The organism is Nocardioides sp. Z30_9, from assembly GCF_058215735.1.
On record NZ_JBZAJF010000001.1, the window covers coordinates 668564 to 894958 of the forward strand.

The following is a 226395-nucleotide window of genomic DNA, read 5'->3' on the forward strand; positions in this document are numbered from 1 at the left end:
TGGTGTCGTCGTCGTAGTCGAGGTTGTAGTTGAACGACCAGGACCACTGCTGACCGACGACCGTGATGACCTCGTCGGGGTCCTTCGAGACCTTCAGCACCTTGTCCTGGGTCTCCAGGGTGAAGAAGAAGAAGACGATCACCATCATGATCGGAGCGACGGTGTAGAAGATCTCGATCGGCAGGTTGTAGCGCGTCTGCACCGGGATCTCGCTCTCGCTGCGACGCCGGTAGCGCGCGGAGACGAAGAGGATCAGGCCCCACACGACGACGCCGGTGATCATGGCCGCGATCCAGGCCCCGATCCACAGGTCGAGGATGTAGGGAGCTTCCTTGCTCGCCGGGAGGGGCATCGCGAGACGCTCCCACTCACCTTCTTGCGCGGCCGAGCAACCGCTGAGGAGCAGCAGCGTCGTGGCCGACAGGCCTCCGAGTGCTACGCGCCGGAAGCGCGGGGGGTAAAGCAGACTCACGGACGAGCCCTTTCTCCAAGCTGACGCGGACTTCTGACCTGTTGGGGACTCTGGAAACCCTACTACTCGCCGGGGGCCAAGGCCCGGGCAGGGCGGGCGCGCGTCGCCCCGCGCAGTGTGCTTCGGCGCTGCCCCGGGCTGAGCGGGTCGAGAGGGTGCGGGATCACCCCAGGTGGGGCCGTACGTCGGCCGCAGCAGCCTCGCCGTAGGCCTGCGCCAGGCGCTGGAGGAACTCCTCGTGGGTGAAGGAGTACTCCTGGGTGCCGACGCGCTCCACGACGTACGCCGCGAGCACGCAGCCGACCTGGGCGGCCCGCTCGTGCGTCAGCCGCCACTCCAGCGCGGCCAGGAAGCCGGACCTGAAGGCGTCGCCGACGCCGGTCGGCTCCACCGCCACCACGCCGGGGACGGCGCCGACCTCGACGGTCTCCTGGTCGGTGCCCACGATCCGCACGCCCGCCGGGCCGAGGGTGATCACCTGGGTGCCCACCCGGGACAGGATCTCCTCCTCGGACCAGCCGGTCTTCTGCGCGATCAGGTGCGACTCGTACTCGTTGGAGAACAGGTAGGCGGCGCCGTCGACGAGCTCACGGATCATGTCGCCCTCACCGAAGGCGAGCTGCTGGCTCGGGTCGGCGACGAAGGCGTAGCCACGCTCACGGCACTCCTGGGTGTGCCGGACCATCCCCTCGGGGTCGTCGGGGCCGACCAGGACGTAGGAGGGCTCCCCCACGCGCCGGACGATCGGCTCGAGCTCGATCAGCCGGGCCTCGCTCATCGCGCCGGGGTAGAAGCTGGCGAACTGGGCCATCGTGGCGTCCGTGGTGCACACGAAGCGCGCGGTGTGGAGGTCCTCGGAGATCCGCACGGACTCGCAGTCGACCCCGTGGCGCTCCAGCCAGGAGCGGTAGTCGGCGAAGTCCGTGCCCGCGGCGCCCACCATCACCGGTCGCAGGCCGAGCCGGCTCAGGCCGAACGCGATGTTGCCCGCGCACCCTCCTCGCCGGATCTCGAGGTCGTCGACGAGGAAGGACACGGACAGCTTGTCGAGCTGGTCCACCACCAGCGAGTCGGCGAACTTCCCGCCGAAGCTCATCAGGTGGTCCGTGGCGATCGATCCGGCAATGAGCAGCGACATGAGGGGTCCTCGTTTGTTACGACCTGGTGAAACCTGGGGAGACACGAACACTACCGATGGGTAAGCGTGGGGCTACCAGTTGGTAGCCCCTAGCGTCGGGGCATGACCTACGAGCGCCTTGCCTACGACGACCAGGACTCCGCCAACCAGATGCACCTCGACTGCACCGCCTGTGCCAGTTCGATCATGCTGCCCCGCGAGCGCATCGACAACACCGCACTCACCTCCGCGCCCCGTTCGCTCGCCTACGACCAGTACCCGCGCGAGGTCCGCAAGCCCGAGATCGAGGTCAGCCGGGCCGCTGCCCACCTTGCGTCGCGGATGCACCTGCACCTCGACTGAGGGGCCCCGGACGCACCAGAGGCGCTGTCCCCTGTGGGGGACAGCGCCTCTGGTTTTTGCTTTGGTGGGGCTTGGCTTTCACCTCACCCGGTCTCGACACGCTCGTCGCGACTTCGTTCCTCAGTCGCGGTCGCTGCTCGACCACCATCATTCACGTCCGCTGGCGCGGCCGTGAATCAGTGGAACGAGTCGCCGCAGGCGCAGGAGCCGGTCGCGTTGGGGTTGTCGATGGTGAAGCCCTGCTTCTCGATGGAGTCGACGAAGTCGATCGTCGCGCCGTTGAGGTAGGGGACGCTCATCCGGTCGACGACCACGGAGACGCCGTCGAAGTCGGTGACGACGTCACCGTCGAGGTTCCGCTCGTCGAAGAAGAGCTGGTAGCGCAGGCCGGAGCAGCCACCGGGCTGCACGGCGATCCGCAGCTGCAGGTCGTCGCGGCCTTCCTGCGCGAGCAGGCTCTTGACCTTCGCGGAGGCGGTCTCGCTGACGTTGATGCTGTCGGTGCGGGTCTCGGTTGCGGTGTCGAGCTGCTCGGTCATCGATGCTCCAGTACTGATCGGAAAGGCGCTTGTTACTGGTCAATGGTCGCACATCGCCGGTTATTCCACGTATCCGCGAGTCCACCGGCCGATGAGGCGTCCGTGCGAGGCCAGGGCAGTGCAGAGGTCAACGGGACCAGGTGCGGGCCGTGCGCGCGGCGAGCTCAGCCAGCGCCTCAGCGGGAGCGCCGAGAGCGCGCTCCTCCCCCACCAGGTCGACCAGCGAGTACGCCGACTCCACCCCCAGCGCCCGCATCTCGCGGGAGCCGATCAGCACCTGCCCGGCGAGGGCGATGCACGGGACCAGCTGCTGGGCGGCCACCTGCGCGACGCCGTAGGGCACCTTGCCCGAGCGTGAGGAGAAGTCGAAGGCACCCTCACCGGTCACCACCAGGTCCGCGCCCCGGACCAGGTCCGCGAGCCCGACCGCCTCGGCGACCAGCTCCACCCCCGGCGCGCGGGTGCCGCCGAGCAGCATCAGCGCGAACCCGAGCCCGCCCGCGGCGCCGGCGCCCTTCTGCGCAGCGAGCTTGCGGTCTGTCAGGTCGGCGAAGTGCTGCAGCCACCCGTCCACCGTGACCAGCTGCTCCTCGGTCACGCCCTTCTGCGGGCCGTAGATCTTGGTGGCCCCGTTGATGCCCAGCAGCGGGTTGTCCACATCGCTGGCCAGGACGACCTCCACCCCCTCGAACCGGGCCCGGGCGGCCTCGAGGTCGACCGAGGTGAGCGCCGACAGCCCGGCCGGCCCCTCGTCCAGTGCTCCGCCCTCGGCCGTCGCCCCCAGGGCTGCGAGCAGGCCGGCACCGGCGTCGTTGGTGGCCGATCCTCCGAGCCCCACGACGATCCGCGTCGCCCCGGTGTCCAGGGCGTGCTCGAGCACCTGCCCCAGTCCACGGGTCGTGCCGACTCGCGGCTCGCGCTGCTCCGGCTCGGTCAGGTGCAGCCCGACCGACTGGGCGCTCTCGACGTACGCCGTCTCGCCGACCCGCAGGATCCCGGCAGGGACGGGCACGCCATAGGGATCGCCGACGGTGACGTTGTGCAGCTCGCCGCCGAGGGCGGCCTGCAGCCCGTCGAGGAAGCCGGGTCCCCCGTCGGACATCGGCACCTGGACCAGCTCGTCGTCAGGAGCGCGTTTCGCCCATCCACGCGCCATCGCGGCTGCCGCCTCTCGGGCGCTCAGCGTTCCGGCGAACTTGTCAGGGGCGAATACGACGCGCACGCAGCCATCCTGCCGTGTCGGGGCCGGTGCGCGCTCGCCGGACCTGCTGGCCCCTCACGGCGTGACCGCCGCGAGCCGGTCCGCACGGGGTGCATGCGGGGCCGGCCCGGCCTCGGGGACGGTGATCCGGACCAGCGCGCCGCCCTCGGGCGCGTCGCCGATCGCGATGGTGCCGCCGTACGCCTGCACCAGCCGGCTGCAGGTTGCCAGGCCGAGGCCGATGCCCCCCTTGGTCGCGTCTCCCTGGGTCATCAGGCCGAAGACGCGTTCCCGATCGGCCACCGGGACGCCGGGGCCGTTGTCGGCCACCTCGAGCCACCAGCCCGTGAGGTCCGTGCCGGCGCTGACCCGGACCAACGGGCTCTCCACGTGCCGGGTGAACTTCGCCGCATTGGCGACGAGGTTCTGCAGCACCACCCGCCAGTGCGTGGCACCACCGCGTACGACGGGCAGCTGCTCTCCCACGAGCAGGACCCCCTCCAGCGCGGCCTCGAGGTCCTCGCGGACCAGCTCCAGCACGGCACGCAGGTCCACTTCCCCGTCCTGGGGGCGGGACCCCAGCGCCGCGAAGTCGAGCATGTCTCCGATCAGGGTGTTCATCCGCGCGACGCTGTTCAGGGACCGGTCCAGGAGCCACGCCCGGTCCCCGCTCTCGTCTCCGTCGAACTCCTCGCGAAGCGTGCCGAGCGTCATCGAGAGGCCGGTCAGCGGGCCTCGGAGGTCGTGCGCGATCTGGCCGGTGAACATGTCCAGCATCTCGTTCGAGCGCTGCAGCTCCTGGCGGGCCGCGGTGAGCTCGAGGACGGTCTGCTCGAGCTCGTGGGTGCGCCGGTGCAGCTCGAGCAGGTCGACGACCCGTTTGGCGACCCGTTCCAGGAGCCCCAGCTGCTCGTCGGTGAGCCGGCGCGGCTGGCGGTCGAAGACGCACAGGGTGCCCACAGCGACCCCCCGCGGGGAGACGAGCCTCACCACGCCGTAGAACCGGAAGGACTCCTGCTCGCCGTTGACGAACGGGTGATCGGCCCAGCGCGGGTCCGCGGATGCGTCCACCACCTGGAACGTGCTGGTCGCCTCGGGCAGCGCGCCGCACATCGACTGGTCGCGCGAGCACGCCTGTCGGTCCAGGTGATAGGAGGCGATCGTCGTCTGGGTGTGCGAGCTCATCACGTTGATCGCGACCGCCGGGACGTGCACGAGGCGCCCGGCGACCGCGGCGAGGTCGTCGAGCTCCGGCTGCTCACCCCCGAGGATCTGGTAGTCGGCGATCTCGAGGTCCTGCGGTGCGGGCGGGGTCATCGTTACCTGTTGCTCCGAGAGTGAGGTGCGGCGACGCTGACTGCGTCTCAGCTGCCCGGTATGCCCCAGATAGGCATCCATCGGCTGACGTCTGGCTCGATGGGCAGGTCCGCTCCGACTGCGTCACGGACCTGACGCTCCAGGAGCGTATCTCGATTTCCGGACCCAACAGGACAAAAAGGATAGAAAGTGCCCTGCTTGTACAGGTACACCAGGTAGACCGGCGGTGTCGTCTCGGAGGTGAACCCCAGCACGGAGCAGAGCAGGCCGGTACCGAAGCCCTGCGCCTCGAGCGCGGAGTTGACCGCGTGCAGGTCGGTCACCAGGCCGCTGGTGTCCTCGGGCGCGGCCCGCACGGTCAGCCAGGTGTAGCCGTACTCGTCGACCCGGCTCTCGGTGGCCGGCCCGCCGTCCACGGCGATCAGTGCCGATGCCTCGCGCTGGCTGACCAGCGCCGCCTGCCCCTCGGCGGCCCGGAAGCACACGGACCCCACACCCATCGGGCGCAGCCCCATCCCGGCCTCGAGCGTCATCGCGGCAGCAGGCAGCGCGAAGAGTGCGTCCAGGTTGGCCTCACGGGGGCGCGAGCGCCCCCTGATCGCGTCCCACAGGCCCATGGCTAGTACGTCTGCCCGAGCTTGGCGGCGATCTTCGCCAGCTGGTCGAGGCGTTGCTCCAGCGGCGGGTGGGTGGAGGTGAGCGTCCCCAGCGCGAGGCCACGGACCGCGGGGGTGATGAAGAAGGCGTTCATCGGCTGCGCCGCGCGCAGGTCGCGCTCGGGGACCGCGTTCATCTGCCCGCTGATCTTGGTCAGCGCCGAGGCCAGGGCCGAGGGCTTCTGGGTCAGGTAGGCGCCGGCCCGGTCGGCACACAGCTCGCGGTAGCGGGAGAGCAGGCGCAGCAGCAGGAAGCTGATCGCGTAGACGACCAGGCTCACCACCAGCATCAGCACCAGGACCGCCGCTCCCCCGTTGTTGTTGCTGCGCGAGCGCCCCAGGCTGCCGAACTGGGCGCCCCGGGTGACCATCCCGGCGGTGATGCCCGCCGACGCGGCGACCGTCATCACCAGCACGTCGCGGTGGGCGACGTGGGAGAGCTCGTGCGCCAGCACGCCCTCGAGCTCCTCGGTCGTGAGCGTGCGCAGGATGCCGGTGGTCACGCACACCACCGAGCGGCTCGGGGAGCGCCCGGTGGCGAACGCGTTCGGCAGTGCGGTGTCCGCGATCGCGACCCGCGGCTTGGGCATGTCGGCCATCGCGCACAAGCGGTCGATCATCCCGTGCAGCTCGGGGGCCTGCTCAGGGGTGACCTCGTAGGCGCCCATCGCGCGCATCGCGACGGTGTCCGAGCGCCACCACTGGAAGAAGGCGACCCCGATGCCGGCGATGCCGATCAGGGTGCCGAGCCCGCTGCCCGCGAAGTAGATCGCGGTCACCACGAGCGCGACGAACAGGGCACCGAGCAGGAACATCACCGTGGTCATCCGGACGGTGAGGCCGCGGTCGGGAAGGAACCGGGTACGAGCCATCAGCGGTGTCCGCTCAACCCGGGATCAGTCCGTCGCCCTCGAGCAGCAGCTCGCGGACCTCCTCGAGCGTGGCGTCAGCGGGAGGCAGGATCAGGTCGGAGTCCTCGAGGGACTCCTCCGGGAGCGGGGCACCGACCCGGCGTACGCCGTCGAGCAGCGCCGCGAGCGTGGTGGTGAAGGTCGCCTCGTCGCCGGCCTCGACCGCCGCCTCGACCGCCCGGTCGAGCTCGTTGAGCATGTCCATCTGGTCGTCGGGCAGCTTGAGCTGTCCCTCGCCGAGGATGCGCACGATCACGGCTGCTCCTCCTTGCGGACCTCGGTGTCCTCCACGACGCTCTCCGGCGCCGAGCGGGGCTCCGGCGCGTCGATGGCGGGAGCGGAGCTGCCCTTGAGCGCGGCGAGCTCGGCCTCCACGTCGGACTGTGCGCTCATCGACTCCAGCTCACGGCTGATGTCGTCGCCCCGGTTGATCGAGCTGGCGTCGTCGAGCGCGCCCGAGGCGATCAGCTCGTCGATGGCACCGGCGCGTGCCTGCATCGCCTGGGTCTTGTCCTCGGCGCGCTGGACGGCCATACCGACGTCGCCCATCTCCTCGGAGATGCCCGAGAACGCCTCACCGATGCGCGTCTGCGCCTCGGCGGCGGTGTAGGTGGCCTTGATCGTCTCCTTGCGGGTACGGAAGGACTCCACCTTGGCCTGCAGCCGCTGAGAGGCGAGGGTCAGCTTCTCCTCCTCGCCCTGCAGCTGCTGGTGCTGGGCGTCGAGGTCGCCGATCTGCCCGGTGAGCGCCGACTTGCGCGTGAGCGCCTCGCGGGCCAGGTCCTCGCGTCCCATCGAGAGTGCCTTCTGCGCCTGCTCGGTGAGCTTGTCGGCCTGCGTCTGGAGCTGGTTGCGCTGCAGCTCGATGCGCTTGCGACTGGTCGCGACGTCCGCGACGCCTCGGCGTACCTTGGTCAGCATCTCGAGCTGTCGCTGATAGCTGTAGTCAAGGGTCTCCCGGGGGTCCTCGGCCTTGTCGAGGGCGCTGTTGGCCTTCGCACGGAAGATCGTGCTGATCCGCTTCATCATGCTCATGCGGTCAACCTACCGGGCCGCGCCCAGTGGGACGAGAGGAGCACGCCGCCGACCCATGTTCCTTGGCTTCCCTGGCCCGGTACTCTGGCGATTCACTCCCCTCCACCATCGATCCGTCATGTCCCCGGAAGGCCCCGTGTTCCGCCGAAACAGCAAAACCGACGAACAGCCCACCGTGCTCGAGCCCAAGGGCCCCGGCGCCAAGGGTCGCCCGACGCCGACCCGCCGGGAGGCCGAGGCTGCCCGCCGTGAGCGCGCGAAGGCCGGCATGGACAAGAAGGCCGCGCAGAAGCTCCAGCGCGAGCGCCGTGCCGAGGCCAACGCCAAGGCCCGCCACGGGATGAGGACCGGCGACGAGCGCTACCTGCCCAAGCGCGACCAGGGGCCGGTCAAGCGGTTCATCCGCAACTTCGTCGACGCCCGCATCTCGATCGCGGAGTTCCTGCTGCCGCTGCTGGTCGTGATCATGCTGATGCAGTACTCCGGCAACGCCAACCTCGTCGAGGCGAGCGGCCGGCTCTGGGCGACCACGATCCTGGTGGTCGCGCTCGACACGACCTGGCTGCTGTTCCGCCTCAAGCGGGCGCTGCGCGCGCAGTTCCCCGACGAGAGCCTGCGGGGCACCACGTTCTACACGATCATGCGGGTGCTCCAGCTGCGCTGGCTCCGGATGCCCAAGCCGACCGTCAAGATCGGCGGCGCACCGCGCTGACGCCGGCCGGCTATCCGGCCGAGAGCGACATCGGTCCGTAGACCTCGCGGTCGCCCTCGAACAGGGTCACCGACTCGACGCCGTCCTCGGCCAGGTCCGGGTAGGCCTCCCCCAGCCACGACTCCGCGTCGCTGCGGGTGGGGAAGTCGATCCGCTCCTCGGGGGTGATCACGCGGCCGTCGGCGTCGACGAGCTGCCACCACCAGGGGACCTGGTCCTGCCTGCGGGCGGTGCTGCCGAAGGCCGGCTCGGAGATGTTGGTCACGGGTGGACACCTTTCACTGGATGGTCGGCAAAACGGGATCAGGAGTCGCGTACGTCGGTCTCCACGAAGGGCGGCCTGGTCACGACGAAGACCTCGGAGCGACCACGTACGTCGACCAGCACCTCGGCCCCCAGCTCGACCTGGTTGTTGATCAGCGCGAGCGCCACGCCCTTGCGCAGGGTCGGTGAGAACGTCCCCGACGTGACGTGGCCGACCGGGAGGTCGCGGGTGAGCTTCACGCTCATCTGCGGGCGGGCGATCCCACGCCCCTGGGCGACAAGGCCGCGCAGCAGCACCTTGGCTCCCGCCTCCTTCTCGGCCAGGAGCGCCTCCTTGCCCCAGAACTCCGGCTTCGACCACCCCACGGCCCAGCCCAGTCGGGCCTGGACGGGCGTGACCTCGATGCTGATGTCCTGCCCGTGGAGCGGATAGCCCATCTCGGTGCGCAGCGTGTCCCGGGCACCCAGGCCGCAGGGGATCAGGCCGTGCGGCTCGCCCGCCTCGACCAGGGCGTCCCACAGGGCCGGCGCGACCGCGTTGTCCGCGATCAGCTCGTAGCCGCGCTCCCCGGTGTAGCCGCTGCGGCACACCACGACCTCCTCGCCCGCGAAGGTGGCCACCTCGAAGGACATGTAGTCGTGCCCCACCGGCAGTCCGAGCGCGGTGAGCACCTCGTCCGACCTCGGGCCCTGCACCGCCAGGACCGCGCGGGTCGTGTGCTGGTCGGTGATCCTCACCCCGGCCGGGCTGCCGGCCTCGAGCCGGCTGACCAGGCCCGCGGAGTTCGCGGCGTTGGGGACGAGCAGGACGTCGTCGTCCGCACGGTGGTAGGCGATCAGGTCGTCGACGATGCCGCCCGTGTCGGGGTCGCACGCCAGGGTGTACTGCGCGCGTCCAGGCCCGATCCGGTCGAGGTCGTTGCTCAGGCACCGGTTGAGGTACGCCGCCGCTCCCTCGCCGCTGACGGCGACCTTGCCGAGGTGGCTGACGTCGAAGATCCCCACGCGCTCGCGCACCGCTGCGTGCTCCTTGAGCACCCCGGTGGGGTACTCCAGCGGCATCTCCCAGCCGCCGAACTCCGCCAGCTTGGCCCCGGCGGCGACGTGACGGTCGTGGAGGGGCGAGTGCATGAGCGACATGGACGCGAAGTTACCGCAGTCTCCCCCGGGCCGATCCGGGCCCGGCCGCTCCCGCGCCGGGTGCGAGGGAGCGTGCTGCCCACGGCCTAGCATGACCTCGTGACGACGTACACGCTGCGCAAGGGCAGCCCGGCCAAGACCCGCACCGACCTCGTCGTGATCGGCGTGGTGAAGGCCCCCAACGGTGACCTGACCGCCTGCACGGGATCCGAGGAGGTGGCCGAGGCCTACGGACGCAGGTTCCGCCCGCTGCTCACCTCGATGGGCTTCCGCGGTGAGCACGGCGAGACGCTGCGGCTGCCGACGGCCGGGACGATCAAGGCCGGCCAGCTGCTCGTCATCGGTCTCGGGGCCGCCGACGAGGTGACCCCCGAGCGCGTGCGCCGTGCCGCCGGCGTCGCTGCCCGCAGCATCGGCAACGCCGCCTCCGTCTCGCTGGCGCTCCCGGCCCACGACGCCGAGCACGTGCGCGCCGTCGCCGACGGGTTCATCTCCGGGAGCTACTCGTTCACGCGCTACAAGTCGAAGTCCGACGAGGCCGGGCTCGCCGACGTCTCGATCCTCAGCGACGCCGCGCGACGCAACGACGCGATCGCGGCGCTCGAGGCCGCACGCTCTGTCGGCCGCATCGTGCACCGGGCCCGGGACTGGGTGAACACACCGCCGAACGACCTCACCCCTGAGCTGTTCGCCGACGCCGTGGTGGCGCTCGACAAGGAGCTCACCGGCCGGGCCAAGCGCAGCAAGGTGAAGGTGGAGGTCCTCGGGGTCGAGGAGCTGGAGGAGCTCTCCTGCGGCGGCATCCTCGGCGTCGGCGGCGGCTCCGCCAACCCGCCTCGGCTGGTCCGGCTCACCTACCGGCCCGAGGAGGCGCGCAGCAGCATCGCGTTCGTCGGCAAGGGGATCACCTACGACTCCGGCGGTCTCACCATCAAGCCGGGCGGCTCGATGGCGACGATGAAGTACGACATGGGCGGTGCCGCCGCCGTGATCGCCGCGACGTTCGCCATCGCCGAGCTCGGCGTGCCGGTCGCGGTGACGACGTACGCGCCGATGGCCGAGAACATGGTCTCCGGCACCGCGATGCGCCCCGGTGACGTGCTCACCATGCACGACGGCCAGACCGTCGAGGTCACCAACACCGACGCCGAGGGCCGGCTGATCCTGGCCGACGCCCTGGCGATGGCCGTCGAGGACGAGCCCGACTCCGTCATCGACGTCGCCACCCTGACCGGGGCCTGCATCGTCGCGCTCGGCGAGAAGGTCGCCGGCGTCTTCGGTGACGACGAGACCACCGCCGCCGTCACGGCTGCCGCCGAGGCGAGTGGCGAGCTGGTGTGGCGCCTGCCCCTGCCCGAGGAGAGCCGGGAGGCGGTGCTCGACACCAAGATCGCCGACGTGCTCCAGCACAACTGGATCCGGTGGGGATCCTCGGTCTACGCCGCGGCCTTCCTGCGCGAGTTCGTGGGCACCACCCCGTGGGCCCACCTCGACATCGCGGGGCCGGCCTGGAACACGGGCGGCCCCTGGGGCCACCTCCCCTCCGGCGCCACGGGCTACGGCATCACCACGCTGCTCGCGTACGCCGAGTCCCTCGCGGACGCAGCCGAGGCGGGTACCGACTCCGACTAGTCGGAGCTGTGCCCGCCGCCGTCGAGGTCGCGGCGCAGCTGCTGCTTCTGCCGCTCCTTCTCGCGCCGGTTGTACTCCCGCATCCGCGCCGGGATCCCGACCAGGCCCGCGTCATAGCTCGGCACCGCGTGCTTGTTGCAGAAGTCGTGGGCCCACTGCACCGACGGCACCCGGCGCCGGGTCCACTCGCCGTCGTGGGCGACCAGCAGCAGCGTCACGTCGGTGACCGTGGTGCGGGGCTCGACGAAGCCCTCGACGCCGCGGCGTGAGCTGACGAACTCCAGCAGGTGACGCTGGTCGGCGTCGTCGTTGGCGCGGGTGGTCACGCCTCCGCCCGCACCACCACCATGGCGGCGAGCACCGCGCCGGAACCGATCAAGCAAACCCATGGGGACAGTGTGGCGCATGGGGGGTCGCAGCACGCACGAACCGGGCCTTATCGCCCGCCGGGAGGCGTGATGATTGGATGAGGGTCGACAACCCGGTTCCCGGCGCACAGCTGGACCACCGTGTCGCGGGAACGGGTCGCTGAACGGGAGGAGGCAGGCGTGCCGGAGCGCCGTGAGTTCGACGTCGTCATCCTGGGCGCCGGCTCAGGTGGCTACGCGTGCGCACTCCGCGCTGCCCAGCTCGGGCTCACCGTGGCCCTGGTCGAGGAGGACAAGCTCGGCGGCACCTGCCTGCACTCCGGCTGCATCCCCACCAAGGCGCTGCTGCACGCCGCCGAGGTCGCCGACGCCGCTCGCGACTCGGAGAGGTTCGGGGTGCGCGCGAGCCTCGAGGGCATCGACATGGACGGCGTGAACGCCTACAAGGACGGCGTCGTCGGCCAGCTGTTCAAGGGCCTCGCCGGTCTCGTCAGGGGACGTGGCATCACAGTGGTCGAGGGCACCGGGACGCTCACCGGCACGCGCACGGTCGAGGTCGACGAGACGTCGTACGCCGGGAAGGCCGTCGTGCTCGCCTCCGGCTCCTACGCCCGGTCGCTGCCCGGCCTCGAGATCGACGGCACCCGGGTGATCACCTCGGACCAGGCACTGCGCCTCGAGCGCGTCCCGTCCTCGGTGATCGTCCTCGGGGGTGGGGTGATCGGTTGCGAGTTCGCCAGCGTGTGGCGCTCCTTCGGCGCCGAGGTCACCATCGTCGAGGCACTCCCCCGGCTGCTCCCGGCCGAGGACGAGCAGTCCTCGAAGGCGCTGGAACGCGCGTTCCGCAAGCGCCGGATCGGGTTCGCCACCGGCACCCGGTTCGAGTCGGTGGAGACCACCGACACCGGGGTCACCCTCACCGTCGAGGGCGGCAAGACCTATGACGCCGAGCTGCTCCTGGTCGCGGTGGGCCGTGGCCCCCGCACCGACGGGCTCGGCTACGCGGAGCAGGGCGTCGAGATGGACCGCGGCTTCGTGGTGACCGACGAGCGCTGCCGCACCTCGCTGGAGGGCGTGTACGCCGTCGGCGACATCGTCCCCGGCCTGCAGCTGGCGCACCGCGGCTTCGCCCAGGGCGTGTTCGTCGCCGAGGAGATCGCCGGCCTCTCCCCCACTCCTGTCGCGGAGAGCAGCATCCCCCGCGTCACCTACTGCGACCCCGAGGTCGCCTCGGTCGGGCTGACCGAGGCGCAGGCGCGCGAGCAGCACGGTGACGGCGTCGAGACGCTCACCTACGACCTCGGGGGGAACGGCAAGAGCCAGATCCTCGCGACCCAGGGCTTCGTCAAGCTGGTGCGGATCACGGATGGTCCCGTGGTCGGCGTACACATGGTGGGGGCCCGGGTGGGCGAGCTCGTCGGGGAGGCCCAGCTGATCTGCAGCTGGGATGTCTACCCTGAGGACGTCGCTCCCCTGCTGCATGCGCACCCCACCCAGAACGAAGCGCTGGGCGAGGCACACCTCGCTCTAGCGGGCAAGCCGTTGCACGCACATACCTGAACTGCTGGACTCTGGACTAGCCTCAACCCGGACTGAAGAAACGAGCGAAGGAACCCGATGTCGACACCTGTGAAGCTCCCCGAACTTGGCGAGTCCGTCACCGAAGGCACCATCACACGCTGGCTCAAGCAGGTGGGCGACACCGTCGAGGTCGACGAGCCCTTGCTCGAGGTCTCCACCGACAAGGTCGACACGGAGATCCCCTCTCCGGTGGCCGGCACCCTGCTGGAGATCAAGGCCGAGGAGGACGAGACCGTCGAGGTCGGCGCCGAGCTCTGCATCATCGGCGACGAGGGTGAGGGTGGCGGCTCCGCCGACTCCGAGGACTCGGCCGACGACTCCTCGGAGGAGCCCGAGGAAGACGCCGACGACGCCGACGACTCCGGGGACTCCGGGGACGACGCCGACTCCGACGACGCCGAGGACTCGGATGAGTCGATGGCGGACGAGGAGGAGGAAGAGCCCAAGCCCGCAGCGAAGAAGAAGGGTGGCGGCGGCGGGAAGGCCGTGACCCTCCCCGAGCTCGGTGAGTCCGTGACCGAGGGGACCATCACCCGCTGGCTGAAGTCGGTCGGTGACGAGGTCGAGGTCGACGAGCCGCTCGTGGAGGTGTCCACCGACAAGGTCGACACCGAGATCCCCTCCCCGATCGCCGGCACCCTGCTGGAGATCAAGGCCGAGGAGGACGACACCGTCGAGGTCGGCGCCGAGCTGTGCATCATCGGCGACGGCTCCGCTTCCGCCGACGACTCCGACGACTCGGACGACGAGCCGGAGCCTGAGCCTGAGCCTGAGCCTGAGCCGGAGCCCGAACCGGAGCCCGAGCCCGAGCCGGAGCCCGAACCGGAGCCCGAGCCGGAGCCGGAGCCCGAACCGGAGCCGGAGCCTGAGCCCGAGCCCGAGCCGGCGAAGGCCGAGGAGAAGCCCAAGGAGGAGCCGGCGAAGAAGGAGTCCTCCTCCGACGGCGGCACCTACGTCACCCCGCTGGTGCGCAAGATGGCCTCCGAGCACGGCGTCGACCTGTCCAGCATCAAGGGCACCGGGGTGGGCGGGCGGATCCGCAAGCAGGACGTGCTCGCGGCCGCCGAGTCCTCGAAGTCGCAGGAGGCACCGGCAGCGGCGGAGAAGTCCTCGGCGGGCGCACCTGCGGCCGCGCCGAGCCCGCTGCGCGGCAAGACCGAGAAGATCTCGCGCCTCCGCAAGGTGATCGCGACCCGGATGGTGGACTCGCTGCAGACCACCGCCCAGCTGACCCAGGTCGTCGAGGTCGACGTCACCAACATCGCCCGGTTGCGCGACAGCGTGAAGGCCGACTTCCTGGCCCGCGAGGGCGTGAAGCTGTCCTACCTGCCGTTCTTCGCCAAGGCTGCGGTCGAGGCGCTCAAGGCCCACCCGGCCCTGAACGCCACCTTCGACCTGGAGGCAGGCGAGGTGACCTACCACGACAGCGAGAACGTCGCGTTCGCCGTGGACACCGAGAAGGGCCTGCTGACCCCGGTCGTCAAGGAGGCCGGCGACCTCTCGATCGCGGGCCTGGCCAAGAAGATCGCCGACGTCGCGCAGCGCACGCGCGCCAACAAGATCGGTCCCGACGACCTGTCGGGCGGCACCTTCACGATCACGAACCTCGGCAGCGTGGGCGCCCTGTGGGACACCCCGATCATCAACAAGCCGCAGGTCGCCATCCTCGGCCCGGGCACCGTGGTCAAGCGCGCGGTCGTGATCGACGACCCCAACCTGGGCGAGACGATCGCCGTGCGCCACATGGTCTACCTCGCGCTGACCTACGACCACCAGCTGGTCGACGGCGCCAACGCCGGCCGCTTCCTCCAGGACGTCAAGGCGCGCCTGGAGTCGGGGAGCTTCGACGTCTGAGGGTGGCCGGGGGCCGGTAGTCCGGTTTCCCAGGTGATGAACCCGAACTGCCTCTTCACACACGTCACGCCGTGTGTGAAGAGGCAGTTTCGCGTGTGAAGAGGGGTGGGCCCGACCAGGAGGCAGGCGCGCGGCGTACGACGATCAGGCGGCCGCACCCAGCACGGCGCGGAACCGATCACCTGTTTCGCGCGGGCTGGAGAGGTCGCGCCACACGAGCCGTGCGCAGCGGTAGCCGGTGATCGAACGGACCAGGTCCTCGCGCTGCTTCTCCCTGAACACCGCCGTCCCCGGGTCCTCGCCGTCGCGCAGGAGCCGGCCGTACTTCACCTGACCGTCGAACTCGCCGAAGATCCGTTGCCGGTGCCAGACGAAGTCGAGGACTGCGACCAGTACCCCGCGGTCGTCGTACACCTCGAACTGGAGCTCGGGCCGCGGCAGGCCCTGGCGCCAGAACAGGTACAGCGACCGGGACTCCCCCACCGACTCCACGCGCCCGTCCATCTGGTTGAGCAGCACGTGGATCTTCTGCGAGCCCGGCCAGTGCCGCATCGTGCCGAACATGTCGTAGAGCCCCGACGGGGTGCACCGCTCGAGGTGCAGGGCGTGATCGGCCGAGACCAGCGCGGACTCGAGACTCTGGACCGTGGCGGCCTCGACCACGGCGCGGGTGGGGGTCACGACGGGCAGCCCGCCGACCTCGACGACCTCCTCGAGGGGACAGACGGCGACGTGGTGCACCACGTCGCGCTCGATCCGCGCCGCCCCGTCATCGAGCCGGGTCACGTGCACCCGGCCGAGCTCGGCGCCCCACACGGCGATGCCATGGGCAAGCAGCGCCGTGGTGTGACTGAGCACGACCGGCCCCGGCGTGGTCCTGAGCACGGCGCGAGCCAGCGTGAGGTGCCGCTCCTCGCCGGAGTACGTCGCCCAGACGTCGCCGAAGCAGTACGCCCCCTGCCGGACCCGGTGAAGGGTCCCGCTGCGCCGCATCCGCGCCAGAGTCTTGTCGTCGTATCCGCAGTCCAGCGCCTCGCGCCGCAGGAACACGCCGTGCTGCTCGGCGATCAGTCGCAGTGGGTCGTCCATGCGGGCCACGGTGGTCCCGGCGAGCCTGATTCGTCGGGTCCGCGGCGTCGCGCTGTGGACGGCGCTGCCGTCGTACGCCGTTGTGGACGCGGGCTGGCCGCAGCATCATCGCGGTGCGTACGCCGACTGGCCTATCGTCCAGGGATGGACGAGTCGCCATCCCAGAGTGCTGCCAGCTTCCTGCGAGCGCCGGACCCGAGCCCCGAGCTGCAACGCCTCTTCGACGAGGACGTGGAGCAGATGGGCTTCGTCATGAACGTCTCCCGGTTGTGGGGACACCTTCCGGCGCAGCATGACGCGCTGTTCGAGCTGATCGGCTCTGCGGCGGCCGCGGCGGGGTTGTCGTTCCGTGAGCGCGGCGTGATGGTCACGGCAGCCGCCTCGACCCTGGGTGACTCCTATTGCGCGCTCGCGTGGGGCCACAAGCTCGCGGGCGCGGCCGGGGCGGAGGTCGCCGTCGGCGCGCTCACCGGCTCGGACGAGACCCTCAGCGCGCGGGAGCAGGCGCTGGCGACCTGGACGCGTTGCGTCAGCGCGAACCCCAACGCCGCGACCGCGGACGACGTCGCCGCCCTGCGGGAGGCCGGCTTCGACGACGCCCAGGTCCTGGCCCTGACGCTGTTCGTGTCGCTGCGGCTCGCGTTCTCGACCGTCAACGACGCGCTCGGTGCCCGACCTGACCGCGAGATGGCCGACACCGTGCCCGAACCGGTGCAGGCAGCGGTCACCTGGGGGCGTGCGATGGTCCGGCCCTGAGCGCAGGCCCGCGGCGTACGGCGCCAGGCCCGGGACCCGCCACCTCGCACACGAAATTGCCTCTTCACACACGGCGTGGGGTGTGTGAAGAGGCAGTTCGGGTTCATCACCTGGGAAACCGGACGCCCGCCCGACCGATAACCCGGTGACATCGCCCCCACCGGCTGGGAGGCTTCCCCGGCCCCACTCACCGGGAGCGGGGCACCGACAGAGGAAGGACGATGGAGAAGATCTCGAAGAGGCTGGTCAACTGGGCCTCGATCCTGGAGGACAACACCCGGGAACAGGCAGAGACGGCGGCGACGATGCCCTTCATCCACCCGCACGTGGCGCTGATGCCCGACGCCCACCTGGGCCTCGGCGCGACCGTGGGGTCGGTGATCCCCACTCTGGGGGCGATCATGCCTGCTGCGGTGGGTGTGGACATCGGCTGCGGCATGATCGCGGTGCGCACGAACTACTCCGCGAAGCAGCTGCCGCAGGAGCGCGCCAGGGTGCGCCGGGCGATCGAGCAGGCGATCCCGCTGAGCGCCGGTGTCGCCAACCGCGACATCTCGCGCCAGCACACCCACGACCGGATCGAGCAGCTGGACTCCCTGGCGCAGAAGGCAGGGTTCGACCCGGCGTCGTACGCCAAGCGGTGGAAGCTGCAGCTCGGCACGCTGGGCTCGGGAAACCACTTCATCGAGATCACCGTCGACGAGCTCGACCGGGTGTGGCTGTTCCTGCACTCGGGGTCCCGGGGCGTGGGCAACAAGATCGCGCAGCACCACATCGGGGTGGCGCGGGCGTACTGCGAGCGGAACCGGATCGAGCTGCCGCACCGCGACCTGGCCTACCTCGTCGAGGGGACCGACGAGTTCTGGTCCTACATCGAGCAGATGCGCTGGGCGCAGACCTACGCGCTGCTCAACCGCGAGGAGATGATGGACCGGGTGCTCGCCTGCTTCGCCGACTGGGTCGGTGACGAGGTGGTGCGGCAGGAGGAGATCAACTGCCACCACAACTACACCGAGCAGGAGGAGCACTTCGGCCGCTCGGTCTGGCTCTCCCGCAAGGGCGCGATCAACGCGGAGGAGGGGCGGATGGGCCTGATCCCGGGATCGATGGGGACGGCGTCGTACGTCGTGGCGGGCAAGGGTGACGCGATGTCGCTGAACTCGGCCCCTCACGGGGCCGGTCGGCGGTACTCCAGGTCGAAGGCGCGCAAGACGTTCACCCGGGAGCAGCTGCGCACGGCGATGGCGGGGATCGAGTACCGCGACACCGACGCCTTCCTCGACGAGATCCCGGCGGCGTACAAGGACATCGACCAGGTGATGGCCGACGCGGCCGACCTGGTCGAGGTCCGGCACACGCTGCGCCAGATCGTGAACGTCAAGGGCGACTAGGTCGCTCCTGGTCCGGGACCTGACACATGAAACTGCCTCTTCACACACCGCGTGAGGTGTGCGAAGAGGCAGTTCGGGTTCATCACCTGGGAAACCGGACGACCGGAACCCCGAGCAGAACTACATGTGGATCATGTGGCCCGCGAGGCCCTCGACGGCTTCCTTGACGGCCTCGGAGAGGGTCGGGTGGGCGAAGATGTTGCGGGCGACCTCGTCGGCGGTCAGGTCCCACTTCTGGGCCAGGGTCAGGGCGGGCAGCAGCTCGGTCACGTCGGGGCCGATCAGGTGGGCGCCGATGATCTCGTTGTGCTTGGCGTCGGCGACGATCTTCACGAACCCGGTGGTGTCCCCCAGGCCCTTGGCCTTGCCGTTGGCCGAGAACGGGAACTTGGCGACCTTGACGTCGTACCCCTTCTCCTCGGCCTGGGCCTCGGAGTAGCCGAAGGAGGCGATCTGGGGCTGGCAGTACGTCGCCCGCGGGATCATGTCGAAGTCGATCTCGATCGTGTCGTGGTCGGCGATCGTCTCGGCGGTGACGATGCCCATCGCCTCGGCGGTGTGGGCGAGCATCAGCTTGCCGGTGACGTCACCGATCGCGTAGACGCCCTCGACGTTGGTGCGGCCACGCGCGTCGACGGCGATCGCACCGCGGTCGGTGGTCTCCACGCCGGTCTTGTCGAGGCCGTAGCCCTCGAGGCGGGGGGCGAATCCGATCGCCTGGAGCACCTTGTCGGTCTCGATGACCTCTTCCTTGCCGTCCTTGCTGACGGTGACCTTGACCTTCGAGCCGGAGTCCTCGATCTTCTCGACCTTGGTCTTCAGCAGGACCTTCACGCCGAGCTTCTTGTAGTGCTTGGCGAGCTCCTTGGAGATCTCCGCGTCCTCGGTGGGCACCATCCGGTCGAGGAACTCCACGATGGTGACGTCCACCCCGAAGTTGGCCATCACGTAGGCGAACTCCACGCCGATGGCGCCGGAGCCGGCGATCACCACCGACTTGGGCAGCTCGTTGTTGAGGATCTGCTCCTCGTAGGTCACCACGTTCTCGGAGAGCTCGGTGCCCGGCACGAGGCGGGTGGTGGCGCCGGTGGCGATGATGATGTTGTCGCCGGTCACGGTCCGGGTCTTGCCGTCGTCGCCCTCGACCTCGATGGTCTTGGCGTCGACGAAGGTGCCCCAGCCGTCGATCTCCTCGATCTTGTTCTTCTTCATCAAGAAGTGGACGCCCTTGACGATGGAGTCGGAGACCTCGCGGCTGCGCGCGTGGGTCGGCTCGTAGGCCATCGAGGCATCCCCGGTGATCCCGAACTTGTCCTTCTCGTGGGTCAGGATGTGGGACAGCTCGGCGTTGCGGAGCAGCGCCTTGGACGGGATGCAGCCCACGTTGAGGCACACCCCTCCCCAGTACTTCTTCTCCACCACCCCCACCTTGAGACCGAGCTGGGAGGCGCGAATGGCGGCGACGTACCCACCGGGGCCGGCACCGAGGACTAGGACATCGAAATCGCTCACGGGGGCGAGCCTATTCCTCATCCCTGCGTCCCTCGCAACGGGTTGACCGTGCGCACCGTCGTGGGACCGTGGGTGCATGCGTTTCCTGATCGCCGGCGCGTCCGGCTTCCTCGGCGCCCGGCTGACCGAGACGCTCCGCACGCGGGGGCACGACGTCTCCACGCTGGTACGCCGCCCGCCGTCGAGCTCCAGCGAGGTCCGCTGGGACCCGTACGCCGCCCCGCTGGGTGTCGAGGTCGTGGAGTACCACGACGTCGTGGTCAACCTGGCCGGCTCCCCCACGCTCGGCAACCCGCACTCGAAGAAGTGGGCCGAGGACCTGATGAACAGCCGCGTCACCACGACCCAGGTGCTCGCCCAGGCGATCGCCGCCAGCGAGGGCAAGCCGGCGTTCCTGGCCGGCAACGGGATCAGCTACTACGGCGACCACGGCAGCGAGCCGCTCCCCGAGACCGCGGACTCCCGCGGCGACGCGCTGCTCACCCGGGTGGCGCGGGCCTGGCAGGAGGCAGCCGCTCCGGCAGCCGACGCCGGCGCCCGGGTGGTCGTGCTGCGCACCTCCCCGGTCTACGACCGGCGCAGCCAGCCGCTCGGCATGCTCCGGCGGCTGTTCAAGGCCGGTCTCGGTGGGCCGATGGGCGACGGGAGCCAGTACGCGCCGATGATCTCGGCCCGCGACTGGGTCGACGCCGTCATCCACCTCGCCGAGACCGAGTCCGTCTCCGGGCCGGTCAACCTGTGCAGCGAGCGGACCCCCACCAACGCGGAGCTCACCCGGGCGCTGGCCCACCAGGTGCACCGCCCGGCGGTCCTGCGGGTGCCCTCCGCAGTGCTCCGGCGGGCCGCCGGGCAGATGTCCGACGAGCTGCTCGGGTCGCTGAACTGCGTCCCGGCCGCTCTGCTCGCGAGCGGGTTCACCCACCGCGACCCCGACGTCAGCGCCGTGCTCCGCGAGGGTCTCGACCCGAGCCGATGACGCTCGCCACCCGCCATCCGTCCTCGACCAGCCGGAAGGCGACGGTCCGGGTGACGGGTCGGCTGCTGGGGACGGCGAGCAGGCGCCCGGCGCGGACCATCTCGCCACCTGCCACCCGGTCGAAGACGCTGAGCCGCAGCGTCGTCGGGGTGCGGCCCAGGAGCCTGACCGAGAACACCTGGGTGACCAGCTCCTGCACGACGAACCCGCGGGCGGCGTACTCCTCCAGCAGGCGTACGTCGGCGCGTGCGGCCCCGGAACCGGGGAGGTAGAGCGACCGCAGCGCGGGGAGGTCGCCGCGTGCCCAGGCGCGGGCCCGTCGTGTGTCCCACTCGTGGAGCACCCCGAGCGCCTCCGCGAGCTCGGTGCGCGGTCCGGTCGCGCTCCCCTCCTCGCGATCCCCGGGACCGGCAGCGGGGACCAGCAGCCCCGCGAGCAGCACCAGGACCGGGAGCGTGACCGGGAACGGGCTCATGGAGCCACCCTGCACCGGCGCAGCGTGCTCGAGGAGGTTGTCCACAGGGGAACCGCGCGGGGTTAGCCTGACCTGATGAACCCGCTTGTCTTCGAGGAGCTCACCGACGGCCCGACCGACTACCTCCTCGCGTGGGACCGCCAGCGGGAGGTGCACGCGGAGGTGGTGGCCGGCGCGCCGGGCACGGTGCTGCTGCTGGAGCACTCCCCCGTCTACACCGCAGGGAAGCGCACCGAACCGCACGAGCGGCCGACCGACGGCACCCCGGTGATCGAGGTCGACCGCGGCGGCAAGATCACCTTCCACGGTCCCGGCCAGCTGGTCGGCTACCCGATCGTGCGGCTCCCCGACCACGTGCTGGTCGTCGACTACGTACGCCGCCTCGAGGAGGCCCTGATCGCGGTGTGCGCCGACCTCGGTGTGACCACGGCGCGGGTGCCCGGCCGCAGCGGCGTGTGGCTGCAGGCGACCCCGGGGAGCGACGCGGGACCGGGCTGGCCCGAGCGCAAGATCGCCGCGATCGGGATCCGGGTCAGCCGGGGCGTGACCATGCACGGGTTCGCGCTGAACTGCGACGTCGACCTCTCCTGGTACGAGCGGTTCGTGCCGTGCGGCATCGCCGACGCCGGGGTCACCTCGCTGTCGGAGGAGCTGGGACGCACCGTCACGATCGCCGAGGCCATGCCCCTGGTCGAGCGCCACCTGAGCGACCTGCTGGCGTGGGCGCCGTACGACCCCACCCCTGACTACGAGCCTCGCCCCGAACCGGGCCGGCGCCCGGCGGACCTGCGTGTCCCCGTGCTCAATCCGCTCGCCTGAGGACCCCATGGGCCATGCTGGGGGCTGGCTGGCGAAGGGGTGTGTCCAGGACCGATGAACGATCTCGTGATCGAGACTCGCGACCTCCGGAAGGTCTATCGGTCCCGAGGCCGGCGGACCGTCGCGGTCGACGGACTCGACCTCGCCGTACCGGCGGGTGGGGTGCACGGCTTCCTGGGACCCAACGGGTCCGGCAAGACCTCGACGATCAAGATGCTGCTCGGCCTGTCCCGTCCCTCCCAGGGTGAGATGCGGCTCTTCGGCGAGCCGGTGCCGGCGCAGCTGCCGCGCGTGATCAACCGGGTCGGCGCCGTGGTCGAGGAGCCTCGCTTCGTCCCCTCCTTCACCGGGCGCAAGAACCTCATCCTGCTGGCGCGCTCCATCGGGCTGCCGCGCTCGGCGGTCGACGGCGCTCTTCAGCAGGTCTCGCTCACCGAGCACGCCCGCCAGGACTACGAGGGCTACTCACTGGGGATGCGGCAGCGCTTGGCCATCGCCGCCGCGCTGCTGAAGGGACCCGACCTGCTCATCCTCGACGAGCCGACCAACGGCCTGGACCCCGCGGGGATCCAGTCGATCCGCAACCTGATCCAGGGCCTGGGCGAGTCCGGGGTCACGGTGCTGCTGAGCTCGCACATCCTCGCCGAGGTCCAGCAGGTGTGCCACTCGGTCTCGATCGTCGGCGACGGCCGCCTCCTCGCCTCGGGCAAGGTCGAGGACCTGCTCGGCGAGAACGTCTCCCGCACCCGCGTCGGCGTGGCCGACCCGCAGGGCGCGCGGCACTTCCTGCGCTCCGCCGGGTACGCCGTGACCCAGGACGGCGACCAGCTCACCGTGGAGGGCCACCAGCACCCCGAGCAGATCACCCGTGTCCTGGCCGAGCACGGCATCTACGTCCAGGAGCTCACGGCCGTGCGGCCGACCCTGGAGTCGTTCTTCCTCGAGCTGACCCGGCGCCGTCCGGCCGCGGACGACGCGTCGGCGGCCGCCCCGAGCGAGAACGAGGCGTCGTGATGCGACTGCTCGCCGTCGAGCTCAACCGGTTCCGCTCCCGCAGGGCGATCGCCCTGCTGGCCCTGGCGGCGATCCTGGTCGCCGTGGTCTTCGTCGCCGCGACGGCGTGGAACACCCGCCCGCTGTCCCAGGGCGACCGCACCGACGCCGTGGCCCAGGCCGAGCTGGAGGGCCAGAAGCCGGAGCGCCAGCAGGAGGTCCGCGCCTGCGAGGCTGATCCACAGGCCTATCTCGGGCCGGAGGCGAGCGCGGAGGACTGTGCGTCGGCCCTGGTCGAACCTCCCGAGACCTACTACCCGCGCCAGCAGCTCGATCTCGGCACGGTGCTGCAGGAGCAGGGGGTCTCGCTCGCCCTGATCGTGGTCGCCCTGATCGTGATCGCCGGCTGCACCTTCGCCGGGGCCGACTGGTCCTCGGGCTCGGTGACCAACCAGCTCCTGTTCGAGCCACGGCGGACGCGGCTGTGGCTGGCCAAGGCCACCGCGGTGACGATCGGCAGCGGGTTGCTCGCCCTGGTCGCGCTGGGCGGGTTCTGGCTCGGGCTCGGGCTGCTCGCCCAGGCCCGGGACGTGAGCGTGCCGGGCGGCGACGTCGGGGAGATCGCCCGGCACGTCGTACGCGCAATGGCGCTGGGCATGGGCGCCGCGCTGGGTGCGTTCGCCCTGACCATGATCTTCCGGCACACCGTCGCCACGCTGGCGCTGCTGTTCGTCTACGCCGTCGGCGGCGAGCTGGTCGCCAACCTGGTGCCCTTCGAGGGCGCCGGGCGGTGGGCCGTCGGCAACAACGCGATGGGCTGGCTGGCGCCGGTGCACCGCTACTTCGACGCCACGATCACCTGCACGCCCGGGCAGCGGTGCAGCTCGATGCAGGTGATGACCCATGCGGAGGCAGGCACGTTCCTCGGGGTCCTGCTGGTGATCGCCGTCGCGGTCTCCCTGGTCTGGTTCCGCCGCCGCGACGTCTGAGCGGTCTCAGTCCCGCGCGACCCGGTAGTGCTCGAGCATGGCCGGGTAGTAGTCCCGGTCGAAGTCGATCGCCTCGACGTCCCCGTTGCTCTGCGCCGCGACCAGCCGGTCGAGGTAGTACTCCCACCCGGGCCCGACGCTCTCCGCAGCAACCGGGTCGATGTCGGTCTGGACGAAGGTCAGCGTGGTGATCCCGGCGTGCTCCTCGAGGGCGAGGTCGAGGAGCCACGGGTCCGCCCCCACGGTCCAGGCGACCCGGAGTACGCGCGGCGGGACGCACTCCCGGATCTCGACCTCCTCGAGGGGCGCACCCTCCTCGGCGGTCATCCGGAAGGCCACCCTGCCGGCCCGCGGGTCGCCGGTGAAGGTGCCGATCCAGCGGGCCAGCCGCTCGGGCTCGGTCACCGCGGCCCAGACGTCCTCGATCGGTGCCCGGAACTCCCGGGAGAGTGTGAGCACCACGCGATCGCCGGCTGCGGCCACGTGGCCGGTGGGTTTCGGGCTCATCCGGTCTCCTCGTGCGGTTGCTCGGTGCTCGCGGGACGGGTGTCCGCGCGGCGCTGGCGCGAGGTACGGCGGACCTCGGTGTCGAGCGCGTCCAGGGCAGCCTCCCCCACCAGCCGCTGGCGCGGTCCCGCGAGCTCGGCCAGCAGGTCCGCCACCGGCGCCAGTGCATCGCGGTCCAGCGAGTACCTCCGCTCCCGGCCCTGCGCGGTCGCCCGCACCAGGCCGGCCTCGCTCAGGACCCGCAGGTGCTTGCTCACCGCCGGGCGCGAGATCGGGCGGCCGGCAGCGAGGCAGACCACGCGTGACGGCGCGGCCGCGATAGCGCGCAGCAGGGACCGGCGTACCGGGTCGGCCAGCGCTGCGAACACGTCCACGGCATCAAAGGTAACCACTGGGTTACCAATACGCAACGGGTCCGATCTCGGCGTGGCCGCCCGGTGGGGCATTTGCGGCGTACGCACGTACAGTGAAGTCGTGACTCAAGCGCCTGAACAAGCCGCCCACACCGCCGCCGGGACCTCGGCTGCGCCCTCCTCGGCAGCCCCCACTGTCCCGGCCGGACGCAAGCTGCTCCGCCTCGAGGTCCGCAACGCGGAGACCCCGATCGAGCGCAAGCCCGAGTGGATCAAGACCCGGGCCAAGATGGGCCCGCAGTACACCGAGCTCAAGCAGCTGGTGAAGTCCGAGGGCCTGCACACGGTGTGCCAGGAGGCGGGCTGCCCCAACATCTACGAGTGCTGGGAAGACCGCGAGGCCACCTTCCTGATCGGTGGCGACCAGTGCACCCGGCGCTGCGACTTCTGCCAGATCGACACCGGCAAGCCGCAGCCGCTGGACCGCGACGAGCCCCGTCGCGTCGCGGAGTCGGTGCAGACGATGGGCCTGCGCTACGCCACGATCACCGGCGTCGCCCGCGACGACCTCCCCGACGGCGGCGCGTGGCTGTACGCCGAGACGGTGCGCGCGATCCACGAGCTGAACCCCGACACCGGCGTGGAGAACCTGATCCCCGACTTCAACGGGGAGCCCGACCTGCTGCGCGAGGTCTTCGAGAGCCGCCCCGAGGTGCTGGCCCACAACGTGGAGACCGTCCCGCGGATCTTCAAGCGGATCCGCCCTGCGTTCCGCTACGAGCGCTCGCTGGACGTGATCACCCAGGCCCGTGCGTTCGGGCTGGTGACCAAGTCCAACCTGATCCTCGGCATGGGCGAGACCCGCGAGGAGATCCACCAGGCCCTGGTCGACCTGCACGCGGCCGGGTGCGAGCTGATCACAATCACGCAGTACCTCCGACCCTCCCCGCGCCATCACCCCGTCGAGCGGTGGGTCAAGCCCGAGGAGTTCGTGGAGATGGCTGCCGAGGCCGAGGAGATCGGCTTCGCGGGGGTCCTGAGCGGGCCGCTCGTGCGTTCGTCGTACCGCGCCGGACGGCTCTACAAGCAGGCCATCGAGGCTCGCGACCTCGCTACTCCCGGGGCCACTCCCGGGGCCGTCCGGATCTGACGCTCCCCCGCCTGTCCACCAGCGGGGCCCAGTGCCCGACCACCTAGACTGGGAGTTCCGCTCACCCCCCAGTCGCAGACAGGCAGAGGCATCACGCATGGCCCAGAAGCCCAGCACGAAGGCCGACAAGTCGGTCACCAAGAAGGCCCGCAAGCAGAAGAAGGTCAAGGACCCGAACAACCCGGGCCGGATCAAGCAGATCCGCCAGAGCTACAAGATGACCAAGAAGTCCGATCCTCGGATCGGGCTCATCCTGGCGGGCGTCTTCCTGCTCGCCGGGCTGGCCGGCTTCGCGGTGATGCTGCTGATCTTCAAGAGCCTGTTCTTCGCGATCCCCTTCGGCGTGCTCGTCGGCCTCCTGGCCACGTTGATCATCTTCGGCCGCCGCGCCCAGAGCGCCGCGACCAGCCAGATCGAGGGCAAGCCGGGCGCCGCGGCCGCGGTGCTGGGGATGCTCCGTCGCGGCTGGAAGACCGACCCGGCGATCGCGGTCAACAAGCAGCAGGACGTCGTCACCCGGGTCGTGGGCCCTCCCGGCATCGTGCTGATCGGTGAGGGCAACCCGAACCGGTTGCGGCCGATGCTCACCGCGGAGCGCCGCAAGCACGAGCGCGTGGCCAGCGAGATCCCGATCCACGAGCTCATCGTGGGCCACGACGAGGGCCAGGTGCCGCTGGGCAAGCTGACCCGCACCGTCACGAAGCTCGGCAAGAAGGTCAAGCCGGCTCAGATGACCGACGTGCTCGCGCGGATCAGGGCCCTGGACGCCACCCGTTCGGCCATCCCGATGCCCAAGGGGCCGATGCCCACGAGCATGAAGGGGATGCGCGGCCAGCAGCGCGGACGCTGACCGACCGGCCCTTCGAGGAAGCCGTCAGGCGGCCTGTCAGGAGATGGGCCGCCGGGTGATGTCGCCCGGGGCCGGCTTCTCGACCTTGACCGGCTCGCCCCACTTCGAGACGAGGATCTCGACCGAGGCGCCCGCGACGTCGAAGCTCATCTTGCGGATCAGTGACTGGTCGTCGAGCCAGAGCTTGTAGGTCACCGACTTCGGGACGTCCATGTTCGGCATCGACTTCTCGTGCCTGGCCATCAGCTTCTCGGTGTCCACGGTGACGTCGTACTCGTCCACCGCGACGCCGTCGAGCGTCGCCTCGCCGACGCGCTCGGACCTGGTGACGGCGCCCTGCAGCTGCTGGACGCCCTCCAGCGGGTCGAGCTGCTCGGTGACTCCGGCCAGCATCTTGCCCAGCATCGAGTTCTCGTCCTTGGTGTCCAGCATCAGGAACTTGCCGGCCGGGGTCATCCCGGGGACCTGCACGTAGAGGATGCCGTCGACGAGCCGGATCGCCGCCTTGCCGCTGCCCATCTGGCCCATCGTCGCGGTCATCTGCATCGTGGGGTCGTCGTCCCCGTAGGAGACGTCACCCTGGGCGCTCGCCTCCATGCGACCGGTCGCCTTCATCGACAGGTGGGCCGATCCTGCCTTCTCGGCAGCCTCGTAGGCGTCGACCAGCAGCTGCTCACCGACCGCCGCGGCCTGGACGGCCGTCACCTTGCCCTGCGTGGACGTGGCGGCCTTGGCCCCCGTGGAGGCGGCCTCGGTGTCCCCGCAACCGGCCACTCCGAGCGTCAGCACTGCGGCGAGGCTCAGGGCGGTGGCGCGACGGCGGAAGATGCTGCTTGTCATGACTTGCCCCCAGGTGAGTGTGAGTTCGATTCCAGAGTAGGACACCCGTCCTATCGGCAACCGGAATCCACAGGTCACTCGCGCAGGTACGCCGCGGACCCCGTCCACAGGTCGTGCAGGCCGCGTCCGCTGTCGGGCCTGAAGATCATCGGAGGGATCACCAGGCAGATCAGCAGCGTCCGGGCCACGGCCATCAGCAGGTTCAGCGGACGACCGTCGATGGTGAGCACCCGGATCCTGGTCAGCAGCTGACCGAAGGACCCTCCGGTCAGTGCCGTCAGCACCGAGACTTCAGTCGCAAAGACCGCCAGGACGACCCAGCTGGAGTTGCGGTCGTCGAGGTAGTAGCCCCAGCCGAAGATCCCCACCACCACGAGGGTGGAAGCGGCCCAGTCGATGACAAGTGCGGCGATCCGTCGCCGCCACGACGCGTAGGCGGGCACCCCCGGACACTATCCGGCCCGCGACCGTCCGAGGGGCCGGGGCCATGGGACCGCTGTTACATCGCGGAAACAAAGTGGATACGGTCGTGCAACGGGTTGTCCGTAGTTTCACGACCGTCGCGCCTCGCAGTGTGGCGTCGCAAGCTCACCAAAAACTCACCCGGCCGCGATGCGGCCACAGGAGGACGAATGTTCCAGAACAGCGAAGAGCTGCTCAAGTACATCAAGGACGAAGGCGTCGAGATGGTCGACGTGCGGTTCTGTGACCTGCCCGGCATCATGCAGCACTTCACGGTGCCGGTCTCGTCCTTCGACCAGTCCGTCTTCGACGACGGGCTCAGCTTCGACGGGTCCTCGATCCGCGGGTTCCAGGCGATCCACGAGTCGGACATGTCGCTGTTCCCGGACCCCACGACGGCGTACATCGACCCCTTCCGCACCGCCAAGACCCTGGCCGTGAACTTCTTCATCCACGACCCGATCACCGGCGAGGCCTACTCTCGCGACCCGCGCAACATCGCCCGCAAGGCGATGGCCTACCTGGCCAGCACCGGCATCGGCGACACCGCGTTCTTCGCCCCCGAGGCCGAGTTCTACGTCTTCGACAACGTGCGCTTCGAGACCAAGGCCAACACCGGCTTCTACGAGATCAACTCCTCGGCCGGCGCCTGGAACACCGGCGACGCGTTCGAGAACGACAACCGCGGCTACAAGGTGAAGTACAAGGGTGGCTACTTCCCGGTCGCGCCCACCGACCACTTCGGTGAGCTGCGTGACGAGATGGTCATCGAGCTCGAGGCCGCCGGCCTGCAGGTCGAGCGTGCCCACCACGAGGTCGGCACCGCCGGCCAGGCCGAGATCAACTACAAGTTCGCCGAGCTGCTCCAGGCCGCGGACGACGTGATGAAGTTCAAGTACATCATCAAGAACACCGCTTGGCGCAACGGCAAGACGGCCACCTTCATGCCCAAGCCGATCTTCGGTGACAACGGTTCCGGCATGCACGTGCACCAGTCGATCTGGAACGAGGGCTCGCCCCTGTTCTACGACGAGACCGGGTACGCCGGCCTCTCCGACATGGCCCGTCACTACATCGGCGGCATCCTCAAGCACGCCCCGTCGCTGCTGGCGTTCACCAACCCCACGGTGAACTCCTACCACCGCCTGGTGCCGGGCTTCGAGGCCCCGATCAGCCTGGTCTACAGCCAGCGCAACCGGTCGGCCTGCGTGCGGATCCCGATCACGGGTGCCAACCCGAAGGCCAAGCGCATCGAGTTCCGCTGCCCCGACCCCTCGGCGAACCCCTACCTCGCCTTCTCGGCGCTGCTGCTGGCCGGGATCGACGGCATCCAGAACAAGATCGAGCCGTCCGACCCGATCGACAAGGACATCTACGAGCTGCCGCCGGACGAGATGGCCGACATCGACCAGGTGCCGACGTCGCTGAACGCGGTGCTGGACAACCTGGAGCGCGACCACGAGTTCCTCACGGCCGGCAACGTCTTCACGCCGGACCTGATCGAGACGTGGATCGACTTCAAGCGCACCCAGGAGATCCTCCCCGTGCAGCTGCGCCCGCACCCGCACGAGTTCGAGCTGTACTACGACATTTAAGTCGGGGGTCCCTGTGACCTGCGGCTAGATGCCTGAAACGGCGTCTGACCTGCAAGAACGTCTTTCGACGTCTTCCAGTGTCAGGCGTCGTTTCTCATCCTTGTGCGTACCCCGTGCACCCCACGGCGGGGTGAGCATCTGGGCGAGCACCGGGGTCCCACGCGGACGATCGCGCACACTCAACGTGGTGCGTCATCGGAAAGACGTTCATGGCCTGAGCGTAGGGGCGATCGTTTGCGTGCGCCTGCGCTCATTGGGGTCGAACGAGCCCGTGACCTGCTGCGATGCCGTTTTGGACGTCTGGTACCAACGGCACCTAGTTACGGGGCCTTGCGAATAAAGCGAGCCCAATCCGCGCCCTCTTGTCACCGAGCTCCGACGGTCACAAACGGCCGCAGACTCGGGCCCTGCCCGCGCGGAGCCACAGCAACCCCACTCGCTGCACTCCCCCGGCGAAAAGGGCCGGGCTAATGGCGCAGCAGCGTCAACGCCGCTGGAAAGGGATTGGGCGGCGCGACAGCATGGCCCGAGGGGAGATGGATCTGAACCCGAACCCTCTGGGCAATCTCAAGAGCTTGCCCGTTGCTATCAATCGTTGCGTGAAACAGCCGAATCGCTTGTGTGGTAGCGGGTGTCCGCTGTCTCGAGCACTTCCGACGGTAACCGATCGTTGCCCGCTGGTGCCTGCTGAATCCGCAGGGTTCAAGGAGGGTCACCGAATCCGCGCCAAGCTCAGACAATCGGCGAAATCTATGGAGAAGGTCCAGCCCGGCGGCATGGGCAGCGTCGCCATGGGCCGCGCCGATCGTCAGTCCTCCTCTTAGTCAAGGGGGATCACCACAGCTTCGAGGAGGTGCTGCAGCATCCCAAGCATCTGGGCGAGGTTATGCACGGGCGACTCCTCGGGCGACTCGTCGGCGCGCCCACGACACCCCGTGCGAGGACTCCTCCCATGAGCCACGGATGAAGTCCCACTCCGGCTGCGGCCACTGACGACGAACCTCGTCGAGCAAGTCCACTTCCTCCGCGACCGGGGCCAAGTAGTAGAGGACATGCAACGAGTAGCTCCTTCCCGGTCGATCGCTAGGCCCATCCCAAACACTCATCCGTCCGCGTGACAGTTCACGGTCGCCTACTGGCGATCAGAGGTAGAGACCCGTGGGCGATGCAGCCGACGTCGCGCTGCCGACGTCCGAGTCGCCCTCGGCGCTGAAAGAGTGTCGGCCTCCGTACTGCTCAGCGAGCAATGAGCCGAAGTAGGAGCTGGCCGAGGAAACAATCTCGGTGAACTCACGGAAGTCGTCGGTCCGGACCGTCATCCCCAAGTGCTCGGTCTCGATGTACACGCGATCCTCCACCGAGAAACAACGGCAGAAGGTGAGCTGCGTGTTCACCTCGTTGATCGTCTCGTAGAGCTCAGGGGTGGCCGCGACGTTCGAGACCACCTGCGAGAAGACCCTGACGACGGGCCGCTCTTCAGTGCCTGTGACTCGTACGATGTAGCCCGCATCGCGGAAGCGCACAGGTTAGCCCCCGCCGTCGTCGTCGGGCACGGCCTTGTCCACCCCGACCACCCGCCCGATCAAGCTCTCTAATGGGAATGGGAGGTGACGATCTCAAGCATCAGTCCCGCGCTCTCGACGAGGAGCGAGCGCCCGCGCAGGCGGTCGAGTCACACTGCCACGCATCGCTACCGGGCTGGGAGTGGATGGACCTGGCCGATCTGGGCGCGGTCCATTCGTAGTCCGCTAGGCACCGTCCCCCAACAGCGTCCAAGAGTTCACCGCCATGCCAGCCTCCCCACGACCCAGAGGAAGCCCAGATAGACGAGTCCCGGGACTGGGTTCGAGACGAGCATGGTGATCCAGTCGCCGATGGAGTCAACCATGCTGATCGCAAAGCCGCTCGTGATGCCCGAGAAACTCTTGTTGATCCACACGTACTGGAGGCACCACCAGATGACCGGCCAGGCGAGGAAGAGGAGGAGGGCGAGGCGGGCAACAGCAAGACGCCGCTGACGCGAGGTGAAGCGATCGATCCCTCCGCCGCGTCGGACCAGGTGAACTTGGTGGGTCGGCACGCTGGCCCGCACAGTCCCGAAACCGCTGTCAAACTCAACCTCTGCGCGCGATGTGAGCCAGCCGGTGGAGACGCCGGTCACGACGCCCTTAGTGCCGGCCCTGATAGTGGTGCCCCCGAACATGCCGACGCTGATGTCGGTATCGCTCTTGATCCAGTCGCCGGCGCTGACGCTGCCCCACATCACGGCCGGATCCTGAGCTTGGGGAGCTTCGGATCCGTGGGGCGGTACTCCCCCGGCTGGAGCTTTCGCTCGTTCTCTGCGTCGACCTGACCGGGGAGGTCATCCCGCCGCCGCTGGTTCTCGTTCTCGATCGAGTCCGACCCCTGCTCGACGAACTGCTCGTGCCGATACTTGTCCATCTGCTCGGGCGTCTTCGGCATCAGCATCTCGTTCGCGCCGATGACGAGCCCAAGCACGGTGGCGCCGGTGACGACGTTGCCCTTCCATCCCATCGTCGGTCACGCGGCCGCGACGTAGATGACCGCGATAACACGGCGGTTGGAAGCCGACTGCGCCTCGCTCTTCGGGCGGGCGTACACCGGCTCCGTAGCGCCCTTCCCGATCGTGGTGATGCGCGAGTCGCGGACCTGATGCGACACCAGCCAGGCCTTCACGGCGCCCGCCCGCTGCTTGCTCAGGTCGACGCCGTCGATCCGGGTAGCGCCGACCGGGTTGGTGTGTCCGATGACCCGGATTTTGCCGTGATACTCGTTGGTGAGCGCGAGCAGCTCGCGGAGCGCCGGCTCGGCGTTCGCCTGCAGCACGGCGCTGTCCGCGCCGAAGAGCACGTCCGAGCCGAGGGTCGCGGTGACCTGCTCGGTCGAGCGCTCGACCTCGATCAGGCTGGTGTCCGCCGCGCCGATGGCCACGGTCAGCGGGAAGGTGGCGAGGTGGTCGGTCCAGGCGACGAGCTGGCCGCCGCACTTTTCGACGTAAAGCCGCCAGAACTCCTTCAGTTGTGCGGCGCGGACGTCGTCGAGGCCGGTGTCAGGCGACACGGCGTAGATCCGCCAGTTGTTGCATGCCGGAATCAGGCCCCGGCCGGCGAGCCGGTTGATCGCCCCGACCGGGTCGGCCAGGGTCTCAGCGTCGGTCAGGTGAACGTCACCGCCGACGGAGGCGAGCGGCGTCAGCAGAACCACGTCGACCGGGTTGTTCGACGGGTTGTTTTCGAGGTTGCCAGCGAGCGCGTTCAGTGCCGCGAAGGCGTTGTACGTCTTCGATGCCTTCGTGTCCTTCAGCGTGGCGATGGCGTCGTCGATCGACTTGGCCTTGCACTTGAGGTTGTTGTCGCGGAACAGGTTGTTGTCGCCCTCCCCGGCCATTACCACGTTGGTCAGGAGGTTCGGCGCGCTGGTGCCGCCCGACACGCCGTTCACGATGACGCGCGCCTTGCTCGCCTTGCTGGCGCCGACCACCATCTCGATGTCCTCGTCGTACGACGCGAGCTTGGGGCCGACCTGACCGAGCACAGCGATGGTCGGGGTGTCGGAGTTGAGGTCGGGCTGCGCCGAAACGCAGTCCGTGGACGCCGAGGCCAGCTCGGCGCCTTCGGAGGTGCCGCCGCAGCCCGTGAGGGCGAGGGCGAGGGCGATCAGGAGCATGCCCGACGCGAGGATCGGGGAGATGTTCTTCCGCATGATGAGCTTCTCTCTACTTGGTGGATGCGGTCGGTGTTGCGGTGCCGAGCTCAAGGCCAAGTGCATCGGCGTAGAGCTCGGCGATCGTGGTGGCGAGGTTCCGCACGGACAGGTCCTGGACCCGGGTGAAGGAGCCGAAGGCGACGGAGCGCCAGTTGGCCTCCATCTCCGGGCCACACCCGCCGCGGGGGTCGATCAGGATCAGGTGGACCGAGCCCTCCGGAAGCGCGGCCACCGCGGAATGGGTCTCGGCCGTGACGTCCTCGATGCCGTCGGTCGGGACGAAGATGACGGGCATCTCGTCGGCGGCAAGACTTCCGAGGTGCTCGGCGGTCCGGCGCAGGGCAGCGGGCAGATCGTTGCCGCCAAGCGACCCGCGATTGCGCAGCGCCTGCTTCAGGGTCTTGAAGTGGCGCTTGACGTCCATCGGGCCAACGACCAGCTCCGCCGGTGCAGTACTCCCCCATGGCACCACCAGGCCACGTCCACCTCCGAAGCGCCGCTGCAGCATGAAAAGGCTCTCGCCCGCGGCCCCGATCGCGTCGTCCGGATCGCCGCCCCAGGTCGCGAAGATCGACCCCGAGCGGTCCGGCACGATGGCGAAGATGGACCGTCGGAGCTGGGCACGGATCTCCTGGCGGGAGCCGCCCGAGAGCGGCGGCAGCGTGATCGCCCGCGCCATGGTCTTCTCTCGCGGCGGACCCGGGATGTACCGACCGCTCGTGACCGGGCGACCCTTGTTGAGGTAGCGCCGCCCCAGCACAGGGCGGCACCCTTCGTCCGGCTTCACGCCAGCGCCTCGTCGTCGTTGGCTTCAGCGTCGTTGGCTTCAGCGTCGAGGTCTTCATCGATGTGGTCGATCGGGCGCTGGTTCGGAACGGGGCGCAGCGGCGTCGCGGGGCTGGAGACGGCCTCGCCATCGATGTCGTCGTCGACCGGAGCGATGGTGGCGATCTCGTCGAGCTCCGGCAGGTCGAGCTTGTCGATCTCGATCTTGTCGATGCGGGCGCGGAGGACTGCGAGCTCAGCGAGCGATGCCGCCTTGGCGTTCATGACCGTTCGCGTGCTGATCTTGTTGAACACCGGAAACGCCGTGATGCCGGTGAGGCGGGCGAGCAGGTCGCCCTCGCCGTACTCCGTCGGCACGAGGTGGGCGCCAAACAGCTTCTCCTGGGCGGGCTCGAGCTGGGAAAGCTTGTAGCGCCGCTTGTAGGCCGCCTGCTGGCCGCGGACGTTCGCTCCGTCGGCACCAGCGTGGTGGCCGGCCTGCGCGATGAGCGTGTCGCGCTTGTCAACGTCGGCGTTGAAGTTGCCGGCCGACTCGGAGAAGGTCGCGATCTTCGCGTCCATGGTCGTCTCGGCCTCGACGGCCTTGTTGTTGATGCTCTTCCAGTTCTTCGCTTCCGGATTTGCGCTGGCGAAACCGAGGGCAACCGCGGCGGCGAGGATGACCCCCTGGATGCCGAGGAACGCCAGACCGTTCGACGGAATACCGAGCGCCGACAGATACTCGGTGCGGATGGAGCTCAGCGCGACGAGCCCGCCGATGGCGCCGGCGAGGCAGAGACCAACCCAGACGTAGTCGAAGATCGCCGGCTTCGGGAACACCTCGCGGTTGTCCGGACCGGCCAGCCGACGCTGCTCCAGCGCGTGCTCGATGCGGCGGATGTGGCATCCGGCGTACTCGCCGAGGAAGACCAGCGCCACGACCGACGAGAGGGCCGCGAGGTGGAGATCGTCGGTGAACGCGACGCCCGGAATCCACGGCTTGTCGGGCAGGCCCATGATCTGGAAGCCGAGCGTGATCAGCCCCCAGTCCCCGACGAACAGGAGGACCATGAGCCCGACGAAGACGAGCGATCCCTTCTGCGACGGGATCGGCAGGCCCGCGGCGGCCATTTTCTGGCGCTGCACCAGACGGCGCTTCTCGGCCGACTTGTGGACGTCGATGGCTTGGAGTGCGTCGGACTCGTCCACAACGACCTTCGGCTGCGCCCGCTCGAGGCTCTCGTCCACGGCCTGAACGGCACCGCGCAGGTCGTAGCCGATGATGTCGGTCGCGGTCTCGTGCCCTTCGGCCAGGTGGTCGCAGGCGTCGGGGTGTGAGTTCTCCCTACCGATGGCCTCCGGGTCGAGCAGCCCAACCTGGCCGTCCTCGATGCTCTTCTGCTCGATCGCGGCCTCGGAGATGCCGGTGTTGTAGGCACCCGCCCGGGACGTCGACAGGTTCGACGACGTCGCCGGCGGCAGGGCCTTGCGCGCGGGCACGGCGGCCCCGGTGGTGGGGCGCATGGCCCGCTTGAACTTCTCGAACATGCTGTACTCCCTGATCTCGTTGGTCACTCGGACCGGGGCGCCAGCGCCCACGGGTTCCCAGACGCCGGACGGCGCACCGGGACGGACGGCGTCGGCGAGGCGCCGACGCCGTAGGACGCGACCGCGGAGATCACGGCGCCACCGCCAAACCGACGATGCGGACGTGGTTGAGCCCGGCGAGGAACAGGCGCGCGTGGGTACGAGCGCCTGCTTCCGTCGGAGCGGCGACCCATCCGCCGCCGGCAACTGTGCCGTCGGGGCTGATCAGCTCAAAGAGCCAGCGGGTCTCGAACCTCGAGGAGGTAGCGTTCGTGGTGGCCGCGGTCGTGTCCATGTGGACTAGCGTTCACGCTGAAAATTCCCACGGCAGCCGCCGATTTCCCCGAAAACGTGAAAAGTTTCACGCTGCTGCCCGTTAGGCTCCAGACCCATGGTGGCGAATGGGGCGGACGCGACGAGCGAGTCGTCAGATCAGCCAGCGTCATTCGACGCAATCCTACGAGATCTGAAGCGACTTCGTCTTGGACCGGGCCTCGCCGATCCAGCACGGATGCGTCACGCAACCAGCCTCCACACCCTGCCCATGTTCTTGGTCGAACCTGATCTGCGGCCGGACATCTTCTGGCGGTATGTCGATACCATCCGCGAAGTGAGCGAGATCCCGGTTCCGAACGGGGCCGTGGGCCGCACGCCACCTTCCGGACGCGACTGGCACAAATTGCTGGAAACCATCTTCAACCGGTACAGCTCGGCGTACGTGCTGACTGACCGCGTGCACAAGATATGGAAGGACATACGGAAGGAGTTCCCAGGGTTGTCCTCCTACTACGGCGTCACATCACCGACGTCGTCGCGCTGGAATGACGTCGCCGTCGACGCGGTCGAGGTGCTCGCACGCTGGATGGTCGGCGAGTCGCCGACGCCACTCCGTGTCGACACCGACCCTGTTGCCGGTGTCCCGGACGCGTCTCAGGCGTCCGTCGTGGTGTGCACGTCGGCGATCCACTACTCCCGTCTGATCGTGGCACGTGAGTACGGGGCGTCCCGGATCGACCGCATCCCCAAGCGACTTTCGGTCTTGTTCAAGAGTGAGGCCGCAGTTGAGGAGATCGCCGAGCAGCGATTCGGACCCGGCAGCAGCCAGGTCGACGCCTACGTGCAGGAACATCGCGAACGCAAGTCTCAGTTCTTCGAACAGCTCGACAACGGCCTCCGATGCAGGGAGATCTACTCCAAGAAGGAGTTGCAGGCCTACCTCAGGTCAGGAACGCATGGCCAGACAGTCAAGCTCGAACGAACCCATATTTTGGCCAACGTCAAGAACTGGCTCGACTGCCTCACGAACTACCCGGGCTACCTTGCAGCCCTCACGGACGAGACTGTCCCGTTCAAGTACCAAGTCGTGAACGGCACCACCGTGATCCTGCACGAGGCAGTCAGTGGCAATGACCGTGACCGCCTGAATGCAATGTGTATTACCTCCGTCCCGACAGGTCGCGAATTCCTGGCTGACTTCGACCGCATTTGGGATAGGACTGATTCTGATTTCAGAAGAGCCGAGAACATCGTACAGTGGGTTCACCAACTAATTTCGGAGACTTCATGACCAGCCTCGACCATTTGACCAAATTCAATCCCGAGGAACTCCTCGTTCTTGACGGGACGCACTGGCTCATTACCGTGCGCGGAAAGCAGCTGACTTTTGGTAACACCGTCGTTCTCCCAAAGCGCCCAATCCCAACATTCGATAATGTCACCGCGGACGAGGCCGTTGAGTTGCTCCAACTCCTGGGTGCCCTGGAAACAGTAGCCCTGACGAACCTCGGCGCCGACCGAGTGAATGCAGTCGCAGCGATGATGAAGGACCCGTTCGTCCACTTTCACTTCTTCCCGCGTTACTCGGAGTCGAAGGCGGTACTCGGTCGCGAGTGGGTCGATGAGGATTGGCCGCGGGCCATCAACCTCCGCGACGTCGACACTTCACCGGAGGTTCTGACCGAGCTCCGGGATCTGATCAGCGCAGCGCTTGCAGCTCAGTGATGTAGTCGGAGGCAAGGCGAGTGGCATCCTGACACTCGCTGGCCTTGGCCTCCCCGTCCCTGCGACGTCAATCGTTCCACAGCTCCCGTCAGGGTTTCCAGCCATGGGATCTGACCGCGTGATCATCCGACCGAGCGAGGCCGGGGGTGGTCACAGTGATCCACTCGTGGCCCAGGCTGCTTCGGGGTCGCTCCACAGCGCGATCGCCGACGAACGCTCGTGGGATGACTCACGGCGCATGTATGACGACATCGACGACCGGGTCGCCGCTTACGTGCTCCAGCCATGCGTGGGGTACACGCTGGGCATCATGGGCCACACCAACGTCAGGACGGGCAAGACGTACGTCGCCGTCGCCTCGTCGCTCGCCGAGCTGACTGATGGCGACGAGGCAATTTTCGAGGCGGTGTTGATCGCGGATGGCAACCGGACGTTTGCCCAGGCGACCACGCTCCCCCGAGACGTCGAAATACTATTGGCTAAGCTTCACCAGAATCTGCCACGCCTATCGGAATGGCCCACAGCCGAGGTGGTGGAATGGGAGGCCGCATATGGCGAGAGCACAATTATCTTCCTGCAATGCCAAGCATCGACAGCCGAGATCCCCGACTGGAGTCGACCATGAAGTTCGCAGTTATCGTTATCGGCGCCAGTGGTTCGAACAGTAAGATGTTGCTCCACTACCTCACCGAGTTCGCGAGCGACCCGAAGAGTGCGCGCTACGGGCTATCGTCGCTCCCGATCTTCGACCAAGATCGACTCGTTAGGGCTGAGCAGATTGTCGTTGCCGGCTGGGACGTACGTGGCGCTGACCGCGAGGTTGGGCTAGAGCCCGGATGCGTCACACTCGGGCTCCGGTCCGCCACGAGCGACACGCTCCTAGGCGACGAGGAAGGCGGACGCGAATGGCGCACCGTCGGAGACGGTGCAGACCTCGTCGAGCAGGAGATCAGAGAGTTCGTTCTGGGAACTGCCAGCGACGCCGCCCTTGTCATCAACCTGGCCTCCCCCGCTCGCCGATCTGTAGCGGGCGACTCACAGGCATCGTCCGACGCGATTCGGCAGACCAGCGCCACGGAGGCTGCGTCGGCCTACGCCTACCTCCTTGGCGCTCTGCAGGCCGGCGCGCACTTCATCGACTTCACGCCGAGCCCGACACTGGAGGCCGCGGGTATCGACGTCATCGCATCGGGGACCGGCGCACAGTTTGCCGGTCGCGATGGCTCGACCGGCCAGACTTATCTGAAACTCATGCTGGCCGGCGCGCTGGCGACCCGCGGACTGGCGATCGAGAACTGGTACAGCACCAACGTGCTCGGCAACCGGGACGGGCAGGTCCTCGAGATCCCGGGCGTCGACGTAACCAAGATCCACGACAAGGCATTCGGGCTGAACACCATCGCCGGCCTAACGGAAGGCGAGCATCGAATCGATATCCGCTACATGCCGGCCCTGGGCGACGCCAAGGAAGCCTGGGACTCGGTCCTGTTCCGGGACATCTTCGGCAATGTCGGCGAACTGCAACTTCGCTGGAAGGCCCTGGACACCCCTCTCGCGACTCAGTCCCTACTCGACCTCGTCCGGGTGTTCCTCAGCACTGCGGCCAACCACCCGCCCGGCCTACGGCGTGACCTCGGCTTCTTCTTCAAGCATCCGATGGGAGCTCGTCCCCGGACGCCGGAGTACATGTTCACCGACTTGCTCGATGCGAACAGCCAACTCCTGCTCCCGGGCTACGGTCGCGCGGATCTGGCCTGGTAATCCGCTCGAGCCAGGCTGAGCGTCGGCTGGTCGTCAACGTCGAACACCGACAGAGTCGGCACGGCGAGGACCCGCGCGCCGGCAGCCACCGCGCGCTTCATCAGTTGGGTGTCCGTCAGGTCCCGATCAGAAGAGTTCACGAGTTGAACAAAGAGCCGGCCGAACGCCGCGTTCAGCAAGCGAGCGCCCGAGAAGACCATCGAGCTCTGCGCGACGTCCTTACCGTACGAAGTGACCAGCGACGGCTGGCCATCCTCGTCGGGGTCGGTGTGAACGAAGATCGGTGCTGCGTCCGACTCCATCCACTGTGAGATCGCGAGGATGCACACCGGGGCGTCAGTCGCGAGCTGTCCGGCCGCGTCACCAAGGGCGGCTGCAATCTCGCCCAGTTCGCCGTGGAGGTCACTGGTCGTGAGGAAGACGTTTGCGCCTTCCGGCGACTCCTCAAGTAGCTTCGCCACCGCACCGCCCGTCCCCGGGAACGACTGGCGGACAGGACGCACGTCGGCGGTCACCGCGGCGCGAATGTGGTCGACGATCGGCTGGCCCTCTGAACCGACGGCGACCAAGTAAAGATCTGATCCCAGAGACTTTCCCTCGTCCAAGATGTAGTCGATGAGCACGCGAGCAGCCCCGACCGGCTCAAGTGGCTTCAGGCCGCCGTCGGGTCCATACAGGCGCGATCCAATCCCGCCCGCCATTAGCGCGTGAACTAGCATCGCGAGCATGCTAGCCGTCCGTGGCCGCGTGGTGCTTCCGCATTCTGCTAGCGGCAAGATCGCCCCGGTTGGAGAACCTGGAGTCGTGATCGCGTGGGCCGACGCCCTCACGGTTCCCGTCGCCCGTACGTTTCTGGCCTCCGGAGCGACCATCCTGGTTACCCGGAACGGAAATCCGGTGTGCCACGGCGCGAACCTGCTGCGGGTCGCCATGCTGCACGGCCGAGATCTCGGCTGGATTACCGGCGTCACGCTCACGGGAAGCGGCGAGGCGTCCGTTGGTGCGCGAGGCGAAGTCACCATCCACTCGGGTAACGCCAGACTCGCGGGGAAGCAGTCGGGCGCCCCACTGGCGATGTTCGAGTACGTCGGGGCGAGGCGAGGCGCGGTGTGTCTCTGGCCAGATCGCACCTACACGCCAGCCGAGTTCGAGATGCAGCAGGTCGGTCTCATGGAATCCGCGACTGCGATATGCGGCCAACACGTCAAGGTGTCGACCGACCACCGCGGAAGGATTTGGTTCGAGTCCGGCGTCCTCGACGAAGAGTTGATCCGCTCGCAAGCGCTCGATCGAAACACCGCCAAGATCGCCCTCGACGCTATGACTACGGCGTACGACGACTTGGCCGACAGGATCAGAATCGTCCCGGTTGAACAGGTCGACATGGAGCTTCTGCGGACGCTCGGGTCGACATTCTTTGCTCACCTGCTCTTGTTCCACGTCTGCTACGGAGAGGTGATGGTGACTGCAGCGGAAGCCCTCAGGGCGACCGCCGCCCCCGCAGCAGTACTCGATATCGCGACAACCAACGGGACTTCGCGATGGTTGTACGACTTGCCGGTGTTTCAGGACGCCGCGAAACACGGCACGCCGTCCAGCTGGTGGGGCGTCCTGCCTGAACGGACAGTACGGGCGACTTGTGCAGTCACCTTACGAGAGATTCGAAAGGCAACCGGACCGGACGAGTGCTGGGCCGAGGACATCGAATGGCTCGCCACGATGGCTGTCGTCAAGGAGATGAAAATGGTGCTGGCGAAGAACCTATTCGCAGGGGCGGCCGCGATCGAGTCCAGATTCGCTGGCCTTCGGGAGCCGGGCCGCGTGCCGCACGGCGTCGACTCCACACTAGGTAGGTAACATCTAGTTCGTTGCGGAAGGCCCACGCGACACACGACCTAGCCGGTCCAGCCGCTCGTACAACCTTCGGGAATGTCGGCGTCTCGTCCTTGGCCCTACGCCTCTCGTACTCGCGGCGTGCAGACGATACCGCGATTCCCGCAACTTCAGGTGCGAACTCTACTTGTAACCGCGTCCGGGTCGCCTGCCGCAGGAAGAGTGGCGTCGTCGCTCGGACACTCGACGCATCGCACCGACTTGGTGTGGCGCTCATAGATCGCCTCAGATCGCGCAGCCAACCGAATCCCGCAGAGTCGACAAGTCCCCGCGTAGCGGAGCCCCATCTGCCGCTCTGGCGGGTTGGTCGCCTGAAACTTCGGCGGTCATGGTCCGCACGCTATTTGCCGGGCAGCAACGTTGCCTGCACCGTTGGGCAGTAGGTTGTGGGACCACCTCAGGAACATGGCTGCAATCTGCGCCCCGCCGACGTACGCCACGGATAAGGTTGGCCTTCGACGTCTCGTTGAATGGTGGTGGTTGGAGGAAACCGTGCTGGACACATCTGCTTGGCAGCGACTGACGCTGCGCGTCCAGGACCAGTTGCTTCTCGACCCCAAGAACGTCCGGCTCGAGACCACGAGCGCTCAGGTTGAGGCCGACATTATCGAGGACCTGTTCGACAACGAGAACGCCTTCGACCTCGTCGACGCGATCGCGAAGATTGGCTACCTCACGCACGAGGTGCCTATCGTCGTCAAGCGCAAGGGCAAGTACATCGTCGTCGAAGGAAACCGCCGGCTTTCCGCTCTGAAGGCGATCCAAAACCCCAAGATCGTGCCTTCATACGAGTCCCGGGTCGCAGCTTGCGCGAAGGCTATGGGCAAGGTCCGCGACAGCCTCGCAAGCATCGAGGTTCTCGTAGCACCGAACCAGACTCAGGCCGACCAACTCATCGCAGCCCTTCACACCTCAAACCCACGCAAGCCGTGGTCCCCGGCCCGCCAGGCAGCGTTCTTCCAGGCCCAGATCGATGCTGGGCGGAAGTACAAGCAGCTACTCGATCGATACCCGACGGTCGACGTCCCGGATTTCGTGCTGCGTGCCCGCCTGGTGAACCGCTTGAAGCAGGCCGTCACCGGGGAACCGGACCTCGCCGACTTCATCGGCAGCAAGGATTGGAAAACCGGCTTCTCGGCACTGACGCGAATCTTCGAGTCCAAGGACTTCCGCGACGTCACCGGTATTGGCCTTGATACCGACGGCACCCTGCAGACATCGCTCGATGATTCTGCCTTCGACGCCGTCGCCCGCCTGATCGTTCAAGGCATGCAGGAGCGCAGCATCAATACCCGAACGCTCAACAAGGTCACGAGCCCCCGGTTCATTCAGCTCATGACAGAGATTCGTGCGGCCATTGGACAGTCGCCTACTGCCGGTACCGGCGGTGGAGGCACCCCAACCCCCGGCGGTGAAACCGGTAGCAGCTCCACGGGCGCGGGCGGCGCATCCGGCGGTCCGGCTGGAGGAACTGGCGGCACCGGCGAGGCTCGCGGCGCTGGCGGCGCGACTGGGAATACCGGTCAGGCCGGGCACGGACCGACCAAGCCAACTCCGAAGGACAAGTCGAAGGCCAAGACCACGGCGTTGCCCATCGGCAGTGTCACGGTTCCCGACGCATTCGGAGAGCCACTTAAGGCGCACTTCGCCGAGCTCTCGGTGATCAATATTCAGCGGACCCCCAACGCTGCGTTCCTGATGCTTCGCGCGATCCTCGAGAAGTCGATCAAGGCGTACGCCGATGCGAAGGGTGTGGAGATCGCGAAGACCAAGCACCAAAACAATGGGCGCGTGCAGCTCCACAACTGCCTAACGTGGGTCGTCGAGTATTGGGGCACGCACAAGAAGGATCTAGTCGATCCGGCCCGCCGGGTTCAGGGCGGACGCCTCGCCGAGTTCACGCAGACCAAGGACGCCCTCAACGCGGCGAACCACAACTACAAGTTCAGCGTTGACTCAACCGAGGTCGAGCGAGCTTGGGAATCCATCGATCCGATCCTTCGCGAATTGTTGGCGCCATGAGCGCCACAGTTGCCGCCAGGAAACGCGTGCTGGCTTCACCGCTCCGGTACCCGGGCGGCAAGGGAGCGCTCTACGGCCGGTTGCGGAAAGTGATTCGCGAAAATGAGCTGGCTGGCTGCACGTACGTGGAACCGTACGCGGGCGGAGCAGGAGCCGGACTTGCACTCTTGGTCACGGGTCAGGTCAGTCGAGTCGTCATCAACGACCTCGACCCTGCGATCCACGCCTTTTGGGCGTCGCTGAAGGCCGAGCCGGAGGCGATGATCGATCGTGTCAGGAAGGTGCCGCTCAACGTCAAGGAGTGGCAAAGGCAAAAGAAGATCTACAGCTCGCGCGGCAGCGATGTCAGCGCACTGGGCTTCGCAACCTTCTACCTCAACCGAACCAATCGATCTGGCGTCCTAAATGGTGGTCCGATCGGTGGTCTCGATCAGACTGGAAATTACCTGATCGACGCTCGGTTCAACCGAGATGGTTTGGCTGAACGAATCCGCACTCTCGGATTGTTCAGAGATCAGATCGAAGTGACCAGCACAGATGGCCGTGCCGTCGTCCGGAAGTACGCCGCCAAGTCAAACACCTTCGTGTACGCCGATCCTCCATACTTCGAAAAGGCGGGTTCCCTGTACATGAACTCGTTCAACGCCGAAGACCACGAGGCCCTCGCCAAGGAGCTCAACTCCAAGGCCGCAGGCACTTGGCTGCTCACGTATGACGCGGTGCCCCAGGTCGACGAGCTGTACGCCGAGCGCCGGGTGCGCCGATTTGGCTTGAACTACTCGGCTCATCGCGTCGTCAAGGCAACCGAAGTAGCCGTCTTGTCAGACTCACTGCTGGATGTCGGGGAAGGCTGGGAGCTTTAGTCGGGATCGTGGCGCTTGCTGCGGTTGGATCGGGCGACCTCGCGCGATCGAGCGTGGTCGCCCGAAACCGGCACCTAGATCTCCCCTCAGCTTTCCTCGAAACCCGACTGGTCGAACTTGAGGGTTCGGGCGTTCTCGGAGACCGTGCGGACACGGCTCTCGTTGAAGCCCTTCGAGTCGGTGGCCTCGATCTCGATCCGAACCGTGACGCTCGTGTTCTCGCCGGAACGAAGGTGTGCGAGCACCTCGTCGGCAACGTTCTTGAACTCAAGTGCGATCTTGTCGGAGTTGAGCGTCTTGACCCCGTAGAAGCGGGTCGGCCAGACGATGTCGACCTTCGGGCCAGGACCGGGCTGCGGGACTGGGTCGCGATCTGCGGTACGCGCCTCGACCGCGATCGCCCGACGCGCCAAAGCGTCTGGCCCGGCGAGAAGGGGGTGGAACTGGGCGGCGAGATCTCCATCGCTGACCGCCTGCACGACTTCGAGGAGGTCGTTCGGGCCGACGTACTCAGACGGAAGGCCGCCGAAGCCGTTGCCAGGCAGTCCGTGCTCGGCTGAGCCAGATCCGCCCCATGGGCGCCGCCGCACACCTTCGTTCCACAGGCTACGCGTCCTTTAGCGACGCGACTCGACGCACTGGCGACGGTGGCATTCCAGCCACGAAAGGAGTTGGTCGTGCTTCTCCCCCACGCACTGACCTTGGCGCAAGCGCGTTCCTACCTCGCTGCGCTCGCGGATCAGGCCTCGACCATCGACGCCTCGTCGGCGTATGAGCACGTTCTCATCGAGCTCGATCGCGTCCACCGGGACGAGAGCCCATCGGCCGACACCGACGGGCTGACTGAAGACCGGGCCATTCTGCTGGCTGTCACCACGTCAGCGCTGGAGCAGCTGGAGCAGTACGGCGTCGACCCGCTCACCGTCGAGCTCATCATCGCCATGCTCGATGACGCATACACCTTGGACGGCATCTGATGTACGGGGAGACCGGCGCGGCGATGCGTGCAGAGTTCGCAGCACTTCTCCGGCAACACCGAGTGCAGCAGCGGCTGGCCGGGGCGACGCCCGAGGATCGCGAGGAACTCGGCGGACTGATCCGGACCTACCGGCAGACCGTGATCGTCTGGTTGGGCCAGGCGATGCGCGCCGCCAGCCCGCTCGCCTTCTCCAACATGCCGCCGGCACAGCCCAACCCGTTCCGGTCAGTCAGCTCGAGCGGCTCCCACCTGACCGCGGCAAGCGAACTGGCGCGGGCGATCGAGCTCGCAAAGAAGCAGTCGACCGCGAGCCCCGCGTCAACCGAGGTTCTCGCCACCCCGAACGCCAACCCGATGGTGGACCGCTGGCGTCTCGCCGCCTGTGCCGCGGCTCTCGCCGAACACGACACCAGCGAGCGCGTGGCCGCGCATATGACCGCGCCACAGGCCCAGGCTCTGGTCGGCGACGTCGCCGCCCTGACCCAGGCACTGGTCGTCCTCGACCAGCGGTACAAGAACACACCCAGTTGGGAGCCGCTCGCCCAGAGTGCCCGCCTCGGCTGGGCCTCGCTGGCCGCAGCGCTGGACGTGAATCTCGGCCGACCTGACTACGCCGTCGATCACCTCGGCTGGCGACCGAAGACGAAGGTCATCACCGGCGCGGTCCGTCCCGGCGCCCTCGGCGTGCTGCAGGCTCAGCACAACCTCGTGGTCCGGATGAATTCGGTGCCCAACGCGACGAACCTTCGCCTGATAGTGGATTCCCAGCGCCTCGTCTCCGCGCACCTCGCGCCATTCGCCGCCCGCATCGACGAACGTCTCTCCGAACGCTGGGCCGAACGCGCCGAGACCTACTCCGCCATGCAGAGGCAGCTACGCGAGATCGGTGGCCTTGCCGGGGTCGAGCGTGGTGCCTACTTCAAGCGAGTGACGCTCCCGTGCCTTGTTGGCGGAGGCGGACGGTTGGTCCACCCGGTCCGCGAACGCTTCGTCCCAATCACATCGGCGACCGATTTCGCGGTCGTGAAGACCGTCCGCGCGCGACTGCGCCCAAAGGACGAACTGCCCACGGCCGCCCCGGGACCGACGCGAGTCGACCTGCACTCAGCGCTTATCCATCGTCCGACCAAAGGAGGGGTTGTCGATGTCCCAAACATCTAATTCCCGCCAGACTGTCTCCCGGTCGCGCACTGTGCTGGAGCGCCTGCTCTCGGTTGACGAGGTAGCCGAGTTCCTCGGGATCCCCGTCTCGACGCTGTACCAATGGCGGCACCGAGGTTGCGGACCGGACGCGTACCGCGTCGGCCGTTACCTCCGCTACGACCCCGCGATCGTGCGGTCGTGGCTCGAGGAGCACGGGGTCGATCACGATGGCGTGGGTTGAGCGGCGCGTTCGCAAGGACGCCAATGGCAAACAGCAGACCACCTATCGCGTGCGGTGGCGCGAGCCCGACGGGCGCGCGAGGGCGAAGTCATTCCCATGGAAGGTCGACGCAGACAGATTTAAGGCGAACGTGTCAGCGGACCTGGTTCGCGGCCACTACTTCGATCCGGACGCAGGCAAGGTCCCGTTCGACGCGTACGCCGCGAAGTGGCTTGCGGCTCAGACCTTCGAGCAAAGCACCGTCGAGATGGTCGAGCTGCGCTTCCGACTACACGTGATGCCGACTCTCGGCTCTCGGAATCTGGCCGACTTCCAACCGTCGACGATCCAGGGGTGGCTGCGAACACTCACTGGCCTCTCGGGCAACTACCAAAAGGTCATCTACGCCAACGTCTCCTCCGTCTTCACTGCGGCAGTCGACAACGGTCTGATCCCCCGCAACCCATGCAAGGCGCCTTCAGTCAAGCGTCCTAAGTCGGACCCCAGAAAGCTGAAACCGTGGACCCGTGAACAGGCGATGGCTGTTCGGGAGCAACTGCCCGAGCGCTACCAGCTGGTCATCGACCTCGGCGTCGGCTTGGGCTTGCGCCAGGGCGAGATCTTCGGGCTCTCGCTGGCCGACATCGACCTCAACACGGGCGAGATCGAGATCAATCGTCAGGTGAAGGTCCTTGGCGGAAACCGCTTGATCTTCGGGCTCCCGAAGGGACGGAAGGTCCGAACGGTTCCTCTTCCCGATGGTGTGCTGGAGCGGATCAACCAGCACGTGACGCGCTTCCCTGCCCCGCTCGGTGACCTTGCCCTGGGATCGCACCGACGGAAAGCCACGCACCGTCGACCTGCTGCTCTTCACGCGCGAGACCGGTGCGCTCAACCGGAACTACTTCAACTCTTCGGTCTGGCGTCCCGCGCTCAAACGGGCGGGGTTGGAGGTCAAGCGGCAGAACGGGTGTCACGCATTGAGGCACTTCTACGCGAGCACTCTGCTCGACTCAGGCGAGTCGATCTTGGCTCTCAGCGAGTACCTCGGCCACGCCGATCCGGGATTCACGCTCCGGACCTACACTCACCCGATGCCCTCGTCGACCGAGCGGACGAAGACCGCGATCGACGCGATGCTGGCGGGCGACGCTGTCGAGCCCGACCCCGAGGACGGCGCCGACGGTAGTGAGCAGTGATGCTGCTCCGCTGTGCGTACCCACTGCACCCCCGCGGCGCCTGTATGGGGCGTTTGCGCAGGTCAGCACGCTGAATCACTCACTACTACGACATCTGATTCGTAAACTGGTCGAATTCCTCATTCGATCACCGATGGCCCCCGGTTCCCCGGGGGCCATCGTCATTTCTGGGCCCGGCAGTCTGTCGTCGAGCTCGACTCATGGGCTCGGTCGAGCGCGCCTAGGGAGGGGCGGGCGCCCGGGTGACACGGGCCCGACGCGGGTGCGGACCGGGGGGTGCACGGGGGCGACCAGCGGCCTTGGTCGAAGAGGCTCATGGCCTACCGACCAACAGCTGCACACCGCCGGTGGCGGCGAGCAGCCGAGCAAAGGACGACGACATGACCACATCCGAGGTCGTTCTCGAACCCCAGGCTGCGGAGTTCGCCGCCGCCACCGCCGACCCGCCGTACCTGTTCGACCTGGGACCGGTGGAGGGCCGCAAGACAGTGGACGAGGTGCAGTCCGGCGACATCACCAAGCCCGAAGTCCACGACGAGTGGCTCACCGTCGAGGGCGGTCCTACCGGATCGGTCCACGTCCGGGTCATCAGGCCCCTTGATGCCGATGGCCCGGTGCCGGTGATCCTCTACCTGCACGGCGCCGGCTGGGTCTTCGGCAACGCGCACACCCACGACCGTCTGGTGCGCGAGCTCGCCGTCGGCACCGGTGCCGCGGTGGTCTTCCCGGAGTACGACCTGTCCCCCGAGGCTCGCTACCCGATCGCGATCGAGCAGGGCTACGCCGCGGCGCGCTGGGTGGTCGACCACGGTGCCGAGCGCGGGCTCGACCCCACCCGGATCGCCGTGGCCGGCGACTCGGTCGGCGGCAACATGGCGGCGGCGCTGACGTTGATGGCCAAGGAGCGCGGCGACGTCCCCCTCGTCCAGCAGGTGCTGTTCTACCCGGTGACGAACGCGGCCTTCGACACCGCGTCCTACGAGGAGTTCGCCACGGGATACTTCCTGCGTCGCGACGCGATGGAGTGGTTCTGGGACCAGTACACGAGCGACGACGGGGAACGCGCCGAGATCACCGCATCACCACTGCGGGCCACGACCGACCAGCTGACCGGCCTGCCCCCGGCCCTGGTCATCACCGCCGAGGCTGACGTGCTGCGCGACGAGGGCGAGGCGTACGCGCGCAGGTTGCGGTCGGCCGGAGTGCCGGTCGTCGCGACCCGCTACCAGGGCGTCATCCACGACTTCGTGATGCTCAACGCCCTTCGCAGCACCCACGCCACCCAGGCCGCGATCGACCAGGCCACATCGACCCTGCGTACGGCCTTCGGACACGCCTGAGACGCAGCGAGGAGCGAGTCGATGTCCACGGATCCAGATCGCACCACCGACTACGGCGTCGTCGGAGCGGTGACGGCCGGGTCCACCGTCATGCCGCTTCCGCCCGCAAGCGGCATCGCCCGGACAGCCCTGCCCATGGGCAGTAGATGGTCCGACCAACAGTATGTGTGCCAGCAGACCGAGGTAGCATCGATCGGGTGGAAGATGTCAGCAGCGCGCCGACCGAGGGCATCCCGGGATCTGACCTGGGCTGGTACCTGGGGGTGATCCTGCGCCGATGGCACGAACAAGTGGAGCAGGCGGTGTCCGGGGTGCCGCACGGTCCGCGCGGATACCAGATCCTGTCGTTCGTGGGCCACAACAGCGCTCCGGCGCAGAGCGGTCTGGCCAAGCACCTGAACATCGACAAGACGGTGATGCCCTACATCATCGATTCGCTCGAAGCGGCGGGCCTGGTCGAGCGCCAGACAGATCCGTCGGATCGTCGGGTCCGCAGGATCGCGATCACGCGACGAGGGAGTCGACAGCTGGCCAAGCTCGAGGCCAAGGTGGCAGCGGCCGAGGAGGCCGTGTTCGAGGGCGTCCCGGCCCAGGTCCGCACCGAGTTCGTCGAGCAGGCCGCGAGGCTCGCCATGGGCATCCACCAGGCCGATCACTCCGTCGATGCCTGTGCTGCCGTACTGGACGCCCTCACCGACGAGGTCGCGGATCACTAGCAGCCGGCTCAGGCAGAGATCCGTCCAGGTTTCGCGAGCAGCTCTGTCACCAGCTGCGTGAGGTCCTCCTCGCTCAGGACAGCCCCGAACGCGGGACTTCCGGGCTCGAGGACGCGTCCCGCCCGCAACGGACCGATCCGGAGCGGGTCGAAGCCCAGGTCGTCGACGAGCTCTGCGACGGTCGCGGCCGCCGCGGGGTCGTCGGAGGCCAGCGCGACCGCAACCCGCTCCCGCGCACCGGGCGGGAGGGCGCGCTCGTCCAGGTCGTGGTAGCCGAGATGGTTGAAACCCTTGACCAGTCGTGCCTTCGGGAACGCCCGCTGAAGGTGCTCGCTGGAGGACTCGGCGGGGTCCAGCCAGATGTCGCGAGGACCGTCGATCTCCAGCCAGTGGTTGACAGCGTCGACGACGACCTTGCCGGCCAGGAGGTCAGGGGGCAGGTCGACGTGAGCGCGGAGCGGGATCGCCAGGATGACGATGTCTGCCGTCTCGACGGCCTCCGAGGTCCATGCGGTGCGGACCCCCGGAGCGAGGACTTCCGCAGTCAGGTCGATCGCCGCCGGATCACCCGAAGCGGCCACCAGCACCCGGTAGCCCGCGTCGCGAGCGAGGCGGGCCAGGACCGTTCCGACCCTGCCGAACCCCACGATCCCCACGGTGTGGTCCCCAGCACGATCGATCAGGTGGGAATGCATTGGCGACCCCTTCTGTTAGTTCGTATGTGCAACATACTACTTGCGGCACCAAGGAAAGGGGTCTGATGTGGAGATCGGCGTATTGCTGGACGCGGACAGCGCCGGCCCGGAGGAGCTGGTCGCACTGGCCCGGGCGGCCGAGGAGCACGGGATCGACATCGCGGTGATCGAGGGCCGCGGCCAGGCTGATCCCTGGGCGCTCGCGACGTGGGTCGTCGGAGTGACCTCGCGACTCCGTGTCGGGGTTCCTGCCCGCCCGGACGCCTACGACCCCGTCGACCCGGACTCGTCGGTGGCGGCGGTTGCCGACAAGTCCCGGGCGACCCTCGCCGCCCTTGCCCCCGACCGGGATCTCCCTCCGGGCGCGCGCTGGACCGCAGTCGACGCCGGCGCGGACACCACGGCGATCCGAGACGCCGTGGGGTCGACGATCCCGTTGGTGCGCGTCCGGGACACCGAGGACATCGGTCGCCTGGCTCCCTTGGCTGCAGCACTCGACGAGCTGTCACCAGGCGGCGGGCGGCACCGGTCCGCGCTGGTGCTGGCGCAACGGGTGCCAGGCATCGACTACGACGCCGTGCCGGCCAGCCTGGTCGACGGTGCGGTCGAGCCCGGGGACCCCGAGCACGCGTCGGTCTCCTCGACCTACCTGCGCTCCGGCTCACCGGGGCTGGTCCTGCGGCCGAGGACCGTGGCTGAGGTGGCCGATGCCATCGCCTTCGCCCGCGACCACCCCCAGGTGCCCCTGGGCATCCGGAGCGCGGGTCACGGGATCAGCGGCCGCTCCACGAATCGGAACGGCCTGGTGATCAGCGTCGGCGCGCTGGACGGGATCGAGGTGCTTGACGAAGCGCGCCGGCTGGTGCGCATCGGTCCCGGCCGGACCTGGAAGCGGATCGCGCACTCCCTCCGCCCGTACGGCTGGGCGCTCGGCTCGGGCGACTACGGCGGCGTGGGGGCCGGCGGGCTCGCGACGGCCGGCGGGATCGGCCTGCTCTCCCGCAAGCACGGCCTCACGATCGACCGCCTGCGCGCGGTCGAGCTGGTCCTGGCCGACGGCACGCCCGTGCGCGCGTCCGAGACCGAGAACCCCGATCTGTTCTGGGCGGTGCGAGGTGCCGGGGCGAACTTCGGGATCGCCACGGCCTTCGAGTTCGAGGCCTCCGTGGTCGGCGAGGTGGGGTGGGCGCAGCTCACGCTGGTCACCGACGACATCGAGGAGTCCCTCTACCGATACGGGCAGGTGGCCGGCAACGCACCGCGCGACACGACCGCCTTCTTCGTCACCGGCCGGCGGCACCAAGGGGTGTGGGTGGTGTCGCTGTTCGTCGTGGTCGACAACCCCGACCCCGACATCGTCGTCGAACGCCTGACGCCGTTCCTCGAGCTGGGACAGCTGGCCCGCCAGCAGGTCGTGATGACGCCCTACTCCGGGGTGATGGACAACGCCGTCGACATCGGACCCGAGGGTCAGCGGGGCTTCGGCGAGCCCGTCTCGCGCTCGGCGTTCATCCCTACTCTGACCCGCGAGTTCGCACACGACGCAGCCGAGCTGCTCAGCAGCGACCTCGTCTACTTCCTCGAGCTGCGCGCCATGGGCGGAGCGATCGCCGACGTCCCACCGGACGCCATGGCCTACTCCCACCGCACCCCCATGTTCCAGCTCGCCGCGATGAGCTCGAGCGACGATCTGCTCTCTGCGCGGTGGGAGCGGCTGCGGCCGCACTTCGACGGCCTCTACCTCAGCTTCGAGACCGATCGACGCCCGGAGCGGCTGCTCGACGCCTTCCCACCCGGCGTCTTCGACCGGCTGCGCCGGCTCAAGGCGCAGTACGACCCCGACAACCTGTTCCGCGACAACTTCAACATCCCACCAGCAGGCCACACCGTGGTCGACACGAGCGGCCTCGTCGACGAGGAGACCCCATGACCAGCCACGACTACGGCCACGACCTGCTGTTCGGCAGCTTCGTCACCCCGGTGGGCCGGCCCGCGCGACGCGCCGTGGATCTCGCAGTCGCATCCGAGCAGGCGGGGCTGGACCTGGTCACGTTCCAGGACCACCCCTACCAGCACCAGTTCCACGACACGTCCACCCTGTTGACGTTCGCCGCCTCGAAGACCGAGCGGATCGCCCTCAGCGGCAACGTCACCAGCCTGCCGCTGCGCCCCCCTCTCGGCCTCGCCCGCACCGCGGCGACCGTCGACCGGCTCTCGGGTGGCAGGTTCCGTCTCGGGATCGGCGCCGGAGCGTTCTGGGACGGCATCGAGGCCATGGGTGCCAGGAGGCTGAGCACCGGACAGGGCATCTCCGCCCTCGCCGAGGCGATCGGGATCATCCGCGACGCCTGGGACACCGACTCGTCGGAGCCCTTCACTCACGAAGGAGAGTTCTACCGGGTCAGCGACGGTCGCCGGGGGCCATTCCCCCAGCACCCGATCCCGATCTGGGTCGGCGCCTACAAGCCCCGGATGCTCGCCCTCACCGGCGCGTTGGCTGACGGCTGGCTGCCCAGCATCGAGTACGTCGAAGGCGGCCTCGCGGGTCTGGCGGAGTCCAACGCCCGCATCGACGACGCGGCCCATGAGGCGGGACGACAGCCGGCCTCGGTACGACGACTCATGAACTTCATGCACGCCAGCCTCAGTCCGACCGGGCGGGGGTTCCTCGACGGCCCGCCCGAGGCCTGGGTCGACCGGCTCACCCTCATGGCACTGGAGCACGGCATCAGCGCCTTCCTGATCGGCGGGGACGACCCCGTGACCCTGGCCCGTTTCGGCAACGAGATCGCCCCAACCGTCCGCGACCACGTCGCGCAGGCGCGTCAGGGCAAGGAGTAGGTGGCAATGGAGCTCGGCATCGGCGCCTTCGGTGACGCCAACTGGGACCCCCGGACAGGCACCCGGATCTCGGAGGCCCAGGCGATCCGCAACGTCGTCGAGTCGGCCGTGCTGGCCGAGCAGGTGGGCCTGGACTGGTTCGGCATCGGCGAGCATCACACCCCGGAGTTCCCCGCATCAGCCGGAGCCCCGATCCTCGCCGCCATCGCCGCGCAGACAACCAGGATCAAGCTCTCCACTGCCGTGACAGTGCTCAGCACCGACGACCCGGTGCGGGTCTACGAGCAGTACTCGACGGTGGACGCGATCTCCCACGGCCGCGTCGAGCTGATCGCCGGGCGCGGATCGTCGATCGAGTCCTTCCCACTCTTCGGCCTCGACCTGCGCGACTACGACGAGCTGTTCGCCGAGAAGCTCGCCCTGCTCCTGGAGATCAACACCAACGAGCGCGTCACCTGGAAAGGCAGGACCCGCCCCGACCTCAACGGCGAGTACGTCCCGCCTCGCGCCGAGCACGGGCCCATCCCGATCTGGCTCGGTGTCGGCGGCGACCCCAGGTCAGCCATCCGCGCCGCGGAGCTCGGCCTCCCCATGGCCACCGGCGTGCTGGGAGGCAACGCGATCCGCAACGCCGGGATCGCGACTCTCTACCGCCGGGCGGCCGAACAGTTCGGCAACACTCCTGAGCAGACTCGCATCACCCTCGGATCGCCGGGATTCCTCATGGCAGACGGCAAGAAGGCGCGCGACTTCTGGTGGCCGCACTGGCACCAGTTCATGAAGGTCGTGGGTGAACAGCGCGGCTTCCTGCCTCCCCGGCGTGACGCCTACGACCGCGACACCGGTCCGCTGGGCGGGCTGCTCGTCGGCTCCCCCGAGGAGATCGTCGAGCGCATCCTGCTGATGCACGAGCACTGGGGTCAGGTTCGCTCCTTCATCCACCTCGACATGGGCGCCGTCCCGCAGAAGGAGCTGCTCACAGCGATCGAGCTCTACGGCACCGTCGTCCGCCCGGCCGTCCAGGCCGTTCTCGGCGCAGGTCTGTCCAAAGGTCCTGGGCGATGAGTCCGAGGCAGCAGTGCTCGGGACGAGGTGCCGGACATCGTCGCGACGACGTCGGTGCACGTCCCGTGCGGGGCGGCCCGCCGGGTGCCGACACCCGGAGCCACCCGGATGCGAGCGGCCCCCGATCCGAGGAGTGTGGCCGCACCACGTGGGAGTCATCCGGGGGGTTCTGATGCCAACGATCCGCACACCGGACCAGCGACTGCGCGTCTTCGTGAGCTCGACGCTTGGAGAGCTGGCCAAGGAGCGACAGACGGTCTCGCGCGCCCTGTCGGCGCTGAGGCTCACCCCCGTCATGTTCGAGGCGGGGGCCCGCCCGCAACCTCCCGCCGAGCTCTATCGGGCGTACCTGGCACAGAGCGACGTCTTCATCGGCCTGTACTGGCAGCAGTACGGCCAGCTGGTTCCCGAGAAGGGCGTGTCCGGCATCGAGGAAGAGTTCGAGCTCGCACGAGGAATGCCGAGGCTCCTCTACCTCAAGACTCCCGCTCCCGAGCGAGAACCCCGTCTCTCGGAGCTGGTCCAGCGGATCCAGGGAGAGGCGTCGTACCGCCGCTTCCGTACCTCCGCCGAGCTCAGCCGCCTGGTCCGGGACGACCTCGCGCACCTCTTGAGCGAGCGATTCGCCACCAGCGCACCCGAAATCTCGAAGCGTCCCGCGCCCCTGGCCATCCACCCTGCGCCCGCAGCGGTGTCTCCCGCACCGCTGCCAGTCAGTACGACGCCGCTCATCGGCCGCGAGCAGGCCATCGACGAGGTGGTAGATCTGTACTCGCAGGGTGGACAGCGGTTGATCACGCTCCCTGGCCCCAGCGGCATCGGCAAGACCCGGCTCGCGACAGCCGTGGCCGAGCGGCTCAGCCAGAACTTCGACGGTCAGGCGGTGTTCGTGCCGCTCGAGGACGTGACCGACCCCGGCGGCGTACTACCTCGCATTGCCTGGGCCATCGGTGCCGATCTCGCCGGCGCCTCACCGGTTTCTGCCCTGAGCGACGTCCTCGGTGACGGCCGGTGGCTACTCGTCCTGGACAACCTCGACCGGCTGGTGGAGACAGCCCCGGACATCGCCGCGCTGCTGTCGCGGAACCCCCACGTCTCCGTGCTCGCGACGAGCACGACGGTCCTGGGGGTGCGGGCGGAGCGGATCTACCCGGTCCGTCCCCTTCCTGTTCCGGAGCAGCAGGTGAGTGGGCTCCCCGAGCTGCTCCAGAGCCCTGCCGCCCAGATGTTCCTGGACCGTGCCCGAGCCGTCCGCCCGGACATCGCGCTCACGGACGACCACACCCTCGCCGTCGCAGAGATCTGCCGTCGACTGGAGGGTGTTCCGCTGGCCATCGAGCTGGCCGCAGCCAGGCTCCGGCTCCTCGACCCGGCCAGCGTCTTGCACCGGCTGTCCCGGTCCCTGGACGCCCTCGGCACTGGCCTGGTCGACCTTCCGCCGCGACAGCGAACCCTCCGGGCCACGGTGCAGTGGAGCTTTGACATGCTGGGAGAAGCCGAGCAGTCCCTCGCCGAGGTGCTCTCGGTCTTCTCCGGCGGCTGGACCGTGGAGGCGGCGGCTCACGTCGCCGGCCTCGATGACGACGAGGCCCTGGACCTCACTGAGAACCTGGCCCGGCACAGCCTGCTCTACCTCGAGGGCTCCCCCAAGGGTCCGCGGACTCGGATGCTGCACACTGTCCGCGCCTTCGCTGCAGAACGGCTGGCGGCACGCGCTGATGTCGACGAGATTCGCCGACGGCACGCCGAGTACTACCGCGCGCTCGCCGAGAATGCCGATCAGGCCCTCCGCGGGTTCCGTCAGAGCTCGTGTGCGGCTCTCCTCGCCCAGGAGAACGAGAACATCACCAGCGCAGTCCGCTGGCACCTCTCCCGTGACCCGGAGCCCGTCCCGCGATTGTTGCGGGTGCTGTTGCCGTTCCGGGTGCTGTGGCCGTTCCTCGGCCTCGGGGACGCCATCATCAGTGAGGCACGTTCATGGGTCGCCGAGCTCCTGCCCACGATCGACGACCTTCCGGCCGCCGACCAGGTGGCGGTTCTCGCCGCGTCGCTGGTGTCCGCGCTGGAGGCGGGGGACGTTGAGGCTGCCCGTGCCGCCTGCAGGTGCCTCGCGCCACTGCTCGACGAGGTGGACGATCCCTACCTCGATGCGTTGTCGCGCCTGCTCATGGCCTGGGTCCCGGTGCTGGTGCACGACGCTGACACGGCTGGTCCCGCCCTGGCCACCGCGCTCGAACGGTTACGGCCGCTCGACGAGCCCCTGTGGACGGCCCTTGCCGCGATTACAGCGGGATCGGTCGAGTCGGCCCTCGGTCACCATGACACCGCGCGACGTCACGCCATGGAGGCGCAACGGCTCGCAGGGCGGTTCGACAACCCCTGGCTCGCCACGGTCTCGCGGGTCATCCTCGCGGGCTCGGCCTTGGCGCAAGACGAGCTCGAGCAGGCCAGGGACCTGCTGGAACAAGCGTTGGACCTCAACCTGTCCGGGCAGAGCCTCCACTGCCTATGCATGGTGCTGCAGATGACCGCCGCACTGTCCCTCGCCGTGGGGAGCAGCCAGCGAGCGACCCTGCTGACGGGTGCCGCCCAAGGCCTACGCCGTCGATCGGGTCTCCGGGCCTACGCATCGATGCGCAAGGACGACGATCTGGCAGCAGAGGTCCGCGCGGCAACGGGAGTGGAGCTCTTCGACGAGCTGGTTGCCCAGGGTCGTCGGCTCAGCATGACCGAGGCGCTCGCGCTCACCCGTGACAGTCTCCAGGAAGTTTCCCCGACACCCTGAGTCATTGACATCTGCCACGGTCGGGACGTGCGGCTCAGCGCTTCAATGCTGCTCGGAGCTGCGCTCGGGAAGTGATCCCCACCTTCGAGAACACCTTGTTCAGGTGGTACTCGACGGTCCGGGGACTGATGAAGAGCTGCTTCCCGATAGCCGGGTTCGAGTACCCCTCGATGGCCAGCTCCACCACTTGGGACTCGCGCTCGGTGAGCGCGCCGAGCGTGTCCGGCGTACGGCGGCGAGCCTGCTCACCCGAGGCGCGCAACTCGAGCCACGCTCGCCTCGCGAACACGACGGCACCGGCCGCGTCGAACACCTCGAGTGATTGGCGCAAGGGTCTCCGCGAGTCGACTCGCCTGGTCTGCCGACGCAGCCATTCCCCGTACAGCAAGTGAGTCCGGGCGAGGTCGAGCCTCATGCCGGAGAGCTCCAACTGTCGCGCGGACTCACGGAAGTGCTCCTCCGTCGAGTGGTCATCGGCGAGGAGGGCGAGACAGCGATGCTCAATCCCCAGGGCCCAGGACGATCCGGTCGCGCGGCAGATGGCGCGGATCAGCTCGATCGCCGGCGCCGCCTGGTGTGGTCGGCCTGCCCGCACAGCAGCCTCGACCACCTGAGGCGCCGCCCACGACGAGATGAGCGGCTCGTCGAGGTCGAGCAGACGCTGGGCGTCGCGAAGCGCCGGCTCGTAGCGACCCGCGGCGATGTGGACGAGCGATCGGCCGAGGACCACGACGGGCGTCGCGCTCCCGTCGGCACCGGCAGCGGCATCGCCGCTTGCACCTCGCCAGCCCCTGAGCATGGCCGGCGCCAGCGCCGGCGCGGCCGTGCCGATCCGGCGGGCGAGATCCACCCCCTCCTCCGATGCGGCTGCCGCCCTGTCCGTCTCTGCTCGCCACAGATGGAGGCAGGCCAACAGGTCGAGCGCCCGCGGCAGGCTCGCCAACGCACCGGTCTTCCGAGCGTGGTCGACATCTCGCCGTGCGAGTGTCGCCCACGCCTTCTCGTCCAGCAGGTCCATGGCGATCCGGGTCGCGAACGGGTGTGCGGCCGACTCATCGGCGCACCATGTGTCGAGCGCACGAGCGACTGTGTCGCGACCGGGTCCCACCCCGGTCCCCCACCGCGTGACTGATGCCTGGAGCAGTCGTTCGGCTGCCTTGCCGCCGGCACAGGTGGCCAGCGAGCCGGCTCGGGTGGCGACGAGATGCAGGCCGCCGGCCGCACCGACCCGGCCGGCGGACGTCACTGCGTCGAAAGCTGTCAGGCCGGCCGTCACCGCGCGCTCCGGCTCGACGACATCGATCCGTGCCGCGGCGTCCAGGAGCTCACCAGCTGCGTCCGGATGTCCGGTCCATGCGCGGATCTCCGCAGCCGTCAGGTCTGCGAGGGCCTGCGCGGCGCTGCCTGCGCCCCGCTGCTCGATCTCGGCGACCAGTCGGAGTGCATCGTCGAATCCTCCGCTTCGGCTGTACAGGCGCGCCGCCCCGAGCGCGCGCCGGTCCCGCTCGCACGGATCCTCGCTCAGCAAGGCAGCTCGTTCCAAGAAGACGGCCGCCGCGGCGACACCGCCAGTCCGCCCGACCGAGACGCTCCATCGCTCCAGCGACTCTGCGACCTTCTCGTCGGGGCCGGCGCAGGAGAGTGCCCGGTGCCAGATCACGTGAGCGCCCCTGGAGCTCGGCTCGAGCGACTCCGCCAACACCCGGTGGGCCTCGCGGCGCTGCCCCTCGGACGCGCGGCGATAGACGAGGTGGCGCACGAGCGGGTGGCTGAAGAGCACGCGGTCGCCGACCTCGACCAACCCCGTCGCCTCGACGGCACGCTCCACCCCCGCTCGCAGGCCCGCGACCGAGCATCCCTTCCGAAACGCCGACACGTCGCCCAGCGGCTCCGCCGCAGCAACCAACAGCGCAGCCACGACCTCGTCGGACGACCCCGCCAGGCAGGCACTGACATCGAGGTCCAGGTCCGCGTCCACCTCCGTCACGCTGTCGACGAGGAATCCTCCGGCGAGCGCGGGGACGGTCAGGGCCTGGCCGAGTTCCCGGAGGACACGCGGGTTGCTGTGTGCCTCGGCGAAGATCCTCTGCCGCACCTCGGCGTCCAGCCGCGCCGGCAGCTCACGGCCGAGCATGAGGTGCGCCTCTCCCGGCGCCAGCGGGTGCAGACGCACCTCGTCGAGACCCGCAAGAGCCGCGATCGGCTTGTTCCCGCCGGACGCGAGGAGGAAGGCAACCCCGACACCGACCACGCGCCGAGCAGCGACACCGATCGCCTGCGCAGAGCTCTCGTCGATCCACTCGGCGTCGTCCAGGACGCACAGGACCGGTTGCCCGGACTCCGACGCCATCCCGGCGAGCAGTGAGACCAGACCGAGACCGACAAGTGCCGGATCAGCGGCCGGCCCCGGGGCCAGCCCGAGAGCTGCGGCGAGAGCGGCCGCCTGGGGCGGGGGCAGGTCCGCGATTCGATCCACCAACGGACCACACAGCTGCTGGACCGTGCCGAAGGAGAGACCGGACTCGACCTCGACCCCGGTGGAGCGGAGCACGAAGCAGTCCGACGCGTCAGCGACTGCGTCGTCGAGCAGGTGGGTCTTGCCGCTCCCACGGGCGCCGCGGACGACGATGGCACTCCCCCGTCCCTCGCGGGCGCCGGCGATCAACGCCGCCAATGCCGCTCGTTGTTCCTGGTGCCCGACCTGACACCCTCGGTACGTCCTCGCCGGCCGTGCCCCAGAGGGGGTCTCGGGACCGCGTCGTACCGTCGTCGGACTCGCCGTCATGGTCATGGTCATGGTTCGCCTCCGCAGCTGATGTGCACCCCATGCTGCGTTCCTGCGCGGCCCGGCCGAGTCCCGTGTTCGCGTAGTCCTGCGAGCGAGTGCACGTGGCCGCTGACTACGCGACCTGTACGCGCGACCTGGCGCCCTGCGCGACTCCGGACGGGGGTCGGACGACTCGTTCCCCGTGTACACACGGTTGCGTACACTCCCCGGACATGAGACAAGACTGCCGACTCGAGCGACGAACCGCGGTGTAGACGCGTGGAGCTGCTCGGCCGCGACGCGGAGCTCGGGCCACTCGTGGACCTTCTCGAGGCTGCCCGCGCGGGTCGAAGCGGCGCGGTGCTGGTGTGTGGCGAGGCCGGCATGGGCAAGTCGGCTCTCCTGGCGGCGGTGAGGGAGCACGCCGAGACCGCAGGGATGCGCGCTCGGGAAGTTCGGGGGGTCGCCGGCGAGGCTGACTTCGGGTTCGCCGGGTTGCAGCGGCTCCTCATCCCTTTCATGGACGGGTACGGCGACTTGCCGGGACCACAGCGTGAGGCCCTCGGCGCGGCGATCGGGCTGACGGCCTCGAGCACACCGGACCGGTTCCTGGTCGGTCTGGCCACGCTCACCCTGCTGTCCGAGACCGAGCCCGGGCGCCCCAAGCTGTTCGTGATCGACGACGCCCACTGGCTCGACCAAGAGTCCGTCGCCACCATGGTCTTCGTCGCCCGTCGCCTCCAGGCGGAGTCGCTGGTGATCGTCTTCGGCGCGCGCCCCGAGGGGGCACGCTGGTTCGACGGGATCCCGACCGTCGCGCTGGCCGGGTTGTCAACGGAGGCGACGTGCGAGCTGCTCGCGCGCACCTCCGGCACGGCCGTCGGCGCCGAGGTCGGTCGTCGCGTGGCGACCAGCACGCAGGGGTGTCCCTTGGCCGTCATCGAGCTCGCCGCGGACCTCTCTCCGGCCCAGCTCGTCGGCACCGTCAGACTGCCCGATCCGCTGCCGATCGGCGATCAGCTCGAGGAGCTCTACCTCCAGCGCGTCCGTGCTCTCCCGACCGCGACGCAGCAGCTGCTGCTGATCGCCGCCGCCGACGCCGGAGCGCGCTTGCCCACGGTGCTGTCCGCAGGTGCGGTCGCGGGTCTCAGCGTCGACGACCTGGACGCCGCGGAGGTGAAGGGTCTGGTGGACATCGGCGCCACCATCACGTTCCGGCACCCGCTCGTGCGGTCGGCCGTCTACCGAGGGGCGGCTCCGGTCGATCGCCGGCGGGCCCACGCTCTCCTGGCCGGAGTGACCGATCCGGAGGCCGAGCCCGACTCATGGGTGTGGCACCGGGCGCGCTCGGTCAGTGGCACGGACGACGACGTGGCAGCCGCCTTGGAGGCCCGGAGCCGCGAGGCCGAGCGACGCGGGCGCTACTCGGCGTACGCCGCACTACTGTCGCGCGCCGCTGAGCTCACCCTCGACGCACGCACTCGCGCGCGGCGCACCCTCGCCGCGGCGAACGCCCACTCCCTCGCCGGCGCGCCGGGCGAGGCCAGCATGCTCCTCGAGACGGTGCGTCTCGAGCACAGCGATCCACTCACCCAGGCCCACGCCAAGCGGCTCCAGGCCAAGCTCACCTCGGCCCCCCGGCCAGTGGGCACACTGCCGATCCTGCTCGATGCCGCACGATCGCTCGAGACCGTGGACCCACCGCTCGCGCTCGAGACCTACGCAGAGGGCCTCTATCAGGCCGCCATCAGCTCTCACCTTGTCGACCGTGCCCTGGTCGAGCAGCTCACGGCGTCCGCGCTCGCATCCCTGGAACGCGACCCGTCCTCGGTCGTCGCCGACCTGATCCGGGCGCTGGCCGCGCGTCTCGTCGGTGGCCACACCGACGCGGCCGGCCTGATGCGCACTGCGCTGCGATCGATGCGCACGGCGCTGCGACCAATGCGACGATCCGATGCGCCCAGCAGCTTCCACATCTGGACGTCGGTCGCCGCCATCCTGGCTGCAGAGCTGTTCGACATCGACGGGCACCGCGAGTTCATGGCCCAGAATGCTTCCCTCCAGAGGTCTCGCGGGGCTCTCCGCCCTCTGCGCACGACGTTGGAGGCACAGGTTCAGTCCGAGACGTGGTGCGGCAGGTTCGGGACGGTTGAATTCCTGTTGGCGGAGGCTGACGAGATCTCCCGCGCCATGGGTGACGACAACATCGTGTGGCGACAGCTCATCCGCGCGGAGTCCTCGGCCTGGCGTGCCGACGAAGCAGAGTGCCGAGCCATCATCGAGCTCATGCGCTCCCCCGCCGTCGAGGCGACGGGCAACGGGCTCATGGTCAACGCCGCCCACCTGACCCTGACCCTCCTCGAGAACAGCCTGGGCAACTACGCGGCCGCGCTGGACGCCGCGTGGCCTCTCCTCGAACGAGGCCCGGTGGTGGACCTGCGTTCCTTCGCCGAGATCGTCGAGGCCGGTCACCGGTGCGGCCGGGAAGACGCTGCCAGTGAGGCTCTCCAACGGCTCGAGCGGATGTCGGCAGCCTGCGGCACCGCTTGGGCAGCCGGACTCCACGCCCGTGGGTCCGCGATCATGGCGGGTGACGACGCAGAGCCGCACTTCGCCCGCTCCATCGCGGAGCTCGGCAGCACTCCGGTCTGGCCCGACCTCGCCAGGAGCCGACTCCTCTACGGCGAGTGGCTGCGACGGCAGAACCGACGCAAGGACGCCAGGGTGGAGCTCACGGCGGCTCATGACATGTTCGCCGAGATGGGAACGACTCGCTTCGCCAACCGCGCGGCCAGGGAGCTCGCGGCGACCGGGGCCACCGTCCGGCGACGGGCCTCACCAGCGCGCACCGAGCCGCTGACGCCGCAGGAGGAAGCGATCGCGCAGCTCGCTGCCGGCTCGGCCACCAACCGGGAGATCGCCGCCAGCCTGTTCCTGAGCGCGAGCACCGTCGACTACCACCTCCGCAAGATCTACCGGAAGCTAGGCGTCAACTCGCGCAGAAAGCTGGCCGTCGCACTCGACGAACGTTCGGGCCGGTGATCTGCCCGGTCAACGACCCGGCACGCGCACCGAGTGCGCTCCCACGACCAGGGCGTGTTGCTCGGGAAAGCTCCAGCCGAACCGCACGGCGAGCAGCCGGATGACGGTGGTCAGCACGACGCTCGCGATCGCCGCGTCAGACACTGCGGCGCCAGCCGCCACGAGTCCGACCAGCAGTGCGGAGCCCGCTGCCGCAGCAACCGCATAGAGGGAGCCGACGTGCAGCAGCGCAACCGGCAGGCCGAGCATCAAGTCACGTAGCACCGAGCCGCCGACGGCCGCAACGGCGCCCACGAGCACCGCGGGAACGGCCGGCACCTCCAGGGTGAGAGCTTTCGATGTGCCGATCGCGCCGAAGAGTCCGATGGTCAGGGCGTCAAGCGGCAGGATGACCGGCTCGAGGCGAGCGAACAGCCGCTGCAGTGACATCCCTAGTAGGGCGGCCACGACAGCGACGAGGACGTACCAGTGGCCGCGGATGACGACCGGCGGCTCCCCGAGCAGGAGGTCTCGCAGCACGCTGCCGCCGAGGGCGAGCCCGACGCCGACCAGGACGGCGCCGAGGACGTCGATCCTGCGGTCGGTGACGGCGCCGGCGAAGAGCGCGCCCTGGAGCGCACCGAGTCCCGCTGCGGCCAGCTCGGCCCAGAGCGGGATTCCGAACAGCATGATCTCGGCCATCCGGTCTCTCCTCCTGCTCGGGTCCAGCTCGGTCAGCGAGCGGTCTTCTCCGCGGCCTCGAGGATGACGTCGGTGACGACCTGGGGCTGCGAGACCGTCACCGCGTGGGACGCCTGGACCTCGACCAGGTGGGCGCCCGCACGGTCGGCCATGAAGCGCGACAGCTCCGCCGGCACGGCGAGATCCTGCTCCGCCATCAGGACCCAGGACTCGATCGACTTCCACGCCGCCCGCGTCGAGGGCGCCTCGAACGCGGCCAGCGCGAGGGGCCTCTGGGTGACCGCCATCTGCTGAGCCACATCGGCGTCGACGTCGGCGCCGAACAGCGCGTGGAACCGCTCCTGGTCGATGTAGAGATCAGGAGCCGTCCCACCGTCCGGAGTGGGGTAGGGGACCGGCTGCGCGGCGTCGCCGAGCTGCGCGCCCGGGAACTTGGTGACGAGGTCGACCAGGGTCTCCCCCGGCTCGGCGAGGAAGCTCGCGACGTAGACGAGAGCGGTGACGTTCGGGTGGCCCTCGGCCGCGTGGCTCATCACCACACCGCCGTACGAGTGGCCCGCGACGACGATGGGGCCCTCGATGCTGTCGAGGACGCTGCGTACGTACGCGGCATCACCCTCGATGCTGCGCAGCGGGTTCGCCGCCGCGATCACGCGGTGCCCGGCCTCCCGCAGCGCCTTGATGGACCCGTTCCAGCTGGAGGAGTCCGCGTAGGCGCCGTGGACCAGGACGATGGTCTGCTTCTGTGCGGTGGTGTGCATGGCACGTTCCTTTCGTTGAGAGGCGCTGGGTGCGCCCCAGGCTCAGTAAGGAGCGTTGCGCTGGTCGCCGGGCGCGGCATCCGGGTCATGCCCAGGGGGCTCCCGAGTCCACCCCCGTGCGCCCCAGGGCACGCGGGTGCGGACCGGGGGGTGCACGGGGGCGACCAGCGGCCTGGTCGAAGAGGCTCATGGCCTACGGAGGTCGTTCTCGAACCCCAGGCTGCGGAGTTCGCCCCCGCCACCGAGCACCACCACACAGGAGCAAGATCATGACCAGCAACCACCTGCCCGGATTCCTCGACCAGCTCCGGCGCGTCGGCTACACCGGGGCCGTGTCCTTCCCGGGCGACGACTCCTATCTGGAGGGCCGCACGGCCTGGAACCTGAGAGCCGACCAGCTCCCTGCCGCCGTCGCCCTCCCCGAAGATGCCGAGGACGTACGGCGCCTGGTGGTCGCTGCCGTCGCCGCCGGTCTGCGGGTGGCCCCGCAGAGCACGGGCCACAACGCCACGCCCATGGAGTCGTTGCACGATGCCGTCCTCCTCAAGACCAACAGGCTTCAGGACATCGTGGTTGACGCCGAGCGTCGTACGGCGACCGTCGGCGCGGGCGTGCTGTGGGAGGACGTAGTGACTGCAGCCGGCAAGCAGGGGCTGACCGCACTGCATGGGTCATCACCCAACGTCGGTGTCGCGGGTTACCTCCTAGGTGGCGGACTCTCCTGGTTCGCCCGGTCCCACGGACTGGCGAGCAATCACATCGTGGGGATCGACATCGTCCTGGCCGATGGCAGCCATGTGCGCGCAGACACCGAGAGCAACGTCGAAGTGTTCTGGGCGGTGCGCGGTGGGGGTGGCAACTTCGGCGTTGTCACCTCCATCGAGATCGAGCTCATCGAGGTGGAGTCGGTGTATGCAGGCATGATGCTGTGGGACCAGGTCCATGCAGAACAGGTCCTACGAGCGTGGCGGGACTGGGCGGCCACCGCACCGGCGAGCGTCACCACGTCCTTTCGTCTGATGAACTTCCCGCCGCTCCCTGACATCCCCGACTTCCTCCGAGGGCGTCGCGTCGTGATCGTCGATGGCGCCGCACAGACCGACGAGACCCTCAGCTCCGAGCTGTTCGCACCGCTGCGTGACCTTCAGCCCGAGATCGACACGTTCGCCATCACCGCCACGGACGCCCTCGTCCGCCTCCACATGGACCCGGAGGACCCGCTTCCGGTGGTCTCCGACTCAGTCGTCCTGGCATCGCTCGGCGACGACGCGGCCAGTGACCTGCTAGCCGTCGCTGGACCCGACGCGCCGCCTGCCCTGCTGATCGTCGAGCTCAGGCAGCTGGGTGGCGCTCTTGCTCACCCCCATGACGGCGGCGGCGCGATGAACCACCTGCCTGGTGAGTTCCTACTGTGGGCCGGGGCGGTTGTCCCGACAGACGAGGCGGAAGCCGCCGGGCGCAGAGACGCTCGAGCGGTCGTGGACGCGGTGTCGCGCCACGGTGTGCGAGCGCCATACCTGAACTTCGTCGAGAACCCCACCGACGTCCGGCAGGCCTTCGACCCACTCACCTGGCGCCAGCTCGTGGGGATCAAGTCCGCGATTGACCCCACCCCCGTCTTCGTCGCCAATCACCCCATCCCGAGACTCTTCGAGGATGGAGCACCGACGACCTGACGTGCTGCGGGCCCCTCGGCCTGTGCTGATCCGCCCCGCGTGTGCCGCCCTCCAAGGACCAGGTCTGGGGCCCGACGCCGCGTGGACGGTCAGAAGGTGCTGGTGGGCCTCGTCCTGACCGGGCTCGACGAGGAGTACGCCACGGCGCTGCTTGATAAGAGAGTGGGCGCAGCCCGTGACCCAGCAGTCACCGCACGCCTCCTGGCCGGGACCGGCGGCAGCCCGTGGGTGTCCGCGCCGCTCAGCACCCGGGCCCCGTGCCGCCTACTGCGAGTCCGCGACCTCGGCGGCGGTACGGCGCTCGGCGCTGAGCCGGAGGCGGTCGGACAGGGCGAGCACCTCGTCGCGCAGGGCCGCCGGGGTGATCACCTCGAAGTCCCAGCCGAGGCCGGCCAGCATGCGGGCCATCCCGTCCAGGCGCTCGGCACGCGTCTCGAGGAGTACGCCGCCAGGGTGCTCGCTCAGCCGGCCCATGGTCCGGGGCAGCCGCTCCCCCGCCTCCGCGAGGGTGGTCCGCAGGACGACCGAGACCTCGTGCGCCCACTGGACCGCCGCGATGCCCGACACGACCTGTGCCGTGGCGTCGAAGTCGGCAGGTACGACGAAGGAGCCGTCGCCCTGCTCGACCGACGCGATGCGGTCCAGACGGAAGGTCCGCACGTCGTCGCGGCCGTGATCGTGTCCGCTGACGTACCACCGGCCGGAGTGGAAGACCAGGCCGTACACATCGAGCTCACGCCGCGATTCCCGCCCGTCCCAGGCGGTGTAGGTGATCACGACGGTGCGCTGCGCTCGCGCGGCCGAGGCGAGATCGAGCAGCGTGTCGACGCCAGCGGGAGCGGAGGCGCGTACCGGGGTCGTGAACTGCGCGGTCGACAGCAGGCTGTCGAGCCGTTGGCCGAGGGCCCGCGGCAGGACGCGCGACACCTTCGCCAGCGCGCTCGCCGTGGCTGCCTGTTCGGTGGTGCCGAGGCCAGCCCGTTCTGCGGCCCTCAGGCCGAGTACGACGGCGACCGCCTCGTCATCGGTCAGCATCAGCGGCGGCAGCTTGTAGCCCGCCGAGAGCCGGTAGCCGCCGTACCTGCCCCGCTGCGACTGGACCGGGATGCCGAGGTCAGCGAGGTGCTCGGCATATCGGCGGACCGTGCGCTCGTCGACGCCGAGCCGGGCAGCGAGCTCACCGACCGTGCGCTGTCCGCCCGCCTGGAGCAGCTCCAGCATGGCCAGCACGCGAACGGTCGGACGCGTCATGGACCCTCCTCGGTGCGCCGGAGACTCTGGACCAGCATTCTCTGAATACCGGGCGGGGACTGCCCGGAATACAACCTAGCGTCGAGGTCATGAACACCACCACCTATGTCCTGATCCCCGGCTTCTGGCTCGGCGGCTCGGTCTGGCGCGCCGTCGCGGACTCGCTGAGGGAACGCGGCCACGTCGTGTACGCCGTCGACCTGCCTGGCATGGGCGAGCGCGCCCACCTCGCCTCGCCCGAGACCGATCTGACCACCCACATCGACGACGTCGTGGACCTGATCGAGGAGCACGACCTGCACGACGTCGTGCTCGTCGGCCACAGCTACGGGGGCCTGGTGGCGACCGGCGCGGCGGATCTCGTGCCCGCGCGGGTCGCACGTCTGGTCTACGTCGACTCGGGTCCCCTGCCGAACGGCGTCGCGCAGGCCGACTTCGAGGGTCCCGAAGCGCGCGCCGCCAACCAGGAACTGGTGGCCACCCACGGCGAGGGCTGGAAGCTGCCGCCGCCACCGTGGGCAGCGCTCGCCGCCGACGTGCCCGAGGTCGACGACGCTGCGGTCACCGCGCTGGTCGAGGACTCCCGGCCCCAGCCCTGGCTCACCGCCACCGAGCCGGCTGCGGTCACTGGCGCCTGGAAGCAGCTACCGCGAACGAGCGTGCTCTGCAGCTTCAGCCTCGAGCAGCTGCAGCAGCTGGCACCACGCACGCCGGTGCTCGCAGAGATGGTCGAGGGCGACTGGACCTACGTCGAGCTGCCGACCTGGCACTGGCCGATGGTGAGTCGACCGGCGGACCTGGCCGCGGTGCTGGACTCGCCCCGCCACTAGGTGCTCGCCCACCAGTCGATCCATCGGCGGGCCGTTCTCCACGGTGTCGGGGCACCAGAAAGGGCACGGTCGAGAACGTCGTTCCCGACCGTGCCCCAACTCAGGAGCTGAGCTGTCGCTCACCACTCGCCGTTGCGCGGGACCACCCGCCACAGCGCCGTGGCTGCGGCGATCAGCGCGAACACCGCGAGCACGATCCAGCCCCATTCCGCGCCGGAGAGAGCCAACGCTCCAGCTCCAGCCATCCCGGCCGGGACGGTCCCCGGCACCAGGGTCGACGGGGTGTCATACATCAGCTACCACCTCCTCTCTCGACGAAGAACTGCATCCGCGTACGCCTTCGCGTGCACGACCTGCAGGAATATGTCGTAGCCGAGCTCGTACATCGTGCCCGCCAGCAGCATGTGCCCCGGGCCACGATCCTTGACGGTGACGATCCGCTCGACCACGAAGATCAAGGTGACGGCCATCCAGAACGGCCGCACGTGTACCGCCCCGTACACCGCGAGCGACCAGAAGATGCTGCCCAGGTAGCAGGCAGTGACCACGATGCCGATCGCGGTGAAGATCTGACGGCCCCAGTAGCGCCAGGTCACCCTGGTCACGCCGTACTGCGCGCAGTTCTCCAGGGCGCCCCGCTTCCAGCGCAGCCGCTGGTTCCACAACGCCCGCCAGGTCGGCATTACCTCGGTGGTCAGCGTGCACTCCTTGGGCGAGAGCACCTTGTAACCGAGGTGCTTCAGGGCGAAGGTGAGCTCGTTGTCCTCGGTCAGCACCGTGGTGTCGTAGATTCCACCGCGCCCGTCGCCGGGCGGGATCCGGCCCTCGCGCCGGGCCCGCGACACCTCGCGCAACGTCTGCACCCGCAGGACCGCGGCCGTACCGGTCACCACCAGGCACTTGCCCTTGAGGCGACGTACGTCGCGGGCGTAGCGCGCGTACTCGTTGCGCTGCAGGTGACCGACGAAGGTGCGGTCCTCCCGGCCGCGGAAAGTACCACCGACGGCACCCAGGTGCGGATCCTCGTTCAGGTAGCGCATCGCGGCGGACAGGAAACCCTGGTCGAGGCTGCTGTCGGCATCCTGTACCAGGACTGCAACATCGTCGGGCAGGCAAGGCAGCAGCGCGGCGAGCGCCTGGTTCAGCGCACCGGCCTTCTTCGCCTTGTTTCCGACGGTCTCGATGACCTCCGCGCCGTGCTCACGCGCGACCCGGGCGGTGTCGTCCGTGCAGTTGTCCGCAGCCACGACGATCCGCTCCGGGGCCGGGTCCTGGGCCTGCAGCCCGAGGATGGCCTCGGCGATCGTCTCGCCCTCGTTGTGAGCAGGGATCAGAGCCACGACCTGCCGCACGGCGCAGCTGAAGCCTGACACGTTCTTCGCTACCTCCTGGTACTCGATGGCGCCTTCTGGAGCCAGTTCCAGAGTCGCGGAACCGGGGCCGCCGGACATCGGTCCGAGGTCGCGTCCGCAGGTCTCTTGGTCGACTCCGCGAACCGACCAACGGATCGACCTTCGTCGCTCGACTCGCGACCTGCGGCCGAGGCGGCGAAGGCCCGCTCGGCGTGAAGATCGATGCATGAAGAAGCTGCCATCGATCCAGTCAGTGCTCGGGACCCTGCTCAGCCTCACGCTGCTCCTCGGTGTGCTGTCCCAGGTCCCCTGGGCCAGCCTCGGCGCCACGCTGGGGTGGGGACCGGCGACGTACGACGAGCAGGCCACTGCTCAACGCCAGGACGCTCCGGACGCCGACTCGACCGGCACCGACAGGAACCTCCGGGACGCGCCCTCGACCCTGCACGTCGCGGCCTGGGGCCAGGACTTCGGGGTCCAGGGCGTGCGGCGAGACGACCGCGGGGCGCTGGTTCCCCCCGACGACGTGTCCACCCTGGGATGGTGGAACGGCGGGGCCCTGCCAGGGGACGGCAGCGGCGCCGTGGTGCTCGTCGTCCACCGGGACAGTGCCACCCAGGGACGCGGCCCGTTCGCGAGGCTCGAGGAGCTGACCGAGGGCACCCGCGTGAGCCTTGACGGCCACACCTACCGCTTGGAGAGCCTGAAGACCTACCGCAAGGACGCCCTTCCGTCAGAGAAGGTGTTCGGGCAGGACGGCTCCGAGCGACTGGTCATCGTGACCTGCGGTGGCCGCTACTCCCCCACACGCGGGTGGGACTCCAACGTCGTCGCCACGTTCGAACCGGCCACCTAGGCTGATAGGCATGGCAACGAGGTGGGCCAGGTTCGTCACGTCGAGCCGGTTCCTCGACGTCGTCGCCATCGTGATCACCCTCGGGATCACCGTCATCGCGATTCGGAGAGCGGACCCCTTCGAGCCGGGCGTGCTCACCCTCGGCCTCGTGGCCCTGTCCTGCCTCGCCATCGTGGAGCGCCACCGCTTCCCCGAGCTGGCGCTCGGAATCAGCGTGGCCGCGCTCCTGGTGCTCGAGCAGCCCGCGCCGGTGATGCTCACCGCAGGCAATCTCGCCGCCGCCTACGGCAACCGAGCCCGGACCTGGGTCGCGCTTGCGATCGCTTCGGCGCCCGTTCTCCTGGGGATCGGGATCGAGGGGTACCAACCCGCGGGCCTGGCCCTGATCTGGGGCTCGTTGGTCATGCTTCCCGCGACCGTCGGCCTCTACGTCAACTCCCGCCACCGCGCCGTGGACGCGGCGAACGCCCGCGCCGAGGAGCTCGCGGCCGCGCAGGAAGTCCTGGCACGGGCGGCGAGGCGCGACGAGCGCACCCGGATCGCCCGGGAGATGCACGACGTCGTCGCCCACCAGGTCAGCCTGATCGCGCTGCAGGCCGGTGCCCTGGAGGTCACGGCCGAGGGGACCCCGGAGGCGGACTCCGCACGGATGATCCGGGAGACGGCCCGGCAGGCGCTCGATGAACTGCGTAACGTCGTCGGTGTGCTGCGCACCGACGAGACCGCCGCTGAGCGAGCCCCTCAGCCGTCCGTCGACGCGCTGGAGGCCCTGGTCTCCCAGTGGCGGGACGCCGGGATGGACGTGACCCTGTTGGACCACATCCCGCCGCGCCTGCCGGAGACCGTGCCCAGGCAGGTCGGGATCACGGGGTACCGGGTGGTGGAGGAGGCGCTGACCAACGCCAGCAAGCACGCAGCCGGGTCGCGGGTCGAGGTGGCCGTCGCCGAGCGCGACGGCTGCCTGTCCCTGGTGGTGCACAACACCGCCCCGACCCGGGTCTCCTCCCGGGCCGCGACCGGGTCCGGCACCGGCCTCCACGGCCTGCGCGAGCGGGTCGAACAGGTGAGAGGCTCCCTCGAGGCCGGCCCCGACGGCGACGGCGGTTACCGGGTCTCGGTGCTGCTGCCGCTGAGCGGCGGCGAGCAGTGAGCACGAACGACGGGTCGGTTCCGGAGGACCGGATCCGCGTCCTCCTGGTCGACGACGAGGTCCTCGTGCGCACCGGGCTGCGGATGATCCTCTCCTCGGCGCCGGACCTGGAGGTCGTCGGGGAGGCCGCGGACGGGGACGACGTCGTGGACCAGGTCCGCGCGGCTCAGCCAGACATCGTGCTGATGGACATCCGGATGCCCAGGGTGGACGGGCTGCGGGCACTCACGCTCGTGCGGGCGCTCCCCCAGCCACCCCAGGTCGTCATCCTCACGACGTTCGACCTGGACGAGCACGTGTACGAGGCCCTGGAGAACGGCGCGGCCGGGTTCCTGCTGAAGGACACCCCGCCACAGGGGCTGATCCAGGCGCTGCGGACCGTCGCCACGGGCAACGCCATCCTCTCGCCCTCCCTGACCAGTCGGCTCTCGCGGACCTACGCACGCCAGGTGCCCGCGGAGCTCAGTCGCCAGATCGCCGGCCTGTCCGAGCGCGAGCGAGCGGTCCTTGCCCAGATCGGGCAGGGCCTCTCCAACGCCGAGATCGGCCGTGACCTCTTCATCAGCGAGGCCACGGTGAAGGCCCACGTCACCCACCTCCTGACCAAGCTCGGCGCCACGAACAGGGTGCAGCTCGCGATCGCGGCCAACCGCGCGGGGCTGGTCCACGAGGAGAGCTGAGCGCGCACACCGCGCCGTGGCGGCCCCGCGTAGGCAACGCGTCAACGTGGCGTCGGGACGCGTAGGGATTTCGTCAGGATCCGCCGTCTGGGCTGACAGCGCCTCAGAACCGTGGCTTGAGTGGGCTCTCGGCCCGCCCGAAGAGTCAGGGCGGCCGTGCTCCCAGCCCGGAAGGATCCCCGTCCATGGCCGACCTCGGTCTCCTCGTCCTGACACTCCTGCTGTTCGGTGTGCTCGCCCTCTTCCTGAAGGGGGTCGAGCGACTGTGACCGCCGTGAACCTGGTCGGCCTGGTCCTGGCTGTCGGCCTGGGGATCTTCCTCCTCGCTGCCCTGCTGTTCGCGGAGCGATTCTGATGAGCGACTCCCTGGCCGCCGGGTTGTTCATCGCGACCCTGGTCGTCGCCTGGGCTGCGGCGTACCGGCTCTTCGGGGATCACCTGTTCCGTGTGGTGACCTCACAACGTCACCACCGGGTCGAGCGGGTCGTCCAGCGGCTGATCGGTGTCGATGCGACCTCCGAGCAGAGGGCCGGCGCCTACGCCCGCAGCGTGCTGGCGTTCTCGGCGGTCTCCACCGTGCTCCTCTACGGGTTGCAGCGCCTCCAGGGCCATCTGTGGCTCGGCGCCGGCCTGCCCGGGGTGGAGTCGCACGTCGCCTGGAACACGGCGGTCAGCTTCGTCACGAACACCAACTGGCAGGCCTACTCCGGTGAGTCGACGATGACCCACCTCACCCAGATGAGCGGGCTCGCGGTGCAGAACTTCCTCTCCGCCGCCGTGGGCATCGCCGTCGCGGTCGCGGTGATCCGTGGACTCACGCGCAGCCGCAGCAACCTGCTGGGCAACTTCTGGGTCGACCTCACTCGTCTGGTGATCCGGGTGCTCCTGCCGGTCGCGGCGCTCGGCACGATCGTGTTCATCGCGGCCGGCGTGGTGCAGAACCTCACCGCAGGCACGGAGATCACCGGCCTCACCGGCGGCTCGCAGACGGTGACCGGCGGCCCCGTGGCGAGCCAGGAGGTCATCAAGCAGCTCGGCACCAACGGTGGCGGCTTCTACAACGCCAACTCGGCCCACCCGTTCGAGAACCCCACGGCGTGGACGAACTGGCTGCAGATCTTCCTGATCGGGCTCATCCCGTTCGCGCTGCCGCGCGTCTTCGGCCGGATGGCGGGCGACAAGCGCCAGGGGCTGGCGATCGTGGCCGCGATGGGACTGATCGCCCTGGTGTCGGTGACCCTGCTCAACGTCGTCGAGCTGACGCACCCGGGCACGGTGCCGGGCGCCGCCGGTGCGTCACTGGAGGGTCGGGAGACCCGGTTCGGCACCGGCAACTCCGCCACCTTCGCAGCGATGACCACGCTCACCTCGACCGGTGCGGTGAACTCCTTCCACGACTCCTACTCCGGTCTCGGCGGGGGTCTCACCATGTTCAACATGATGCTCGGGGAGGTCGCACCCGGCGGGGTCGGCTCCGGCCTGTACGGGATGCTCGTCCTCGCGGTGATCACGGTCTTCGTCGCCGGGCTCATGGTCGGACGGACCCCTGAGTTCCTCGGCAAGAAGATCGGCGCCCGAGAGATCAAGCTGGCCTCGCTGTACTTCCTGGTCACCCCCTGCCTGGTGCTGGTCGGCACCGCGCTGGCGATGGCGAACGACGAGCAACGCGCCTCGATGCTGAACACCGGCATGCACGGCTACTCCGAGGTCCTCTACGCGTTCACCTCCGCCAGCAACAACAACGGCTCCGCGTTCGCCGGGCTGACCGTCAACCTCTGGTGGTACGACGTCGCCCTCGGACTGTGCATGCTGCTGGGCCGGTTCCTGCCCATCGTGCTCGTGCTGGCCCTCGCCGGCAGCCTGGCGCGGCAGGCCCCCACTCCTCCGTCGGCCGGGACGATGCCGACCCACACCCCCTTGTTCGTCTCCATGCTGGTCGCGGTGACCGTCATCCTGGTCGCCCTGACCTTCCTCCCGGCCCTCGCCCTGGGCCCGATCGCGGAAGGACTCCTCTGATGGCTGCATCCGTGGCCCCGTCCACCCCGGCTCCGTCCACCTCACCCCCGCCCACGCCGGCAGCGCCCGCTTCCAGGGTCGCCGGCGGCCTGTTCGACCCCCGCCAGCTGCTCAGGTCCCTGCCCGATGCGATACGCAAGCTGGACCCCAGGGTGATGTGGCGCAACCCGGTGATGCTGATCGTCGAGGTCGGCGCCGTCTTCACCACGGTGCTCGCCGTCCATGACCCCTCGGTGTTCGCGTGGCTGATCACCGCCTGGCTGTGGGCGACCGTAGTCTTCGCCAACCTCGCCGAGGCCGTGGCCGAGGGGCGCGGCAAGGCTCAGGCCGAGACGCTGCGCAGGACCCGTCAGGGCACGGTCGCCCGCCGCGTCACCGGCTGGCGACCGGGCATGGCGATCTCCGACTCGGACCTGGAGGAGCTGCCCGCCCCCGGCCTCGCCAAGGGCGACGTAGTCGTGGTCGAAGCGGGCGAGATCGTCCCCGGGGACGGCGACGTCGTGGAGGGCATCGCCAGCGTCGACGAGTCCGCGATCACCGGTGAGTCCGCGCCGGTCATCCGCGAGTCAGGTGGGGACCGCTGCGCAGTCACCGGGGGCACCAAGGTGCTGTCGGACCGCATCGTCGTCCGGATCACCCAGACCCCTGGAGCGAGCTTCGTCGACCGGATGATCTCCCTGGTGGAGGGCGCCGACCGGCAGAAGACGCCCAACGAGATCGCCCTGAACATCCTGCTCGCGGCGCTCTCGGCCATCTTCTTGATGGCGGTGGCGACCGTGCAGCCGCTGGCGATCTACGCCAAGCAGGTCAACGCCGCCGCCCCCGACACCGCCGCCCTGGACGGCAGCGGCGTGTCCGGCGTGGTCCTGGTGGCACTGCTGGTCTGCCTGATCCCGACCACCATCGGCGCACTGCTGTCCGCGATCGGGATCGCCGGCATGGACCGGCTGGTGCAGCGCAACGTGCTGGCGATGAGCGGCCGCGCGGTCGAGGCGGCCGGCGACGTGAACACCCTGCTGCTGGACAAGACCGGCACCATCACCCTCGGCAACCGGCAGGCAACGGAGTTCACGCCCGTCCCGGGGGTCGACATCGCCGACCTCGCGGACGCGGCGCAGCTCTCCAGCCTGGCCGACGAGACCCCCGAGGGCCGCTCGATCGTGATCCATGCCAAGCAGGCCCATGGTCTGCGCGAGCGGCGACCCGGTGAGCTCACCGAGGCGGTCTGGGTGCCCTTCACCGCCCAGACCCGGATGTCCGGCGTCGACCTCGACGGACGGGAGATCCGCAAGGGCGCCGCGGCCGCGGTGATGCACTGGGTCCGCGAGAACGGCGGGCACCCCACCCTCGAGGCCGCCGCCATCGTCGACGCGGTCAGCGCCAGCGGTGGCACACCGCTCGTCGTCGCCGAGAAGGACGGTGACCAGCTGGCCCGGGCGCTCGGCGTCGTCCACCTCAAGGACGTGGTCAAGGAGGGCATGCGCGAGCGGTTCGACGAGATGCGCCGGATGGGCATCAGGACCGTGATGATCACCGGGGACAACCCACTCACCGCCAAGGCCATCGCCGAGGAGGCCGGGGTCGACGACTTCCTCGCCGAGGCGACCCCCGAGGACAAGATGGCCCTGATCAAGGCCGAGCAGGCCGGTGGGCGGTTGGTCGCGATGACCGGCGACGGCACGAACGACGCCCCCGCCCTGGCGCAGGCCGACGTCGGCGTCGCGATGAACACCGGCACGTCGGCGGCCAAGGAGGCCGGCAACATGGTCGACCTCGACTCCGACCCGACCAAGCTCATCGAGATCGTCGAGATCGGCAAGCAGCTGCTGATCACCCGTGGCGCGCTCACCACGTTCTCCATCTCCAACGACATCGCCAAGTACTTCGCGATCATCCCGGCGATGTTCGCCGGCGTGTACCCGAGCCTGGACCGGCTCAACGTCATGGCGCTGTCCAGCCCGCAGTCGGCGATCCTGTCCGCGGTCGTCTTCAACGCCCTGGTCATCGTCGCGCTGATCCCGCTGGCGTTGCGCGGGGTGTCCTACCGCCCCGGCGGGGCGGCGGCACTGCTGCGCCGCAACCTGCTCGTGTACGGCGCCGGCGGGGTCGTCGCGCCGTTCATCGGGATCAAGCTCATCGACCTGCTCGTACAACTCCTCCCCGGGATGGCGTGATGCGTACCTCCAACCTGTTCGCGGCCCGCCATCTCGCCTCGGTTCGCGCTGTGCTCGTCTTCACCGCCCTGCTCGGGCTCGGGTACCCGCTCACCATGGTCGCGGTGGCCCAGCTGCCCGGACTCGATGCCCGGGCGGACGGCTCTTTCGTGCGCGCCGGCGGCCACGTGGTGGGGAGCCGCCTGGTCGGCCAGTCGTTCACCGATGCCGACGGTGCCCCGGTCCGGACCTATTTCCAGTCCCGGCCTTCCGCAGCAGGCGACGGCTACGACCCGACCTCCACGTCGGCCAGCAACCTCGGACCCGAGGACGTGGTCGACACCCCCGACCGACCCAGCCTCCTCACGCAGGTCTGCGCCCGCAGCCGCGCCGTGGGTGAGCTCGAGGGCGTCGACGGCAGCCGCCCCTACTGCGCCGGAGGCGTGGGAGCCGTCCTCGGTGTCCACCACAGCGATGGGCTGACCGGAGAGGTGACCCGCGTGGTCACCCTGAACCAGCACGAGGGCACCCCGTTCCGCAGCGAGTACCGAGGGGTGCCGGTGGAGCTCGCGGTGCCGGGCGAGGACTACCCGGGAGCGACGGTGGTCTCGATCCGTGGCGAGGCACCCTCCGACCCGGCCGTGCCAGCGAACGCGGTCACGGCGAGCGGCTCCGGCCTCGACCCGCACATCTCCCCGGCGTACGCCCGGCTCCAGGCCCCACGAGTGGCGCGGGAACGCGGCATCGACCTCGCCGAGGTGCGATCGTTGATCGACGACCACACGCACGGCCGCACCCTCGGGATCCTCGGGGAGCCGGGCGTGAACGTCCTGGAGCTGAACCTGGAGCTCGACCGGCGCCACCCCAGCGGGTGAGCTCCGTGACGATGGTGGAGAGGAGGTGGGGCACGATGAGTCGCGGCAGGCTGCGCGTCTACCTCGGCGCCGCCCCGGGCGTGGGCAAGACCTACCGCATGCTCGCGGAGGGACACCGGCGCAAGGCACGCGGCACCGACGTCGTCATCGGCTACGTCGAGCCCCACGACCGACCGTTGACGCGCGAGATGGGCCAGGGCCTGGAGACGGTCCCCCAACGCCACCTGACCCATCGCGGCACCCTGTTCGGCGAGATGGATCTCGACGCCGTGCTCGCCCGGCGCCCGGCAGTGGCGCTCGTCGACGAGATGGCCCACACCAACGTCCCGGGCTGCCGCCACGAGAAGCGGTGGCAGGACATCGAGGAGCTGCTCGACGCCGGGATCGACGTCATCACCACCGTGAACATCCAGCACCTGGAATCCCTCAACGACGTCGTCGAGCAGATCACGGGCATCGTCCAGCGGGAGAAGATCCCCGATGCGGTGGTCCGCGGCGCGGAGCAGATCGAGCTGGTCGACATGACCCCCGAGGCACTGCGGCGACGGATGGCACACGGCAACGTCTACCGACCGGACAAGGTCGACGCCGCGCTGGGCAACTACTTCCGCGTCGGCAACCTCACCGCCCTGCGGGAGCTGGCGCTGCTGTGGCTGGCCGACAAGGTCGACGAGCAGCTCGACCGGTACCGACGCGACCACCACATCGAGGGCACCTGGGAGACCCGCGAACGCGTCGTCGTCGCGGTGACCGGTGGCCCCGAGGGCGACACGCTCGTACGGCGCGCCGGCCGGATCGCCGACCGGGCGCGCGGCGCGGACCTGCTCGCCGTGCACGTGATGCAGACCGAGGGCCTCACTGGCGCCGACCCGGTCCACCTCGCTCGCCAGCGCACCCTGGTCGAGAGCATGGGGGGCTCGTTCCACCAGGTCGTCGGTGACGACGTCCCCGGGTCGCTGCTGTCCTTCGCCCGTGGCGTCAACGCCACCCAGCTCGTCCTCGGTGCCAGCCGGCACGGTCGCTTCACCCAGCTGTTCTCCCGCGGCATCGGCGTGGCGACGGTCTCCGAGTCCGGGACCATCGACGTCCACCTCGTCACCCACGAGGAGACCCGGCGGCCGGTGTTCGGGCGCGGTCTGACGAGGAGCCGCGACGGGTCGCCCCGGCGCCTGCGGTGGGGACTCGGCCTGACGGCGATCCTGATGCCGGCCCTGACGATCGCGATGACCCCGTTCAAGAACGACCTCGCGTTCTCCAGCCTGATCCTGCTCTTCCTCGTCGCCGTCGTCGCGATCTCACTCGTCGGGCGCCTCTGGGCCGCCCTGACCGCAGCCGTGGCCGGTTCGCTGCTCCTCAACTACTTCTTCACGCCACCGGTGGGCACGTGGACGATCGCCGCGTCGGAGAACGTCCTCGCCCTGGTCGTCTTCGTGCTCGTCGCCGTCACCGTCAGCTTCATCGTCGACCTCGCGGCCCGTCGTACCCAGCAGGCCGCGCGGGCACGTCGGGAGGCCACCGCGCTGGCGGCGGTCGCCGGCAGCGTCCTGCGCGGTTCCCGGCCCCTGCCTGCGCTCCTGGAGCAGCTCAAGGAGTCCTTCGCGCTCGAATCGGTCACCCTCCTGGAGCGAGACCCGGACCTGCCGGAGACGCCGACCGAGCGCCGCAACCCGCGCCTGTGGACCGTGGCCGAGAGCGTCGGCACGCGCCCCTGCGCGACCCCCGGCGACGGCGACACCGAGGTGCCCGTCGACGACCACCTCACCCTGGTTCTCGTCGGTCGCACGCTGGACGCCACGGACCAGCGCGTGGTCGAGGCGTTCGCTTCCCAGGCCGCGTTGGCGCTGCGCCAACAGCGCCTCGCCGAGCAGGCGGCCGCGGCTGTCCCGATCGCGGAGGCCGACAGGCTGCGGACCGCGCTGCTGCGCGCCGTCAGTCACGACCTGCGTGCCCCCCTGGCCTCCGCGAAGGCAGCGGTCCAGGGGCTGCGCACCCCCGACGTGGTCTTCGACGAGACCGACCGCCAGGAGCTGCTGGCCACCGCCGACGAGTCCCTGGACCTCCTCACCCACCTTGTCGAGAACCTGCTCGACATGAGCCGGCTCCAGGCCGGTGCCCTCGGCGTGCACCCGGAGCCGACCAGCGTCGCCGAGGTCGTCCCGCTGGCCGTCGACGAACTGGGCAGCGCCGCGGACGCTGTCTCGATCCAGCTGGCCCAGGACCTGCCCGAGGTGATGGCCGACCCGGCCCTGGTCCAGCGGATCCTCGCCAACCTGCTCTCCAACGCACTGAAGTTCTCCCCTGCCGGCACGTCGCCGACGGTCACCGCCAGTGCCCACGGAGGCCGGGTGCACATTCGGGTCATCGATCGCGGGCCGGGACTTCCCAGGGGTGAGCGGGAGCGGGTCTTCCTGCCCTTCCAGCGTTCCGGTGACCGGCACGGCCCCCCTGGTATCGGCCTCGGCCTCGCCCTCTCGCGAGGACTCGCCGAGGCCATGGCCGGCGCCCTCGACGCCGACGAGACCCCGGGCGGGGGCCTGACCATGGACCTCGCCCTTCCGGCCGCGCCGCGCCGCGAGCCGGCTCCCGAGCGGCGCGAGGAGGCGACCACCTGATGCGCGTCCTGGTCGTCGATGACGAACCCCAGATCCTCAGGGCGCTGCGCATCAACCTGCAGGCCCGCCAGTTCGACGTCGTCGCCGCGGCCGACGGGGCCACCGCGCTCGAGGCCGCCAGGAACCAGCGGCCCGACCTCGTGATCCTCGACCTCGGCCTGCCCGACCTCGACGGCGTCGACGTCATCCGGTCGCTGCGGACCTGGACCGACGTGCCGGTCATCGTGCTCTCGGGGCGGGCCGGGAGCAGCGACAAGATCGTCGCCCTCAACACGGGTGCCGACGACTACGTCACCAAGCCCTTCAGCGTCGAGGAGCTCCTCGCCCGCATCAGGGCCGTCAGCCGGCGGCTCCGGCCCGAGACGACCGACGACGAGCCCGTCGAGATCGGTACGCACACGGTGAGCCTCGCCGAGAAGTGGGTCCGGGGGGCCGATGGCGAGCTCGTGCACCTCACCAGGACGGAGTGGGACCTGCTCGCCATCCTGGTGCGCAACCCGGGCAAGCTCGTCAGCCAACGCCAGCTGCTGCAGGACGTCTGGGGACCGACCTACCTCGAGGAGACCCACTACCTTCGCCAGTACCTCGCACAGCTGCGCAAGAAGCTGGAACCCGATCCGACCCGCCCCCGGCACCTCCTGACCGAACCCGGCATGGGCTACCGCTTCATGCCCTGACTTCATGCCCTGACTCGATGCCCTGACTCGATGTCCTGGGGCCCACCGGAGAACACGGCCAGATGCCACCTGGCCCGCTGCGCCCGGGCGCGACCTGGGATGCGACTCACACCCGATCGGCTTGCATGCCGACGCGGTGTCGGTATCTTTGAAACCATGATTCCGATGTCGTCAGGACAACGATGAAGTCCTCCTTCCTAGCCATCCGAGAGCTCAGCTTCGCCCGCGGCCGATTCGCCCTGATGGGCTCGGTCGTGGCCTTGATCGCGGTCCTGATGGTGCTGCTCAGCGGCCTGTCCGTGGGCCTGGTCAATGACGGTGTCTCCGGCCTCCAGCGGATGCCGGTCGACTCCGTGTCGTTCCAGAAGGACGTCGAGAAGAGCTCGGCGTACTCACGCAGCGTCGTGGGACCCGACGCCGTGAAGGCCTGGTCGGAGCGCCCCGACGTGGCCGACGCGGCCCCGTTCGGGAACACGCTCGTCAACGGCCGCACCGACAACGGGGTGGAGATCGACCTCGCCCTGTTCGGCGTCGAGCTCGGATCCTTCATCGACCCGGACGTCGAGGACGGCAAGAACCTCGCCGGGGACGGGGAGATCGTGGTCTCCAGCACCGCAGCCGAGGAAGGCATCGATATCGGCGACACCGTCATCCTCGAGCCGAGCGGCATGGAGCTGAAGGTGGTCGGCGTCCTGGGCGACCAGCACACCTTCGGTCACGTCGACATCGGCTACCTCTCCATGCGCAGCTGGCAGGAGGCGAAGGCCGGCGTCCGCCAGGGTGACGCCGTGCCGCCGCGGGTGTACGAGGAGTTCACCGCTGTCGCGGTCAAGGGCAAGGACGGTGACAAGGTCGACCTCGCCGCCGGCGACAAGGCCGCGGGCACCACGTCGATGACCCTCGAGGACTCGTTCGGGGCCTCGCCGGGCTACTCGGCCGAGACCTCGACCCTGCAGCTCATCCAGGGCTTCCTCTACGTCATCTCCGCACTCGTGGTCGGCGCGTTCTTCACCGTCCTGACCATCCAGCGCCGCGGCGAGATCGCAGTGCTCCGCGCCCTCGGCGCCAGCAAGCGCTACCTGCTGGGCGACAGCCTGATGCAGTCCATCGTGCTGCTGGTCGCCTCTGCGGGCATCGGGATCGGCGTCGGCGTCGGACTGGGCGTGCTCATCGACGCCACCGAGATGCCGTTCGCGCTCGAGGCAGGACCCATCGCGGGCGCCGCCATGCTGCTGCTGGTCCTGGGGGTCAGCGGCGCCGCCGTGGCCGTCCAGCGTGTCACCCGTGTCGATCCACTGACTGCTCTGGGAGGAGGCCGATGAACACCGCACTCGAACTGTCCGATGTCACCCTGACGCACGGGGACGGCGAGGAGACCGTGAAGGCCCTCGACACCGTCAGCCTGCACGTCGAGCGAGGCGAGCTCGTGGCCATCGTCGGTCCCTCGGGGTCGGGCAAGTCCAGCCTGCTGGCCGTGGCCGGCGCGTTGACGACACCGACCTCCGGGGCGGTTCGCCTCGGCGACATCGACCTCGTCGCCGCCTCTCCCCGGGAGCGCGACACCGTACGCCGCGAGCGGATCGGCTTCGTCTTCCAGAGCAGCAACCTGGTGCCGGCACTGACTGCCCTCGACCAGGTGCGCCTGCCGCTGACCTTCGCCCGGCGGGAGAACCACCGCGACCCGATGGAGTTGCTCACCGAGGTCGGGATGGACCACAAGGCCAAGCGCCGCCCGCACGAGCTCTCCGGTGGGGAGCGGCAGCGGGTCGGTATCGCCCGGGCGCTCGTCACCGCGCCCGAGCTGCTGCTCGTCGACGAGCCCACTGCGGCACTCGACCGGCGACGGAGCCAGGAGATCGTCGGGCTGCTCGCCCGCGAGACCCACGGTCACGAGGTCGCCACGGTGATGGTCACGCACGACCACGAAGTTCTCCATCACTGCGACCGGGTGTATGAAATGGTCGACGGAAGGCTGGAGCTGCTCGGGGACCTGATGCAGACCCCGTGAAGGTAGGAGGTTGCGCCGATGCCGCGGATCGATGCCCCCACGGTCGCCGAGCACCGTGCCCGGCAGCACCGTGCGCTTCTCGACGCAGCGCGCGCGCTGCTCGCCGAGACGGGCAGCGCACCCTCGGTCGCGGCCGTGGGCCGGGCTGCCGGGCTGGCGCGGAGCAGCGTCTACCAGTACTTCACCTCGACCGACGACCTCCTGCGCGCGGTGGTCGCCGACGTCTTCCCCGAGTGGACCCGCCAGGTCCGGGAGCACGTCGCCGCCGCCGCGTCCCCGGGCGAGATGATCTGGGCCTACATCGAGGCGAACGTCAACCTGTTCGCCAGCTCCGAGCAGGCCGTGGCCCAGGCGCTGATCCGGGTCGTCGACCCGCAAGTCCTGCAGGGACCGATGGAGCAGTTCCATGCCGAGCTGCAACAGCCTCTGCGTGAGGCGCTCACCGCCTTCGGGGAACCGGAGGTCGACGCGGTCGCCGGCCTGATCGACTCCATGATCGTGCAGGCGTCGCGCACCGAGGGGCCCACCGACCCGGCGTGCGCAGCCCCGGCGAACCGTGCCGACCTGGCGCTTGCCCGACTGCGACGCCTGCTCGGGGGGTACGTCTCGGGGGCTGCTCCCTCCGGCCCCGCGACGTGAGCCGGTAGGTCCGGTCCGGCCTCAGCCGACCTTGCGGTACTTGCGGTGGATGGTCTGCTTGGTCACCCCGAGAAGGGTGCCGATCTCGGCCCAGCTCAGGCCCGAGTGCCGGGCCCGGCGTACGGCGACCTCCTCGCGGCGGGCCAGCTCGCGGCGCCGCTCCCGGACCGCCGCCAGCTCCCCCGTCACCCCGTCCCCGTCGTCGGTGCCCAGTGAAGTCCTCATCTCGTCAGCATGTGCTGACGGGGTGCTGTACGTCAAGGGTGGCGTTGGGAGTCGGTGGCGGTTTCCGCTAGCCCTCCCACTCCTCGGCCAGGAGCGCATAGCTGAGACCGTCGAGCCACTCCCCGCTGCGGTGGAGCGAGTCGCGGACGGTGTGCGCCTCGCGCCGCATGCCGAGTCGCTCCATCAGGCGCCACGAGGCGTCGTTGTCCGCGAAGCAGTTCGCCGTCACCCGGCGCAGCCAGAGGTCCTCGAAGCACACCTCGACGAGTGCGCGGACCGCCTCGGTGGCGTACCCGTGCCCGGCGTGGTCGGGGTGCAGGATCCAGCCGAGCTCGGCCTGGACCGCCCGGGCCCGGTCAGCGACCTCCGTCTGCGCCCAGCCGTCCTCCACCCGGAGCATCAGCTCGCCGATCACCACACCGTCGAGCTCGATCACCAGGGTGCGGGCGGGCCTGGACTCCTCGCCGTTGTGGGCGAGGTGCTCCGCCAGGGTGCCGGGCGACTGGGTGACCCAGCGGCTCACGTCATCGAGGCGGCGGAAGGCCCAGGTGTCCTCCAGGTCGGCGGCGCTCGCAGGCCGGATCGCCAGCCGCTCGGTCCGCACCGGCCAGGCGATCGTGCTCAGCGGGTCACTCACGGACCCCATCATGGCCGCCACCGGGGATGGCCGCCGACGACTCGCCCGCGGCCGCAGCCGCGGGCGAGTCGTCCCCCCTCAGGGGCGCCCTGCGTGGGCCACGTCCACCTCGACGGCCAGCAACCGGCCCTCACGCTCGCTCTTGCGGGCCTCTTCGTGGAAGTCCGGCGCGGAGCACAGGAACAGGGTGCGACCGTCCTCGCCACCGAGCATGCACGCGAACACCCCGCTGCCCGGCTGGACGCTCTGCTTGATGCTGCCGCCCTCGACGACCCGGATCGCCTGTCCGCCCACCGCATCGGCGACCCACAGCGCGCCCTCGGCGTCGAGCCCGCAGCCGTCCGGCGCTACGACCACCTGTGCGAGCAGCTTCTCGAGCTCGCGCTCGGTGGGAACCGGGCCGAACTCCGCCCACACGCGCCGGTTCTCGAGGGTGCCGTCCTCGGCGATGTCGAAGGCCGTGACCCTGTTGCCGAACGTCTCGCACACGAGGAGTACGCCGTCATCGGTGATCACGCTGCCGTTGGGGAACAGCATGTCCTCGGCGGCGACGGCGACGGTCCCGTCGGGGTCGACGCGCAGCAGCCGGGCCGGCTCCAGCGCGGCACCGCCCATCAGGTCGAACCCGAACTCACCGACGTAGGCGCGACCGCTCGAGTCGACCACCATGTCGTTCGGGTGTCCGCCCACGTGACCCGAGAGGTCGGCGTGGACGCTCAGCGACCCGTCGGTCTCGACACGCATGATCCGGGCGTCGCGCATGGAGACGACGAGCATCCGGCCGTCGGGCAGCCAGGCCAGGCCCGAGGGCTGCTGGGGCACCTCGAGCTCGACCCGCAGGTCAGTGCCGTCGGCGGCCGCGGAGTACACCGCGTAGGTGTAGAAGTCGGAGAACCAGATCCGGCCGTCGTGCCAGCGGGGGCACTCCAGGTAGGACAGGTTCTCGATCAGGGTGCGGGTCTCAAGGCTCATGGATACTCCGTTGCTGGATGGGATGGGTCGGTACTCACTTGTCAGCGGGCGACTTCGAGGAACCGCTCGAGCTCGCGCTCGACCTCGGACCCGCACGGCTGGAAGACGATCTCGGTGACGCCCTTGGCGCTGAGCTCCTGGAGCTTGTCGCGCACCTCGGCGCGGTTGCCGCTGAGCGTCACGTCGCGCAGCGTCACGTGCCCGCCGGCGTCCCAGGCGGCCTGGTCCGCCTCGTTGAGGCCGACGCAGTGCTGGGCGTGCACGGCCAGGTGCTGCTCCCCCGCCGGCATCCGTTCGACGACCTCGAGCCACGCCTCGCCACCGGGGAGCTCACGCACCGCCTCGGGACCACCGAACTCGTAGGCGCCGTGCAGCGACAGCGCCCACCCCGGACCGCCGGCCTCCCGGGCGTGCTCGGAGTCGTTGCTCTCGTCGTCCTCGAGCACCGTGCCCCAGGCCAGGTAGGCCGACCAGTCGTAGTCGCTCGCGAACTCGGGCAGCTGCAGCGTGGAGTACAGCCCGTCCGCGAGGGCGGCCGTGACCTTGTTGCCCTTGGGGCCGAGCGCACTGATGATCATCGGGACCTCGACCGGTCGCTGCGGGGCATGCCCGTCGGGGTGAAGCATCCGCATCCGTGCGCCCTCCCACTCGACGACCTCGCCGCGCAGCAGGCCGCGGTAGGCGGTGATGTAGGACTCCATGAACGCCCACGTGACGGCCCCGCAGCCCATGGCACGGCGTCCGGTGAACCCGGTCCCGAAGGCCACCACGACCCGGCCGGGCGCGAGGGCGCACAGTGTCGCCGTGGCGGCGGCGTTGACCATCGGGTGCCGCAGACTCGGCACCAGCACCCCCGGCCCGATCTCGATCCGCTCGGTCCGCTCGGCGGCCAGGGCCAGGGTCATCCAGACGTCGGGGCTCTGCTGCGGAGTGTCATAGACCCAGGCACGTTCATAGCCGAGCTGTTCGGCCACCGCCATCCGCGCGGGTGAGTCCAGGGCTGTCGGAAACGCGCACGACACCTTCATCTTCAGGTCGCTCCTCTTCAGTGGGCGGCTTGTGGACGTTGCCTGCGAGGCCCGAGGTCTTGCCGTAGCGTTGCCAACTAAGCGCATAGTCACCCGCAGGCCCGCAGTGTGTCATGCGTCACCAAGAGCGGTCCACAACCCTGCGCTCCCCCCGACCGGAAGTGACCCCCTCGTGGCCAAACCCAGGCAGGCACGACTGACCGCCGAGCAGGTGCGCCTGCTCCCGGACCTCGACGACGAGTCCCCCCAGCTGTGGGACCCACAGCTGGGCGACGTCCCCCGCGGACTGCTCACCTCGGCCGTGCGCTGCTTCGCCACGAACGGCTTCCACGGCACCACCACCCGGGACATCTCCACGATGCTCGGGCTGAGCCCCGCAGCCCTCTACGTGCACTTCGCATCCAAGGAACAGGTCCTCTTCGAGGTGATCCGGACCGGGCACGAGAGAGTGCTCGAACACATCTCCACGCCCGAGATCACAGGCATCGCCGACGCCGCCGGCGGGCTGGAGGCGATCGTGTCCGGCTACACCGAGTGGCATGCCCGTCACCACGTGGTCGCCCGGGTGTGCCAGTACGACCTCGCAGCCCTCACGGTCGAGCACTACGACGAGATCCTGGAGCTGCGGCACCGGACCAACACGGTGTTCCGTACGGCGGTCCGACGTGGCGTCGAGGACGGGACGTTCGCAGCCGTCGACGTCAACCGGACCGCGCGCGCCCTGCTGTCCCTGGGCATCGACCTCGTCCGGTGGTACCGCAGCGACGGTCCCGAAACACCCGCCCAGCTGGGCGCGTTCAACGCGATGCTCGCGCTCAAGCTGGTCAACTGATCGGTGGCCGCCCGTCGCGAAGATGGTGGATGCCTACGCCGTACCGATGTCGCGGCGGCGAAGGGCGCCGAGCCCGAGCAGGGCCAGGGCCGCCGCCAGGCCGAGCTCGACCAGCGCAGGCACCGGTGTGAAGGCGTCGACCGGCAGGCCGGGCAGGTGCGCGAACGGAGAGAGGTCGTCGACCCAGGACGGCAGCCTCAGGGTCTCACCGAGGATGACCTGCACGGCCACGAAGGCGACGACCGCCCAGGCCAGCAGGGACCACCGTGGCGCGAGACCGTGCAGCGCCACGCCCGTCGCGGCGACGAGCAGCACACCGGGCAGGTAGCTCAGCTGCCAGCCCACCTGGGCAAGCGCCTGGCCCCACTCACCCATGCCCAGTCCGTAGCCCACCGCCAGCCCCAGGGCCATCCCCACCGAGAGCAACGAGGAACCAACGGCGGCCACCACCACGGTGGCTCCGCCCCAGGAGAACCGGGTGACCCTGGTCGCCAGCAGCACCTCGGCCCGGCCCGATTCCTCCTCGCCCCGCAGGCGTAGTACCGAGGTCACGGCGAACCCGGTCGAGACCACGGCCATGAACACCATGATGTAGCGCAGGAACGCCTCGATCAGCGTCTGCTCCGCGTCGGCAAGCTGGTCGTGGGCACCGACGACCTGCGCGATGTCGGGGTTCGAGGCGACCATGTCGGGGACGCTGGGGATGACCGAGCCGTAGAGCAGGCCCAGGGCCGTCAGCCCGATCGTCCAGCCGACCAGGAGCCCCCGCTGCAAGCGCAGCGCAAGACCGATGGGCGTGCCGAGCAGCGGTGAGGACCGGGCGCGGCCCGGGCGCGGGTGCAGCACACCGCCGGCGAAGTCCCGATGGGCAGCCACCCACGCGGCCACCCCGAGCAGGAGGAGCATCGCCGCCAGGAGCAGCAGGGCGGGCCACCAGCGCTCGTCACCGAATGCGTCCATCGCCTGCGCCCAGCCGAAGGGCGATGCCCAGACGAGCGCGTTGTCCTGCATCGCTCCCAGGCCTCGGACCAGGTACCCCAGAGCGATGGCCGCGCCGGCGAGGCCGAGCGCGCCCCGCGCCGAGGCCGAGAGCTGGGCGGCAACGAGGGTGACGGCCGCGTAGCAGAGTCCGAGAAGGCTCAGGCCGGCGCCGTACGTCACCGCACCCGTCGCGCCCGTCCCGGCGACCAGCATGGAGCCCGTCGTGACCACCCCGATCGCCACGGTGGCCAGCACCGCGTACAGCAACGCGGCCAGGGTCGCGGCATGGCGGTCCAGCACGGTGGAGCGCAGCAGCTCGGCCCGCCCGGTCTCCTCCTCGGCGCGCGTGTGCCGGACCACCAGGAACATCACCATCAGGCAGGTGCCCAGCTGCGCGACCTGGGAGAGCTCGTTGGCCACGATCCCGCCCAGGGTGTCGACGCCGGACTGGCGCCCGGACATCAGATAGATGACCGGGCTGCTGCCGACCACGCGGGCGTACCCGGCGACCTTCTCCGGAGTGTCGTAGATCGAGGGCACCGCCAGCGCGCTGGCCGCGATCGTACCCCCGAGCCCGACCAACCACAGGGAGAGGACCACCCGGTCCCGGCGCATGATCAGCCGCGCCAGGTGTGCCGTGCCGACCACGGGCGTGCTCACCCTGCTCACATCCGGGTTCCGTCTGGGGCCTCTTCGCCGTACTGGCGCAGGAACAGCTCCTCCAGCGTCGGTGGATGCGCGGTCAGGGACCGTACGCCGAGCGCGACCAGCGCCCCGAGCACGGAGTCGAGGTGCTCGGAGTCGACTTCGAAGGAGACCCGGCCATCGACCTCCCGGACGTCGTGCACCCCCTCGACCTGACGGAGACCAGCTCCGGGGGCGACGGTCTCGGCCACGACCGTGGTGCGGGTCAGGTGACGCAGGTCGGTCAACGACCCGCTCTGCACCACCCGGCCGGCCCTGATGATGCTGACCCGGTCCGCCAGGGCCTCCGCCTCGGCCAGGATGTGCGAGCTCAGCAGCACCGTGGCACCGGCGTCCTTCAGCTCCAGGACGGCCTGCTGGAACTCGGCCTCCATCAGCGGGTCGAGTCCCGAGGTCGGCTCGTCGAGCAGGTACAGCTCCGCACGGCTGGCGAGCGCGGCCACCAGGGCGACCTTCTGGCGGTTGCCCTTGGAGTAGGTGCGGGCTCGCTTGTGCGGATCGAGCTCGAAACGCTCGAGCATCTCGGCACGGCGTGCTTCGTCGAGCCCTCCGCGCATCCGCCCCAGCAGGTCGATCACCTCGCCACCGGTGAGGTTCGGCCACAGGGCCACGTCGCCGGGGACGTAGGCGATCCGCCGGTGAAGCTGCGCGGCCTCGCGCCACGGGTCCCCGCCCAGCAGCGAGACGCTGCCGGCGTCGATCCTCAGCAGGCCGAGGAGCACCCGGATCGCGGTCGACTTCCCCGCGCCGTTCGGACCCAGAAAGCCGTGCACCTCGCCCCGCTCCACGCTCAGGTCGAGGCCGTCGAGCGCCCGTACAGAACCGAAGGTCTTCACGACCCCGCGGAGCTCGATCGGCGGCACGTCGTCATGATGCCACCGGAGGCGTCCCGCCGTACCCCCCAAAAACCCCGCCGACCCGTCACATCTGAAAGGCGAAACCCCGCCGAGACGTCGCGTCTGAAAGAGCAGACTTTTCAGATGCGACGTCTCGGCGGCCTCAGGAGTTTCAGATGCGACGTCTCAGCGAGCACCGGGCCGGGGACCAGTCGCCACTCCCGCACCTCCACCAACCAGCGCAGCTCCCAGTCGCGGAGCACCTCGGACAGGTCCTCGTCGTCGCGCGCGTCCCACCCGGTGCGCAGGTCCTGCCCGCCGGGGCGCAGGTCCCCGGCGGGCAGGCTGCGACCGGCCTCGGCGCGATCGGCCTGGCGCCACTTGGCGAGCTCGGCCCGCCGGCGCCTGGTCCGCAGGCCGTGGCGGAGCAGCTGGAGCAGCGCCAGCACCACCGAGACCGCCAGCGCCACCAGCCAACCGGTGGCCGCCCCGTCACCGCGCTCGACGGCGTCCGCGGCCAGGAGCCCGACGAAGAAGGGCGGTACGACGAGCAGACCGCCGCGGCAGCAGCCGGCGTACGGCCACCAGCTGCCGACTGAGCTCCGTGACCTGACGGTCCCTGCTCAGCCAGCAGCTGGCCGCGAGTCTCCACCGGCTGCTCCGTGTGCCTGCGGTTCATGCAGGGGTCACTTGATCTTGGCCGTGCCCTCCGCCTCGACCCGGCCGTCGTGCAGCAGGTCGCCCTTGGCGTCCACCGGCGTCATCCTCACCTTGAACTCGATCGCCGAGCCCTTCTGGTAGCGGAAGTTCTGCCCCCACGAGATCGACTGGCCCTTGCCGAAGGTGTAGACCGACGGGTCCTTGTAGGAGCCCGGCGCGAACGCGCTGTCGTTGACCTTCTGCTGCTCGAAGAGCGCCTTGTCCACGATGGAGTCCATGCCCTGCATGTAGGGCCAGTCGTCGTAACGCGCCTCGACCGCGACACCGCTGGAGCCGAGGTCGATGGCCTCGCCGTTGTTGGTGGCCACGTAGTTGACGAAGACGATCTCGTCACCCTCGGCGATGATCGGCTTGTTGTTCTTGGGGTCCACGAACTGGCCGGTCTTCGTCGCCTTCGCGGTGCCCACCTGGTAGACCTTCACGGTCACGTCGCCGGCCTTGATGGAGGCGATCTCCTCACCGGGCGTGGTGACCGGGTTGGCCCACTCCGGCTGGTCACCGCCTGCTGCCGGGGCCGCGTCCTCGGTAGGCGTGGGCTCTTCCGTCGGTGCCGTCTCCTCGTTCGAGGAGGACGCCGGCGGGGTGGTGTCCGCTTGCTTCTCCTCCTCCCCGCAGCCGGTCAGGCCGAGCAACGCGAACGAGGCGATGCCGGCCACCGTGGCTCGGGCCGAGACGGAACGGGTACGGGTCTTGCGCATGGATCTCCCTCAGGTAGTCGAAGTTGACGGGGGTCACCTTAGGAGTAATCGGGCATATCGGGGTATGCCCATTTGGTGGGAAAGGTACTTCTTGGCGGGTTCTCAGGTTGGCCCACGAGCGGGCGCCCCGACCCGAGGTACGGCTGCAGTCACTTCCGCCTCGTCCAGCATCGAGAACGCCAAGATCAGCGCCATCGAGATCATCCCCGTCGGCTGACCCTCAGACGAGAAGACACGGTCCCGTCCCCCGCAGGACCGAGTCTCTCCCCAGACGACCCGTCGCTCAGATCGCGGCGAGCTGCCGTACGGCGGACTCGATCTGGGCCGGCGAGAGCACGTGCTCGACCGCCATCGCGACCGCACCGCCGAGCGCGGCGCCTCCGCCCGTGCTGGAGGCGACGATCCGCAGGTGCTCGGTCGCCAGCGGCATCGAGCGCTGGTAGACCACTTCCCGGATCCCCGCCAGCAGGTGCTCCCCCGCGCCGGCCATCCGGCCGCCGATCACCACGACGGCGGGGTTGGTCAGGTTGACCAGGGTCGCGAGGACGTCACCGATGTGCCGCCCCGCCTGGCGGACTACCTGGATGGCTGCGAGGTTCCCGGCCCGGACCTGGTCGACCACGTCCTGCGGCGTCCGCGCCTCGACCCCGGCGAGGTTGAGGGCGGCCACCAGCGCCGGCCCGGCGGCCACTGCCTCGAGGCAGCCGCTGTTGCCGCACCGGCAGGGCACGTCGTCGGCGCCCGGCACGCGGACGTGCCCGAGGTCGCCGGCCGTCCCCTGTGCTCCCCGTTGGAGGGTGCCGCTCGAGATCAGTCCCGACCCGATGCCGGTGGCGACCTTGACGAAGACGAGGTCCTGCACCGACTCGAAGGCGGCGCGGCGCTCCCCCAGCGCCATGATGTTCACGTCGTTGTCGATCAGCACCGGCACCGGGTGGTCGCGCTGGACCCGGCCCGGCACGTCGTACCGGTCCCACCCGGGCATGATCGGCGGGTTGATCGGACGCCCCGTCGCGTGGTGCACCGGACCGGGCAGGCCGATCCCGATCGCCGCGAGCTCACCCGGGGACCGACGCTGCCTCTCGAGCAGGCGGGTGACGCTCGCCGTGGCCCACGACAGCACTGCCTCGGGACCCTCGGCGACCTCCAGCACCGTGGAGACGGTGTCCAGGACCTCACCGGACAGGTCCGCGAGCACGACGGCGACGTGGGTCGCGCCGACGTCGACGCCGGCCACCACCCGCGCCTGCGGGTTCAGCGAGAACAGCGACGGTGGCCGGCCCCCCGTCGATGTGCCGCCCCCCACGGGTGCCACCAGGCCCAGGCGCATCAGCTCCTCGACCCGGGCGGCAACGGTGGACCGGGCGAGTCCGGTCGTCTGGGCCAGCTCGGCCCGCGTCCACGGACGCCCGTCGCGCAGCAGGGCGAAGACATCGGTGGCAGCGTGCACCGGCACATCCAACCATGACCAGACCACTTTGACGCTGGCTTGAGCAACTTTTGATTGGTCCTCGACAAAAGTATGTGACCGATGCCACAGTGACCGCGTGCACGCCGATGCCCCGCTCTCCCCGTCCGCCTCGGGCGGCCCCGCGACGCCGGTGCTGCGTGCGCGCGGGGTGACGAAGGCGTTCTTCGGCAACGTCGTGCTGGCCGACGCCGACCTCGAGCTGGTGCCGGGCCAGGTGCACGGGCTGGTCGGCGAGAACGGCGCGGGCAAGTCCACGCTGATGAAGGTGCTGGCCGGGGTCTACCCGCCCGACTCCGGGACCGTCGAGGTCGACGGGCGGGAGCGCGCGTTCGGGCACCCGCTGCAGGCCCAGCAGGCCGGCATCTCCACGGTGTTCCAGGAGTTCAACCTGCTCCCCGACCGCACCATCGCCGAGAACGTCTACCTCGGCCGCGAGCCGCGGCGCGGGCCGTTCGTGGACAACGCCCGCATGCAGCGCGACACCGCCGACCTGCTCTCCGGCCTCGGAGTGGAGGGCCTCGACCCGGCCGAGCCCGTGCGCACCCTGACGGTCGCCGAGCAGCAGGTCGTGGAGATCGCCAAGGCGATCAGCTACGACGCGCGCGTCCTCTCGATGGACGAGCCGACAGCCGCGCTCGCCGACCACGAGGTGGCCCTGCTCTACAGCATCATTCGCCGCCTCACCCAGCGCGGCGTCGCGATCCTCTACGTCTCCCACCGGCTGCGCGAGGTCTTCGACCTCTGCGACACCATCACGGTGCTCAAGGACGGCCTGGTGGTCGCGTCCCGGCCCGCCGCCGAGCTCGACGAGTCCACGCTGGTGCGGCTGATGGTCGGCCGCACGATCTCGGCGTTCTTCCCCGACCGGCTCCCCGGCACCGAGGTCGGGCAGGTGCGCCTGCGGCTGCGCGGCGCCGGCAACGGGTACGTCGACGGCATCGACCTCGACGTGCGCAGCGGCGAGGTGGTCGCTCTCGCCGGGCTCCAGGGGTCCGGCCGCACCGAGCTCCTCGAGGGCATCTTCGGGGTCCGCCCGTTCTCGCGGGGACAGGTCGAGGTCGAGGGCGAGCAGGTGAGGGTGCGCAGCCCGCGTTCCGCCGTACGCGCCGGGCTCGCGATGGTGACCGAGGACCGCAAGGCGACCGGGCTCGCCCTGAACCAGACGATCGCGACCAACGCCCTCGGGGTGGTCCGGGCCGTCTTCCCCCGGCGCACCGCCCAGGCCCGGGCGGCCGTGCCCGGCCTGCTCTCCTCACTGGAGGTCTCGGCCCGCAGCATGGACCAGGAGGTGCAGTTCCTCTCGGGAGGCAACCAGCAGAAGGTGGTGCTGGCCAGGTGGCTGGGCACCGATCCCCGCGTGGTGCTGCTCGACGAGCCCACGCGCGGCATCGACGTCGGCGCGAAGCGCGCGATCTACGAGGTGGTCCGCGAGCTCGCCGGCCGCGGGCTCGCGGTGCTGATGGTCTCCAGCGAACTGCCCGAGGTGATCGGCCTGGCCGACCGGATCGTGGTGATGCGGGACGGACGCATCGCCGGCGAGCTCCCGGCCGGGTCCGGCGAGGTCGAGATCCTCAGCCTGGCCACCGGCGCCACGTCCAACGATCACTCCCCCGGCCGTGCAACCGACCAGCCATCCGGCTCCCCCGGCTCGCTGGAGGCGGAGTCGTGAGCGCCGCGGCCCCGACCCGGGCCCAGGACCGGACCACCGCGCACGCCTCACGCCCGGGCCGGCGGGTCGGCACGACCGGCCTGGTCTACCTGGCCCTGCTGGGCGTGATCGTCGTGGGCGCGCTGCTGACCGAGACCTCCGGGCGCAGCTTCTTCAGCACCGGCAACATCGTCTCCATCCTCACCCTGACCAGCACCCTGGGGTTCGTGGCCATCGGGCAGACCCTGGTGGTGATCGCCGGCAGCCTGGACCTCTCGGTGCCCTACGTGATCAGCCTGGCCAGCATCGTGGGCGGCGGCGTGATGGCCGGGCAGAGCAGCAACATCGTCACCGGGGTGCTCGCGGCCCTCGGCGTGTGCGCGGCCATCGGGCTGGTCATCGGGCTGATCGTCACCCGTCTCGGCGTGCACGGGTTCATCGCCACCCTCGGGATGGGACTGATCGTCAGCGGCTACCTCGCGACGAACTACCAGGGCAACTACGGTTCGGCCCCGCGCGACTTCCAGACCGTCGGCATCACCTTGTTCGGGCCGGTCCCGCTGAGCACGCTGATCATGCTCGCCTGCGCCGGGCTGGGCGTGCTCCTGCTGACCCGCACCCGGTTCGGCCACCACCTCTATGCCGTGGGCGGCGGCCGCGAGGTCTCCAGGCTCTCGGGCGTGCGCGCGGACGTCCCGGTCGTGCTCGCCCACGTGCTCTGCTCGGTGCTCGCCGGCTTCGCGGGACTGCTGCTGCTCTCGCGCACCAGCGTGGGGAGCCCGACGATCGGCAGCCAGGGCGGCTACGACCTGATGTCGATCGCGGCCGTGGTCCTCGGCGGAACCCTGCTGGCCGGGGGCCGCGGGTCGATCGTCGGGACCATCGGTGGCGTCGCGATCTTCGCGGTGCTCGACAACGTGATGAGCGGGCTCGGGCTCAACTCCTTCCTCCAGGACGTCGTCCGCGGCCTGGTGATCGTCCTGGCGGTCGCGGTCTACGCCCGGCGGGCGATCCCGCGCAGGCCCACCCGGTTCGCGGAGGGCACCCGGCTCGAGGTGGCGCCGTGAGCGCGCAGGGCGCCGTCGCGCCCACCCGCCGGGGCCCGTTGCCGGAGCGGCACGGGTCGCTGCTGCGCCGCTTCCTCGGCGGGGTGCTCACCCCCGGCGGCGCGGTGTTCGTCCTCGCCCTGGGCCTGCTGCTCGCCGTGGTCGCGTCGAACCCGAGCTTCGGTGAGCCCGACCGGCTGGTGCGGTTCCTGGCCCGCTCCGCACCGATCGCCATCGTCGCCATGGGCCAGTACTTCGTGATCGTCTCGGGCGAGTTCGACCTCTCCACCGGAGCCGTGATCACCACCCAGGTGGTGATGTCGGGGAACCTGATCGGCGACGACCCCGGGCGGATCCTGCCGGTCACGCTGGCGATGCTGGCCGTGGGCGCGCTCGTCGGGCTGGTCAACGGGATGGCGACGACCCTGCTCGGCGTCCCGAGCTTCATCGTCACGCTCGGGACGATGCTCAGCCTGTCCGGGCTGGTCTTCTACCTCACCGGCGGCGCCGCCACCGGCAACCCCACGGACAGCTTCCGCGACATCGGCCGTGGCGGGATCGAGGGCGTCCCGGTCGTCGGCCTGCTCCCCTACCCGCTGCTGATCCTCCTCGCGATCGCCGCGTTCTCGGTCTGGCTGATGGGCCGCCCGTTCGGCCGCACCCTGCTCGCCACCGGCGACAACCCCGCGGCCGCGGCGAGCAGCGGCACCACCGTGTGGTGGGTCAAGACGCAGGCGTTCATGCTGTCGTCGATGTCGGCCACCGTCGCCGGCATCATCCTGGTGGGCCAGGCCGGCGTACACCCCTCGGTGGGCCGTGGCTACGAGTTCATCGCCATCACCGCGGTGGTCCTCGGCGGCGTCGTCCTCGGCGGCGGCCGGGGGTGGGTGCTCTCCGCGGCCGCGGGTGCGATCGCACTCGACCTGCTGTTCACGCTGCTGAACTTCAACGACGTCCCCAGCACGTGGCGCGACTCCGTGCAGGGCGTGATCATCATCGTCGCCGTCGCCCTGGCCGGTCGTGCCTGGACCTCCGGCAACCGGCTCCCCCGGATCCTGCGCCGTCCCGAGGCCGATCCCGAGCCCGCCCCCACAGCTGTTACGGCCCGTCCATCTCAACCACCCGCCCGCCCGGGCACGAAACAGGAGTAACTGACATGTCCATACGCACCTACCTGTCGCCACTGGCAGCGGCGGCCGTCGCCTGCCTGGCCCTCACGGCCTGCGGGTCGACCGACGAGTCCGCCAAGGTCGACTCGGACGGCTCGGGCGCCACGGGGACCGACCAGAAGAAGGGCGAGTCCGGAGCCGACTCCAAGTGGTTCGACCAGGCCGTCTACGACGAGCAGGACCAGCAGCGCAGCGCCACCTTCGAGGGTGATCCCGAGAAGCCCTACCTGCAGTACATCGACGGGGAGATGCGCGACACCTCGAAGTTCAAGTCCACCGGCGCCAAGAAGGCCTGCTTCGCGAACGCCTCGATCAGCAACCCGTGGCGCCAGACCGGCTGGATCACGATGAACCAGCAGCTGAAGGTGCTGGTGGACCAGAAGGTGCTCTCCGGTATGGAGACCCGCGACGCCGAGGACGACGACAACAAGCAGATCGCCGACATCGACTACTTCATCAAGGAGGGCAAGTGCGACGTCTTCATCATCTCCCCCAACTCGACGGCGGCGATGACCCCCGCCGTTGAGCGTGCCTGCAAGACGGGCAAGCCGGTGATCGTCTTCGACCGCGGTGTGGAGACAGACTGCGCCACCACGTTCATCCACCCCATCGGCGGGTTCGCGTGGGGCATCGACACCGCGAACTTCCTCGCCGACAACCTCGACAAGGGCGACCGGGTCGTCGCGCTGCGGATCCTGCCGGGCGTCGACGTCCTCGAGAACCGCTGGGCCGCCGCCGACAAGATCTTCGAGGAGAAGGGGATCGAGGCGGTCGACTACTTCACCGGCGCGGACCCCGCGGAGATCAAGAAGCTGATCTCCGACGAGCTGGCCAAGGGTGACGTCAAGGGCGTCTGGATGGACGCCGGTGACGGCGCGTCCGCGGCGATCGAGGCCTTCGAGGACGCCGGCGTCGACCTGCCGGTGATGACCGGCGAGGACGAGATGAGCTTCCTGCGCAAGTGGAAGGACGCCGGCCTCACCGGCCTGGCTCCGGTCTACTCGAACTTCCAGTGGCGTACGCCGCTCCTCGCCGCGCAGAAGATCTTCGCCGGCGAGGAGGTCCCGGTCGAGTGGGTGCTCCCGCAGAAGCCGATCACCGAGGACGAGCGCGACACCTACCTCAGCGAGAACGACGGCATGCCCGACGGCCACTACGCCAAGTTCGGCGGCGAGGACCTGCCCGGCTACCCCGAGGTGTGGCAGAAGCGCGTCATGCCCTAGGGCCACCGCGTGGGGCCGGCCGGTCGGAAGGGAGCCGGCCGGCCCCGCGCAGGCAACCGTTCCTCCAGTGACTTCTCACAGTCACCGGGTCCGACCCGACAACCGCTTCGAGAGGAGGTGTCGCATGCGAGCCCTCGGCGTCAACACCTGGGTGTGGACCTCCCCGCTCACCGACGCGAACGCCCCAGGCCTGATCGAGCACGTGGCCGAGCTCGGCTTCGACGCCGTCGAGCTGCCCCTCGAGCAGGCCGGCGACCTCACCGCCGCCGCCCTGCGTCCGGCGCTGGCGGCGACCGGCCTGGTGCCCTGCGTGGTGGGGGCGATGGCCCCCGGCCGCAACCTGGTCAGTGCCCCGCCCGCTGAGGTCCGGGCCACCCAGGACTACCTGCGTTCCTGCATCGACCTGGCCCACGACATCGGAGCGGCCGCGGTGTGCGGCCCGTTCTACGCGGCGACCGGGCGGGTGTGGCGTCTCGACGACCCGCAGCGCCGCACGGCGGGGGCCGAGCTGCGGGAGAACCTCGCTCCCGTGGTGGAGCACGCCCGCGCGGCCGGCGTACGCATCGGGATCGAGCCGCTGAACCGCTACGAGACCTCGCTGGTCAACACCGTCGCCCAGGGACTCGACCTGCTCGGCGACCTCCTCCAGCCGCACCTCGGCCTGGCGCTGGACAGCTACCACCTCAACATCGAGGAGCGGAACAGCGCCGACGCCGTACGCCTCGCCGGGGAGCACCTCGTGCACGTCCAGGTGTGCGGCAACGACCGTGGTGCCCCGGGGGGCGACCAGACCGACTGGGTCGCGCTGGTCAAGGCGCTCGACGAGGTGGCGTACGACGGCCCGCTGGTGATCGAGAGCTTCACCGCGGACAACGCCTCGATCGCCACCGCGGCCTCGATCTGGCGACCCCTCGCCGCGACCCAGGACGACCTCGCGGTCGACGGGTTGCGCCACCTGCGCAGCCTGTCCGCTGCCGTGAACCGGGAGACCCGATGACCTCCTCCGTTGTGCCGAAGGACCGCACCGCGACTGGTGCCCTGGGGGTCGCCGTCGTGGGCCACTCCTTCATGGGCAAGGCCCACTCCAACGCCTGGCGCAACGTGCACGCGTTCAACCCGGGCCTTCCGGTCGTGGTCCCCCGGGTCCTGGTCGGACGCGACCCGGAACGCGTCTCGGCCGCCGCCGAGCACTTCGGCTGGGCGGAGTCCTCCACCGACTGGCGTTCGGTGCTGGAGCGTGAGGACGTCGACGTCGTCGACATCTGCACCCCCGGTCACCTGCACGCCGAGATCGCGCTGGCGGCCCTGGCCGCGGGCAAGCACGTGCTGGTCGAGAAGCCACTGGCCAACAGCGTCGCCGAGGCCGAGGAGATGGCCGCCGCCGCGCAGGCGGCCGCATCGCGAGGCGTGGTCTCGATGGTCGGCTTCAACTACCGCAGGGTGCCCGCGCTCGCGCTCGCGCGGCGGCTCATCGCACAGGGCCGCATCGGGGAGGTCCGGCAGGCCCGCGTCAGCTATCTCCAGGACTGGCTCGCGGACGCCGAGGCGCCGATGAGCTGGCGGCTGCGCCGCGAGACCGCCGGCTCCGGTGTGATCGGCGACCTCGCCTCGCACGCGGTCGACCAGCTCGGCCACCTCCTCGGGCAGCAGATCACCTCGGTGAGCGGCCACGTCGCCACCTTCGTCCCCGAGCGTCCCGGCGACTCCGGTCCGGAGCAGGTGACGGTCGAGGACGCCGCCTGGGCGACGCTGCGCACCGACGGCGGCGTGGTCGCCTCGCTCGAGGTCTCCCGGATGGCAACCGGGCGCAAGAACGCACTGCGGCTCGAGCTGTTCGGCACGCAGGGGTCCCTGTCCTTCGACCTCCAGCGACTCAACGAGCTCCAGGTGTACGACGCAGCGGACCGGGCCGGCACCACCGTGACCGCCGGGGACGCCACCGTTCTCGTGACCGAGCCCGAGCACCCCTACCTCGGGGCGTGGTGGCCGCCGGGCCACGTGCTCGGCTGGGACCACACGTTCACCAACCAGGCCGCCGACTTCCTCTCCGCGATCGCCACCGGCACCCAGCCGCGGCCCTCCTTCGCTGACGGCCTGGCGGTGCAGCGGGTGCTCGCCGCCATCGAGGAGAGCGCAGCCGAGCAGGGCCGGACCGTCCCCGTGCCACACTCCCCCGACCACGAGCCCGCCTGACCCGAGGAGGTCACCATGTCCCGCTCGTTCACACTCTTCACCGGCCAGTGGGCCGACCTGCCGTTGGAGGAGGTCGCCGGGCTCGCCGCCGGCTGGGGGTACGACGGCCTGGAGATCGCTGTCTCCGGGGAGCACCTGGACGCCTGGCGCTGGGAGGACGACGACTACATCGAGGAACGGCTGGGGATCCTGGAGCGCCACGGGCTCAAGCTGTGGGCGATCTCGAACCACCTCAAGGGGCAGGCGGTCTGCGACGACCCGATCGACGAGCGCCACCGCGACCTGGTCGGCTCCCGGGTGTGGGGCGACGGCGACCCCGAGGGGGTGCGGCAGCGGGCCGCCGAGGAGCTGCAGCACACCGCCAGGCTGGCGAGGCGGCTCGGCGTGGACACGGTGGTCGGCTTCACCGGCTCCTCGATCTGGCCCTACGTCGCGATGTTCCCGCCGGTCTCCGCAGACCGGATCGAGGCGGGCTACCAGGACTTCGCCGACCGCTGGAACCCGATCCTCGACGTCTTCGACGAGTGCGGCGTCCGCTTCGCCCACGAGGTGCACCCCTCCGAGATCGCCTACGACTACTGGTCGACGGTCCGGGCGCTGGAGGCGATCGACCACCGCCCGGCCTTCGGGCTGAACTGGGACCCCAGCCACATGGTCTGGCAGGGCCTGGACCCGGTCGCGTTCATCACCGACTTCGCCGACCGGATCTACCACGTGGACTGCAAGGACACCCGGATGCGGATGGGCGGCGGGCGCAACGGCATCCTCTCCTCGCACCTGCCCTGGGGCGATCCCCACCGGGGCTGGGACTTCGTCTCCACCGGTCGCGGTGACGTGCCGTGGGAGGACTGCTTCCGCGCGCTGGCCTCGATCGGCTACGCCGGGCCGATCTCGGTGGAGTGGGAGGACGCCGGGATGGACCGGCTGCACGGCGCCCCGGCCGCGCTCGCCTACCTCAAGGAGCTGGACTTCCCGCCCGCCACGGCCTCCTTCGACGCGGCGTTCAAGCAGGACTAGAGGCGTCCGCGGGTGAGCCCGATCAGCCGGTCGAGCACCTGCCCGCCACCGCTGCGCAGCCCGTTGTGGAGGTACTCGTCGGTGACCCACCGGCGCATCCCGGGCAGCAGGGCGGCCGTCTCCAGCGACAGCTCCAGGTCCACGAACGGGTCGTCGACGTAGATCGACGCGGCGCAGGGAACCTCGACCGAGCCGAGCACCTTGGCGTCGTACAGCCGCGGCCAGGGGTGGTCGGCGATCGTGGCCGCGACCTCCCGGTAGGGGCGCAGGTCGGCGCAGTCCTCGAAGTGCCACCTGAAGACGTGCTCCCCGGTGAGCAGCAGCGAGCCCTCGCCGAAGTTCTCCGGCTGCATCCGCTCGGCCGACCACGCCGTGACGCGGCCGTCGGCGTAGGAGGACTCGTGGATCACCGCGTAGAGCGGGTTGCGCCCGTTGAACGGCACCATCGACGCCAGGTCGTGGGCGAACGCCGGGGACCGCGGGTCGCGCTCGAGCAGGTAGTGCACCGCCTCCGCGCCCCCGTCCATCCCGAGCTGGTTGCCGATCGTCCGCACCAGCCGCGCGGTGACCGGCTCCCCGTCGCGACCCGGCACCTCCCCCGCATCACAGAGATCGAGCAGGCGGGCCAGTCGGTCCCGGTCCGCGGGGAACTGCCGGTGGTAGCGCGCGTTCAGCTCGCGCATCGTCCGGTACGTCGCCGCGTAGACCTCGTCCACGGACCGGCCCACCGGCGGCAGCCCGCCGGTGAAGAACACCTCGCGCAGGCTCTGCGACGCAACGGTGAGGTAGTGCAGCGAGCAGAACCCGCCGAAGGACTGCCCGAGCAGGCTCCACCGCTCCACCCCGAGGTGCTCGCGGAAGCACTCCGCGTCCTGCACGATCGAGTCCGCCCGGAAGTGGGTCAGCCGCTCCGCGTCGTCCGGCCCGACCCCCGGTCCGCCGTACGGCGTCGAGCGCCCGGTGCCGCGCTGGTCGAGCATCAGCACCCGGAAGTCGCGCAGCGCACGCTCCAGCCACGCCGGGGAGCTGCCCTTCCCGCCGGGCCGGGGTGCCTCCTGCCCGGGACCGCCCTGCAGGAACAGCAGGAACGGCCGGTCCGCACCATCGGGGGCCGCGACCTCGCGGGCGAACACCTCGATCTGCTCGCCGTCCGGGCGGGCGTGGTCGAGCGGCAGCGAGAGCACATGGTCGGTCAGCACGAGCCCGGGGATCGAGAAGGTGGAGGCCATCCTCCGAGGCTATCGGCCGATCGACGAGAACCTCACGCTCACCGAGTTGGCAACCCTGCTGGACCGGCCGCTCGCCCTCGAGCCCGGGGAACCGGACGGGGTCGGCGCGGTCGCCGTGCTCGGCGAGCCAGGAGGTACGACGGTCCGCCGCGGCGACCCGGTCCCGGACCTCGAGCTGACCGACGCGGACGGTGAGCCCGTGAAGCTGGGCTCCCCCGGTCGCCGTACCCTCCTCGTCGCGTGGTCGACCTGGTGCGGGTGCCGCTACGAGCTGCCCGCCTGGAAGCAGCTCGGCGACGACCTCGCGCCGCTCGGCCTCGACCTGGTGACCGTCGCGTGGCAGCAGCGGGCGTGCTCGCCGCCGGGCACTGGCGGACGAGTTGGGACCGCAGCGCCGAACCACTGGTGGGAAGCACCGAGCGGAGACCTCAGAGCTCGGACGCGTAGTGGTAGCCGAGGAACGCCAGGGCGACGCCCAGCACCAGGACCCCGACGCCGTAGAGCGTCGCGAGGCCGTATCGATTCTGGCGGATGAGGTGGACGGTCTCGTAGCTGGCCGCGCTGAAGGTCGTGTAACCGCCCAGGAATCCGGTCCCGAGCACGACGCTCACCTCGGTGGAGGCGATCCTGCTCCCGACCAAGCCGGTGAGGAAGCCCATCACTGGCGAGCCGGTGAGATTGATGATCGCGGTCGACCAGGGAAAGGACGACGCCGAGGTCCTGGCCTTGAGCATCCCGTCAAGGACGTAGCGCACGCTGGCGCCGGCCCCACCGGCCAGCACCAGCGCGACGAAGAGCGCGGGCATCATCCGCGGGTCTCCGCGGTCGCGCGAGCCGCAGCCTGCCTGGCGGCGAGGGCAATTCCCGCGATCGTGGCCAGGACGCCGAACAACAGCGTCCCGAGGGCGTATGCCGCACCGACGCCGAAGCGGGAGTCAGAGAGGAGCACGGCGGTGTCTGTCGCCAGCGAGCTGTAGGTGGTGAGGCCACCGCAGAAGCCCGCGCCGACGAGCGCCCTCATGCGGGAGGTCGTGGCAGGAGCCAGGTCATCGCGGGTGAGCGCCTCGAAGAGATAGCCCAGCACGAAGGCGCCGACCAAGTTCATCACCGGGACGACGACCGGGATCCCGTCGGCGTTCGGGATCGCCAGCCTCAGTCCCTCGCGGGCCGCGGCTCCGACGACGCCGCCTGCGAAGACGAGACCGATGGCGGCCGCCTGCAGGTACGTGGGGCGGGCGCTCACGGAGGCAGGCTAGCCCGGCTCTCTCTCCAGGTCGATCCCGTTGCGGGCAGCGGCGCCCGTACCCGCGGATTCACCCTCAGAACAGTGGCGAACGCCTTGGTGCGGCTGCTGCTCTAGACCGCGCAGCGCTCGGATTGGAGCGTCCTTGTCGATCGGAACCGCCCGCGTAGCCTGATTTAGACGACACAGTTTTGCTTCTCGGGGGCCGATCCTTCATCAGGAGGTCTGCAAGACATGCAACTGACACCACCACGTGAGATCGACAAGAAACTCGTCTCCTGCCACGACGTCGCGGCAGCCTGACCGATGTTCACGCCGAGTCCAGTTGCCCTGCGTCACGACTCCCGGCACGCACACAACCACGTCGACCCGCCCAGACCTGAGCTAGAACGGTCGGCCGTCGAGCAGCGCACGTCTCCTGGTGCCACGGAGGAGCACCAGGCCTGAACGGCGAGCGCCCCGAGCGGGCGCGTCGTCCACTGCCGGCCGGCCCGGCGGATCGCCCAGTGCCGGGCGAACGCACACCCGCGTCCACCCGCGCACACGCACGCACCGATGAAGGGCAGAACACATGTTGGGGACTCCCGAGCACCACCGTGACGACGCGGAGATGGAGATCAACGCCGGTCGAGGGAGGGGCACCCCAACCACGACCCCGGTACTTGAGTTGCTCGCGAGCCTCCAACTCTCCGACTCCGCCTTCCCCAGGGGCTCCTACAGGATGTCGCACGGGATCGAGGGGTTCAGCCAGACGCACGCCGTGGACCAAGGCCGTGTCGAGGAGCTGCTGTGCGGACTGCTCCTGCACTCAGTGGGTCCAGGCGACGCCACCGCGCTCGCCCGGGCTCATCAGTCCGTCCTGAGCGGCGACTGGACCAACGTGCGCCTCGCCGACCAGATGCTGTTCGCCACGAAGCTGAACGCCGAGCTGCGTGGTGCGTCCGTCCGCAGCGGTCACCAGCTCACCGAGTTCGCACTCTCGACATTCGGTGGGCCGGAGCTCAAGGAGTGGCAGCGCGCGATCACGAGCAAGGAGACGCCGGGCTGCCAGCCGGTCGCGACGGCGGTGGCGTACGCGGCGTCGGGAGTGAGTACCGAGCACGCCGTCGCCGCGGATCTGTTCGCGTTCGCCACGAGCTTCCTCGGTGCGGCACTGCGACTGGGGTTGACCGAACACCGGCACGTGCAGGTGGTGCTGCACGCCGTGGCTCCGGTCATTGCCCAAGCGACCACCGAAGCAGTCGGCCGCAACCTCGCAGACATGGGCGGGTTCGCCCCCATGGCCGACGTCATGTCCGCCGACCACGAGCGCGCACCGGCACGGCTCTTCCCAAGCTGAGAAACCACCACGCCGGTGTCGGAACCCAACGAAAGACAAGGTGGACCAATGAGCGAGAAACGTGTTGCGGATCGGCATCAGGGGCCCCATGAGCTCCCGCGAGAGCGTGTTGACCTAGGCACTGGTGCCACGCTGGCTGGCCGCGGGCCGGGGGTCGTGATGAGGACCGACCGGTTCCCGGAGACCGACCAGTCGCCCGAGCTTCCGGCGCAGGCCCCCGAGGACGTGTCCCCGAACGACGGCCATCGTCTCGTCTCGACGCACTACGAGCCGGACCGGATTCCCCTCCAGGTCGCGCGGTACGTCGGTGGCACGGCCGCGCTTCCCGCCGGCAACCCGGGAAAGGTCGGACTGCTCGAGCTGGAGTTCGGCCGGACTCCGCACGGGACCGAGCTTGTCGAGCACCACCAGAAGGCCCCCTTGCAGATCATGCAGCCTCTCTACTACGACCCGGCGCGACCTGACATGCCCTACACCTACCTGATGTTGAAAGGAGCCGGCATGATGCAGGGCGACCGGCTGCGCACCGACATCGCCTTCGGCGCGGGTTCGTCGGGAAGTATCACGACCTCGGCGTGCACGAACGTACTCGGGATGGAGCGAGACCTGGCCGTCTCCCAGACGAACATTGCCCTCGGAGCGGACGCCTACGTGGAGTACCTGCCTGAACCCGTGGTGCTCTTCGCCGACGCGCGTCTCTACCAGCGCACGTGCCTGACCTTGCCTCCGTCGGCTACTGCGATCATCGCCGAGACGCTGGTCGCCGGGCGACTGGCCCGGGACGAGCGCCATCAGTACACGGTCCTTGCCTCCGACATCGAGGTGAGCCGACCGGACGGCTCCGTGGTAGCGATCGACCGGATGCGCCTGAGCCCGGCCGACGGGAGTCACAGTGCCCTCGCCGTCCTCGACGAGCACGACGTAATCTCCAGGATGTTCGTGCTGACCACGACCACCTCGGTCCGCGAGGTCAGCGACCTGCTCCATGAAGTGCTGACACCTTGTGCCGAGACCGGAGTGGTGTTCGGACTCAGCGCCCTACCGGCTGACTCCGGCGTGTGGGTGAGACTCCTCGGCGACGACACCCGGTCCGTGACGGACGCGGTGACGGCGGCCTGGCAGTCACTGAGACTTCTGCTGACCGGCAACGAGGCGCCCCTCGTCCGGAAGAGCTGATCGGACTCAGCATGAGGACACCCGGAGTGCACCCTCGACCTCATGCCCTGCGGCGCCCACCCGCTCCCACGCCAGCCAAGACGTGACGCAGTGCCGCTCGTACTCGACGACGTGCGGGTCATCGGCCGACGGGGGCCACTTCTCGAGCTCGAGCACCTCGACCTCGACGCCGGCGAGTGCGTCCTCATGGCCGGCGAACCCGGCCACGGTCACTCGGCGCTGGCGCTGACGGCGACCGGACGGCTCCGCCCCGAGTCCGGACGGATCAGGCTGGTCGCCGACGACGGGAGCGAGCGCCAGGTGATGGCGGAGCTGCGCCGGGTCTCCGCCGTGGTGGACCTGCCCGAGGTGTCCGCACCCGACGACGCGATGCCGGTCGGCACGGTCACCGCCGAGGACCTCGCACTGGCCCGCAAGGGGGCGACCCCTGCCGCGGTCACCCGGTGGCTGGAGCGGCACGCCCTGGGCCAGGTCCGGGATCACCGGGTGGACGCACTCACCGGCGCGGTCCGCACCAGCCTGCTCACCGCCCTGGCGGTGGAGCGCCGGGGCGTGCGCTTCCTCGTGCTCTCCCTTCCCGATCGTCACGGCGGGGAACCGTACGGGTGGTGGGGCATCGCCCAGTCCTACGCCGCACTGGGTTACGGCGTGCTGGTCCAGTGCGGCCGGTCCTCGGCCCGGGACCTCGGCGCCGACATCGCCCCGGCCCGTGAGGGTACGGCGGCGCGATACACCCCGGAGGAGGCACTGCGCGTGCGTCCCTCGATCGACGTCTCCAGCCTCGGCGGCCAGGTGTCACCTCCGCAGGACGAGTCCGAGGAGACCCGCCGACTGGACCTGCTGGGCTCCGCCGACCAGCGACAACCACCCCCATCGCAGGAGAGCAGGGAAGATCGATGATCGCGATCCGTCTGGCCGTCACCGAGCTCCGGCGGATCACCGCCGGGACGCTGCCCAAGCTGGCGATCCTCGCCATGGTCGTGATCCCGACGCTGTACGCCGGCCTCTACGTGTTCGCCAACGAGGATCCCTACGGATCGCTCGACCGGGTCCCGGCCGCGCTGGTGATGCAGGACCGGGGCGCCACGCTGGTCGACCCCGTCACCCGGACCTCCAAGGAGGTGCACTACGGCCAGCAGGTGGCCGACCGCCTCCTCGACGGCAACGGTGGGTTCGGCTGGCAGGAGACCTCGCAGCAGGAGGCCGAGTCGGGGGTGCGCACGGGCCGCTACGACGCGGTGCTCGTCATCGGCCCCCAGTTCTCCGAGGACCTCACCTCCGTTGCGCGCTACCAGCCCCACCAGGCGAGCCTGGAGCTGATCACCAACGACGCCAACAACTACCTCGCCACCACCCTGGCCAAGACGGCCGCCGAGGACGTGCGCAACGCGATCGCGCGTCAGGTCGGCACCACGTCGGCGGACACCTTCCTGCGTGGGCTCGACGTGGTCCACACCGATCTGCAACGAGGGGCGAGAGGCGCGCAGCAGCTGGTCGCAGGAAGTGTCCGGCTCACTCGGGCGACCGACGAGCTCGTGGGCGGGACCGCCAGCCTGGCCAGCGGCGCCGGTGAGACGGCGAGCGGCGCGAGCGGCCTCGCGGCGGGGGCCGACCGGCTCTCCGGCGCGAGCTACGAGCTCAGCAACGGCACCGCGACCCTGGCCGACGGGCTCGACACCCTGCAGCGGCGTACCGCCGTGCTGCCCTCCGACACCCGACGGCTGGCCAACGGAGCAGCACAGGTGGCCGCGGGCAACGCCCGCGTCGCCGCGATCGGGAGACAGTCCGCCGCCGCCGTGCGCGCCGTGGTGGGCCAGCTCGACGGCTCGATCGCCGAGCTGATCTCCGGGCTGCAGCTCCTGGTCCGGCAGGGCGCCCTCACCCAGGCCCAGGCGGCCGAGCTGTCCCGGCTCTTCGAGGACACCCGCGCCAGCGCGGCAAACGCGGTGGGGACCGCGGACAGCGCGGCGAGCGAGCTCGGCGCGCTGAGCACGGGCTCGCAGCAGGTCGCCAGCGGCGCGGACCGGTTGGCCGACGCTGCGCCGGCCCTCGCGCGGGGCGTCGCCATCGCTGCGTCGGGTGGCTCCCGGGTCGCGTCCGGCAGCTCACAGCTGGCGAACGGGGCCAGCACCCTGGCCGGCGACAGCGCCCGGCTCGCCTCCGGCACGGCACAGGTCTCCGAGGGCGCGCGTCGCCTCGCCGGGTCGAGCATCGCCCTGCGCGACGGCAGCCGCCGGCTGCAGGCCGGCATGACTCAGCTCGGCAACGGGCTCCGCGCGGGCGCGCAGAAGGTGCCTGACCTCTCCGCGTCGACCCAGCGCGCCACGGCGCGCACGATCGCCGACCCCGTCGGGGTCCGCGACGACACCCTCGCCCGCGCCGGTTCCTACGGTGCCGGGCTCGCGCCCTTCTTCATGTCGCTGGCCACGTGGATCGGCGCCTACATGCTGTTCCTGCTGGTGCGCCCGCTCTCGAGGCGCGCCCTCGCGGCGAACGGCCCCTCGGGCAGGACGGCGCTGGGGGGCCTGCTCCCCCCGGTGGTCGTCGGCATCCTCCAGGTCGCGGTCATGTTCGCGATCGTCGGGTTCGCGCTCAGGATCGACCCGGTCGACAAGCTGTTGACCGCGCTGCTCCTGCTGGTGGCCTCGGCGACGTTCGTGGCGATCCTGCAGGCGCTCAACGCCTGGCTCGGCACGGTCGGGGAGTTCCTGGGCCTGGTCCTGATGCTGGTCCAGCTGGTCACCGCAGGGGGCACCTTCCCGTGGGAGACGATCCCCGAACCGCTGCGATCGCTGCACTGGGCCCTGCCGATGAGCTATGCGGTCAACGGGCTGCGCCAGACCCTGTACGGCGGGCAGGCCCTGACCGTCGCACGGGACCTGGGAGTGCTGTTCGGCGTGTTCCTGCTCGCCCTGCTGGCGACCGCCGTCGCCGCCCGCCGCCAGCGGGTGTGGACGCCGAACCGCCTCCAGCCGGAGCTGGTGCTGTGACCGGCGCGGCGCCGCGCTGCTAGCGGGCGAGCAGCGCGAGGGCGCTCAGGCCCACCAGCCAGCTGACGAAGCTGCCCACCAGGAAGTACTCGGTGAGCCGGTGGATCCACTGCTGCTCGGACCTGGAGTGCAGCTCGGGCCACCGCAGCAGCCCCTTGGCCGCGATCACGATGCTGGCGGCGGTCAGCTGGCCCGAGAGACCCAGCCCGAGGATGAGCAGCCGTTCCATCGGGCCGAGCAGGCGTCCCCCCTTGAGCCGCTGCCCGGGGTCCTCGACCGTGTCCTGCACGGCCGGGTTCACGGTGCCGGTGACCGCCAGCACCAGTCGCACCACCACGTTGCCGGTGCTCAGCTGCACCAGGAACGCCCCGGTCAGGAGCAGCGCCCGGTCGGCGCTGGTCCCGTGCACGGCGGGCAGCTGGGTCTGGGCCAGCCACTCCCCCAGCAGGCCGCCGGCCTGGCCGGCCCACGCCGAGGTGAACAACCCGAGCAGCAGCGAGCCACCGAGCACCGTCAGCGGGACCCACGCCCGCCCCCGGTGGCGGGACCGGTCCACGGTCTGGCCCCAGAGCACCACCAGGGCCGCGATCACGACCAGCGCGCCCACATCGGCCGGAGTGGTGAGCCCGGCGAGGAGGCCGACCCCCACCGCCACCGCGGCAGCGGCGCACTCGTTGACCACCGGGACCGGACGCACCGAGCGGGCGAGGTCGCACACGGCCACCCCGATCAACAGCACCGCGATCCAGCTCACGTGACACCTCTCAGCAGCTGGCCGGCCGCGAGGATCACGGCCAGCCCGTCGTTGCGCACCCGCTGCGACACGGCCGAGGCGGAGATGCCCTCGAGTTCGGCGAGCTCGGCCTGGCTGTGCCCCTCGAGGGCTCCTCGGAGCAGCCGCAGCGATCGCTCCGAGACGGAGCCAATCATCTGGTCCTGACACATCAGGGCCGCGTTCACCGCATCGGGGTCGGGTCCCGCGGTGCGGTCGGCGCGGCGGTACGCCGTACGCAGCAACCGGGTACCCGGCCTGGAGGCGTCGGTCCTGACCTCGTCGATGGCTCCGCGGGCGGCCCACCAGCCCGGCCCATCCTCCACCCGGGGCGAGTCGGCGAGGACCGCCACCGGCCCCCACCCCACCCCGTGGCGTACGTCGAAGGGCAGGTGCAGCCGCAGCCACAAGGTGGCGTGCAGCGCCTCCCCCACGGTCTCGAAGCATCCCTGGTACTCGTCGCCGACCGTGATCCGCAGGGGCACCGCCGGGTCGAGGACCGCGTTCGCCTGGTCCAGGACCGAGACGAGCCCGGCGTGCAGCTGCGGGCGGTCGGTCACCTCGCGCGAGCCCACCACGTCACCGATCAGGGCCGCCAGTGAAGTTCCGGGCTTCAGATCCTGCATCTGAAGATATTAACTTACTTTCGCTGAACTGAAGGCCATCTCTTCAGGACCAGAACACCCGGTCCACGATGCCGCGCGCCCGCCGCGCGGAGCGGAGGTAGTCGTTGACCATCTCGTCGGACTGACCGGGCTCGTACTGGAGGATGGCGGCCACCGCAGCCCGCTCCCGGGCATCGCGCGGCAGCTGGTCGGCGGGCTTCCCACGGACCTGGACCGTCGCGTTGCGAGCCCTGCTCGCGAACCTCCACGCCTCGGCGAGCCCGTGGGCGTCGCTCACCTCGAGGAGGTCGTGCTCCACGGCCACCTCCAGCGCCTCGAGGGTCTTGGTGGTGCGCAGCTCCGGAAGCCGGCCCGCGTGCCGCATCTGGAGCAGCTGCACGGTCCACTCCACGTCGGAGAGTCCCCCGCGGCCGAGCTTGAAGTGGGTCGCCGGGTCGGCCCCGCGGGGCAGCCGCTCGTCGTCGACCCGGGCCTTGATCCGCCGTACCTCGATGACGTCGTCGCTGCTGAGCCCGCCCTCGGGGAAGCGCAGCGGGTCGATCAGCTGGCCGAAGCGCTCGCACAACCCGGCGTCGCCGACGATCGGCGCCGCCCGCAGCAGCGCCTGGGCCTCCCAGACGGCCGACCACTTGGCGTAGTACGCCGCGTAGGAGTCGAGGGTCCGGACCAGCGGCCCCTGCCGCCCCTCGGGCCGGAGCCCCGTGTCCACCTCGAGTGCCGGGTCGCGGGCCTGCGCCGAGAGCAGGGAGCGCACCTCGTTGGCCACCGACTGTGCCATCGACGCGGCCAGCTCGGGATCGGCGCCCGGCAGCGGCTCGTGCACGAACATCACGTCCGCATCGCTGCCGTAGCCGAGCTCGTAGCCCCCGTAGCGCCCCATGGCGATGATCGCCATCCGGGTGGGCATCGACACCCCGCGCGTGCGCTCGACCCCCCGGATCACCGCGGCCAGGGAGGCCTCGAGGGTGGCGCTGGTGATGTCGGTGAGCGCGTAGCCCACCTCGGCCACCCCGAAGGGGACGCACAGGTCGGCCACGCTGATCCGGAGCAGCTCGCGCCGCCGGATCGCCCGGATGGCGACCACGGCGTCCGCGGCGCTGTCCCGGCGGGCGGCCGCGGCCTGCATCTCCTTCTGCACCGTCTCGCGGGAGAGCGGCTCGAGGCGCTCCTGCTCCCCGAGGATGGCCACGCCCTGCGGCTCGCGCTGGAGCAGGTCGGTGGCGTAGCGGCTCGTCGCCAGCACCGTGGCCATCCGCTGGGCCGCCTCCCCCTCGTCGCGCAGCAGCCGCAGGTACCACGGGGTGGTCCCCAGCGCCTCGGAGATCCGGCGGAAGCCGAACAGCCCGGCGTCCGGGTCGGGCGCATCGGCGAACCAGCGCAGCATCACCGGCAGCAGCGTGCGCTGGATCTGCGCGGTGCGCGAGACCCCGGCGGTCAACGCCTCGAGGTGGCGCAGGGCGGCCTTCGGGTCCTGGTAGCCCAGGGCGGCGAGCCGGGCCTGGGCGGCACCGGGGCTCATCCTGACCTCGTCACCGCTGATCCGGGCCACCGCGGAGAGCAGCGGGCGGTAGAACAGCTTCTCGTGCAGCCGGCGCACCTCCCTCTGGTGGAAGTGCCACTGGTCGTCCAGCTCACGCACCGGGTCCCGGGTGTAGCCCAGCGAACGACCGAGGCGGCGCAGCGACTCCTCGTCCTCGGGCATCTCGTGGGTCCGGCGCAGCTTGTACAGCTGGATCCGGTGCTCGAGGGTGCGCAGGAAGGCGTAGGCGTCGTGCAGCGAGCGGCCGTCCTCGCGACCGACGTAGCCGCGTTCGGTGAGGCTCGCCAGGGCGCTCAGGGTGGCGGGCTGGCGCACCTCCTCGTCGGTGCGGCCGTGCACCATCTGCAGCAGCTGTACGGCGAACTCGACGTCGCGCAGGCCACCGGAGCCGAGCTTGAGCTGTCGCTCGGCGTGGCTGGCCGGGATGTGGTCGAGGACGCGGCGGCGCATCGCCTGGACCTCCTCGACGAAGCCGTCACGCTCCGCAGCCGACCAGACCAGGGGCCCGATCACCTCGGCGTACTCCCGGCCCAGCGCGTGGTCGCCCGCCACCGGGCGTGCCTTGAGCAGGGCCTGGAACTCCCAGGTCTTGGCCCAGCGCTCGTAGTAGCCGCAGTGGCTGGCCAGGGTGCGCACCAGCGGGCCCGAGGAGCCCTCGGGACGCAGGTTGGCGTCGACCGGCCAGATGGTGCCCTCGCGGGTGTGCTCGGAGCAGACCTGCATCAGCACCGAGGCGAGCTGCGTGGCCGCACGCATCGCCACGTGATCGTCGTGGCCCTCGACCGGCTCCGCGACGTAGACCACGTCCACGTCGCTGACGTAGTTGAGCTCGTGCCCCCCGCACTTGCCCATCGCGATCACCGCGAACCGGCAGGACCCGGCCGCCTCCCCCACCTTGGCGCGCGCCACTGCGAGGGCGGCCTCGAGGGTGCCGGCGGCGAGGTCGGCCAGCTCGGCGGCCGCGTCGTCGACGCGGAGGTGGTGTGCCAGGTCGCGGGAGGCGAGCCGCAGGAGCTGGCGCCGGTAGTCCACCCGCAGGGCATCCATCGCCTCGGCGTGGGGCAGGGTCGCGACCGGTTCGGCCTCGTCGGGGTCCCCGCCCACGGCCCGGACCAGCGAGGCCCGCATCGCGTACGCCGCCGGACGCGTCGACCCCAGCGAGGGGTCGCACAGCTCGTGCCAGTGCTCGGGATGACGGCGCAGGTGGTCAGCGAGCGCCTGGCTGGCCCCGAGCACCGAGAGCAGCCGCATCGAGGTGCCCTCGTCGTCGGCCACCTCCGCCAACAGCCGGTCGCGATCCTCGACCGCGTCGGCGAGGTCGATCAGGGCGGCGAGCGCCTGGTCAGGGTCCGCACTGCGCCCGATCAGCGGAATGATCGGGGCGCTCACCTCGCCGAGCTGCGCGATCAGCGTGCGGGCGCGGTCGGGATCGAGGAAACCGAGACGGACGAGCTGGCCCTGGGTGAAGTCGGCTCGAGGGGTCATCCGGGGAACCTATCCTCACCGCTCCCGTGCTCAGATGACCGGAAGCATCCGGTCGCGCTCGTAGGCCGAGACCTGGCCGCGGTAGTCCTCCCACTCCGCCCGCTTGTTGCGCAGGAAGAACTCGTAGACGTGCTCGCCCAGCGTGTCGGCCAGCAGCTCGGAGTCCTCGGCGATCTTGATGGCCTCGTAGAGGGTCTTGGGCAGCTGCTCGAGCCCGAGCGCCTTGCGCTCGCGGTCGGTCAGCGACCAGACGTCGTCCTCGGCCTCACGCGGGAGCTCGTACTCCTCCTCGAGCCCCTTCATGCCGGCAGCGAGCACGACCGCGTAGGCGAGGTAGGGGTTGCACGCGGCGTCGATGGAGCGCAGCTCGATGCGCGTCGACTGGCCCTTGTTGGGCTTGTACATCGGCACCCGCACCATCGCGGAGCGGTTGTTGTGCCCCCACGACTTGTACGACGGGGCCTCGCCGCCGCCGATCAGCCGCTTGTAGGAGTTCACCCACTGGTTGGTGACGCAGGTGATCTCGCTGGCGTGCCGCAGGATGCCCGCGATGAAGTGACGGGCGGTCTTCGAGAGCTGGTACTCCGCGCCGGCCTCGAAGAAGGCGTTGGTGTCGCCCTCGAAGAGCGAGACGTGGGTGTGCATCCCGGAGCCGGGGTGGGTGGTGAACGGCTTGGGCATGAAGCTGGCCCAGATGCCCTGGCTCAGCGCGACCTCACGCACGACGGTGCGGAAGGTCATGATGTTGTCGGCCGTGGAGAGCGCGTCGGCGTAGCGCAGGTCGATCTCCTGCTGGCCGGGACCGCCCTCGTGGTGGCTGAACTCCACCGAGATGCCCATCGACTCGAGCATGTTGATCGCCTCGCGGCGGAAGTCCGAGCCGCGTGACTGCGCGGTGTGGTCGAAGTACCCGCTGCGGTCGACCGGGACCGGCTCCTCGCCCATGCCGGGGCGCCCCTGGAAGAGGTAGAACTCGATCTCGGGGTGGGTGTAGAAGGTGAAGCCCTTGTCGGCCGCCTTCTGCAGCGTCCGCTTGAGCACGTAGCGCGGATCGGCGTACGACGGGGAGCCGTCGGGCATGAAGATGTCGCAGAACATCCGCGCGGTCGACGGGGTCTCGCCGCGCCACGGCAGCAGCTGGAAGGTGGCCGGGTCGGGGTGGGCCAGCATGTCGGCCTCGGTCACCCGGGCGAAACCCTGGATCGCGGAACCGTCGAAGCCGATGCCCTCGGAGAAGGCGTTCTCCAGCTCCGCCGGCGCCACCGAGACCGACTTGAGGTAGCCGAGCACGTCGGTGAACCAGAGTCGAACGAACCGGACATCGCGCTCTTCGAGTGCGCGCAGTACGAAGTCTTCCTGCTTACCCATGGGTCGAGCCTAGGGCAGAGCCGAGAAGGCCCGTGCGAGCGGGCGCCAACCGGCTGCCAACTCGTTGCGCGCGGCGGCGACGGTGCGCAGGACCTCCTCGAGGTGACCCTCGTCGTAGCGGTCCCGGTCGTCCTCGGCCCAGGTGGCCAGGATGCTCTCGTTGACCTCCGGGTGCAGCTGCACACCCCACACCGTCGGGGCGAACCTGGCAGCCTGCAGCTCGCCTGCGGGGGTCTCGGCCAGCACCACCGTTCCCTCCGGCGCGCGCAGCACCAGGTCGTTGTTCCAGTGCACCCCGAAGCGGGTGCCCACCAGGGACGCGGTGAGGTCGTCGGTGGCCGCGGCGTCGGTCCAGCCGATCGGCAGCAGCCCCAGCTGCTGGCCGCGCGGGTTGGGCCCCGCCTCGCCACCCAGCGCCACCGCCACCAGCTGGTGCCCCAGGCAGATGCCCAGGGTGGCCACGCGACGGCGGGCGGCCTCGCGGACCAGCTCCCGGGTCGGTGCCAGCCACGGATGGGCGGCGTCGTCGTTGGCACCCATGGCGCCGCCGAGGACCAGGAGCGCGTCGTACCCGTCGAGACCTGGCGGCAGCGACGTCCCGGTGTAGGGGCGGTGCACCTCGAGGGTGCAGCCCAGCTCGACGAGCCAGTCCCCCACCCACGCCGGCGGGCAGTCCTCCTCGTGCTGGACGACCAGGATGCGCTCGACCATCAGGACCGTGGAACGTTCTCGAGCTCGGCCAGCCAGGCGGCCGGGCCCGCGTCGCTGGGCATCCGCCAGTCGCCGCGAGGCGACATCGTCCCGCCGGCGCTGACCTTCGGGCCGTTGGGCAGGGCGGAGCGCTTGAACTGGCTGGCGAAGAAACGCTTGATGAACACCTCGAGCCACTCCCGGATGTCGCCCAAGTGGTACTCGGGCCGGTTCTCCTCAGGGTAGTTCGGGGGCCATTCCCCCGCCTCGGCGTCCGACCACGCGTGCTCGGCGAGGAAGGCGATCTTGCTGGGCCGGAACCCGAACCGGAGGACGTGGAACAACGTGAAGTCGTGCAGGGCGTAGGGCCCCACCGAGTCCTCGGTCGACTGCGCCTTCTCCCCCTCGCGGGTCGGGATCAGCTCGGGAGTGATCTCCTGCCCCACGATGTCGGTGAGCAGCTGGTTCACCTCGTCGTCGCTGTCCCCGAGCTGCTCGCTGCTGACGACCCAGCGGATCAGGTGCTGCACGAGCGTCTTCGGCACGCCGGAGTTCACCGTGTAGTGGGACATCTGGTCGCCGACGCCGTAGGTGCACCAGCCCAGGGCGAGCTCGGAGAGGTCACCGGTGCCGAGCACGATGCCCCGACGCTGGTTGGCGATCCGGAACAGGTAGTCCGTGCGCAGGCCGGCCTGGACGTTCTCGAAGGTGATGTCGTAGACCTCCTCGCCCTGCGCGAACGGGTGGCCCATGTCGGTCAGCATCTGCTTGGCCGCGGGCTGGATGTCGATCTCCTCGAACGTGGTGCCGAGGGCGTGCGAGAGCCGGGTCGCGTAGGACTTGGTGGTGTCGCCGGTGGCGAACCCCGGCAGCGTGAACGCGAGGATGTCGCTGCGTGGCCTCCCGAGCCGGTCCATCGCCTTGGCGGCCACGATCAGGGCATGGGTCGAGTCGAGTCCGCCCGAGACGCCGATGACGACCTTCGGCTGGCCGATCGCGCGCAGCCGCTGCTCGAGCCCGGAGACCTGGATGTTGTAGGCCTCGAAGCAGTCCAGTGCCAGCCGCTCCGCGTCGTCGGGGACGAACGGGAACCGGTCGACCTTGCGCCGCAGCCCGATGTCGCCGGTCGGCGGCGCCAGGGTCAGCGCGATCTCGCGGAAGTCGCCGCCGTCGACCCCCTCCGATCGCCGGTTGTCGTCGAAGGTGCCCTGGCGCATCCGCTCCTGGCGGATCCGGTCCAGGTCGACATCGGCGATCGTGCGGCGCGGGCCGTCGGGGAACCGGTCCCCCTCGGCGAGCAGGCCGCCGCACTCGTAGATCATCGTCTGCCCGTCCCACGACAGGTCGGTGGTGGACTCGCCCTGGCCGCCGGCGGCGTACGCGTAGGCGGCCGAGCAGCGCGAGCTGGCCGAGCGGACCAGCTGCTTGCGGTCCTCGGCGCGGGCGATGGTGATCGGGGACCCGGAGAGGTTGACCAGCACCGTGGCCCCGGCCAGCGCGGCGTGGGCGCTCGGCGGCACCGGGACCCACATGTCCTCGCACACCTCGACGAACAGGCTCAGGTCGGGCAGGTCGGTGGCACGGAAGATCAGGTCGGGGCCGAACGGCACCGTTGCGCCCACCAGGTCGATGTACTCCCCCCGCTGGTCCTCGCCCGCGGCGAACCAGCGGGCCTCGTAGAACTCGCGGTAGGTCGGCAGGAACGACTTCGGCGCCACGCCGAGCACGGCGCCCCGGTGGATCACCACCGCACAGTTGTAGACCCGGTTCCCCTTGCGCAGCGGAGCACCGACGACCAGCACGGGACGCAGGTCCTCGCTGGCCGTGCAGATCTCCCCGATGGCCTCCCGGACCGCCTCGAGCAGGGTGTCCTGGAGGAAGAGGTCCTCGATGGAGTACCCCGACAGGCACAGCTCGGGGAAGATCGCGACGGCGACACCGTCGTCGTGGCACTCGCGTGCCTGCTCGATCACCGTCGCGGCGTTGGTGGCTGGGTCCGCGATCGTCACCGGCACCGTGCAGGCGGCGATCCGGGCGAACCCGTGGGCATAGGCCGAGTTGAAGTCCACGGGTCGCAGTCTTGCACCCGGCGTGAGCAGCAACACAGGGGCGTTCTCGCCGTTGCGGGTCTAGCGTTCCTCGCATGAGCGAAGAAACCGCGCCCTACGGCACCGGCTCGTCAGCAGGCGGCGCCGGGGCCTCGCAGCCCTCGACCCCCCGACCGGGAAAGCGCATCCGCACCCAGCACCTGCGCGAGCTCAAGCAGCGCGGGGAGCGGTTCGCGATGCTCACCGCCTATGACATGTACACCGCGCAGATCTTCGACGAGGCCGGCATCGAGGTCCTGCTCGTCGGTGACAGTGCCTCCAACAACGTCTACGGCAACGAGAGCTCGCTGCCGGTGACTGTGGACGAGCTGATCCCGCTCACCCGGGCCGTCTCCCGCTCGGTGACGAGGTCCCTGGTGGTCGGCGACCTCCCCTTCGGGTCCTACCAGCGGTCGCCGGAGCAGGCCTACGACACCGCGGTGCGGTTCATGAAGGAGGGCGGCGCCCACGCGATCAAGCTCGAGGGCGGGCGGGAGATGGCTCCCCAGATCGAACTGCTCAGCCGGGGCGGAGTCCCCGTGATGGCCCACATCGGGTTCACCCCCCAGAGCGAGCACGCCCTCGGCGGCTACCGCGTCCAGGGGCGGGGCGAGACCGGTGATCGCATCCTCGACGACGCGCGCGCGGTCCAGGAGGCCGGAGCCTTCGCCGTGGTGATGGAGATGGTTCCCGGAGACGTTGCCGCTCGGGTCACCGAGGAGCTGTCGATCCCGACGATCGGCATCGGCGCGGGCGCCGACTGCGACGGCCAGGTGCTCGTGTGGCAGGACGCATTCGGGCTCAGGGCCGGGAAGATGGCCCGGTTCGTCAAGCAGTACGCCGACGTGCGCGGCGTACTCCTCGACGGTGCCCGCGCCTACGCCGCCGAGGTCAGGGCCGGCGAGTTCCCCGGAGCCGAGCACACCTTCTGAGCCGGGCACCTCCCCCCGGGACGGACCCGTGTCCGTTTTGATGCGTTTTTGGCTATTCGTCAGCATTTTCCACGCTGAGCCGCGACGATGTCTTCACGGACGTGTTCGACAGCTCGGCGGGGGCAGCAGATGGCAATCTTCGACACCAGGAAGCGCAAGCGGCGCAAGAAGCGTCGCCTCCGCGTCAAGGTCAAGCGCCGTCGCGTCGTCAAGCCGAAGCCCAAGCCGAAGCCGAAGCCGAAGCCCAAGCCGGTCGTCAAGAAGCCGGCCACGGTGAAGAAGCCCACGGCCACCCCGGCGAACCAGGCGTGGCGGTCCCCGGCCCCGACACCGACCGCTCGCGAGCGGCTCTACCTGAACCGGTTCGGCACCGGGTTCACCCCGAGGTCGCTGGCCCAGCTCCGGGCTGCGGGCTCCCCCGAGGCCTGGCTGGCCAAGCAGCTGTCCCCAGGGAGCATCCCGGAGGCAGCGAAGATCGCCAGCATCGACTCCTGGTTCTCACCGCTGCGGCGTTCGGCCGCCGAGAAGGCCGAGACGAACGCCGGGACCGGCAAGCAGGCCTGGGAGTACGGCAACGACCTCGGCAACTGGAGCATCCTGCGCCGGATCTACTCCGAACGGTCCGTGCTGGAGACCATGACCGAGCTCTGGTCCGCCCTGCTGCACATCCCGGTCGGCCACGACCGGGCCTGGGCGTTCCGCTACGACTACGACGCCACGATCCGCCGGCACGCCCTGGGCACGTTCGAGGAGCTGCTCACCGCGTGCTCGCTGCACCCGGCGATGCGGCTCTACCTCGACAACTGGAAGTCGGTGCGCAACAAGCCCAACGAGAACCAGGGCCGTGAGCTCCTCGAGCTGCACTCCGTGGGACGCAGCGCCGGCTACACCGAGGACATGGTCAAGTCGTCGGCGGTGATCCTCTCCGGGTACACCGTCGACTGGGGCAAGAGCTACGCGGTGCGGTACGACCCGAAGGCGCACACCATGGGGCCGGTCAAGGTCCTCGGCTTCTCCAGCGCCAACGCGTCCGAGGACGGCCAGGCCGTGACCATCGCCTACCTGAAGTACCTCGCGCACCACCCGGCCACCGCCCGGCGCGTGGTCACCAAGCTCGCCACGCAGTTCGTCTCGGACTCCCCCTCCGACGCCTTGGTCAACTCCCTGGCCGCGGTCTACACGAGCTCGGGGACCAGCATCTCGGCGGTGCTCACCGCGCTCTCGCGGCACCCGGAGTTCCTCACCTCCACGGGCCAGAAGGTGCGTACGCCGGTGGCGGACCTCGTCGCGACCGCTCGCGTGCTCGCCGTGGACGTCCAGGCCCCCGGGTCGGGGAACTCGTGGGCGAACGCGGCCAACTACGTCCACGGCGGAGACCGGGTCTTCGCCTGGCCCCGACCCGACGGTCCCCCGCTCACCGGCCGCTCCTGGTCGGCGGCCTCCCGCCTGTTCGCGAGCTACGACATGCACCAGAGCCAGGCCGGAGGCTGGTGGCCCAAGGAGGGCGCGAAGTACCGCACCGCGGCCTCCTGGCTGCCCGCGTCCTCGCTGAGGTTCGACGCCTACGTCGACCACCTGTGCCGGATCTGGCTGGGCAAGCCTGCCGATGCCCGCCTGCTGAAGGTGGCCACCCAGGCCGTCACGGGTCCGGAGAAGTGGGCGATCGTGACCGCCTCGAGCATCGTCACCAAGGACCACAACCTCGGAAGCTGGCTGTTCCCGCGACTCGTCTGCGCGCTTCTCGACACTCCCGACCACATGACCACGTGAGGCAAGCCATGACCAACCACTCGAGCCACTCGAGCACCCCGGACAACGCCTGCTGCAGCGACCACACCCGCTCGCAGGTCTCCCGGCGTTCGCTGCTGCAGGGGGCCGCCGCCGTGGGCGGCGGCATGGCCGTGACCCAGATGTTCGGCGACGCGATGATGCAGGCGACCTTCGCGGGGACCCCCGGCGGCAACACACTGGTCGTGATCAGCCTGCGTGGTGGCATCGACGGGATGGGCGTCGTGGTCCCCCACGGCGACCCCGGCTACTACAAGGCCCGTCCCACGACCGCGGTCAAGGCCAACACCCTGCTCTGCGCGGACTCCATGTTCGGGCTGCACCCGGCGATGAAGCCGCTCGAGCCCCTGTGGAAGGGCGGGAAGCTCGCCGCGATCCAGGCCACCGGGCTCGCCGTACCCAACCGCTCTCACTTCTCTGCCATCGAGGAGGTCGAGGACGCCGCGCCCGGCTCGTCGGCGCGGACCGGCTGGATCAACCGGATGATCGGCCTCGGTCCTGCGAACGGGACCCTGGACGCGGTGCAGCTCGGGATGAACTTCCCGACCACCGCCCTGATCGGCCCGCACCCCACCCTGGCCACCCAGGACCTCGACGGACTGCTGGTCCCCGGCCTCGACGGCCGGGCCACCCAGCGCTACACCTCGCTGACCTCGGCGTGGGCCGGCGCCACCGGGCCACTGGCCGCGGGCGCACGCGAGGCGGTGGCCATCTCCAAGGGGCCCGGGCAGAAGCTCAAGTCGATGGCGAACAGCTCCACCGCCTACCCGACCGAGTGGTTCGCGACCCCGTTCGCCCAGCCGCTGAAGAACGCGGCCAAGCTGATCCGCGCGAACATCGGCACCGACGTCATCGCCATCGACGCCGGCAACTGGGACCTGCACACGAACTACGGGACGCTCACCTGGGGTTCGATGCAGAGCAACATCTCCGGCTTCGCCCAGGCCCTCGCCGCCTTCATGACCGACCTCGGGACCCTCAGCTCACGGGTCACGGTGGTCACGATCTCGGAGTTCGGCCGCCGCATCGCCGAGAACGGCAGCCAGGGCTTCGACCACGGCTGGGGCAACATGATGCTGGTGGCCGGGGCCGGCGTGAAGGGCGGCAAGTACTACGGCACCTGGCCCGGCCTCGAGACCGGCTCGGTGATCGACGGTGACCTCAAGGTCACCACCGACTACCGCAACGTCCTCGCCGAGATCGTCAAGAAGCGCTTCCCGGACCGGTCCGTCCCCGCACTGTTCCCGGGCCTGACCATCGAGCCCGTGAACATGATGGCGTGACGGTGCCCGAGTACCTCAGTTCTGCATCGTTCCCGGCATAGCCTGAGACGATGCGACGTCTCCTGCTGGTGACCCTCGGCCTGCTCCTCGTCCTCACCGGCACGGCGTACGCCGGCCAGGCCGTGGAAGTGCCCGGCAGCACGAAGGACCAGACGAGGAGCCAGGCGCGCGCCGCCAAGGTGCCCGCCCTCCGGGTCACCGTCCTCGCCCGACGCCTCGACCTGCCCTGGGACGCCCAGCCGATCGGCAAGGGGCGCTTCCTGGTCACCGAGCGCGCCACCAAGCGGTTGCTGACCGTCCGCAAGGGCAAGGTGCGCCGCGTCGGCTACGCCTCCTCCACGGTGTGGGCCCGCGGCGAGACCGGCCTGATGTCGCTCGCCGTGGACCCCGCGTTCGGGAAGAACCGGCGGTTCTACACCTGCCAGGGCGGTTACCTCGGCGGCGGTCGTCACGACGTCCGGGTGATGGAGTGGCGACTCTCGCGCAACGCGCGCACCGCCACCCTGGTCAAGCCGCTGCTCACCGGTATCCCCGCCACCTCGGGCCGCCACGGCGGCTGCCGGCTGCTGATCAGCGGCAACGCGATGATCGTCGGCACCGGTGACGCGGTCACCGGCACCAACGCCCGCAACCTGAACTCCCTGGGGGGCAAGACGCTGCGGCTGAACCGGTTCACCGGGGCGCCGTGGCCGAAGAACCGGTGGATCCGCTCGTCCTCACGCGCCGCGCGCTACGTGCTCACCTACGGTCACCGCAACGTGCAGGGCCTGGCCCAGCGGCCCGGGGGCGCGGTCTGGTCGGTGGAGCACGGGACCAACCGGGACGACGAGGTCAACCAGCTCGCCAACGGCGGCGACTACGGCTGGAACCCGGTCCCGGGCTACGACGAGAGCCGCCCGATGACCGACCAGGGCCTCCCCGGGACCCAGATCAACGCCCGCTGGCGCTCGGGCTCACCCACCCTGGCCACATCGGGTGCGGCCTGGGTGCTGGGGCGCAAGTGGGGCGCGTACAACGGCACCCTCGCCGTGGCGGCGCTGAAGGGCGAGCGCCTGATGTTCATGCGCTTCGACTCCGCGGGCAGGTTCCGCAGCCTCGCGGCACCGCCCGCACTGCGCAAGTACGGCCGGCTGCGCTCAGTGACCCGCGCGCCCAACGGCGACCTGCTGGTGACCACGGCCAACGGTGGCTCCCGGGACTACGTCCTCCGGGTCAGCCCGCGGCGGCGCTGACACCCTCGCCGAGCGCCTCCAGCAGGCGTGCGTCTCATCGGCACAGCGGCGGGCCAGGGTCAACTTGCCGACGCACGAGGGCCCGTTGAGGTGGATCAGCCGAGACATGGCGCGAACCTACGACACGGGCCCGGCTCAGCCGCCCCAGCCGAGGTAGCGGGTGCCGATCACGATCGTGGGCAGCCAGACCACCAGGCCCAGCAGCGGCAGCCAGGGCACCCGGTCGGGGTGCGGCACGAACCAGCGCACGGCCGGCACGAACAGCACCAGCCACAGCAGGACGAACAGGACGGTCACCCACCAGGGCGCCACGTTCGCGGTGCCCAGGTTCAGGAACAGCAGGCACGCCATCGCGCCGAGGCCGACAAAGCCCCACGGAGAGATCTTCGAGCGCGCCACCCGCGGAACCCTACGTGAGAACACCTTTTGCCCTACCTTGACCTCACGCACCACGCCGGTGCCGTCTCGGAGGAAAAACGTGAACCCATCGTTCGTGCCCGCGCACCGCGCTCGCCGTACCGCACCCGTGCTGCTGGTGTCCCTCCTGCTGGCCGTCACCGGCTTCCTGGCTCCCTCGGGGCCGGCCGTCGCCGAACCCGCACTGGGGACGACGATCACGCTGAGCGCTCCCGCCTCCGGCAAGGCCGGGCTGCCTGCCCGGTTCACGATCGCGCTGACCGACGCCGGCGGGGCTCCCGTGGTGGGCGCCAGGGTCACGCTGCAGCAGCTCAGCTCCGCGTGGACGGCCGCCGGGTCCGCGACCACCGACAGCACCGGGCGCGCGGTCGTCACCACCGCCCTGCCAGCGGGTACGACGTCGTGGCGGGCGTTGTACGCCGGGGACGGCGTGAACGCACCGTCGGTCTCCCCCACCTCCCTGGTCCTCGGCCAGCGCTTCGCCACCACCCTGAAGCTGTCCGGGCCGCCCCGGATCGTCGACGAGCGCACCGGCATCCTGAGCGTGCTGTGGACCGCTGCCGACGGCAGCCCGGTCCGCGGGGCGATCACGATCCACCGCCGCGTCGGCACCGGCCCCTGGGTGGTGCACCGCAGGCTGAGCACGTCCGCGACCGGGCGGGTCGCGCTCACGGTGGCGCCCCGGACCGACACCACCTGGCGTGCGACCGGCGCCGCGGGCAGCTGGTGGCTGGCCACCACCTCCAACGACCTGTTCACCGACAACGTGCCGCAGGTGGCCCCGGTGGTGCTCCCGGCCAAGGCGCCCCGCCCCGCGGCGACTCCCGCGCAACCGCGCGCCACGGGCGCCGGCGCAAACGCGAAGGTGACCCGGATCCCGACGAACGTGTGGCGCTCGATGGTGGGCCGGAGCTGGCACCGCGGCTGCCCCGTCGGCCGGGCCCGCCTGCGCCTGATCCAGGTGAACTACTGGGGCTTCGACGGCTACCGCTACCGCGGCGAGATGGTGCTCAGGGCCGGCGTGGCCGGTCGCGCGGCCGCCGCCCTGCGCGACATGTACGACGCCCGCTACCCGATCCGCCGCATGTACCGCGTGGACCGCTTCGGCTGGAGCAAGGTGCTGCGCGGGGCGAACGACTATGCCTCGATGCGCGCGGACAACACCTCCGGGTTCAACTGCCGCTCGGTGGTGAACAAGCCCCGGATGCGCTCCCCGCACGCCCGTGGGCGTTCTGTGGACGTGAACACCTGGGAGAACCCCTACCGCTCGGCCACCGGCCTGGTGCCGAACTCCTGGTGGGCCTCACGCAGCCATCCGCGCGTGGCATGGCGGTCGAGCTCGCACCCGGTCGTGAAGATCTGGCGCCGGCACGGGTTCCGGTGGACCTACGGCAACAACGACAGCCAGCACATGGACGGCCGCAAGGCCCCTGGTGCCGGCTCGATCGCCGGCAGCTTCACCGGCTGAACCGGATAGTCCGAGACCTTTCCGTCGTCGAAACGGACATCTGAGAACGGAAACGTCTCGGACTATCCCGCCTGGCCGGTCGGTCCGGGTGGTCAGTCCTCGAGCGCGTCGTCGTTCCAGTTGGGGTCGTTGTCCCACTCCTCGTTGCGCTCCTGGGTCTTCTCCAGGGCGCGCTCGGCCTCGGCCGCGGAGGGGTAGGGGCCGAGGCGGTCCGCGTTCTTGCAGCCGTCCTTGCCCTCGACCGCATGGTGCTTGAGGCAGTACCAGTACTCGCTCATGTCGCCGAAACTACGCGGTCGCGCCCGAGCGTGCGAGGCCGCGTTCGGCGAAACTACACTCGGCGCCGTGACTGCCATAGCTCCTGGACGCATCTCCCCGCGGCGCCCGGTGCCCGCGCACATCGCTCGCCCCGAGTACGTCGACAAGCCGGCTCCCGCCCCGTTCACCGGATCCGAGGTCAAGGACTCCGACACGATCGAGCGGATGCGGATCGCGGGCAGGCTGGCCGCCCAGGCCCGCGACCTGGTCGGCTCGCACGTGCAGCCCGGCGTGACCACCGACGAGCTCGACCGCATCGGCCACGAGTTCCTCTGCGACCACGGCGCCTACCCGTCCACGCTCGGCTACAAGGGCTTCCCGAAGTCGCTGTGCAGCAGCATCAACGAGGTGATCTGCCACGGCATCCCGGACAGCACCGTCGTCCAGGACGGCGACATCGTCAACATCGACATCACCGCCTTCCTCAACGGCGTCCACGGCGACACCAACGCGACCTTCCTGACCCCCGGCGTCGACCCGGAGGTGGTCGAGCTGGTGGACCGCACCCGCGAGGCGCTGCGCCGGGCGATCAACGCGGTCAAGCCCGGCCGCAGGATCAACGTGATCGGCCGGGTGATCGAGTCCTACGCCAAGCGGTTCGGCTACGGCGTCGTACGCGAGTTCACCGGCCACGGCATCGGCACCTCGTTCCACTCCGGCCTGGTCATCCCCCACTTCGACGACCCCCACTACGACGACCTGATCAGGCCCGGGATGACGTTCACCATCGAGCCGATGCTCAACCTGGGCACCCACGAGTGGGAGATGTGGGACGACAACTGGACCGTGGTGACCAAGGACAGGCGGGTCAGCGCGCAGTTCGAGCACACCCTGCTGGTCACCCCGGAGGGGGCGGAAATTCTCACGCTGCCCTGACCGGGACACCGGGCGAAACACGTCCTCGCTAGGGTCGCGGGCGTGACGAGCATGTTCGAGGACTACGAGACCGGCATGGGCTCCGCCTACGACGAGATGTACGGCGTCGGCAGCGAGCTCCGGACGCCCTACAGCCAGCTGCAGCCGTCGCTGCAGGAGATGGGCCAGAGCGAGCTGCAGAGCCGGGTGGAGGCGCTGCAGTCCAGCTACCTGGACCAGGGCGTCACCTTCGACATCGGCGGCGAGGAGCGGGCGTTCCCGCTCGACGTGCTCCCCCGGGTCATCGAGATGGACCAGTGGGCCAAGGTCGAGGCGGGCGTGCAGCAGCGGGTGCACACGCTGGAGAAGTTCCTCGCCGACGTCTACGACGCGGGCCGGGTCCTCGACGACGGGGTCGTGCCGCGCAGCGTGGTCACCACCTCCTCGCACTTCCACCGCGCCGCAGCGGGGATCGAGCCGCCCAACGGCGTCCGCGTCCACGTGAGCGGGATCGACCTGATCCGCGACGACACCGGCGAGTTCCGGGTGCTCGAGGACAACGTGCGCGTCCCCTCCGGCGTCTCCTACGTGATGACCAACCGCCGCGCGATCGCGGCCGCGCTGCCCGAGGTCTTCGCCGACCACCGGATCCGCCCGGTCGCGGGCTACCCGCAGAAGCTGCTCACCGCGCTCCGCGCCGCCGCACCCGCCGGTGTCACCGACCCCAACGTGGTCGTCCTGACCCCCGGCGTGTTCAACGGCGCCTACTTCGAGCACGCGCTGCTGGCCCGCACGATGGGCGTCGAGCTCGTCGAGGGCCGCGACCTGGAGTGCCGCCGCGGCCGCGTGATGATGCGTACGACGCAGGGGCTCGAGCCCGTCCACGTGATCTACCGCCGCGTCGACGACGAGTTCCTCGACCCGGTGCACTTCCACAGCACGTCGCTGCTCGGCTGCTCCGGCCTGCTCAACGCCGCCCGGGCCGGGAACGTCACGATCGCCAACGCGGTCGGCAACGGGGTCGCCGACGACAAGCTGATCTACACCTTCCTGCCCGACCTGGTGCGCTACTACCTCGGCGAGGAACCGATCCTGCGCAACGTCGACACTTGGCGCCTCGGCGACGCCGACCACCGCGAGGAGGTGATGGACCGGCTCGACGAGCTCGTCCTGAAGCCGGTCGACGGCTCCGGCGGCAAGGGCATCGTGATCGGGCCGCAGGCCACCAAGGCCGAGCTCGACGAGCTGCGGGTCAAGGTGATGGCCGACCCGCGGTCGTGGATCGCCCAGCCGGTGATCCAGCTGAGCACCGTCCCGACGTACGTCAACGGGATGATGCGGCCCCGCCACGTCGACCTGCGGCCGTTCGCGGTCAACGACGGCAACCGCGTGTGGGTGCTGCCGGGCGGCCTGACCCGGGTCGCCCTCGGCGAGGGCGAGCTGATCGTGAACTCCTCGCGCGGCGGCGGCTCCAAGGACACCTGGGTGCTGGCCGGGCACGGGCGCACCGTCGTACGCGCCGAGCCGGAGACCATCGAGATCCACTCCGCCCCACAGGTGGTCGGGCCCGCACTCGACTCGTTCTCCTCCCAGCACGACCAGCAGCAGCAACAGCAACAAGGCGGTCGAGCAGCGAGCGCCAGCGAGCGATCAGCCGAGACCTCGCCGAAGGAGGCGTCATGCTGAGCCGGATCGCCGAGTCCCTGTTCTGGATCGGCCGCTACGTCGAGCGGGCCGAGGACACCGCACGCATCCTCGACGTACAGATGCAGCTGATCCTCGAGGACCCCGGTGTCGACGAGGAGACCACCTGCCGCAGCCTGCTGTCGATCATGGGCGTGGACCTCGCCGAGGACGCCCCGATCAACAGCACCGAGGTGATGCGGCTGCTCGCGTACGACGCCACCTCCTCCGCCTCGATCGCCGCGACCCTGGCCGCGGCACGGGAGAGCGCCCGGCGCGCACGCGAGACCCTCTCCACCTCGATGTGGGAGGCGATCAACACCACCTACCGGGCGATCCCCTCGGGGCACTTCCGGTCGATGCGCCCGCCGGTGGCCCTGCGCTGGGTGCGTGACCGCGCCGCCCAGGTGAACGGCACCGCAGAGGCCACGATGACCCGCGACGAGGGCTACCAGTTCCTGGTGCTCGGTCGTTCGATCGAGCGCGCCGACATGACCTCGCGACTGGTCGCGACCGCGGCGATCACCTCCGGGTCGGCGTGGGGCACCTCGCTCCGCGCCTGCGGCGCCTACGAGGCCTTCCTGCGCACCTACAAGGGCCTGGAGACCGAGCGTGGCGCAGCGGAGTTCCTGCTGCTGGACCGCCTGTTCCCACGGTCGGTGGTGTTCGGGCTCAGCGAGGCCGAGCGCTGCCTGGAGCGGCTGCAGTCCTCGGGCACCCGTGCCGGCTTCCAGAACGAGGCCCAGCGTCTCCTGGGGCGGACCCGGGCCGAGCTGGAGTACCGCTCGCTGAGCGACTTCGTCGCCGACCTGCCCAGCGAGATGGAACGCCTGCAGCGCACCTGCGCACAGGCGACCGAGGCGATCTCCCGGCGCTACTTCGCGGGCGCCGAGGCAACCGAGTGGCACGGAGTGAGGGCATGACGATGCAGCTGCGCATCCAGCACACGACCGGTTTCGAGTACGACGGCAAGGCGAACACCTCCTTCAACGAGGCCCGTCTGACTCCGCTGACCCTGCCGGGCCAGATCGTCGTGCACTCGCGGGTGGAGGTCTCCCCGACGCCGTGGGCCTACACCTACAAGGACTACTGGGACTCGCAGGTCACCGCCTTCGAGGTGCTCGACCCGCACACGTCGCTGACGGTCACCGCCTCCGCGACCGTGCACACGAACCGCTCCCCCGTCGGGGAACCGGTGATGACGTGGGAGGAGATGCGCAGCGCGGAAACCGCCGACCAGCACACCGAGTTCCTCGCCTCGCCGGTCCGCGTCGCCGCTCCCGAGGACCTCGTCGCCCTCGCCCGTGAGATCGCCGACGACAGCGCCACTCCCAGCGAGGCCGCCCGCCGCATCTGCGCCCTGGTCTACGACGAGGTCAAGTACGTCTCGGGCTCGACCACCGTGGACGCCCTGGCCGCGCACGCCTGGGCAGAGCGCTCGGGGGTGTGCCAGGACATGGCGCACATCGCCATCGGGGCGCTGCGCTCCGTCGGTGTCCCGACGCGCTACGTCTCGGGCTACCTCCACCCCAAGAAGGATCCCGTGGTCGGCGAGGTCGTGCACGGGGAGTCGCACGCCTGGGTCGAGTGGTGGGACGACGGCTGGCGCGGCTACGACCCCACCCACAACACCGAACCCGGCGACCGCCACGTGATCGTGGCCGCGGGACGCGACTACAACGACGTGAAGCCGCTCGCCGGCATCTTCTCCGGCTCCGGGACGTCGCGGATGTTCGTGGACGTGCAGGTCACCCGGCTGCAGTAGTGCGCCGGCGCCCATGGTTCGGGCAGGCTGGTAGCGGCGTGCGCCGTACGCCACATCGAGCGGGAGGTAGCACCAGTGGCAACCCAGAAGAGCCAGGCACCGACACCGAAGAAGTCGGCGAGCTCGGCGACGACGAAGAAGACGGCCGCCAGCAAGAAGACGGCCAAGAGCGCGAGCGCCGGGGACGCGACAACACGGAGGACAACGCAGAAGACTGCCCGGAAGGCCCCTCAGAAGAAGTCCGTCGTCCAGCAGGCCGAGCTGTCAGTGGAGACCGTCGAGCGGATCGCGCGCGAGACCGCGGAGCGGGTGTCGCGCGACATCACCGAGCACCTGAAGCGCACCCTCGCGACCCTGGAGGATGAGTCGAAGCGGGCCCGCAAGGCTGCACGGAAGGCGGCCGACCGCGCCGAGAAGGGCATCAAGGCCAAGAAGCCCAAGTCGAAGTCGAAGTCCAAGAAGTCGAAGTAGGCGAAGTACTCCGATCGTCCTCGCGTTCGGCCCGATCCCGATAACGTTCCGCGAAAATCGGGCGACGGATCGGACCGACGTGATGCACCATCGGAGACTTCGCGGCTGTGCCGGCGCCCTGGCCCTGCTCCTCGGGATGTCCGTCGTTCCGCTGACCGGCGCGGCCGTGAGCAGCGCCGCGGCGGCCGACACCTGGGCCGTACCGGATGCTCCAGCGACGTTGACGATCACGACCGCCGGCGGCGCGGCGGTCGACACGAAGACCGACTACGTCCCCGGGACCATGTCGCTGCAGGGGGTGGAGCACCCGCTGCGGATCAGGGGTCGCGGCAACTCCACCTGGGGCTGGCCGAAGAAGCCCTACCGGCTCAAGCTCGACACGGCCGCGAGCCTGCTCGGGATGCCCGCCGAGAAGGACTGGGCCCTGCTTGCGAACTACGGTGACCCCACCTCCCTGCGCAACCACCTTGCGCTGGCCCTCGGCAGCCGGACGGCGCTGCCCTGGACGCCGCGTGCGCGCTACGTCGACGTCGTGCTCAACGGGGAGGCGATCGGCAACTACCTGATGACCGAGCAGGTCGAGCAGGGCAAGGAAAGGGTGGCCCTGCCCGAGGGGGGTCTCCTGCTCGAGGTGGACCAGCGCATGGAGGCCAGCGGAGACCCGGGATTCCGGTCCGACAGCGGCCTGCCGATCGCCTTCAACGACCCGGACGACCTCGACGACACCCAGCAGCAGCAGGTGCGCCGGGCCGTGTCCGCGTTCGAGAAGGCCCTCTACGGCAAGGACTTCAAGAACCCGGTCACCGGGTACGCCGCCCACGTCGACCTCGCCTCGTTCGTGGACTGGTATCTCCTCAACGAGCTGTTCAAGAACATCGACGCGGACTTCTTCTCCAGCGTGTTCGTCACCTGGACCCCCGGCGGGCGGTTCGCGATGGGACCGCCGTGGGACTTCGACCTGAGCTCGGGGTTCGATCCCGGGCACGCGCCGACGGCGACCGATCCCCGGGGCTGGTGGCTCCGGGCGGGCGCCGCCAGTGAGCATGCCGCACACGACACCCACTGGCTGGCCAGGATGTCCGAGGACCCGGCGTTCCTGGTGCGGGTGGCCAACCGGTGGTGGCAGCTGCGCCCGATGGTTGACTCCCTGGTCGCACAGATCCCCGCCACCGCACGGGTGCTCGAGCCCTCGCTGCTCCAGGACTGGACCCGCTGGCGGTCCGGGGGCGATTTCGTGACCGGGACCAGGCACGCCGACTCCCGGACCGGAGAGATCGGCCGGCTCGCGCGGTGGCTGGCCGACCGCGCCGCCTGGATGAGCGCGGAGCTCGCCAAGGCCGGTGGGAACGCCGTGGTCACTCTCGCCCCGGCGCAGCGCACCGTCTCCGAACGTGCCGGCGCCGTACAGCTGACCGTGTCCCGCAAGGGGAACACCCGTGTCCCCGCGAGCGTCCGCCTCAGCCGGACCTCTGGCACCGCCACCCCCGGGTCCGACTTCGTCCTGCCCCCCGCGACGGTGAGCTTCGCCCCCGGGGAGGTCACCCGGACAGTGACCCTGCGGATCCTGGACGACGCACGCGGCGAGGGCGCCGAGACCGTCCGGATCTCCCTGGCCCAACCAGGCGCAGGCACCTCCCTGGGCTCGCCGGCCGCCTCCACTGTCACGATCGCCGCGAGCGACCAGCAGCCCGACCTGCAGGTGAGCAAGACCGCCACCAGCGGCTTCGTGGGGAACAACGTCTACAACACCACCGCCGCCAGGCAGGCGAAGTCGGCCGACGTACGCCGTGGGAAGGCCCGCAACTTCATCGTGCGTATCCAGAACGACGGTGCCGTCACCAACACGTTCCGGCTCACCGGCAGCCGGGCGGTGGCCGGGTCGGTGAGCTACCTGCACGGGACCAACAACGTGACCCGGTCCATGCTGGCGACGACCGGCTACCCGGTCACCGTGCCCGCAGGCGGCTACCGCAGCGTCAAGGTCCGGATCGTGCCGCCGCGCAAGGCGAAGCGTCACTCACTGCACCCTGCAACGGTCCGTGGGAGCTGGGTGGGCGACAGCGCCCGAGTCGACGTCGTGAAGGCAGTCGCCCGGGCGACCCGTTAGCCGCCGCACGGCCCGTCGGCCGTCCTTTCCCACCTCGAAGGTCCCGCCACGGTGGCTCCCAGCGTGCTCGGCCGGCAACCTTCACACCAACGACCTGATCGTGCGGACGAACGCCCGGTGTGCGGACGGGCTGGCTCATAGGCCGGGTTCTGTTCGCCGTACCGCCTCGCGACGGCACGGTTGGCGACCATCCATCTCCGGGTGCCGTTGCCGACACCCTCCAGCGACCTACCCGCGAGCTCGGGCGGACCACCCTCGAGCACTCGCTGTTCGGTCTTGCTCCAGGTGGGGTTTGCCTAGCCACGACGGTCTCCCGCCGCGCTGGTGGTCTCTTGCACCACCGTTTCACCCTTACCCCGGCTCGAGAGCCGTGGCGGTCTGTTTTCTGTGGCACTGATCCCGCGGGTCACCCCGGGTGGGCGTTACCCACCACCTCGTCCTGTGGAGCCCGGACCTTCCTCGACATCCTCGGACGAATCCGAGAACGACGCGATCGCCCGGCCAGCCCGTCCGCAGGCCAAGGATAGGGCACCGGAGCCCGGGAGCGTCCCGGGCTCACGCGGATTGCCGACTCCTGCCTCGGCGCCCTTCTCCTGTGGTGTTTCTGGGACGTTCTGCCCGCCCGAGCCCTACCCTTGGGTCAAGGGGGGGTCATGACCACAGCGGCCGAGGCAGAGCACGTCGCGACGCTGCCGCACTCCCCGGTCCCGCCCACCAGCTGGTTGCTGACCGACACGCTCGTCGCCCACCTGCAGCTGATCGCCGACGGGGTGGTCGCGGTCGCAGGCTTCGGCGTGGCAGCGATCCGAATCCGCAGCGGCGACGAGCTGGTGCTGGTCGTGGACACGGGCCTGCCCGAGGAGGTCGGGACGCGCATCCCGCTGCGGCTGATGCAGGACGAGCTCGCCCTGGCCGACGACTGGGGCATCCTCCAGTTCGTGCCGCACGAGCGCGGCACTGCCGGCCCCAGCACCGGTGGCTGGATCGTGCCGGACGTGACCGTCACCGAGGGACCCGACGCCTGGCACCCCCTCGACATGCTCGTGGCCCCGCTGTACGACGAGCAGGGCGAGCTGCGCGGGACGCTGGCCATCGACGAGCCGCTCGACGGCCGCCGACCCGGAGTCGATCGCCGCCGGGTGCTCGAGCGGTTCGCTGGCCTGGCCAGCCGGGCCGTGCTCTCCGCGGTGGAGCGGGAGTCGCTCGCCGAGCAGGTGGCGATGGCCAACATGGTCAAGGAGGTCGTCCGGACCACCAGCGCCCAGCTCAGCCTCGAAGGCCTGCTCGCCTCCTGCGAGCAGACCCTCGTCGAGGGGTTCCGGGCCGACGGGCTGTGGATCCAGACGGTCGTGGAAGAGGACCGGGGCGGGCTGCTGTACACCCCCGAGGGCGTCGACGTGGTCCTGCCTCCGGCCATCGTCGAGTTCGCGGCCGCCTCGGCGAGCTACTGCTGGCACCACCAGCTCGTGGTCACGATCGGCGAGGACCACCCGGTCCCGCCGATGATGGACCCGCGCCAGCACCACGAGATCGTGGAGCTGCTCCGGGGCATCTCGATGTCGGCGCTGATCTTCGTCCCGCTTGGCGCCGGCACCGAGCACATGGGCAGCCTGGTGCTCACCCGTCGCCAGGCGCAGGACGAGTGGTCGGAGATCGAGCGCTCGGCCCTCCTCGACATCGGTCACGACCTCGGCCGAGCCACCCTGAACGCACGCACCTTCGAGCGTGAGCACGCCCTGGTGACCGAGCTGCAGGCGCTCGACACCTACAAGAGCCAGCTCATCGCCACCGTCTCCCACGAGCTGAAGAACCCGCTCACCGCCGTCACCGGTCACCTCGAGATCCTCGAGTCCGACGCCCTGGGCGTGGGCGATCTCGCCCGTTCCTCGCTGGCCGCGATCGGCCGGGCCTCGTCGCGGATGTCGCGGGTGATCGAGGACCTGCTCCTGCTCCGGGAGATCGGCGAGAAGGAGAAGCCGCTGGGCCAGGAGGCGGTCAACCTGGTCGACCTCGTCCACGAAGCCGTCACGATGACCGCCCTGATCGCGGAGAGCAAGGACCTGGACGTCCGGGCCCGCGTTCCCGAGCACCCCGTGCTGGCGCTGGGCGAGGTCGACGAGCTCGACAAGGTCGTGCTCAACATCGTCAGCAACGCCGTGAAGTACACCCCCGGCGGGCGCGCCGTACGGATCAGCCTGGAGTCGCGGGCCGGCACCGTGGCCCTCCGCGTTGAGGACGAGGGACTGGGCATCTCCGAGCAGGACCAGGCGCAGCTGTTCACCGAGTTCTTCCGCTCCACCAACCCGCGTGCCGTCGAGCAGCCGGGCACCGGGCTGGGCCTGGCGATCGTCAAGCGCATCGTCGAACGGCACCGCGGCACGGTCGAGGTGGAGTCGCGGCTGGGCCACGGCAGCACCTTCACCGTGGTCCTCCCGGCAGCCGGCTGACACCCTGCCACCCGCGTTCGGGGCCCGGGGTCGGACCGCCCGCCCGCTGCGTCCGGCGCCGGAGCACCGACCTAGGCTGGCGCGGTGCTGATCCTGCTACCGCCCTCCGAGGGCAAGGCCCGACCGTCGCGGGGCAAGCCGCTCGACCTCGATTCGCTGAGCTTCCCCGCACTCACCGCGGCGCGCCAGCAGGCCCTGGAGGCGCTGGCGCAGCTGTGCGGTGGGGACCCCCAGGAGGCCGCGAAGATCCTCGGCCTCGGCCCCACCCAGGTCGAGGAGATACGCCGCAACCAGCACCTGCTGACCGCCCCAACGGCACGCGCCGACGCGATCTACACCGGCGTGCTCTACGAGTCCCTCGACCTCGCGTCCCTGGACCCGGCCGCACGCAGGCGTGCCTCGCGGTCGCTGGCGACCACCTCGTCGCTGTTCGGGCTGGTCCGCCCCGGCGACCGGATCCCGTCCTACCGGCTCGCCGGTGGCGTCAAGCTGCCCGGCCTCGGGGTGGTCTCGGGCCACTGGCGCGGCGTGCTCGACCCGGTCGTCCGGGAGGCGGCCGGCTCCGGCCTCGTGGTGGACCTCCGCTCGAGCACCTACGCGGCGTTCTGGCGCCCGGCCCCCGACCTCGCACACCAGGTCGCCACCGTGCGGGTGCTGCAGCAGGTCGGCAGCGAGCGCAAGGTCGTCAGCCACTTCAACAAGGCAACCAAGGGCCGGCTGGTCCGGGCACTGCTCCAGGCCGGAGCGACACCGGTGACCCCGGCAGCGCTCGCCGACGACATCTCGGCCCTCGGCTGGAAGGTCGAGCTGCTCCCGCCCGGGAAGACCAGCCAGCAGCTCGACGTCGTGGTCGACGACCTCTGAGCGGCCCGGGTCAGCCGAAGATCTCGGTGGGGCGCGCGTTGAAGAGCCTCAGGTTGGCCATCGGCTCGTCCTGGCCCGGCCCCCCGCTGAAGTAGGAGATCACCGTGACCGAGGCCGGGGCGAGCTCCATCCGGTAGACCGCATCGAGGGGAGCACCCAGCGCCTCGGCGACCAGCACCTTGATCGGGGTCACGTGGCTGACCGCGACGACCGTCTGCCCGGCGTACGACGACACGATCTGGTCGCGTCCCTCCAGGACCCGCGTCTCGACGGCACGGAAGCTCTCCCCACCGTGGGGAGCCGACTCCAGGTCGCCGAGCCAGGCGGTCATCTCGTCGGGGAACTTCTCGTGGACCTCGGTGAAGCTCAGCCCGTCCCAGGTCCCGAACTCCATCTCGGCGATGCCGGCCTCCTCCTCGACCTCCAGGCCGAGGATCTCGCCGAGGATCTCGGCGGTGTCGCGGGTGCGCCGCACGGGCGAGCTGACCAGCACGTCCAGCGTCCCGGCCAGCGGGGTGAGCCACTCGCCGGTGGCCCGCGCCTGCTCGCGGCCGGTCTCGTTCAGGGGCGGGTTGCTGCTGTTCATCCCACCGGAGAAGAGCTTGCCCACGGTGTGGTCGGTGACGCCGTGACGGACCAGGACCAGCGTGGTGACCTCGACCTCCGAGGGTCCCCAGCCGCGTTTGGGCGCCTGCTCCTGCTCGGCGTCCAGGCTCAAGTGCCGGACTCCCCCGTACGCACCAGGATCCGGTCGCACTCCTCGCAGCGGACCACCGTGTCGGTGGGCTGCTTGGCGATGATCCCGAGGTCCGAGGCGTTCAGGGTCAGGCGGCAGCCCTCGCAGGCGCGACGGCGCAGCGCAGCCGCACCGACCCCGCCCTTCTGGGCCCGCAGCTTCTCGTAGAGCGCCATCAGGTCCTCCGGCATCCCGGAGGCCGTGGTCTTGCGCTCCGCCTGCACCGAGGCCAGGTCGTCACGCAGCACCTTGGCGCGCTCGTCCAGCGCCTCCTTGAGCCTGCCCTCCTCGAGCTCCAGCTCGGCGAGCTCGGCCGAACGCCCGTCCAGCGCGGTCTGGGCGGTCTCGAGCTGCTCCATGATCTCCAGCTCGGTGTCCTCCAGGGAGGTGATCCGCCGGTGCAGGGACTCCAGCTCCCCCAGCATCCGCTCGAGCGCCTTGGGGTCCTTGACCTGGCCGGCGTCGATCATCGACTGGTCGCGCTCACGACGGGTCTTGACCTGCTCCACGTCGGCGTCGGCGCGCTTCTGCTCCCGGGTCAGGTCGTCGACCTGGATCCGCAGGTCGCGCACCGAGTTGGCCATGGCCGTACGCCGGGCCGAGAGCTCGCGCAGTTGCGCAGCCTCGGGGATCGACTGGAGCTGGTGGTTCAGGGCGTCGATCCGGGAGTCGAGCTCCTGGACGTCGAGCAGCCTGAGCTGGACGAACGGGTCGGCTTTCAGAGGATTCTCCTGATGTAGTTGTGGTCCTCAGACCCGGAAGGTCCACGGGTCCGTGTTCGTCGTGCTGACGCGGACCTCCACCGTATCGCCCAGTGCCTCCACCAGCCGACGGCGGAGCACCGGGAGCCAGGTCGCCTCGGCGGCCCAGTGGGCCACGTCCACCAGCGCCGGGGCATCGCGCTGCTCGCGCAGCTCCGACGCGGGGTGGTGGCGAAGGTCGGAGGTGAGGTACACGTCGACGCCGGCAGCCCGCGCCCGGTCGAGCAGGAAGTCCCCGGCACCGCCGCACAGCGCGACGTGCTCGACCACCCGGTCGGGGTCCCCCGCGACGCGTACGCCGTGGGCCGTCGGGCTCAGCGTCGCGGAGACGTGGGCCGCGAACTCCGCGAGCGACATCGGGGAGGGCAGCCGGCCGCGCCTCCCGGAGCCACGGTCGGGCTGGGGCAGCAGGGCGAGCTCGATCACGTCGTACGCCGGCTCCTCGTAGGGGTGCGCCGCCAGCATCGCCGCCACCGCCGCGCTGCGCAGGTGCCGGGGGCACACGGTCTCGATGCGCACTTCCTCGACCTGCTCGGGGCGGCCGACCTCCCCGATGGCCGGGCGGGCACCGGGGAGCGGCCGGAACCGGCCCTCGCCGACGGAGGTGAAGCTCGCCGAGTCGTAGTCACCGATCCTCCCGGCACCGGCGGCGCTGAGCGCCTCCCTGACCCGGTCGGCGTCCGGCACCGGCACGAACACCACCAGCTTGTCCAGCGGCGGTGCGGGGTCGGGGTCCAATGGCCGCACGTCCACCAGGCCCAGGGCCAGCGCCAGCGCCTCGGAGACCCCGCCCGCCGGGGAGTCCGCGTTCGTGTGCGCGGTGAACAGCCCGCAGCCCGAGGTCAGCAGGTTGTGCACCACGCGGCCCTTGGGACCGGTGGCCGCGACGCCGTGGACCGCCTTGAGCAGCAGCGGGTGGTGGCACACCACGAGCTGGGCGCCGAGGGCGATCGCCTCGTCGGCCACCGCGGCGACCGGGTCGACGGCCAGCAGGATCCGGCGCACCTCGGCCTCCGGGTCCCCGCACACCAGTCCCACCGCGTCCCAGCTGTCCGCGTGGTGGGGTGGGTACCAGTCATCGAGCAGGGCGGTGATCTCTGCGAGCGTGGGCACGGGTGCAGGCTAGTTGACCTGCCGGTCGCGGTCCTTCCAGTACTCCTGGCGCAGCTTGAACTTCTGCAGCTTGCCGGTGGCCGTGCGGGCGAGCACCTCGCGGAACTCCACCGAGGACGGCGCCTTGTAGCGCGCCACCTTGGACTTGCAGTAGTCGATCAGCTCCTGCTCGGTGAGCTCGGAGCCCTCGTTCTTGACCACCAGGGCCTTGATCGTCTCGCCCCACTTCTCGTCCGGTACGCCGATCACGGCGACCTCGGCGACGTCGGGGTGGGAGAAGATCGCGTCCTCGACCTCGATCGAACTTACGTTCTCGCCGCCGGTGATGATCACGTCCTTCTTGCGGTCCTGGATCGTCAGGTAGCCGTCGTCGCCGATCACCCCGCCGTCGCCGGTGTGGAACCAGCCGTCCCGCAGGGCCGCCTCGGTCTCCTCCGGCTGCTCCCAGTAGCCCTCCAGGATCACGTTGGACCGGGCCAGCACCTCGCCGCCCTCGTCGATCTTCAGCGTCACCCCGATCGCGGGCTGCCCGGCACGGACCAGCTTGGCGGCACGCTCCTCCCCGGACAGGTCGTCCCACTCCGCCCGGGTGCGGTTGACCGTCAGCAGCGGAGAGGTCTCGGTGAGGCCGTAGATCTGGATGAACTCCCAGCCGAGCTCGGACTCGACGCGGGCGACGGTCTTCGTCGGCGGTGGCGCTCCCGCGACGATGATCCGGACCTTGTCCCGCCCGGGGATCTCGCCCTGCCAGCTCTCGGCGGCCTCGAGCACCGAAGCGACGACGGCCGGCGCAGCGCACATCACCGTGACGCCGTACTTCTCCACACGGCGGAGGATCTCGGCGCCGTCGATCTTGCGGATCACCACCTGCTCGACGCCCATGCCGGTCATCGCGAACGGCATCCCCCACCCGTTGGCGTGGAACATCGGAAGCGTGTGCAGGTAGACGTCGCGGTCGGTCACCCCGGCATGGAGCGCGAAGGTGACCGCGTTGGTCCAGACGTTGCGGTGAGTGATCTGCACGCCCTTGGGGCGGGCCGTGGTCCCCGAGGTGTAGTTGATCGTGGCGGTGGCGTTCTCGTCGTGCTCCCAAGGCCTCGGCTGCGTCCCCTCGGAGTACATGTCCTCGTCGCGGCCGATCACGAACTTGTGCTCGCACTCCACGCTCGCCATCGACTCCTCGAGCTCGGGATCCACGTAGAGCACCCGCGCACCGGAGTGCTCGACGATGTACTTGACCTCGTCGACGGAGAGCCTGAAGTTGATCGGCACCAGCACCCGGCCGTGCCCGGCCACCCCGAAGAACGCGGTGTACAGCCGGGCGCTGTTGTGCGAGAGGTAGGCCACCCGCTCCCCGAACCCGATGCCGAGCTCGTCGAGCTTGGCGGCCTGGGCCCGGGCCAGCTCGCCCACCCGCGCGTAGGTCAGCTCGCCCAGCGACGGCGCAGGCTGGTCCGGCTCGTCGACGATCCCGATGCGGTCGGCGTACACCGCCAGGGCGCGGTCGAGAAAGTCGGACGCTGAGAACGGCACGATCACGGTTGTGACTCCCCTCACTGTGGATGGAACCACCCTAACTGCCATGCCACCCGGTCAGACTCCCTTGAACCGGGCATAGGTGAGGGGCACACTCGTGAACGTGCAGGCCAACGACTCGGACCTCGTGGACGAGTCATGGCTCGCGCCCGAGGCCCGTCGCCTGCGCGTGCTGTTCGACCGGGTGCCCGCGCTGATCGGCTACTGGGACAGGGACCTCCGCAACGTGATGGCCAACGCGGCACACGTCGAGTGGTTCGGGAACGAGCCGGCGGACATGACCGGGAAGCACATCAGCGAGATCCTCGGTCCCGAGCTCTACGCCAGGAACCGACCCTACATGGAGCGCGCCCTCGCCGGTGAGCAACAGGTCTTCCAGCGCACCATGACCTCCGCGATGCCGGACCGCCGCACCCGGCACGCCCAGATCTCCTACGTGCCCGACCTCGTGGACGGCGAGGTGGTCGGGCTCTTCGCGCTCGTCACCGACATCACCCAGACCGTGGAGACCCAGCGCCAGCTCGACGAGGCGCAGGAGATCTCCCAGCTCGGGAGCTGGCGCTACGACCTCGCCACCCGCGACGTGACGTGGTCGCGGAACATGTACCGGCTGATGGGCCAGGACCCCGACGACTTCGTCCCCGTGAGCGAGACCTGGATGCCGCAGGTGCACCCCGAGGACCAGGACGACCTGATGGTCATGATCACCCGGGCACGTGAGTCCGGGGTGGACTACGAGATGAGCTACCGCCTCGTCCGCCCCGACGGAGAGGTCCGTGAGGTGCTCAGCCGGGTCCGCGCCGAGTGGTCGCCCGAGGGTGAGGTCACCGGGGTCACCGGCGTGATGCAGGACCTCACCGAGTCCAACTCGCTCACCCGTGAGCTGAGCCGGGTCAACGAGGAGCTGCGGCAGGTCAACCAGCTCAACGCCGACGTGCTCGGGGTGGTCGGTCACGACCTGCGCACACCGCTCTCGCTCGTCCTGGGACACCTCGAGGAGCTCTCGGCGACCTGGGGCAGCAGCGACGAGGACACCAAGCTCGCTCGCGTCGACAAGGCGTACGCCGCGTCGCTGCGCCTTGCCGCCCTGGTCGAGGACGTCCTCGCGATGGCCAGCTTCGACTCCGGCACGGTCGCCACCCGGCCGCTGCGCGTCGAGCTGGGCGAGGTCGTCAACGAGGCCCTGGCGGGCGTGCACGGGGCCACGGAGGTGGAGGTCCGGGTCGAGGGCTGCCCCGTCAGCGTCGTCGACCCCTTCCACGTGCGCCAGATCGTGGCCAACCTGGTCACCAACGCGCTGCGGTACGGCGCTCCCCCGGTGGTCGTGACGGTCAGCGAGACGGGCGGCTCGGCACGGATCGAGGTCACCGACCGGGGGGAGGGCGTCCCGGCGGACTTCGTCCCGCACCTGTTCGAGCGGTTCACCCGCGCCACGACCGGGGTCGCCACCCGGCACCGGGGCAGCGGCTTCGGCCTCTACATCGTGCGCCGGCTGGCCGAGGCCAACGGCTGCGAGCTCACGTACGCTCCGGCGCTTCCTTCGGGCTCGCGGTTCCGACTGGATCTTCCTTGACCTCGTGGTGGGCCTCAATCCACCTCATCGCCGGTTTCGCCAGCACCCCGTGGACCAGGACCGAGAGCCCGATCGTGAACGCGACGGTGGCCCACAGCCACCGGAGCTCCTCGAAGTGGGCGTGCCCGGCGGCGTACGCCAGGTAGAACAGCGACCCGACGCCACGCACACCGAAGAAGGCCGTGACGAGGCGTTCCCTGCGGTCCATGCCGTGGCCGCTCCTCGCGAACGGCACCAGGCTGGCCACGCCGGCCAGGGGACGCAGGACGAAGACCAGCGCCACCCCGGCCAACACGCCCCGCCAGTCCAGCGCCTCCAGGATCCCGCGACTCATCGCGATGCCCAGGCACAGCAGCACGAGCAGGGTCAGCAGCCGCTCCAGACGCTCCACGACGCCGTGCATCGCCTGCTGGTAGTCGTGGCTGCGCTCGGCGTTGCGCATCGCCATGCCGCAGCAGAACACCGCGACGAAGCCGTACCCGCCGACGAGCTCGGCGGCGCCGAAGGACAACGCCAGTGCCGCCAGCGCCAGCAGCGGCTCACCCTGCTCGGCCAGCCGCAGCGAGGCCCTGCGCGCCCGGAATGCCAGCTTGGCCAGGAGGTAACCCACCAGGGCGCCCACCAGCACGCCCAGCACCACCTTGCCGAGCAGGTCCCACAGGAACCACTTCCCCACCCAGGACCAGGTGGTGCCCTTCTCCACCAGGTAGATGGCCGCGTAGACGAAGGGGAAGGCGAGGCCGTCGTTGAGGCCGGCCTCCGAGGTGAGCGCGAACCTGACCTCGTGCCGCTCGTCGCTCTCGTCCTGGCTCTCGGTCTCGACGTCCGGGCCACCCACCTGGACGTCACCGGCGAGCACCGGGTCGGTGGGAGCCAGCACCGCGCCCAGCAGCAGCGCGGTGGCCGGGGCCAGGCCCAGGCCCCACCACCCCAGCAACCACACCGCGGCGATGCTCAGCGGCATCGCCGCCAGCAGCAGCCGCCAAGTCGCGGACCAGCGCCGCCAGTCGCGCGGATGACGCAGCCGGAGCGGACGGTCCAGGGCCAGCCCCACCCCCATCAGCGCCAGGAGCACGGTGAACTGGGTGACCTGCTCGACGGTGGTGTGGTTCTTGACCGGGTCGAAGAACGCGTCCGTGCCGACCGGCAGGAACCCCATGCCGATGCCGGCTGCGAGCAGCACCATCGGCGGGGAGACGGCGAACCGGCTCAGGGTCGACGGCAGCACGGCCGCCAGCAGGATCGCGAGACCCGCGACGAGATACAGGGCGCTGGACACGGGGCCCACCTTCCGAACGCAACGAGACGAACAGAGGGCCCGCGTCTCTGGAGCCTGACCGGATTGGGCAGCAGGACTCCCCTGCGAGTCCTCGCCGCGAAGCGATGCCCGTTGACGGACTGTGCTCGTTGACGGGGCCCGGAGTCAAATGCCGTCTGGACAGATGCCGGCGCGTTGGGGTGCCCGGCCCACAATATGGCTGTGAGCCAGGCACCCGAGCCCGAGTCCCCGTGGACCCGCCGTGCCCTGCTCACCGCCGGGGCCGCCACCGCGGCGGCAGCGCTGACTGCCGACTCACGCAAGGCCGACCCAGCCCCCTCGGCCGCCCTCCGGGACCAGATCGGCGTACAGCTGCACCTCCGCTGGGAGGAGACGCCGTACTACGACCTCGAGCAGGTGATCGCAGCCCTGCGGGACCTCGGCGCGGGACACGTGCGGGACTCGTTCAACGTCGGCTGGCCGACCCAGAACGCACAGATCAGAACCGTCGCGGACGAGTGCGACGTGAAGTTCACCCTGACCGCCAGGATGAGCGACCCCATCGACGGCTTCGTCGAGGGGGTCGCCGCCCTCGGCGATTGCGTGGTCGCCGTCGAGGGGGTCAACGAGTGGGACAACACCGGCCGTCCCGACTGGGCCGCCGAGGTGCGCGCGCACCACACGGAGCTGTACGCCGCCGTGAAGCGGGCGATGCCGCAGATGCCGGTGCTCGCACCCTCGGTCGCGGACCCTGCCCAGGCGAAGACGCTCGGCCCGGTGCCCTGCGAGTTCGGCAACGCCCATGCCTACCCCGACGGCGCCCCGGGGGCGTGGCTCACGGTCCCGCTGACGGCCGCGGCCGCGGTGGCAGGCAAGCCCGTCGTCGTGACCGAGACCGGCTACACCAACGTCCTGCGCGACTCCGACGTCAGGTGGCACCACCCGGTCACCGAGGAGGTCGCGGGCGGCCACATGGCCAGCCTCGTCAACGCCCACCTCGAGGCCGGCGCCCCCCGCGTCTTCGTCTACGAGCTCTTCGACCAGGGGCCGGGCGACGTCGACGTGGAGCACGGGTTCGGGCTGCTCCGCTTCGACGGCAGCCCCAAGCTCGCGTTCACAGCGCTCAGAGGGCTGCTCCGCGGCACCGACGACCTCGGCTGAGCCGGGAGGTCGCGGACGGGTGGTGGGCGCAGCAGGGATCGAACCTGCGACCACCTCGTTGTAAGCGAGGTGCTCTACCGCTGAGCTATACGCCCCAGGGTCTCCGGCCCGACGGATCAGGCCCCGACCACGCGGCCAAAGACTACGGGAGGTGGGCGGTGGCGCCCAACTCGCCCGGTGTATCCGGATTCGCGACGAGGCCGTCAGGACACAAAGAAGTCGCGCCGCTGGCGTCTCGGGTCACCAGCGGCGCGACAAGGCAAAGAGTGCCTCAAGACGGGCCAGCTTCCAAGGGCTTCGCGGAAAATGGCCGAGACAACTAGACCAGGGCGGCCAGGACTGCGGCATGTTCGTCCAGATCGCGCGCCTGGCCGCTAGCGTTGTGCGCCGCCCAGGCGATCTGCCCGTTCCGGTCGACGATGTAGGAGGACCTGGTCGGTCCCCCCGAGCGCTCGTCGAAGACGCCGTACGCCTTCGCCGTGGCGCCGTGCGGCCAGAAGTCGCTGAGCAGCGGGAAGAAGATCCCGTCGCGGTCGGCCACCGCACGCTGGGTGAAGATCGGGTCGCAGCTGATCGCGATCAGCGTCGAGCACTCGGTCTCGAAGTCGCCGAGCCGGTCGCGCAGGCCGGTGAGCTCGCCGGTGCACACCCCGCTGAACGCGAACGGGTAGAACACGAGCAGGGCTGCCTTCCCGCGGGCCTGGGTGGTGAGCGTGACGGCCTGGCCGTGCTGGTCCCTGAGGGTGAAGTCAGGCGCCGGTGCGCCGATGGCCAGAGTCATGCCGGCCATCGTGCCAGCCACCGGGCACAACCTCGACGTCAGTCCCCCGAGTCCTCTGCGCCCCCGGCTGCGTCCGAAGCCTCGTCCTCACCGGAGTCGCCGTCGTCGCCGGGGTTGCCGTCCTCGTCGTAGTGCTTGAGGTCCTTCTTCAGGACCTTGCCGGTGGAGTTGCGGGGAAGCTCGTCGAGGAACACGAACTCACGCGGCACCTTGTAGCCGGCGAGGTTCTCCTTGACGTGGGACTTCAGGGTCTCGCGCAGGTCGTCGGGATCGACGTCGCCGCTGATCACCACGAAAGCACGCAGGCGCTTGCCGTACTCCTCGTCGTCGACCCCGACGGCGGCGACGTCCTCGACGCTCTCGTGGCGCGACAGGCAGTCCTCGACCTCCTTGGGGAACACGTTCTCCCCACCGGAGACGATCATCTCGTCGTCGCGACCGTCGACGAACAGGCGGCCCTCCTCGTCGATGCGCCCGATGTCGCCGCTGGACATGAGCCCGTCGATCATCTCCTTGCCCTCGTCCTCGTCACCGGTGTAGCCACCGAAGAGCATGGTGTTGCCGACGAAGATCCGACCCGACTCCCCCGGCGTCTGCTCGTTGCCCTCGTCGTCGTAGATCTTCACGACGGTGTTGTAGGGAACCTTGCCCGCCGTACCGGGGGCGGCGCGCATGTCGTCGGGCTGGGCGATCGTCGCCCAGGCCACCTCGGTCGAGCCGTAGGTGTTGTAGAGGTTCTCGCCGAACGCATCCATCCACTTCGTGGCGAGGTCCCCGGGCAGCGCCGACCCGGAGGCGGCCACCACGCGGAGCCGGGACCAGTCGCCGGAGCGCTCGTCCTCGCTGAGCTTGAGGATCCGCTGCATCATCACCGGGATCACGATCATCGCGTCGCAGTCGTGCTTCTGCAGGGTCTCGAGACAGTCCGCGGGATCGAACCTGCGGCGCAGCACCACCGTGGAGCCGAGCAGCATCGCGAGGTTCAGGTGGGCCCAGCCCCAGGTGTGGAACAGCGGGGCGGCGATGTAGGTCCGGCCGCCGGTCTTGAACGGGATCTTGGACAGCAGCGCGACCGCGCCGTCGATGCCGGACTCGCCACGGGGTGCGCCCTTGGGCGTCCCGGTCGTGCCCGAGGTGAGGATCACCGGACGCGTCGTGTGGTCGGGCACGGGGTGCGCCTCGGTGGAGCCCTTCTCGATCAGGTCCTCCACCAGCGGCACCTTGCCGGGCTCGCCGTCGTGCCACGCGATCACCCGGGGCATGTCGATGCCGGACTTGTCCACCAGCTCGGTGAACTCTTCGTCGTAGACGATCGCCGCGGGCTTCTCGCGCTCGCACACCTCCCCCAGCTGCGGGGCGGAGAAGGCGGTGTTCAGGTAGAGGATGTCCGCCCCGAGCTTGGACAGGGCGGTCGAGGCGTCGACGAAGTACCGGTGGTTGCGGCACAGCACGGCCACGCTGTCTCCCTGCTCCACGCCGAGCTCCTTGAGCCCGTGCGCCAGCCGGGTGGCGCGCTCGTCGACCTCGGCCCAGGTCAGCTCACCGAGCTCGTCGATGAGGCCGAGCTCCTGGGGTGACCGGACCGCCAGCGCCCTCATCCCACCGGCGAACCCGATGCCCCAGTCCATCACCGTGCGGCCGATCCCCACCAGCTTGCGAGGGCCGTAGGGCCGGATCACCCCCGACTGCGCCATGACCTTGACCATCCGGGCGTGACGAAGCGCTGTTCTCTGCATCTGCGGGAACATCGGGTGAGGACCTCCTGAGCTGTGGGTTCAGTTCTTGGGAGCGACCAGACGGGTGCCGGTCCACTCCTTACCCACTGCAACGGTCGTCGTCGTAGAAAGTCCCGCAATTGGCGCGGCTTCGGCGACATCGGCCGCGTCCACGGCTCCGGGCCTGCCCACCTTGGGGGTCAGCAGCCAGATCGCTCCACCCCGGACGAGGTCGGTCAGGCTGTCGACGAGCGCGTCGACGAGGTCCCCGTCGTCGTTGCGCCACCACAGGAGTACGACGTCCACGACGTCACCGTGGTTGCCGTCGACGAGGTCGGAGTCGATGGACTCCTCGATCGCGGCACGGATCGAGTCGTCGACGTCGTCGTCCCAGCCGAGCTCCTGCACGACCGTGCCGGGCTTCAACCCCAACCGTTCCCCCAGCTGGACATCCGCGCGGTCTGCGCTCGGGCTCACCTGTTGCCTCCACTCACTGATCTCTAGGTCGGAATCACCCACACGAATTCGGGGTCCCGGTGCCCGTAGTCCACTAGACCCAGGGGTCAGGCGCAAGCCCGGACGCTCCATGTCCAGCATCCGAGGTGCTGCAGGAAGCCCCAATCACACCCGGCCGTGCCCGATTTGCCGATACGCTCCGGTTCCTGCCAGGACCTGGTCAGGTGGGCGAGCGCGGGGGGTTCCGTTGACGACCTTCATGGTCATCGGCCTCGTCGGGCTGGCGCTCCTCCTGGTCTCGCTGGTGATCGGGGACGTGCTCGACGGCGCCCTCGACGCCCTGACCGGTGACGTCTTCTCGAGCGCGGTGATCGGTGGGTTCGTGGCCGCCTTCGGGTTCGGGGGCGCGGCGGCCCAGGCCGCCGGTGTCCCGGTGCTGATCAGCGTTCCGGTCGGCGTCGTCGCCGGAGCCGGGTTCGGCTGGTTCGCGGCCTGGCTCACCCGGTTGCTGCGTGACGGGAACAGCGACGCCACGCCCGTCGCGGAGGACTCCCTGGGCCGCGAGGGCACCGTGCTCACCGACATTCCCGAGGGCGGGTTCGGCACCGTCAGGGTGCTGCTCGGGGGTCACGTCGTACGCCTCAACGCCCGTGCGGAGCGCCCGGTGCCCGCCGGCACGGGGATCCACGTCACCGCGGTCCTCTCCCCCACCGCCGTCAGCGTCGCCCCGCTCTGGGACGACCTCGAGATCCCTCCCGCCCACTAGCCCCGGCTCCCAGCCACCTGGGCTGGGCGTGCCACCTCGCGGTAACCCTGAAAGGACTCCCCCATGAGCCCGGTGATCGTCCCCGTACTCGGCTTCGTCGCCCTCTTCGTGCTGCTCCTGCTGCTGGTCACCAGCCGCTACAAGGTGGCCGGCCCGAACCAGGCGTACATCGTCACCGGCCGCAAGGGGAAGGCGGTGCTCAACCCCGAGACCGGCGCCCTGACCACCGACCTGTCGGGGCAGAAGGTGATCCTCGGCGGCGGCACGTTCGTGATCCCCTTCGTGCAGAAGCTCGCCACCCTCGACCTCTCCAGCCGCCGGATCTCGGTCCAGATCAGGGGTGCGGTCTCGGGGCAGGGCATCAAGCTCAACGTCGAGGGTGTCGCGATCGTCAAGGTCGGGGGCAACGCCGACCAGATCCGGCTCGCGGCCCAGCGCTTCCTGAGCCAGCAGCAGGACGTGGAGGCCTTCACCCAGGAGGTGCTGGCCGGCGCCCTGCGCTCGATCGTGGGCGGGCTGACGGTGGAGCAGATCATCCGTGACCGCGCCGCGTTCGCGCAGCGGGTGGCCGACGAGTCGGAGAACTCCCTCACCGGCCAGGGCCTGATCCTGGACACCTTCCAGATCCAGGACGTCACCGACGACGGCAGCTACCTCGCCGACCTCGGCCGTCCCGAGGCCGCACGGATCGGCCAGGCCGCCTCGATCGCCGAGGCGAACGCACGCCAGGCAGCCGAGCAGGCGCGGATCAAGGCCGAGGAGGAGATCGCGGTCGCCCAGCGGGCGCTCGCCCTCAAGCAGGCCGAGATCAAGGCCGAGACCGACGCGGCCTCGGCCAACGCAGCCGCTGCGGGACCGTTGGCGCAGGCGGACCGGGACCAGTCCATCCTCCTCGAGCAGGAGAAGGTGGCGGTGCGACAGGCAGCCCTGACCGAGCGCCAGCTCGAGACCGAGGTCCGCAAGCCGGCCGACGCCGCGCGGTACAAGGTCGAGCAGGAGGCGGAGGCCAACCGCACCGCGGAGATCTTCGCGGCCGAGGCCCGCAAGGCCGCCTCGATCGCGAACGCCCAGGCCAAGGCCGAGGAGACCCGGCTCAGTGGTGAGTCGGAGAAGTCGAGGCGTGCGGCACTCGCCGAGGCCGAGGCGATCGAGGGCCAGAAGCGCGGCGAGGCAGAGCGGTCCCGTCGTGTCGCGGAGGCGGAGGCGACCCGCGCCGAGGGCGAGGCGACCGCTGCCGCCACCCTGGCCGTGGGCCAGGCCGAGGCCGAGGCGATGGACAAGCGTGCCGAGGCGTTCGCCCACTACAACGACGCCGCGGTGCTCCAGATGCTGATCGAGGTGCTGCCCCAGATCGCACGCGAGGTGGCCGCCCCCATCGCCGCCATCGACCAGCTCACGATCGTCTCGACCGACGGGGCCGGCGCCATGCCCAAGCAGGTCACGGACAACGTCGTCCAGACGCTCTCGATGCTGAAGACCACCACCGGGCTCGACCTCGAAGGACTGATCAAGCGTGCGGTCGACGGTGCCACGAACGGTGCCGGGATCGTCCCCACCGGCGCGTCCGACGCCTGAGACGAGGGCGCCGGATGCCCGTACTCGTCAGTAGATTTTCTCTGCTTACGAGAAGTGACACGATGAACCGGTGAACGACTCCGACAACACCCAAGAGCCAGTCGAGGCTCGGCGCGCCTCGGTGATCCACGAGGGCCTGCCGACCCAGCTTCCCGACATCGATCCCGACGAGACCCAGGACTGGCTCGCGTCGTTCGACGCGATGGTGGACGACCGCGGTCGCGACCGCGCGCGCTACCTGATGCTGCGACTGCTCGAGCGTGCGCGCGAGCAGTCGGTGGGCGTCCCGGCGCTGCGCAGCACGGACTACATCAACACGATCCCCCCGGAGCGCGAGCCGTGGTTCCCCGGTGACGAGGACGTCGAGCGCCGGATCCGCGCCTTCATCCGCTGGAACGCCGCGGTGATGGTCTCCGACGCGAACCGTCCCGGCCTCGAGGTGGGCGGGCACATCGCGACGTACCAGTCCGCGGCCAGCCTCTACGAGGTCGGCTTCAACCACTTCTTCAAGGGCAAGGACGCCGCCGGTGGTGGCGACCAGGTCTACATCCAGGGCCACGCCTCCCCCGGCATCTACGCCCGGGCCTACCTCGAGGGGCGGCTCACCGAGGAGCAGCTGCTCCGCTTCCGCCAGGAGGTGCAGCACGGCGTGGGCAAGGGGCTCCCGTCGTACCCCCACCCCCGCCTGATGCCGGACTTCTGGGAGTTCCCCACGGTCTCGATGGGCCTGACGGCGATCAACTCGATCTACCAGGCCCGGTTCAACCGCTACCTGCAGAACCGCGAGATCAAGGACACCTCGAAGCAGCACGTGTGGGCCTTCCTCGGTGACGGCGAGATGGCGGAGCCGGAGTCGCTGGGCGCGATCGGTGTCGCGGCTCGCGAGGAGCTCGACAACCTCACCTGGGTGATCAACTGCAACCTGCAGCAGCTCGACGGCCCGGTACGCGGCAACGGCAAGATCATCCAGGAGCTGGAGTCGACCTTCCGTGGCGCCGGCTGGAACGTGATCAAGGTGATCTGGGGTCGCGAGTGGGACGCGCTGCTGGCGCGCGACGTCGACGGCGTCCTGGTCAACCAGATGAACGCCACCCCCGACGGCCAGTTCCAGACCTACTCGGTCGAGGACGGTGCCTACAACCGCGAGCACTTCTTCGGTCCCGACCCGCGGCTGCGCAAGATGGTCGAGCACATGAGCGACAAGCAGATCGAGAAGCTGCCGCGCGGCGGTCACGACTACCGCAAGGTGTACGCCGCCTTCGACGCCGCCACCAAGCACGTCGGCCAGCCGACCGTGATCCTGGCGCACACCATCAAGGGCTGGACGATCGAGTCCCTCGAGGGCAAGAACGCCACCCACCAGATGAAGAAGCTCAAGACCGCCGACTTCAAGAAGTTCCGCGACCGGCTCTACCTGCCGATGAGCGACAAGGACATCGACGACGCCTACGAGGAGACCGGCGGCGCCCCGTTCTTCCACCCGGGCAAGGACTCGCCCGAGATGGAGTACATGATGGAGCGGCGCCGCCAGCTCGGCGGCTCGCTGCCCAAGCGCGTGGTCCGCGCCAAGCCGCTGAAGGTCCCCGGCGACGAGCTCTACGCCGAGCTCAAGCAGGGCTCGGGCAAGGCCAAGATCGCCACCACGATGGCGGTCGTGCGACTGCTCCGCGACTGGATGAAGGACAAGAACATCGGCCAACGCCTGGTGCCGATCGCTCCCGACGAGTACCGCACGTTCGGGATGGACTCGATGTTCCCCAGCGCCAAGGTCTACAACCCGGGCGGGCAGCGCTACGAGTCGGTGGACCGCAAGCTGCTGCTGAAGTGGCGTGAGGACACCAAGGGCCAGCTCCTCCACGAGGGCATCTCCGAGGCAGGGGCGATGGCGTCGGCCACGGCCGCCGGCTCGTCGTACAGCACCCACGGCGAGGTGATGATCCCGTTCTACATCTTCTACTCGATGTTCGGGTTCCAGCGCACCGGCGACTCCATCTGGGCGATGGCCGACCAGCTCGCGCGCGGCTTCCTGATCGGCGCCACCGCTGGCCGCACGACCCTGACCGGCGAGGGGCTCCAGCACGCGGACGGCCACTCACCGCTGCTCGCCGCGACCAACCCCGCGGTGGTGCACTACGACCCGGCGTTCGCCCACGAGGTCGCGCACATCATGCAGGAGGGCCTGCGCCGGATGTACACCGTCACCGAGGAGCACCCTCAGGGTGAGGACGTCATCTTCTACGTCACGGTCTACAACGAGCCGATCTCGATGCCCGCAGAGCCGGAGAACATCGACGCGGAGGGCCTGCTCAAGGGCATCTACCACTACGCCGACGCCCTCGAGGTGGACGGCAACGGAGACGTGCCTCGCGTCCAGCTGCTCGCCTCGGGTGTCGGGTTCCCCTGGATCCAGAAGGCCCAGCAGCTGCTGGCCGAGGACTGGGGCGTGGCCGCCGAGCTGTGGTCGGTGACCTCGTGGAACGAGCTGGCCCGCGAGGCCATCGCTGCGGAGAAGTGGTCGTTCAACCACCCCGACGAAGAGGCCAGGGTCCCCTACATCACGAACAAGCTGGCGGACGCCAGCGGTCCCGTGGTGGCCGTCAGCGACTACATGCGCGCGGTGCCCCAGCAGATCGCGCCCTGGGTGGGCACCGACTTCCACGCACTGGGCACCGACGGGTTCGGCTTCGCCGACACCCGGCCCGCCGCACGACGCTTCTTCCAGGTCGACGCGGAGAGCGTGACCGTCGCTGCCCTGCAGGCGCTCGCCGCTCGCGGTGAGGTCAAGCCCGAGGTCGTGGGCGAGGCGTTCCGCAAGTACCGCGTGGACGACCCCACCGCCGTGGCCGACGTCAAGCAGGAGGGCGGGGACGCGTGAGCGAGGCCCAGCAGCGCGCCTGGCTCGACGCCGGCCGGCGGGGAGTCATCCCGATCGCCGGGGGCGTGCTCTGCCTCGCGCTCTCCTGGCCGGCGACCCAGGACCTCGACCCGCTGCTGAAGGGGCTGGGTGCGGTCCTGGTCGTCCTGGGACTGGTGATCGTCGTGACCACGGCACGCACGCTGGGCGCGGAGTACCGCCGCATCGGCGCACCCTGAGCGCTGGCCTGCCAGCGACCCCGGTGGTCCAGAGAGCTCAGGCGCCGCGCCGGGGCAGCTGGGCCACCGGGGCCAGCGGCCGGTCGCCGGCCTCCGCGCGGTTCACCGGCTCCATCGGGCCGTTGCGGAGCAGCTGGCGCCAGCGCCCGCGGTGGTACGTCGCCGGCGGGTAGGCCCGGACGAAGTCCTGCACGATCTTCACGAAGCGTTCCGGGTGGTCCTTGTGCGGGAAGTGCCCGCTGTTGGGCAGGACCTCGACGACGGCGCCGGGAGCGATGCCGGCGACGTTCTCGGCGTGCTTCGCGGGGATCACCATGTCGTCGGACCCCCAGACCACGAGCATGGGCATCGCCTGGGTGAGGTAGGCGCGGTCGACCATCGTGACGATCTGGCCCTTCAGGTCGACGACCGCCCGGACCACGTGCCGGATCGCGGCCCGCGCGTGCGGGTCCTTGAACGACTCGTAGATCTCGGCGACCTCGGCCAGGTCGCGCGCGGCCGTGACCCCGGTCCGCGAGAGCGCCCGCAGGCCGGCCTTGCCGACGTGCCGGACACCGGGCAGGGTCGCGAGACCCATCACCTGGTGGAAGCCCGGCAGCGTGACCGCACGGATCATCGGGCTGACCTCGGGGCCCATGCCACCGGGGGCGACCAGGATCATCCGCTGGGTGCGCTCGGGGAACTGGTAGCCGAACTGCATCGCGATGCCGCCGCCGAAGCTGTGCCCGACCACGGTGACCTTGTCGATGTTGAGCACGGTGAGCAGGTCACGCATCCCGTTGGCGTAGCCACCCACCGAGTAGTCGGCCCGGGGCTTGCCGCTGACCCCGTGGCCGAGCAGGTCGGGGGCGATCACCGTGAAGTTCTTGGCGAGGTCGCGGATCACGGGCGACCAGGTCGAGTGGTCGCAGCCGAGCCCGTGCAGGAGCAGCAGCACCGGGCCCTCGCCCATCTTCACGAACGCCCGCTCGTGGCCGTGGATGGTCAGGCGCTGGAGCTCGACAGCCGGTTGGGGAACCTGGTCCATGCCGCGCTCCTGATTGTGGTCTGAGACAACGAAGTCAGAGTCAACCAGAACCTGTTCCAGATGGATGCTCCGTAGCCGCATCGTGGGCATGTCGCCTCACTGACTAGAGTCTCACCCATGCCAGGACGCCCCGGACCCAGCCCCGACGCGGCGACCACGCTGTCCCAGCTGGCCAGAATCGTGCAGCTGGTGACCGAGCGCCCGGAGCTGGAATTGCGCCTCGACCAGCGCTTCGTCGACGACCTCCGGATCGACTCGCTGTCGATGGTGGAGATCCTCGAGGGGTGCGCGCAGCACTTCGCCGTGCGCATCGACGACGAGGACGCCAAGGCCTTCGTGCACGTGGGCGACCTCGTCGACTACCTCGACACCCGGCTCGCGACGCGAACCTGACCGCCGGGCCGGTGGTTGAGCCGGCGCCGGTGGTTGAGCCTGTCGAAACCCCCGCCGACTCAGACGACCTGGTGCAGCCAGCGGACCGGGACGCCGTCGCCGGCGTGCCGGAAGGTCTCCAGCTCGTCGTCCCAGGGCTTGCCCAGCAGCTTGGCGACCTCGAGCTCGAGGGTGGTCTCCCCCAGGCTCGCCTTGACGACGGCGGCCTTGAGCCGGTCCTCGGGGATCATGATGTCGCCGTGCAGCCCGGTGACGGCATGGAAGACGCCGAGGGTCGGCGTGGCGCAGTAGCGCGCCCCCTCGGTGCTCGAGGTCGCCTCCTCGGTGACCTCGAAGCGCAGGTGGTTCCAGCCGCGCAGGGCCGAGGTGATCGCGGCACCCGTGCCCTGGTCACCCACCCACGAGTACTCCGTGCGGTAGGTGCCCACCTGGGCAGGCTGCGGCGTCCACTCGACCTGCGGGGCAACGCCCAGCACTCCACCGATGGCCCACTCGACGTGCGGGCACAACGCGGACGGCGCCGAGTGGATGTAGACAACTCCACGGGTCGCTGAACGAGTCACGACTGACCTCCTCTGCTCCGGCGCGAGATACGCCTTCCCCAGCGGTCTCGATCTTGAAGCAGCAGCGTCCGTGCGACTCTGTGTTGAACGTGTGAACTTGTGCGCCCATTGTGACCGATGGGAGGGCTGGAGACCAGCAGATCCCACCAAAACCGCCCCGGCGTGTCGCTTATGTCGCAGATGACTGGGTTGTCGAGCGTGGTCCCAGCTCCATCAGCTCGGTGAGCACCTTGCTGACCACGCCGAACCCGCCGAGGTGCGACTCCCCGTCGACCGTGGTGAACGTGGCGTGCGGCAGTCGCGCGGCCACGTGGACGCCGTGGGCGTGCGGGATGATGTGGTCGGAGTCGCCGTGCCACCAGTGCACCGGGACCTGTACGTCGGCCCCCTCGAAGCCCCAGTGCCGGGTGAACAGGATGATGTCGGACAGGGGCGCGCTGACCTGGAACCGCGAGCCGTTGAGCAGGTCGTCGAGGAACATCGCCCGGAACTCCGGGCGCGCCAGCATCTCCTTGTCCCCGCGCGGCTGCACCGAGGCGTAGCCGTCGATGATGGCCCCTGCGACCGGCCGGACCAGCCGGATGAACTGCGCGAGCGCGATCCCGAGCGGCACCCTGGTCAAGGACAGCACCGGGGCGGCGTACGGCGCCAGGCTGACCAGTCCTCCGGAGATGGCGTCTGGCCCCTTGGTCGGCGCGACGCCGCCGAGGACCCCGACCCCGTGCACCCGGTCGGGCAGGGCAGCCCCGGCGGCCAGCGCGTAGGGACCACCGCCGGAGAGTCCGATCACGTGGAGCTTGTCGATGTCGAGCACGTCGCAGAGCTCGACGAGGTCGCCGGTCCAGTCGAGGATGTTCTCGTAGAGGTGCGGCGTGGAGGACCCGATGCCGGGTCGGTCGACTCCGATGATCCGGATGCCGTTCTCCTCGGCGTACTCGCGCGCCTCGATCGGGACCTGGCGGCGGGCGCCGGGAGTGCCGTGCATCCACACGATCGCCCGGCCTCGCGGCACCCCGAACTCTGCGAACGACAGCCTGCGGCCATCGCGTACGGCCACGGACCCCTCGAGCCGGGGGCGGTCCACCTCGCTCATCCGCGGATTCTTGCACGCGAGAGGCCTGCGGTCAGGCGGTTCGATCCCGCCGCCGACAGGTGCGCGCCCACGAGCGCCGGGGACACCCCACAATGGTCCCCATGGAATGGTTGCTGCTCGCGATCTCGGTGGGCCTCGTGCTCGCGTGCGGCGGGTTCGTGGCCGCCGAGTTCTCCCTGGTCACCGTGGACCGCGCGGAGGTCGACAACGCGGCCAGCTCGGGAGACCCGGCCGCAGTGGGGGTCCAAAGCGCGCTGCGCTCCCTGTCCACCCAGCTCTCCGGCGCCCAGGTCGGGATCACCCTGACCAACCTCGCGATCGGGTTGCTCGCGGAGCCGGCCATCTCCGCGCTGATCCAGGAGCCGCTCACCGCGCTGGGGCTGGCCGAGGGCGCGGTGAAGCCGACGGCACTCACCCTCGGCCTGCTGATCTCCACCGCCGCCACGATGATCTTCGGTGAGCTCGTGCCCAAGAACATCGCGATCGCGCTCCCCCTGGAGACCGCCAAGGCGACCCAGGGCTTCCAGCGCGGCTTCACCACGGCGATGAAGTACCCCATCCGCGTGCTCAACGGCTCCGCCAACGCACTCCTGCGTGCCATGGGCGTGGAACCACAGGAGGAGCTCCGCTCGGCCCGGACCTCCGAGGAGCTGGCCTCGCTGGCCGGCCGGTCGGCCAGCGAGGGCACGCTGGACTCCGAGACCGCCCACCTCGTGCAGCGCTCGCTCGCCTTCGGCCCCCGGACCGCCGGCGAGATCATGACCCCACGCGTCCAGATGGCCTGCGTCGACGCCACCGACCCGGTCAGCGAGATCATCGAGCTCTCCGGGGTCACCGGGTTCTCCAAGTTCCCGGTCATCAAGGGCACCACCGACAACATCGTCGGATCGGTCCACGTCAAGCAGGCCGTGGCCGTGCCCCGCTCCGAGCGCGACGACACCTTGATCCGTGAGGTGATGGTGGAGGCGACGGTGGTGCCGGAGTCCCTGCGCCTGGACCCGCTGCTCTCGCTGCTGCGCGCCGAGGGCTTCCAGATGGCGATCGTCTCCGACGAGTACGGCGGCACGGCCGGCGTGGTCACCCTCGAGGACGTGGTCGAGGAGATCGTGGGCGACATCGCCGACGAGCACGACCGCTACGGGTCCCGGATGCGCCAGCGCCCGGACGGCTCCTGGATCCTCTCCGGGCTGCTGCGGCCCGACGAGGTCGTCGGCACCACCGGGATGCAGCTGCCCGAGGACGAGAGCTACGACACCGTCGCCGGCCTCCTGGTCCGCGAGCTCGGCCGGATCCCCGCACGCGGGGACAGCGTGCTGGTGCCCTTGCCGCTGGTCATCCCCGAGGACGACGACGAGGAGCCCGTGCAGGAGCATGCGCTGATGCGGGTCGAACGGATGGACGGGCTGCGCGTGGACCGGATCTCGATCCGCCGGCTGGTCCCCGAGGCCGGTGACGACTCGGGTCACCTCGTCGCTGACCCGACGAAGCGCGAGACGGGGAGGCGCTCATGAGCACCCAGGGTGCCCTGTGGCTCGGGCTGGTCCTCCTGCTCGGCAACGCGTTCTTCGTGGGGGCCGAGTTCGCGCTGGTCTCGGCGCGGCGTACGCAGATCGAGCCGCGCGCCATGGCCGGCTCCCGGATCGCGCGCACCACGCTGCGGGCGATGGAGAACGTCTCGCTGGTGATGGCCGGGGCCCAGTTCGGGATCACGGTGTGCTCGCTGGGCCTGGGCGCCGTCGCGGAGCCTGCCCTGGCGCACCTGATCGAGCCGGTCGCCCACGCCGCCCACCTGCCGGACGCCTGGCTGCACCCGGTGGCCTTCACGATCGCGATGATCTGCGTGGTCTACCTGCACGTCGTGCTCGGGGAGATGGTGCCCAAGAATCTCGCCCTGGCCGGTCCCGAGCGCGCAGCACTGCTGTTCGGCCCGCCGATGATGGTGGTCGTGACGGTGCTCAAGCCGGTGGTGTGGCTGCTGAACGCCGTGGCGAACGCCATCCTGCGGCTGGTCCACGTCGAGCCCCGTGACGAGGTCTCCTCCTCGTTCACCCGCGAGCAGGTCGAGGCGATGGTGACCGAGTCCCGGCACGAGGGGATGCTCGAACAGGGCGAGTACGAGCGCCTCTCCGGCGCCTTGGGCTTCACCTCGCGCACCGTTGCCGACGTGCTGCTGCCGCTCGACCAGATCGAGACCGTCACCCGGGGCGCCCGCGCCTCCGACGTCGAGGTCGTCTGCGCCAACACCGGCTTCTCACGGTTCCCCGTCGTCGGGACCGATGGTGAGCTCGTGGGCTACCTGCACATCAAGGACGTGCTCCAGTCCGATCCCCACGGTCGCGCGCGAGTCGTGGAGGACAAGTGGATCCGGCCGCTGGCCGGCGTACGCACCTCGGACACCCTGGTCGCTGCCCTGCAGACCCTGCAGGTCAAGGGCGCCCACATGGGGCGGGTCTTCGACGACGCCGGGGCGGTGGTCGGCGTTGCGACGCTCGAGGACGTCATCGAGGAGCTGGTCGGCGAGATCCGCGACGCCGCGCACGCCGACGGCCGCTGAGCAGCCGGCGCTGAGCAGCCGGCGCCGAGATCCGGCGCCGGGATCCGGCGCCGAGATCCGAGAAGAGTGAGCGGCCGGGAGACCAGCGCCGTGGTTGGGAAAGGGTCTCCCGGCCGTGCCTAGAGAGTACTCATAAAAGGCGTTTCAGGCATTCAAGTCTTATAACTTTTTTCGGAAGAATCGGGCGCAGGCTGGTCCGTGGTGCCGGCGGCGGCAGCCGCTGCCACCCGATCCCTGGCGCCGGCCAGGAACAGGTATTCCACGTTGCGCAGCCGCTTGACCGTCCCCACCTTCTCCCCCGTCGGCCCGTGGATGCCGATCTGCGCCCCGACGTACCGCTTGGAGTCGAACGCGAGCACCTGCACACACTCGTGTCCGGCGTCCCGCAGGGCGATCGTCATCTCCTCCGGGGTGATCCAGGACTCGTCGTTGTAGGAGACCACCACCACCTCGGCCCGGGCCCGGCGGATCAGGTCGGCGAGGGCGACGGGCATCGACCGCTTGCGGTTGAACACGCTGCGGGTGTGGTCCTCGCGCGCGTCGACCCGCTTGCACGCGACCCCGTAGTGCTCGGGCTCGTCGCCGCGCACCAACGTCTCCCAGACGTGGTAGTTGGTGAAGTAGCGGTGCTGGTTGTACGGCGGGTCGAGGTACATCAGGTCCACGCGGTCGAGGCCGTCCACCGACCCCATCACGTCGCCCCGCACGGTGTGGCCGGCGCCCGGGAGCAGCTCGGGCACCCGGAGCTCGAGGTCGCGGTGGGACCGCGGCGACCACTCCTTGAGGTAGGCCATCTGGAGCCCCAGCGTGGAGTCCACCCGGTCAGCGGCGATCAGCAGGGCGGTCAGCAGGATCGCCCGGACCGTCCCCTCGGTCCCGTCCGACCCGGCGGGATGGTCGCGCTCGATGGCGGCACGGATGGCGTCGATGCGGGCGCCGTTGCGTGGCTGGAAGTAGCGCGACTCCTCACAGAAGGTTCGGGTGACGTAGCCCGGCGTCCCCGGCAGGGCGTTCAGCTGCCGCAGCTCCGAGACCAGCGCCTCGACGTCGACCGTGCGCGCGTCGGTGGCGATGTAGCAGTCGCTGAGCACCTCGCTGTAGGAGGCGGCGTCAGTGGCGGTCACCTCGACCCCGCGCCGCTTGAACTCCTGCGCCACCCGGGTGGTGCCGGTGAACATGTCCACCGCGGTGCCCGCCGCGACCGCGGTGGCGATCTCGCCGAGCACGGGCACGAGCAGCCGCTTCGAGCCCAGGTACTTGATCACCCTCGGCATGTTAGGGCGCTGAGGTGGGCCTGTGCGGGCGACTCGTCACGCGGACGGACGCAGGCGGCGCCGCGTGACCTTCAACACCTGTAGAATGGTGCTACTCGGTTCCGAGGCAGCCTCCACCCGGGAAGGCCATCGGGACGGAGTGAGAGGCGAGAGTGATGAGTACGTCGAACAGCGCCACCCACGCGCGCCAGCCGCTGAGGCTGCGCATGGTGGAGACCCCCGGCAAGCAGCCCCTGGACGGAGGGTGGTGGCCGCAGAGCCGCGACCTCACCGTCGAGCTCGCGGACCTGGTCGACAACTTCCCCGCCGAGCTCGGCCGGATCGTCAAGGTCATGATCTCCCCGCCCGACTGGGACGACGCCCCGCGCCGCGTCCCGACCAAGCGGGGCTACGTCAAGGTCGGCTTCGACGCCGACGACGACACTCACGTGCTGGTGGTGACCACCTCGGAGCGCACCGAGCACTGCGTCCTGGTCGTGCCGCCGGAGCTCTCGCGCGGCAAGGGCGAGGAGGCCCTGAACGCGGCGACCACCCCCGGTTACGCCAGCTCCCCCACCGCCCTGCTGGCCGCGGTGCAGGAGTCGCCCGAGGCCGAGGACGGCGAGCAGTGGAACGACGCCGGTGAGGCGTGGTGGGGCTCCTCCACCGCCCCGTCGTACCGCAACGCCACCACCTGAGGTCGCCTGAGCCTCACATCTCACCGGCGGGCTGCTGGGCGAGCTCGACCAGGTCTGCGACGGAGTCGACGACCCGCGTGGGCCGGTAGGGGAAGAGCTCGACCTGGTGCGGCCGGGTCGAGCCTGTGGAGACCAGAACGGTCCTGATCCCGGCCTCGAGGCCGCTGATGATGTCGGTGTCCATCCGGTCCCCGACCATCACGGTGCTCTCGGAGTGGGCCTCGAGCCGGTTCAGCGCGCTGCGCATCATCAGCGGGTTCGGCTTGCCGACGAAGTACGGCGTCCGGCCGGTCGCCTTGCTGATCAGGGCCGCCACCGCACCCGTGGCCGGCAGCGTGCCCTGCATGCTCGGCCCGCTGGGGTCGGGGTTCGTCGCGATGAACCGGGCACCGCCCTCGATCAGCCGCACGGCGCGGGTGATCGACTCGAAGGAGTAGGTGCGCGTCTCCCCGAGCACGACGTAGTCGGGATCCCGGTCGGTCATCACGTAGCCGACCTCGTGGAGCGCGTTGGTGAGCCCGGCCTCCCCCACCACGTAGGCGCTGCCGCCCGGGCGCTGGTCGGCGAGGAACCCGGCCGTGGCCAGCGCGGAGGTCCAGATGGCGCTCTCCGGGACGTCGATCCCGCTGGTGAGCAGGCGAGCACGCAGGTCGCGCGGGGTGAAGATCGAGTTGTTCGTCAGGACGAGGAACTTCTTGCCGGAGAGCTTGAGCGCCTCGACGAACTCCTTGGCCCCCGGGACCGGCTCCTCCTCGTGCACCAGGACGCCGTCCATGTCGGTCAGCCAGGTCTCGATCGGGCGCACGTTCTCCATGGTCATCCATGCTCCCACGCCCTGTTCCGCGCTTCCGGCGTTCCGGAGACGGCCCCGCAGGAGCGAGGCGCATCACACGGTTGTAGTTTACGCGTGACGCGCGGCGTGTCGGCTTGACCTTTGGCAAAATCCTTCACTCAGAGCACTTTCTGTCACTACACTCACACCTCGTGACCAGATCTGGGCGTTTTGCCTCATTCGGAGTCAGCCTGTTGCTGATCGGGGGGCTCAGCGTCACTGCGGGGGCCGCTCCCGCGTCCGCGACCATCACCACCCTGTGCAAGGGGTACGCCGGGTGCGCGAAGGCCGGGATGGGCGACGGCGGCTACTCGGCGGTCTCGAAGACGATGTACTGGCGGATGTACGCCGGGCACAACTGCACCAACTACGCCGCCTACCGGATGATCCGCAACGGACACTCGGCCACCCGGCCCTGGACCGGGAACGGCAACGCCACCAACTGGGGCACCCAGATGGCCCGCATCACCAACTCCACCCCCACGGTCGGGTCCGTGGCCTGGTGGCGGGCCGGGGTCAAGCCGGCAGGATCCGCGGGTCACGTCGCCTACGTCGAGCGCGTGGTCTCCGCCAACGAGATCATCGTGTCGCAGGACAGCTGGAACGGTGACTTCTCGTGGACCCGGATCGTCCGCACCGGGACCGGGTGGCCCAGCGGGTTCATCCACTTCCGCGACGTCGCCGGCCCGGTCGCACCCGCGACCCCTGCCCCCAAGCTCGTCGCCACCAAGCTCCCCACGATCACCGGGGTGGCCAAGGTCGGCTCGGTCCTGACCGCCTCCCCCGGCACCTGGAGCCAGCCCGGCACCACTCCGCACTACCAGTGGATGGCAAACGGTGCGCCCATCTCCGGCGCAGCGAAGATCACGTTCACCCCGCAGGCGGCACAGCTGGGCAAGGCGATCGCCGTGCGGGTGACCGTGGTGAAGGCCGGCTTCCCGAACACCCCGGCCTGGTCGGCAGCCACGGCAGCAGTCGCAGGCGAGGCACCTGCCGGGAGGCCTGCCCTGAAGCTTCCCTCGGCGCCCAAGCTTACGGGCACAGCGCGCCCCGGCTCCACGGTGACGGTCAAGCTCCCTGCCCTGCCGCCGCAGTCCGGCGTCGCGGTGCAGTGGATCCGCGGCTCGCAACCGATCTCCGGAGCGACCGCCGCCACCTACCGGCTCAGCGCCGCCGATGCCGGGTCACGTGTCCTGGCGCAGGTGCGGGTGACCCGTGCCGGCTACGAGCCCCTCACCACCCGGACGACCCCGTCCGCGGTGGTTCGGGCCAAGCCCGTGATCAAGGTCGTCAGCGCGCCCGGCAAGCGCATCCTGTGGGTCAACGCCTCGGTCGTCGGCAGCGGCATCGGCCCGGCGTCCGGAGTCCTCCAGGTCAGGTCGCGCGGCAAGGTGCTCGCCGTACTCCCGTTGCGCAACGGCGCTGCGCGGGCCACCGTGACCAAGGTGCCTCGCGGCAAGCGCATGTTCCGCTTCCGCTACGTCGGCACCGCGACGGTGGACCCCGGCCTCCTCCAGCGCCGGATCAAGATCCGCTGACCCAGGGCCCGACCGAACCGCGACATGGCGGTCGAGCAGCCAGACGTCCGCCGGGTGAGCCGACAACCAGACGTACGCCGGAGCAGGCGACCCCAGGGTGGTCGAGCAGCGAGCGGATAGTCGAGACCACGCCAGGTGCGCCAAGCACCAGACCTACGTCGGTGCACGCGACCCCAAGGTGGTCGAGCAGCGAGCGCAGCCTTGCGTTGAGCAGCGGGCGCCAGCGAGCGAAACAGTCGAGACGAGCGGAAAGTCGAGACCACGCCAGGTGCGCCAAGCACCAGACCTACGCCGGTGCACGCGACCCCAAGGTGCTCGAGCAGCGAGCGAAGCCTTGCGTTGAGCAGCGAGCACCAGCGAGCGGACAGTCGAGACGAGCGGAAAGTCGAGACCACGCCAGGTGACCCGAGCGCGCCAACTTCACACAAGAAACTTTCCAAATAGTTTGCAAATGCCCAGTGGAACAAGGGGAATCTCGCCAGTTCCTGTCGGTGCTCGCTGCTTGGATTGATCCATGACCAGCCAGCCGGACACTCCTCCGGACACCCCGCCAGGCGCCTCGTGCGCCGGCCGGGTCGCGGCCGAGCTCGCCCGGATCCGGCGTCAGGTCCAGGGGCTGCAGGACACGTTGTGGGCGGCTGGGCGCGGCGAGGAGCTGATGGACACCGTCGCCGAGATCGAGGCGCTGAAGTCCACCCTCGATGCCGTCGAGCTCGAGGTCGTGCACGAGCTCGAGGTCACCAACGCCGTGAAGCCGGTCGGGTGGGCCTCCACCCAGGACTTCCTCACCTCGATCACCGGCGGCCGCAAGGGCACCGGCCCCGCCACCGTGCGGCTCGCGGCGGCGGTGCAGGCCCCGGTGCTGGCCCCGGTCGGTGTGGCGCTCGCGGACGGGTGGCTCTCGGTCACCAAGGCGCAGGTGATCGAGCGGGCCGTCGAGGACCTGCCCACCGACCCGGACCTCCGCGTCCGTGGGTGCCAGGCGATGCTGGCCGAGGCCAAGGCGCTCGATGCCACCGAGCTGGCCAAGCTCGGCCGGGTCCTGGTCACGCTCGTGGACCCTGACGGTGAGGAGCGTCGTGCCGAGCGGGAGATGGAGCGTGAGGACCGCGCCGCGCACCTCGACCGCGACCTCAACGTCCGCTTCGACACCGCCGGAGGCTGCTGGATCAAGGGCCGCTGCTCGGCCGAGGACGGCGCCAAGCTCCGCGCCACCCTCCTCCCCCTGTCAAAACCGGTCCCCGCCAACGGCCCGGTGTGCGACCTCGACACCTGCGAGATCCCCGGCTGCGGCCACGACGGCCGCGACCCCCGCGACCACGGCGCCCGGATGCTCGACGCCCTGGTCGAGCTCTGCGACCGTGCCGCCACCGCCGAGCTCCTCCCCGAGTGCCACAGCGCGTCCCCGCGGGTCTCGGTCACCATCACCCTGGCCGACCTCCAGCAGCAGACCGGGTTCGGGACCACGGAGACCGGCGAGGACATCTACGTCGCCGCCGTACGCCGGATGGCATGCGACGCCCACGTCATCCCGATCGTCCTCGGCACCGACGGCGAGGTCCTCGACGTCGGCCGCCAGCTGCGGCTGGTCACCGCCGCGATCTGGAAGGCCCTCGTCGCCCGGGACAAGCACTGCCGATTCCCCAACTGCACCCGGCCACCGGTGATGTGCCACGCCCACCACCTCATCCACTGGGCAGACGGCGGGCCGACGTCGCTGGCGAACACGCTCCTGCTCTGCGGCCACCACCACCGCCTCGTCCACGCCGGGCCCTGGCAGATCAGGGCCACCGGACCCAACGAGTTCGAGTTCACCCCACCACCCGGCGTACGCCGGATGACCTCGGCTGGACGGGAGCCGCCTGACGGGTGAGGTCTGCGCGCGGGGTCACGGGAGTGGTCTCGACTGTCCGCTCACTGCGTTCGCTGCTCGACCACCATGCGGTCGCCGCAGTGGTCACTGCTCGACCACCACGGGGTCGACGCAGTGGTCCCTGCTCGACCACCTTGGGGTCGCCAGCGTTCGCTGCTCGACCACCTTGGTAGGGAGGGTGGGGCTCGAACCCACGACCCAAGGATTATGAGAACGATCGGGCATCAAAGCCAGGCGACCCGACCGAACGTGCTCCGGGTCAATAACTCCACCTGATCAGGGGAAAGACGGTCGCGACTGTCTTTTCTCTTCAAGTGGTTTCGGACCATGCTGCGGATCGCATGTGGACTCGTTGCGGACCGCTCCTGCGCTTGGATCCCGATAGCCCGCCGCACCGGGGCGCCGGCCGGCGGGTCAAGGTTCGAGCTTGCTCGATCGCGCAGCGACGCGGATGCGACCTTGAGGCGCTGGTCGGTGTCCGGATCATCGGGAGGCCGGGATCGAAGCTCTCGGCACTTCAGGTCCGGCTCGGCGAGGACGGCGCGCCAGCGCCGCCCGCAGCCGTTCCCGTCGGCGGAGCCGGCGGCTTGACGAAGAGAAGAGATTCATCACCGATGCGTGTCGTCCGAGGCCGGGGCACTGGGTTTCGGCGTCAAGCAAGCGCACTCTTATGGCCGATGTGCGGACGTGCGTCATTGCACCGCGTGTGACCCTCAAGGCCCTACTCGCATCGACCACAACGCCCGTACCGGACGGTGTCCGGCCCTACTCCCCCGCCACCCGGGCCGTCCCCACCGGAGCTCCGCTCAGCCGAACATTGGCAGCGTGCGAGTTCACGCTTGAACCGCCGGGGGTACGTATCGCCCGCCAATGTTCAAAAGGGAGCGTGCAAGGCCGCCCCGTCATGGTGCCAACGATCCCAGGCCTTTGCCCGTGCTGTCTTGAGTCGAGAGTCACGGTCACAAGTGCGTTGGCGGTTTTGACGCTGGGTGCGTTCTCGACGTGACCCGTCCGACGATCGACCCACTCTCCGCTCGCCTGAGCTCCGCCTCGTGGTGGTTCCGCTCCTCGGACGGGCGTCTGAACCTGTGGCAACTGCCGAATGCGGCGCTGTCCGTCTGGATGGTCACCCTGGTGCTGGGGAGGTTCGAACTGTCGGCCGCCCACAGCACCGCCGTAGACGGCATCCGCCACGGGGCACTTCTCGTGTGGGCGCTCGACGAGGTCGTTCGTGGCGCCGGCCCGTTCAGGCGCACGCTTGGCGCGGCGGTCCTCGCAACTCAGCTCGCGTCGCTCGTCCTAGGCTGACCCCCGCGCGGTCTGGCCGCCGCGTTAGGTACCCAACTCGGAGGTCGTCGGCGACAGTGGCCAAGATCTGTTTGAAGTCACCGGGCGCAACGCTCGCGTTTGTCGAGGTATCGAATGAGCTCGCCACATGCTGACATGTGCTGCGGTAGCTCGAGTATTCGGTCTGCTGCCGACTGCCGCTCACGTCAGTTCGGCAAGCCTGGCCAGTCCGGGGCGCGTGTGAGTCGCCAGGCGTTCACGTGCGTCGTCCAGCGCGGCGGACGCGGGATGTCCGGGCGGGATCCGGGCCGGGTTGAGCGCCACCAGGTCCGCCCATTCCTTGATGTCGGGCTCGGCCGAGAAGGACATGGCGTTCCGGATGCCCAGGACGTTCATTCTCGCCCACTCCGCCATCGAGTTGGGGTAAGGCGACGGCGGGCAGAGGCGGTTCTTCTCGTCGTCGTCCTGGCGGGTCGCCTCGACGTACCCAACGAGTGCCGCGCCGAAGCACGGAAACCCGGCCCTGATTGGCTGCAGGGTGATCGCCTCGGGGCGCCAGACGGGGATGATCCCGGGGCACTTCAGCCCGTCCGCCGCGCAGTGCACGACAAGAGCGTCGTCGGCGACGGCGACAGACCCGTCGGCGAAGCTCAGCTTGCCCCGGTCCACGGTCTCGATGTGCCCGCGTCGTACGACGTTCCCGACGGTGCGCAGCTGCTCGAGCTCCCACGCAGCCAGGGTCGGCGCCTTGGCCATCGTCGGCATGACCGTGCGGTCGATGCGCAACACGACGCCGGCATCTTCCAGCCGGAGGAACAGGTCCTCGAGCGAGGTCGCCTCCACGGCCGCCTGCATGGTGTCGGCAGCCATGCCGAGAAAGACCGCGGGATCGGGCTGGACCAGCGCCCGGTTCAGCATCCAGGGGTCGCGGGGGCGCACCCAGCAGACGGCGTCCGGGTCCACCCCACGCGCCAGCAGCCAGATGATCGCGTCGGTGGCGGTCTTGCCCGACCCGGCGACGACGTACTGACTCGGCGCCTGCTCCAGTCGGGCCAGGCCGTTGACCGGAACCACCCGGGCGCCCTCGGAGACGCCGAACGGGGGCGGCTTCTCCGCGGGGATGCTGGGGGCCAGGTAGCGGGCGTCGACCATCCGGCACCCGCGCCGGCGTCTCGAAACGCTCGCCGGAGATGCGCGAGACGATGGTGTGGTCGCCGAGGTACTCGGTGTTGGGGAAGAACTCGACCTTGCCCGACTCCAGCATCCGGTCGAGCATCCGGGCGTAGTAGGCGCAGATCTCCGACTGGGACGCCCGCTCCTGCAGGCCCTCCTCGGGTCCGCGCTGCTGTAGCTGGCCGCCGCCCAGCAGGGTCGACGCGACCCCGTAGAAGGCCGAGGCCTGGTGCAGGCGGACGAAGGGGTACGCCTCGAGCCAGTGCCCGCTGGCACCGTGGCGCCGGTCGATCAGCGCCACGCGTACGTCGGCGTGGTCGGTCAGGGCGTCGGTGAAGGCCATCCCCATCGCACCCGCTCCGACGACGAGGTAGTCGGCGTCGATGGTGCCGGTCATCCCTTCACGGTGACACCGCCGCGGCACGGAGTCCAGAGGCCGCTGCCGAGTCAGGCCTTCGATGCGCGAGCGTCGGACACGGCGACCGTCACGGTGCCGTCGCTGCGGTGCGCCCCTTCGCGTCACCCGGCCCCGGTCAGCCCGGCCGCCCCGCTCACCTGCCCGCGCCGATGGATCGGGCTCCTGATTCCTCTCCGGTCGGCGTCTGCAAGAACGTCACGAAGGACATCGGCGAGAGTCCGGATCATTCGCGCAGTGAACCAGGGAGCATCGTCGGTTCCCGATGCGCGGGCCCTGCGCCGGCGGCTCGCCGTGGTCCGCACTGCGATCGACCTGGGCAGGTGAGCTACGGGACGCCAAAGTCACACCAGCATCGCTCGGTGCCCATCCCCCGCACGTTGGTCGACGACCTGGCGCGCCTTGTCGTGGGCAGGAAGCCAGATGACCTCGTGTTCACCTCGCCCCGTGGGGCTCCGTTGCGCAACCACAACTTCCGGGCTCGGGTCTTCGATCCGGAGGCTGCCGCCATCGGCGTACCGCAGCTGACACCGCACGACCTGCGGCACACGGCGGCGAGCCTCGCGATCCAGGCCGGGGCGAACGTCAAGGCAGTCCAGCGCATGCTTGGTCACGCCTCCGCGGCGATGACCTTGGACGTCTAGGCCGGCCTCTTCGGGGACGATCTGGACGACGTCGCCGAGCGGCTCGTCGAGGCTGTTGCTCAAGCTCGTGCGGACTCGTTGCGGACTCGTCAGCCCGGGCAGGACGTGCTCCCGTTCGACCCCAGGGAGCCTGATGCGGGCTGACCTGGGAAAACTCTTCGTAGGGAGGGTGGGGCTCGAACCCACGACCCAAGGATTATGAGTCCTTTGCTCTAACCGACTGAGCTACCTCCCCGAGGCGGCTGAGCCTACCGAGGCGGGCGCGCCGCCGGTCGGCGGCACGCACGCCGTGGGGCTACGGCTCAGCTGTCCCGGTGCTTGTGGCGCGGCTTCTTGCCGCCGTGATGTGCAGGCCCGTCGTCGTTGAAGCGCTTGGGGCCCGACCGCGGGGCCGGTCCCTTGTCGCGCTGCAGGTCGATCAGGACACCGGAGATGCGGGTCGAGGAGAGCCGGTCCAGGGTGTCGGCGGGGAGCTCGGGCGGGAGCTCGACGAGCGAGAAGCCGGGCTTGATGTCGATCCGGCCGAAGTCCGAGCGCTTGAGCCCGCCCTCGTTGGCCAGCGCACCCACGATCTGCCGCGGCTCGACGTGGTGCCGCTTGCCGACCGAGATCCGCCAGCGGACCAGGCCGGTCGCGGGCTCGCGCCGCTCGCGACGCTCCTGGGCGGCGGGCTCGGGCATGTCCTCGAGGAACAGCGGCTCCCCGTCCTGGGCGAGTACGGCGATCGCGGCCGCGATGTCCTGGGCAGGGACGTCGTGCTCCTGCTCGTAGGCCTGGACCAGCTCGCGGAACATCCCGACCTGCGGGTCGGTGAGGGCCTGGCCGATCGCCTCGGTGAACTTGGCGACCCGGAAGGCGTTCACGTCCTCGACGGTCGGCAGGCTCATCTGCTGCAGCGTGGTGCGGTTGGCCTTTTCGATCGCGCGGAGCAGGTAGTTCTCCCGCGGGGTGACGAACGAGATCGCCTCGCCGCTGCGGCCCGCGCGGCCGGTGCGGCCGATGCGGTGCACGTAGGACTCGGTGTCCGTGGGGATGTCGTGGTTGATCACGTGGCTGATCCGCTCCACGTCGAGGCCGCGGGCGGCCACATCGGTAGCGACCAGGATGTCGAGCTTGCCCTTGCGGAGCTGGTCGATCGTCCGCTCCCGCTTGTCCTGGGCCACGTCACCGTTGATCGCCGCCGCCGCGAACCCGCGGGCGCGCAGGCGTTCCGCGAGCTCCTCGGTGGCGTGCTTGGTGCGCACGAAGACGATCATCCCGTCGAAGTTCTCCACCTCGAGGATGCGGGTGAGCGCGTCCAGCTTCTGGTGGTGCGCGACCTTGAGGTAGCGCTGGGTGACGTTGGTGGCCGTGCCCGACTTGGACTTCACGGTGATCTCGGTGGCACCGGGCGCGTACTTCTTGATGATGCGCCTGATCTGCGCCGGCATCGTCGCGCTGAACAGCGCCAACTGCTTGCTGTCCGGGGTCCCGGCCAGGATCGTCTCGACGTCCTCGGCGAAGCCCATGTTCAGCATCTCGTCGGCCTCGTCGAGCACCACGAAGCGGATCTCGCTGAGGTCCAGCGTGCCCTTCTCGATGTGGTCCATCACGCGGCCCGGTGTGCCGACGACGACGTGCACGCCGCGCCGCAGTGCGCTCAGCTGGACGCCGTACCCCTGGCCGCCGTAGACGGGGAGCACGTGCAGTCCCTTGAGGTGCGCGGCGTAGCGGCCGAACGCCTCGGAGACCTGCAGCGCCAGCTCACGGGTCGGCGCGAGGACGAGGACCTGCGGCTTGGTCTGGGAGAGGTCGATGCGCGAGAGGATCGGGAGAGCGAAGGCAGCGGTCTTGCCGGTGCCGGTCTGCGCCAGCCCGACGACGTGCTGGCCGGCCAGCAGGGGCGGGATGGCCTCGGCCTGGATCGGTGAGGGAGTCTCGTAACCGACGTCACGCAAGACCCTCTCCACCTTGGGGTCAAGTCCTAGTTCGTCGAAACGGGGGGCTGATTCATTGCTCTCACTCACCGGACAATGGTAGGGCCGCGAAACGCTCGGACCTATTCGGCTCCGGTGGCGCTCCCCCGCCGTGCAGCGCGGGCGTAGGTTCGGCCCATGGACGCACCTGAGCCGCTGGAGCCCCTCGACGAGACCTGGCGCCGCGCCCTGTGCGTCGTCGCCCACCCCGACGACATGGAGTTCGGCGCAGCCGCGGCGGTCGCGAGGTGGACCGGACAGGGCAAGTGGGTCGGCTACACCATGGTCACCAGCGGCGAGGCCGGGATCGACTCGGTCCACCCCGACACGTGCCGCGTCGTGCGCGAGGCCGAGCAGGTCGACTCCGCGCGCATCGTGGGCGTGGACACGGTCGACTTCCTGCGCGAGCCCGACGGCATCCTGGAGTACGGCGTGCCGCTGCGCTGGCGGATCTGTGCCGAGGTACGCCGCCACCGACCCGACGTCGTCGTGACCGGCAACTTCCGCGACACGTGGGGCGGGCGCAACCTCAACCAGGCCGACCACATCGCCGTCGGCAAGGCGGTGCTCGACGCGGTCCGCGACGCCGGGAACCGCTGGATCTTCCCCGAGCAGCTGACCGACGGCACCGAGCCGTGGGGCGGCGTGCATGAGGTCTGGGCCTTCGGCTCACCCCAGGCCCAGCACGCGGTCGACACCACCGACACCTTCGACGCCGGGGTGCTGTCGCTCGAGGCGCACCGCGCCTACATCGACGGGCTCGGCTGGGAGAACTGGGACCCGCGCGAGTTCCTCGAGGGCGCTGCGCGGGCGGCGGGACAACGCCTCGGCGTCGCCTTCGCCGCGCCCTTCGAGGTGATCCCGATGGGGTGGGGCGACTAGCCGGTCACCGGGCCTTGCTGATCGGCGCCTTCCGGCCGGGGACCCGGACCCGGGTGACCGGGCCGAGCGGCGTGGCCAGCCTGCCCCGGACCATCTGGATCCGGAACTCGTAGGTCGCCCGACGGGCCAGGAGCCCGGTGCGCAGCGTCGACCTCGGTCGCACGGCGACCGGGAACGACGCCTTGCGTCCCTTGCGACGGGTCCAGACCCGGACGCCGTCGATCGTCTGCCCGTCCCAGGTGAGCACCGCTCGACGCCCCTGGAGGACCACCCGCACGCGCGGCTGACGGTTCCAGCCGGTGGTGCGGAACAGCGCCGAGGTCCGGGGAAGCACGCCGATCCGGTGGAAGGTCTCTGCCAGCCGCTGCGCGATCAGGGTCTCCCCCGTCGGGTTCGGGTGCAGGTTGTCGTAGGTGTGTGCCGCCGCCGACCACCCGCGAGCCGTGTCGGCCACGGTGATCGGCGAGACCGGCGTGCTCAGCTCCACCGCCGCGGACCGCAGCAGCCCGTTGTACTCCGAGATCCTCCGCCCCAGCGACGGGCGCGTGGACATCGAGGACCCCAGCACCGGCGAGAGGACCAGTCGCACGCCGGGCCTCGCCTGCCTCGCGGCGTGGACCCAGGCGCGCAGCCGTTGCGCCGTCTGCGCAGGAGAAGCGCCCCGGCGCAGGTCGTTGATCCCGGCTGCCAGCAGCACGATCTCCGGGCGCTGCGACCGGACCTCCCGCTCGATCTGCCCGGCGTGCCATGCCAGCAGCGAGCCACCCTGCGCGAAGTGGTTGCGGTCGAACCCCGGGGCGAGGTACGACGAGCCGGGGTAGCCGGGCGAGACGTACGGCGCGGAACGGGAACCGACGAAGTCGACCGCGACCCGCTGCCGACGGAACTCCCCCCACAGCCGGTAGCGCCAGGAGTAGTCCCCGTGGAAGCCGTGGGTGATCGAGTCCCCGGTCATCAGGATCCGCAGCGGTCCCCGGCTGGTCGCGGGAGTGGCTGCGCGCGCCGCTGCCGGTGCCGCCGCCAGCACCGCTGCTGCCGGGCTGCCTGCTCCGGTGACGGCGTGGGTTGTCTCGGTCGGCAGCAGGGCCCCGAGCAGGGCCACGACAACGAGCACGAGGGAGGTGGATCCAGTCCGAGACACCGCGAAATTACATCGGCCCAGCGCCCCATTGTCCGAAGAATCCCGAAACCTCCCCCGGGTGGGTCAGTTCTCTCAGCCGGCGGACCCCTGGACGTGCGTGTCCGCGACACTCAGCGCCCGGTCCAGGATGGAGAGCCCGTCCTTCACCTCGGTGTCGGTGACCGTGCACGGCGGCACCACGTGGATGCGGTTGAAGTTCACGAACGGGAGCAGTCCCCCGTCCTTGCACGCCGCCACGACCGCCTGCATCGCCGGCGAGGTGCCGCCGTACGGCGCCAGCGGCTCGCGCGTCGCCGGGTCCCGGACCAGCTCCACCGCCCAGAAGACGCCCATGCCGCGGACCTCGCCCACGCTGGGGTGACGCTCCGCGAGGTCGCGCAGCCCGGGGCCGATCACGTCGCGGCCCACCCGCGCCGCGTTCTCCACGATGCCCTCGTCCTTCATGGCGCCGATACTGGCCACGGCTGCGGCACACGCCAGCGGGTGGCCGGAGTAGGTGAGGCCGCCGGGGTAGACCCGGTCGGCGAAGGAGGCCGCGATCCGCTCGGAGACGACCACTCCACCCAGGGGCACGTAGCCGGAGTTGGAGCCCTTGGCGAAGGTGATCAGGTCGGGGGTGATGTCCCAGTGGTCCACCGCGAACCACTCACCCGCCCGGCCGAACCCGGCCATCACCTCGTCCGCGACGTAGACGATGCCGTGCCGGTCGCAGATCTCGCGCACGCCGGCCAGGTAGCCGTCCGGCGGGACGAGGACACCGGCGGTGCCCGGGATGCTCTCCAGGACCACGGCGCCGATCGTCGCCGGTCCTTCGAAGGCGATCACCTGCTCGAGGTGCTCCAGGGCGCGCTGGCACTCCTGCTCGCTGTCGTCGGACCAGAACGGCGAGCGGTAGGGGTAGGGACCGAAGAAGTGCACCACGCCCGTGGCGCCCCCGTCGTTGGGCCACCGGCGGGGGTCGCCGGTCATCTGCACCGCGACCGAGGTGCCGCCGTGGTAGCTGCGGTAGGTCGTCAGCACCTTGTGCCGTCCGGTGTGCAGCCGCGCCATCCGCACGGCGTGCTCGATGGCGTCCGCGCCGCCGTTGGTGAAGAACACCTTGTTCAGGTCCCCCGGCGCCAGCTCGGCGATCAGCCTCGCGGCCTCGGACCGCTCGGCGTTCGCGTGCTGGGGGGCGATCGTGCACAGCTTGGCCGCCTGGGCCTGGATCGCGGCGACGACCTTGGGGTGCTGGTGACCGATGTTGGTGTTGACCAGCTGGGAGGAGAAGTCGAGGAACCGGTTGCCGTCGTAGTCCCAGATGTAGGACCCCTCGGCACCCGCGATCGTCATCGGGTCCAGCTGCTCCTGGGCCGACCAGGAGTGGAAGACGTGGGCACGGTCGAGCTCATAGGCGCGTGCGCCGACCGGGTCGTGCGGCAGGTTCGACATCGAGAGCTCCTCAGGTGTTCTGCGGGAAGCCGAGGTTCAGGCCTCCGTGGCCCGGGTCGAGCCACCGCGAGGTGATGACCTTGCCACGGGTGTAGAACGAGACGCCGTCGGTCCCGTGCGCGTGTGTGTCACCGAACAGGCTGTCCTTCCAGCCCCCGAAGGAGTAGTACGCCATCGGGACCGGGATCGGGACGTTGACCCCGACCATGCCGACCTGGACCTCGTTCTGGAACCGGCGGGCGGCGCCGCCGTCGTTGGTGAAGATGGCCGTGCCGTTGCCGTAGCGGTTGGCGTTGACCAGGTCGAGTGCCTCGTCGTACGACGTCGCGCGGATGACCGAGAGCACCGGGCCGAAGATCTCGTCGGTGTAGATGCTCATCTCCGGCGACACGTGGTCGAACAGGGTGGGGCCGAGCCAGAAGCCGCCCTCGTCCCCGTCGAACTCCTGGGTGCGGCCGTCCACCACCAGCGAGGCACCCGCCTCCTCGCCCGCGGCGACGTAGGAAGCCACCTTGTCGCGGTGCTCTCCGGTCACCAGCGGCCCCATGTCGGTGCCGCGACGGCCGTCGCCGGTGCGCAGGGTGGAGACCCGCTCCACGATCTTCTCGACCAGCTCGTCGCCGACGGGGTCGACGACGACCAGTGCCGAGATCGCCATGCACCTCTCACCGGCCGACCCGAAGCCGGCGTTGACCGCTGCATCCGCCGCGAGGTCGAGGTCGGCGTCCGGGAGGACGACCATGTGGTTCTTGGCACCGCCCAGGGCCTGCACCCGCTTGCCGTGCGAGGTCCCGGTCTCGTAGACGTAGCGCGCGATTGGGGTGGAGCCGACGAAGGACACAGCGGCGACGTCGGGGTGGGTGAGCAGCCGGTCCACGGCGACCTTGTCACCGTGGAGGACCGAGAAGACCCCGGCGGGCAGGCCCGCTTCCTCCCACATCTCGGCCAGCAGCATCGAGGCGGAGGGGTCCTTCTCGCTCGGCTTGAGCACGACGGCGTTGCCGCAGGCGATCGCGATCGGGACGAACCACAGCGGCACCATCGCGGGGAAGTTGAACGGGGAGATCACCGCGACCACCCCGAGGGCCTGCCGGATCGAGTAGACGTCGACCTTGGTGGAGACGTTCTCGCTGAACCCGCCCTTGAGCAGGTGCGGGGCGCCGCACGCGAACTCGACGACCTCGAGGCCGCGGGTCACCTCGCCGAGCGCGTCGGAGAGGACCTTGCCGTGCTCGGCCGTGATGGCCGCGGCGACGTCCTCCTTGCGCTGGTCGAGCAGGTCGCGGAACTTGAACAGCACCTTGGTGCGCACCGACAGCGAGGACTGGCCCCAGGCGCGCGCGGCGCTGGAGGCTCCTGCGATGGCCAGGTCCGCGGTCTCCCGGTCGGCCAGGTCGACCTGGGCGGCCACCTTGCCGGTGGCGGGGTCGAAGACGTCCCCGGACCGTTCCGTGGTGCCGCCGAACGGCTTGCCGTCGATCCAGTGGGTGATCCGTCGAGTCATCCGAGCCTCCGCAGCCGTCGCGTCATGGGGGTAGGTGTCTGAGCCTGCCGGGACCGGGGGTACGCACACAAGGGACAACCTGGTCAGAGATGAACAAGAAGTCTTACAGTGTGTAAATGCTGCCCTCGGTCCGCGAGATCCTGGCCCTGCCCGTACTGCGTGAGGGCGGCCCCACCGTCGCCGCCGGCGCCGCCGGCCTGGACGCCCCCGTCCGGTGGGTGCACGTGAGCGAGCTGGCCGACATCGCCTCGCTGCTGCGCGGCGGCGAGCTGATCCTCACCACCGGGATCGCGCTCCCGGCCCGGGCCGCCGGCCAGCGTGCGTACGTCGAGGAGCTCAGCAACGCCGGCGCGCACGGGGTGGTCGTGGAGCTCGGGCGGCGCTGGGCCCGGCTCCCGGCAGCCCTGGTGAACGCCGCCGAGGAGCACGACCTGCCCCTGGTCACGCTGGAGTCACCGGTGCCCTTCGTCGCGGTCACCGAGGCGGTGCACGCCCGGATCATCAACGCGCAGTACGAGCTGCTGCAGCAGTCCGAGGCGGCACACCGCGCGTTCACCACCTTGTCGGTGGAGGGGTCCTCGGTGGCCGACATCGTCTCGCGCGCGGCCCAGATGAGCGGGCACGCCCTGGTCCTGGAGGACCTGTCGCACCGGGCGGTGGCCAGCGACCCCGGGCCGTCCTCCACCCCGGCACTGCTCGTCGACTGGGAGAGCCGCTCCCGGGCGATCCGGGACCAGCCCCCCGCCGACGGCACCTGGGTGAGCGTCCCCGTGGGGCCCCGGTCCCAGCAGTGGGCCACCCTGGTCGCCCCGGAGGCGACGCCCGACGACCTCCACCTCGCGATCGTGCTGGAGCGCGCCACCGAGGCCCTGGCCCTGCACCGCCTGCTGGAGCAGGACGAGGTCAGCCTCGAGCAGCAGGCCCACCGAGCGGTCCTCGAGGACCTGCTCTCGGAGCACGAGGAGGGGCGCACCACCGACGAGGAGGCGGCCCGGGCACGCGTCCGGGCGCTGGGTCTGCCGGTCGAGGACCGCGCCTTCGTGGCGGTCGCCGTCTGGTCCCCCTCCCCCGTGGCCCTGGACCCGATCGCCCTCGAGCGCCGGGACCGCTCCCTGGCCGAGATCGTCGCCCGGGCCGCTCGGCGGGGCCGGGTCGCGACCCTGGTCGCGACCGTCGCGTCGGGACAGGTGCTCGTGCTGTGCTCCCTGCCGGCGCGCCCCACGGCCGACCTCACCCGTGCCGCGCGACGACTCTCGACCGCGGTCGAGGAGGAGCTGCGCAGCGCCGGGTGGTCGGCGCCCCACACCGTCGGGGTGGGCGACCCGGTCGGCACCATGGCCGAGACCGGCTCCTCCCTGGTGCTCGCGGCGCACGTCGCGCAGGTGGCCTCCGCACTTCCCGGCATCCGCCGCTCGTACTACGTCAGCGCCGACCTGCGCGTCCGCGGGCTGATCAGCGCGCTGGGCGACGACCCCCGCCTGGTCTCGTTCGCGGAGTCGGAGCTGGGCCGGCTGCGGGCGCACGACCGGCGCCACGACACCGACCTCACGGCGACCCTGCACGCCTTCCTGGCCGCCCGGGGCAACAAGAGCGAGCTGGCCCGGCGCAGCCACCTGAGCCGGCCCGCGCTCTACGCCCGGCTGGCGAGGATCGAGCAGGTGCTGGGCGTCGACCTCGAGGACGCGGAGTCGAACGTCTCCCTGCACGTGGCCCTGCTCGCGACCCAGGCCCACGCCGACCCGCGCGCGGTGCGTTGACGTAGCCGCCGCCAGGCCGGTATACATGAGGGACATTGTGTATACCGAGCGGAGCGCAGTCATGACCCTGTCCATCCCGGAGCTCCGGCTCCCGACCGGCACCCTGCCCACCGGCCTGCGGATCGGCGGCGCCGTCCTCGCGGGCCACGGCGACCGGCTCGACGTACGCAATCCCGCCACGGGCGACGTCCTGGCCACCGTGGAGAGCGCGAGCCTGGACGACATCGACCACGCCGTCCGCGTCGCGGACGAGACCTTCCGGTCCGGGGTGTGGAGCGAGATGCCGATCCACGACCGCGCCCAGGTGATGCACCGGTTCGCGGACGGCATCGAGGCCCGGATGACCGACCTCTACCAGCTCGAGACGGCGAACAACGGCCGCCCGATCACAGAGACCAAGGCGCAGATCACCCGGCTGCCGGAGTGGTACCGCTACAACGCCTCGCTGCTGCTGGCCGATCGGGACTCGGTGGTGCCGATGCGCGGCGACTACCACTCCTACACCAGCCGGCTCCCCCTCGGTGTGGTGGCGATCCTCGCCTCGTTCAACCACCCGATGATGATCGCCTCCAAGAGCCTCGCGCCCGCCCTGGCCACCGGGAACTCGGTGGTGCTCAAGCCCTCCGAGCAGACCCCCCTCACCGCGATGCTCCTCGGCGACATCGCCCGCGAGGCCGGGATCCCCGACGGCGTTCTCAACGTGGTCAACGGCCTCGGCCCCACCGCCGGGGCTGCGCTCACCGGGCACGAGCTGGTCCGCAAGGTCGTGTTCACCGGCGGTACCGAGCCGGGCAGGTCCATCGCCCGGGCGACCGCAGAGCGCTTCGCCAAGGCCACGCTCGAGCTCGGCGGGAAGTCACCGGTGCTCTTCTTCGACGACACGCCGGTCGACGTCGCGGCTCGGGGCGCCGCTTTCGCCGGGTTCATCGGAGCCGGCCAGACCTGCATCGCCGGCAGCCGGCTGATCGTCCAGCGGGGCATCTACGAGCCGTTCGTCGAGGCGCTGTCGACCGTCGCGGCGAACATCCGGATCGGCGACCCCTCCTCCCCCGACACCCAGCTCGGACCCGTCATCTCCGACCGGGCGCGTCAGCGCATCCTGGGCTACGTCCAGCAGGGGCTCGACGCGGGCGCCCGGCTGGCCGCCGGTGGGCGCGCGGCCGAGGTCCCGGGCCTGGAGGGCGGCTACTTCGTGGAGCCGACCGTCCTCGCCGACGTCACCAACGAGATGGCGGTGGCCCGCGAGGAGATCTTCGGCCCCGTCGTCGTGGTGATCCCGTTCGACGACGAGGACGAGGGCGTAGCCATCGCCAACGACTCCCCCTTCGGTCTCGGCTCGGCCATCTGGACCCGCGACGTGGCACGTGCCCACCGGGTCGCCCACCGCCTCGAGGCCGGGATGGTGTGGGTCAACGACCACCACCGGCTGGACCCCTCCTCCCCGTGGGGCGGGCTGAAGGACAGCGGTGTCGGTCGCGAGGGCGGCTGGGAGTCTTTCCACGACTTCACCCACGTCCGGGCGGTCACCATCCGCACCGCTCCGGACGACGTGGACTGGTACGGCGGACTAGCAACCGGGAGGTTGAACTGATGAGTGACCTGACTGTCCACGACCCTGTCGACGGAGTCGTCCTGGTGGAGGTCGACCTGCCACCGGGCAACCTCTACAGCCTGGGGGTCTGCCGGCGACTGACCGAGCTGCTCCAGCAGCCGCCGGAGGGCGCGCACGTCCTGCGGCTCCGCGCCGCCGGTGACGCGTTCTGCCTCGGGCGCGAGCGCGGTGGCACCACCCCCGCCGAGGTCCGCACCGAGGCCGAGGTCCTGGTCGCGCTGATGCGCGCGCTGCGGACCACCCGCCTGGTCACGGTCGCCGAGGTCCAGGGCGACGCGGCCGGGTTCGGCGTGGGGCTGGCCGCGTTCTGCGACGTCTCCATCGCCCTGGAGACGGCTCGCTTCTCCTTCCCCGAGGTCGGCATCGGCCTCGCCCCGGCTCTGGTGCTCGCCTGGCTGCCCCGGGTCGTCGGGGAGCGCGAGGCGTTCTGGCTGACCGCGACCGGCGAGGCGATCACCGCAGCCCGGGCCGTCGAGCTCGGCCTGGTCAACGCGACGGCCGGATCGGTCGAGGACCTGCGCAAGCAGAGCGACGAGCGGGTTGCGGCACTCACCGCCCGCAGCCCCCGCGTGCACGCCGACATCAAGTCGATGCTGCGGATGTTCGCCGAGGTCGGCGACGACGTGGCCCTCGACGTCAGCCTCGACCGGCTGGTCGTCGGTTCGCTGCGCCGCGGCGAAGGCTGAACGCCGTCACCAACGCGAGGCTCCCGGGCCACCCCGAGTGCGACACACTGACCCCATGAGCACGGAGTCAGCTGCCGCCAGGGTGGCCCGGGGGCTGCGCGACCGGGTCTCCAGCGGCATACTGGCCCCCGGCACCACGCTGTCCCAGGCGTCGATCGCCGCGGAGTACGGCGTCAGCCGGATCCCGGTCCGCGACGCGCTGCAGACCCTGGCCACCGACGGCCTGGTGGAGCTGCACGGCGGCTCCGCCGTGGTGACACCGCTGTCCATCGAGGACCTCCAGGAGCTCTATGAGCTGCGCGAGACCCTCGAGCCGATGGCGACCCGGCAGGGGGTGCCGCGGATCGGCCGGGCCGGGATCGCCCGGATGAAGGCGCGGCTGGCGCTGATGGACGACCCGGCCATCTCGCCGGGAGACTGGCTGGAGACCAACGCCGCCTTCCACGCCGAGGTCTACTCCCTGGCGGAGCGACCGCGGACGATCGCCCTGGTGGAGCAGCTGCGTCGCCTCACCGACCGCTACGTCTACTTCCACCTCGACGTGATCGGCGACTCCGCCCACCTGCAGGAGGAGCACCGCCGCATCCTCGACGCGGTCGAGAACGGCGACGCCGACGGGGCCGCCGACCTCACCCGGCTGCACCTGGCCTCCTCCCACGACGCGGTGCTGCACTACCTGATGGCGGAGAACGCCTGAGCCGGTGTCGCCGGGCGTGTGGAGCGCACCGCGAGCATGACGGCCGCCGCCATGCCCCCGCCCCGCTCCGCTCCGGTCTACTGAGGGCAACCTTCGCCGTCCTCCCGGGAGCTCCACCATGAACGTCCAACTCTCCTCGACACCGATGGACCCGCAGCACTTCCGGCACGTGATCGGGCACCTCGCCAGCGGGGTCACCGTCGTGACGACGCGCGTCGACGACCAGCCCTACGGGATGACTGCGAGCTCGGTGACCTCGCTGTCGCTGGACCCCCCGATGATGCTTGCGTGCCTGAACCGCGCCACCCCCACCACCCAGGCCGTCTCGAGGTCGGGCACCTACGCCGTCAACGTCCTGGGGCAGGGCCACGCACGACTCGCGCAGCAGTTCGCGGTCCCGAGCGAGGACAAGTTCCACGGCGTCGGCGTCGTCGACGGGACGCTCGGCGTACCGCTGCTGGAGGGGGCCCTGGCCCACATCGAGTGCGAGGTCACCGAGGAGACCACCGGCGGTACCCACAGCATCTTCCTGGGCAGGGTGGTGCGCGCGACCGCCGGCCAGGGAGAGCCGCTGACCTACTTCCGCGGTGGGTTCGGCCGCTTCGAGTTCGCCCGCGACGACGCGGTCTACCAGCTGGCCCGTCGCCAGGTGCTCGAGCGCCAGTACGCCGCCGGGGCGGTCATCGAGCTGGACGACCTCGCCCACCAGCTCGAGGTCGACGGACCCTCGGCCTTCTACGCCCTGACCCGGCTCGCCTCCGACGGGCTGGTGCAGCGCGACCCCGGGCGCGGCTACGTGATCACCCCGTTCGACGTGCACACCTCCGACGAGACCTTCGACGCCCGGGCCCTGATCGAGCTCGGCGTGGTCCTGGTCGCCGCACAGCGGGCGACCGCCGAGGAGCTCGTCGAGCTGCGGAGGCGGTTCGAGGCGATGGCGGCCCTCCTCGTCGGGGAGCGGTTCGTGGACTTCGACGCCTACCTCGACGCCAACTACGCCTTCCACGAGTACCTCGTGTCCCTGGGACACAACGCCGCGCTCACGGCCGCCTTCGGGCGGTTGTCCATCAAGACCGTGATGACGCGCAGCTTCGGCTCCACGCCGGTCACCTCGCAGAGCTTCATCGAGGCGCAGCGCCAGATCACCGTGGGGATGGAGAACCGTGATCCCGCGAGGGCGACCGCCGGGGTGCTGCACTACACCGAGCTCGCGAAGCACCGGGTCCGCGAGATCCTCGACCGCACCGGTGGCCGGCTCTGAGCCGGCCACCGGTCGATCAGCGGGCGACCATCCCCGCGGACAGGTCGATGTCGGCCGCGCACAGGCCGGGCATGTGCAGCATCGCGACGACGGCTGCGGCCACCTCGTCCTCGGCCAGCATCCGGTGCAGGGCGGCGCGGGACACGTAGGCCTCCTCCGCCTCGGCGTACGTCGTCCCGGTCCGGTCGGCCTCCAGCGTGAAGTTGCGCTGCATCCGCGGGCCGTCGACGGGTCCGGGCGAGAGCGAGTTCACCGAGACCCCCAGCGGTCCGACCTCGAAGGCCAGGGTCGTGGTCAGCCCGATGACGGCCATCTTCGAGGCCGTGTACGGCGTACGCCGCGTCAGCGGACGCTTCCCGCTGACCGAGGCGAGGTTGATGATGTCGCCGGCCCCGCGCTCGATCATCGGGGGCAGGAACGCCTGGCACATCAGGTAGACGCCGCGGACGTTGATCCCGAAGACCTCGTCCCACTCCTGGGGCGTGATCTCCACGAGAGGCGCCACCGGCCCCGGCACCCCGGCGTTGTTGACGAGCACCTCCACCGACTCATCGGCCAGCTCGTCGGCCAGGGCGGCGACGCTGCCGGGGTCGGCCACGTCCGCGGTGGCGACCCGGACGCTGCCGGACAGCCCGGCAGCCTCCTCGGCGACCGCCTCCAGCGGCTCGCGACGCCGGCCCACCAGGACGACCCGCGCCCCGCGGGCGACCAGCGCCAGCGAGATCGACCGGCCCAGGCCGTTGCCGGCGCCGGTCACCAGCATCGTGCGGCCCGCGACGCGGTCCCCGGGGAAGGGCGGAGCGCCGGCGCCGGTGGGCGTCGCGGTCACGACGCGTCATCCTCCAGCATGGCCACGGCGCGGGTCGGCCCGCCGTGGGCGCCGATCACCTTCAGCGGGAACCCGGCGAACGTGAACCGGCGGCCGATGAGCAGGTGCAGGTTGGTGAGGTTCTCGTAGTGGGTGATGTGGTGCTCGCGGCACATCATGTGGCACGGGTAGCTCTTGCTCAGCGGGTTGTCAGGCGTGGGGCTGTCCACCCCGAACGTCTTCACCCCGTTCTCGTAGATCCACTGGCTCCCGGTCTCGCCGAGCCCGGGGAAGTCGGTGAGGTAGCGGCGCTCGCCGGCGTACCGGCCGTGGGTGCCGGTGTGCAGGAGCAGGATGTCGCCGCGCTCGACCGAGACGTCCACGCCGGCCTGCGCCTCCTCGAGGTGCTCGGCGGTGATGTCCTCCCCCGCGCCGACGTGGGAGACGTCGAGGCACACGGCGGGGCCGTAGAAGAGGTCGAGGGACATCTGGTCGATCGTCTGGGCCGACGGGTCGGGGTCGAGGTGGGAGAACGAGTCCACGTGGGTGGGGCCGTTGTCGTTGATCATGAATCCCTTGGTCTGGAAGGAGAACCCTCCCTCGAACCTCGGCGCCGTGTCCTCGTGCGAGGCGTGGTCGAAGACGACGGTCTTGAGGTGGCCGGGGTACACCTGCATGCCCTGGTAGATGTCCTGGGAGAGGTCGATGATCTGCACGCGTCGCTCCTGTGTGTCTCGTGGTCCCAGCGGACCGTGGACCACGGACACTATGAGTGTGAGCACGGTCACGGATGCTCTGAATGAAGTAGGTTTCCGGCCATGCATACTCCGATCGGAGGGAACGCTTCCCCCGATGACCCCACCACCACCCTGACTCCGGACACGGCCCTCGACCAGGCCCGGGGCGGCGACCGGCGACCCGGCGACCTGTTCGCGGTCGCCGACGAGATCGCCGCCGCCGTGGGTGGCCCGGTGATCCTGGAGGACTCCTCCTTCCGCGTGCTCGCCTACTCCGCCTTCGTCGGCGAGATGGACCGGGGCCGCGCCGAGGCGATCCTGGGCCGGCGGATCCCCGACCCGTGGCTGGAGTTCCTGGCCAGCACCGGGAGCCTGCACCGCCTGCGCACGACCGCCGAGGTCGTGGACCTCGCCGACGGCCCGTGGCAGGCCCGGCGTCGCCTGATCACCGCCGTCCGCGCCGGCCGGCGTCAGCTCGGCGTGGTCTGGGTGGCCGAGGGCGACTCCCCGCTGCCGCCCGGCGCCGAGGAGGCGCTGCGCCGCGCCGCCGACGCCGCGGTCCCGCACCTCCTGCGCCACCTCGAGCAGCTCGACGCCGAGGAGGACCGGCGGCTCCGGCTGGTGCAGGCCCTGCTGGCGGGAGAGTCCCGGGCTGCGGCTGCGGCCGTGGAACTCGGCTTCGCCCCCGGCTGCACCTTCGCCGTGCTCGCCGTGACCACCGGGGCGCCCGCGCTCGAGTCCGACCCGGACGACACCTGGGGACGGCTGGGCGACCACGTGAAGCTGTGCTGCGAGTCGTTCCGGCGCCCGGTCGCGGTCGCCCGGCTGGGGAGCGGCGCACTGGTGGTGGTCGCGGTCCCGGCCGAGACCGCGGAGGACAGCGCCCTGCGCCTGGGCCAGGAGATCGTCCGGCTCGCGGGGACCGGCCCCCTGGCCCCGCTGCGGGTCGCGGTGAGCACCACCGACACCCGCCTCACCTCGATGCCCCGGCTCCGCGACCAGTGCGTCGGAGCCCTGGCGGTGCTCCAGGACCGGTCGGGTCCGCACTGCGTGCGCTTCCGGGAGGTGGAGGCGGAGGTCCTGGTCCGTGACCTGGTCACCCGGATGCCGGCGGGCAGCGGCCTCAGCGGCCTGGACGCCCTCGTCGCCCACGACCGGGACGGCGGCGACCTGGTGCCGACCCTGCGCGCCTACCTCGCCGTGTGCGGCTCCGCGTCCGCGGCGGCGCAGCGCCTCGGCATCCACGTCACCACCCTGCGACACCGGCTCCGCCGGGCGAGCGAGGTGTCGGGGCTCGACCTGGACGACCCGACGGTGCGGCTGGCCTGCGACCTGCTGCTGCGGCGTACGGCGCACTGAGGCCGACCGCGGCGCAGGACGCTGCGCAGGATCGGGGGCAGGGTCGGGGGCAGGATCGGGGGCAGGATCGGGGGCCTCGGGATCAGTGAGTCCAGGCCCCGCGCGGTGACGGGTTCGGCCAGAGCCAGCGGCAGCCCGGGCTCCTAGGCTGGGCGACCACCTCGAAGCACGAAGAAGGGCTGGTCACATGGACGTCGTCGGCATGGTCGGACTGGGCATCATGGGATCGGCGATGTCCGGGCACCTCCTGCGAGCCGGCTACGAGGTGCACGGCACCGACCTCTCCCCCGCTGCAATGGAGTCGTTCGTCGCCGCCGGCGGGCACGCGGCCGACGACATCGCCGGCGTCGCCGGTGCCGCGGACGTGGTGATCACGTCGCTGCCCAGCCCCGGCGCGGCCCAGGTCGTGTGCCGTGAGCTCGCAGCAGCGGGACGTCCCGGCCAGGTGGTCGTGGAGACCTCCACGCTGTCGCGCCAGGTCAAGGACGCCTGTCGCGCGCTCCTCGAGCCGAGCGGTGCCGTCCTGCTGGACTGCCCCCTCAGCGGCACGGGAGCCCAGGCTCTCCAGGGGGACCTCGTCGTCCTCGGCAGCGGCGACACCGACGCCTTCGAGCGGGTCCGGCCCGTCCTGGAGGTCGTGGCCCGGTCCGTGCGCCACCTCGGCCCGTTCGGGCACGGCACCACGATGAAGCTGGTCGCCAACCTCCTGGTCGCCATCCACAACGCCTCGACCGCCGAGGCCTTCGCGCTGGGAGTGCGGGCGGGACTCGATCCGCAGCAGCTCTACGACACCGTCCGCGAGGGCGCCGGCGGCTCGGTGATCTTCGACAAGCGCGGTCCGCTGATGGTGGAGCGCGACTACCTCCCCGCCACGGCGCGGGTCTCGATGTTCGTCAAGGACGTGACGCTGGTCCAGGAGCTCGCCGACTCGGTGGGCCTGCAGACCCCGGTGCTCGACGCGACCCTCCCCCTCTACGAACGCGCCGTCGGAGCCGGGCTCGGCGAGGCGGACGCCGCCGCGATCCTGGAGATCCTCGACGAGAGCAAGTCACGATGAGGCTGGCCCAGGCGGAGGCCATCGCCGACGCCACCCTGCGCCACGCCCGCTCGATCGACGCCGCCCCGCTCACGGTCGTGGTCCTCGACACCGGGGGGCACGTCGTGGTGCTCAAGCGCGAGGACGGCTCCGGCATCCTGCGTCCCGAGGTCGCGATCGCCAAGGCCTACGGAGCCGTGGGCATGGGGATGAGCTCGCGCGACCTCGCCGTACGCGCGGAGAAGCAGCCGGTGTTCTTCGGCACCCTCGCCGCCGCCTCGGGCGGTCGCCTGGCGCCGGCTCCCGGAGGGGTGCTGGTGCGCGACCAGGACGGCGTGCTCCTGGGCGCGGTCGGCGTCAGCGGCGACGTCTCCGACGTCGACGAGGAGTGCGCCGTGCACGGGATCGGCGCTGCCGGGCTCGCCTCCGACCCGGCTTCCTGAGCGTCGCCCCGGGTTCGGTCTCGAGGCACGTGCCCGGGGCAGGCCCGGGGTCAGACGACCTCGACCTGCCCGCTCACCGCTGACCGGGTGATCGCCTCGAAGGCGCGCACGTTGGAGCGGATCTCCTGCACGCTCACCGGGTAGTCCGCCTCGCCGCGCACCGAGCGGGCGAACGTCTCCAGGTTGATCCGCACGGCCGGGGCCGGCTCGAAGAACGCCTGCTGCGGCGAGCCGTCACGCAGCGACGTCGTGACGTCCCAGCCCGTGGAGGCCTCCGGGTGGCTGCGGTCGCGGATCTCGGTCCACCCCTGCGAGCCGATCACGCAGAGCCGCCCGATGAACGGCGTCGTCAGCACCGCCGTGATCACGGCGGTCCCGCCCTCGGCGAAGGTCATCGTGATCGTGAGGTTGTCGCCGTTCTCGAACTCCGTGGCCCGGGTCGAGAGCTGGGCCCACACCTCCCGGGGAGCACCCATCACGGCGATCGCCAGGTCGACGAGGTGGATCCCGGTGGCCGACAACGGCCCCACCGGGGCGTGCTCGTTCGAGAGGCGCCAGTTGTCGGGCGGCAGGGCCAGGAACTTGTCCTGGCTGAAGTTGCCCTCGAACACGAGGGGTACGCCGAGCTCCCCCGCGGTCAGTCGCGCACGCAGGTCCACCACCGCCGGCTCGAACCTGCGCTCGTGCCCGATCCCGAGACAGACCCCTGCCTGCTCCACCGCTGCCAGCGCCCGCTCGGCCGCCGCGATGCTCGCGCTGAACGGCTTCTCGCAGAAGACGTGCTTGCCTGCCTGGGCGGCGGCTACGACCTGGTCGGCGTGCAGCCGGTGCGGGCTGCACAGGACCACCGCCTCGATCTCGGGGTCGTCGAGCACCGCCTGGTAGTCGTCGGTGACGGCGACTCCCAGCTCCTGCGCCCGGGCGCGGCCGGCGGGGTCCGGGTCGACGCCCGTGCGGACGTCCAGCAAGGGGGACCCGGCCAGCTGGCCGATGATGTTCTGCCCCCACCAGCCGAGTCCGACCACGCCGACCCGGACCGCCTCCATGTCCCGGACCCGCTCAGTCGTCGAGCTTGAGCAGGCGGGCGGCCGTGCCGCCGCGGATGGCGGTCCGCTCGTCCTCCGAGAGGGTGGTGACACCGTCGACCTGGCCCAGCGGGTCGTAGTGCCCCATGTCGAAGGGGTAGTCGGTGCCGACCACGACGTGGTCCGCGCCCATCTGCTGGATCAGGAACTCCAGGTGCACCGAGTCGAAGACCAGGCAGTCGACGTAGACCTGCTTGAGGTAGGTGCTCGGCGGGCGGGTGATGTGGTGACGCCCCTCGGGCCGCAGCTCGTAGGAGTGGTCCATCCGCGAGGAGTAGAACGGCAGGTAGCCGCCGCCGTGCACCGCGACGAGCTTGAGCTCCGGGTGGTCCTCGAGCACCCCACCGTGAATGATCTTGGTCAGCGCCAGCGTGGTGTCCAGGGGGTTGCCGACCACGTTGGTCAGGTAGTACTTGCGCAGCCGCTCACCGCCGGTGAACCCGTTCGGGTGCAGCAGCACCACGACGTCGAGCTCCTCGGCCTTGGCGAAGAACGGCCGAAATCGAGGGTCGTCGAGGTCGAGGCCCATCACGTTGGTGTTGATCTCCACCCCGCGGAAGTTGTGCTCCCGCACCGTGCGCTCGAGCTCCTCGACGGCGGAGCGCACGTCCTGGAGCGGCACGGTGGCCAGACCGACGAACCGGTCGGGGTTGTCCGCGACGATCTTGGCGAGGTTCTCGTTCTGCATCCGGGCCAGCTCGCGGGCCAGCTCGGGGTCGGTCCAGTAGTAGTACCCGGGCGGCGCGACCGAGATCGCCTGGACGTCGATGCCCATCGCGTCCATGTCCGCGAGCCGCACCGCCGGGTCGGTGGCCTTGGGGAAGATCTCCTTGACGTGCTCGACCTGGTAGGCGTTGGTCTCGTCGCCGCCGAAGTAGCTGAACGGCTCCATCTCCGGCGACATCAGTCCGTCGACCAGCGCCTGGCACTCGGGGGTGAACACGTGGGCGTGGATGTCGACGGTGCGTGGTGGGCGTGCGCTGCTCATCTGGTTGCCTCTCATCGAATGTGTGGAGATCGTGGTCGGTGGTGCTGTTCGGCAGGGCGGCTGCCTAGGCCCAGGAGAGCGTGGCGTCGCCGTACTTCGCCGCCCGCACGTCACCTGAACGGGCGTGGCCCTCGAAGCGCTCCACCCTCGCAGTACGGCCGCATAGCTCGCCGAGGCGCGCGCTGGCCGCGGGGTCGGTGACCTCCTGGTAGGTGACGGTGCGCAGGTACTTGCCCACCCACAGGCCGCCGGTGTAGCGGGCGGACCCCCGGGTCGGCAGCACGTGGTTGGTGCCGATCACCTTGTCGCCGTAGGAGACGCAGGTGCCCTCACCGAGGAACAGGGCGCCGTAGTGGTTCATCTTCTCCAGCGCGAGGCGCGGCTCGGCGGTCAGCACCTGCACGTGCTCGCTCGCGAAGGTGTCCGCGAGCGCGAACGCCTCGTCGAGGTCGTCCACGACGTGCACCTCACCGTGGTCGCGCCAGGCCGGGCCGGCCATGTCGTTGGTCGACATCCCGGGCAGCAGCTTCTCGATGTGCTCCATCGCCTGGCGGGCGACGTCCTCGGAGGTGGAGATCAGCACCGCCGGGGAGTCCGGCCCGTGCTCGGCCTGGCTGAGCAGGTCGACGGCGACGATGAACGGGTCGGCGTGCTCGTCGGCGATCACCAGGATCTCGGTCGGACCCGCGAACAGGTCGATGCCCACCTCGCCGAAGAGCTGTCGCTTCGCCTCGGCGACGTAGGCGTTGCCGGGGCCGGCGAGCAGGTCGACGCGGCCGATGGTCTCGGTGCCGAGGGCGAGCGCGGCCACGGCCTGCACTCCCCCGAGCATCAGGATCTCGTCGGCCCCCGCGAGGTGCAGGGCGGCGATCGTCGCGACCGGCAGCTCCCCGCGGATGGGCGGGGTGCAGGCGGTGACGCGCTCGACGCCGGCCACCTTGGCGGTCACGACGGTCATGTGCGCGGACGCGGTGAGCGCGTAGCGGCCGCCGGGCACGTAGGCGCCGGTGGCGCGGATGGGGAGCTGCTTCTGGCCGAGGTGCACCCCGGGGGCGACCTCGGTCTCGAACGAGTGCATCGAGTCGAGCTGCAGCTGTGCGAACTGCCGCACGTTGGCCTGCACCTCGAGGATGTCGGAGACCACCTGCTCCGGCAGCGAGGCGACGATCTCCTCGGCCTGGTCGCGGCCGAGGAGGAAGTCCTCGGGCGACCAGTCGTCGAACTTCTCGGAGTACTTGCGGACCGCGGCGTCGCCGTCGCGGCGTACCTCCTCGATCACGGTGCGTACGACGTCACGGACGCCTTCCTGCGAACCGGCGTCGAGCTCGACGCCGGGGGCATGCTTCAGCTGCTTGCTCATATCCAACTCCATGGGTGGGGTCGTTCAAGGGCGCGCGATGCCGCCCACCCGCGAGCGGGGGGCAGCATCGGCGACTGACGTTCTTCGGGAAGCGGGCCCGGGCCTAGGCGACCGGCTCGGAGACGGGGGCGGCGGGGGCCTTCATCTTCTCCAGCCGGGCGAGCACCTCGGCCTGAAGCGTGGCCACCGTCGGGTCGGACTGACGGCGCGGGCGCGGCAGGTCGATCGTGATGTCCTCGTAGATCCGGCCGCCGGGCTGCAGCACGATGATCCGGTCGGAGAGCTCGACGGCCTCGACCACGTCGTGGGTCACGAACACGACCGTCTTCTTCGACTGCGCCCAGATCTCCTGCAGCTGGGCCCGCAGCCCCCGCGCCGTGATGGCGTCGAGGTGGCTGAAGGGCTCGTCCATCAGCAGCAGGTCGGGCTCGACCGCGAACGCACGGGCGATGCCGACTCGCTGCTGCATCCCGCCGGAGAGCTGACCGGGGAAGAAGTCGGCGTTCTTGGACAGGCCCACCATGTCGAGGTAGCGACGAGCGCGCGCGGTCGTCTCCTCGTTGTTGTTGTCCTGCACGTACATCATGTTCTTCATGACGCTGCGCCACGGGAGCAGACGCGGGTCCTGGAACACGTAGCCCATCCGGGCGTTCCCGCCGTCGTCGCTCTTCAAGGAGATGTCACCGGAGGTGTGCTCCTCGACTCCCGAGATGATGTTGAGCAGGGTGCTCTTGCCGCAGCCCGAGGGCCCGACGATCGAGACGAAGGTCTGACCCTTCACCTCGAACGAGATGTTGTCGAGCACGCGGCTCGCGCGGGGGGTTCCCACGTTGAAGGTCTTGCTCAGGTCCCTCACGGTGAGGACGGCCATGGAACTTCTCCTGACGGTGAAAACGTACGACGGAATGGTGGACGTGGTGGGACCGGTCAGGCCGAGTTGTCGCGCCAGCGGAACGCGCGACTGATGGCCCGGTCGAGGACGAACCGGTCGAGGATGACGATGAAGCCGACGAACAGCACCACCCAGGCGGCGAACCCGCCGTACCTGTTGGCGTCGTACCAGAAACGTGCCCGGTAGCCGACGCCGCCCGAGCCGCCGAACCACTCGGCGAGCAGGACGCCGTTCCAGCCGATGATCACGGCGAACCGGATGCCTGCGGCGACGTAGCCGGTCACCGCCGGCAGCACGAGGTCGCGCATCCGCCGGGCGAGCGGAACCTTGTAGGTCGACGACATGTCACGCAGGTCGCGCGAGACTCCCCGGACGCCCTGAGCGACGTTGACGATGACGAACGGGACGGCGGTGAGGAAGGTGGTGACGATCGGGCTGGCGTCGCCGAACCCGAACCACATCACGGTCAGGAACGACCAGATGATCGCCGGGATCGACAGCGCGACGAGCACGGGGCTCTCGAAGAACGCCCTCGAGAGCTGCGAGAGGCCCATCATCGCGCCGATCACGATGCCGAACACCGTGGCCAGGGCGACGCCCACCCCGAAGCGGTAGAGGGTGACGCCGAAGTTGCCGAAGACCTCTCCCCGCTCGAACTCGTCGACCAGGCTGGTCACGACCTCGACCGGTCCGGGCACCCGCCCGAACAGGGCGGCCACGAGCAGCCACACCACGAAGAACGAGAGGCCGGCGGCCACCCGGGCGGCCACGTCGGAGGTGAGCCGACGCTGCCACTCGGGCGTGCTCTCGGCGATCTCGGTGGTCGACCGGCGCTTGGAATCCAGGACGGTGCTCACAGCGCGGTGCTCCTTTCCTCAGGACGCCAGGACAGGAGGCGCGCCTCGGCCTTGGCCAGGACCAGTCGCTCGATGACGAGCATGAAGGCGATGAACAGGAACATCCACGCCAGCACCCCGGAGATCGAGTAGAGCTGGTACTCGGTACGGATCTGGAAGCCGACGCCGTTGCGGCCGCCGAAGACCTCGGTCAGGGCCTCCACCTTCCAGGCCACCGCGAAGCACATCCGGATGGCGGCGAAGACGAAGGGGACGATGGTCGGGATGAGCACCTCGCGACGGATCTGCCGCGGGGTGCGGCCGAACGCCTCGCTCATCGTGATCAGCGACTTGTCGACGCCCCTGATGCCCTCGGCCACGTTCAGCGCCACGTAGGGCGCCGAGACCAGGGCCACCGCCAGGATGGGCCCGAGGTTGGAGAGACCGAAGACGATCAGCGACAGCACCGCGTAGACGATCGCCGGGATGGTCCCCGCGATGGTGACCCCGTCGTGGAAGAAGGCCCGCCAGTAGTTGTAGCGACCCATCAGGTACCCGATCGGGGCCCCCACCGCCGCTGCGACACCGAAGCCGGCGAAGGTCTTCAGCACGCTGGCGGTGAAGTCCGTGGCGAAGTTGCCACTGCGCAGGATCTCCCACATCTCCACCAGCACCTCGTGCGGGCGGGGCAGGATCCTGGAGCCGAACCACCAGGAGCCGAGCTCCCACACCAGCACCATCGCGATCCAGCCTGCGACGACCAGGAGGGTCTGTCGCAGCCTCCGCCGCGAGGCGGCCTTGCTGGCACTGGCCTCTCCGGCCTCGACCTTCACTGCGAGATCAGGTGGTCGCTCCACCATTTGGTCAGTCACGTCGTGCTCCTTCGAGTGCGCGGCGGGGTCAGCTCTTCGGGAGGATGGTGAAGTCCGGGGTCGGGATGTCTTCCTCGACGTAGCCGGTCTTCTTCATCAGCTCGAACAGCTCGGTCTCGCTCTTCACCCACTCCTCGTCGAGGTAGGTGCTGGGGACGAACCAGTCGTAGGTCTCGCCCAGCCACTTCTTGATGAAGGCCTTCTCCTGCGGCGTCTCGGCCGCGAAGTCCTCGGGGTAGGCCTCGATGATCTTGTCCTTGTTCTTGGCCCACTCCTCCACGCCGCGGTTCCACACGTCGATCAGGAACGCGGCCTCCTTCGGGTTCTTCTTCACCCAGGCCTTGCGGGCCACGAACACGTTGTTCTGCGGGTGGGTGGTGTCTTCGGGGGTGGAGCTGAACTTCTCGGCGTAGATCTGCGAGACCGACTTGGAGTCGTAGAGCGGGCGCAGCTTGCCGCTGGAGAGACCGGGGATCGAGAAGTCCGGCAGCAGCAGCCCGGCGTCCGCGTCGCCGCGGGTGATCAGGCCGGCCGCGTTCTGGGGGTCGGTCACCACGAGCTCGAAGTCACCGCCACCGGCCCGCAGGTCGAGATCGCAGAACTCCTTGGCGAAGACGCCCCACATGATCGTGATCGACACGGCGCTGTGGGTGACGATCTTCTTGCCCTTGAGGTCGCAGATGTCCTTGGCCTGGCTGTCCTTCGGCACCGCGAGGACGCTGCGGTCGGAGTTGAACTTGCCGAAGATCGTCGCCTCCTCGCCGGTCTGCTTCTCAAGCTCGGGCACCTCGTAGGAGGCAGCGGAGACCACGTCCGCGTGACCGCCGGCGTAGACGCCGAACTCGTCCCACGAGGAGGAGGTGAGGACCTGGATCTTGGCCTCCTGCTCCATCTCCTGCTTGATCCCCTGGTCCTCCATCCACTTCCACACCGGGTCGGGGGCCATCACCATGTTGACGACGCCATTGGCGTCCTTGGCCTTGCCCTCGCCACCGGAGGAGGCAGCCGGGCGGTTGGCGCACCCGGTGAGCGCGAGGCCTCCGGCCGCGACGAATGCGGCCAGCTTCCAGCCGGCGGATCGGTGTGTTGCTGTGCTCATGTCGTGCCTCTCGGTTGGGTGAGGAGCGGGTTCTCGAGGAAACTCAGGGTGGAGTCGGGCGGCTCGGCATCGCCTCGCGCACGGCCTTGGGTGTGACGTGTGACACTGCCAAGCAGATGCGTGCAACGTCAAGCATTTCCGTGAATAAAATTTGGGTGGACCTCAACTTGGAGACGGACGGGCTTGCGCAGACTGCGCCCACAAACCCCTGAGGCAACGCGGAATTGGGGCGTACGGCGTGTGCGTTGACACGACATCCGGGCATGACTAAGTTATGCATCGACAGGTCACGACGAAGCAGATGAGGCGGTACCCCGATGGACGAGCGTGGTGGCTTGCGGTGAGCGGATCCCAGGACCCCTCGGCGACGAAGGGCGGCCGGCGACGCGGCCCCCGGCCGAAGGTGACCAACAGCTCCACGGTGGCCGCAGAGGCCGGCGTGTCGCAGTCCACCGTCTCCCGGGCCCTGCGCGGTGACCCGAGGGTGCGCCCGGAGACGCGGCGCCTGGTGGAGGACGTCGCCGGGAGGCTCGGTTACCGGCTGGCGTCGGCGCCGCCGTCCGAGCCCGCACCGACCCGGACGATCGCGGTGGTCGTGGCCGACCTGACCAACCCGTTCTTCCCCTCGTTGCTCACGCCGATCCACGACGAGCTGCGACTGATGGGCTACCGGGTCGTGCTCTTCGCCGAGCGCACCGACATCCCCACCGGGCAGGAGGCGCTGAGCCGGCTGCTGGAGCGCGCCGTCGACGGGGTGCTCGTCACCACGGCGACCCTGGGGTCCCGGCTGACCGAGGCCATGCACGGGAACGAGGTGCCGGTCGTGCTGCTGAACCGCTACGTCGACCACATGGACGTGGACCGGGTGGTGGCCGACAACCACGAGGGCGGACGCCTCGCGGGCCGGCACCTGCTCGAGCTGGGCCACCGCCGGATCGGGATCATCAACGGCCCCCTGAACACCTCCACCTGCCGGGACCGGCACGCGGGGTTCCTCAGCGCACTCGCCGAAGAGGGGGTCACGGTCGACGAGGACCTCGTGCGGACCGGCCCCTACTCGCACCAGAGCGGCTACCAGCACGCGAGGGAGCTGCTGCGCCTCGAGGACGCACCCACCGCCATCTTCTGCGGCAACGACATCATCGGCTTCGGCGCCCTCGACGCGGCGAGGTCGCTGGGGCTCGACGTGCCCGAGGACGTCTCGATCCTCGGCTTCGACGACGTCCCGATGGCCGCGTGGGAGGTCTTCCAGCTCACCACGGTGCGCCAGCCCCTCGACGACATGGCCAGATCCGCTGCCCGGATGCTCGTGGAGCGCATCGAGAGCGAGTCCCCCGTCGGAGGACCGCGGGAGCAGGTCTTCGCCACCAGCCTGGTGAAGCGCTCGACCACCACCCGGGCCCGGGCCACGGTGGAGGCCTGAGATGGCGAGCAGTGAAGCCGCAGTGCGGGGCACGACCCGTGCCATGGCCTGCCTCCCGTCTCCGCGTGCACAGCTGAGTGATCCTGATCACCCTGCCTCCCACCCGTTCCCCGTTGCCATGTGTGCAGCCACAGGACTGCCCCTCCGATGTGGTGTGCGACACAACACCCCATTCCGGCCAGCACTCCGGACGGGGCAGCGATGACGTCCCTCCCGGACTGGGCCCGGAAGGTCGCCGACGAGGTCGAGCTCGACCTGGTCGCACAGGTGGTGGTGGAGCGCGACCTCGACGCGGCGTTCCCGCACCTGCGCGGGCACGCGGAGTTCGTGGAGCAGCTCCGGGCCAGCGTCACCGAGAACCTCTCAGCGCTCCGCGACGTGCTCTGCGGCCGGCGGGCGCTCGAGGACGTGCGCCTCGTGGAGCCGTTCGCGCTGGCCGCCGTACAGGCGCGGCTGCGGGTGCCGCAGACCTCCCTGCAGCGCTCCTACCGCGTGGGGTTCACCGCCATGTGGGAGGAGTGGTCGGGCCGGCTGGTGGCGTACGCCGAGGCGCAGGACGTGCCGCGCGACAGCGCCCTCTCGGCGTTGCACACCCTCACCTCGGTGCTGCTGGCCTACCACGACCACGCCGCCTCGCAGGTCGCCGAGAGCTATGCCCGGACCGACGAGGCCCTCAGCCGCTCCCGCGGCCACGTCCGGGGAGGGCTGGTCCGCCAGCTGCTGCGCGAGGACGCCTCCCCGCTCTCCCCCTCGGACCTCGTCATCCTCGACTACCCCCTCGCCGACACCCATGTCGCGGTGTTCCTGCCCACCCTCGCCGAGGGGGCGGCCGCCCAGCTGGTGGCGGGCCTGCGTGCCGCGAGCCGGGCGCACGACGTCCTGCTCCACGCGGCGGACCTCTCCCGCTCGGTGGTCTGGCTGGGCCGCACGGGCGCCTGGAGCGCCGGCGCCCGACAGGCACTCCTGGACCACCTGGGCGCCCTGGACGTGATGGCCTCGGTGAGCGATCCCCGCCCGGGTCCCGAGGGACTGCGAGACACCTGGCGCCAGGTCCTCGAGATCGAGCGGGTGCGGGCCGCGTGGGGACCTGCGCACTCCCCTCGCGTGCTGCGGCACAGCGACGTCAGCCTCGAGGTGCTCCTGATGCGCGATCCGGACCTGGCGCGCAGGTTCGTGGAGGAGGAGCTCGGTCCCCTCGCCGAGGACGACGAGCAGGCCGCGCGCCTGCGCGAGACCCTGGAGGCCTCGTTCCGGCACGGCAGCCACGTGACCACGGCGGAGCACCTCTTCCTCCACGAGCACACCGTGCGCAACCGGCTGTCCAAGGCGGCCGCCCTCCTCGGGCGCCCCGTCCAGGAACGGCGTACCGAGCTCCAGGTGGCGCTCCGGCTGATCCGCCTGCTGGAGGATGGCTGAGCGCCGTCCCTGGCGTGGCTCAGCCCGTCAGGAGCCCCTCGGGGGCAGCACCGCACCGGGCTCCGCGGGAGTGCGCGCCACGTTCATCACCATGGCCAGGGTCCCGTAGTAGCCGACCGTGACCACCAGCTCGACCAGGCACGGCTCCCCGAGCAGCCGCAGGACCTCGTCGTACGCCGCGTCGTCGACCGTCCCGTCACGGTGGATCTGCTCGACGAAGTGCCACACCGCCAGCACGGCGGGGTCGTCCACCTCCGGCCGACGGTCCTCCCCCAGCGCCTCGACGACCGTCGGGTCGAGCCCGGCCGCGAGGGCCAGCGGGTGGTGGTGCGCCCACTCGAAGGCCTGGTCCCAGCGCCGGGCGACCATCAGCACCGCCATCTCGAACAGCGGGGCGGGCAGCGACTTCTCATAGCGCAGGTAGGCACCCACCTCCTGGACCCGGTCCATCAGCTCGGGCGTGCGCAGCAGCACGGTGAAGGGACCGACCAGGGCTCCGCGGGGTCCACCGGTGATCGCGCGCAACGCCGCGGTCTGCGCGTCGTCCAGAGTCGCAGGGTCCAGCGGCGGCATCCGGTCAGCGCCGGGCACTCAGGCACCCGACCCGGGACGGCCGGGCAGTGGCACCGGCATCGACATCGGCATCGACATCGACATCGACAGGCGTACGGCTCTCACGAGTTCTCCTCCAGGGGTCGGGGCGTGCCCCAGTCTGGGGCAGCGCTGCGTCCGGGGACACTGATGCCGGGCGGCACGGTGTCCCCCGGGAGATGACGGGGGACGTGAGTGCGCGTCCGTCCCGGGGCCGACATCCTGATCCCCCCACCAGGCCCGGAGGAGGAGCCACCGCACGTGAAGCCGCCCTCCTCGACCGCTCGGGTGTCCCTGGCCCTCGCCTGCCTGCTCGGTGGGTCGGCCGGGTGGGCGATGACCGCCGCCGGAGCCGGAGCCGCGGTACTGGCACCGGCCTACGACGTCGGGCTCGTGGCGATCGGCCTGATGACCACGGCACTGGTGCTGCCCTACGCGGCGCTGCAGATGCCCGCGGGGACGTTCATCGACCGGGTCGGCGTACGCACGGCCTCGGTGCTGGGGGTCTCCCTGGTGGTGGCCGCGAACCTGGGCGCCTCCATGACCCCGGTCCTCTGGCTGGTCCTGGTCTGCCGGACGCTCGCCGGAGCCGGGTACGCCGTCTGCTTCGTCTCCGGCGCCGAGCTCGCCAGGCGCAGCGGCACCGGTCCGGGCGGGATGGGCATCTTCGGGGGCGTGGCCCTGGCCTCCTCGGGCTTCGCTGTGCTGCTGGTGCCGTTCGCCGAGCACCCGCTGGGCTGGCGGGCACCGTGGCTCACCAGTGCTGCCATCGCCCTGGTCGCACTGCTGGTGGTGCTGCGGCTTCCCCGCACACCCGCCCGCGTCGTACGCCGGACCGGGCCGGCCGCACCCGGGACACGGGTCAAGGGACCCTCGCTCCTCCGGGACGGCGAGCTGCACCGGCTCGCGGCGGTGCACGCGGTCACCCTCGGGCTCGGGGTGGTGCTCAGCAACTGGGCTGCGCTGGTGCTCCAGGAGTCGTGGGGCTTCGGGCGCACGACCGCGGCGCTGACCGCCTCGGTGGTGCTCGGCCTCTCGGTGCTCAGCCGCCCGCTGGGTGGCTACCTCGCGCGCCGGTTCCCCGAGCAGGTGGGCGTGATGGTGGTGCTGTCCCTGATCGGGTGCGCGGCGGCCACCGCGGCCCTCGTCGTGCCGACCGCCCCCGGGGTCGCGGTGGTGGCAGTCCTGGTGCTCGGCGTGCTCAGCGGCCTGCCGTTCGCCGGGGTGATCATCGCGGGGCAGGCCCGGCGACCGGATCGCCCGGGAGCCGCGGTGGGCCTGCTCAACGGACAGGCGAACGCGCTGATCGTGATCGGGACCCCGCTCATGGGCGCCGCGCTGGAGCACGACCGGACGACGGCCGCACTCGTGCTGCTGGCCGTGGTGTGGCTGCTCCCCCTGCTGGCGCGGCCCCGTTCCACCAGGCGCGGGGCCAGCGGCAGCGCGTCGGACCCCGGTTCAGCCGCCCTCGCCCCGCGGTGAGACCGCGGCCACCTGGTCGGCGCTGAGGGCGACCTGGAGCTCCGCCAGAGCCAGCACGTTGGAGGTCGAGACGCCGAGCAGCTGCTCGGCACGGCGAATCCGCAGGCCGACGGTGTTGGCGTGCACGAACAGCTCCGCCGCCGTCGCCGCGGTGTTGAGGTCGTTGCGCAGGTAGGCCCGCAGCGTCTCCTCCAGCGCGGTGCCCCGCGCCGAGTCGTGCTCGCGCAGCGGGCGCAGCACCGTGTCGGCGAAGCGGACCAGCTCCCCCACGTCCTCGACCTGGAGCAGCAGCCCGTGCAGGCCCAGTGCGCCCAGCGAGATCACCCCGTCGGCGACGTCGCGGGTGCGGGCGATGGACAGCGCCCCCCGCGCCCGGCGGAAGGCCGGCGGATAGGCGGCGAGCTTCGTGCACGGCGGCGTGACGGCGACCGAGACGCGCGCGTGTGGGTCGGCTCGCCGCAACAGCCTGCGCAGCTCCTCGGCGCGGGCGGCCGGCTCGCCGGGGTCGCGTGCCGGCCACAGGGCGACCACGTCGTCCCCCACGAGCGTCACCAGGGCGCGCGGGCTCGACCTCGAGGCCAGCGACCGGGCCACCGACAGGATCCGCTGGGGGGCCAGCGCGGCTGCGGCCCCGTGCGCGCCCGCCACCAGGAGGCAGTGCGGACCGGACAGGTCGTGCCCCAGCCGCGCGGCGCGCCCCGGGACGGTGCTCAGCGCCGTGGCGTTGCCGGTCAGCAGGTCGGTCAGCACCTCGTCCGAGAGCCGCCACTCGACCTCGAGGGCGGTCCGGCTGCGCAGCAGCTCCAGGGCGCACACCGTCGCCGCCTGCTCCAGGGTGCGCACGTCCAGGGCGGAGAGCACGTCGAGCGCTCCCGGGAGCCACATCCGGGCCACCGTCTCGGAGCCGAGCAGGACCGGGGCGACCACCATCCGCGTCCGGTCGTCGAGCACCACCTCCTGCACCGACCGGTGCGACTCCCCCGCGGCTGCACCCAGCGCCACCTCCGCGGCCTGGATGGCGGCGAGGACGTCCTCACCCCCGCCCGCGGTCACCGGCTCCCCCGACGGCTCCTCGGTGACCACGATGCTGCGCCCGAGCAGGGCGGACAGGGCCTGTGCCAGGCCGTCGACCCCGCCGCCCTCCAGGGCGACGCCGGTGAGCTGCTCGTGCACGGCCTCCTGCTGCCGCAGCAGCTCGTGCTGGGCCTGCAGCGAGGCGTTCAGCTCCTGCAGCGACTCGATCGTGGCCGTCTCCCGGTCCCGCAGCCGGGCCGTCACGATCGCGCCCCCGGCCTGGGCCGCGAGCAGGTCGAGGAGCTCGGTCTCCCGGGGCCCGAACCGCTGCCGCACCCGGCTGTAGCAGTTCAAGGTGCCGAGCGCCTTGCCGGAGCTCACCAGCGGCACCGAGATCATCGACCGGTAGCCCTGCTCGCGCGCGACCCCGCCCCAGGGGAGGAACGTGGTGTCCGCGACCGTGTCCAGCACCTTGACCGAGGTCAGCGACCTGAAGGCGCGGCTCGACGGGGCCAGGGTGTCGCCACCGGACTGGAGCATCACCGGGTGGTCGGCGTTGACCTGCCGGACATAGCTGGAGGACAGGCCGTAGGAGCCCTCAATCAGCAGGGCGGTGCCGGAGGGATCGGGCAGCAGCACCGCGCAGAAGTCGTAGCCGAGCAGGCGGGAGGCGGTCGCCGCCACCTGGTCCAGCAGGTCTCCCAGCGAGACCGGCCGGTTCACCGCCGTCGCGATGTCGGCGATCTCCTCGAGCCAGCGGCGCAGCTCGCCGGCGTCCCGATTGTCCATGAGCGCACTGTGCCATCCCACGGCAATCAGCACTAGGCCTGTGGCGCTACACATGGATGGCGCCGACCTCGTTGCCCCACCCTTGGTGGCATGAACCAGACCGGTGACGACGACCAAGACGGAGAGGTCTACCTGGTACGCGCAGACGACCTGTCCGACCAGACCCCCCAGACCAAAGGGCTCCAGCGCTTCGAGGCGATCTCGGCGCGCCGGCTCGGGTCCAGCGACCTGTGGATGGGCCTCTCGGTGCTGCCCGCAGGCGGGAAGACCGGCGTACACCACCACGGCGAGTCGGAGACGGCCCTGTACATCCTCAGCGGCGTCGGCCGCTGGTGGGTGGGAGACCGGCTCGACTCCGTGCGGGAGGCGCACCCGGGCGACTTCGTCTACATCAAGCCGAACGTCGTGCACTGGGAGGAGAACGCGAGCGAGACCGAGCCCGTGCGGATGATCGTCGCCCGCACCACCCAGGACGCGATCGTGATCAACCTCGAGGACCACCCCTACGGCCCGGACGACCTCGTGGACGGCGGCACCCGTCATGCCTGAGGCACGCCGCGCGATCGTGGTGGGCGGCTCCTTCGGCGGGCTGACCAGTGCCCTCCTGCTGCGGGAGCAGGGATTCGACGTCGACCTGTTCGAGCGCACCCCCGCGCTGCTGAACGGGCGCGGCGCCGGGATCGTGCTCCAGCCCGACACGGTGCGCTGGATCCGCGAGCGGCACCAGGACATCGACGTCGAGGACATCAGCATCGGGTCCTCGGTGCTGCGCTACCTGGGGCCCGGGAACGCAGTGGTCCACGAGGAGCCCGCCGCGTGGCGGTTCAGCTCCTGGCAGACGCTCTACCGCACCCTGCTGCGCGACTTCGGCACCGAGCGCTACCACCTCGGCGAGTTCGCGGTGGGCGTGGACCAGGACGAGGACGGCGTGGACCTCCGCTTCATCAGCGGTCGCCGCGAGCGTGCCGACCTGGTCGTCTTCGCCGACGGCATCTCCTCCACCGGGCGCCGGCGCCTCCTGCCCCATGTGCGGCCCCGCTACTCCGGCTACGTCGGCTGGCGCGGGACGCTCCCCGAGGCCCAGGTCTCCGACGAGACCAGGCTGCTGCTCGACGACGCCCTCACCTATGCCGTGGCCGACCGTTCGCACATCTGCATGTACCCGATCCCGGGCGTCGACGGAGAGCTCGACCGGGGCGAGCGCCTGCTCAACTACGTCTGGTACCGCAACGTCCCCGAGGGCCCCGCGCTCTCGGAGATGCTCACCGACAAGCGCGGCTACGAGGCGACCGTCTCGGTGCAGCCCGGAGGGGTGCAGGACCGCTACGTCGAGGAGCTCAAGGAACGGGCCGTCGCCGACCTGCCGCCGGCAGCGGCGGAACTGGTCACGCGGACCGAGCAGCCCTACATCCAGCCCGTGCTGGACATCGCCGTGCCCCAGATGGCCTTCGGCCGGGTGGCCCTGCTCGGCGACGCGGCCTTCGCGGCCCGGCCCCACGCCGCCGCGGGGCAGGCGAAGGCGGCCGCGGACGCGTGGGCCCTGGCCGACGCGCTGGCGCAGGAGGACGACGTGGCCAAGGCGCTGGCCGCCTGGGAGCCCGACCGCGTCGCCCTGGGCGAGGACCTGCTGAGCCGGGTGTGCGCGATGGGCGCCCGGTCGCAGTTCACGGGGACCTGGGACCCCGCGGACCCCGCGCTGCACTTCGGCCTCTACGGCCCCGACAAATAGGTCCACCGCCGGGTTCACGTCCCCCCGGGTGCGCCCCGGGAAACAGCGAAGGCCCTGATCCGCAAGGATCAGGGCCTTCGTCTTGTGTGCTCCCCCGGTTGGACTCGAACCAACAACCCTCCGATTAACAGTCGAATGCTCTGCCAATTGAGCTACAGGGGATCGCGCTCGCAAACCCTAGCAACTGAGTCCGGAGTTGCTAAATCGGCCCGCTGAAGTCCTCGCCGATCTCGCTGCGGGCACCGGCCAGGGCCGCGTCCGCCACCGCCGCCACCTCGGGGTCATCGGGGTCCAGGCCGCGGTCGTAGGCGTGCATCCAGGCGACCGGACCACCCACCGGGCTGCGGCGGCCGATCACGGTCACCGCCAGCTTCCCCCGCACGGGCACGCGGCGCTGCAGGACGATGCTGGCGGTCACCCGCTCGCGGACCAGCTGGAGCAGCAGCTCGGGGTCGTCGAGCTCGAAGACGTACGCCGGCCGCTGCTCGCCGTACGTGCCGATCTCGGTGACCTGCAACCGGTCGGTGTCCTGGTCCCAGGTGGCGTCCTCGACCTGCTCCCAGGGGAGCCGGCGGACCGGGGCGTCGACCGGCAGGATGAACAGCGACCGTCTGCCGCCCAGCAACCAGGTCCCGTCGGCCGCACAGGCGTGGGCGAGCAGCTTCTCGCCGCGGGGCAGCTCGATGCGTGCCAGCACCTCGGCGGGCACCCGCTCGCCTCGCCGGAACGTCCTCACTGGCTCTCCAGCGCGCGCTCGCGCAGGCTGCGCCGGTGCTGCTCGAGCGCGACCAGCTCGCCGAACATCCGGTTGTACTCGGTCGCCTGCTCCACCGGGTTGGTGCGCTGCAGGCGCGACTTGAGGTCGGCGATCCGGCGCATGGCGGTGACCTCCCGGAGCCGGTAGACGTGCTGGGCGACGTACGCGTCGTCGGGCTGCTTGTCCGAGAGCAGCGGCTCCACGGTGAGTGCGCTGATCAGGGACTGCAGTCGCTCGTCGGTCTGCGCGTCGCGCAGGGTGGAGGCCCAGTGCGCGTCCGCGGCGGTCGGGCCGCCCGCTGCCTGGATTCCGGTCCACAGGGCCCGGTAGGCGCCGTGGGTGAAGTCCTCGGGGGCCACGTCCCGGGCGGTGCGGCCGACCACCTGGGGGTACTGCACCACCAGCTTGAGCGTCTCGCGCTCCAGCAGCAGCCTCGGGTCGCGCGGGTCCGGGAGCTCGGCGGCCCGCCTGACCGGACCGTGGGCGCCGGCCGGACCGGGGCCGGAGACGCGCTGGGCGGCCCGGCGCACCTCACGCTGCACGTCGGCGGGCTCCACCCCGATCATCCCGGCCAGCTCGCGGGAGAACGCGTCCACCTTGGAGCGGTCGCGGATGGCGGTGACCAGCTTGGCCGCCTCACGCATCGCGTCCACCCGGCCGTCGGCCCGGTCGAGGTCGTAGCGCTTCACGACGTTGGCCAGCACGAAGCGGTAGAGCGGCACCCGGCGGGCCACGAGCTCGCGCACCTCGGCGTCACCGGACTTCAGCCGCAGGTCACAGGGGTCCATCCCGGTCGGCTCGACGGCCACGTAGGTCTGGCCGGCGAAGATCTGGTCGCCCTCGAATGCCCGCAGCGCGGCCTTCTGGCCCGCCTCGTCGCCGTCGAAGGTGAAGATCACCTCGCCCCGGAACTCGTCGTGGTCGTGCAGCAGCCGGCGGATCACCCGGGCGTGGTCGTCACCGAAGGCCGTGCCGCAGGTCGCGACCGCCGTCTTCACCCCGGCGAGGTGACAGGCCATCACGTCGGTGTAGCCCTCCACGATCACCGCCTGGCTGGCACGGGCGATCTCGCGGCGGGCCAGGTCGATCCCGTAGAGCACCTGGCTCTTGTGGTAGATCGGCGTCTCGGGGGTGTTGAGGTACTTCGCGTCGATCCGGTCGTCATCGAAGATCCGCCGCGCGCCGAACCCGATGGTGTCGCCGCTGCTGTCCCGGATCGGCCACATCAGCCGGCCGCGGAACCGGTCGTAGAGCCCGCGGCCCTCGCCGATGAGCCCGCTGGTGACGAGCTCCTCGTCGGTGAAGCCCTTCTGGCGCAGGTGCTTGAGCAGGTCCTCTCCCCCGCGCGGGGAGAAGCCGACCCCGAAGGTGGTCGCGGCGTCGGCGTCGAAGCCCCTGGAGTCGAGGAACTGTCGCGCGGTGAGCGCCTCGGGGGTGGCCAGCTTGTCGGCGTACCACTCGGCGGCGTGCTTGTGCGCCTCGACCAGCCGCGGCCGGTGCGGGCCGCTGCGCTGCCGGGGGGCCCCGCCCTCCTCGTAGCGCAGCTGGACACCGACCTTCTCGGCCAGCCGCTCGACGGTCTCGGTGAAGCCGAGGCCGTCCATCTCCATCACGAACTTGATCACGTCGCCACCGGCCTGGCAGCCGAAGCAGTGGTAGAAGCCGCGGGACGGGGTCACGTGGAAGGAGGCGGACTTCTCGTCGTGGAAGGGGCACAAGCCCTTCATCGAGCCACCGCCGGCATTGCGCAGGGTCACGTAGGAGGAGACGACATCATCGATGCGTGCCTTCTCGCGAACCTCCGCGATGTCTTCTTCCCTGATCCTGCCCGCCACGCTGCGGAGTCTACGGGCAGCCGGTCCGCCGCCGCCGGTGCTGCACAGGCCGTGATGGACTTATCACGTAAGTCCTCTCGACCAGAGGGTTTAGATCGGCCCTGAATGGCTACCGGGTTAGGCATGACTGAACCAACCGTGACCCACACCGGAGCTGGCGCCTCACCGTCACCCCAGGACTCCCGCTCCCCCGGCACGGGATCGGAGCCGCCGCTGGGCGCCATCGTGAACCAGCTCACCACCCAGGTCCCCGAGCTGATCCGCTCCGAGATCCGCCTCGCCCAGGCCGAGGTCACCGAGAAGGGCAAGCGCGTCGGCATGGGCATCGGCATGTTCAGCGGCGCCGGCCTGATGGCCTTCTTCGGCTTCGGCACACTGCTCGCGACGATCATCCTGGCGCTGTCCCTGGTGATGGACGCGTGGCTGGCGGCGCTGATCGTGACCGTCGTGCTGTTCATCGTGGCGGCGATCTTGGGCCTCTTGGGTAAGAACAAGGTCCAGGACGGTACGCCGCTCCAGCCCGAGCGCGCCGTGGAAGGCGTCAAGGAAGACATCGCGACCGTGAAGGGACAGCACTCATGAGCACCCCCGAGGACATCCAGGCCGACATCGAGAAGCAGCGCGAGCAGCTTGCCGAGACCGTCGACCAGCTGACCCACAAGCTCGACGTCAAGGCGCAGACCAAGGCCAAGGTCGACGACGTGAAGTCCCAGGCGCAGGTCCGGCTCACCGAGGTCAAGGAGATGAGCACCACCGACGACGGCAAGCCCCGCCCCGAGGTGCTCGGCGCGGCTGCCGCCGTCGTACTCGGCGTTGCACTCGTCATCTGGCTCAGGAAGCGCCGATGAGTCGTCCCGAGGTCAAGCAGGACGCAGCCAGCGAGGAGGACCACGCCCAGCAGGCGATGCCCGACCCCGACGACAGCCGCAAGCCCGACGGTCCGGGGGACCTCGACAAGCGGTCCTGGTTCTACGTGCTGCGCAAGACCATGCACGAGTTCACCGAGGACCAGTGCACCGACCTCGCAGCGGCGCTGACCTACTACGCGGTGCTCGCGATCTTCCCGGCGCTGCTCGCGCTGATCTCCGTGCTCGGCGTGCTGGGCCAGGCCGGGGAGGCCGTCCGCACCATCGAGGACACCCTGCGGCCGCTGGTCTCCGACCAGGTGCTCGACACCATCACCAAGGCCCTGGACCAGGTCGTGAACTCGCAGGGAGCGGGCCTCGCGCTGGTGATCGGTCTGGTGGCGGCGCTGTGGTCGGCGTCGGGGTACGTCGGGGCCTTCGGCCGCGCGATGAACAGGATCTACGAGATCGAGGAGGGGCGACCGTTCTGGAAGCTCCGCCCGATCATGCTGCTGCTCACCCTGATCGCGGTGACGCTGGCCGCGGTCGCGCTGCTGCTGCTGATCGTGTCCGGTCCGGTCGCGGAGTCCATCGGCAACGTGATCGGCCTCGGGGGCACCGCGCTGACGGTGTGGTCAATCGCCAAGTGGCCGGTCCTGGCCGTGATCGTGATCGTGGTCGTCGCCCTGCTCTACTACGCGACCCCCAACGTGCAGCAGCCGAAGTTCCGGTGGGTCTCGGTCGGTGCCGGCGTGGCCATCGTGACCTGGGTGCTGGCCTCGGTGGCGTTCGCGTTCTACGTCGCGAACTTCTCCAGCTACAACAAGACCTACGGATCACTGGCGGGCGTCATCGTCACGCTGCTGTTCCTGTGGATCACCAACCTGGCCCTGCTGTTCGGGGGTGAGCTCGACGCAGAGCTCGAACGCGGACGTCAGCTCCAGGCGGGCATCGCTGCCGAGGATGAGATCCAGCTCCCGGCCCGCGACACCCGGAACATCAAGAAGGCCAAGAAGAAGCGGGACAAGGACGCCGCTCTGGGTCGCAGGATCCGCCGTCAGGCGGCAAAAACCAATGATCGGGAGCAGGGCTCCCAGAAGGAGGAACAATGATCATCAAGAGGCTCCCGCTGCTGATCGCAGGCGGCATCGGCTACGTGCTGGGGACCAGGGCGGGCCGTGAGCGCTACGAACAGCTCACCCAGACCTTCAACAAGGTCAAGGACGACCCCCGGGTGCAGGAGAAGGCCCAGCAGGCAGCAGACATGGCCAAGGACAAGGCCCCGGGCCTCAAGGACAAGGTCAGCGGTGTCGCCAGCTCCGCGACCGGCAAGGTGACCGGATCTGGCAGTTCCGGGAACGACAAGGTCAAGCCGTCCGGCAGCAACGGGATCGGCTCCGACGAGCCGGCCGCCAAGCTCAACCCGGAGAGCACGGTCTTCCAGGACAACCCTGGACCGCAGGGCCCGCTTCCCTGATTCTGGGCCCGACGCTCGGCTGAGCTGGGCCCCGGTCCTGCGGGGCCGGGCCTAGTAGTCGCCGGTCATCACGTTCGCGAGCGGCTCCCCCGCAGCAAAGCGGTGGAGCTGCTCGCGAACGAGCTTGTGCGCCCGCGGCTCCATCGCCGTGCTGTTGCCCCCCACGTGTGGTGAGATCAGCACGTTGGGCGCCGACCACAGCGGGTGCTCCTCGGGCAGCGGCTCCGGGTCGACGACGTCGAGCGCCGCGTGGATCCGGCCCTTGCCGAGCTCGGCGACCAGCGCATCGGTGTCCACCACCGGTCCGCGCGCCATGTTCACCAGCAGGGCGCCGTCCTTGAGGTGGGCGAGCATCTCCGCGTCGAAGAGCCCCTTGGTCTCCTCGGTGCCGGGCACGATCAGCACCACCACGTCGGCGTGCGGCAGCAGCTCGGGCAGCTCGTCGATCGCGTGCACGCCGTCGCGGGCGCTGCGGGCGACCCGGGTGACCTCGGCCTCGAACGCCCTCACCCGCGCCTCGATCGCCTCGCCGATCTGGCCGTAGCCGACGATCAGCACCGACCTGTCGGCCAGCGAGGGCCGCAGGTCGGGCTTCCACTGACCGCTGTCCTGGGCGCGGACGAAGTCCGGGATGCCGCGCAGGCTGGCGAGGATCAGCGTCAGCGCCAGCTCCGCGGTGGAGGTGTCGTGGATGCCGCGGCCGTTGCACAGCTCGACCCCGTCAGGGACGTAGTCCCGGATGTGCTCCACGCCGGCCGACATCGTCTGCACCACCCTGAGCTTCGGCAGCCGCGCCAGCACCTCCCCGTCCGCGGGGCGGAACCGGTAGGGCAGCACGTAGAGCTCCACGTCGTCCACGGTGTTCGGCAGGTCGTCGGGATCGATCTCCTGGTAGCGCAGGCCCTCGGGGAGGTCGCCGAGCACCTCGGGGTCGAAGGGCAACCAGACCAGGGGTCCGTCTCCAGGTGCGTACGCCGACGTCTCCATCACTCGCCTCTCCCGTGCATTGGTGACCGGCCGCCGACCAGCCTGGCGTGCCAGGTGAGGGCCGAGGCGTCGGTGAGGCTGGCGATCTGGTCGATCACCACGCGGGTACGACCGGCGTCGTCCGCGGCCTCCTCGAAGTCCCCGCGCAGGGCCGCGTCGAGGCCCTCGCTCCCCCGCTTCCACAGCTCCTCGAACAGCTCCACCAGCAGGCTGCGCTGGCGCTCCATCAGGTCGATCCGGTCCTGGGCGCGCATCACGTAGTGCGCGGCGATGCCCTTGAGCACCGAGATCTCCTGCAGCGTCGTGTCGGGCACGACGAGGTTCGCCTGGTGACGCACCAGCGGCTGCTCGCCGTACTCCAGGCGGGTGGCGCGCTGCACGCTGCCGCAGAAGATCCCGATCAGGTCGCTGGTCAGGTTCTTCAGCGCGGCCAGGCCCCGCCTGGTGCCGTCGTAGGGCCGCTCGGGCCACGAGGTCACCGCACGCACCCGGCCCAGCGCCTCGTCGAGCAGCTCGTCGGTGGCGTCGGGGAGGTACCACTCCCGCACGGTCTGCCAGGTCGCAGCGCGCTCCTCGGAGTCGTCGAGCAGGGCCAGGTCGATGCGGCCACCCACGATGCCGTCCTCGAGGTCGTGCACCGAGTAGGCGACGTCGTCCGCGACGTCCATCACCTGCGCCTCCACACAGCGCCGGTCCCCCACCAGCCCGGCCCGCAGCCAGGCGAAGACCTCGCGGTCGTCGTCGTAGACCCCGAACTTCCCCTGGGCCCTCGCCGCGGAGGTCGAGCCGTCCCCGCCTTCGCCGGTCGAGCTGTCCCCGCCGGTCGAGCCGTCCCAGTCGGTCGAGCTTGTCGAGACCCGCGGCCAGGGGTACTTCGTGCAGGCGTCCAGCGTGGCCCGGGTCAGGTTGAGCCCCACCGAGCGGCCGTCGCGGTCGGTGGACTTGGCCTCCAGCCGGGTGAGGATGCGCAGCGTCTGGGCGTTGCCCTCGAAGCCGCCGCACTCGGCGCCGAGCTGGTCGAGGGCGACCTCGCCGTTGTGCCCGAACGGCGGGTGCCCCAGGTCGTGGGCGAGCGCCGCGGTCTCGGCGAGGTCCGGGTGGCAGCCGAGCGGGTGCGCCAGGTCGCGCGCGATCTGCGCGACCTCCAGGCTGTGGGTGAGCCGGTTGCGGACGAAGTCGTCGGACTGGGGACCGAGCACCTGGGTCTTGGCAGCCAGCCGGCGCAGCGACGCGGAGTGCACCACGCGGGCCCGGTCGCGCTCGAACGGGGTGCGCTCGGGCGCGTCCACCCGCTTGGCGGGCTCGTCGACCAGGCGCTCACGCGACGCCTCGTCGTACAGCTCGTCCCAGGTCACGCCCCGACGCTACCGCCCGCCTTCCCCGCCCCGACCACCCAGCACGCCGACCGGGCGGCCAAGCCGGCCAGGAGACCACCTCAGGAGCCGCTACGCGCCGTTGGTCGCCGGCGCCCGGGCACGGCCGCAGTCGGCTGCGGGGCGGAGGCGGCTGCGGGGCGGAGGCGGTCACCGGAGCAGGCTGCCTGAGCAGCAGGGCCTAGAAGCCGAGCTTGCGCAGCTGACGGGGGTCGCGCTGCCACTCCTTGGCGATCTTCACGTGCAGGTCGAGGTAGACCGGCGTACCGAGCATCGCCTCGATCTGCTTGCGGGCGGCGGTGCCGACCTCGCGCAGCCGCTTGCCCTTGTGCCCGATCACGATGCCCTTCTGGGAGTCGCGCTCCACGAACAGGCTGGCGTGCACGATCAGCAGGGGCTTGTCCGCGGGACGGCCCTCCTTGAGCGCCATCTCCTCCACGAGCACGGCGATCGAGTGCGGCAGCTCGTCGTGCACGCCCTCGAGGGCGGCCTCGCGGATCAGCTCGGCGACGATCACCTCCTCGGGCGAGTCGCTGAGCTCCCCGTCGGGGTAGAGCGGCGGGCCCTCCGGGAGCAGCCCGATCAGCAGCCGCTCCAGCAGCCCGACCTGGTCCCCTTCCACAGCCGAGACCGGGACGATCTCGGCCCACTCCGTGCCGGTCTCCTGACCGAGGGCGGCGATGTCCATCAGGTGCTGGGCGATCTGATCCGGGGTGGCGAGGTCGGTCTTGGTGGCGATCGCCACCTTGACCGTACGACGGACCTTGCTCAGCTCGTTGACGATGAACCGGTCGCCCGGCCCGATCTTCTCGTTCGCCGGGAAGCACACCCCCACGACGTCGACCTCGGACCAGGTGCTGGTGACCAGGTCGTTGAGCCGCTCGCCGAGCAGGGTGCGCGGCCGGTGCAGCCCCGGGGTGTCGACCAGGATCAACTGGGCGTCGGGGCGGTGCACGATCCCGCGCACCACCGTCCGCGTGGTCTGCGGCTTGGAGCTGGTGATCACCACCTTGCTGCCGACCAGCGCGTTGGTCAGCGTGGACTTGCCGGCGTTCGGCCGGCCCACGAAGCAGGCGAACCCCGAGCGGTGAGCCGGGGCCTTCGTCGAGCTGTCGGAGCTCATGTGTCTTCCCTTCCCGGGGGCCGCTGCTCGACCCCAGGTTCCGTGGCGGCGGCATCGTAGTCCGCCCAGATCTGTTCGTTGGTGCGGCCGAGCGCGCGCCCGCGGGCGACGATCGGGCCCGGGTCGACCTGCCGTGCCTGTCGGCCCCGGCTGCCGCTCCAGTAGCCCATCACGTCGTAGTGCCGGGTGTCCCAGCCGAGGTCGTGGCGCGCGTGCCGGCGGATGTCGCGCATCTGCGCGGACTCACCGGCCATCCAGAAGTAGCCGGGCCCCTCGGGCCACTGGATCCCCCGGACGATCTCCGCGAGCTTGCTGGTCCCGGAAGCGGCGTCGTGCCACTGCACCGGTGCGGCGACGTACCCGGGCATCTCCCCGTCCGGCACCTCCGCGTGGATCTGCACCGGGACCGTCTCCGGGTCGAGGCTCTCCGCGATCCGGGCCATCGCCGGCAGCGCGGTCAGGTCCCCGGCCAGCACCACCCAGCGAGCGTCGGCCGGCAGCTCGAAGGACCCCTTCGGGGCGGAGATCCCCACGGTCTGTCCCACGCAGTCGGTCTGGGCCCACTCCGTGACCAGGCCGTGCTCGTGCACCACCACGTCGAGGGTCAGTACGCCGCCCGCGACCGAGCGAACCGTGTAGTAGCGGGTCTGGAACTGGCCGGGCACGGTCAACGCCACCCACTCGTCGGGGACACCGGTGGAGGTGAACCCCTCGGGGGTCTCGAGCTCCAGGCGCACCAGGTGGGGTCCGAGCACGTCACGACGGCGCACGACAGCGTCGAGGGGGGTCCGGGAGGTCACCGACCAAGGCTATCCGCCGTGCGGGCCCCTCAGAACCAGCTGGAGAGCCGGACCCGACCACGCTTCGCGGGGACCAGGTGGGCCAGGTGCAGCCGCCGCTGCGCACACCCGCGGGTGGCGGCACGACAGCTGGTGTCCGAGGCGTAGCCGACGTTGCCCGCCTGCCAGGCGTGGAAGGCCAGCCTCAGCCGCCCGGCCGTGTCCAGGAACGGCGTGGCCCCGCCCGGCCCGGCGACGTAGCGGCCGGTGGCCAGCAGCAGCCCCTTGCGCTTGCAGGGGCCGGTGACGCGCTTGCAGACGGCGTACCCGGTGGCGTAGCGCGAGGTGGTCCAGTTGTTGCCCGAGTAGAACAGGTAGAGCTTCTTGCGGAACCGGATCATCGCCGCGTTCTCCACCACGCCTCCCTCCCACCTCAGCTTGGGCTTCAGCAGCGGGTAGTGGCGGGTGCCGAGCGCGAAGCCGGTGAGGTTGGAGTTCAGCTGCCGCACGAACGTGCCGCCGCCGTACCCGACCACCTTGAACAGCAGCCAGGTCGCCCCGCGGTCGACGAAGACCTGCGGGTCGATCACCCCGGGACCGCAGAGCAGCGCGGTGCGCGAGGAGTCCACGAACGGCCCCATCGGCGAGGCGCTGCGTGCCAGCGAGATGCACCGGCGCCCGTCGCTCGCGCGCGGCACGGAGTACGCCGCCAGGTAGCCGCCCCGGGTACGCGCCACCGAGGGCGCCCACGTGGCCATGAACGTGCGACCCCCCTGGGTCGTGCGCACCTGCGCCCACGGCGGCGGCGTCGGCAGGCCGTCGTTGCGTCCGGGCCTGGCCCGGTCGGGTGCCGCCCGGGTGGTCCAGGTGCGCAGGTTCGTCGAGGTCATCAGCGGCAGGCTCAGGCCCGCCACCGTGGTGGAGGCGGCGTAGTAGCGCGCACCCACCCGGATCACGGTCGGGTCCGGGAAGTCGCCACGGTAGGCCGCGCCGGGCGTGAACGGGTCGCTGCCGTTCGGCGCCGGAGCCTGGGTCTCGGCGCCGGCGACGACCTGCCCCGAGACGAGCAGGGCGGCCAGCACCCCACCCACCAGCAGGCGCCGGACGGCACGTTGGGCTCTGGTGGCCATCGGCGGGCTCCCGGGATCTAGGCGAACGTGTGCTCGCGACTATCTCCCGGGCCCGGCCGGTGCGCACCCGCAACGGGGAAACGTCTCGGCGCGGCTCACCAGGTTGGCCGCAGCGGGAACCCGCTCCGGCCGTCGTCGTGGGTGCGTCCGGCGAGCACCTGGTGCAGCTGGATCTCGTTGCGGTCGAAGCTCATCCGCGAGCCCGCCATGTAGAGCCCCCACACGCGCGCGGTGCCTTCCCCGACCTCGGCGACCGCCTCGTCCCAGTGCCGTTCCAGGTTGGCGCTCCAGCCGGCGAGCGTCAGTGCGTAGTGCTCGCGCAGGTTCTCCTCGTGGTGGACCTCCAGCCCGGCGTTCTGGGCCTCGGTGATGATCCGCCCGGAGCCGGTCAGCTCACCGTCGGGGAACACGTAGCGGTCGATGAACGCGCCGGTCTGCTTGGGCGCGTTGTCGGGCCGGGTGATGCAGTGGTTGAGCAGCCGGCCGGCCGGGACGAGCTTGTCGCGCAGGAAGCCGAAGTACGCCGGGTACTGGTCCACCCCGACGTGCTCGGTCAGCCCGATGGAGCTGACCGCGTCGAACCCGGTCTCCTGCACGTCGCGGTAGTCGAGGTGACGCACCTCGACGAGGTGGTCGAGGCCCTCCTCGATGTTCTTCGCCCGGGCCCACTCCGCCTGCTCGCGCGAGAGCGTCACGCCGAGCACGCTGACGCCGTACTCCCGGGCCGCGTGGCGTGCCATGGCGCCCCACCCGCAGCCGACGTCGAGCAGCCGCTGACCGGGCTTGAGGGCGAGCTTGCGGGCCACCAGGTCGTGCTTGGCGAACTGCGCCTCCTCGAGGGTCTTCGACTCGGTCTCGAAGAGCGCGCAGGTGTACGTCATCGAGGGGCCGAGCACCATCTCGTAGAACCGGTTCGAGACGTCGTAGTGGTGCTGGATGGCCTTGCCGTCGCGCTCCTGGGAGTGCCGGAACCCCTCGACCACGCGTCGCCACCGGGGCAGGTGCTCCTGCGGCGGGGGTGGCGGGGGCACGAGGTGGCTCAGCCCCACCGACCTCAGCAGGGTGAGCACGTCGCTGGGCGAGGGACGGCGGAAACGCATCGACCGCAGCAGCATCACCGCACCCGCGTAGGGGTCACCGGGGTGCACCCCGATCACGTCGAGGTCGCCGGAGACGTAGGCACGGGCCATCCCGAGGTCTCCGGGCGCCGTCACCATGTAGGCGAGTCCGCGCTCGTTCTTGAGGTTCAGCCCCACCGGGGCGTCCTCGGGGCCGTAGGTGCTGCCGTCGTAGGCGGTGAACCGGACCGGCGCCGGCCCGGCCAGGAGGGTCTCGAAGACCTGCGCCAGGGACAGCTTCGGGCTGTTCAGCGCGGAGGCCTGGTCCTTGATCTGCGTCACTGTCGTCGCACCGCCTTGTCGTAGAGACTGGTCAGCCTGTCGTCGGGGTCATAGCGTTTCTTCACTGCAGCGAGGTTGGCGCCGTCGTAGAGCCGGTCGAAGGTCCCGCGGTCGTAGAACGACTCCGAGTACAGCGACTTGTGCCCGTCGAGCTCGGCGACCTTGTCCTCGATCGCGCGGTTCAGCGGGCTGTTCGGGGCGTCCTCGCCCACCGGCACCGCGCCCCAGAATCCGACGTTGACGTAGGTCCGTCCCGGCTCCAGGGGGTACGACGGCCAGGTGGGCCCCGCCTGCCCGGCCACCGGGTCCGCCGGTGAGCGCAGCCGCAGCGGGCACAGCCACACCGGCCGCATCCCGACGCATCCGTCGAACCAGGCGAGGAACTCCCCGAGCCGCTCGACCGGGACCTCCACGTCCTGGATCACCCGCTCCCGCTGGGGGCGCCCCGCCCTGCGGTCGAGCCGGTCCATGATCGAGAACCGGCGGTCCAGGCCAACGAGGCGTTGGTAGGTGTCCGAGCGGCGCAGCCGGCGCGGCCAGACCCGGCGTACCCACGGGTTCTGGGCGCCGAAGGCGCGGGAGCACCAGAACCAGTCGGTGTCCCACCGCCACAGGTAGTCGTAGGTGGTGAGCAGGTCGATCTCGCGCTGCTGGATCGAGCGCCAGTAGATCTGCTGGCCCGCGTAGTCGGACCCGTCGCCGTCGGGGGCGTCGGTCCAGGTGCCGAGGGTGAGGTAGTACTCCCCCGGCTCGAAGGCGGTGCCGTCCATCGCGTCGATGCGCTCGCCGTGCCACTCGCCGGTCTCGGTGATCGTGGCGATCGCCCGTTGCAGGGACTCGGTGTCGCTGAACCGCACGTGGCGCAGCGCGACGTGCGACCTGACCGGCTCGAGCTCGATCCGCAGCCGGGTGGCGTAGCCGAGGGAGCCGTAGGAGTTGGGGAAGGTGACGAACAGCTCGGAGTGCTCGTCGGGGACCCCCCGAGCCGGACGCCGGGCGGTGACGACCTCGCCGGCGCCGGTGAAGATGTCCATCTCGAGCACGGACTCGTGCGGCAGGCCGTTGCGGAACGACGTGGACTCGATGCCGAGCCCGGTGACTGCGCCGCCCAGCGTGATCGTGCGCAGCTGGGGCACCACGAGCGGGATCAGGCCGTGCGGCAGGGTGGCGTCGACGAGGTCCTTGTAGGTGCACATCCCCTGCACGTCGGCCGTGCGGCCCGCGACGTCGATGCCGATCACCCCGTCGAGCCCGGACACGTCGAGACCGGAGCCGGCAGCGGCCTCACGGGGGCGGAACAGGTTGGAGGTGCGCTTCGCCAGCCGGACCGGGGAGTCGGGCGCCAGCGCGTCGTAGGAGCTCGTCAGCCGGCGTACGGCGTCATGGTGCTGCGTCAGCGAGTCCACATCGGCACCCTCCGGCTTTTGGTTGCCAGATGCAACCCGAATCGCGTCGTTGCTTAAGGATCCTCTCAGGATCCCCAAAATCAGGACCAGCGAGTTTCCTCGACCCGGCCCGCAGGGGTCCCCCGGTGGACCGGGGTCCCAGGGCCGGCGAAGTCGCGGACGACGTCGAGATCCGCCTCGCTGATCCCGGTCTCGGTGAGCACCACGACCGCTTCCGCGCCCCTGGCGCCGCTGGCCACGGCCATCGACACCGCGACGCCAACGGCGGAGACCTGCAGGGAGGGGAGGTCGACGGTGGCGGCGGCGTAGGTGCGACCGTCGAGGTCACGCAGTGCGGCGCCCTCGGCAGCACCCACGCGGGCCCGGGTCGCCCGGGCCAGCACGACCAGCTTGTTGTCCTCGGGAGGCAGCGAGATCACGTCGCTGAGTCTATGGCCCTCGCCGGAGCGGTGGCCGCGGGCCTCAGCGCTGTGCGCGGGCGTGGGAGCCGCGCTCGGACTCGTGGTCGGCCGGGCCGGTGAGGGCCGTGGATTTCGCCAGCGGCGTGATCAGCACCGTCCCGACCCGGTTGCGCCGGCCCTTGGCCTCCTCGGCGGTGAACCGGAGCCCGGCCACCTCGACGGTGGAGCCGGGGATCGGGACCTTGCCGAGGTGCTTGCCCATCAGGCCGCCCACGGAGTCGACCTCGTCGTCGTCGATCGAGATGCCGAGGATCTCGTCGAGGTCGTCCACGGGGAACCGCGCCGGGACCCGGCGCGAGCCGTCCTCGAGCTCCTCGACGGACTCCGCCTCGGCGTCGAACTCGTCGGTGATCTCGCCGACGATCTCCTCGAGGATGTCCTCGATGGTCACGATGCCCGCCGTGCCGCCGTACTCGTCGACGACCACGGCGATGTGGCGCCGTTGGGCCTGCATCTCGCGCAGCAGGTCGTCGACCGGCTTGGAGTCGGGGACGTGGAAGACCGGGCGCATCATCGACTCGACGTGCTCGGTCGTCTGGGCGGCCTGCCGGTCGAAGACGCGCTTGCTCACGTCCTTGAGGTAGACGAACCCGAGGATGTCGTCGAGGTCCTCCCCCACGACAGGGACGCGGGAGAAGCCGCTGCGCAGGAACAGCGACATCGCCTGGCGCAGGGTCTTGCCGCTCTCGATGTAGACCACGTCGGTGCGGGGCACCATCACCTCGCGCACGAAGGTGTCGCCGAGCTCGAAGACCGAGTGGATCATCTTGCTCTCGCCCGACTCGATCAGGCTGGACGCCTCGGCCAGGTCGACCATCTCGCGCAGCTCGACCTCCGAGGAGAACGGCCCCTCGGAGAATCCCTTGCCCGGGGTCAGCGCGTTGCCCAGCAGGATCAGCAGCCGGGGCAGCGGGCCCAGGACCCGGCCCACCGCGACCACCAGGCCGGCCGAGGCCAGGGCGATGGCCTCGCTGCGCTGCCGCCCGACCGTGCGCGGTCCCACGCCGATCAGCACGAACAGGACCAGGAACATCACCCCGATCGCGACGAGCACCGAGGTCCACCGGCCGGGGCCGAGCAGGTCGAGCACCACCGCGGTGGCGAGCACGACCGCCGAGGTCTCGGTCAGCAGCCGGACCACGAGGACCGCGTTGAGGTAGCGCGGCGCGTCCTCGAGCATCCGCAGCAGCTGGCGGGCGCCGGGGCGCTGCTCCTGCTCGAGCTCGAGGGCGCGGGCCCGGGAGAACCCCGACAACGCGGCCTCGACACTGGTGATGACTCCGGCCAGCAGGACGAGGCCCACGACCACCACGATCAGGCCCGGACTGTCTCCACTCATCTCTGGGCCTCAGCCCTGGTCGGGGTCGGAGCCGGGGTCGGGCACATCAGGTACGTCGGACGCCGCGGCCCCCTCGGCTTCCCGGGCCAGCCACTCCTGGAGGAGCTGGGCCTGGAGGCCGAACATCTCCCGGTGCTCCTCGGGCTCCGCGTGGTCGTAGCCGAGCAGGTGCAGGATCCCGTGCACGGTGAGCAGGTCGAGCTCCTCGACCGTGGAGTGTCCAGCGGTCCGGGCCTGCTCGGCCGCGATGCTGGGGCACAGCACCAGGTCACCGAGCACGCCCTCCTCGGGCTCCTCGTTGACCATCCCGGGACGCAGCTCGTCCATCGGGAACGCGAGCACGTCGGTGGGGCCTTCCTTCTCCATCCACTTCTCGTTGAGCTGGGAGATCGTGTCCCGGTCGACCGCGGTGACGCACAGCTCGGCGAGCGGGTGCACGCGCATCCGGTCCATCACGAACCGGGCCAGCCGCTGGGTCCGGAGCTCGTCGATCTCGACGCCGGACTCGTTGAGGACCTCGATGGTCATCGTCCGCTCACCGGCGTTCGTGGTCGCGGCGGCCGTCAGGACGGCGCTCGTCGTGGGCCTCGTACGCCGCGACGATCTGCCCGACCAGGCGGTGCCTGACGACGTCGTGGGCCGTGAGGCGGTTGAACGAGACGTCCTCGATGCCGCCGAGGATGTCCTCGACGACTCGCAGCCCGCTCCGGATGCCCGAGGGGAGGTCGACCTGGGTGACGTCACCGGTGACCACGATCTTGGACCCGAACCCGAGCCGGGTCAGGAACATCTTCATCTGCTCCGGCGAGGTGTTCTGCGCCTCGTCGAGGATGATGAACGCGTCGTTGAGCGTGCGTCCGCGCATGTAGGCCAGCGGCGCGACCTCGATCGTCCCGGCCGCGAGGAGCTTGGGGACGGTCTCCGGGTCGAGCATGTCGTGCAGCGCGTCGTACAGCGGGCGCAGGTAGGGGTCGATCTTCTCGCTCAGCGTGCCGGGCAGGAACCCGAGGCGCTCCCCTGCCTCCACGGCCGGGCGGGTCAGGATGATCCGGTTGACCTTCTTGGCCTGGAGCGCCTGCACGGCCTTGGCCATCGCGAGGTAGGTCTTGCCGGTGCCCGCGGGGCCGATCCCGAACACGATCGTGTTCTTGTCGATCGCGTCGACGTAGCGCTTCTGGTTCAGCGTCTTGGGGCGGATCGTCCGGCCGCGGTTGGACAAGATGTTGAGGGAGAGCACGTCGGCGGGACGCTCGGAGGTCTCGGCGCGCAGCATCGTGATCACCCGCTCGACCGTCTCGGTGGTCATTCCCTGCCCGGTGCGGATGATCGTGACGAGCTCGTCGAGCATCCGCTCGGCGAGCGCGATCTCCGAGGGCGCGCCGCGCAGCGTGATCTCGTTGCCGCGCACGTGGAGGTCGGCTTCGAAGGCCTTCTCCATCGAGGCGAGGTGCTCGTCGGCGGGGCCCAGGAGCGAGACCATGTTGATGCTGGTGGGCACCACCACGAGGTGCTGGGTCTCGTCGGGGCCTCCGGGACCGGAGGCGGGTTGCGTGCCGGTGCCGACTGTGTCGGCCTTGCTGGTCTCAGACATGGATGCCCGGTGGGGGGCGGCCCTTCGTTCGGAAGTACTGACGGGTCAATGCTACGCAGCCCGCGCACGGGGCGCACCCGGGTTGTGGATCGTGGGCAACACCCAGCCCGGATCGGCCCGGATCAGGCCCGCTCAGCCGGGGGGCCAGCCCATGGTGCGGCCGCCGATGAGGTGCATGTGCACGTGGAACACGGTCTGGTTCGCCGCGGGCCCGGTGTTGAACACCAGCCGGTACCCGTCCCCGAGCCCCTCGCTCTGCGCGATCGCCCCGGCTGCGGCCAACAGGTCCGCCGCGGTCGTGGGCTCCCCCGCCGCGAGCGCCGCGGCGTTCGGGTAGTGGCTGCGCGGGATCACCAGCACGTGGGTCGGCGCCTGAGGGCTCAGGTCCCGGAACGCCACGGTAGTGGGCGTCTCGTGCACCACGTCCGCCTCGATCTCGCCGGCCACGATCTTGCAGAACAGGCAGTCCTCGGCCGGGTTGTCCTCGGTCACACCATCTGTGCTCATCGCCCCAGCATGCCCGATCGGGCGCCCGGGATCGATCTCGCCCGATTTGCCGGGTCGGCGGGTAAACCGATCCATCCACCCCCGCGTCCCACTAGCGTGACCATCGTCTTGCCGGCGCAGCAGCCCGGCCCAACCCAGGGGGTGCCCATCCACGCAGATCCGTGGGCCGACGCGGCCCTGGAGCGGCTCTACGACGAGCACTACGTCCGACTCGTGCGGCTCGCCGTGCTGCTGCTCCGCGACGCGGGCCGCGCCGAGGAGGTGGTGCAGGACACGTTCGTGGCGATGTACCAGCGGTCGCAACGATCCGGCTCCGCCGCGATGCCCGACGACGCGCCGGCGTACCTGCGTCAGGCGGTGGTCAACCGGTCGCGCTCGGTGCTGCGCCACCTCGCGGTGGTCTCGCGGCACCCCGCCGAGTCGCTCTCGCCCGACCGCGATCATCCCGGGGCGGACCACGACGCGCTGCACGCCGTACGCCGCCAGGCGGTGCTGGAGGCGATGGCGCGGCTGCCGCGCCGGCAGCGTGAGGTGCTCGCGCTGCGCTACTACCTCGACCTCTCCGAGCGGGAGATCGCCGAGACCCTGGGCATCAGCGCCGGGGCCGTGAAGAGCCACGCATCGCGTGGGGCAGCCGCCCTGCGTCTCCACCTCTCAGCCTTCCTCGAGGAGACCTCATGACCACTCCGAACAACGACGAGCCGGAAATGCGCGCGCTGCTCGGCGACGCCGTCTCCGACGTGCACCCCACCGGCACCAGCGACGACATCCGTGCCCGCGTGAAGCGGCCCTCGGCGGCCCGCGGCTGGCTGCCGGTCACGGTGGCGGCCGCCGTGGCGACCGTGCTGGTGATCGGCGGGACCTCCTGGCTGGCACAGCGCGACCCCTCGGCCCCGGCAGCGTCGCCGGGCACTGCCGAGGCGGATCCTGCGCCGACCGACGTCGAGGTGCCCGCCTACTACCTCGGCGCGACGGCGGCGGGCCCGCGACTGTTCAAGGAGACGCACGCACTCCCCGACGGTGCCGACTCGGAGCTGCAGGCCGCGGTGGAGCAGACGATCTCGGGGCGTCCCCTGGATCCCGACTACACCGCGTGGCGGTTTCCGGTGACGCCCACGGCCAGCCTCGGCAGCGACCGGATCACCATCGACCTCGCATTCCCGGCAGCCGCCACCGTCGCGATGCCGGCCGACCCCGAGCGGCTCGTCGAGGCGCTCGTCCGCACCGCCCAGGACGCGACCGGCACCAAGCTGCCCGTGCTGATCACGGTGGACGGGAGCCCCGGGGACCTCTTCGGGGTCGACACCCTCGAGCCCCTGCAGCCCACCGGTGCCGACACCATGCTGGCCCCGGTCTCGATCGCCACGCCGACGCAGGGCGCCACGGTGGGCACCGAGTTCGAGGTCACCGGCCAGGCATCGGCCTTCGAGGCCAACGTGGTCTGGGAGCTCAGGCAGGGCGACCGGGTCGTCCGCACCGGCTTCGCCACCGCGAAGGAGTGCTGCACGCTCTCACCGTACGAGTTCACGGTGACCGCCGAGCCCGGCGACTACACACTGGTGGTGCGCGACACCGACGAGTCCGACGGTGAGGGGGTCGGCGTCAGCCAGGACACCAAGGAGATCACCGTCGAGTAAGGGGTCTCAGGACCAGCGGGAGGTCCGGGAGAGCAGCGCGGCCACGGCGGCGAGCCCGGCGGTGGAGGTCCGCAGCACCGACTCCCCCAGGCGTACGACGTGAGCCGCGCCGAGGACCTCGAGCTCCTCGTCGCTGATCCCGCCCTCGGGGCCGACCACCACCACGATGGACTCCACGCCCTCCAGGGAGAGCGCCGAGAGCGGGGCCGACGCCGCCTCGTGGAGCACCACTGCCAGGCCGGCGGCGTCCACGAGGGCGGCGACCTCGGCCGTCGTGGCCATCTCGGTGACCTCGGGCAGCCAGGACCGCCGCGACTGCTTGCCGGACTCGCGGGCGGCCGAACGCCACTTGGCCAGCGACTTCTGGGCCCGCTCGCCGCGCCACACGCCGACCGATCGGGCCGCGGCCCACGGAACGATCCGGTCGACGCCCACCTCGGTGAGCACCTCGACGGCGAGCTCGGCCCGCTCGCCCTTGGGGATCGCCTGCACCACGGTCACGTGGGGCACCGGCGCCGGCGCCAGGGACACCGAGGTGACCGTGGCCGTCATCGACGACTTCGAGGTCGCCTCCACCACGCACGTGGCGGCGGTGCCGCGGCCGTCGGTGAGCACGACCTGCTCCCCCACCCGGATCCGGCGCACCACGACGGCATGCCGGGCCTCGTCGCCCTCGAGGACCACGGAGTCCCCCGAGGCCGTCCCCGTGACGGGTCCGAGGAAGACCGGCAGCGTCACCGGGCGACCCGGACGGGGCTCACTTGAAGGCGTTCTTCAGGCGCCCGAACACCGACTTGTGCGGCGAGTGGAGCTGCCCGTCGGGCGTCTCCTCGTGCCGGAGCCGGGCCAGCTCGCGCAGCAGCTCCTCCTGCTGTTCGTCGAGACGACCGGGGGTCTCCACGTCGACCGTGACCACCACGTCACCGCGGACCTGGGAGCGCAGGTGCGGGACGCCGCGCCCGCGCAGCACCGTCTCGGTGCCGGACTGGGTCCCGGGCCGGACCTCGAGGTCCACCCACAGCTCCATGTCGGAGTCGCCCTCGGCCACGTCGGCCTCGAGCAGGGGCAGCTGGATCGTCGTACCGAGTGCCGCGGCGGTCATCGGCACCGTCACGCGGCAGCGCAGGTCGGTGCCGTCGCGGGTGAACACCGGGTGCGGCACCACCTGGATCTCGACGTAGAGGTCGCCGGCGGGACCACCGCCGGGGCCGACCTCGCCCTGCTGGGCGAGCTGGACACGGGTGCCGGTGTCGACGCCCGGGGGGATCTTCACGGTGATCGAGCGGCGCGAGCGGACCCGGCCGTCCCCGGAGCACTCGCGGCACGGCTCGGGGATGATCTCGCCGAAGCCCCGGCAGGCGGCACAGGGTCGCACGGTGCGGATCTCGCCGAGGAAGGAGCGCTGCACCTGCTGGACCTCGCCGCGGCCGTGGCAGGTCTCACAGGTCACCGGCTTGGAGCCGGGCGCAGCTCCGCTGCCCTCGCACACCGTGCACAGCACGGCCGTGTCCACCTTGAGGTCGCGGGTGACGCCGAACGCCGCCTCGGCGAGCTCGATCTCGATCCGGACCAGGGCGTCCTGCCCGCGGCGCATCCGCGGACGCGGGCCACGGCCCTGTCCTCCGGCCGCGCCACCGGCCTGGCCGCCGAAGAAGGCGTCCATGATGTCGGTGAAGGAGAACCCGGCACCCTGGCCGGGACCGCCGCCGCCGCGACCGAAGGGGTCACCACCGAGGTCGTACATCCGGCGCTTCTCGGGGTCGGCGAGCACCTCGTAGGCGGCCGACACCTCCTTGAACCGCTCCTGGGTCTCCGGGTCGGGGTTGACGTCGGGGTGGAGCTGACGGGCAAGACGCCGGTAGGCCTTCTTGATCTCGTCGGCCTCGGCGTCCCGGGAGACGCCGAGGATCTCGTAGGGGTCCTGGCTCACGTGTCATCTTTCGGCTGGGCGGAATCTCTGGGCGGAATCTCTGGGCGGAATCTTGGGTCACTTGCGGGTGGTGCTGGTCTGCGGCAGGCGCTGGTCAGGCCTGGTCGAGGAGGGTGGAGACGTAGCGGGCAACCGCGCGTACGGCGGCCATCGAGCCCGGGTAGTCCATCCGGGTCGGCCCCACGATGCCGAGCGAGCCCACGGGCTCCTCCCCTGGACCGTAGCCCGTGGCGACCACAGAAGTCCCCGAGAGCTCCTGGAAGGGCCCCTCGTGCCCGATCCGCACGGTCAGGGAGTCCGAGGAGGTCGCCTCGCCGAGCAGCTTGAGCAGCACGACGTGCTCCTCGAGCGCCTCGAGCATCGGCTTGATCGACTGGTCGAAGCTCTCCCCGAAGCGGGCGAGGTTCGCGGTCCCACCGACCACCACCCGCTCGGTCTGCCGCTCGCTGGACATCGCCTCGACCAGGGCGGTGGTGATCACCGCCACGTGCGTGCGGTCGAGGTGGTCGGTCTGGTCGGTGAGCGCGCCGAGGGCGTTGGAGGCATCGGCGATCGACTTGCCCACGCACGCGAGCAGCACCCGGGAGCGGAGGTCTGCGAGGGCGTCGGTCTCGAGCTCGACGGGCAGCTCCACGACCCGCTGCTCGACCCGGCCGGTGGACAGGATCAGCACGGCCAGCAGCCGGGACGGGGTCAGCGCGACGAGCTCGACGTGCCGCACGGTGGACCGGGCCAGCGAGGGGTACTGCACGATCGCGATCTGCCGGGTCAGCTGGGCGAGCACCCGCACGGAGCGCTGGATCACGTCGTCGAGGTCGTAGGCGCCCTCGAGGAACGTCGAGATCGCGCGGCGCTCGGCCGCCGACATCGGCTTGATCTGGGTCAGCCGGTCCACGAAGAACCGGTAGCCCTTGTCGGTGGGGATCCGGCCCGCGCTGGTGTGCGGCTGGGCGATCAGCCCCTCCTCCTCGAGGGTGGCCATGTCGTTGCGCACGGTGGCCGGTGAGACGCCGAGCTGGTGCCGCTCCACGAGTGCCTTGCTGCCGACCGGCTCCCGGGTCGAGACGTAGTCCTCGACGATCGCCCGGAGCACGGCAAGCCTGCGGTCGTCCTGCATGTCGCTCCTCCAGTGTCCTGTCCGGCGCTGTCCCTGACCCGTGTCGACCGGTCTAGCACTCGTCGCGCCGGAGTGCCAATCCTACTAGGCAAACGTAGGGTCTCGTTCGTGTCGGACTTCACGGAGATTGGCCAGCGGATCTGGGTGGCGCGCTACGAGTGGTACGACGTGAACGTCACCGTCGTCGAGGGCGAGGCGGGCCTCCTCGTCGTGGACACGCACGCCTCGAGCAGGGCCGCGGGCGAGGTGATCGCCGACCTGCGGCGACTCTCCTCGCGTCCGGTGGTCGGGATCGTGAACACCCACGACCACTTCGACCACACCTTCGGCAACAGCGCCTTCCGAGAGGCCTGGGGCGCGGTGCCGATCACCGCCCACGAGTCGACCGCCCAGACCACCGTGGCCACCGGCGAGCGGGCCAAGGAGCAGCTTCGCGAGGCCGGCGACGACCGCGCCGCCGAGGTGCTCGAGACGCCGATCGTCCCGGCCGACACGACGTTCTCCTCGGTCGCCGCGATCGACCTCGGCGACCGCTCGGTCGAGCTGGTGCACCCCGGACGCGGGCACACCGCCGGGGACCTCGTCGTACGCATCGACGACGGGGACGTGCTGCTGGCCGGCGACCTCGTCGAGGAGTCCGACATGCCGTCGTACGGCGAGGACTGCTTCCCGCTGGAGTGGCCGCTCTCCCTCGACCTCGTGCTGCAGCTGATCGGGCCGGCCACCGTGGTCGTGCCCGGGCACGGCGCACCGGTCGACAAGGAGTTCGTGGAGGAGCAGCGCTCGGCGATCGGCGTGGTCGCCGAGACCATCCGCGACCTCGCCGGGCGCGGCGTACCGCTGCGCGACGCACTGGAGGCAGCGGCCTGGCCCTACCCGAGCGAGCGGCTGGGCGAAGCCGTACGACGTGCCTTCGAGCAGCTGCCCCGCGACGCGAAGCGGCTGCCGCTGATCTGAGTGGCCGCCGGCGGCGTCAGGGCACCTTCGGGGGCACGAACTCGAAGGTCATCCCGAGGAGCCACAGCAGCAGGAGCACCACCGGCAGGTGGAAGAGGAACTGCACGAACGTGAACCCGATCAGGTCGCGGGCGCGCAGCCCCAGGACCGCCAGCAGCGGCAGCATGAAGAACGGGTTGACCAGGTTGGGCAGGGCCTCGGCCGCGTTGTAGATCTGCACGGTCCAGCCGAGGTTCATCCCCACGTCGGTGGCCGACTGCATCACGTACGGCGCCTCGACCAGCCACTTGCCCCCACCGGAGGGCACCAGGATCCCCAGGATCGCGGTGTAGATGGCGATCACGATCGCGAACCCGCCACCGCCGCCGAGGTCGGTGAACAGGTCGGCGAGGTGCTCGGAGACCGAGAGCCCGCCACGTCCCGCGGCGCCGGTGAGGACCGCGGCCATCGCGGCGTAGAGGGGGTACTGCACCAGGACGCCCGCCGTGGTGGGCACCGCCTTCGCGGTCGCGTCCAGGAAGCCCCGCGGGGTGCCGTGCAGCACCAGCCCGAGCACGACGAAGACGAGCAGGTAGGTGTCCAGGCTGCTGATCACGCTCAGGAACGGGTTGTCCAGGAGCTGGTAGACCAGCCACAGCAGCGCCAGGGCCCCGATGAACAGCGGCAGGATCATCGACCGCTCCAGCCACTCCCCCGGGCGGGTGCTCGGCGGGGGCGGGTCGACGGTGTCGTCGAGGTCGACGCCGAGGTCGTCGGCGGTCTTGATCGCCCCGCCCTGCGGCGCGGAGAGCCACGCGATCACCACGGTGAGCACGATCAGGATGCCGGCCATGGTCAGCGACTGCCAGGTGAGGATCGTGTCGCCGAAGTCGAGCACGCCGGTGATCTTGAGCAGGTCGGGAGGCAGCGATGACGCGGTGGCCTGGAGCTGCGCCGCGGAGGAGGAGAGCCCCAGCGCCCAGACCGCGCCGAGTCCCATGTACGCCGCCGCGCCTATCGCCCGGTAGTCCACCGTGAGGTCGTCTCGCCGCGCGATGGCCCGGGCGAGGAGCCCACAGAAGACGAGGCTCAGCCCCCAGTTGAGCATGGAGACCGTGCACGAGATCAGCGAGACGAAGGCGACCGCTCCCCGCGGCGTGGACGGCACCCGCGCGATCCGCACGATCGCCTTCGCCGCCGGCGGGGAGGTCGCGACGATGTAGCCGCTCAGCACGACCATCGCCATCTGCAGGGTGAACTCGGCCAGGCCCCAGAAGCCGCCGCCGAAGGACTCCGCCACCACCTTGGGGCTGGAGCCGTTGACGAGCGCGGCGAGGGTCACCACCACGACGCCGCCGAGGGCGAAGACGTAGGCGTCGGGGAACCACTTCTCGGTCCACCCGGCGAGTCGCTGTGCGAACCGCGCCAGTCCGCGTTCCTGGACCTCTGCGGTCGATGAGGTGGTCGCCATGGCGTCCCTTCCCGAAAGGATGGGATCAACCTAGGCCCGGGATCGCTCCGCGGCTAGTGCCTGCTCGTTCGGCACCTGCTCCACGACGGGGTCGCGATGCCGAACCGGCGCGAGAGCACGAACCAGATCAGCAGCCCGACCAGCACGATCGGGAGGTGGGTGAGCACGGTCAGGGCGATCAGCACGAACAGCACCGGCGCCAGTGGGAACGGCGGGCGTCGCCATGCCCGGGTGGCCGAGGTGACGGCGCCCGCCGTTCCCGCTGGCGCCATCGAGGACGAGCGCACCGGCAGGTCGGCGAAGAGCGGGACGAGGTCGCCCCGCGTTCGCGCCGACCACACGGCATCGCTGCGTTCGTCGAACTCGTCCTTGGTCAGCCGGCCCTCGGAGTACTGGTCGCCCAGGAGTCCGACGGCCTCCGCACGTTCCGCGTCGCCGATCCGCAGCGTGTCCATCACTCCTCCTCGAAGGCGTCGTCCGGCTCGGTTCCGTCAGGGCCCTCGGCGAGCAGGCCGTAGAGCCGCCTGCGGGTGTCGCCGAGGATCTCGATCGCCTTCTCGCGCTGGTCCGGCGTGCCGGTGGTCGCCACCTGCACGATAGCGCCGACGGTCTGGCCGATCACCTGCTTGAAGTTCACGGCCTCCTCGTCGTCGGCCTCGGTCACGAACGGTGCCCAGACCGCTGCCATCTCCTCGGGGTGCGCCTCGACGTACGCCGTGCCCTCGGCGGTGAGCCGGATCGCCTTGCGGCCGGTGGGCGCGTCCTCGACGAGGCCCTCGTCCTCGAGCTGGGCGATGGTCGGGTAGACCGAGCCGGGGCTCGGCTTCCACACCCCGTCGGTGCGCTCGGCGATCTGCTGAATCACCTGGTAGCCGTTCACCGGCTCGTTCGAGGTGTGCAGCACGTCGAGGATCGCGGAACGGACGTCGCCGCGGCGTACCCGGGGGCGGCCGCGGCCGCCGCCGCGTCCTCCGGAGAAGTCACCTCCGAAGCCGGGGCCGAACATCTGCGCGACCCAGGGCGGCGGTCCGCCCATCGGGCCGGCCCAGGGCCCGCCCCAGCCGCCGTGCGCGCCGTGCCGGCCGCCTCCACGCCCGCCGCGCTGGCGCCGGGTCGGTTCGAAGTCTGGTGTCCACATCGGGTGTCCCATGTCGAGAGCTCCTTTCGTCGGCGTGCCGGTCCCGGTGGTGCTCCTCGGGTGACAACGACACTGTCTCGATATGTTGACGATATATCGCGAGTGTTCGTGAGGCAAGGCCCACAATTCGGGCGTGCCATCCGCCGTTCGCCCTGCTCCCCGTCGTAGCGTTTCCCGGTGACTCCTTCCCCGCACGACCGCTACGGCTCCGACGTCCTCGCCACCGACTGGCGTACGCCGAAGAAGGGCCGGGCCGTCGAGATCGATGCCGACCTCGGACTCGTGGTCGAGGAGGTGACCACCGACTGGTGCGGCGAGATCGTCAAGGTCGAGCGCGACCTCGGCACGGTCACGATCGAGGACCGGCGACGCAAGCGCCGCACGTTCCCGCTCGGGACCGGTTTCCTGCTGGAGGGACGCCCGGTGATCCTGGTCCCGCCGACCCGCAAGGGACCCGAGGCCCCGACCCGGACGGCGTCGGGCTCGGTGGCGGTGCAGGGCGTCAAGGCCCGGGTCGCCCGCGGCAGCCGGATCTTCGTCGAGGGGCGCCACGACGCCGAGCTCGTGGAGAAGGTGTGGGGCGACGACCTGAGGATCGAGGGCGTCGTCGTGGAGTACCTCGAGGGCATCGACGACCTCGGCGAGAAGCTGCGCGACTTCGGCCCCGGTCCCGAGCGGCGGGTCGGCGTACTCGTGGACCACCTCGTGCCCGGCTCCAAGGAGAGCCGGATCGCCGCGTCGGTGCGCAAGTCGGCCGTGGGCAAGCACGTGCTGATCGTCGGCCACCCGTTCATCGACATCTGGGCCGCGGTCAAGCCCGAGCGCCTGGGCAAGAAGGCCTGGCCGCAGATCCCGCGCAACGTGGAGTGGAAGCACGGCGTGTGCCAGAGCTTCGGCTGGCCGCACCGCGAGCAGGCCGACATCGCCCGCGCCTGGAAGCACATCCTCGGCGGCGTACGCGGCTTCCAGGACCTGGACCCCGCCCTGCTCGGCCGCGTCGAGGAGCTCATCGACTTCGTCACCCAGCCCGGCACCTGATCCCTGCCGTCGACTGGGTCCCGGCCCAGATCTCGCACACGCGCGGACACAAGTTCGGAATCGCGCACCGCTTCACGCTCAGCCGGGCCGCTCGACCGGTACTTCTGTCCGCGCGTCTGCGAGAGGAGGGGCGCTCCCAGGTACGTCGGGGAACTAGTCGACGAGGTCGCGGACCACGGCGTCGGCGAGGAGGCGGCCGCGGCGGGTGAGGACGAGCCGCTCCCCTCCGAGTACGGCGAGCCCG

General features: G+C 70.3%; 211 protein-coding genes, 3 tRNA genes, 1 other RNA gene and 3 pseudogenes (2 of these 218 only partly in view). 108 read left to right on the plus strand and 110 right to left on the minus strand.

The features are described from left to right. On the minus strand, positions 1-472 hold the 5' portion of the coding sequence (gene ctaC / locus AC4BGB_RS03350; RefSeq protein ID WP_490544700.1) for an aa3-type cytochrome oxidase subunit II. The gene continues 416 nt to the left of window position 1, outside the view; 472 of the gene's 888 nt are visible here — the first part of the coding sequence; its start codon is at positions 470-472; its stop codon lies off the left edge, out of view. A 163-nt stretch (positions 473-635) separates the two neighbouring features. Then, entirely contained in the window at positions 636-1610 is a 975-nt protein-coding gene (locus tag AC4BGB_RS03355) for a carbohydrate kinase family protein (protein ID WP_490544702.1), read from the minus strand. A 102-nt stretch (positions 1611-1712) separates the two neighbouring features. Between AC4BGB_RS03355 and AC4BGB_RS03360 the strand changes: the two genes are divergently transcribed. Continuing rightward, positions 1713-1952, plus strand: a complete 240-nt coding sequence (locus AC4BGB_RS03360; protein ID WP_490544704.1) for a hypothetical protein — start codon at positions 1713-1715, stop codon at positions 1950-1952. 176 nt (positions 1953-2128) lie between these two features. On the opposite strand, the gene erpA is transcribed toward AC4BGB_RS03360, so the two are convergent. The 7 genes from erpA to AC4BGB_RS03395 form a co-directional block, all read right to left on the minus strand. Next, positions 2129-2491 (minus strand): iron-sulfur cluster insertion protein ErpA, encoded by a 363-nt coding sequence (gene erpA, locus AC4BGB_RS03365; protein WP_490544706.1) that lies wholly within the window; start codon positions 2489-2491, stop codon positions 2129-2131. 127 nt (positions 2492-2618) lie between these two features. Then, positions 2619-3713, minus strand: coding sequence for a glycerate kinase family protein (locus AC4BGB_RS03370; RefSeq protein ID WP_490544708.1), 1095 nt, complete (start codon positions 3711-3713; stop codon positions 2619-2621). Positions 3714-3767: 54 nt separating this feature from the next. Then, positions 3768-5009, minus strand: a complete 1242-nt coding sequence (locus tag AC4BGB_RS03375; RefSeq protein WP_490544710.1) for a GAF domain-containing sensor histidine kinase — start codon at positions 5007-5009, stop codon at positions 3768-3770. 47 nt (positions 5010-5056) lie between these two features. Next, entirely contained in the window at positions 5057-5626 is a 570-nt protein-coding gene (pspAB, locus tag AC4BGB_RS03380) for a PspA-associated protein PspAB (protein ID WP_490544712.1), read from the minus strand. A 2-nt stretch (positions 5627-5628) separates the two neighbouring features. Then, the gene (gene htpX / locus AC4BGB_RS03385; protein WP_490544714.1) at positions 5629-6537 is read right to left on the minus strand and encodes a zinc metalloprotease HtpX; all 909 of its coding nucleotides are present in this window, start codon (positions 6535-6537) and stop codon (positions 5629-5631) included. A gap of 13 nt (positions 6538-6550) precedes the next feature. Continuing rightward, positions 6551-6832, minus strand: coding sequence for a PspA-associated protein PspAA (gene pspAA / locus AC4BGB_RS03390; protein ID WP_490544716.1), 282 nt, complete (start codon positions 6830-6832; stop codon positions 6551-6553). After that, entirely contained in the window at positions 6829-7611 is a 783-nt protein-coding gene (locus AC4BGB_RS03395; RefSeq protein WP_490544718.1) for a PspA/IM30 family protein, read from the minus strand. Before AC4BGB_RS03395 ends, pspAA begins: the two co-directional genes overlap by 4 nt. A gap of 118 nt (positions 7612-7729) precedes the next feature. Between AC4BGB_RS03395 and AC4BGB_RS03400 the strand changes: the two genes are divergently transcribed. Further along, entirely contained in the window at positions 7730-8323 is a 594-nt protein-coding gene (locus tag AC4BGB_RS03400; protein ID WP_490544720.1) for a DUF3043 domain-containing protein, read from the plus strand. A gap of 10 nt (positions 8324-8333) precedes the next feature. Here AC4BGB_RS03400 and AC4BGB_RS03405 read toward each other — a convergent pair whose 3' ends face one another. Together AC4BGB_RS03405 and gcvT are read right to left on the minus strand one after the other, a co-directional pair. Next, positions 8334-8588 carry a hypothetical protein gene (locus tag AC4BGB_RS03405; RefSeq protein WP_490544722.1) on the minus strand — a complete coding sequence of 85 codons (255 nt, stop codon included), beginning with the start codon at positions 8586-8588 and terminating at the stop codon, positions 8334-8336. 38 nt (positions 8589-8626) lie between these two features. Beyond that, entirely contained in the window at positions 8627-9727 is a 1101-nt protein-coding gene (gene gcvT, locus AC4BGB_RS03410) for a glycine cleavage system aminomethyltransferase GcvT (protein ID WP_490544724.1), read from the minus strand. 99 nt (positions 9728-9826) lie between these two features. Between gcvT and AC4BGB_RS03415 the strand changes: the two genes are divergently transcribed. Next, the gene (locus AC4BGB_RS03415; protein ID WP_490544725.1) at positions 9827-11359 is read left to right on the plus strand and encodes a leucyl aminopeptidase; all 1533 of its coding nucleotides are present in this window, start codon (positions 9827-9829) and stop codon (positions 11357-11359) included. Here AC4BGB_RS03415 and AC4BGB_RS03420 read toward each other — a convergent pair. Beyond that, positions 11356-11748 (minus strand): hypothetical protein, encoded by a 393-nt coding sequence (locus AC4BGB_RS03420; protein ID WP_490544726.1) that lies wholly within the window; start codon positions 11746-11748, stop codon positions 11356-11358. The genes AC4BGB_RS03415 and AC4BGB_RS03420 overlap by 4 nt on opposite strands. Positions 11749-11907: 159 nt before the next feature. Here AC4BGB_RS03420 and lpdA (AC4BGB_RS03425) point away from each other — a divergent pair, with 159 nt between their 5' ends. Together lpdA (AC4BGB_RS03425) and sucB are read left to right on the plus strand one after the other, a co-directional pair. Beyond that, on the plus strand, positions 11908-13287 hold the full coding sequence (lpdA, locus tag AC4BGB_RS03425; protein WP_490544728.1) for a dihydrolipoyl dehydrogenase: 1380 nt from the start codon (positions 11908-11910) through the stop codon (positions 13285-13287). 57 nt (positions 13288-13344) lie between these two features. Then, the gene (gene sucB / locus AC4BGB_RS03430; protein WP_490544730.1) at positions 13345-15162 is read left to right on the plus strand and encodes a 2-oxoglutarate dehydrogenase, E2 component, dihydrolipoamide succinyltransferase; all 1818 of its coding nucleotides are present in this window, start codon (positions 13345-13347) and stop codon (positions 15160-15162) included. 144 nt (positions 15163-15306) lie between these two features. Here sucB and AC4BGB_RS03435 read toward each other — a convergent pair whose 3' ends face one another. After that, entirely contained in the window at positions 15307-16251 is a 945-nt protein-coding gene (locus AC4BGB_RS03435; RefSeq protein ID WP_490544732.1) for a type IV toxin-antitoxin system AbiEi family antitoxin domain-containing protein, read from the minus strand. Between the two features lie 144 nt (positions 16252-16395). Between AC4BGB_RS03435 and AC4BGB_RS03440 the strand changes: the two genes are divergently transcribed. Beyond that, positions 16396-17007, plus strand: a complete 612-nt coding sequence (locus AC4BGB_RS03440) for a carboxymuconolactone decarboxylase family protein (protein ID WP_490544733.1) — start codon at positions 16396-16398, stop codon at positions 17005-17007. Between the two features lie 221 nt (positions 17008-17228). Further along, on the plus strand, positions 17229-18398 hold the full coding sequence (locus tag AC4BGB_RS03445) for an RtcB family protein (protein ID WP_490544735.1): 1170 nt from the start codon (positions 17229-17231) through the stop codon (positions 18396-18398). A gap of 120 nt (positions 18399-18518) precedes the next feature. On the opposite strand, the gene lpdA (AC4BGB_RS03450) is transcribed toward AC4BGB_RS03445, so the two are convergent. After that, the gene (lpdA, locus tag AC4BGB_RS03450) at positions 18519-19910 is read right to left on the minus strand and encodes a dihydrolipoyl dehydrogenase (protein WP_490544737.1); all 1392 of its coding nucleotides are present in this window, start codon (positions 19908-19910) and stop codon (positions 18519-18521) included. Positions 19911-19986: 76 nt separating this feature from the next. Between lpdA (AC4BGB_RS03450) and AC4BGB_RS03455 the strand changes: the two genes are divergently transcribed. Then, positions 19987-20886, plus strand: coding sequence for a TIGR01777 family oxidoreductase (locus AC4BGB_RS03455; protein WP_490544739.1), 900 nt, complete (start codon positions 19987-19989; stop codon positions 20884-20886). On the opposite strand, the gene AC4BGB_RS03460 is transcribed toward AC4BGB_RS03455, so the two are convergent. Further along, complete coding sequence (locus AC4BGB_RS03460; protein WP_490544741.1) at positions 20846-21361, minus strand: hypothetical protein; 516 nt, start codon at positions 21359-21361, stop codon at positions 20846-20848. The two genes, AC4BGB_RS03455 and AC4BGB_RS03460, sit on opposite strands and share 41 nt — an antisense overlap. A gap of 75 nt (positions 21362-21436) precedes the next feature. Here AC4BGB_RS03460 and lipB point away from each other — a divergent pair, with 75 nt between their 5' ends. Genes lipB through AC4BGB_RS03475 form a run of 3 tightly spaced genes read left to right on the plus strand, consistent with a single transcriptional unit; the run spans position 21437 to position 24162 of the window. Beyond that, on the plus strand, positions 21437-22180 hold the full coding sequence (gene lipB / locus AC4BGB_RS03465) for a lipoyl(octanoyl) transferase LipB (protein ID WP_490544743.1): 744 nt from the start codon (positions 21437-21439) through the stop codon (positions 22178-22180). 54 nt (positions 22181-22234) lie between these two features. Further along, positions 22235-23194, plus strand: coding sequence for an ABC transporter ATP-binding protein (locus AC4BGB_RS03470; protein WP_490544745.1), 960 nt, complete (start codon positions 22235-22237; stop codon positions 23192-23194). Further along, positions 23194-24162 carry a hypothetical protein gene (locus tag AC4BGB_RS03475; RefSeq protein WP_490544747.1) on the plus strand — a complete coding sequence of 323 codons (969 nt, stop codon included), beginning with the start codon at positions 23194-23196 and terminating at the stop codon, positions 24160-24162. The genes AC4BGB_RS03470 and AC4BGB_RS03475 overlap by 1 nt, the downstream gene beginning before the upstream one ends. Positions 24163-24168: 6 nt before the next feature. Here the strand turns inward: AC4BGB_RS03475 and AC4BGB_RS03480 are convergent, their stop codons facing one another. Both AC4BGB_RS03480 and AC4BGB_RS03485 read right to left on the minus strand, forming a co-directional pair. Continuing rightward, a complete protein-coding gene (locus AC4BGB_RS03480; protein WP_490544749.1) occupies positions 24169-24669 on the minus strand; it encodes an SRPBCC family protein in 501 nt (166 codons plus the stop codon). Next, entirely contained in the window at positions 24666-25043 is a 378-nt protein-coding gene (locus tag AC4BGB_RS03485; RefSeq protein ID WP_490544751.1) for an ArsR/SmtB family transcription factor, read from the minus strand. Before AC4BGB_RS03485 ends, AC4BGB_RS03480 begins: the two co-directional genes overlap by 4 nt. Positions 25044-25236: 193 nt before the next feature. Between AC4BGB_RS03485 and lipA the strand changes: the two genes are divergently transcribed. Both lipA and AC4BGB_RS03495 read left to right on the plus strand, forming a co-directional pair. Further along, entirely contained in the window at positions 25237-26172 is a 936-nt protein-coding gene (gene lipA, locus AC4BGB_RS03490; protein WP_490546780.1) for a lipoyl synthase, read from the plus strand. 97 nt (positions 26173-26269) lie between these two features. Then, a complete protein-coding gene (locus AC4BGB_RS03495; protein WP_490544753.1) occupies positions 26270-27022 on the plus strand; it encodes a DUF4191 domain-containing protein in 753 nt (250 codons plus the stop codon). Positions 27023-27058: 36 nt separating this feature from the next. Here AC4BGB_RS03495 and AC4BGB_RS03500 read toward each other — a convergent pair whose 3' ends face one another. Both AC4BGB_RS03500 and AC4BGB_RS03505 read right to left on the minus strand, forming a co-directional pair. Beyond that, positions 27059-27862 carry an SCO4651 family lipoprotein gene (locus AC4BGB_RS03500; protein WP_490544755.1) on the minus strand — a complete coding sequence of 268 codons (804 nt, stop codon included), beginning with the start codon at positions 27860-27862 and terminating at the stop codon, positions 27059-27061. A 74-nt stretch (positions 27863-27936) separates the two neighbouring features. After that, positions 27937-28305: an RDD family protein gene (locus AC4BGB_RS03505; protein ID WP_490544757.1), complete on the minus strand. Its 369-nt coding sequence runs from the start codon at positions 28303-28305 to the stop codon at positions 27937-27939. Positions 28306-28494: 189 nt separating this feature from the next. On the opposite strand from AC4BGB_RS03505, the gene glnA (AC4BGB_RS03510) reads away from it, so the two are divergent. After that, entirely contained in the window at positions 28495-29919 is a 1425-nt protein-coding gene (gene glnA / locus AC4BGB_RS03510; protein ID WP_490544759.1) for a type I glutamate--ammonia ligase, read from the plus strand. 1142 nt (positions 29920-31061) lie between these two features. Here glnA (AC4BGB_RS03510) and AC4BGB_RS03515 read toward each other — a convergent pair. The 7 genes from AC4BGB_RS03515 to AC4BGB_RS03545 form a co-directional block, all read right to left on the minus strand. Next, on the minus strand, positions 31062-31442 hold the full coding sequence (locus AC4BGB_RS03515; protein WP_490544761.1) for a T3SS (YopN, CesT) and YbjN peptide-binding chaperone 1: 381 nt from the start codon (positions 31440-31442) through the stop codon (positions 31062-31064). Positions 31443-31699: 257 nt separating this feature from the next. Further along, a complete protein-coding gene (locus AC4BGB_RS03520; protein ID WP_490544763.1) occupies positions 31700-32185 on the minus strand; it encodes a hypothetical protein in 486 nt (161 codons plus the stop codon). Beyond that, the gene (locus AC4BGB_RS03525) at positions 32182-32454 is read right to left on the minus strand and encodes a hypothetical protein (protein WP_490544765.1); all 273 of its coding nucleotides are present in this window, start codon (positions 32452-32454) and stop codon (positions 32182-32184) included. Before AC4BGB_RS03525 ends, AC4BGB_RS03520 begins: the two co-directional genes overlap by 4 nt. 6 nt (positions 32455-32460) lie before the next feature. Beyond that, positions 32461-33642 carry an OmpA family protein gene (locus AC4BGB_RS03530; protein WP_490544767.1) on the minus strand — a complete coding sequence of 394 codons (1182 nt, stop codon included), beginning with the start codon at positions 33640-33642 and terminating at the stop codon, positions 32461-32463. Positions 33643-33655: 13 nt separating this feature from the next. Then, the gene (locus tag AC4BGB_RS03535) at positions 33656-34432 is read right to left on the minus strand and encodes a vWA domain-containing protein (RefSeq protein ID WP_490544769.1); all 777 of its coding nucleotides are present in this window, start codon (positions 34430-34432) and stop codon (positions 33656-33658) included. Then, positions 34429-35958 (minus strand): hypothetical protein, encoded by a 1530-nt coding sequence (locus AC4BGB_RS03540; protein ID WP_490544771.1) that lies wholly within the window; start codon positions 35956-35958, stop codon positions 34429-34431. The genes AC4BGB_RS03535 and AC4BGB_RS03540 overlap by 4 nt, the downstream gene beginning before the upstream one ends. 130 nt (positions 35959-36088) lie before the next feature. Beyond that, positions 36089-36292 carry a hypothetical protein gene (locus AC4BGB_RS03545; RefSeq protein WP_490544772.1) on the minus strand — a complete coding sequence of 68 codons (204 nt, stop codon included), beginning with the start codon at positions 36290-36292 and terminating at the stop codon, positions 36089-36091. A gap of 315 nt (positions 36293-36607) precedes the next feature. Here AC4BGB_RS03545 and AC4BGB_RS03550 point away from each other — a divergent pair, with 315 nt between their 5' ends. The 4 genes from AC4BGB_RS03550 (at position 36608) to AC4BGB_RS03565 (ending at position 39759) form a co-directional block, all read left to right on the plus strand. After that, positions 36608-37564 carry a hypothetical protein gene (locus tag AC4BGB_RS03550; RefSeq protein WP_490544774.1) on the plus strand — a complete coding sequence of 319 codons (957 nt, stop codon included), beginning with the start codon at positions 36608-36610 and terminating at the stop codon, positions 37562-37564. Continuing rightward, on the plus strand, positions 37561-37998 hold the full coding sequence (locus tag AC4BGB_RS03555; RefSeq protein WP_490544775.1) for an HIT family protein: 438 nt from the start codon (positions 37561-37563) through the stop codon (positions 37996-37998). Before AC4BGB_RS03550 ends, AC4BGB_RS03555 begins: the two co-directional genes overlap by 4 nt. A 118-nt stretch (positions 37999-38116) precedes the next feature. Beyond that, positions 38117-38623, plus strand: coding sequence for a hypothetical protein (locus tag AC4BGB_RS03560; protein WP_490544777.1), 507 nt, complete (start codon positions 38117-38119; stop codon positions 38621-38623). Next, positions 38620-39759 (plus strand): inositol-3-phosphate synthase, encoded by a 1140-nt coding sequence (locus AC4BGB_RS03565; RefSeq protein ID WP_490544779.1) that lies wholly within the window; start codon positions 38620-38622, stop codon positions 39757-39759. Before AC4BGB_RS03560 ends, AC4BGB_RS03565 begins: the two co-directional genes overlap by 4 nt. Here AC4BGB_RS03565 and AC4BGB_RS03570 read toward each other — a convergent pair. Continuing rightward, positions 39732-40382 (minus strand): hypothetical protein, encoded by a 651-nt coding sequence (locus tag AC4BGB_RS03570; RefSeq protein WP_490544781.1) that lies wholly within the window; start codon positions 40380-40382, stop codon positions 39732-39734. The two genes, AC4BGB_RS03565 and AC4BGB_RS03570, sit on opposite strands and share 28 nt — an antisense overlap. Positions 40383-40563: 181 nt before the next feature. Between AC4BGB_RS03570 and AC4BGB_RS03575 the strand changes: the two genes are divergently transcribed. From AC4BGB_RS03575 to AC4BGB_RS03585, 3 genes are all read left to right on the plus strand, one after another. Continuing rightward, positions 40564-41616, plus strand: coding sequence for a hypothetical protein (locus AC4BGB_RS03575; protein WP_490544783.1), 1053 nt, complete (start codon positions 40564-40566; stop codon positions 41614-41616). A 528-nt stretch (positions 41617-42144) separates the two neighbouring features. Then, complete coding sequence (locus tag AC4BGB_RS03580) at positions 42145-43674, plus strand: hypothetical protein (RefSeq protein WP_490544785.1); 1530 nt, start codon at positions 42145-42147, stop codon at positions 43672-43674. Next, a complete protein-coding gene (locus tag AC4BGB_RS03585; protein ID WP_490544786.1) occupies positions 43671-44537 on the plus strand; it encodes a DNA adenine methylase in 867 nt (288 codons plus the stop codon). The genes AC4BGB_RS03580 and AC4BGB_RS03585 overlap by 4 nt, the downstream gene beginning before the upstream one ends. A gap of 86 nt (positions 44538-44623) precedes the next feature. Here the strand turns inward: AC4BGB_RS03585 and AC4BGB_RS03590 are convergent, their stop codons facing one another. Further along, entirely contained in the window at positions 44624-45016 is a 393-nt protein-coding gene (locus AC4BGB_RS03590) for a hypothetical protein (protein WP_490544788.1), read from the minus strand. Between the two features lie 198 nt (positions 45017-45214). Between AC4BGB_RS03590 and AC4BGB_RS03595 the strand changes: the two genes are divergently transcribed. From AC4BGB_RS03595 to AC4BGB_RS03625, 7 genes and pseudogenes are all read left to right on the plus strand, one after another. Further along, positions 45215-45514: a hypothetical protein gene (locus AC4BGB_RS03595; protein WP_490544790.1), complete on the plus strand. Its 300-nt coding sequence runs from the start codon at positions 45215-45217 to the stop codon at positions 45512-45514. Next, positions 45514-46677, plus strand: coding sequence for a hypothetical protein (locus tag AC4BGB_RS03600; RefSeq protein ID WP_490544792.1), 1164 nt, complete (start codon positions 45514-45516; stop codon positions 46675-46677). Before AC4BGB_RS03595 ends, AC4BGB_RS03600 begins: the two co-directional genes overlap by 1 nt. Further along, positions 46661-46900, plus strand: a complete 240-nt coding sequence (locus AC4BGB_RS03605; RefSeq protein ID WP_490544794.1) for a helix-turn-helix transcriptional regulator — start codon at positions 46661-46663, stop codon at positions 46898-46900. Before AC4BGB_RS03600 ends, AC4BGB_RS03605 begins: the two co-directional genes overlap by 17 nt. Before the next feature lie 247 nt (positions 46901-47147). Then, positions 47148-47609 (plus strand): annotated as a pseudogene (locus tag AC4BGB_RS03610) (tyrosine-type recombinase/integrase); the annotation flags it as partial. 82 nt (positions 47610-47691) lie between these two features. Beyond that, positions 47692-47913 (plus strand): annotated as a pseudogene (locus tag AC4BGB_RS03615) (site-specific integrase); the annotation flags it as partial. Between the two features lie 545 nt (positions 47914-48458). Further along, positions 48459-49418 (plus strand): alpha/beta hydrolase, encoded by a 960-nt coding sequence (locus AC4BGB_RS03620; RefSeq protein WP_490544796.1) that lies wholly within the window; start codon positions 48459-48461, stop codon positions 49416-49418. A gap of 263 nt (positions 49419-49681) precedes the next feature. Beyond that, positions 49682-50134: a MarR family winged helix-turn-helix transcriptional regulator gene (locus tag AC4BGB_RS03625; protein WP_490544798.1), complete on the plus strand. Its 453-nt coding sequence runs from the start codon at positions 49682-49684 to the stop codon at positions 50132-50134. 8 nt (positions 50135-50142) lie between these two features. Here the strand turns inward: AC4BGB_RS03625 and AC4BGB_RS03630 are convergent, their stop codons facing one another. Beyond that, complete coding sequence (locus AC4BGB_RS03630) at positions 50143-50829, minus strand: NADPH-dependent F420 reductase (RefSeq protein ID WP_490544800.1); 687 nt, start codon at positions 50827-50829, stop codon at positions 50143-50145. 67 nt (positions 50830-50896) lie between these two features. On the opposite strand from AC4BGB_RS03630, the gene AC4BGB_RS03635 reads away from it, so the two are divergent. From AC4BGB_RS03635 to AC4BGB_RS03650, 4 genes are all read left to right on the plus strand, one after another. Next, positions 50897-52759: an FAD-binding oxidoreductase gene (locus AC4BGB_RS03635; protein WP_490544802.1), complete on the plus strand. Its 1863-nt coding sequence runs from the start codon at positions 50897-50899 to the stop codon at positions 52757-52759. Further along, the gene (locus AC4BGB_RS03640; protein WP_490544803.1) at positions 52756-53670 is read left to right on the plus strand and encodes an LLM class flavin-dependent oxidoreductase; all 915 of its coding nucleotides are present in this window, start codon (positions 52756-52758) and stop codon (positions 53668-53670) included. The genes AC4BGB_RS03635 and AC4BGB_RS03640 overlap by 4 nt, the downstream gene beginning before the upstream one ends. A gap of 6 nt (positions 53671-53676) precedes the next feature. Next, positions 53677-54735, plus strand: a complete 1059-nt coding sequence (locus AC4BGB_RS03645; protein WP_490544805.1) for an LLM class flavin-dependent oxidoreductase — start codon at positions 53677-53679, stop codon at positions 54733-54735. Positions 54736-54907: 172 nt separating this feature from the next. Continuing rightward, positions 54908-57520 (plus strand): ATP-binding protein, encoded by a 2613-nt coding sequence (locus tag AC4BGB_RS03650; protein ID WP_490544807.1) that lies wholly within the window; start codon positions 54908-54910, stop codon positions 57518-57520. Positions 57521-57554: 34 nt separating this feature from the next. On the opposite strand, the gene AC4BGB_RS03655 is transcribed toward AC4BGB_RS03650, so the two are convergent. Next, a complete protein-coding gene (locus tag AC4BGB_RS03655) occupies positions 57555-60317 on the minus strand; it encodes a helix-turn-helix transcriptional regulator (protein WP_490544809.1) in 2763 nt (920 codons plus the stop codon). 249 nt (positions 60318-60566) lie between these two features. Here AC4BGB_RS03655 and AC4BGB_RS03660 point away from each other — a divergent pair, with 249 nt between their 5' ends. Continuing rightward, entirely contained in the window at positions 60567-63329 is a 2763-nt protein-coding gene (locus AC4BGB_RS03660) for an ATP-binding protein (RefSeq protein WP_490544811.1), read from the plus strand. A 9-nt stretch (positions 63330-63338) separates the two neighbouring features. Here the strand turns inward: AC4BGB_RS03660 and AC4BGB_RS03665 are convergent, their stop codons facing one another. Together AC4BGB_RS03665 and AC4BGB_RS03670 are read right to left on the minus strand one after the other, a co-directional pair. Continuing rightward, positions 63339-64010, minus strand: coding sequence for a trimeric intracellular cation channel family protein (locus tag AC4BGB_RS03665; protein ID WP_490544813.1), 672 nt, complete (start codon positions 64008-64010; stop codon positions 63339-63341). A 32-nt stretch (positions 64011-64042) separates the two neighbouring features. Next, the gene (locus AC4BGB_RS03670; protein WP_490544815.1) at positions 64043-64771 is read right to left on the minus strand and encodes an alpha/beta fold hydrolase; all 729 of its coding nucleotides are present in this window, start codon (positions 64769-64771) and stop codon (positions 64043-64045) included. A gap of 269 nt (positions 64772-65040) precedes the next feature. On the opposite strand from AC4BGB_RS03670, the gene AC4BGB_RS03675 reads away from it, so the two are divergent. Beyond that, complete coding sequence (locus AC4BGB_RS03675; RefSeq protein ID WP_490544817.1) at positions 65041-66447, plus strand: FAD-binding oxidoreductase; 1407 nt, start codon at positions 65041-65043, stop codon at positions 66445-66447. Between the two features lie 264 nt (positions 66448-66711). On the opposite strand, the gene AC4BGB_RS03680 is transcribed toward AC4BGB_RS03675, so the two are convergent. Further along, complete coding sequence (locus AC4BGB_RS03680) at positions 66712-67698, minus strand: helix-turn-helix transcriptional regulator (protein ID WP_490544819.1); 987 nt, start codon at positions 67696-67698, stop codon at positions 66712-66714. Between the two features lie 89 nt (positions 67699-67787). Here AC4BGB_RS03680 and AC4BGB_RS03685 point away from each other — a divergent pair, with 89 nt between their 5' ends. Then, positions 67788-68528, plus strand: coding sequence for an alpha/beta hydrolase (locus tag AC4BGB_RS03685; protein WP_490544821.1), 741 nt, complete (start codon positions 67788-67790; stop codon positions 68526-68528). 119 nt (positions 68529-68647) lie between these two features. Here the strand turns inward: AC4BGB_RS03685 and AC4BGB_RS03690 are convergent, their stop codons facing one another. Both AC4BGB_RS03690 and AC4BGB_RS03695 read right to left on the minus strand, forming a co-directional pair. Next, positions 68648-68821: a hypothetical protein gene (locus AC4BGB_RS03690; protein ID WP_490544823.1), complete on the minus strand. Its 174-nt coding sequence runs from the start codon at positions 68819-68821 to the stop codon at positions 68648-68650. A gap of 3 nt (positions 68822-68824) precedes the next feature. Next, positions 68825-69901, minus strand: a complete 1077-nt coding sequence (locus AC4BGB_RS03695; protein WP_490544824.1) for a glycosyltransferase family 2 protein — start codon at positions 69899-69901, stop codon at positions 68825-68827. Positions 69902-70106: 205 nt separating this feature from the next. Here AC4BGB_RS03695 and AC4BGB_RS03700 point away from each other — a divergent pair, with 205 nt between their 5' ends. From AC4BGB_RS03700 to AC4BGB_RS03755, 12 genes are all read left to right on the plus strand, one after another. Beyond that, on the plus strand, positions 70107-70736 hold the full coding sequence (locus tag AC4BGB_RS03700; protein ID WP_490544826.1) for a class F sortase: 630 nt from the start codon (positions 70107-70109) through the stop codon (positions 70734-70736). Between the two features lie 10 nt (positions 70737-70746). After that, a complete protein-coding gene (locus AC4BGB_RS03705) occupies positions 70747-71886 on the plus strand; it encodes a sensor histidine kinase (protein ID WP_490544828.1) in 1140 nt (379 codons plus the stop codon). Continuing rightward, the gene (locus tag AC4BGB_RS03710) at positions 71883-72566 is read left to right on the plus strand and encodes a response regulator (protein ID WP_490544830.1); all 684 of its coding nucleotides are present in this window, start codon (positions 71883-71885) and stop codon (positions 72564-72566) included. Before AC4BGB_RS03705 ends, AC4BGB_RS03710 begins: the two co-directional genes overlap by 4 nt. Before the next feature lie 265 nt (positions 72567-72831). Then, positions 72832-72921, plus strand: coding sequence for a K(+)-transporting ATPase subunit F (gene kdpF, locus AC4BGB_RS03715; RefSeq protein WP_490544832.1), 90 nt, complete (start codon positions 72832-72834; stop codon positions 72919-72921). After that, on the plus strand, positions 72921-74582 hold the full coding sequence (gene kdpA, locus AC4BGB_RS03720) for a potassium-transporting ATPase subunit KdpA (protein ID WP_490544834.1): 1662 nt from the start codon (positions 72921-72923) through the stop codon (positions 74580-74582). Before kdpF ends, kdpA begins: the two co-directional genes overlap by 1 nt. Further along, on the plus strand, positions 74582-76756 hold the full coding sequence (gene kdpB / locus AC4BGB_RS03725; RefSeq protein WP_490544836.1) for a potassium-transporting ATPase subunit KdpB: 2175 nt from the start codon (positions 74582-74584) through the stop codon (positions 76754-76756). The genes kdpA and kdpB overlap by 1 nt, the downstream gene beginning before the upstream one ends. Then, a complete protein-coding gene (locus AC4BGB_RS03730) occupies positions 76756-77610 on the plus strand; it encodes a potassium-transporting ATPase subunit C (protein WP_490544837.1) in 855 nt (284 codons plus the stop codon). Before kdpB ends, AC4BGB_RS03730 begins: the two co-directional genes overlap by 1 nt. A 35-nt stretch (positions 77611-77645) precedes the next feature. Then, positions 77646-80222, plus strand: a complete 2577-nt coding sequence (locus AC4BGB_RS03735; protein WP_490544839.1) for a sensor histidine kinase — start codon at positions 77646-77648, stop codon at positions 80220-80222. Continuing rightward, positions 80222-80899, plus strand: coding sequence for a response regulator (locus AC4BGB_RS03740; RefSeq protein ID WP_490544840.1), 678 nt, complete (start codon positions 80222-80224; stop codon positions 80897-80899). The genes AC4BGB_RS03735 and AC4BGB_RS03740 overlap by 1 nt, the downstream gene beginning before the upstream one ends. A gap of 182 nt (positions 80900-81081) precedes the next feature. Continuing rightward, positions 81082-82221, plus strand: a complete 1140-nt coding sequence (locus AC4BGB_RS03745) for an ABC transporter permease (protein WP_490544842.1) — start codon at positions 81082-81084, stop codon at positions 82219-82221. Beyond that, a complete protein-coding gene (locus AC4BGB_RS03750) occupies positions 82218-82907 on the plus strand; it encodes an ABC transporter ATP-binding protein (protein ID WP_490544844.1) in 690 nt (229 codons plus the stop codon). Before AC4BGB_RS03745 ends, AC4BGB_RS03750 begins: the two co-directional genes overlap by 4 nt. Before the next feature lie 18 nt (positions 82908-82925). Next, positions 82926-83546: a TetR/AcrR family transcriptional regulator gene (locus AC4BGB_RS03755; protein WP_490544846.1), complete on the plus strand. Its 621-nt coding sequence runs from the start codon at positions 82926-82928 to the stop codon at positions 83544-83546. A gap of 21 nt (positions 83547-83567) precedes the next feature. Here the strand turns inward: AC4BGB_RS03755 and AC4BGB_RS03760 are convergent, their stop codons facing one another. The 4 genes from AC4BGB_RS03760 to AC4BGB_RS03775 form a co-directional block, all read right to left on the minus strand. Then, positions 83568-83771, minus strand: coding sequence for a hypothetical protein (locus AC4BGB_RS03760; RefSeq protein WP_490544847.1), 204 nt, complete (start codon positions 83769-83771; stop codon positions 83568-83570). Positions 83772-83838: 67 nt separating this feature from the next. Further along, positions 83839-84408 (minus strand): GNAT family N-acetyltransferase, encoded by a 570-nt coding sequence (locus tag AC4BGB_RS03765; RefSeq protein WP_490544849.1) that lies wholly within the window; start codon positions 84406-84408, stop codon positions 83839-83841. A 78-nt stretch (positions 84409-84486) separates the two neighbouring features. Then, complete coding sequence (locus tag AC4BGB_RS03770) at positions 84487-85380, minus strand: SMP-30/gluconolactonase/LRE family protein (RefSeq protein ID WP_490544851.1); 894 nt, start codon at positions 85378-85380, stop codon at positions 84487-84489. 41 nt (positions 85381-85421) lie between these two features. Further along, the gene (locus AC4BGB_RS03775) at positions 85422-86354 is read right to left on the minus strand and encodes an LLM class flavin-dependent oxidoreductase (protein ID WP_490544852.1); all 933 of its coding nucleotides are present in this window, start codon (positions 86352-86354) and stop codon (positions 85422-85424) included. A 226-nt stretch (positions 86355-86580) separates the two neighbouring features. On the opposite strand from AC4BGB_RS03775, the gene AC4BGB_RS03780 reads away from it, so the two are divergent. After that, entirely contained in the window at positions 86581-87240 is a 660-nt protein-coding gene (locus AC4BGB_RS03780) for a TetR/AcrR family transcriptional regulator (protein WP_490544854.1), read from the plus strand. Positions 87241-87273: 33 nt separating this feature from the next. On the opposite strand, the gene AC4BGB_RS03785 is transcribed toward AC4BGB_RS03780, so the two are convergent. From AC4BGB_RS03785 to AC4BGB_RS03805, 5 genes are all read right to left on the minus strand, one after another. Beyond that, on the minus strand, positions 87274-88881 hold the full coding sequence (locus AC4BGB_RS03785; RefSeq protein ID WP_490544856.1) for an ABC transporter permease: 1608 nt from the start codon (positions 88879-88881) through the stop codon (positions 87274-87276). A 5-nt stretch (positions 88882-88886) separates the two neighbouring features. After that, positions 88887-89789, minus strand: coding sequence for an ABC transporter ATP-binding protein (locus AC4BGB_RS03790; protein ID WP_490544858.1), 903 nt, complete (start codon positions 89787-89789; stop codon positions 88887-88889). A 113-nt stretch (positions 89790-89902) separates the two neighbouring features. Further along, positions 89903-90232: a hypothetical protein gene (locus AC4BGB_RS03795; RefSeq protein WP_490544860.1), complete on the minus strand. Its 330-nt coding sequence runs from the start codon at positions 90230-90232 to the stop codon at positions 89903-89905. Between the two features lie 216 nt (positions 90233-90448). Beyond that, on the minus strand, positions 90449-91180 hold the full coding sequence (locus AC4BGB_RS03800; RefSeq protein ID WP_490544862.1) for a hypothetical protein: 732 nt from the start codon (positions 91178-91180) through the stop codon (positions 90449-90451). A 283-nt stretch (positions 91181-91463) separates the two neighbouring features. Continuing rightward, positions 91464-92630 (minus strand): ROK family transcriptional regulator, encoded by a 1167-nt coding sequence (locus AC4BGB_RS03805; RefSeq protein WP_490544863.1) that lies wholly within the window; start codon positions 92628-92630, stop codon positions 91464-91466. Between the two features lie 97 nt (positions 92631-92727). Between AC4BGB_RS03805 and AC4BGB_RS03810 the strand changes: the two genes are divergently transcribed. From AC4BGB_RS03810 to AC4BGB_RS03840, 7 genes are all read left to right on the plus strand, one after another. After that, entirely contained in the window at positions 92728-94320 is a 1593-nt protein-coding gene (locus AC4BGB_RS03810; RefSeq protein ID WP_490544865.1) for a sugar ABC transporter ATP-binding protein, read from the plus strand. Then, positions 94317-95366 carry an ABC transporter permease gene (locus AC4BGB_RS03815; protein WP_490544867.1) on the plus strand — a complete coding sequence of 350 codons (1050 nt, stop codon included), beginning with the start codon at positions 94317-94319 and terminating at the stop codon, positions 95364-95366. The genes AC4BGB_RS03810 and AC4BGB_RS03815 overlap by 4 nt, the downstream gene beginning before the upstream one ends. Next, positions 95363-96496: an ABC transporter permease gene (locus tag AC4BGB_RS03820; RefSeq protein WP_490544869.1), complete on the plus strand. Its 1134-nt coding sequence runs from the start codon at positions 95363-95365 to the stop codon at positions 96494-96496. The genes AC4BGB_RS03815 and AC4BGB_RS03820 overlap by 4 nt, the downstream gene beginning before the upstream one ends. A gap of 5 nt (positions 96497-96501) precedes the next feature. Further along, on the plus strand, positions 96502-97737 hold the full coding sequence (locus tag AC4BGB_RS03825; protein WP_490544870.1) for a substrate-binding domain-containing protein: 1236 nt from the start codon (positions 96502-96504) through the stop codon (positions 97735-97737). 124 nt (positions 97738-97861) lie between these two features. Then, a complete protein-coding gene (locus AC4BGB_RS03830) occupies positions 97862-98734 on the plus strand; it encodes a sugar phosphate isomerase/epimerase family protein (RefSeq protein ID WP_490544872.1) in 873 nt (290 codons plus the stop codon). Next, complete coding sequence (locus AC4BGB_RS03835) at positions 98731-99930, plus strand: Gfo/Idh/MocA family protein (protein ID WP_490544874.1); 1200 nt, start codon at positions 98731-98733, stop codon at positions 99928-99930. The genes AC4BGB_RS03830 and AC4BGB_RS03835 overlap by 4 nt, the downstream gene beginning before the upstream one ends. 15 nt (positions 99931-99945) lie before the next feature. Continuing rightward, positions 99946-100947 (plus strand): sugar phosphate isomerase/epimerase family protein, encoded by a 1002-nt coding sequence (locus AC4BGB_RS03840; protein ID WP_490544876.1) that lies wholly within the window; start codon positions 99946-99948, stop codon positions 100945-100947. On the opposite strand, the gene AC4BGB_RS03845 is transcribed toward AC4BGB_RS03840, so the two are convergent. From AC4BGB_RS03845 to AC4BGB_RS03855, 3 genes are all read right to left on the minus strand, one after another. Further along, positions 100944-102176, minus strand: a complete 1233-nt coding sequence (locus tag AC4BGB_RS03845; RefSeq protein WP_490544877.1) for an alpha/beta fold hydrolase — start codon at positions 102174-102176, stop codon at positions 100944-100946. The genes AC4BGB_RS03840 and AC4BGB_RS03845 overlap by 4 nt on opposite strands. A 428-nt stretch (positions 102177-102604) precedes the next feature. Next, positions 102605-102985, minus strand: a complete 381-nt coding sequence (gene crcB, locus AC4BGB_RS03850; RefSeq protein WP_490544879.1) for a fluoride efflux transporter CrcB — start codon at positions 102983-102985, stop codon at positions 102605-102607. Then, positions 102982-103419, minus strand: a complete 438-nt coding sequence (locus tag AC4BGB_RS03855; protein WP_490544881.1) for a fluoride efflux transporter FluC — start codon at positions 103417-103419, stop codon at positions 102982-102984. Before AC4BGB_RS03855 ends, crcB begins: the two co-directional genes overlap by 4 nt. 721 nt (positions 103420-104140) lie before the next feature. Here AC4BGB_RS03855 and AC4BGB_RS03860 point away from each other — a divergent pair. The 4 genes from AC4BGB_RS03860 to AC4BGB_RS03875 all read left to right on the plus strand — a co-directional run bounded on the left by AC4BGB_RS03860 (position 104141) and on the right by AC4BGB_RS03875 (position 108924). Further along, positions 104141-104758: an urease accessory protein UreF gene (locus AC4BGB_RS03860; RefSeq protein WP_490544883.1), complete on the plus strand. Its 618-nt coding sequence runs from the start codon at positions 104141-104143 to the stop codon at positions 104756-104758. A gap of 159 nt (positions 104759-104917) precedes the next feature. After that, entirely contained in the window at positions 104918-105934 is a 1017-nt protein-coding gene (locus tag AC4BGB_RS03865; protein WP_490544885.1) for an urease accessory protein UreD, read from the plus strand. Between the two features lie 90 nt (positions 105935-106024). Further along, positions 106025-106834, plus strand: coding sequence for an ATP-binding cassette domain-containing protein (locus AC4BGB_RS03870; RefSeq protein WP_490544887.1), 810 nt, complete (start codon positions 106025-106027; stop codon positions 106832-106834). Beyond that, positions 106831-108924 carry a YhgE/Pip domain-containing protein gene (locus AC4BGB_RS03875; protein WP_490544889.1) on the plus strand — a complete coding sequence of 698 codons (2094 nt, stop codon included), beginning with the start codon at positions 106831-106833 and terminating at the stop codon, positions 108922-108924. The genes AC4BGB_RS03870 and AC4BGB_RS03875 overlap by 4 nt, the downstream gene beginning before the upstream one ends. Before the next feature lie 19 nt (positions 108925-108943). On the opposite strand, the gene AC4BGB_RS03880 is transcribed toward AC4BGB_RS03875, so the two are convergent. From AC4BGB_RS03880 to AC4BGB_RS03905, 6 genes are read right to left on the minus strand one after another with little or no spacing between them, the layout of a single operon-like run. Then, positions 108944-109678: a hypothetical protein gene (locus tag AC4BGB_RS03880; protein ID WP_490544891.1), complete on the minus strand. Its 735-nt coding sequence runs from the start codon at positions 109676-109678 to the stop codon at positions 108944-108946. Beyond that, the gene (locus AC4BGB_RS03885; RefSeq protein ID WP_490544893.1) at positions 109675-110322 is read right to left on the minus strand and encodes a SatD family protein; all 648 of its coding nucleotides are present in this window, start codon (positions 110320-110322) and stop codon (positions 109675-109677) included. Before AC4BGB_RS03885 ends, AC4BGB_RS03880 begins: the two co-directional genes overlap by 4 nt. 43 nt (positions 110323-110365) lie before the next feature. Then, positions 110366-113347 (minus strand): bifunctional [glutamine synthetase] adenylyltransferase/[glutamine synthetase]-adenylyl-L-tyrosine phosphorylase, encoded by a 2982-nt coding sequence (locus AC4BGB_RS03890; RefSeq protein WP_490544894.1) that lies wholly within the window; start codon positions 113345-113347, stop codon positions 110366-110368. A gap of 30 nt (positions 113348-113377) precedes the next feature. After that, positions 113378-114715 (minus strand): type I glutamate--ammonia ligase, encoded by a 1338-nt coding sequence (gene glnA, locus AC4BGB_RS03895; protein WP_490544895.1) that lies wholly within the window; start codon positions 114713-114715, stop codon positions 113378-113380. Positions 114716-114724: 9 nt separating this feature from the next. Continuing rightward, on the minus strand, positions 114725-115426 hold the full coding sequence (locus tag AC4BGB_RS03900; RefSeq protein ID WP_490544896.1) for a type 1 glutamine amidotransferase: 702 nt from the start codon (positions 115424-115426) through the stop codon (positions 114725-114727). After that, entirely contained in the window at positions 115426-117474 is a 2049-nt protein-coding gene (locus AC4BGB_RS03905; RefSeq protein WP_490544898.1) for an NAD(+) synthase, read from the minus strand. The genes AC4BGB_RS03900 and AC4BGB_RS03905 overlap by 1 nt, the downstream gene beginning before the upstream one ends. Positions 117475-117548: 74 nt before the next feature. Between AC4BGB_RS03905 and panB the strand changes: the two genes are divergently transcribed. The 4 genes from panB (at position 117549) to AC4BGB_RS03925 (ending at position 122727) form a co-directional block, all read left to right on the plus strand. Beyond that, complete coding sequence (gene panB, locus AC4BGB_RS03910) at positions 117549-118424, plus strand: 3-methyl-2-oxobutanoate hydroxymethyltransferase (RefSeq protein WP_490544900.1); 876 nt, start codon at positions 117549-117551, stop codon at positions 118422-118424. A 129-nt stretch (positions 118425-118553) separates the two neighbouring features. Next, positions 118554-120194, plus strand: coding sequence for a DUF1800 domain-containing protein (locus AC4BGB_RS03915; RefSeq protein WP_490544902.1), 1641 nt, complete (start codon positions 118554-118556; stop codon positions 120192-120194). Positions 120195-120202: 8 nt separating this feature from the next. Next, positions 120203-121495: a DUF1501 domain-containing protein gene (locus tag AC4BGB_RS03920; protein ID WP_490544904.1), complete on the plus strand. Its 1293-nt coding sequence runs from the start codon at positions 120203-120205 to the stop codon at positions 121493-121495. A gap of 50 nt (positions 121496-121545) precedes the next feature. Continuing rightward, positions 121546-122727, plus strand: coding sequence for a PQQ-dependent sugar dehydrogenase (locus AC4BGB_RS03925; protein WP_490544906.1), 1182 nt, complete (start codon positions 121546-121548; stop codon positions 122725-122727). Positions 122728-122862: 135 nt separating this feature from the next. Here AC4BGB_RS03925 and AC4BGB_RS03930 read toward each other — a convergent pair whose 3' ends face one another. Then, positions 122863-123126 carry a hypothetical protein gene (locus AC4BGB_RS03930; protein WP_490544907.1) on the minus strand — a complete coding sequence of 88 codons (264 nt, stop codon included), beginning with the start codon at positions 123124-123126 and terminating at the stop codon, positions 122863-122865. Positions 123127-123205: 79 nt separating this feature from the next. Here AC4BGB_RS03930 and AC4BGB_RS03935 point away from each other — a divergent pair, with 79 nt between their 5' ends. After that, entirely contained in the window at positions 123206-124612 is a 1407-nt protein-coding gene (locus tag AC4BGB_RS03935) for a M15 family metallopeptidase (protein ID WP_490544909.1), read from the plus strand. A 92-nt stretch (positions 124613-124704) separates the two neighbouring features. Here AC4BGB_RS03935 and AC4BGB_RS03940 read toward each other — a convergent pair whose 3' ends face one another. Beyond that, a complete protein-coding gene (locus AC4BGB_RS03940; protein ID WP_490544911.1) occupies positions 124705-124890 on the minus strand; it encodes a hypothetical protein in 186 nt (61 codons plus the stop codon). 67 nt (positions 124891-124957) lie between these two features. Here AC4BGB_RS03940 and map point away from each other — a divergent pair, with 67 nt between their 5' ends. The 6 genes from map to AC4BGB_RS03970 all read left to right on the plus strand — a co-directional run bounded on the left by map (position 124958) and on the right by AC4BGB_RS03970 (position 131811). After that, positions 124958-125806 (plus strand): type I methionyl aminopeptidase, encoded by an 849-nt coding sequence (gene map / locus AC4BGB_RS03945; RefSeq protein ID WP_490544913.1) that lies wholly within the window; start codon positions 124958-124960, stop codon positions 125804-125806. Between the two features lie 51 nt (positions 125807-125857). Continuing rightward, positions 125858-127471: a circularly permuted type 2 ATP-grasp protein gene (locus AC4BGB_RS03950; RefSeq protein ID WP_490546781.1), complete on the plus strand. Its 1614-nt coding sequence runs from the start codon at positions 125858-125860 to the stop codon at positions 127469-127471. Beyond that, positions 127465-128391 carry an alpha-E domain-containing protein gene (locus tag AC4BGB_RS03955; RefSeq protein ID WP_490544914.1) on the plus strand — a complete coding sequence of 309 codons (927 nt, stop codon included), beginning with the start codon at positions 127465-127467 and terminating at the stop codon, positions 128389-128391. The genes AC4BGB_RS03950 and AC4BGB_RS03955 overlap by 7 nt, the downstream gene beginning before the upstream one ends. Beyond that, on the plus strand, positions 128388-129233 hold the full coding sequence (locus tag AC4BGB_RS03960) for a transglutaminase family protein (RefSeq protein WP_490544916.1): 846 nt from the start codon (positions 128388-128390) through the stop codon (positions 129231-129233). Before AC4BGB_RS03955 ends, AC4BGB_RS03960 begins: the two co-directional genes overlap by 4 nt. 75 nt (positions 129234-129308) lie before the next feature. Continuing rightward, the gene (locus AC4BGB_RS03965) at positions 129309-129704 is read left to right on the plus strand and encodes a hypothetical protein (protein ID WP_490544918.1); all 396 of its coding nucleotides are present in this window, start codon (positions 129309-129311) and stop codon (positions 129702-129704) included. Between the two features lie 136 nt (positions 129705-129840). Continuing rightward, a complete protein-coding gene (locus AC4BGB_RS03970; RefSeq protein ID WP_490544919.1) occupies positions 129841-131811 on the plus strand; it encodes a CotH kinase family protein in 1971 nt (656 codons plus the stop codon). A 122-nt stretch (positions 131812-131933) separates the two neighbouring features. Here AC4BGB_RS03970 and rnpB read toward each other — a convergent pair. Next, an RNA gene (gene rnpB / locus AC4BGB_RS03975) (RNase P RNA component class A) lies at positions 131934-132320 on the minus strand. A 144-nt stretch (positions 132321-132464) separates the two neighbouring features. Here rnpB and AC4BGB_RS03980 point away from each other — a divergent pair. Further along, positions 132465-134258: a sensor histidine kinase gene (locus AC4BGB_RS03980; protein WP_490544921.1), complete on the plus strand. Its 1794-nt coding sequence runs from the start codon at positions 132465-132467 to the stop codon at positions 134256-134258. 84 nt (positions 134259-134342) lie between these two features. Continuing rightward, the gene (gene yaaA, locus AC4BGB_RS03985) at positions 134343-135122 is read left to right on the plus strand and encodes a peroxide stress protein YaaA (RefSeq protein ID WP_490544923.1); all 780 of its coding nucleotides are present in this window, start codon (positions 134343-134345) and stop codon (positions 135120-135122) included. A gap of 10 nt (positions 135123-135132) precedes the next feature. Here the strand turns inward: yaaA and AC4BGB_RS03990 are convergent, their stop codons facing one another. The 4 genes from AC4BGB_RS03990 to AC4BGB_RS04005 are packed head-to-tail and all read right to left on the minus strand — an operon-like array spanning position 135133 to position 139265. Then, the gene (locus tag AC4BGB_RS03990; RefSeq protein ID WP_490544925.1) at positions 135133-135840 is read right to left on the minus strand and encodes a histidine phosphatase family protein; all 708 of its coding nucleotides are present in this window, start codon (positions 135838-135840) and stop codon (positions 135133-135135) included. Next, positions 135837-136580, minus strand: a complete 744-nt coding sequence (locus tag AC4BGB_RS03995) for a zinc ribbon domain-containing protein (protein ID WP_490546782.1) — start codon at positions 136578-136580, stop codon at positions 135837-135839. The genes AC4BGB_RS03990 and AC4BGB_RS03995 overlap by 4 nt, the downstream gene beginning before the upstream one ends. A 27-nt stretch (positions 136581-136607) precedes the next feature. Further along, positions 136608-137732 (minus strand): Nif3-like dinuclear metal center hexameric protein, encoded by a 1125-nt coding sequence (locus AC4BGB_RS04000; RefSeq protein ID WP_490544927.1) that lies wholly within the window; start codon positions 137730-137732, stop codon positions 136608-136610. A gap of 9 nt (positions 137733-137741) precedes the next feature. Then, positions 137742-139265, minus strand: a complete 1524-nt coding sequence (locus AC4BGB_RS04005; RefSeq protein ID WP_490544929.1) for an AMP-binding protein — start codon at positions 139263-139265, stop codon at positions 137742-137744. A gap of 106 nt (positions 139266-139371) precedes the next feature. Here AC4BGB_RS04005 and AC4BGB_RS04010 point away from each other — a divergent pair, with 106 nt between their 5' ends. Further along, positions 139372-140841, plus strand: a complete 1470-nt coding sequence (locus AC4BGB_RS04010; RefSeq protein ID WP_490544931.1) for a sensor histidine kinase — start codon at positions 139372-139374, stop codon at positions 140839-140841. Here the strand turns inward: AC4BGB_RS04010 and AC4BGB_RS04015 are convergent. Further along, positions 140786-142120, minus strand: coding sequence for a cation:proton antiporter (locus AC4BGB_RS04015; protein ID WP_490544933.1), 1335 nt, complete (start codon positions 142118-142120; stop codon positions 140786-140788). The genes AC4BGB_RS04010 and AC4BGB_RS04015 overlap by 56 nt on opposite strands. Positions 142121-142321: 201 nt before the next feature. Between AC4BGB_RS04015 and AC4BGB_RS04020 the strand changes: the two genes are divergently transcribed. Continuing rightward, the gene (locus tag AC4BGB_RS04020) at positions 142322-143260 is read left to right on the plus strand and encodes a hypothetical protein (protein ID WP_490544935.1); all 939 of its coding nucleotides are present in this window, start codon (positions 142322-142324) and stop codon (positions 143258-143260) included. A gap of 20 nt (positions 143261-143280) precedes the next feature. Here the strand turns inward: AC4BGB_RS04020 and AC4BGB_RS04025 are convergent. From AC4BGB_RS04025 to AC4BGB_RS04040, 4 genes are all read right to left on the minus strand, one after another. Next, positions 143281-143355 (minus strand) — tRNA-Val (locus AC4BGB_RS04025). Positions 143356-143579: 224 nt separating this feature from the next. Then, entirely contained in the window at positions 143580-144041 is a 462-nt protein-coding gene (locus AC4BGB_RS04030; protein ID WP_490544936.1) for a peroxiredoxin, read from the minus strand. A 38-nt stretch (positions 144042-144079) separates the two neighbouring features. Next, a complete protein-coding gene (locus AC4BGB_RS04035) occupies positions 144080-145777 on the minus strand; it encodes an AMP-binding protein (protein WP_490544938.1) in 1698 nt (565 codons plus the stop codon). Positions 145778-145816: 39 nt separating this feature from the next. Further along, positions 145817-146233 (minus strand): DUF3052 domain-containing protein, encoded by a 417-nt coding sequence (locus tag AC4BGB_RS04040; protein ID WP_490544940.1) that lies wholly within the window; start codon positions 146231-146233, stop codon positions 145817-145819. Positions 146234-146459: 226 nt separating this feature from the next. Here AC4BGB_RS04040 and AC4BGB_RS04045 point away from each other — a divergent pair, with 226 nt between their 5' ends. From AC4BGB_RS04045 to AC4BGB_RS04060, 4 genes are all read left to right on the plus strand, one after another. Next, on the plus strand, positions 146460-146978 hold the full coding sequence (locus AC4BGB_RS04045) for an NfeD family protein (RefSeq protein ID WP_490544942.1): 519 nt from the start codon (positions 146460-146462) through the stop codon (positions 146976-146978). 63 nt (positions 146979-147041) lie between these two features. Continuing rightward, positions 147042-148553 (plus strand): flotillin family protein, encoded by a 1512-nt coding sequence (locus AC4BGB_RS04050; protein WP_490544944.1) that lies wholly within the window; start codon positions 147042-147044, stop codon positions 148551-148553. A 121-nt stretch (positions 148554-148674) separates the two neighbouring features. Further along, the gene (gene aceE / locus AC4BGB_RS04055; protein ID WP_490546783.1) at positions 148675-151428 is read left to right on the plus strand and encodes a pyruvate dehydrogenase (acetyl-transferring), homodimeric type; all 2754 of its coding nucleotides are present in this window, start codon (positions 148675-148677) and stop codon (positions 151426-151428) included. Beyond that, entirely contained in the window at positions 151425-151646 is a 222-nt protein-coding gene (locus AC4BGB_RS04060) for a hypothetical protein (RefSeq protein WP_490544946.1), read from the plus strand. Before aceE ends, AC4BGB_RS04060 begins: the two co-directional genes overlap by 4 nt. A 37-nt stretch (positions 151647-151683) precedes the next feature. Here the strand turns inward: AC4BGB_RS04060 and AC4BGB_RS04065 are convergent, their stop codons facing one another. Beyond that, positions 151684-152673 carry an alpha/beta fold hydrolase gene (locus AC4BGB_RS04065; protein ID WP_490544947.1) on the minus strand — a complete coding sequence of 330 codons (990 nt, stop codon included), beginning with the start codon at positions 152671-152673 and terminating at the stop codon, positions 151684-151686. A 117-nt stretch (positions 152674-152790) separates the two neighbouring features. Between AC4BGB_RS04065 and AC4BGB_RS04070 the strand changes: the two genes are divergently transcribed. After that, complete coding sequence (locus AC4BGB_RS04070; RefSeq protein ID WP_490544949.1) at positions 152791-153066, plus strand: phosphopantetheine-binding protein; 276 nt, start codon at positions 152791-152793, stop codon at positions 153064-153066. A 59-nt stretch (positions 153067-153125) separates the two neighbouring features. Here the strand turns inward: AC4BGB_RS04070 and AC4BGB_RS04075 are convergent, their stop codons facing one another. Both AC4BGB_RS04075 and AC4BGB_RS04080 read right to left on the minus strand, forming a co-directional pair. Then, positions 153126-153629, minus strand: a complete 504-nt coding sequence (locus AC4BGB_RS04075; RefSeq protein WP_490544951.1) for a DUF3145 domain-containing protein — start codon at positions 153627-153629, stop codon at positions 153126-153128. Between the two features lie 169 nt (positions 153630-153798). Then, a complete protein-coding gene (locus AC4BGB_RS04080; protein ID WP_490544953.1) occupies positions 153799-154722 on the minus strand; it encodes an alpha/beta fold hydrolase in 924 nt (307 codons plus the stop codon). A 101-nt stretch (positions 154723-154823) separates the two neighbouring features. Here AC4BGB_RS04080 and AC4BGB_RS04085 point away from each other — a divergent pair, with 101 nt between their 5' ends. Together AC4BGB_RS04085 and AC4BGB_RS04090 are read left to right on the plus strand one after the other, a co-directional pair. Next, complete coding sequence (locus AC4BGB_RS04085) at positions 154824-156233, plus strand: hemolysin family protein (protein WP_490544955.1); 1410 nt, start codon at positions 154824-154826, stop codon at positions 156231-156233. Continuing rightward, positions 156230-157276 carry a hemolysin family protein gene (locus AC4BGB_RS04090; RefSeq protein WP_490544957.1) on the plus strand — a complete coding sequence of 349 codons (1047 nt, stop codon included), beginning with the start codon at positions 156230-156232 and terminating at the stop codon, positions 157274-157276. The genes AC4BGB_RS04085 and AC4BGB_RS04090 overlap by 4 nt, the downstream gene beginning before the upstream one ends. A 152-nt stretch (positions 157277-157428) precedes the next feature. Here the strand turns inward: AC4BGB_RS04090 and AC4BGB_RS04095 are convergent, their stop codons facing one another. Then, complete coding sequence (locus AC4BGB_RS04095; RefSeq protein WP_490544958.1) at positions 157429-158541, minus strand: DNA adenine methylase; 1113 nt, start codon at positions 158539-158541, stop codon at positions 157429-157431. 164 nt (positions 158542-158705) lie between these two features. On the opposite strand from AC4BGB_RS04095, the gene AC4BGB_RS04100 reads away from it, so the two are divergent. Then, entirely contained in the window at positions 158706-159227 is a 522-nt protein-coding gene (locus AC4BGB_RS04100) for a DUF5994 family protein (protein ID WP_490544959.1), read from the plus strand. 13 nt (positions 159228-159240) lie between these two features. Here the strand turns inward: AC4BGB_RS04100 and AC4BGB_RS04105 are convergent, their stop codons facing one another. Next, positions 159241-160041, minus strand: coding sequence for an HAD-IIA family hydrolase (locus AC4BGB_RS04105; protein ID WP_490546784.1), 801 nt, complete (start codon positions 160039-160041; stop codon positions 159241-159243). A 212-nt stretch (positions 160042-160253) separates the two neighbouring features. On the opposite strand from AC4BGB_RS04105, the gene AC4BGB_RS04110 reads away from it, so the two are divergent. The 3 genes from AC4BGB_RS04110 to AC4BGB_RS04120 all read left to right on the plus strand — a co-directional run bounded on the left by AC4BGB_RS04110 (position 160254) and on the right by AC4BGB_RS04120 (position 164778). Beyond that, positions 160254-161597, plus strand: a complete 1344-nt coding sequence (locus tag AC4BGB_RS04110; RefSeq protein ID WP_490544960.1) for a CHAP domain-containing protein — start codon at positions 160254-160256, stop codon at positions 161595-161597. Positions 161598-162111: 514 nt separating this feature from the next. Next, on the plus strand, positions 162112-163470 hold the full coding sequence (locus AC4BGB_RS04115; protein WP_490544961.1) for an HNH endonuclease signature motif containing protein: 1359 nt from the start codon (positions 162112-162114) through the stop codon (positions 163468-163470). 1002 nt (positions 163471-164472) lie between these two features. After that, positions 164473-164778: a hypothetical protein gene (locus AC4BGB_RS04120; RefSeq protein WP_490544963.1), complete on the plus strand. Its 306-nt coding sequence runs from the start codon at positions 164473-164475 to the stop codon at positions 164776-164778. A 180-nt stretch (positions 164779-164958) separates the two neighbouring features. Here the strand turns inward: AC4BGB_RS04120 and AC4BGB_RS04125 are convergent, their stop codons facing one another. Both AC4BGB_RS04125 and AC4BGB_RS04130 read right to left on the minus strand, forming a co-directional pair. Further along, a complete protein-coding gene (locus AC4BGB_RS04125) occupies positions 164959-165909 on the minus strand; it encodes a pyridine nucleotide-disulfide oxidoreductase (protein ID WP_490544965.1) in 951 nt (316 codons plus the stop codon). A 328-nt stretch (positions 165910-166237) separates the two neighbouring features. Beyond that, positions 166238-166327 (minus strand): annotated as a pseudogene (locus AC4BGB_RS04130) (hypothetical protein); the annotation flags it as partial. 170 nt (positions 166328-166497) lie between these two features. On the opposite strand from AC4BGB_RS04130, the gene AC4BGB_RS04135 reads away from it, so the two are divergent. Beyond that, positions 166498-166989 (plus strand): site-specific integrase, encoded by a 492-nt coding sequence (locus AC4BGB_RS04135; protein WP_490546785.1) that lies wholly within the window; start codon positions 166498-166500, stop codon positions 166987-166989. Between the two features lie 161 nt (positions 166990-167150). Here AC4BGB_RS04135 and AC4BGB_RS04140 read toward each other — a convergent pair. Both AC4BGB_RS04140 and AC4BGB_RS04145 read right to left on the minus strand, forming a co-directional pair. Further along, positions 167151-167224: transfer RNA gene (locus tag AC4BGB_RS04140), tRNA-Met, on the minus strand. A 67-nt stretch (positions 167225-167291) separates the two neighbouring features. After that, a complete protein-coding gene (locus AC4BGB_RS04145; protein WP_490544966.1) occupies positions 167292-168926 on the minus strand; it encodes a DEAD/DEAH box helicase in 1635 nt (544 codons plus the stop codon). 156 nt (positions 168927-169082) lie between these two features. On the opposite strand from AC4BGB_RS04145, the gene AC4BGB_RS04150 reads away from it, so the two are divergent. Further along, a complete protein-coding gene (locus AC4BGB_RS04150; protein ID WP_490544968.1) occupies positions 169083-169826 on the plus strand; it encodes a PIG-L deacetylase family protein in 744 nt (247 codons plus the stop codon). A gap of 4 nt (positions 169827-169830) precedes the next feature. Here AC4BGB_RS04150 and AC4BGB_RS04155 read toward each other — a convergent pair whose 3' ends face one another. The 3 genes from AC4BGB_RS04155 to AC4BGB_RS04165 form a co-directional block, all read right to left on the minus strand. Beyond that, positions 169831-170967: a GDSL-type esterase/lipase family protein gene (locus AC4BGB_RS04155; protein ID WP_490544970.1), complete on the minus strand. Its 1137-nt coding sequence runs from the start codon at positions 170965-170967 to the stop codon at positions 169831-169833. 72 nt (positions 170968-171039) lie between these two features. Beyond that, positions 171040-172398 (minus strand): aspartate aminotransferase family protein, encoded by a 1359-nt coding sequence (locus AC4BGB_RS04160; protein ID WP_490544972.1) that lies wholly within the window; start codon positions 172396-172398, stop codon positions 171040-171042. A 10-nt stretch (positions 172399-172408) separates the two neighbouring features. Further along, positions 172409-173902 carry a CoA-acylating methylmalonate-semialdehyde dehydrogenase gene (locus AC4BGB_RS04165; RefSeq protein WP_490544974.1) on the minus strand — a complete coding sequence of 498 codons (1494 nt, stop codon included), beginning with the start codon at positions 173900-173902 and terminating at the stop codon, positions 172409-172411. Positions 173903-174018: 116 nt separating this feature from the next. Here AC4BGB_RS04165 and AC4BGB_RS04170 point away from each other — a divergent pair, with 116 nt between their 5' ends. The 5 genes from AC4BGB_RS04170 (at position 174019) to AC4BGB_RS04190 (ending at position 179915) form a co-directional block, all read left to right on the plus strand. Further along, a complete protein-coding gene (locus AC4BGB_RS04170) occupies positions 174019-175659 on the plus strand; it encodes a PucR family transcriptional regulator (protein ID WP_490544976.1) in 1641 nt (546 codons plus the stop codon). A 61-nt stretch (positions 175660-175720) separates the two neighbouring features. Then, positions 175721-177250, plus strand: coding sequence for an aldehyde dehydrogenase (locus tag AC4BGB_RS04175; RefSeq protein WP_490544977.1), 1530 nt, complete (start codon positions 175721-175723; stop codon positions 177248-177250). Then, positions 177250-177957 carry an enoyl-CoA hydratase/isomerase family protein gene (locus AC4BGB_RS04180; protein ID WP_490544979.1) on the plus strand — a complete coding sequence of 236 codons (708 nt, stop codon included), beginning with the start codon at positions 177250-177252 and terminating at the stop codon, positions 177955-177957. The genes AC4BGB_RS04175 and AC4BGB_RS04180 overlap by 1 nt, the downstream gene beginning before the upstream one ends. Positions 177958-178012: 55 nt before the next feature. Further along, positions 178013-178654 (plus strand): GntR family transcriptional regulator, encoded by a 642-nt coding sequence (locus tag AC4BGB_RS04185; protein ID WP_490544981.1) that lies wholly within the window; start codon positions 178013-178015, stop codon positions 178652-178654. Positions 178655-178772: 118 nt separating this feature from the next. Continuing rightward, positions 178773-179915 carry a flavin reductase gene (locus tag AC4BGB_RS04190; RefSeq protein WP_490544983.1) on the plus strand — a complete coding sequence of 381 codons (1143 nt, stop codon included), beginning with the start codon at positions 178773-178775 and terminating at the stop codon, positions 179913-179915. 16 nt (positions 179916-179931) lie between these two features. Here AC4BGB_RS04190 and AC4BGB_RS04195 read toward each other — a convergent pair whose 3' ends face one another. Together AC4BGB_RS04195 and AC4BGB_RS04200 are read right to left on the minus strand one after the other, a co-directional pair. Further along, the gene (locus AC4BGB_RS04195) at positions 179932-180744 is read right to left on the minus strand and encodes an SDR family NAD(P)-dependent oxidoreductase (protein WP_490544985.1); all 813 of its coding nucleotides are present in this window, start codon (positions 180742-180744) and stop codon (positions 179932-179934) included. Further along, positions 180741-181439, minus strand: coding sequence for a cyclase family protein (locus tag AC4BGB_RS04200; RefSeq protein ID WP_490544987.1), 699 nt, complete (start codon positions 181437-181439; stop codon positions 180741-180743). Before AC4BGB_RS04200 ends, AC4BGB_RS04195 begins: the two co-directional genes overlap by 4 nt. Before the next feature lie 102 nt (positions 181440-181541). On the opposite strand from AC4BGB_RS04200, the gene AC4BGB_RS04205 reads away from it, so the two are divergent. The 3 genes from AC4BGB_RS04205 to AC4BGB_RS04215 all read left to right on the plus strand — a co-directional run bounded on the left by AC4BGB_RS04205 (position 181542) and on the right by AC4BGB_RS04215 (position 184298). Next, a complete protein-coding gene (locus AC4BGB_RS04205; RefSeq protein WP_490544989.1) occupies positions 181542-182819 on the plus strand; it encodes a PucR family transcriptional regulator in 1278 nt (425 codons plus the stop codon). A gap of 187 nt (positions 182820-183006) precedes the next feature. After that, on the plus strand, positions 183007-183876 hold the full coding sequence (locus AC4BGB_RS04210) for an NAD(P)-dependent oxidoreductase (protein WP_490544991.1): 870 nt from the start codon (positions 183007-183009) through the stop codon (positions 183874-183876). Next, positions 183873-184298, plus strand: a complete 426-nt coding sequence (locus AC4BGB_RS04215; RefSeq protein ID WP_490544993.1) for a GlcG/HbpS family heme-binding protein — start codon at positions 183873-183875, stop codon at positions 184296-184298. Before AC4BGB_RS04210 ends, AC4BGB_RS04215 begins: the two co-directional genes overlap by 4 nt. Before the next feature lie 50 nt (positions 184299-184348). Here the strand turns inward: AC4BGB_RS04215 and AC4BGB_RS04220 are convergent, their stop codons facing one another. From AC4BGB_RS04220 to AC4BGB_RS04250, 7 genes are all read right to left on the minus strand, one after another. Next, complete coding sequence (locus AC4BGB_RS04220; protein WP_490544996.1) at positions 184349-185344, minus strand: Gfo/Idh/MocA family protein; 996 nt, start codon at positions 185342-185344, stop codon at positions 184349-184351. A gap of 13 nt (positions 185345-185357) precedes the next feature. Next, complete coding sequence (locus AC4BGB_RS04225) at positions 185358-186371, minus strand: amidohydrolase family protein (RefSeq protein ID WP_490544998.1); 1014 nt, start codon at positions 186369-186371, stop codon at positions 185358-185360. A gap of 64 nt (positions 186372-186435) precedes the next feature. Beyond that, positions 186436-187731, minus strand: coding sequence for a histidinol dehydrogenase (gene hisD, locus AC4BGB_RS04230; protein WP_490545000.1), 1296 nt, complete (start codon positions 187729-187731; stop codon positions 186436-186438). Positions 187732-187834: 103 nt separating this feature from the next. Beyond that, on the minus strand, positions 187835-188602 hold the full coding sequence (locus tag AC4BGB_RS04235; protein ID WP_490545004.1) for an ABC transporter ATP-binding protein: 768 nt from the start codon (positions 188600-188602) through the stop codon (positions 187835-187837). A 56-nt stretch (positions 188603-188658) separates the two neighbouring features. Beyond that, positions 188659-189480, minus strand: a complete 822-nt coding sequence (locus AC4BGB_RS04240; protein WP_490545006.1) for an ABC transporter permease — start codon at positions 189478-189480, stop codon at positions 188659-188661. Next, a complete protein-coding gene (locus AC4BGB_RS04245; RefSeq protein WP_490545008.1) occupies positions 189477-190331 on the minus strand; it encodes an ABC transporter permease in 855 nt (284 codons plus the stop codon). The genes AC4BGB_RS04240 and AC4BGB_RS04245 overlap by 4 nt, the downstream gene beginning before the upstream one ends. Positions 190332-190359: 28 nt before the next feature. After that, the gene (locus AC4BGB_RS04250) at positions 190360-191430 is read right to left on the minus strand and encodes a hypothetical protein (protein WP_490545012.1); all 1071 of its coding nucleotides are present in this window, start codon (positions 191428-191430) and stop codon (positions 190360-190362) included. Positions 191431-191770: 340 nt separating this feature from the next. Between AC4BGB_RS04250 and AC4BGB_RS04255 the strand changes: the two genes are divergently transcribed. Further along, positions 191771-192853 carry a LacI family DNA-binding transcriptional regulator gene (locus AC4BGB_RS04255; protein ID WP_490545017.1) on the plus strand — a complete coding sequence of 361 codons (1083 nt, stop codon included), beginning with the start codon at positions 191771-191773 and terminating at the stop codon, positions 192851-192853. 201 nt (positions 192854-193054) lie between these two features. After that, positions 193055-194269: a PucR family transcriptional regulator gene (locus AC4BGB_RS04260; protein ID WP_490545019.1), complete on the plus strand. Its 1215-nt coding sequence runs from the start codon at positions 193055-193057 to the stop codon at positions 194267-194269. 27 nt (positions 194270-194296) lie between these two features. Here AC4BGB_RS04260 and AC4BGB_RS04265 read toward each other — a convergent pair whose 3' ends face one another. Further along, on the minus strand, positions 194297-194860 hold the full coding sequence (locus AC4BGB_RS04265; RefSeq protein ID WP_490545021.1) for a carboxymuconolactone decarboxylase family protein: 564 nt from the start codon (positions 194858-194860) through the stop codon (positions 194297-194299). Positions 194861-195121: 261 nt separating this feature from the next. Here AC4BGB_RS04265 and AC4BGB_RS04270 point away from each other — a divergent pair, with 261 nt between their 5' ends. Continuing rightward, positions 195122-196342, plus strand: a complete 1221-nt coding sequence (locus tag AC4BGB_RS04270) for an MFS transporter (RefSeq protein ID WP_490545023.1) — start codon at positions 195122-195124, stop codon at positions 196340-196342. Here AC4BGB_RS04270 and AC4BGB_RS04275 read toward each other — a convergent pair. Next, positions 196319-198145 carry a helix-turn-helix domain-containing protein gene (locus tag AC4BGB_RS04275; protein WP_490545025.1) on the minus strand — a complete coding sequence of 609 codons (1827 nt, stop codon included), beginning with the start codon at positions 198143-198145 and terminating at the stop codon, positions 196319-196321. The two genes, AC4BGB_RS04270 and AC4BGB_RS04275, sit on opposite strands and share 24 nt — an antisense overlap. 90 nt (positions 198146-198235) lie before the next feature. On the opposite strand from AC4BGB_RS04275, the gene AC4BGB_RS04280 reads away from it, so the two are divergent. Both AC4BGB_RS04280 and AC4BGB_RS04285 read left to right on the plus strand, forming a co-directional pair. After that, positions 198236-198694 carry a cupin domain-containing protein gene (locus AC4BGB_RS04280; protein ID WP_490545027.1) on the plus strand — a complete coding sequence of 153 codons (459 nt, stop codon included), beginning with the start codon at positions 198236-198238 and terminating at the stop codon, positions 198692-198694. Next, on the plus strand, positions 198687-199874 hold the full coding sequence (locus tag AC4BGB_RS04285; RefSeq protein WP_490545029.1) for an FAD binding domain-containing protein: 1188 nt from the start codon (positions 198687-198689) through the stop codon (positions 199872-199874). Before AC4BGB_RS04280 ends, AC4BGB_RS04285 begins: the two co-directional genes overlap by 8 nt. A gap of 89 nt (positions 199875-199963) precedes the next feature. Here the strand turns inward: AC4BGB_RS04285 and AC4BGB_RS04290 are convergent. The 3 genes from AC4BGB_RS04290 to dnaG form a co-directional block, all read right to left on the minus strand. Continuing rightward, positions 199964-200036, minus strand: a tRNA-Asn gene (locus AC4BGB_RS04290). A gap of 37 nt (positions 200037-200073) precedes the next feature. Next, on the minus strand, positions 200074-200610 hold the full coding sequence (locus tag AC4BGB_RS04295; RefSeq protein WP_490545031.1) for a hypothetical protein: 537 nt from the start codon (positions 200608-200610) through the stop codon (positions 200074-200076). Further along, complete coding sequence (gene dnaG, locus AC4BGB_RS04300; protein WP_490545032.1) at positions 200607-202466, minus strand: DNA primase; 1860 nt, start codon at positions 202464-202466, stop codon at positions 200607-200609. Before dnaG ends, AC4BGB_RS04295 begins: the two co-directional genes overlap by 4 nt. A 123-nt stretch (positions 202467-202589) precedes the next feature. On the opposite strand from dnaG, the gene AC4BGB_RS04305 reads away from it, so the two are divergent. Genes AC4BGB_RS04305 through AC4BGB_RS04320 form a run of 4 tightly spaced genes read left to right on the plus strand, consistent with a single transcriptional unit; the run spans position 202590 to position 204788 of the window. Then, a complete protein-coding gene (locus AC4BGB_RS04305; protein WP_490545034.1) occupies positions 202590-203048 on the plus strand; it encodes a phage holin family protein in 459 nt (152 codons plus the stop codon). Next, positions 203045-203314, plus strand: coding sequence for a DUF3618 domain-containing protein (locus AC4BGB_RS04310; RefSeq protein ID WP_490545036.1), 270 nt, complete (start codon positions 203045-203047; stop codon positions 203312-203314). Before AC4BGB_RS04305 ends, AC4BGB_RS04310 begins: the two co-directional genes overlap by 4 nt. Next, positions 203311-204423 (plus strand): YihY/virulence factor BrkB family protein, encoded by a 1113-nt coding sequence (locus AC4BGB_RS04315; protein WP_490545038.1) that lies wholly within the window; start codon positions 203311-203313, stop codon positions 204421-204423. Before AC4BGB_RS04310 ends, AC4BGB_RS04315 begins: the two co-directional genes overlap by 4 nt. Then, positions 204420-204788: a hypothetical protein gene (locus AC4BGB_RS04320; protein ID WP_490545040.1), complete on the plus strand. Its 369-nt coding sequence runs from the start codon at positions 204420-204422 to the stop codon at positions 204786-204788. The genes AC4BGB_RS04315 and AC4BGB_RS04320 overlap by 4 nt, the downstream gene beginning before the upstream one ends. A 51-nt stretch (positions 204789-204839) precedes the next feature. Here AC4BGB_RS04320 and AC4BGB_RS04325 read toward each other — a convergent pair whose 3' ends face one another. From AC4BGB_RS04325 to AC4BGB_RS04380, 12 genes are all read right to left on the minus strand, one after another. Continuing rightward, positions 204840-205775: a 2-hydroxyacid dehydrogenase gene (locus AC4BGB_RS04325; RefSeq protein ID WP_490545042.1), complete on the minus strand. Its 936-nt coding sequence runs from the start codon at positions 205773-205775 to the stop codon at positions 204840-204842. Continuing rightward, positions 205775-207130, minus strand: coding sequence for a deoxyguanosinetriphosphate triphosphohydrolase (locus tag AC4BGB_RS04330; protein ID WP_490545044.1), 1356 nt, complete (start codon positions 207128-207130; stop codon positions 205775-205777). The genes AC4BGB_RS04325 and AC4BGB_RS04330 overlap by 1 nt, the downstream gene beginning before the upstream one ends. 199 nt (positions 207131-207329) lie before the next feature. Then, a complete protein-coding gene (era, locus tag AC4BGB_RS04335; RefSeq protein ID WP_490545046.1) occupies positions 207330-208271 on the minus strand; it encodes a GTPase Era in 942 nt (313 codons plus the stop codon). Continuing rightward, complete coding sequence (locus AC4BGB_RS04340) at positions 208268-209071, minus strand: siderophore-interacting protein (RefSeq protein WP_490545047.1); 804 nt, start codon at positions 209069-209071, stop codon at positions 208268-208270. Before AC4BGB_RS04340 ends, era begins: the two co-directional genes overlap by 4 nt. Before the next feature lie 29 nt (positions 209072-209100). Then, complete coding sequence (locus tag AC4BGB_RS04345; RefSeq protein WP_490545049.1) at positions 209101-210180, minus strand: glycoside hydrolase family 43 protein; 1080 nt, start codon at positions 210178-210180, stop codon at positions 209101-209103. Positions 210181-210275: 95 nt separating this feature from the next. Beyond that, positions 210276-211580, minus strand: coding sequence for a class I SAM-dependent methyltransferase (locus AC4BGB_RS04350; protein WP_490545051.1), 1305 nt, complete (start codon positions 211578-211580; stop codon positions 210276-210278). Continuing rightward, a complete protein-coding gene (locus tag AC4BGB_RS04355) occupies positions 211577-212986 on the minus strand; it encodes an FAD-binding oxidoreductase (RefSeq protein WP_490545053.1) in 1410 nt (469 codons plus the stop codon). The genes AC4BGB_RS04350 and AC4BGB_RS04355 overlap by 4 nt, the downstream gene beginning before the upstream one ends. A gap of 80 nt (positions 212987-213066) precedes the next feature. Beyond that, positions 213067-213405: a cytidine deaminase gene (locus tag AC4BGB_RS04360; protein ID WP_490545055.1), complete on the minus strand. Its 339-nt coding sequence runs from the start codon at positions 213403-213405 to the stop codon at positions 213067-213069. A 43-nt stretch (positions 213406-213448) separates the two neighbouring features. Then, complete coding sequence (locus AC4BGB_RS04365) at positions 213449-214786, minus strand: hemolysin family protein (protein WP_490545057.1); 1338 nt, start codon at positions 214784-214786, stop codon at positions 213449-213451. 9 nt (positions 214787-214795) lie between these two features. Beyond that, on the minus strand, positions 214796-215314 hold the full coding sequence (ybeY, locus tag AC4BGB_RS04370; RefSeq protein ID WP_490545059.1) for an rRNA maturation RNase YbeY: 519 nt from the start codon (positions 215312-215314) through the stop codon (positions 214796-214798). Positions 215315-215321: 7 nt separating this feature from the next. Beyond that, positions 215322-216377, minus strand: a complete 1056-nt coding sequence (locus tag AC4BGB_RS04375; RefSeq protein ID WP_490545061.1) for a PhoH family protein — start codon at positions 216375-216377, stop codon at positions 215322-215324. 132 nt (positions 216378-216509) lie between these two features. Next, on the minus strand, positions 216510-216884 hold the full coding sequence (locus tag AC4BGB_RS04380) for an HIT domain-containing protein (protein WP_490545063.1): 375 nt from the start codon (positions 216882-216884) through the stop codon (positions 216510-216512). Between the two features lie 141 nt (positions 216885-217025). Between AC4BGB_RS04380 and AC4BGB_RS04385 the strand changes: the two genes are divergently transcribed. Beyond that, positions 217026-217565: a sigma-70 family RNA polymerase sigma factor gene (locus AC4BGB_RS04385; RefSeq protein ID WP_490545065.1), complete on the plus strand. Its 540-nt coding sequence runs from the start codon at positions 217026-217028 to the stop codon at positions 217563-217565. Further along, positions 217562-218521, plus strand: a complete 960-nt coding sequence (locus AC4BGB_RS04390; protein WP_490545067.1) for a Gmad2 immunoglobulin-like domain-containing protein — start codon at positions 217562-217564, stop codon at positions 218519-218521. Before AC4BGB_RS04385 ends, AC4BGB_RS04390 begins: the two co-directional genes overlap by 4 nt. A 6-nt stretch (positions 218522-218527) precedes the next feature. Here the strand turns inward: AC4BGB_RS04390 and AC4BGB_RS04395 are convergent, their stop codons facing one another. The 3 genes from AC4BGB_RS04395 to hrcA all read right to left on the minus strand — a co-directional run bounded on the left by AC4BGB_RS04395 (position 218528) and on the right by hrcA (position 221568). After that, the gene (locus tag AC4BGB_RS04395; RefSeq protein WP_490545070.1) at positions 218528-219259 is read right to left on the minus strand and encodes a 16S rRNA (uracil(1498)-N(3))-methyltransferase; all 732 of its coding nucleotides are present in this window, start codon (positions 219257-219259) and stop codon (positions 218528-218530) included. A 19-nt stretch (positions 219260-219278) separates the two neighbouring features. Next, a complete protein-coding gene (dnaJ, locus tag AC4BGB_RS04400; protein ID WP_490545072.1) occupies positions 219279-220451 on the minus strand; it encodes a molecular chaperone DnaJ in 1173 nt (390 codons plus the stop codon). Between the two features lie 94 nt (positions 220452-220545). Continuing rightward, a complete protein-coding gene (gene hrcA / locus AC4BGB_RS04405; RefSeq protein ID WP_490545074.1) occupies positions 220546-221568 on the minus strand; it encodes a heat-inducible transcriptional repressor HrcA in 1023 nt (340 codons plus the stop codon). A 108-nt stretch (positions 221569-221676) separates the two neighbouring features. On the opposite strand from hrcA, the gene AC4BGB_RS04410 reads away from it, so the two are divergent. After that, a complete protein-coding gene (locus tag AC4BGB_RS04410; RefSeq protein ID WP_490545076.1) occupies positions 221677-222525 on the plus strand; it encodes an MBL fold metallo-hydrolase in 849 nt (282 codons plus the stop codon). Positions 222526-222541: 16 nt separating this feature from the next. Here the strand turns inward: AC4BGB_RS04410 and AC4BGB_RS04415 are convergent, their stop codons facing one another. Genes AC4BGB_RS04415 through AC4BGB_RS04425 form a run of 3 tightly spaced genes read right to left on the minus strand, consistent with a single transcriptional unit; the run spans position 222542 to position 225125 of the window. Continuing rightward, complete coding sequence (locus AC4BGB_RS04415) at positions 222542-223975, minus strand: short-chain fatty acid transporter (protein WP_490545077.1); 1434 nt, start codon at positions 223973-223975, stop codon at positions 222542-222544. Between the two features lie 53 nt (positions 223976-224028). Further along, positions 224029-224430 carry a DUF1707 SHOCT-like domain-containing protein gene (locus AC4BGB_RS04420; RefSeq protein ID WP_490545079.1) on the minus strand — a complete coding sequence of 134 codons (402 nt, stop codon included), beginning with the start codon at positions 224428-224430 and terminating at the stop codon, positions 224029-224031. After that, positions 224430-225125 (minus strand): PadR family transcriptional regulator, encoded by a 696-nt coding sequence (locus tag AC4BGB_RS04425; protein ID WP_490545082.1) that lies wholly within the window; start codon positions 225123-225125, stop codon positions 224430-224432. Before AC4BGB_RS04425 ends, AC4BGB_RS04420 begins: the two co-directional genes overlap by 1 nt. A gap of 165 nt (positions 225126-225290) precedes the next feature. Here AC4BGB_RS04425 and AC4BGB_RS04430 point away from each other — a divergent pair, with 165 nt between their 5' ends. After that, on the plus strand, positions 225291-226151 hold the full coding sequence (locus AC4BGB_RS04430; RefSeq protein ID WP_490545084.1) for a DUF3097 domain-containing protein: 861 nt from the start codon (positions 225291-225293) through the stop codon (positions 226149-226151). Positions 226152-226304: 153 nt separating this feature from the next. Here the strand turns inward: AC4BGB_RS04430 and hemW are convergent, their stop codons facing one another. Next, positions 226305-226395: the end of a radical SAM family heme chaperone HemW gene (gene hemW / locus AC4BGB_RS04435; RefSeq protein WP_490545085.1), read on the minus strand. It continues 1055 nt past the right edge of the window; only the last 91 of its 1146 coding nucleotides appear in the window; its start codon lies beyond the right edge, outside the window — the gene reads right to left on this strand; its stop codon occupies positions 226305-226307.

What these genes read in the sequence shown, in the direction of transcription:
- AC4BGB_RS03355 (WP_490544702.1), bottom strand. Translation starts at nt 1,610, where the DNA reads ATGTCGCTGCTCATTGCCGGATCGATCGCCACGGACCACCTGATGAGC.
- AC4BGB_RS03360 (WP_490544704.1), top strand. Translation starts at nt 1,713, where the DNA reads ATGACCTACGAGCGCCTTGCCTACGACGACCAGGACTCCGCCAACCAG.
- erpA (WP_490544706.1), bottom strand. Translation starts at nt 2,491, where the DNA reads ATGACCGAGCAGCTCGACACCGCAACCGAGACCCGCACCGACAGCATC.
- AC4BGB_RS03375 (WP_490544710.1), bottom strand. Translation starts at nt 5,009, where the DNA reads ATGACCCCGCCCGCACCGCAGGACCTCGAGATCGCCGACTACCAGATC.
- pspAB (WP_490544712.1), bottom strand. Translation starts at nt 5,626, where the DNA reads ATGGGCCTGTGGGACGCGATCAGGGGGCGCTCGCGCCCCCGTGAGGCC.
- htpX (WP_490544714.1), bottom strand. Translation starts at nt 6,537, where the DNA reads ATGGCTCGTACCCGGTTCCTTCCCGACCGCGGCCTCACCGTCCGGATG.
- AC4BGB_RS03395 (WP_490544718.1), bottom strand. Translation starts at nt 7,611, where the DNA reads ATGAGCATGATGAAGCGGATCAGCACGATCTTCCGTGCGAAGGCCAAC.
- AC4BGB_RS03400 (WP_490544720.1), top strand. Translation starts at nt 7,730, where the DNA reads ATGTCCCCGGAAGGCCCCGTGTTCCGCCGAAACAGCAAAACCGACGAA.
- gcvT (WP_490544724.1), bottom strand. Translation starts at nt 9,727, where the DNA reads ATGTCGCTCATGCACTCGCCCCTCCACGACCGTCACGTCGCCGCCGGG.
- AC4BGB_RS03420 (WP_490544726.1), bottom strand. Translation starts at nt 11,748, where the DNA reads ATGGGTTTGCTTGATCGGTTCCGGCGCGGTGCTCGCCGCCATGGTGGT.
- sucB (WP_490544730.1), top strand. Translation starts at nt 13,345, where the DNA reads ATGTCGACACCTGTGAAGCTCCCCGAACTTGGCGAGTCCGTCACCGAA.
- AC4BGB_RS03435 (WP_490544732.1), bottom strand. Translation starts at nt 16,251, where the DNA reads ATGGACGACCCACTGCGACTGATCGCCGAGCAGCACGGCGTGTTCCTG.
- AC4BGB_RS03440 (WP_490544733.1), top strand. Translation starts at nt 16,396, where the DNA reads ATGGACGAGTCGCCATCCCAGAGTGCTGCCAGCTTCCTGCGAGCGCCG.
- AC4BGB_RS03445 (WP_490544735.1), top strand. Translation starts at nt 17,229, where the DNA reads ATGGAGAAGATCTCGAAGAGGCTGGTCAACTGGGCCTCGATCCTGGAG.
- AC4BGB_RS03455 (WP_490544739.1), top strand. Translation starts at nt 19,987, where the DNA reads ATGCGTTTCCTGATCGCCGGCGCGTCCGGCTTCCTCGGCGCCCGGCTG.
- AC4BGB_RS03460 (WP_490544741.1), bottom strand. Translation starts at nt 21,361, where the DNA reads ATGAGCCCGTTCCCGGTCACGCTCCCGGTCCTGGTGCTGCTCGCGGGG.
- lipB (WP_490544743.1), top strand. Translation starts at nt 21,437, where the DNA reads ATGAACCCGCTTGTCTTCGAGGAGCTCACCGACGGCCCGACCGACTAC.
- AC4BGB_RS03470 (WP_490544745.1), top strand. Translation starts at nt 22,235, where the DNA reads ATGAACGATCTCGTGATCGAGACTCGCGACCTCCGGAAGGTCTATCGG.
- AC4BGB_RS03475 (WP_490544747.1), top strand. Translation starts at nt 23,194, where the DNA reads ATGCGACTGCTCGCCGTCGAGCTCAACCGGTTCCGCTCCCGCAGGGCG.
- AC4BGB_RS03480 (WP_490544749.1), bottom strand. Translation starts at nt 24,669, where the DNA reads ATGAGCCCGAAACCCACCGGCCACGTGGCCGCAGCCGGCGATCGCGTG.
- AC4BGB_RS03495 (WP_490544753.1), top strand. Translation starts at nt 26,270, where the DNA reads ATGGCCCAGAAGCCCAGCACGAAGGCCGACAAGTCGGTCACCAAGAAG.
- AC4BGB_RS03500 (WP_490544755.1), bottom strand. Translation starts at nt 27,862, where the DNA reads ATGACAAGCAGCATCTTCCGCCGTCGCGCCACCGCCCTGAGCCTCGCC.
- glnA (WP_490544759.1), top strand. Translation starts at nt 28,495, where the DNA reads ATGTTCCAGAACAGCGAAGAGCTGCTCAAGTACATCAAGGACGAAGGC.
- AC4BGB_RS03525 (WP_490544765.1), bottom strand. Translation starts at nt 32,454, where the DNA reads ATGGGATGGAAGGGCAACGTCGTCACCGGCGCCACCGTGCTTGGGCTC.
- AC4BGB_RS03530 (WP_490544767.1), bottom strand. Translation starts at nt 33,642, where the DNA reads ATGCGGAAGAACATCTCCCCGATCCTCGCGTCGGGCATGCTCCTGATC.
- AC4BGB_RS03540 (WP_490544771.1), bottom strand. Translation starts at nt 35,958, where the DNA reads ATGTTCGAGAAGTTCAAGCGGGCCATGCGCCCCACCACCGGGGCCGCC.
- AC4BGB_RS03545 (WP_490544772.1), bottom strand. Translation starts at nt 36,292, where the DNA reads ATGGACACGACCGCGGCCACCACGAACGCTACCTCCTCGAGGTTCGAG.
- AC4BGB_RS03555 (WP_490544775.1), top strand. Translation starts at nt 37,561, where the DNA reads ATGACCAGCCTCGACCATTTGACCAAATTCAATCCCGAGGAACTCCTC.
- AC4BGB_RS03565 (WP_490544779.1), top strand. Translation starts at nt 38,620, where the DNA reads ATGAAGTTCGCAGTTATCGTTATCGGCGCCAGTGGTTCGAACAGTAAG.
- AC4BGB_RS03585 (WP_490544786.1), top strand. Translation starts at nt 43,671, where the DNA reads ATGAGCGCCACAGTTGCCGCCAGGAAACGCGTGCTGGCTTCACCGCTC.
- AC4BGB_RS03600 (WP_490544792.1), top strand. Translation starts at nt 45,514, where the DNA reads ATGTACGGGGAGACCGGCGCGGCGATGCGTGCAGAGTTCGCAGCACTT.
- AC4BGB_RS03605 (WP_490544794.1), top strand. Translation starts at nt 46,661, where the DNA reads ATGTCCCAAACATCTAATTCCCGCCAGACTGTCTCCCGGTCGCGCACT.
- AC4BGB_RS03620 (WP_490544796.1), top strand. Translation starts at nt 48,459, where the DNA reads ATGACCACATCCGAGGTCGTTCTCGAACCCCAGGCTGCGGAGTTCGCC.
- AC4BGB_RS03630 (WP_490544800.1), bottom strand. Translation starts at nt 50,829, where the DNA reads ATGCATTCCCACCTGATCGATCGTGCTGGGGACCACACCGTGGGGATC.
- AC4BGB_RS03640 (WP_490544803.1), top strand. Translation starts at nt 52,756, where the DNA reads ATGACCAGCCACGACTACGGCCACGACCTGCTGTTCGGCAGCTTCGTC.
- AC4BGB_RS03645 (WP_490544805.1), top strand. Translation starts at nt 53,677, where the DNA reads ATGGAGCTCGGCATCGGCGCCTTCGGTGACGCCAACTGGGACCCCCGG.
- AC4BGB_RS03650 (WP_490544807.1), top strand. Translation starts at nt 54,908, where the DNA reads ATGCCAACGATCCGCACACCGGACCAGCGACTGCGCGTCTTCGTGAGC.
- AC4BGB_RS03655 (WP_490544809.1), bottom strand. Translation starts at nt 60,317, where the DNA reads ATGACCATGACCATGACGGCGAGTCCGACGACGGTACGACGCGGTCCC.
- AC4BGB_RS03665 (WP_490544813.1), bottom strand. Translation starts at nt 64,010, where the DNA reads ATGGCCGAGATCATGCTGTTCGGAATCCCGCTCTGGGCCGAGCTGGCC.
- AC4BGB_RS03670 (WP_490544815.1), bottom strand. Translation starts at nt 64,771, where the DNA reads ATGCACACCACCGCACAGAAGCAGACCATCGTCCTGGTCCACGGCGCC.
- AC4BGB_RS03675 (WP_490544817.1), top strand. Translation starts at nt 65,041, where the DNA reads ATGACCAGCAACCACCTGCCCGGATTCCTCGACCAGCTCCGGCGCGTC.
- AC4BGB_RS03680 (WP_490544819.1), bottom strand. Translation starts at nt 67,698, where the DNA reads ATGACGCGTCCGACCGTTCGCGTGCTGGCCATGCTGGAGCTGCTCCAG.
- AC4BGB_RS03685 (WP_490544821.1), top strand. Translation starts at nt 67,788, where the DNA reads ATGAACACCACCACCTATGTCCTGATCCCCGGCTTCTGGCTCGGCGGC.
- AC4BGB_RS03690 (WP_490544823.1), bottom strand. Translation starts at nt 68,821, where the DNA reads ATGTATGACACCCCGTCGACCCTGGTGCCGGGGACCGTCCCGGCCGGG.
- AC4BGB_RS03700 (WP_490544826.1), top strand. Translation starts at nt 70,107, where the DNA reads ATGAAGAAGCTGCCATCGATCCAGTCAGTGCTCGGGACCCTGCTCAGC.
- AC4BGB_RS03705 (WP_490544828.1), top strand. Translation starts at nt 70,747, where the DNA reads ATGGCAACGAGGTGGGCCAGGTTCGTCACGTCGAGCCGGTTCCTCGAC.
- kdpA (WP_490544834.1), top strand. Translation starts at nt 72,921, where the DNA reads ATGAGCGACTCCCTGGCCGCCGGGTTGTTCATCGCGACCCTGGTCGTC.
- kdpB (WP_490544836.1), top strand. Translation starts at nt 74,582, where the DNA reads ATGGCTGCATCCGTGGCCCCGTCCACCCCGGCTCCGTCCACCTCACCC.
- AC4BGB_RS03730 (WP_490544837.1), top strand. Translation starts at nt 76,756, where the DNA reads ATGCGTACCTCCAACCTGTTCGCGGCCCGCCATCTCGCCTCGGTTCGC.
- AC4BGB_RS03735 (WP_490544839.1), top strand. Translation starts at nt 77,646, where the DNA reads ATGAGTCGCGGCAGGCTGCGCGTCTACCTCGGCGCCGCCCCGGGCGTG.
- AC4BGB_RS03740 (WP_490544840.1), top strand. Translation starts at nt 80,222, where the DNA reads ATGCGCGTCCTGGTCGTCGATGACGAACCCCAGATCCTCAGGGCGCTG.
- AC4BGB_RS03745 (WP_490544842.1), top strand. Translation starts at nt 81,082, where the DNA reads ATGAAGTCCTCCTTCCTAGCCATCCGAGAGCTCAGCTTCGCCCGCGGC.
- AC4BGB_RS03750 (WP_490544844.1), top strand. Translation starts at nt 82,218, where the DNA reads ATGAACACCGCACTCGAACTGTCCGATGTCACCCTGACGCACGGGGAC.
- AC4BGB_RS03755 (WP_490544846.1), top strand. Translation starts at nt 82,926, where the DNA reads ATGCCGCGGATCGATGCCCCCACGGTCGCCGAGCACCGTGCCCGGCAG.
- AC4BGB_RS03760 (WP_490544847.1), bottom strand. Translation starts at nt 83,771, where the DNA reads ATGAGGACTTCACTGGGCACCGACGACGGGGACGGGGTGACGGGGGAG.
- AC4BGB_RS03770 (WP_490544851.1), bottom strand. Translation starts at nt 85,380, where the DNA reads ATGAGCCTTGAGACCCGCACCCTGATCGAGAACCTGTCCTACCTGGAG.
- AC4BGB_RS03800 (WP_490544862.1), bottom strand. Translation starts at nt 91,180, where the DNA reads ATGCGCAAGACCCGTACCCGTTCCGTCTCGGCCCGAGCCACGGTGGCC.
- AC4BGB_RS03825 (WP_490544870.1), top strand. Translation starts at nt 96,502, where the DNA reads ATGTCCATACGCACCTACCTGTCGCCACTGGCAGCGGCGGCCGTCGCC.
- AC4BGB_RS03830 (WP_490544872.1), top strand. Translation starts at nt 97,862, where the DNA reads ATGCGAGCCCTCGGCGTCAACACCTGGGTGTGGACCTCCCCGCTCACC.
- AC4BGB_RS03835 (WP_490544874.1), top strand. Translation starts at nt 98,731, where the DNA reads ATGACCTCCTCCGTTGTGCCGAAGGACCGCACCGCGACTGGTGCCCTG.
- AC4BGB_RS03840 (WP_490544876.1), top strand. Translation starts at nt 99,946, where the DNA reads ATGTCCCGCTCGTTCACACTCTTCACCGGCCAGTGGGCCGACCTGCCG.
- AC4BGB_RS03845 (WP_490544877.1), bottom strand. Translation starts at nt 102,176, where the DNA reads ATGGCCTCCACCTTCTCGATCCCCGGGCTCGTGCTGACCGACCATGTG.
- crcB (WP_490544879.1), bottom strand. Translation starts at nt 102,985, where the DNA reads ATGATGCCCGCGCTCTTCGTCGCGCTGGTGCTGGCCGGTGGGGCCGGC.
- AC4BGB_RS03860 (WP_490544883.1), top strand. Translation starts at nt 104,141, where the DNA reads ATGTCGCACGGGATCGAGGGGTTCAGCCAGACGCACGCCGTGGACCAA.
- AC4BGB_RS03865 (WP_490544885.1), top strand. Translation starts at nt 104,918, where the DNA reads ATGAGGACCGACCGGTTCCCGGAGACCGACCAGTCGCCCGAGCTTCCG.
- AC4BGB_RS03875 (WP_490544889.1), top strand. Translation starts at nt 106,831, where the DNA reads ATGATCGCGATCCGTCTGGCCGTCACCGAGCTCCGGCGGATCACCGCC.
- AC4BGB_RS03885 (WP_490544893.1), bottom strand. Translation starts at nt 110,322, where the DNA reads ATGCAGGATCTGAAGCCCGGAACTTCACTGGCGGCCCTGATCGGTGAC.
- AC4BGB_RS03890 (WP_490544894.1), bottom strand. Translation starts at nt 113,347, where the DNA reads ATGACCCCTCGAGCCGACTTCACCCAGGGCCAGCTCGTCCGTCTCGGT.
- glnA (WP_490544895.1), bottom strand. Translation starts at nt 114,715, where the DNA reads ATGGGTAAGCAGGAAGACTTCGTACTGCGCGCACTCGAAGAGCGCGAT.
- AC4BGB_RS03900 (WP_490544896.1), bottom strand. Translation starts at nt 115,426, where the DNA reads ATGGTCGAGCGCATCCTGGTCGTCCAGCACGAGGAGGACTGCCCGCCG.
- panB (WP_490544900.1), top strand. Translation starts at nt 117,549, where the DNA reads ATGAGCGAAGAAACCGCGCCCTACGGCACCGGCTCGTCAGCAGGCGGC.
- AC4BGB_RS03915 (WP_490544902.1), top strand. Translation starts at nt 118,554, where the DNA reads ATGGCAATCTTCGACACCAGGAAGCGCAAGCGGCGCAAGAAGCGTCGC.
- AC4BGB_RS03920 (WP_490544904.1), top strand. Translation starts at nt 120,203, where the DNA reads ATGACCAACCACTCGAGCCACTCGAGCACCCCGGACAACGCCTGCTGC.
- AC4BGB_RS03925 (WP_490544906.1), top strand. Translation starts at nt 121,546, where the DNA reads ATGCGACGTCTCCTGCTGGTGACCCTCGGCCTGCTCCTCGTCCTCACC.
- AC4BGB_RS03940 (WP_490544911.1), bottom strand. Translation starts at nt 124,890, where the DNA reads ATGAGCGAGTACTGGTACTGCCTCAAGCACCATGCGGTCGAGGGCAAG.
- AC4BGB_RS03950 (WP_490546781.1), top strand. Translation starts at nt 125,858, where the DNA reads ATGTTCGAGGACTACGAGACCGGCATGGGCTCCGCCTACGACGAGATG.
- AC4BGB_RS03955 (WP_490544914.1), top strand. Translation starts at nt 127,465, where the DNA reads ATGCTGAGCCGGATCGCCGAGTCCCTGTTCTGGATCGGCCGCTACGTC.
- AC4BGB_RS03960 (WP_490544916.1), top strand. Translation starts at nt 128,388, where the DNA reads ATGACGATGCAGCTGCGCATCCAGCACACGACCGGTTTCGAGTACGAC.
- AC4BGB_RS03970 (WP_490544919.1), top strand. Translation starts at nt 129,841, where the DNA reads ATGTCCGTCGTTCCGCTGACCGGCGCGGCCGTGAGCAGCGCCGCGGCG.
- AC4BGB_RS03980 (WP_490544921.1), top strand. Translation starts at nt 132,465, where the DNA reads ATGACCACAGCGGCCGAGGCAGAGCACGTCGCGACGCTGCCGCACTCC.
- AC4BGB_RS04030 (WP_490544936.1), bottom strand. Translation starts at nt 144,041, where the DNA reads ATGACTCTGGCCATCGGCGCACCGGCGCCTGACTTCACCCTCAGGGAC.
- AC4BGB_RS04035 (WP_490544938.1), bottom strand. Translation starts at nt 145,777, where the DNA reads ATGCAGAGAACAGCGCTTCGTCACGCCCGGATGGTCAAGGTCATGGCG.
- AC4BGB_RS04050 (WP_490544944.1), top strand. Translation starts at nt 147,042, where the DNA reads ATGAGCCCGGTGATCGTCCCCGTACTCGGCTTCGTCGCCCTCTTCGTG.
- AC4BGB_RS04065 (WP_490544947.1), bottom strand. Translation starts at nt 152,673, where the DNA reads ATGGACCAGGTTCCCCAACCGGCTGTCGAGCTCCAGCGCCTGACCATC.
- AC4BGB_RS04070 (WP_490544949.1), top strand. Translation starts at nt 152,791, where the DNA reads ATGCCAGGACGCCCCGGACCCAGCCCCGACGCGGCGACCACGCTGTCC.
- AC4BGB_RS04080 (WP_490544953.1), bottom strand. Translation starts at nt 154,722, where the DNA reads ATGAGCGAGGTGGACCGCCCCCGGCTCGAGGGGTCCGTGGCCGTACGC.
- AC4BGB_RS04085 (WP_490544955.1), top strand. Translation starts at nt 154,824, where the DNA reads ATGGAATGGTTGCTGCTCGCGATCTCGGTGGGCCTCGTGCTCGCGTGC.
- AC4BGB_RS04090 (WP_490544957.1), top strand. Translation starts at nt 156,230, where the DNA reads ATGAGCACCCAGGGTGCCCTGTGGCTCGGGCTGGTCCTCCTGCTCGGC.
- AC4BGB_RS04100 (WP_490544959.1), top strand. Translation starts at nt 158,706, where the DNA reads ATGAGTACGTCGAACAGCGCCACCCACGCGCGCCAGCCGCTGAGGCTG.
- AC4BGB_RS04105 (WP_490546784.1), bottom strand. Translation starts at nt 160,041, where the DNA reads ATGGAGAACGTGCGCCCGATCGAGACCTGGCTGACCGACATGGACGGC.
- AC4BGB_RS04115 (WP_490544961.1), top strand. Translation starts at nt 162,112, where the DNA reads ATGACCAGCCAGCCGGACACTCCTCCGGACACCCCGCCAGGCGCCTCG.
- AC4BGB_RS04125 (WP_490544965.1), bottom strand. Translation starts at nt 165,909, where the DNA reads ATGGTCGACGCCCGCTACCTGGCCCCCAGCATCCCCGCGGAGAAGCCG.
- AC4BGB_RS04135 (WP_490546785.1), top strand. Translation starts at nt 166,498, where the DNA reads ATGGATCGGGCTCCTGATTCCTCTCCGGTCGGCGTCTGCAAGAACGTC.
- AC4BGB_RS04150 (WP_490544968.1), top strand. Translation starts at nt 169,083, where the DNA reads ATGGACGCACCTGAGCCGCTGGAGCCCCTCGACGAGACCTGGCGCCGC.
- AC4BGB_RS04160 (WP_490544972.1), bottom strand. Translation starts at nt 172,398, where the DNA reads ATGTCGAACCTGCCGCACGACCCGGTCGGCGCACGCGCCTATGAGCTC.
- AC4BGB_RS04165 (WP_490544974.1), bottom strand. Translation starts at nt 173,902, where the DNA reads ATGACTCGACGGATCACCCACTGGATCGACGGCAAGCCGTTCGGCGGC.
- AC4BGB_RS04170 (WP_490544976.1), top strand. Translation starts at nt 174,019, where the DNA reads ATGCTGCCCTCGGTCCGCGAGATCCTGGCCCTGCCCGTACTGCGTGAG.
- AC4BGB_RS04175 (WP_490544977.1), top strand. Translation starts at nt 175,721, where the DNA reads ATGACCCTGTCCATCCCGGAGCTCCGGCTCCCGACCGGCACCCTGCCC.
- AC4BGB_RS04180 (WP_490544979.1), top strand. Translation starts at nt 177,250, where the DNA reads ATGAGTGACCTGACTGTCCACGACCCTGTCGACGGAGTCGTCCTGGTG.
- AC4BGB_RS04185 (WP_490544981.1), top strand. Translation starts at nt 178,013, where the DNA reads ATGAGCACGGAGTCAGCTGCCGCCAGGGTGGCCCGGGGGCTGCGCGAC.
- AC4BGB_RS04190 (WP_490544983.1), top strand. Translation starts at nt 178,773, where the DNA reads ATGAACGTCCAACTCTCCTCGACACCGATGGACCCGCAGCACTTCCGG.
- AC4BGB_RS04205 (WP_490544989.1), top strand. Translation starts at nt 181,542, where the DNA reads ATGCATACTCCGATCGGAGGGAACGCTTCCCCCGATGACCCCACCACC.
- AC4BGB_RS04210 (WP_490544991.1), top strand. Translation starts at nt 183,007, where the DNA reads ATGGACGTCGTCGGCATGGTCGGACTGGGCATCATGGGATCGGCGATG.
- AC4BGB_RS04215 (WP_490544993.1), top strand. Translation starts at nt 183,873, where the DNA reads ATGAGGCTGGCCCAGGCGGAGGCCATCGCCGACGCCACCCTGCGCCAC.
- AC4BGB_RS04220 (WP_490544996.1), bottom strand. Translation starts at nt 185,344, where the DNA reads ATGGAGGCGGTCCGGGTCGGCGTGGTCGGACTCGGCTGGTGGGGGCAG.
- AC4BGB_RS04225 (WP_490544998.1), bottom strand. Translation starts at nt 186,371, where the DNA reads ATGAGCAGCGCACGCCCACCACGCACCGTCGACATCCACGCCCACGTG.
- hisD (WP_490545000.1), bottom strand. Translation starts at nt 187,731, where the DNA reads ATGAGCAAGCAGCTGAAGCATGCCCCCGGCGTCGAGCTCGACGCCGGT.
- AC4BGB_RS04235 (WP_490545004.1), bottom strand. Translation starts at nt 188,602, where the DNA reads ATGGCCGTCCTCACCGTGAGGGACCTGAGCAAGACCTTCAACGTGGGA.
- AC4BGB_RS04250 (WP_490545012.1), bottom strand. Translation starts at nt 191,430, where the DNA reads ATGAGCACAGCAACACACCGATCCGCCGGCTGGAAGCTGGCCGCATTC.
- AC4BGB_RS04260 (WP_490545019.1), top strand. Translation starts at nt 193,055, where the DNA reads ATGACGTCCCTCCCGGACTGGGCCCGGAAGGTCGCCGACGAGGTCGAG.
- AC4BGB_RS04275 (WP_490545025.1), bottom strand. Translation starts at nt 198,145, where the DNA reads ATGGACAATCGGGACGCCGGCGAGCTGCGCCGCTGGCTCGAGGAGATC.
- AC4BGB_RS04280 (WP_490545027.1), top strand. Translation starts at nt 198,236, where the DNA reads ATGAACCAGACCGGTGACGACGACCAAGACGGAGAGGTCTACCTGGTA.
- AC4BGB_RS04285 (WP_490545029.1), top strand. Translation starts at nt 198,687, where the DNA reads ATGCCTGAGGCACGCCGCGCGATCGTGGTGGGCGGCTCCTTCGGCGGG.
- AC4BGB_RS04305 (WP_490545034.1), top strand. Translation starts at nt 202,590, where the DNA reads ATGACTGAACCAACCGTGACCCACACCGGAGCTGGCGCCTCACCGTCA.
- AC4BGB_RS04310 (WP_490545036.1), top strand. Translation starts at nt 203,045, where the DNA reads ATGAGCACCCCCGAGGACATCCAGGCCGACATCGAGAAGCAGCGCGAG.
- AC4BGB_RS04315 (WP_490545038.1), top strand. Translation starts at nt 203,311, where the DNA reads ATGAGTCGTCCCGAGGTCAAGCAGGACGCAGCCAGCGAGGAGGACCAC.
- AC4BGB_RS04320 (WP_490545040.1), top strand. Translation starts at nt 204,420, where the DNA reads ATGATCATCAAGAGGCTCCCGCTGCTGATCGCAGGCGGCATCGGCTAC.
- AC4BGB_RS04325 (WP_490545042.1), bottom strand. Translation starts at nt 205,775, where the DNA reads ATGGAGACGTCGGCGTACGCACCTGGAGACGGACCCCTGGTCTGGTTG.
- era (WP_490545046.1), bottom strand. Translation starts at nt 208,271, where the DNA reads ATGAGCTCCGACAGCTCGACGAAGGCCCCGGCTCACCGCTCGGGGTTC.
- AC4BGB_RS04345 (WP_490545049.1), bottom strand. Translation starts at nt 210,180, where the DNA reads ATGGCCACCAGAGCCCAACGTGCCGTCCGGCGCCTGCTGGTGGGTGGG.
- AC4BGB_RS04365 (WP_490545057.1), bottom strand. Translation starts at nt 214,786, where the DNA reads ATGAGTGGAGACAGTCCGGGCCTGATCGTGGTGGTCGTGGGCCTCGTC.
- ybeY (WP_490545059.1), bottom strand. Translation starts at nt 215,314, where the DNA reads ATGACCATCGAGGTCCTCAACGAGTCCGGCGTCGAGATCGACGAGCTC.
- AC4BGB_RS04375 (WP_490545061.1), bottom strand. Translation starts at nt 216,377, where the DNA reads ATGTCTGAGACCAGCAAGGCCGACACAGTCGGCACCGGCACGCAACCC.
- AC4BGB_RS04380 (WP_490545063.1), bottom strand. Translation starts at nt 216,884, where the DNA reads ATGAGCACAGATGGTGTGACCGAGGACAACCCGGCCGAGGACTGCCTG.
- AC4BGB_RS04390 (WP_490545067.1), top strand. Translation starts at nt 217,562, where the DNA reads ATGACCACTCCGAACAACGACGAGCCGGAAATGCGCGCGCTGCTCGGC.
- hrcA (WP_490545074.1), bottom strand. Translation starts at nt 221,568, where the DNA reads ATGCAGGACGACCGCAGGCTTGCCGTGCTCCGGGCGATCGTCGAGGAC.
- AC4BGB_RS04415 (WP_490545077.1), bottom strand. Translation starts at nt 223,975, where the DNA reads ATGGCGACCACCTCATCGACCGCAGAGGTCCAGGAACGCGGACTGGCG.
- AC4BGB_RS04420 (WP_490545079.1), bottom strand. Translation starts at nt 224,430, where the DNA reads ATGGACACGCTGCGGATCGGCGACGCGGAACGTGCGGAGGCCGTCGGA.
- AC4BGB_RS04425 (WP_490545082.1), bottom strand. Translation starts at nt 225,125, where the DNA reads ATGGGACACCCGATGTGGACACCAGACTTCGAACCGACCCGGCGCCAG.